Source organism: Cypionkella aquatica (assembly GCF_030161095.1).
GTDB classification, from domain to species: Bacteria; Pseudomonadota; Alphaproteobacteria; order Rhodobacterales; family Rhodobacteraceae; genus Cypionkella; species Cypionkella aquatica.
In genome coordinates, this window is the sequence record NZ_BSPP01000004.1 from 451,283 (window position 1) to 679,554 (window position 228,272).

Below are 228,272 nucleotides of genomic sequence, written 5' to 3' on the forward strand. Positions count from 1 at the left end.
TCTATGCTGTATGCGCTGATCTTCGTGCCGACTTTGGGCGCGATCATCGCCAAACCGTTTGCCGAGCCGCCGCGCCATAAGGATGGGGCGTATATGTGGGTGGTCGGCAAGGCGATCCGGCATCCTTTTATCGTGCTGTTTCTGGCCGTGGGAACCTTGGTTGCGGTGCCTGTGACCTATGGCAAATACGGCAATGGCGTCGAGTTTTTCCCGAATGTCGAACCGGATTACGGCCTGCTTTACGTCAAGGCGCGCGGCAATCTGTCGGTGGATGAGATGGACGCTTTGACCCGTCAGGCCGAGGCGCGGATTTTGGGCTGGCCGGGATTAAAGACGGTTTACACCCGCGTCGGTGCGCCCGGTCGCAATGGCGGCGAAGCTCCGCCCGATACGATTGGGGTGATACAGTATGAATTCGTCGATTGGCGCGAGAGAAAGCCCGCCAATGACATCCTCGCCGATCTGCGGGTGGCGATGCAGGGGATTCCCGGGGTTGATATTGAGGTATCGGTGCCTGCGGCGGGGCCTCCGACCGGTAAGGCTATTCAGATTGAATTGCAGGCGGATGATCCGGCGGGGTTGAACGATGCCGCCAGAGCGATTGCGGCCAAGCTGAAGACGATACCGAATGTGATCGACGTGGCGAATGGCTTGCCTCTGCCGGGGGTGGATTGGGAGTTGCAGGTCGATCGGGGCGAGGCCGCGCGCTATGGTGCGTCGCCTGCTGCGGTGGGGGCGGTTGTGCAGATGGTGACATCGGGGCTGAAGCTGTCAGAGTTTCGGCCTGCGGGGTCGGATGATCCGGTGGATATCGTGCTGCGGCTGCCTACCGAACAGCGGACGATCTCGGCTTTGGATCAGTTGCGGATTGAGACGCCCGATGGGCCGGTGCCGATTTCCAACTTTGTGACGCGGAGTGCTGCGCCGACCACGGGCACGCTGACACGTTTGGGCGGTGCGCGCACCATCACCGTGCAGGCCGGGATTGCGGCGGCGGAAGGCGTGCAACCTGATTTGGTGCGGCAACAGGTGCAAGCACTGGTCGAGAAAGCCTTTGCCGAGGATGGCTATGCCAAAGCCGGGATGCGCTGGAACATGGCGGGTGAGGATCAAGAGCAGGCCGAGGCTGGGGCGTTTCTGGGCAAAGCCTTTGGCGCGGCGATCTTCCTGATTTTCGTGGTGCTGCTGGCGCAGTTCAACAAGTTCATTTCGGTGGGCTTGGTGCTGTCGGCGGTGATCATGTCAACGATTGGCGTGTTTCTTGGCTTGATGATCATGGGCCAGCCGTTTGGCGTGGTGATGACCGGGATCGGGGTGATTGCTTTGGCGGGCGTGGTGGTGAACAACAATATCGTGCTGATCGCCACCTATGACCAGCTGCGCGACGAGGGTATGGACAAGATCGAGGCGGTGTTAGAGACCTGCCGCGAACGCGCGCGCCCTGTGGTGCTGACGGCGCTGACGGCGATTTTCGGGGTGATGCCGATTGCCTTCGGGCTGAACCTAGAACTGCTCAGCCACGAGACGACAATTGGCGCGCCGTCGACCCAATGGTGGATCTCGCTGTCGTCGGCCATCGTTTACGGGCTGGCCTTTGCGACGATCTTGACGCTGATCGTGACGCCGTCGCTGTTGATGCTGGTCAGCCGCTCGAACAGGTCGTTGCGCGAAGGGCGGCGCTGGTTCTGGAAGAAGCGGTTTTCCTGATCAAACCGCCTGCAACGCTATGGCGATGCCTTGGCCGACGCCGATGCACATGGTGGCCAAGGCGCGCTGACCGGGTTGCAGCTGCAGCGCTGCCGTCCCGGTGATCCGCGCGCCGGTCATGCCAAGCGGATGGCCCAGCGCGATTGCGCCGCCATTGGGATTCACGCGGGGGTCGTCGTCAGCGATGCCCAAAGCGCGCAGGGTAGCGAGACCTTGCGACGCGAAAGCCTCGTTCAGCTCGATCACGTCGAAATCGGCTTGGGAAAGGCCAAGCCGGGCCATCAGTTTCTGGCTGGCGGGGATCGGCCCCAGACCCATGACGCGGGGGGCGACGCCTGCGGTGGCCCCACCAAGGATGCGGGCGATTGGGGTCAGGCCGTGTTTGCGCACGGCGGCGGCCGAGGCGATGATCAGTGCGGTGGCGCCATCATTGACGCCGCTGGCGTTGCCTGCGGTGACTGTGCCGCCCTTGCGGAACGGGGTGCCGAGTTTGGCGAGGGCTTCCAGCGTGGTCGCGCGCGGGTGTTCATCTTGGCTGATCAGGATGGGATCGCCCTTACGTTGCGGGATGCTGACCGGGGTAATCTCGCGCGCAAGCCGCCCGTTGGCTTGGGCAGCGCTGGCCTTGGCCTGACTGCGCAAAGCAAAGGCGTCTTGATCAGCGCGGGTGACGGCGCAATCTTCGGCGACGTTCTCGGCGGTTTCGGGCATCGAATCGGTGCCGTATTGCTGCTGCATCAGCGGATTGATGAAACGCCAGCCGATGGTGGTGTCGTGGATTTCGGCGGCGCGGGAGAACGCGGTTTCGGCCTTGGGCATCACAAACGGCGCGCGAGACATCGACTCGACTCCGCCTGCGATGATCAGATCAGCTTCGCCGGCAATGATCTGGCGACCGGCGAGCAGCACCGCATCCATGCCAGAGCCACAGAGGCGGTTGATGGTGGTGCCGCTGACTTCAACAGGCAGACCCGCCAGCAAAGCCGCCATGCGGGCGACGTTGCGGTTATCCTCGCCTGCCTGATTGGCGCAGCCCATCACCACATCATCGACCGCCGCCCAATCGACGCCCGGATTGCGGGCGATCAGTGCGCGCAGCGGCAGTGCGGCAAGATCATCGGTGCGGATACTGGACAGGCTGCCCCCAAAGCGACCGATCGGGGTGCGGATGTAATCGCAGATGAAGGCATCAAGCATGGTGAGCTCCGGCATTGGGAATTGCTTTAAGTATAAAATAACTGCTTCAATTGTCGAGGCCGCGCGGCGATGTATTTGCGCCGTCATGGGCGGCAGCGATGGGGCAAAAGCTGTGCGGTGTGGCGCTTGCGCGGTGAAGGGGGTTTCGATAGCCTTGCCCTGTAGGCCAGTGTTGATCCTTAGCCGTGTTAATGCCCAAACCGCCCCATCTTTCCCAAGCTTTTTTCAGGAGCTTTCGATGCCAAGCCCAGATTACGCACGGCCCTGCTTGCGGTTTATGCTGGCGCTGCTTGCCCTGATGGCTGCGATGCCGATGGCGGCGCAAGAGGCAAGTTTTGCGCCGGGCTGGCAGGTCGAGGCGCAAACCTCGCAGTTGCGGTTTCAATCGGTGAAAAACGTCACCAAGGTTGAATCCAGCACCTTTGCCGCCTTTTCGGGTGAGGTCACGGCGGATGGTGCGGTGACGCTGCATGTGTTTCTAGACTCGGTCGATACCAAGATTGATCTGCGCAATGTGCGGATGCGATTTTTGCTGTTTGAAACCTTTCGCTTCCCCGAGGCGGTGATCACCGCCAAGATCAACCCAGCCGATCTGGCTGATCTGGCCAGCGTGCGGCGCAAGACCCTGCATTTGCCGTTCACGCTGGATCTGCATGGGGTGCAAAAGCAGCTTGAAACCGACGTTGCGGTGACTTTGCTGCAAGATGATACGGTGGTGGTGTCGTCCACGGTGCCGCTGGTGATCGCGACCGATGATTTTGGCTTGGCTGACGGCGTGCAAAAGCTGCAAGAGGCGGCGAATGTGGTGATCATCCCGTCAGGCACCGTCAGCTTTGATCTGACGCTAAAGCGCAATGGTGGTGCGACTGCCCCCGCCCCGCAACCGGCCCCTGCCCCTGCAGAAGCAACTGCAGAACCCGCAGCGCCCGAAATGGCAGAGGCTTTGCCCGAGGCTCCGGTATCCCCCGCCGCAGATGTGGCACTAGAGCCGACCGGCGACCTTGATCTTGCCGCCTGCACCGGACGGTTTGAGATCTTGTCGCGCAGCGGCAATATCAACTTTCATTCTGGCTCGGCCCGGTTGCAGGCCGACAGTGCGGCGCTGCTGGATAGCGTTGCCGCAATCATCGCGCGCTGCCCCGGATTGAAGATTGACGTGTCAGGCCATACGGATGCCGATGGTTCGCCCGCCGCCAATCAGTATTTGTCGCAGCAACGCGCGAAAGCCGTGGTGCGCTATCTGGTGAAAAAGGGCCTTGCTGCCGAGCGTTTCACCGCCACGGGCTATGGCGAAGACAAGCCGCTGTTCGACAATGACACGCCCGAGCATAAATCGCGCAACCGCCGGATCGAATTCGCCTTGGTGCAGCCGTAACATGCAGCAGGGCTTGAGGAGATATGTGTTGGGGGCAGTGCTGGCTGTGCTGGCGCTGCCATTGCAGGCGCAAACCGATGATGCCGCATGGCAAGCGGCGCTGATCAGCCAAGACATCGGCCAGCTGCAAGGCTTTGTCAAAGATCACCCGCAAAGCCCGCATATGGCCGAGGCCGAAGCGTTGTTGGCCAAGGCCCTGACCACCGCGCGCGGTATGGGGTTGATGCCGGTGCAGGCGGTTGAAGGCTATGTTGCGCAGAAAGAGCTGATCGCGGCGACGCAGGGCGCGAAGACCGCGGCGGCGTATCAGGCCTATCTGACCGCCTATCCGCAGGGGCTGTTTGTCGGCCTTGCGCAGACTGAATTGGCGCTGTTGGCACTTGCCCCGGCGGAAGTCGCGCCCCCAAACCCAGCGGCTGATCTGATGGGCCTGACCTTTACCACCCCGTTTCCGGTCGGTGAGCATGTGAAAGGCCGCTCGATTGCCGAGCTGATCGCCAGCGCCACCCCACAATTCAGCCCGATTGAGGGCTTGCCGGATGCCGCGTGGCGCGACAAGACCTGCGCGAATTGTCATGCCTGGAATGAGGCCAGCCTGTGCGATCAGGCGCAAACCTATACCAAACCGAACGCGGCAGAGGCGCTGGCCAAACCGCATCCGCTGGGCGAAACCTTTAAGCTAGGCTTGCAGCAATGGGCTTTGGGCGGGTGTAAATAGCGCATGACACAGGTTCCCACCGATTCCGACCAGCCGCCCATCCCTCCGCGTGATCGCGCCACCACGGTGTCGGGTGGCACCCAGATCATCGGCACTTATCAGATCGACAGCCTGATCAGCGCGGGCGGCATGGGCGAGGTGTATCGCGGCCACAACATCCACAACGGCGAGCCAGTGGCGATCAAGATTGTGCTGCCAAGTTTGGCGCATGACCCAAAGATCGTGGCGTTGTTCCAAAAGGAAAGCACCACCCTGTCACGGCTTAGCCACGACGCCATCGTGCGCTATCACGTCTTTACCAATGATCCGGGGATTGGGCGGCCCTGTCTGGTGATGGAATTCGTGTCTGGCACGCCGATGTCAGACCGCATCGAGGCCGGGTCAATGCCGGTGGATCAGGTGCGGGTGATGCTGCGGCGTGTGGCCTCGGGTCTAGAGAAAGCCCATCGCGCAGGTGTCGTGCACCGCGATATGTCGCCCGATAATATCATTCTTGAGGAAGGCCAGGTCGAGCATGCCAAACTGATCGACTTTGGTATCGCGAAATCCTCGGCCATCGGCGCGGGAACGCTGTTGCAAGGGCAGTTCGCCGGCAAGTTCAACTGGGTCTCGCCCGAGCAGTTGGGCGCGTTTGGCGGCGAGGTTGACGGACGCTCTGACATCTATTCGCTGGCTTTGGTGGCGGCTGCGGCCAGCAAAGGCGCTGTGTTGCCGATGGGGCTTTCGATTGTGGATGCGGTTGGCAAACGTGCAGCCGTGCCGGACCTTGCGGGCGTTGATGCTGGCTTGGTGCCGTTGCTGCGCTGGATGCTGTCACCGGATCCGACCAATCGGCCCGAGACGATGGGTCAGGTGATCGCAGCGCTGGACAACCCTGCGCTGGTGCCTGCCGCCAATGCAAACCTGACCGTGATCAGCGGCGCACTGCCATCTGCGGCGACGGGCGGGGTTGAAAGCCACGCCAGCCCGTTCGGTGTCGCCGCGCCCGCTTCTGTCGCCCCGCCTGTCTCTGTTGCAGCACCGGTTGCGCGAAAATCATTCATTCTGCCATTGGCGGTGGCGGTTGTGCTGGCAGGTGGTGGCGTGGCCTATTTCTCGGGCGCATTCGCCCCTGCCCCGACTCCGGTTCAGGTTCAGACGGCAGAGGTGCCTGCCGCGCCAAAGCCCTTGCCAAAGCCAGAACTGGAACCAAAAGCCGTTGCTGTGCCCGAACCGGTGGCATCCCCGCCGCCCGCTTTGGCAGTGGCTGCACTCAGCGAGGATCTGGCCAAGCGGCAAGACTGTGGGCCACTGACGCTGCGTAACCCACCGGCTGCAGGCTATGGCGAAACCGATGCGGTTGAGATCGCGGGCTTTGTCGAATCGGCGCAGGCAGAGGCTGATCTGAAAACCAGCCTTGCGCCCTTGATTGGCGAACGCAGGCTCAACTTGCAGGTAGAACACCGCAACGCGGCGATCTGCCAAGTGCTGAACGGCTTTCCGATGCTGGCCTCGACTGGGGTTGCGATCGCGCTGGGCTACGGCGACCGCGCCGATGCGAACCCTGACGGGCGATATATCGTCGGCGAAAACCCGGTGATTGATCTGACCATCCCGCCGGGGCCGGGGTATCTTTCGGTTGCCGTGGTTGATGGCTCGGGGCAGGTACTGCATCTGTTGCAGGGCCAGCAGGGCGGACAGGGTCAACAGCGGGTGGCCTTTGCCGCTGCCGAAGCTGGGGCAGAGCATCCGGCCTTGGTGGTCAATCCGGCGGGGCTTGGGATTGCGATGATCCTGATACTGCGCACCGAGGCTTCTGTCACGCCAGCACCACAGATTGAACCGGTTGCAGATTTCGTCAAACGCTTGCAGCAGGCCAAGCCCAACGCGATGGATCAGCGGATTTTGACTTTGGTGGCAAACTAGCGACGGGCTCGGCGGGCGCTGGCCCTGCGGCATCAGGCCGAACCTAAAGTTTTCCAAATTCTCACTGCGCCTGCCCGGCTGAGTTTACCTATTTTTAACCTTCAGTGCAGAATATCTCCGCTATGGGATATGTTCTGAAACCTCGCACCGGTAATGCACACCCGCCGCCGCGGCAGCGCCGCCTGTCGCGCGGGGCGACCAGATCCGCGCCGCACTGGGCTAGTTGGGATGCCTTGGCTGTGTCGCAAAGCGGGATGCGTCTTCGATGCCGCGATATGCGGTCTGATCCGAACAACGCATGGTTATAGAATCAAACGCGCGGCTCGCGTAAGGGTTGTTTTCCTTCAATATCAAATATCTAGACTTCTCGCGCTGCGCCTGAACCCAACGCGTCGGGGCCCGTGAAGTTTTTGTCAAAAAGATCCCGAATCTTGGATTTTGACACAATCTTGCCTGATTGCAGGGCGGGCGCAGCTGATCTTCGCCTCATGCTCGCCATGAAATCCGGACAAATACCTCCCTATCGAGCGGCAGATCAAAACGACCCCATCTGGCGCAAAACCAACATGACACCAGAACCGCCAGGCCCTGCCAGGCCGACTTAGATAGGATCGACCAAAATGAAACTGAAGCCCTGCTTTGCCCTGATCGCGCTTGCTGCCAGCGCGCCCGCGACGCTGTTTGCTGCTGAGATTGCCAACACCAACCTTTCGGTCACCGCCACTGTGCTGGACAGCTGCATCGTCGCAGCGCCCACTGGTCTGGTGTTTGCCACGGTGAACACTGGTGCGGCTACCAACCAAACCGTTCAAGGCCTGATCTCGGTGATTTGCACCTCGGCGAAATCGGCTGTGACCGTCAATCTGGAAGGCGGCGACAATTCGGCTGCTGGCAAGCGCTACATGAAAAACACCGCGAATGATTTGCTGCCCTATGTGATCACCTCGGATGCGGGCCACACCACGCCAGTGGCGATTGATGGTGCGTTGTACTCTGGTGCGCTGAACGCCGTGGCCCCGAACCTGTTCCCCGTCTACGGCCAAGTGCCTGCAGGTAGCTATGCAGCGGGCGTCTACACCGACACCGTGCGGGTGACGCTGAACTACTGATCACCTGCAAAAGCGCCAACAAGAGCGCTTCAACATCAATCCAAAAACCAGAGGTCTAGAATGTCGAGCATTTACACCCTTCGCACCATGGTCGCAGCACTGATATTGGCGCTGCCGACCGCATCATTGGCCGATAGTCTGGCGGTATCACCGACCCGGCTTTCGGTTGCGGCCCCGTCGCAAGCCACGTCCATGACCATCAAGGCCGAAGGCAAGGGCCAGGCAGTGGTGCAGATCCGCGTTATGGCGTGGAAAAAGGGCAGCGATCCGAACGATCTGAAAGCCACCAAAATGGTGCAGGTCAGCCCGCCCGCTGCCAAACTGGGCAATCGTCAGGAATTGACGCTGCGCATCGTCAGGACGTCAAAAAAGGCCGTGAAGGGTTCGGAATGTTACCGGGTGCTGATCGACCGTCTGCCCGCGAAAAGCAAAGACCCTCAGGCCGTGAAACTGCAGATCCGCCAGTCGGTTCCGCTGTGTTTTGAATCTTAAAAAGCCCCAGCGACACGCGCTTTCGAGCGGGTGACGCGACAGGGCTTGGCCGCAAATGCCAGCCCTGCTTGTGCGATATGAGGTTTGCGATGCGCGGAATGGCTTCGGTTTTCATGGCGACAGCGCTTTGCGCGGCAGCACCGCTGTCTGCGCAGGCGCAAGATACATCTGACGCGGGATTAAGCGTTTCGGCGGATCTGTCAGAGACAGACTCTGCCCGCGTGCCGCTGTATCTGGAAGTGACATTGAACGGCAAGCCCACCAATCTGGTGGCAGAATTCGCGCTGGATCCCGGCAATGGCCGGATGTTCTCGCCGAAATCCGAGCTGGAACAAATCGGCCTGCGCGGCAAAAATCTGTCGGCAGGCATGGTGGATTTGCGCAGCATCACCGGCTTGCGCTTTACCTATGACGAGGCCGGGCAGAAGATTGATTTGCAAGTGCCGATTGCTGCGATGCGGACAGAAGTTGTGTCGGCAATGCCCGAGGCCGAACAGCTGGCGCCCGAGCGCAGCTATGGCGCCGTGCTGAACTACAGCGTTGATGCGGGCCTGCAAAAGCAGCCGCTTGCGTCGGATATTGTCACCACGGCGGCAAGTTTCGACGGCTGGATTTTCGCGCCCTTTGGCGTGCTGCGGTCTTCCGGTGTGGTGCGTGATCTGGTCGATGATGCCGAAGGCCGCACGGGTCTGCGGCTGGAGACGACTTATCAGCTCTCCAGCCCGAAACGGCGTTTGACGCTGGCGGTTGGCGATGTGCAAAGCTCTGCGCTGGCGTGGTCGCGCTCGATCCGCATGGGGGGCGTGCAGCTGCGCCGGGATTTCGGCTTGCGCAGCGATCTTATCACGCAACAGTTGCTGTCGTTCAATGGGGCCGCCGCGGTGCCTTCCAGCGTCGACGTGTTCATCGACAACAACCGCGCCTATAGCACGGGCCGTGATGCCGGACCGTTCCGGCTGGAAGACCTTCCGGTGCGGGCTGGTGCGGGTGAAGCGCTGATCGTGGTGACAGATGCCAACGGGCGGCGCACCACCAAAGCGGTGTCGTTTTATGTCTCGCGCAAGCTGCTGAAAAAAGGCCTGCTTGATTTCTCGATCGAGGCTGGCGACGCCCGCGAAGGCTATGGGCTGGAAAGCAATGATTATGGCTCTGACGGTTTCATCTCGGGCAGTTTGCGCTTTGGTCTGACCGAGCGCGTCACGCTTGAGGCTCAGGTGCAGTCGAAATCTGACCTGCGGATGGCGGGCCTTGGCCTGACCACGGTGCCGTTTGATCTGGCCGAGTTAAGCCTTGCGGCTGGGGCCAGCGACTACGCAGGCACGACTGCCAGTTTTGCATATGGGGCGGTGCAGACCCAGATCGGCCCGGTTGAGGTCAGCGGCTCGGTGCGTTGGGCGCAGAAAGGTTTTGCCGATCTGGCCTATGTGACCGGGGTGGATTACCTTGGTCAGGCCGAAATTGAAGACAGCGCCTCGCTGTTGGAAGTGCCGACGCTGCAAACCGCGCTGAGCCTGTCGGTGCCAGTCGGCGGCGGGGGCAGTTTTGGCGTGGGCTATGTCAGCTCTACCCGCAGCAGTTCGCGCGATGAATTGGTAACCGCATCTTATGGCCGCGATCTTGGGCTGTGGAACGGCTCGCTTTCGGTCTACGGCTCGCATGATATGCAAAACGGCGACACCCGCGCGGCGGTGGGGCTGTCTGTGCCTTTGGGCAAGCGCAAATCGCTGCGCGCCACCAATTCGGTTGACCCTGAAGGCAATGTGTTGGGCGGCATCTATGTGGCGCGGACGATTTCGGATCAGCAGGGCGATTATGGCTATGCGGCCGAGGTACAGCGCGACAGTGCGGGTGAAATCCGGTTCAGCGGACGCGGCGATTATCTGGGCCGCTACGGTCAGGTCGGGCTAGAGCTGCGGACGGGTGACGGCTCCACCGGTCTGCGCGGCCAATTGGATGGTGCGGTGGCGATGGCGGGCGGTGCAGTGGCGTTTGGCAGTCGGGTCAACGACAGCTTTGCCATTGTTGACGTGGGGGCCGCCGGGGTTCCGGTTTCGGTGCACAATCGCCCCGTGGCGCTGACCGGGCGCAATGGCAAAGCGCTGGTGACAGGGATGCAATCGAACCACCGCAACCGGGTTTCGGTTGATCTGGATGATCTGCCTGCCGATCTGGCGCTGGACGCCTCGGGCATGGATGTCGTGCCGGGCATCGGCTCGGGTGTGCGGGTGAAGTTCCACGGCGACAGTGACAACAGCGCCGTCGTGGTGCTGTTGGATGGCCGCGGCAATCCGATTGAAGCCGGGTCAGTGGCAACGCTAAAGCGCGGCGGCGAAGAGTTTTTCGTCGGCTTTGGCGGCGAGACTTTGGTGCAGGGTCTGAAGGGCAAAAACCGGCTAACCGTGCAGCTTGAAACCGGCAGCTGCACCGCAAACTTCGGCTTCACGCCGCGATCCGGGGCGCTGCAAACCATTGACGCGGTGCGCTGCCAATGATCCGGATAGTCTTTCATCTGCTGTTGGCGGTGTTGCTGCAAACGGGTCTGGCGGCGGCGCAGGATTGCATGGCGCAGACCACCGATTTCGATTTCGGGGCGGTCAGTTTGCGCGCGGGCGCGGTCAACCAGACTGCCGGCAACGTGAAGATAACCTGCCGTGGCGGTATCATCTCGGCTGTGGCGCGTCCGGTTGGTGTTTGCCTGACCTTTGGCGGTGGCAATGCCAGCGATGGCGGCACCCCGCCACGGCGCTATATGGTTGGCCCAAGCGGCGCTTTGCTGGAGTATCAGCTGCGGCAGACCAGTGGCGGCGCGCCGCTGTCACAGATGTTTGTCGAGGTGTTGATGCTGCTGGGCAATGGCAGTGCCACTGTGCCGATCTACGCCGACATCATCGCGCAATCGGTGCAAATGCCAACCGGAAGTTACAGCGCAACCTATTCTGGCAGTGGCGCGTCTGGCGTGCGCATGCGAACCGGCGTGTTGACCTGCAACATCCTTGCCCAAGATCAGGCTGCGGACGGCTTTCAAGTGCGCGCGCAAGCGGCGTCAAGTTGCGATGTCTCGACCACCGCGCTCGATTTCGGCAACATCCCGGCGCAATTGAACGGCCCGGTGGATAAGACCGCCAGCATCGAGGTGCGCTGCACCGACGGCACGCCTTACCGGGTCTCGCTGGGTCTGGGGCAAGGCCCGGGGGTCAACAATCCAGCCGCACGCAAGATGCGCAACCTGCTCAGCACGCTGACTTATGGGCTCTATCAGGACGCCGCGCGCACGCAGCCTTGGGGGGATCAGCTGGGCAGTAATGTCAGCGGATTGGGCGCGGGGGCGGCGCAGATCTACACCGTCTATGGCCGGATTTTCGGCAATCAGACGCCGAATATCGGGATCTATACCGACAATATCGTGGTGACGATTGCCTATTGACCGCGCAGCCGCGCCACGGCCCAAGCCGCCGCTTCGGCCACCACCGGATCGGCGTCACCCTGCAACGCCGCGGCAGGCCCGGCAAGTTCTGGCAATGCCGAATTGCCGATCGCATAAAGCACGTTGCGCACAAAGCGGTCGCGGCCAATCCGCTTGATCGGGCTTCCCGCAAACCGCAACCGGAACGCCGCGTCGTCAAGCTGGACCAGATCGGCCAACTCTGGCGCGCCAACCTTCGGCTGATAGCCAATATCGCGGCTGGCTTGGGCAAACTTGTTCCACGGGCAGGCCGCCAGACAATCATCGCAGCCATAGATGCGGTTGCCCATCAAGGCGCGCAGATCGAGGTCAACCGGGCCCTTGTGCTCGATGGTCAGATAAGAAATGCAGCGGCGCGCGTCCAACCGATAGGGCGCAGGAAACGCCTTGGTCGGGCAAGCATCTAGACAAGCGGTGCAGCTGCCGCAATGGCTGACCTCCGGCGCGTCTTTGGGCAGATCGGCGGTGGTGAAAATCGCGCCCAGAAAAAACCAATTGCCCAGATCGCGTGCCAAAAGATTGGTGTGCTTGCCCTGCCACCCCAGCCCCGCCGCCTCGGCCAAGGGCTTTTCCATCACCGGGGCAGTATCGACAAACACCTTGATCTCGGCTTGCGCGGCAGTCGCAAACCACCCGCCCAACCGCTTTAACCGCCGCTTGACCAGATCGTGATAATCGCGGCCCTGCGCATAAACTGACACCGCTGCGCGGTCGGGTTGGCTAATCACCGCCATCGGATCAGCCTCGGGCGTGTAGACCTCTGCCAGCATGATCACCGAGCGCGCCTCGGGCCAAAGCGCTGCCGCATTGCCACGCCAATGCTCACGCTCGACCATCCAAGCCATTTGGCCGTGATGATCAGCCGCCAGAAACGCACGCAAGCGCCCTGCGGTTTCCGGCACGGCATCGGGGGCACAGATGCCCAGCTTGGAAAACCCCTCCTCCGTCGCCCGCAGGATCAGAGAGTCCTTGAGAGATTGCATGGTCATCCTCTCTGCTCAAATATCCTGGGGGTCCGGGGGCTAGCCCCCGGCGGCGTCAGCTAGAAATCCAGATCGGCGTAATGCGCGGGCGGCGGAAAGCCCGGCACCTGATCGGCCAGCAAAGTGCGGAAAGATGGCCGCGATTTGATCTTGGCATACCAGTCTTTCACCGTCGCATTGCGGTTCCAGTCCACATCCGAGATGTAGTCAAGGCACGAGATATGCGCCGCCGCCGTCACATCCGCCAAGGTCATCACATCACCCGCCAGCCAGCGGCGTTGATCCAGCAGCCACCCCAGATAGTCGAGGTGATACTTGATCCGCCCTGCCCCGGATTTCACCGCTTTTGAATCCGGGTAGCCATGCGCCATGATCTTCTTGTTCACCCGCTCGTACAGCAGCTTTGAGGTGACTTCGGCGTGGAACTTGTCATCAAACCACGCACACAGGCGGCGAACTTCAAAGCGCATATCGATGTCGCGCGGCATCAGGCTTGGGTTGGGATAAGCCTCTTCCAGATATTCGCAGATCGCTTGGCTCTCGGACAACACCTTGTTTTCGATGCGCAGCACCGGAACTTTGCCCGCCGGATTGCGGCGCAGGAAATCGGGCGAGGGTTCCCAATAGCGTTCCTCGATCAGCTCAACCTCCAGCCGCTTTTCGGCCAAAGTCAGACGCACCTTGCGGCAGAACGGCGAGAGCGGGAAGTGATACAGGCGGATCATGCGGGGATCGGTCTTTTTATGCAGGGTTTGGTCTTCAATGCCGCGACGGGGCGCGAAATTCAACTACATTCCCAAGAAGAATTGCGCTCAATCCGTGCTCTGGAAGCAATCCGCGCGGCCATCCGCCTGTATGGTCTCGGCGCCCGACATGATTGCGCCGGTGCGTTTGCGCACGAAATTGCTGGGCTTTGAGGCGGAGCGGCCCTTTGGATCGGGCAGAACTGCGGCAAGGCGGGCGGCTTGCAGCGCGGAAAGGTCCCGCGCATCGACCCCGAAATAATGTTGGGCGGCGGCTTGCACCCCGAACACGCCTTCATCAAATTCGGCGACGTTGAGATAAACTTCAAGCACACGCTGCTTGGACCAGACCAGCTCGACCAACGGTGTCAGGCCGGCTTCGATGGCTTTGCGCAGCCAGCTGCGACCTTGCCAGAGGAAGACGTTCTTAGCGACCTGCTGTGTCAGGGTCGAGGCCCCGCGATTGCCGCCCTGTTCGGCGGCGGCGCGGATGGCGGCCATATCGAAACCCCAGTGCAGGCAGAAATTGGCGTCCTCGGCGGCGACGACGGATCGGCCCATCACGGGGGCGATTTCATCCCAATCCACCCAATCCTTGCTGATGCCGCCCAAGCGCCAGCTTTCGGACAGCTGATACAGGTTGATCGGCGGCGGCAGGAAAGAGAACAGCAGGATAAGCACGCCGTAGAACGCCGCGATGCCCGCAAGCCCGCGTAAAAACCAGCGTTTGATCCGCGCTCCCTTGGTTTCGGGGGCGGTCGGCTCGGGCGCGGGTTCGGCCTTTTTGCGGGATTTCTTCGGGGTATCGACCATGTGTCAGCTTAGGCCCGAAGCTTGCGGTTTGGTCAAGGGTTTGGCGGCGTTTTAGGGCATGTCCACGCGTGGACAGAAGGGCCGTTTACAGGATTTCAAGGGTTTAGCAGGGGGTCGTTCATCTTTCGTTAAGGTTTGCCCACAGCCGTCTTACCAGATGGCAAATTTTGCCAAACCTTGCCAAAGCGGCTATGCTGGCGGGTACGAGCACGATGAACATCTCTTTGCCCGATGACATGAAAGCCTTTGTGGATGAGCAAGTCCGCAGCCAAGGCTTTGCCACAACCAGCGAATACATGCGCGCGCTGATCCGCGAGCGCAAAGACGCGATCGAGCGGCTGCGGGCCTTGGTGATTGAGGGTATGGAATCGGGTGATCCGCAGCCTGCGGATGGCGCCTATTTTGATGCCTTGCGGGCGCGTGTCGGAGCAGCAGCGGCTAAGAAGTGACGCCAACGCGGCTTAAACAGGCCGCCCGTGATGACATTAACCAGATCATCGACTTTTACCTAAGCAATGTCGGCGACGAAGTTGCGTTGCGCTTTATCGAGGCTTGGCAACAGTCTCTGACGCCGCTGGCACGGCATCCCGGCGTTGGTTCTTTACGGTTTGAAGAGCAGCTCCGCATTCCTGGGCATCGGGTCTGGGCGATGCACGGCTTTCCGCATTTGGTGCTGTATCCGGTTGATGCAGAGGGTCCAGAAGTGCAACGCGTCTTACGCTCTGCGCGCGATCTGCCGTTTGCTTTGCAGGATTCCGTCTGATCCCGACAGAAAATGTCGCAGCTGTTGCTGCGCTTGCGGTGCTGCGCGATAGGCTTCGCGCACACCAAACCGGAGCATCCCATGCCATTACGCCGCACGCCGTTTTATGCCCTCGCCTCGGCCTATGGCGCGCAGATGGGGCCGGTGGGGGGCGGTTTTGTCAACGCGCATCATTACGGCGATGTGCGCGCCGAGCATCTGAACACCCGCGCGAATGTGGGCGTGCAAGATCTGTCCACCATGGGCAAGATCGACGTGAAGGGGCCAGAGGCCGAAGCTTTGGTGAACTATCTGATCGTCAATGATGCGGCGGCGATGCGGGTGGGGGCCGCGCGCTATGCCTCGGTTTGCGCGCCCGATGGCGGCATTATGGATGATCTGACGGTGTTCCGACTGGGCGATGAGCATTTTCTGATCGTCTCGGGTTCGCGTAATCGCTTGAAAATCCGCGACTGGGCGATGGCGCATGCGCAGGGGCGCAGGGCCTATGTGACCGATATCACCGCAGCGGTGGCGTTTCCAACCGTGCAGGGGCCACGGGCGCGTGACTTGCTGGCGGGGCTGATCCCGGATGCGGATTTGGTCGCCCTGAAGCGGTGGAGCTTTACTTGGGGCCATTTTGGCGAGACGAAAGTGATGATCTCGCGCACCGGCGTCACCGGCGAATTGGGCTTTGAGTTGTTCGTGCCTGCGGATGAAGCGGCCACGGTTTGGAATGGATTGTTGGCGGTGGGCGGAGCATTTGGCCTGCGGCCTTACGGTGTGCAGGCGATGTTCACCTTGGGGCTGGAAAAGCTGTATCCGGCACATGGCATCGACATGGATGAAAGCAACACGCCGTTCCATGTTGGCACCGACGCCTTCGTGAAATTCGACAAGGGCGACTTCATCGGGCGCGAAGCTTTGCTGCGTATTCGTGACGCCGGAGTGGCGACGGCATGGGTGGGCCTGCGGCTGGACGGCGACGTTCCGGCGGCAGAGGGGGCTGCGGTGATCGCCGATGGCCGCCGCGTTGGGCATGTGACCTATAGCGATCATGGCTATTCGGTGGGGGCGGTTCTGGCTTCGGCCCATATCGACAAGGCCTATGCGATTGAAGGGGTTGCGCTTCAGGTCGCGGGGGTGAACGCTGTCGTCTCGCGGCAGGCGTTTGTTGATCCGCAGGGCGCGCGGCTGCGGGCTTGACCCAGCGTCACCGCGAAAGTTGCTTCGCTGCAGGGAACGAAATCGGATGTGCGGGGTTGTAGTGGCATAGGGCTTGGAAATCTGAGCCCAGCTGACACATTGGAGAACATCATGATTCGCACTACGATCGCAAGCTTCCTGCTGGCCACTGCCGTGGCGTTCCCGTCCTTTGCGCAAGACATGAAACCGATCCGCGAAGTCGAGGTCACTGTTGATACCGCCGGTATCACCAACCCGCAAGCTGCGGCCTATTGGGGCACGCTGCAAGACGATCTGAAGGCTTCGATCCTGACCAAAGTGGCACCTTCCGACGATGAAGCTGCCTATGTGATCAAGATCCGCATCGACGATCTGTCGCTGTCGAATGGCTTTCAGGAAAAGCTGGGTCTGGGTGACACCACCATCACTGGCAACGTGCTGGTGCAGGACGACAAGAACCACGTCGGCGATGACGCCTATGACCTGACCGTGGATGTCGAGGCTGCAAAGCCGCTGCTGCCAGCTGGCTATGACTTTACCGCCGCTGATGCTGACACCAAGGTTTACTACTCGGCCATGGTCAATGCCTTCGCCGATGGCGTTGTGAAGCGTCTGAAGTAAGCTTTGCTTGATGCGGAAAAGGCCCCCTTTCGGGGGCCTTTTTTGTTTATTCCGCCGGGACTTTCTGCACTTCGTCTGACAGCGGATGCGACAGATGGGGCAGCATTTCCTTCGGGCAGATTTGCAGGAAGTTAGACCGCTCGGTCACCCAATCGGACAGGATGCGCGCGGCGATGCGCGACCCGGTTTCCGCGACATGGCGTTGCAGAAGGCCGCGCAGTTGCAGCTCCCAATGCGGATGGGCGACGGCGCAGGTCAGCACGGTTTCGTCGTTGACGAAATCTTCCGCGATGGCTTGCGGGTCGTAGACATAGGCCATCCCCCCCGTCATGCCTGCGCCAAAGTTGGCCCCGATGCGGCCCAAGATCACCGCGACACCGCCGGTCATGTATTCGCAACCGTTGGAACCGCAGCCTTCGACCACCACATGCGCACCCGAGTTGCGCACCGCAAAACGCTCCCCCGCGCGCCCCGAGGCAAACAGATAGCCCGCGGTCGCGCCGTAAAGCACGGTGTTGCCGATGATGGTGTTATCCTCGGGCTTCAGCGGCGACGACATTTGCGGGCGCACGACGATTGTGCCACCGGACAGGCCCTTGCCGACATAGTCGTTGGCATCGCCTTGAACTTCCAGTTTCAGGCCGTTCACCGCGAAGGCACCAAGAGACTGGCCGCAAGAGCCGTGCAGTTTCACCGTCAGATGATCGGGTTGCAGGGTGTTGCGCATGCCGAATTTCTTGACGATATGGCTGCTGGCCCGCGTACCGATGGTGCGCAGGGTGTTGCGGACGGCGTAAGACAGCTGCATCTTCTCGCCGTCTTCAAAGAACCGCGCGCCGTCTTTGACGATTTCAGCGTCCAGCGTATCGGGGACGTGGTTGCGGGGTTTCGAGCGGTCATAGGTGATCTTCTGCGCGCCATCGACGGTGATCAACAGCGGGTTGAGGTCGAGATCGTCAAGGTGGGCAGAGCCACGGCTGACCTGTGACAGAAGGTCAGCGCGCCCGATGATTTCATCCATGCTGCGCGCGCCGATTTGGGCGAGGATTTCGCGGACTTCCTGCGCGTAGAAGGTGATCAGGTTGACGACCTTATCCGCCGTGCCGGTGAATTTGGCACGTAGGGCGGTGTCTTGGGTGCAGACGCCGACCGGGCAGGTGTTGCTTTGGCACTGCCGCACCATGATGCAGCCCATCGCGATCAGGGCGGCGGTGCCGATGCCGTATTCCTCGGCCCCGAGCATTGCGGCCATCACCACATCGCGGCCTGTGCGCAACCCGCCATCGGTGCGCAAAGTCACCCGTTCGCGCAGGTTGTTCATCGACAGCACCTGATGCGCTTCGGTCAGGCCCATTTCCCACGGCAGGCCGGCGTATTTGATCGACGTACCCGGAGAGGCCCCGGTGCCGCCGTTGTGGCCCGAGATCAGGATGATATCGGCTTTCGCCTTGGCCACACCTGCGGCGATGGTGCCGACTCCGCTGGCCGAGACCAGTTTCACCGTGACTTTGGCGCGCGGGTTGATCTGTTTCAGATCGTAGATCAGCTGCGCGAGGTCTTCGATGGAATAGATGTCGTGGTGCGGCGGCGGGCTGATCAGCGTCACGCCTTTGGTGGAATGGCGCAGGCGCGCGATCAGCTCGGTCACTTTCATGCCAGGCAACTGGCCACCTTCGCCGGGTTTGGCACCTTGGGCGACTTTAATCTCAAGCTCTTCACAGGCGTTCAGATATTCGGCGGTGACGCCAAAGCGCCCAGAAGCCACCTGTTTGATCTTGGCCGACGGGTTGTCGCCGTTCGGTTCGGGCAGGAAGTGGGCAGGATCTTCACCGCCTTCGCCGCTGTCGGATTTCGCGCCGATGCGGTTCATCGCGACGTTGAGGGTCTTGTGCGCCTCTGGCCCCAAGGCCCCCAGCGACATGCCCGGCGTCACAAAGCGCTTGCGGATCGAGGTGATGGATTCGACTTCCTCAATCGGCACCGGCTTGCCCAAAGATTTGATGTCGAGCAGATCGCGGATATGGATCGGCGGGTTCGAGCGCATCGCGGCGGAGTATTGCTTCCACAGATCAAACGAGGCGCGGTCGCAGGCAGCTTGCAGCATGTGCATGGTCTGCGCTTCCCAAGCGTGCTTTTCGCCCGAGCGCCGCGCTTTGTAGAAGCCACCGATGGGCAGAACATCCGCGCCACCCAGCCAGCCTTTGGTGTGCACTTCTTCGGCCTTGATCTGGATACCGTTCAAACCGATGCCAGAAATCCGCGACTGCATGCCGGGGAAATACTCGGCCACCATGGCGCGGGACAGACCCACGGCTTCAAAGTTCAGACCGCCCCGATAGGACGAGATCACCGAAATGCCCATTTTGGACATGATTTTCAGGAGGCCCGCGTCAACGGCATTGCCATAACGGCGCATCGCATCGACCAAGCTGCCCTCGATCAGACCGCGGCGGATGCGGTCTGCGATGGAATCCTGTGCCAGATAGGCGTTGACCGTGGTGGCCCCCGAGCCGATCAGGACGGCGAAATAATGGGGGTCGATACATTCCGCGCTACGGACGTTCACCGAACAGAAGGTGCGCAGGCCCTTGCGGGTCAGCCACGAGTGCACAGCCGAGGTCGCAAGGATCATCGGCATCGCCACCTTTTCGGGCGACTGATGCTGATCTGTCATCACCAACTGGCCCGCACCCGAGCGCACGGCGTCTTCGGCCTCGGCGCGGATACGCTCCAGCCCTTGGCGCAGGGCGTCGGGACCACCATTCACCGGGAAAGTGCAGTCGATGAAGGCGACCTGATCGCCGAAGCGTTTCACCAGCACGTCAAATTCGGCATTGGCAAGGAACGGGCTTTCCAGCACCAGAATTTCCGACTGCGCGTTGGTTTCATCCAGCACGTTGCGCAGGTTGCCGAAACGGGTTTTCAGGGACATCACCCGGCCTTCGCGGAGTGAGTCAATCGGCGGATTGGTCACCTGCGAAAAGTTCTGTCGGAAGAAATGCGACAGCGGACGGTAAACCGACGACAGCACGGCGGCAGGGGTATCATCGCCCATCGAGGCGATCATTTCCTTGCCGTCTTCGGCCATCGGGGCCAGGACTTGTTCCAGTTCTTCGACGGTGAAACCCGCCGCGATCTGACGCTTGCGCAGCTCGGCACCTTCAAACATCGCCACTTCCGGCACGTCACGCAAAAGGGTGTTCAGATCGACAATCTTCTGCACCCAGTCGCCATAAGGCTGGCTGGACGCCAGTTTATCTTTCAGCGCGACGTCGTGGTAAAGCTTGCCCTCGGCCATATCGACGGCAATCATTTGCCCCGGCCCAAGTGCGCCCTTTTCGCGGATGGTGGCTTCATCGACCGGAACCATGCCAGCCTCGGACCCCGCGATCAGCAGGCCATCGCCGGTGACAACATAGCGCATCGGGCGCAACCCGTTGCGGTCAAGCCCGCCGCAGACCCAGCGACCATCGGTCATAGCCAAGGCAGCGGGGCCATCCCAAGGTTCAATCACCGAGTTGCAATAGGCATACATATCGGCCCAAGCGGGCTTCATATCGGTGGTGGCTTTCGACCATGCTTCGGGGACGAGCATGGTTTTCGCCAAGGGCGCGTTGCGGCCCGAACGCACGAGGGCTTCAAACACCGCATCCAGCGCGCCAGAGTCAGAGGTGCCAGCCGGGATGATCGGCTTGATGTCTTCGGCGGCATCGCCAAAATTGTTGGACGCCATGCGAATTTCATGGCTTTTCATCCAGTTGACGTTGCCTTTCAGCGTGTTGATCTCACCATTGTGGGCCAACATGCGGAACGGTTGCGCCAGCCACCACTGCGGGAAAGTGTTGGTGGAATAGCGCTGGTGGTAGATCGCGAAGGCGGACTCGAACCGGTCATCCATCAGATCGGGGTAGAATACCGCGACCTGTTCGGCCAACATCATGCCTTTGTAGATGATGCTGCGGCACGACAGGCTACACAGATACATGCCTTGGATTTGGCTGGCCAAGGCGGCTTTTTCGATGCGGCGGCGGATGATATACAGCTCGCGCTCGAACTGTTCTTCGTCGATGGCTTTGTCGTTGCGGATCAGGATCTGTTCAATCTCTGGCCGGGTGGCGTTGGCTTTGTCGCCCAAGACAGAGGTATCGACGGGGACATGCCGCCAGCCATAGATATAATGGCCCATGCGCAGAACTTCGGCCTCGACAATCGTGCGGCAGCGTTCTTGTGCGCCGAAATCGGTGCGCGGCAAAAAGACCTGTCCGACGGCGATCAGCTTGTGCGTGTCCGGCTCATGCCCGGTGCGGCGGACCTGATCGTAAAAGAATTTGACCGGGATCTGCACATGGATGCCAGCCCCGTCACCGGTTTTGCCATCGGCGTCGACAGCCCCACGGTGCCAGATCGCCTTCAGCGCGTTGATGCCGTTTTCCACGACCTTGCGGCTGGGCTTGCCGGACACCGCCACCACCAGACCCACGCCGCAAGACGAATGTTCATCTTCGGATTTATACAGGCTGTTCGCGTCCATAAAGGCGCGTTTGGCTTCTTCGGCGCGCACCCAGTCTTCGTTATAGATCGTCATGGCTTACTCCTTGGGGCTGGCGGCGTAGAGGGCTTCAATCTCGGCCCCGGTCAGTTTTTCGGTGTCACCCGCAAAGGCCCAGGCGTCGGGTTTGCGGTCATAATAGATTTCCTGCGTCAGCTTCAGGCCGGTCAGATCATCCAGCAGGCCGGCGTTCAGAAAATAGTCAGCCTGATCGCCCGGTTCAGTGAAGCGATACCAAAGCGAAGTGCCACAGCGGCTACAAAAACTGCGCGCGGCCCAATCCGAGGATTGGTATGTTGTCACCGCTTCGGCACCCTGCATCGTCAGGCCATCCGGTGGCACCATCACGGTCATGGTGCAGACGCCGGTTTGACGGCGGCAGTTTTCGCAGTGGCAGGCGTGCACGTCTGAGTTCAGGCTGGTGATCTGCAAGCGCACCGCACCGCACAGGCATTGCCCGGTCTGTTCAGCGGCCATCGGATGCCCTCCATAGCCGCTCCAACGGGGTGGCTTCGGACATCACGGCGTCACATTCAAAGATCGGTTGCGTGGCGGCGAAGCCTTTTTCGCCGGGCAGATAGAATTGCACCGGGCTGCCTTCCAGCGGCAGCCATTGCGTGCCATCCCACCATTCGGATTGGCCGGAAAAGAAATTCCGATACTCGGCGCTGATGTATTCATGGCCGCGCGCCTTGCGCAGTTCGTTGCCAGCATCATCGGTTTCAACATAGTCGAATTCGGTGCGTTGCAGGGTCACGCCGTCAATGGTGACGGACTCGCCGGTCAGCTTGTCGAAGCCTTTGACATTGGTATGCTCGCCGTTGTCCTTGGTCAGGCCAAACTCGAAATCATCCCGCCCCGTAGAGAGCAGGCTAGAAAAATTCGCCGGGTCCGCCGGGTTCGGATCAAGGGTTTGCTTGACCGTGGGATTCAGATCATAGCTTTCGATCCACTGGGTTTCGCGGTCGATCTTGGAAAGGTAGAACATACCTTCCTGATCGAAATCCGCGCGCCATTTGTCGCCAGGATTGTCTTTCTCGCAGGTGTAGTAATTCGCCACATAGCAGCCGCGCGATTGCACGGTAAGGGTGGCAGTGCAGCCCTCGGGCGGGGTGAAGCTGCCCGCGAGGGCGGGAGAGCCCACGATGGACGAGGCCAGAACAAGCAGTGGAACAACAATGCGCAGTTTCATCTCGTCACCCTATGAATGGTCATCAAAGCTGACCCATACGAAAGCCGCAATCTTTGCAGCGGGGAAATAATCTGGCCTCTATATGGCCCAAACCCATATGTTTTCTGGGTCCGTAAGATTTCGTTAAGATCTTGGGCTATTCTGCCGCAACGCTGGCCGGTTGCGCCAGATAGCCAAGGATAGACTCGGCTGCTTCACGCCCATCGCGGATCGCCCAGACCACCAAAGACGCGCCGCGCACGATGTCGCCTGCGGCGTAGACGCCCGGCAAGTTGGTGGCGTGGCTGCGGAAATCGGCCTTGATCGTGCCCCAACGGGTGACGGCCAGATCGGGCACGCCCCAAAGGGTTTGGATCGCTTCAGGCTCAAAGCCCAGCGCCTGCACGACCAGATCGGCGGGTTCGACATAGTCGGCACCTTCGATCAGCTCCGGCACTTGGCGGCCCGACACATCAGGCGCACCCAGACGCATCTTTTGTACCATCACACCGTCAACCGCCGTGCCGCCGCTAAAGCCTTTCGGGGCAGAGAGCCAGACGAATTCGACGCCCTCTTCCTCGGCGTTTTGGGTTTCGCGCTGGCTGCCCGGCATGTTGGCTTTGTCACGGCGATACAAGCACTTAACGCTGGTAGCACCCTGACGGATGGCGGTGCGGACGCAATCCATCGCGGTATCGCCGCCACCGATGACGACGACGCGCTTGCCATCGGCATTGAGTTCGCCACTGTCAAACTCCGGCACGTCGTCGCCAAAGCTCTTGCGGTTGGACGCGGTAAGGTAATCGAGCGCGCGCACCACACCTTTTGCCCCAACGCCGGGGGCTTCGATGTCGCGGGCCTTGTAGACCCCGGTGGCGATCAGCACGGCATCGTGCTGGCCACGGATGGCGTCGAACGACATATCCTCGCCGACACGGCAATTCAGAACGAAGGTGACGCCTGCGATTTCAAGCTGCTCGATCCGCTGCATGACGACGGGCTTTTCCAGTTTGAAACCGGGGATGCCATAGGTCAGCAAGCCGCCTGCGCGGTCGTAGCGGTCGTAGACGGTCACTTGCACGCCCGCGCGGCGCAGCACGTCGGCGGCGGCAAGGCCACCGGGGCCCGCGCCGATGATGCCGACGGATTCGGGGCGCTGGGTGCGGGCGGTGATCGGTTTGACCCAACCCATTTCCCATGCCTTGTCGGTCAGGTATTTCTCGACCGAGCCGATGGTGACGGTGCCGTGGCCGGATTGCTCGATGACGCAATTGCCTTCGCAGAGGCGGTCTTGCGGGCAAATGCGGCCACAGATTTCCGGGAAGGTGTTGGTGGCTTGGGACAGCTCGTAGGCTTCTTCCAAGCGGCCCTCGGCGGTGAGGCGCAGCCAGTCGGGGATGTTGTTGTGCAAGGGGCAATGCGACTGGCAATAAGGCACGCCACATTGGCTGCAGCGGCTGGCCTGCTCGGCTGCTTTTTCGACAGCGAACTGGCGGTAAATCTCATCGAAATCTTGCGCACGCAGATTGGCATCACGCTTGGGGGGCGTCTCTTTGGTCAAGGTGACGAATTTCAGCATTTTCTGCCCGGCCATGATCTGCCCCTTAGGTGGAATTTCACTGTCGCGCGTTGATACTTTGGAACAGGATTAAATAAAAGTCAGCATGATTGACCTATCTTTCGATTTATCAATGCTTAGGTCAACAATTCTGACTGTTTACCGCCATATTAGGTCAGCACACAATACCTATATGCCTAAAACCCTGCCCAAAGCGCGATCAAAGCCAGCGAACCGACGATGATTCGCCACCAGCCAAACGGCGCATACCCGTTGCGCGAAACGAAATTCAGCAGGCTGCGCACCACGATCACCGCAGAAATAAACGCGACGATGAAGCCAACCGAAATATCAGACCACGCCGAAAAATCGAGGTCGTGGCGGGATTTGTAGATGTCGTAGGCGACGGCCCCGGCCATTGTGGGCAGCGAAAGGAAGAACGAAAACTCGGCCGCGGCGCGTTTGGATACACCCAGCATCAGCGCGCCGACGATGGTAGAGCCCGATCGTGACACACCGGGGATCATCGCAAGGCATTGGATAAAGCCGATGGCCAAGGCTTTGCGAAACGGGATGCTGTCGGCGTCGTCGATGGTGGCGGGCGGCGCGATGCGTTCGACACACAGCAAGATGATGCCGCCAAGGATCAACATGACGGCGATCAGCATGGGGGATTCAAATAGCACGGTTTTGATGAAATCATGCGCAATCACGCCAATCACCACGGCAGGCAGGAAGGCCAGCAGCACCGACACAATAAAGCGCATCGCGGCGGGGTCGCGGTGGGCGGTGCCGAATACGGTGACGAGTTTGCCGAAATAAGCGGTCAGAATGGCAAGGACTGCACCAAGCTGGATCACGACCTCGAAGGTTTTTCCGGCAGACTCAAAGCCAAGGAAATGCCCTGCCAGCAGCAGATGGCCTGTGGAGGATACCGGGATAAACTCGGTTAACCCCTCAAGCAGACCAAGCAGGGCGGCGGTCAGGGTATGATCCAAGATTTAAGCTTTCTTGAGGTTCTTCGCCGATTCCTTGATGGCGGCATATTGGCCCGAGGGGCGGTAGCGCCAAAGATACTCGGGGATAACCGACGCATAATCGGTGGCCGCAATGCCAAGATCCGCCAAGGTTTTCGCGCCGGGCTTCACAATGCTGTCGCTGCGCAAGGATGCCAGTTGATCACGGGTCAAGATAGAGTTGTGGAAAATGCCGCCAGTGCAGAACGAGGCGAAATCCAGCAGGTTGGCCAGCACATTGCCCGCAACGAACGGCAGGTTGATCACCAGACGGCGGCGGCGGATCACGCCCAGCATCTTGCCGATGGAGGCGCGCAGGGTTTCAACCTCGGGGCCACCCAGTTCATAGGTGCCCGTCGCCTGCCCCATGATGCCCTTGACGACGGCTTGCGCCACATCATCAACATAGACTGGCTGAAATTTGGCATTTCCGCCGATAAGCGGCAGGATTGGCCCCATGCCGGACATCGCGGCGAAGCGGTTGAAAAAGCCGTCTTCGTTGCCGAAAATCACCGAGGGCCGCAGGATCATCGCCGTGGGAAATGCGGTCAGCACGGCGGCTTCGCCTTCGGCTTTGGATTGAGCATACAGGCTGGCCCCCTTGGCATCGGCGCTGATCGACGAGATATGCACCATCGCGGCCACACCCTGCGCGGCAGCCAAACGCGCAATGCGGCCCGCGCCATCAAGATGCACAGCGCTGAAGTTGTTTTTGCCGCCGCGATCAAATGTGCCGACGCAGTTCACGACCGCATCCGCGCCCGCCATCGCGGCCAGAACGGAAGCATCATCGCGGATATTGCAGAACACAGGCTCCACCTGACCGGGGGTGCCGTAGGGGCGCACAAACAAGGCCTCATTCGGGCGACGGCAGGCGACGCGGACGCGCCAACCCTCTTTTGCCATCCGGCGCGCGATGTAGCGGCCGACAAAGCCTGAGCCACCGTAGATCGTGACAAGTTTGCTCATGCTGAACCCCTTTGGCTGCTTTATGCGCTAGCGCCTGAATAATCTGCCCCGGCCACAGCGGCAAGTCTATTCACCGTGACGAATTTTCGAGAATTTCTGTGCGCGGGCCGTTGACTCGCCCCGAAGGCTTGGCTACATCGCCCCCACGACACCTGCCCTGGTGGCGGAATTGGTAGACGCGCTGGTTTCAGGTACCAGTGTTGCAAGACGTGGAGGTTCGAGTCCTCTCCTGGGCACCAAAGTCGCTTGAAAAGCCGTGCATCCTTAATGGGATGCGCGGCTTTTTTCTTTGTGCCTCAGACTGGATACCCCGCGGTGTGCGATGGGTGCGACGCATCTTGCGGCCTGAAGCCTTTGCGCCGCAGATCAGGCTGATTGGTCGCAGGCTCGCGCCGCTGAGGCCGCCCTGCAATCTTGCCAACGCTGGTTGAGTTTGCATGGCTTTGCGCCTATCACCGTGCCATTCAAAGCATTGCAAAGGCATCATCCGTGGCCATCCATCTTTACCAGAACGACCTGCCCGCCGGGCTGAAACTTGGCTCGGTTGTGGCCATTGACACCGAGACGATGGGGCTGAACCCGATGCGAGACCGGTTGTGTCTGGTCCAGTTGTCGTCAGGTGACGGCAATGCGCATCTGGTGCAGATCGCCAAGGGTCAGAAATCGGCTCCGAACCTTGAAGCCTTGTTGACCGATCCGAATGTGATCAAGCTGTTCCACTTTGGTCGCTTTGACATTGCCGCGATGAAGCAGGCCTTTGGTGTCACCACGGCGCCAGTCTGGTGCACCAAGATCGCGGCCAAGTTGATCCGCACCTTTACTGACCGTCACGGGCTGAAATATCTGCTGAACGAATTGGTCGGGGTGGATGTCTCGAAGCAGCAGCAGACCTCGGATTGGGGCTCTGCCACACTGTCGGATGCCCAGAAGGATTATGCGGCGTCTGATGTTTTGTATCTGCACAAGCTGATGAAAGCGCTGGAGGCGATTTTGGTGCGCGAGGACCGGCTTGATCTGGCCAAGCGCTGCTTTGATTTCCTGCCCACCCGTGCCGAGTTGGATCTTTTGGGATGGGACGAGCCGAATGACCTTTTCCACCATTGAACGCGGGGCGGAAGATCTGGGCACCAATGCTCTGCTGACCGCCGGGCAAAGGGTGATCCGGCGCGAAGCCGAGGCTTTGGTGATCCTTGCCGATCATCTGGGGCCAAGTTTTGCGCAAGCCGCAGGCATGATCATGGCGGCAACCGGTCGGGTGATTGTATCGGGCATGGGCAAATCTGGCCATGTGGCCCGCAAGATCGCGGCGACTTTGGCCAGCACGGGCACGCCTGCGCATTTCGTGCATCCGGGCGAGGCCAGCCACGGCGATCTTGGCATGTTGACCAAGGGCGACGTGGCTTTGGTGCTGTCAAACTCGGGGGAGACGGTGGAGCTGGCCGATATCATCGCCCACACCCGCCGCTTTGGTATTCCGCTGATCGCGGTGGCGGCCAAGGCGGACAGCACTTTGGCGCGGCAATCTGACGTGACCCTCCTGTTGCCCAATGCACCCGAGGCTTGTGAGACGGGCATCGTGCCGACCACCTCGACCACGATGATGCTGGCTTTGGGCGATGCGCTGGCTGTGGCACTGATGGAGCATCGCGCGTTTACGCCCGAGCATTTCCGGCTGTTCCATCCCGGCGGCAAACTGGGCGCGAAGCTGCTGAAGGTGCGCGATCTGATGCACACCGACTTGCCGCTGATCGACGCTGCCTCCCCGATGACCGAGGCTTTGCTGATGATCAGCCAGAAAGGTTTTGGCGTGGTGGGCGTGACCGAAGGCGGCGCGCTTGCGGGCATCATCACCGACGGCGATTTGCGCCGCCATATGGATGGCTTGCTGAGCCTGACGGCAGGTGCCGTGATGACCCGCGGCCCGCGCACCGTCGCCCCTGATGCTTTGGCCGAAGCGGCGGTGAATGTGATGAACGAGCGCAAGATCACCTGCTTGTTCGCGGTGGACCCTGCCCTGCCCGGTCAGGCCCTTGGTATTGTGCATATCCACGACTGCCTGCGGGCGGGGGTGGTCTGATGAACATTCCACGCAGCGACAAGTGGCATTCGCGGCTGGTTTCGGTGCTGAAAGTGCTGCTGCCACTGATTGCTTTGGTGTTGCTGTCGACGCTGTTCTTGTTCTCGCGCAAGATCAACCCGGAGGATGCGATCCCTTACGCGTCGGTGGATGTTGAAGACCGCCTGAGTGATCCAAAGATGACGGATGCTGGCTTTGCGGGCGTCACCTCGGACGGGGCCTCGCTGAGCATTGCAGCGGCGCAGGCGAAACCCACGGCAGAGGGTGGCGCGCTAAAGACGGTGCAGGGCCTGCTGCAAACCCCAGATGGCACCAAAACCGAGCTTTCGTCGGCGGCGGTCAGCCTGAACACCGCACAAAAGCTGATCGAGCTGACAGATGGGGCTGAATTGCGTGCGGCGAATGGCTATGTGGTGCAGGCGCAGGGGTTTGACGTCTCGACCGTAGATACCCGTGTCGAAAGCCGTGGCGGCATCACCGCAACCGGCCCCGGCGGCAATCTGACCGCGGATCATATGGTGCTTTCGCAGCAAGCTGAGGCGGGGCCGTATCTTCTGGTTTTCAACGGCAAGGTGCGGCTGCTATACCAGCCAAACAGATAACAGGATTTTTCAATGTTGATCCGCCATTTCGCCTATTCCGCTGCGCTGGTCCTTGGCCTTGCACAGATTGCTTTGGCTGAGGGGGCTGCGGTGTCCTTTGGCGGATTGAAGGGCGACACCACGGCGCAGGTGGAAATGAACGCCGACACGCTGACCGTCAGTCAAGCCGATGGAACGGCGGTGTTTTCTGGCAATGTCGTGGTCAGTCAGGGCGCGATGAAGCTGTCAGCGAACGAGGTGCGGGTGGCATATGGTGCCGATAAAACCAGCATCGAGACGCTGTATGCCACGGGCAAAGTGCTGCTCGTCAATGCCACGGATGCCGCGCAAGCGGATAATGCGGTCTATACCATTGCCAGCGGCGAAGTGGTGATGACGGGCAATGTGCTGCTCACCCAAGGCCAGGCGGCTATGTCTGCGGGCAAATTGGTGATTGACCTGAAAACCGGCCTTGGCCGCATGGAAGGCCGGGTGAAAACCACCTTCGTGCCGGGGAAGAAGTAATGCCAGATCAGACGTCGCCGCAACTGGCCGCCGCCGAGGGCGCTACCGGTCTGTCGATCCAGCATATTCGCAAAAGTTACAAACGCCGCCCGGTGATCCGCGATGTATCGTTGCAGCTGAACCGGGGTGAGGTCGTCGCCCTGCTAGGGCCGAATGGCTGCGGCAAGACCACCACATTCTACACGATCGCCGGGTTGGTGACGCCGGAAAGCGGTCAGGTGATGATCGACGGTCGCGATGTGACCAGCCTGCCGATGTATCGCCGCGCGCAGCTGGGCATTGGCTATCTGCCGCAGGAAGTCTCGATCTTTCGCGGGCTGTCGGTGGAAGACAATATCTTGGCCGTGCTGGAAATCCGCGAAGCCGATCGCCACAAGCGGCGCGAGCGTCTGGAAGAATTGCTGTCAGAGTTTTCCATCACCCATCTGCGCCGCGCGCCTGCGCTGGCCCTGTCCGGTGGTGAACGCCGCCGAGTCGAAATCGCCCGCTGTCTGGCCGCCGATCCAAAATATCTGCTGCTGGACGAACCCTTCGCCGGGGTCGATCCGATCGCGGTGGGCGAAATCCGCCACCTTGTGCATGATCTGAAATCGCGCGGCATTGGCGTTTTGATCACCGACCATAACGTGCGCGAAACCCTAGAAATTGTGGATCGCGCTTATATTCTTCACGATGGTGTGGTGCTGAAAACCGGCACCACCGAGGAAATCGTCCAAGACGAAATGGTGCGCCGGGTTTATCTGGGCGAGAATTTCCGCATCATCTAGCGCAAGTTTAACAATGGCGTGACAGCGCTGTTGACAAGAGCCCCCACGCATCCCCAAATGATAAGGATGCGAGACCATTTCGCCTTGCCCAACCAGACCGAAGCGGCCCTGACAGGGCACCGTGACTGGTGGCGATGGGTGTCGTTAACCTTCTGGAAATCAAAGAAAGTCAATCCTTCCGTGTCCTGCGGAAGCCAGTGACCTACGCGCAAAAATGGAGGCATCATGCGTTACCAGATCAGCGGAAAACAAATCGACATCGGCGAAGCCCTGCAAACCCATGTGAAGGCCGAATTGGGTGAAGTTGTCGAGAAATATGCGCAACGCCCGACCGAGGCCGTGATCGTTTTTTCCAAATCCGCGCATGAGTATGTCTGCGAATCTGTGATCCATCTGTCGACCGGGCTGAACGCTCAGGCCAAGGGCCATGCCACCGAGATTTATGCTGCCTTTGAATCCTGCCGCGAGAAAATGGACAAGCAGCTGCGCCGTTACAAGCGGCGAATTCGCAACCACCATCACGCGCGTCCGGCACCTGTTGAATTCGGCGAAGGCTCGTCCTATATCCTCGCTCCAACCGAAGAGCCGGAAGACGACGACAACGCAGTTGCACAACCGATCATCATTGCCGAGATGGAAGCAAAGATTCCGTCGATCACCGTAGGTGAGGCCGTGATGCAGTTGGAACTGACCAGTCAGAAGTTTCTGGTGTTTCGCAATGAAGGACATGCAGGCGTAAACGTCGTATACCGTCGTGATGACGGGAATATCGGCTGGATCGACCCGCGCAACACCAAGTAACCAAGCCCTTTAGGGCGCGGAAGGACGAGACGCCGGATGGACCTTTCTAAACTGCTGATACCGGGGGCTGTCCGGGTTCTTGGCCAACTCACCAGCAAAAAGCGCCTCTTCCAGGAATTGGGAGAGGTGACGTTTCAGGCTTATGGCCTGTCCTCGGCGATTGTCGTGGATGGTTTGCAGGAACGCGAAAGCCTTGGGCCAACGGGTGTGGGCAATGGCATCGCCTTGCCGCATGCTCGGCTTGAGGAAATCGACAAGATTTTCGGGGTTTTTATCCGGCTTGAAAAGTCACTCGACTACGAAAGCGTGGATCGCCAACCCGTTGACCTGGTGTTCGGGCTGTTTGCCCCGAAGGATTCCGGCGTGGAGCATCTGAAAGCGCTGGCGCAGGTGTCACGCACCATGCGCGATCCGGGCATCTGCGCCAAGCTGCGCGCCAATTCGGACCCGGCCAAGCTATACGCGATCCTGACGGAATCCCGCACGCCGCAGGTTGCGGCCTAGGGCTGCCAGTCACCAAAGCCAAAGGCTTCGTAATCGCGCCAATAGGCTTCGCGGGCGGCGGATTCTATATCCGGGCCGTAAAGCTGTGTCAGCGGATAGGGGTGCTTGTCGGCCACGGTGGGCAAAGCATGCGCCTCGATCCCAAGATCGGCGCAGAGATAGGCCAGCCCTTGGGCCAATTTATCCTCGCGCAGCAGCAGATCCGGGCTTTGCAGCTGCGCGAAGCCTTGAATCGTGGCGCCTTGCGACGCGATCTGAGCGACCACCCGCAGCTCTGTCCGGCCAGCCAGAACGTGCTTGATCAATTCAAGGAACACCAGAAAGCCTGCGCGAAACTCTTCAAATGTTTCAAAGGGCTTGCCCTTGGGCGGCAGCTGAAATTTATGCACCCGCTTCAGATAGGGGCGCAGTTCGGGCATCCATTCCTTGGCGGTGTAATCACACCACGCCGTATAAGCCCGCGCCAGTGGGTGCCGCAGCACGCTAAAGCTGCGCTGGCCGGGATGTGCGGCTTTCCATTTGCGCAAAGACTGCCGATCAAAGCTGGGCGACAGCGGGCCATAGCTTTGCAGCCACTTTTTCAACTGCGCCTCTGGCCCGGATTTGATCGGCATGAACAACAGGTCAGCCCCGTCCGACACCGCATATTGCGGCACGGCGGCCAGACGACGCGGCTCAAAGTTCGGCACATGGCTTTGATTGAACCAATCCACTGTTGCAAGGCCCTGCTGCATTTCCAGCGGGTTCGAGACCTTGGCCGAAATCGCTTCGGGGTTTTGCTTTTTGAAGCGGAAATCCAGCGACTCAAGCCGCGCGGGCGTCCCAAGATAGGCGGCTAGGCCGTTCAGCACATCCAGATCGCGAATGTCTTCATAATCAATGTAATAAGCGGTCTGTCCGGTGATTTGCAGCGCATGCACCAGCTTGCGTTGAAACTGTGCAAGCTGATCAATCCTGGCGTTGAATTCTTCGATCTCGAACCGCGGGCGGACGGTTTTCAGATGTTTGGTATTGGCCAGCCACCACTGATCGCTTTCCATCGCAATTTTCCAGCTGATAAAGCTTTCCAACTGATTGCGGGTCAGGATGATCTTGGCGCAGGCGCGATCCGCCATCACCAGATCAAACACCCGTGGGTCGTGATCCGAGAAATAGCGAAACCCCGCCATGCCCTTGGTCTGCGCCCGCATCGCGCGCAAAAAGCCGGCAGGGTCGGCATCGCGCCCGGCCATGTCGATGCCGAACATCTCTTGCTTGCCTTCGCCACCGATCAGATACGGGTTGAAGGATTCGCCATGGCAGGTGATGCCCGCAAGCGTGTTCAGATTGGCCTCAAGAAAGTTTGAGCCTGTGCGCATTTCCGCAAAGATCACGAACGAGGTGAAGGACGGCTTGGGGTCGGACAAATTACTTCACCAAATAGGGGCGGCCACGCCGCGAGGTCGAAGGGCGCGGATCGTCGCCAGCGGGAAAATCCCCCATCAGCACGGGCTGCATGCCCTGATTGCGCAGGTTTTGCAGAAACTGGCCAAAGCCAGTCAGATCGGCGAGACGCGGTGCTTCGCTTAGGCGGCGCATGGCGCGTGGGCTGATTTCATCGACGATGGTTTGCAGGGGTTCCATCGGGTTTTCGACAAATTCCGCCAGTGACCACGTCCGAACGCGGGCTTTCACCCAAGGCTTGCGCAATTCGGACAGAAACTCGGCTTCGATCTTTTGCAGACGAGCGGCCTCTTTGCGAATCTCGCCGAAATTGCGGTTGGAATGAAACAGCGGGATCGCCCAAGCCCCTGAAATCACGGAAATCTGCGCGTTGGGATCGCCTGCGATAAACTGCGCCAAAGCTTGGCTGTCTTCTGGTCCAAACTGAAAACATTGACGCTCGCCCCGGGTGTTCCAGATCAGATTTGTCAGAAACGAGGTGGGGTTATAGTCGCGGATCGCAGCGGAATCGCAGACAGCGCCATTGTAGATCTTTTCGCCACCGGCAAATTCAACCTTGGCTTCGGCGAAGATATGGCCATGCACGCGGGTGCCGGTGGCCTTGCCAAGCCAGATCTCAAAATTCTCAAACAGGTCAACAAAGCCTTCAAACACCGAATAGGGTGCTGCGGTGCGGCCATTTTCCCAATTTTCATTCGGATGGCGCGATTGCATGTAAAGCCCGGGGCGGCCCTTGGTGCGACGTTCAACCGCTTTGGCGAAAAGGCGGTCGATTTTGCCGGGGTTCGGCTCAGCCGCGGGCTGCGAGCCGGTGTCATCGGACAGGAATGTCTTGTAAAGCCGCCCCGCATGCGGCCAGATCTTGCGTGCAACAAAGCAATCCGACCGCCGCAGCAGTTGCAGATGATCGTCGTAAAAAATGTGCGGTTTGCCCTGAAAATCGAACTTTGACAGAGTGAGCGAGCGGCTTTCGACATTGGCTGAAACCTGCCGCACCAAGGTCTGAAAATAGCTTTCGTCCGGAATCCAGACGCGGCGGAAATAGCGGTCAATCTCGGCGCGATCGGGGTTTTCCAAGATGGCTGACAGGGTTTGCCGGGTCAGGCACCACCATTGGCTGCCCAGATGCGGCACGATACCCGCGGGGATGCGACGGCGAAAGCCAAGCCTGCGTTGCAGACGGACATAGCCATCAAACAAGCGGCGCTGTTTACGCCAACTGAAGGGAAAACGCAGAGTAAAGCGTTCAACATCAAGACCGCCGATGGTCCAACCAACATCCTCTGTCGTGACAGATTCGATGAAATCGGTACGCGGACGCTCAGTCAGATAGGCGATCATTTCTTCGACCGGGCGCAGCGGCAGGCATGACCCCGAAGCCAGATAGACGTGCCGCACCTGTGCAAAGTCGCGCAGCATGATCGTGCTGGCTTCCTGCGTTGCGGCGACGATGCCCCAAGTGCCCCATTCACAGGCATGACGGCCCGAAAACCTGATATTGGGCAGATCGGATAGCGCTTTGACCAAGCCGTCATAGGCGCGGCGTTTTACCCGGCGATCAACATGGATCACCACCGGACAATCGCGCACCGCCCAATGCCGCGCAACCTGTGCTGCGCGATCAAACGCGGTGTGGCACAGCATGACGACGCCGACGCTCATGCCCAATTGCCTTTCGACATCAGGCCGAGAATCTCAAGCTGGCGCCAGTTGATGTATTTCTCGCTCCATTTGCACCACAGGTCGGGCTGGGTGCTGATCCCGGCCCGGTAGGCACGATATTCGTGACTGTTGGCGTAATGCTGACGACGTTCCATCTCTTCCTCGGCCTTATGGGCAAAGGTATCGAGAAACTTGGCATGAAGAAGGCAACCAGATGCCTTTTCGCCACCCCATTCGTCATAAACCTGATTAAGCCCGCGTGGCAGCAGCATGTGGGTGGATGAGACATAGGCATAGTCGCGATCCCATTTCACCAAGGGGATCTTGTTCAGCGCGGGTGCGCGTTCGGGCAGATCTTGAAAGAACATCCGCAGCCGGGGGCCGCCTTGAATCCACAGATTGCCGAATTTTTTGTTGCGGTGGATGATGTAATTGCCGCTATCAAAATAGGGTGCGACTTCGAACGGGTCTTGGCCTTCGGCATAGGGGGCGGCATCGAACGGGCCTTTCGGATACATGTCGAGCAGCATCGCCGAGAATGATTTGATCGACGAAGCATCCAGCCAGTCGGTCAGCGCGCGCAGGGGCCGGGTATCGCAGAACGGATAGACGAAGAATTCGTCAGGATCGACGATCAGCGCCCAATGGCCGTGGGCATATTTGTTTTGCAGATAGTTCAGCCAATCCACCCCAAAGCGCGCGCGTTTGTAGCTGTGCTTTGTGGTCCAAAGTGAGACATCGGGCTGCGCTTGCAGATATTCGCGGCTGCCGTCGTCGCTGTCATTGTCCACGATAATGAAATGATTGACGCCCTGATTTCGGTAGTAGCGCAGGAAATACGGCAGCCTGATCCGTTCATTGCGCAGGGTCGAGAACAACAGGATATGATCGGGGGCAATCTGGTTGGTACGATCGACAACAGCCCGCAGTTCCCGCCGCTTGCGAAAAGCGCGGATACGCCAGCGTTTGCGCGCCAACCGCAGCATGTATCTTGAAAATACGCTCAACCCTCGACTTTCACTGACCCGCCATATGCTTTGAGCGGGGTATCACATCTGGCTTAACACAAGCTTGAAATGTTCCGCCCAGCTTGGTGGCTGCTGCACCTTTCTGTTTGTCACCTCGGCCTTGGTCAGCCGGGCGATTGTTTCCATCCAAGAATAACTGTCCGTGACGTCAAGGTAAACTGCGAACTCCCCCAGAAGCTCTTGAAATACCGCCAGATCCGAGCAGATCACCGGGGTTCCCAAGGCGGCAGCCTCGACAGCGGGGATACCAAAGCCTTCGGCATAGCTTGGAAAGAGCAAAGCTTGTGCGCCCTGCAACAGGAAGGCGACCTCGCCATCCGGCAAACCCGCGCGGTGCTGGATGGGGGAATCAGGCGGCAAGGCATCAAGGCGGGCGAACACTTCGACGTTCGACCAACCACGCCCGCCGATGATCAAAAGGCCCGGAGGATTGGGCATCTGCGCCCACAGGTCCAAGAGCAGCGCGTGATTCTTGCGCGGCTCGATGGTGCCAAGTGTCACGAAATACGGCTTGGCTGGGCGGCTTGTGGCGATGGGCTGGGCAACCGGCACGCCAAGATTGGCAGTGAGACCCGCAGGCACCCGGCCCAGATTGGCAAGTTGCGCCTCGGTCTGGGTGCGGGCGGATCGGGTGGTGTGGATTACCAAATCGGCATGGTTGGCAACAGCTTGCATCTTGCGGCGGAACGGCTCGACCGTATCGGGGCGGGCAAATTCGGGGTGATCCAGCGGGATGGTGTCATGCACCAGAACCGCGATTCTCAGGCCAGCAGCGCGGATCTGGGATAGACTGCGGCTGTCTAGATTGGCGTGGCCGGTGCTAAAATAGCTTGTGCCTTGCGGCAGATGACGCCTCAGCATCCGTGTCAGCCCGCGCTTGCTGCACCGTGCGATGGCGAGCCTGCGCAACGCGGCCTCGGCCCGGCCCCGCGCCGGATCACGCCGCCACGCAAGGCGGCCAATCAAATCGTTTTGGCCAATATCAAGGCTGCCCGCATGCAGCGAGGCCATTGCTGCGCGATCCAAAAGCAAAAAGCCCAGCGCTGTTCGCGCAAGGCCCATGCAAAGCGTATCCATTTGCAAAAATTGCCCAAGATAGGCGTATTCGACCCGGTCCACCCCGGTCATCGGCCCCTTGCCCAACCGCGACATCAGTCGCGTCAGGTCAAGCAGCCGTGCCGGAGCCACCGTTTACTGCGCCGCTTTTTGCAGCGCGATCATGTCGTTCAGGTAAGCGCCAAATTCTTCGCGCAGATCGGGGCGCGCAAGACCAAACGCCACGGTCGCCTGCAAGAAGCCCGCCTTCGAGCCGCAATCATACCGCTGACCGCGGAAGCGATAGCCGTAGACATTGCCTGCTTTGGTTTCTTCAGCAATCGCGTCGGTCAGCTGAATCTCACCGCCCGCACCCTGCTTCATTTTGTTCAGGTTGTTGAGAACCTTAGGCGTCAGGATATAACGCCCGATCACCGCAAGATTCGACGGCGCATCTTCTGCCTTTGGCTTTTCGACCATGCCTTTGGCTTTGACGATCGCGCCCATATCCTCGGCAATGTCCAGCACGCCATAGGACGACGCCTTGGCAGGCGGCACTTCCATCGCGGCAACCATATTGCCGCCGGTTTGCTCGTAAGCTTCCATCATCTGCTGCAGGCAGGGCTTTTCTGCCGCGATCACGTCATCGGGCAACAGCACGGCAAAAGGTTCATCCCCGATCAGACGGCGGGCGCACCACACAGCATGGCCCAAGCCCATCGGGCGGGTCTGGCGCAAATAAGCAATCGCGCCGGAATCCATGTTGGTTTCCTTCAAAATCTCAAGCAGGTCATCCTTGCCTGATTTACGCAGTGCGCTTTCCAATTCGGGGGAATGATCAAAGTAATCCTCAAGCGCCGATTTACCGCGCGAGGTCACGAAAATGAATTCCTTGATGCCAGCCGCGCGGGCTTCGTCAATCGCGTATTGGATCAAGGGCCGGTCCACCAGCGTCATGATCTCTTTCGGGATGGATTTGGTCGCGGGAAGAAATCGTGTGCCCATACCGGCAACCGGGAACACTGCTTTGGTGACTTTCTTAATCTTCATTTGCCCATTCTTTCGCGCTGCTCAAGCAGTCAATTGACGCCAGTTTAACGCACAACGCTTAACAGAACAATCTATCTACTTGTGCGTATATGCATTTGCATGACTCTGATAACACGCATTGGCCGCGCCGGTTCCGGGGAAAGTTTCAGATATTGTAGCGCGGCGGCAGGTTGGATCATTCCACTCGGCGATAGCGCGCAAGGCGGGCGGTCTCTGCGGCGACACGTTTGCGGAAAGTCCACCAGCGGAACCGGGGGCCGCTGCGGGTTGATTGTCCAAAAATGCCCCCGGTTTGCAGCCAATAGCCTTCGGACTGAAAGCTGAGTTTGTGCGGGCGGGCAGTGGGCGACAGCAGTAAGACCGTCGTGATGGCGGCCGTGTTTGCGCAGGCTTCGGCGACAAGGCGGCGCTTTTGCCAAAACCGTCCAGCGATGACTTTGCCACCGCGCGGGCCGGCTGCCAGCCGTTGCAGCGGCGTTGCGGTCGCCTGCAGAGGCAGCAGGCTGGACATAGGGCGGGCAAGACCGTCTGCCCAGCCCTGCGCAAGACTGGCAAGCAGCGCCAATTCGGCCTGCAAGTCGATGCGTCCATCGCGGCGGTGGTCGGCGATGCGGGCGGATTCGCGCAAGGACATGGCTTTGAGTGCTGAGGCAAAGTCTGCATCTGGGGCATGGCGACGCAGAAACATGGCGGTGCTGGCAGCGATGTCATAGAGGCTGAGTGGCACACGGTTGGCACTGCGGCGCGTGCTGGCAAGATAGCCGTGATGCACTTGCGCATTGGGGATAACTGCGGTCAATGCTGCCATCCGAAGGTTAACGTCTGCCTCGTCAAGATAGAACCGGTATGCCGGATCAAAGCCGCCCAGCGCCAACAAAGCATCACGGCGAAACGCGCAGTTGGTGCCTTGAGTTTTGACGGCGCGCTGCCCAGTGCCCTGATGAAGCGTGGGTTCAGTGATGTCTAGTGCGTGATCTTGGCCAAACCGATCAACCTCGCAGGCCTTCCATTGATAAGAAATGCCGTTGCGGCCCCGGATAAACCCGGTGCTTGCCGTCACGCGAGGATTCACAAAAGGCGCGGTCAATCGGGTCAGCCAAGTCGGTTCTGCCACCGCATCATCGTCGATGAACGCCACCACGGGTGCTGCCGCGACGCCCAGCCCGGCATTTCGCGCGGCGCTGATATTGGCCTCGTCAAAGCTGATGCATTTCAGCGGCAGCGGCATCGCCCGCACTTGGCGAATGGCGTCAGGATCTGCCACGATGATCAGTTCAAAATCCGGGTGATCCTGCTGGGTCAGAGCCACAATGCAGCGGATCAAAGCCGCCGCACGGTGACGGCTGACGACGATCACACTGGCGGTTTGTGGCGTCATCCGATCTGTGCCAATGCAGCCTCTATCATCCGAACATCAGAGGGGTTGTTCAACTCCCAGAATTGTCGACCTTTTGCTTGAACCTCGACGCAAAGCACCTGTTTGCCGTTTTCAAGGAAGCGCAACTGCTCCAACCCCTCAAGCGCTTCAAGCGGGCCGACGGGCCAAGTCGGATAGGCCGAAAGCGCTGCGGGGCGATAGGCATAGACGCCGACATGATGGAACACGGGGGTGGGCTCTGCATCGCCGTAGCTGCGCGAGGTAAAGGGGATCACCTCTTTTGAGAAATACAGCCCCCGCATTCCCGCGCCAAAAACCGCCGTGGTGCCGCCAACCCGCCCCGCCCGACGATCCGCCAGAAATCCATTCAAAGCCCGGCCATCGCAGCGCAGAACCGGGGTGGCAATGTCTGCATCAGGGACTGCGCGCAGGCCTGCGATCAGGTCTTCGACAAACCACGCGGGCGTCAGCGGCGCGTCGCCCTGCAGGTTCACAACCATATCAAAATCGGGCAGCGAAGCCGCGACTTCGGCGCAACGTTCGGTGCCATTCTGCGCCGCACTCGATGTCATCACCACCTCGGCACCAAACGCCAAAGCATGGTCACGGATGCGGTCATCGTCGGTCGCAACAACGACGCGGGCGACACCGCGCACCGCCATTGCAGCCTCCCAGCTGCGGCGGATCAGAGTCTTGTCGCCATCCGGGCCTTTGAGCGAAACCAAAGGCTTGCCCGGATAGCGCGTGCTGGCATAACGGGCGGGGATGGCGAGAAGCACGCTCATTTTTGCAACACCACACCGGGGGCGTAGGCGATGAAGAACGGGTTGCCCCAGCCCTGTTTGCCGTAAGCCAGCGGAGTGTGATCGTCAAAGCGCACCACATGACCGCCCGCACCGCGCAGCACAGCATCGCCAGCCGCAGTGTCCCATTCCATCGTGCGGCCGAGGCGAGGGTAAAGATCGGCCTCTCCGGTCGCCACAAGGCAGAATTTCAGGCTGGAGCCTGCCGATTTCATATCCTTGCAGGCGTATTTGGCGATGTATTCATCCGTCGCCGCATCGCGATGCGATTTTGAGGCCACCACCATCAGCGCCGCGTTGTCAGGTTTCGACACCGCAAGCTTGCTGACCGGCCCGGCGGTTTCCTTGGCGAAATCCCCCGTTTCTTCGACCGTCGTGCCATCAGCCAACGTATAGAACAGCCGCCCCTGCGCGGGCGCATAGACCACACCGCGCAACGGCACGCCGTTTTCGACATAAGCGATGTTCACGGTGAAATCGCCGCGCCGCTGCACGAATTCCTTGGTGCCATCCAGTGGATCCACGATCAGAAAGGTCGAGGCCGAAAGCGCGTGGCTGTCTGCCTGTTCTTCAGTGATCAGCACCACATCCGGGAACGCGGCGCGCAGGCCAGCCGAGATGATCGCATCGGCAGCCTCATCGGCCTCTGTCACCGGGCTGGCATCCGACTTAGACTTCACCGCGAAATCCGGGCCATTATAGACCAGCATGATGCGGTCGCCTGCCTCAAGTGCGAGACGGCGGATGACGGGGATCAGGTGGTCAAAGTTCATACGCTCTCCTGCAACACGACATCGTTTTGCCCTGTTGTTGATTATTACATGCAACGCCTTTATCATCGCTTGGAAAGGGAACAGCAAGATTTCCTGCGCTATAAAGGGCCCGGCCCGCTGATGAGGTTTCAGTAGATGTTTCGCACGCAAGTCAAACGAACCCATGTGACCAGTGCCTTTGGTATGCTGGAGCTGATTTTTCACGGCGCGGTTCGTCATGTGCGCAAGCAGCATGGCAATGCCGTGATCGGCCTGCTGATGAGCATTGTTCAATCTGTGCTGATGGTGGCGATCATGGTGTTCATGTTCGACCTTTTGGGCATGCGTGGCGCGGCGTTGCGCGGCGATTTCGTGCTTTATATCATGTCAGGCGTCTTCAACTTTGCCACCCATGCCAAGACCCTAAGTGCGGTGTCAAAATCTGATGGCCCAACCTCGGCGATGATGAAACATTCACCGATGAACACAATTGTGTCGATCTCATCGGCGGCTTTGGGGACGCTGTATCTGCAAACCCTGTCGGCTGGCGTGATTTTGTTCGTCTATCATGCGCTTTGGGTGCCGATCACGATTTATCAGCCGGTGCCGGTGATCGGAATTTACATGCTGTCCTGGGCGTCGGGGATCGGCGTCGGGATGATCTTCAAGGCCGCAACGCCTTGGCAGCCCGAGTTTTTCAGCATCGCCACCTCAATCTATGCCCGCGCCAATATGATCTTTTCGGGCAAGATGTTTCTGGCCAACACCATGCCTTCCAGCCGCCTGCATTATTACACATGGAACCCGCTGTTTCATTCTATCGACCAGACGCGCGGCTATATGTTTCAGAACTATCACCCGCATAACAGCTCGATTGAATATACAATCTGGGTGACATTCGCGCTGATCGTGATTGGCCTGATGGGTGAGAATTACACCCGAAAACACGCCTCGGCCAGCTGGAGCGCCGGTCGATGAAGGCGCTTTTGCTGTGCGCTTGGCTGCTGTGGCCAACAGTGGCTGCGGCGCAGGTTTTGCCCGCCCTGTATGATGTCGCGGGCGTGGCTGGCGATGATGTGCTGAACATCCGCGCAAATGCCGATGCTAGCAGTCCCGTTTTGGCAAGCCTGCCCGCCGATGCAACATCGGTTGAGGTTGTCGCCCTGAGCCCAGATGGCAAATGGGCGCAGCTGAATGCCGGAGAAAGCTCTGGCTGGGCGGCGCTGCGCTTTTTACAGCGCCAAGATCGCCCGGATTGGTTCACGCTGGAATACAGCCTGCAATGTTCTGGCACCGAACCTTTTTGGACCTTGTTCATCGAACCGCAAACCAAATCCGCCCATATCAACACCCCGGACGAAGAAGGCCCCGAGTTGGATATTGCGGCGCAATGGCCCGGCAACCCATCAAACCAAACCGCCGCCGTGCAATACAGCAGCGAAGATGCCGGCGGCATTGCTGTGCTGCGCGGACAAGCCTGTTCCGATGGCATGTCAGACCAAAACTTTGGCATTGCGCTGGATCTGTTCAAAGCGGCAAGCGCCAATCAGCCCGCGCAAACCTTGCATGGTTGCTGCAATCTAGCGCCCTAAGTGCCCTGAATCCGCCGTTAAATCCGAACCCGGCAATTTTTCCGATCATTCATTGGGTTTTCTGCCTCACGCAGCGCTTGCAGGGTCAAATCAGCCTGCCTATATACGCCCAGAAGCCGGGAACGGGCAGCAGCCCTTCCGGGTCTCATGGGATCGGGACGGAACGCCGCGACTTGGGTTCCGTGCCACAACATCGCCGAAGGAAAGGGACCTACCTCATGGCCAAAGTCATTGGGATTGACCTCGGGACGACCAACTCTTGCGTTGCCATCATGGACGGCTCGCAGCCCCGGATCATCGAAAACGCTGAAGGCGCGCGCACCACGCCGTCTATCGTCGCTTATACCGAGACCGAGCGTCTGGTTGGCCAAGCTGCCAAGCGGCAGGCTGTCACCAACGCCAGCAACACAATCTTCGCCGTCAAGCGTTTGATCGGCCGCCGTCATGACGATCCGGTGATCGTCAAAGACCAAAAGAACATGCCTTACAAGATCACCAACGGTGGCAATGGTGATGCTTGGGTTGAAGTGCGCGGTGAGAAATATTCTCCGGCGCAGGTTTCGGCTGTCATCCTGCAAAAGATGAAAGAAACCGCTGAAAGCTACTTGGGTGAAACCGTCACTCAGGCCGTGATCACCGTGCCCGCCTATTTCAACGACGCTCAGCGCCAAGCCACCAAAGACGCCGGCAAAATTGCTGGGCTTGAAGTGCTGCGCATCATCAACGAGCCGACCGCAGCCGCTTTGGCCTACGGTCTGGACAAAAAAGAAGCCCGCACCATCGCCGTGTATGACCTTGGCGGCGGCACGTTCGACATCACCATTCTGGAAATCGACGACGGTTTGTTCGAGGTGAAATCCACCAACGGCGACACCTTCCTTGGTGGTGAAGACTTCGACATGCGCATCGTCAATTACTTGGCGGACGAGTTCAAGAAAGAGCATGGCGTTGATCTGTCCTTGGACAAGATGGCACTGCAGCGTTTGAAAGAAGCGGCTGAAAAAGCCAAGATCGAGCTTTCGTCCAGCCAGCAGACTGAAATCAACCAGCCGTTCATCTCGATGGACAAGAACACCGGCCAGCCGCTGCACTTGGTGGTCAAGCTGACCCGCGCCAAGCTGGAAAGCTTGGTCGATGATCTGGTGAAAAAGTCGATGAAGCCCTGCGCTGCTGCGTTGAAAGACGCTGGCATCTCGATCGGAGACATTGACGAAGTGGTTCTGGTCGGCGGTATGACCCGCATGCCGCGCGTTCTGGAAGAAGTCACCAAATTCTTCGGCAAAGAGCCCCACAAGGGTGTGAACCCGGATGAAGTTGTGGCCGCTGGTGCTGCGATCCAAGCTGGCGTGCTGCAAGGCGACGTCAAAGACGTGGTTCTGCTCGACGTGACTCCGTTGTCGCTCGGGATTGAAACTTTGGGTGGCGTGTTCACCCGCCTGATCGACCGCAACACCACGATCCCGACGAAGAAGAGCCAAGTGTTCTCGACTGCCGAAGACAACCAGAACGCTGTGACCATCCGCGTGTTCCAAGGCGAACGCGAAATGGCTGCCGACAACAAGATGCTGGGTCAGTTCAACCTTGAATCGATCCCGCCAGCTCCGCGTGGTCTGCCGCAGATCGAAGTCACCTTTGACATCGACGCCAACGGCATCGTCTCGGTGAAAGCCAAAGACAAAGGCACCAACAAAGAGCAAGCGATCACCATTCAAGCCTCGGGCGGTCTGTCCGACGAGGATATCGAGAAAATGGTCCGCGACGCCGAAGCCAATGCCGAGGCTGACAAAGAGCGTAAAGAGCAAGTTGAGGCGAAGAATCAGGCCGAAAGCCTGCTACATTCGACCAAACGCTCGCTGGCAGAGCACTCTGACAAGGTTGATCCTTCGACAGTTGAAGTGATCGAACTGGCCATGTCGGCGCTGGAAGATGCCTTGGCGTCTGAAAATGCTGGCAAGATCAAAGGCGGCATCCAAAACCTGACAGAAGCGGCGATGAAGCTGGGCGAGGCGATCTATAAAGCCTCGGCAGATCAGGCCGAAGGCAAGGATGAGGATGATCAGCGCGGCGTGGATGAAGACATCATTGACGCAGACTTCGAGGATCTCGGGAACAACAAGCGGAAGTAAGCCGCCAGGAACGAAAACAGGGCGGCCCAGCTAAGGGCCGCCCTGCCGCGTTCCCGTGAAGGGGTTTTGCAATGGCAAAGCGCGATTATTACGACATCTTGGGTGCCTCAAAAGGCGCTTCCGCCGAAGATTTGAAGAAGGCCTACCGGGTGAAAGCCAAAGAGCTTCACCCCGACCGCAATTCCGACAATCCCAACGCCGAAGCCCAGTTCAAAGAGTTGAACGAAGCCTATGAGGTGATGAAGGACGCTGACAAGAAGGCGGCTTACGATCGCTATGGCCACGCGGCCTTTGAAGGCGGTATGGGCGGCGGCGGGCAGCGTGGCGGCTATGCGGGCGGCAATGGCGATTTCGCTTCAGCCTTCTCGGACGTTTTTGAAGATCTGTTTGGCAATTTTGCCGGGGGCCGAGGTGGCGGCGGGCGTAGCCGTGCGCAACGCGGGTCTGACCTGCGCTACAATCTGCGCGTCAGCATGGAAGAAGCCTTTTCGGGCGTTCAGAAAACCATCAACGTGCCCACCTCTGTCACCTGTGACATTTGCCACGGCACCGGGGCCGAAGGCGGCGCAGAACCTGTGACTTGCCCGACCTGTTCGGGCATGGGCAAAGTCCGCGCGCAGCAAGGCTTCTTTACGGTCGAACGGACCTGCCCAACCTGTAACGGCGCAGGGCAAATGGTGAAAAACCCCTGCAAAGCCTGCGCAGGCCATGGTCGAGTCGAAAAAGACCGTTCGCTGTCAGTCAACATCCCGGCGGGCGTTGAAACCGGCACCCGTATCCGTTTGGCGGGCGAAGGCGAAGCTGGCATGCGCGGCGGGCCATCCGGTGATCTTTACATCTTTATTGAGATGAAAGAGCACGCGATCTTCCAGCGTGACAGCGTGCATCTGTTCTGCCGCGTGCCGATCACGCTGGCCACCGCGGCCTTGGGGGGTGAGATCGAAGTGCCCACCATTGACGGCGGCAAAAGCCGGGTGAAAGTGCCTGCGGGCGCGCAAACCGGCAAGCAGATGCGTTTGCGGTCCAAGGGGATGCCAGCTTTGCGCGGCGGTGGCTCCGGCGATATGGTGATCGAACTGGCGGTGGAAACGCCTGTCAATCTGACCGCGCGTCAGAAAGAAATCCTGCGAGAATTTGACACTTTGGCGACCGACAATAACCCGGAAGGGTCGTCGTTCTTCTCGAAGGTCAAAGGCTTTTGGGATGGAATGAAAAGCTGAATAAAGGCGGGCAGCAATGCCCGCCTATTTCTTTACATCAACGGGGCTAGACGTGCCGCGCGCCGTGATGCCAGACTGCGCCAAGCTGGCCGCTTGCATCCAGATGCACCAGATTAGCCAGCCGCCCTGCCCCCAGATGCCCATGCTGCGCCGATGCACCAATCACCTGTGCGGGGATCGACGTCGCCATCGCCAAAGCCCGCGCGGGCGCAATACCGACGGTTTCGACCATCACCTGAACCGCCTGCGCAAGGCTTAGATCAGCTCCGGCCAAAGTGCCATCCTGCAACGTCAAACGCCCGCCATGCCGCCGCACCAGCCGACCATTCAGCGTGATCTCTTGCAGATCAGACCCGGCAAAGGCCATGCAATCCGAGACCAGAAACAACCCCGAAGCCTTGGCCGCCAGTGCGATTTGCAGCACCGCCGGGCTGACATGGATACCGTCTGCGATCAGGCCCGCCGCGTGGTTTTGCGACAAGACAGCGCCAACCAGACCGGGCTCGCGGTTGCCGATCTGGCTCATCGCGTTGAACAGATGCGTGGCGCAATGCGCGCCTGCGTCCATTGCGCCACGGGCGACGGTATAGCTGCAATCGCTGTGGCCCAAGCTGACCACGACCCCTGCCGCCGTCAAAGCAGCAATCTGTGCCGGGCTGGCATTTTCGGGCGCAAGCGTCAGCATCAGCGCGGGCAAAGCGGCGGCGGCAGCACACAGTTGCGCCACATCCTGCGCCGTCATTGGTCGGATCAAAGCCGGATCATGCGCGCCGTGGCGACGCGGATCCAGATGCGGGCCTTCTAGATGCAGGCCCAGAAAACCGGGGGTTTTCGCGCGGGTGGCGGCAATCCCGGCGGCGATGACTTGTGCCGTCGCCGCTGGCGTGTCGGTGATCAGCGTCGGCAGGATCCCCGCGCAACCCAGCGAGATATGCGCGGCACAGATGCGCTGCAGCGCTGCCAGATCGGTGCTGCCATCCACCATCAGCCCACCGCCGCCATTGACCTGCAAATCCAGAAAAGCCGGGGCAAGCGTCCCGCCAGACAGTGTCACGCGGTCGCCGATCAGATCGGGGCTGTCGGGCTGCACAGCGACGATTTCGCCCGCCTCTATCACCACAACATGGCCGCTCAGCAGGTTCTCCCCATCGAAAACCTGCGCACCTGAAAGCACTTGCCGGGGAAGCATCGCCGCGCTCATACGGTTTCCGTGACTTTGCGCAGATGTGGCGGTGTGTCTGGGTCAAAGCCACGACGGCGGGCCAAAGCCTCGATAAAGCCATAAAAGCCGACGATCAGCGTGAGCGGCGCGACCAAGGGATGCAGGCCCGCGACCGAAGGCAGGGTGGTCGCGCCCGGCACCGCTGCGCCGGTTAAGAACACCTCGGCACCTTGACTGGCCAGCCGCTCGGTGGTGGCGATCAATTGCGACAGGGCGGCATCTTCGACGCCCAGTGCGAACACTGGGAAATGCGCCTGCACGATGGCTGATGGGCCATGCAACACCTCTGCTGCCGAATAGGATTCAGCATGCAGACCGCAGGTTTCCTTGAACTTCAGCGCGGCTTCATTGGCGATAGCAAAGGCCGGGCCACGCCCCAGCACATACAGCGATTGCGCGCGCGACAGCCGATCCGCCAGTGGCGACCAATCCAGCGACAAGGCTTGGGCGAACGAATCGGGCAGATCGGTCACAGCCGCGCGTAAGGCGTTGTCCTGCCGCCATTCGGCCAACAACGAAAGCCCCGCCACGGCCGAGCTGACAAAAGTTTTCGTAGCGGCCACACTTTGCTCGACCCCGGCTTGCAACGGCAGGCAATGGTCGGAATTGGCGGCCATGGGCGAGTCGGCAAAATTGGTAATCGCCACCGTCATGGCGCCAGAAGCTCCGGCAGAGCGCATCATCTCGACAATATCCGGGCTGCGGCCCGATTGCGAAATACCCAGACAGGCGGCGCCATTCAGCCGCAGTTTCGCACCATAGATTGAGGCAATAGATGGCCCGACCGAGGCGACCGGCACCCCCGCCGCAAGCTCGATGCAATACTTCAGATAAGTCGCGGCATGGTCAGACGACCCCCGCGCCACCGTCACGATCAGGCCGGGATCGCGGGCGCGCAACGCCGCCGCTGCGGCCTGCACTGCAGGGCCAGATTGCGCCAGAAACCGCGCTGCGGCCTGCGGGATTTCGGCCACCTCTTGCGCCATAAAGCTGTCGGTCACGCTATATTCCTTTCGCCATCGGGTGCGAGTTTCAGTTCAACGGCAAAATCATAGGCATCGCTACGGTAAATCGAGCGGGTAAACTCGACCACACGCCCCGACGCCAGATATGAAATCCGCTCTATTTTCAGACAGGCTGCGCCTTGATTGACGCCCAGCAATTCGGCATCGCGCTGGCCAAGATTGGCCGCCGAAATCCGCTGCACCGCGCGCACCGGGCGCAAGCCGCGCTGATCCAGCACCGCATAAAGCGAAGTGCTGACAGACTCTGGGTCGGGCAGCAGAGCCCTGGACAAAGCCGCTCGTTCGATCGCCAGCGGCTGGCCATCGGTGCAGCGCACCCGTTCTAACCGGGCGACGCGGTCATCGGTGCCAAGCCCCAGCGCCATCATTTCCTCGGGGGCGGGCAAGAATAAGGCGCGGCACAGCCAGATTGATTGTGCCTGTCTGCCGCGCCGCGCCATATCATCGGTGAAAGAGGTCAGCTGCGACAGCGCTTGTTCCAGCCGCACGACTGGCTGCGCTACAAAAGTGCCAGAACCGCGCCGCTGCACCAGCGCGCCCGAGGCCACCAGTGACTGAATAGCCTTGCGCACCGTTACCCGTGACAGCCCGGTCAGCAGCGCCAGATCGCGTTCTGCAGGCAGACTGTCACCGGGGCAAAGCTTGCCGCTGGTGATCGCGTCATCAATGCGGCGGTGCAGTTGCAGATACAATGGGCCGATGCCGGATTTGGTGAAATCATCTTGGATGAACAGCTGGTTCATGGCTCGACCCCGATCTGGCATGCCAGCCAAAGTGCGCCATCGACGCCGCTGCCCAAGGCCGGGGCGATCTGCCAGCGGTCAGCAAAATGCGGCGCAATCTGCGTGCCGATACCGCCCAGAAACACCACCGGAACCGCCGGGTTCGGCTGCAAAAGGGCGATATACTGGGCGATGTCAGCCTCGGCCTGTGCCATCAGTGCCCCGGCGGCAGGATCATCCGAGCCCACAACACGGCGAGCGAAATTTGCGAAATCGACGGCACGCGCGCTGAAGCCAAAGCTGATGATGCCGTCATCGCCGCCAAGTTCGGCCCGCACCGATTTCAGCAGCGGTGTGATCTCGGCCAGCCCATCACCCGCACGCAGGCAGGCCGACAGCAATGCCCGCCCTAACCACGCGCCGCTGCCTTCGTCGCCCAAAACCCAGCCGCGCCCGCCGATGCGATGTGCAACGCCGCCCAACTGCCGCACGAACACCGAACCCGTGCCAACAGCGGCGACAATGCCATCACCATCACGCAAAGCGCCTTTCAGCGCGATAAACGCATCGGTTTCGACCCGCAGTGCTGTGAACGGCAGGCCCGCGCGCAACCGCGCCACGCTGGGCGTAAAATTGGCTCCAGCCAACCCCATCACCACCCGCAACCGCGGCAATTCGGCGGCGGCCGACGCACCGACAACCTGCTTCATCGCATCCGTTGCGACCGCCAAAAGATTGCGTATAGCTGCATCGGGGTCCGAGGCGATGTTGGCCGGACCAGCTTCGGCACGGGCAATAATCCGGCCATCGCCGCCCGCAACAGCCGCGCGGCATCCCGTTCCGCCCCCGTCAATTCCCAGAAACAGCTGCATCATGATTCCTCTTACCCATAAGATACCAAAATAATACCAAATAGAAAGTGGTATCTGAGCTTGCCATATAATTTGGCGATTTCCCGATGAAAATGCAGATAACTGCGGTTGATGCAGATGATCCTTTACAATTGGTATTATTTTGGCATTATTTCTGAAAAGAGGGAATCAGATGGCAGATCGCAAGACCGAGACGTTACACCCAAGTTCAGCCGGGCTGCATCTTGCCCCGGCGGCAGAGGTGTTGTCTCGGCTGCTGGATGCGCAATTGGCCGCGATTGCCACCATCCGCCCGATCCTGCCCGCCCTGATGACTGCTGCCGACGCGGCGGCGACGGCGCTGCAATCGGGTGGCAAGATGGGCTATGCCGGGGCCGGTTCTTCGGGGCTGATGGCGCTGGCGGATTGTCTGGAATTGTGGGGCACTTTTGGCATTGCAACAGATCGCACGCCGATGTTGTTTGCCGGCGGCAGTGCCGCACTGATCAAACTGACTGGCGCGGTTGAGGATGATCCGGCGCTGGCCGTCGCTGATCTGGCCGCGGCACAGATTGGCGCGGGGGATGTGGTGATCTGTGTCTCGGCCTCGGGGACCACGCCTTATACGATGGCGGTGGCGCAGGGGGCGAAAGCCAAAGGTGCGCAAGTGATCGGCTTGGCCAATGCGGCAGGGTCTGCGCTGTTGGATCTGGCCGATTTCCCGGTGCTGCTGGACACTGGCCCCGAACTTGTTGCCGGATCAACCCGGATGGCGGCAGCCTCGGCGCAAAAGATTGCGATGAATATGCTGTCGGTGCTGGTCGGAATTCGGCTTGGCCATGTGCATGATGGGTATATGGTCAATCTGGTGGCTGACAATGCCAAGCTGGTGGGCCGTGCGGTGGGCATCGTCGCGGCTGTGTCGGGGCAGGATGGCCAAACGGCTACGGCGGCACTGCACGCAGCCAGTGGCGCGGTGAAGCCGGCCATATTGATCGCTTTGGGGGCCAGCCATGCCGAAGCGCAGACGAGGTTACAGGCCAGCGGCGGGCATTTGTCCGCAGCCTTGGCGGATGGAGTGGCAAGATAACGACACCGGGCGCAGTGCCCGACAACAGGGAGACAAAAATGACGGCCAATAAAAAAACCACTGGCACGACCAAGACTAGCATGACGAACACCGGAAAAACGCTGCGGATCGCTTTTCTGACCAGCACGATGCTGGCAGGCATGGCGCATGCTGAAGATGTGACGCTGAATATCGAATCCTGGCGCAATGACGATTTGACGATCTGGCAAGAACAGCTGATCCCAGCGTTTGAGGCAGGCCATCCCGGCATCAAGATCAACTTCGCGCCCTCTGCCCCAGCAGAATACAACGCGGTGCTGAACTCGAAACTCGATGCAGGCTCTGCCGGTGATCTGATCACCTGCCGCCCGTTCGATGCCTCGCTTGATCTTTATAACAAGGGACAGATCACCGATCTGACCTCGCTTGCAGCGATGGCTAATTTCTCGTCGGTGGCAAAATCGGCATGGCAGACCGACGACGGTGCTGCGACCTTCTGCATGCCGATGGCCTCGGTGATCCACGGCTTTATCTACAACAAGGATGCATTTGACGCGCTTGGCATCGCGGTGCCGACGACTGAGGATGAATTCTTTGCGGCCCTCGACAAGATCAAGGCCGATGGCACCTATATCCCGATGGCGATGGGCACCAATGATCAATGGGAAGCCGCGACGATGGGCTATCAGAACATTGGCCCGAACTATTGGAAGGGTGAAGAAGGCCGCCTTGCTCTGATCAAAGGCGAGCAAAAACTGACCGACCCGGATTGGGTGACCCCATATGCGACGTTGGCGCGCTGGAAGGATTATCTGGGCGACGGTTTTGAAGCGCAAACCTATCCTGACAGCCAGAACCTGTTCACCTTGGGTCGCGCTGCCATCTATCCGGCAGGGTCGTGGGAGATCGCAGGCTTCAACGCGCAGGCGGGCTTCAAGATGGGCGCATTCGCGCCGCCAGTCGTGAAGGCGGGGGATGAGTGCTATATCTCGGATCACACCGATATCGGCATGGGCATCAACGCGAAATCCGCGCATCCTGAAGAAGCCAAAGCGTTTCTAGAATGGGTCGGCTCGCCCGAGTTTGCGACGCTTTATGCCAACGCTTTGCCCGGGTTCTTCTCGTTGAACTCGACCCCGGTTGCGATGAAGGACCCGCTGGCGCAGGAGTTTGTCAGCTGGCGCGATAAGTGCAAATCGACGATCCGCTCGACCTATCAGATCTTGTCGCGCGGCACGCCGAACCTTGAGAATGAGACCTGGAACGCCTCGGCTGCGGCGATCAAAGGCACTGAGACGCCAGAAGCCATTGGCGCACGTTTGGAAGCAGGGCTTGCGTCCTGGTATAAACCCACCAAGTGATCACGTCTGGGCGGCCCCGATCTGGGGCCGCCTTTCGTCCGCTTGTCCCCCCTAGATTTCTCGGAGGTTCGCATGGCTGCCAAGTCATTCCGTTGGCATATCCCGGTGTTTCTGGCGCCTGCGGTGCTGGTTTATACTGCGATCATGATCATCCCGTTGTTCGGCACGCTGAACTTGTCGCTATATAATCTGGATGGGCAGAACCGGATTTTTGTCGGGCTTGCGAATTTTAAAACCCTGTTTGGTGATCCGCGTTGGTCGGCGTCGTTCTGGAACGCGCTTGGCAACAATGCGTGGTTTTTCATTGTGCATATGCTGGTGCAAAACCCGATCGGGGTTCTGCTGGCCGCGATCTTGTCCAGCCCGCGGCTGCGCATGGCCGCATTCTACCGCACGGCAATTTTCGTGCCAGCCATCCTTAGCTTTGTGATCGTGGGCTTCGTGTGGAAGCTGATCCTGTCGCCGATCTGGGGGATTGCGCCGGGGATGTTGGATTGGGTCGGGTTAAAATCCTTGTATTTGCCGTGGCTCGGCAAGGAAGCCTACGCGCTGACCACGCTGGCGCTGGTGTCGGTCTGGCAATTTGTCGGAATTCCGATGATGCTGATTTACGCAGCCCTGCTGAACATCCCGCAAGAGGTGCTTGAGGCCGCCGAGATGGACGGCATTACCGGATCAAGCCAGTTCTGGAAGATCAAACTGCCGCTGATCCTGCCCTCTATCGGAATTATCTCGATCCTGACATTCGTGGGTAATTTCAATGCGTTCGACCTGATCTATGTATCCCAAGGCGCGCTGGCCGGGCCGGATTTCGCCACCGATATTCTGGGCACTTTCCTGTACCGCACCTTCTTTGGCTTTCAGTTGCAACTGGGCGATCCGCATATGGGGGCAACGATTGCGACGGCGATGTTTGGCATCATTCTGATCGGCGTCTGCATTTATCTGTTTGCCATCCAGACGCGGCTGCGCCGCTATCAGTTTTAAGGGGCAGATATGGCCACCCGCATCCCGCTTTCGCGCAGCATAGCCGCCCATACGGTACTGATCGCCTATACGCTGATCTCGCTGTTTCCGGTGTTTGTCATCGTGATCAACAGCTTCAAGTCGCGCAAAGCGATCTTTGCCGCCCCATTGGAGCCGCCAACACCCACGACGTTTGATCTGGTCGGCTACGCCACCGTGCTGAAACAGGGTGATTTCTTTCAATACTTCATGAACTCGATGATCGTCACATGCTCTAGCCTGTTTTTCGTGCTGTTGTTCGGCGCGATGGCGGCGTTTGCACTGTCGGAATACCGCTTCAAGGCCAACACGCTGACCGGACTTTATCTGGCCTTGGGCATCATGATTCCCATCCGGCTTGGCACGGTTGCGATCTTGCAACTGATGGTGGCGGGCGGTCTGGTCAACACCCGCACGGCATTGGTGCTGGTCTATACTGCGCAGGGCTTGCCCTTAGCGGTGTTCATCCTGTCAGAGTTCATGAAGCAAGTTTCAGATGATCTTAAAAACGCAGGCCGCATCGACGGGCTGTCGGAGTACCGCATCTTTTTCACACTGGTGCTGCCCTTGATCCGGCCTGCGATGGCGACGGTGGCGGTATTCTCGCTTATCCCGATCTGGAATGACCTGTGGTTCCCGCTGATCCTTGCCCCGGCGGAAGAGGTGAAAACCATCACCCTTGGCTCTCAAATCTTCATTGGGCAATTCGTCACCAATTGGAATGCTGTGCTGGCGGCACTGAGCCTCGCCATCATTCCGGTGCTGGTGCTTTACCTTATTTTCTCACGGCAACTGATCCGTGGCATCACTGCAGGAGCCGTCAAATGATCAAAGTTCTTGTCGCAGGTCTTGGCAATATGGGGCTTAGCCATGCTTTGGCCTATCACAACAATCCGGCGTTTCAGATCGTGGGTCTGGTCAATAGATCCACCCCGAAACTGCCCGCCGACCTGCAATCCTATCCGGTAAGCGCCGATTATGCCGAGGCTTTGGCCCGTCTGAAGCCGAATCTGGTCTGCGTCGCCACCTATTCTGACAGCCACGCAGATTACGCCTGCACCGCGATGGATGCGGGGGCGGATGTCTTTGTCGAAAAGCCGCTTGCCACCACGGTTGCCGATGCGCGGCGGGTGCAGGCCAAGGCGCTGGAAACTGGGCGCAAAGTGGTGGTCGGCTACATTCTGCGCCATCATCCCAGCTGGATCCGCCTGATCGAGGAAGCCCGCGCTTTGGGCGGCCCCTATGTGTTCCGGCTGAACCTAAACCAACAATCCTCGGGGCCAACCTGGGATGTGCATAAGGCACTGATGCAGACCACGCCGCCGATCGTCGATTGCGGCGTGCATTATGTTGACGTGATGTGCCAGATCACCGATGCAAAGCCGGTCGAAGTGCGCGGCATGGGTCTGCGGCTGTCCAATGAAATCGCCGCTGATATGTATAACTACGGCCATTTTCAGGTGATCTTTGCCGATGGCAGCCTCGGCTGGTACGAGGCAGGCTGGGGCCCGATGATGTCGGACACTGCGTTTTTCGTCAAAGATGTGGTCAGCCCGAATGGCGCAGTGTCGATCCGCATGCCGGACTCGGCGCGCTCGGATGATATCGACACCCACACCAAAACCTCGCTGTTGCGGGTGCATAAAGTGGCCTCGGGCGATACCGATATTTCGATGGCGGATGAACCCGGCCATCAACAGCTGTGCGACCGCGAGCAAGCCTATGTTGCCCGCGCCATCACCGAAAACCTTGATCTGACCCGACATATGCAAGACGCGGTTCAATCGCTGGCCATCTGCCTTGCGGCGGATGAAAGCGTGCGGTCCGGCCAGCCTGTGAAACTTTAGGAGCCTGCGATGGGTGCGCTGACATTAAGCAATGTAACGAAATCCTTCGGCACCACCGATGTGATCAAAGGCGTCGATCTGCAGGTCGAAGATGGCGAGTTCTGCGTGTTTGTCGGTCCATCAGGCTGCGGCAAATCCACCTTGTTGCGAATGATTGCCGGGCTGGAAGATTGCACAGGCGGCGAAATCGCCATTGACGGCAAACGGGTGAACGAAGTCGCCCCCGCCAAGCGCGAACTGGCAATGGTGTTCCAATCCTACGCGCTTTATCCGCATCTGACCGTGCGCGACAATATGGGGCTGGCCCTGAAACAGGCGGGTGTGTCCAAGCCCGACATCACCAAAGCCACGGATCGCGCCGCAGATATGCTGTCGCTTGGGCCGCTGCTGGATCGTCGCCCGGCAGAGCTGTCTGGCGGGCAGCGCCAGCGCGTCGCCATCGGTCGCGCCATCGTGCGCACGCCAAAACTGTTCCTGTTCGACGAGCCTTTGTCCAACCTTGACGCCGCCTTGCGAGTCGCCACGCGCATTGAGATCGCGCGCTTGCACCGCGACCTTGCCGCCACGATGATCTATGTGACCCATGATCAGATCGAGGCGATGACCCTTGCCGACCGGATCGTGGTTCTGCGCGCAGGCCGGGTGGAACAGGTCGGCGCCCCGATGGAGCTGTATAATGATCCGGCGAATACCTTTGTTGCGGGCTTTATCGGCTCGCCGCAGATGAACTTCCTGAAGGCGGGGGCCTTGGGGATGCGGTCTGACACAATGGGCGTGCGGCCTGAACATCTGGCCTTGTCCCGCGAGGCGGGGCAGATGCCCGGCACAGTGTCGCATGTCGAAAAGCTGGGTGGTGAGACTTTGGTTTACGTCAATGCCGAAGCGCAGGGCCTGCTGACCGTGCGGCTGTTTGGCGAACATAATTTCAATGTCGGTGAAGCCGTCCACATCACCCCAGACGCCAGCCGCGCCTTCCATTTCGACGCAAACGGGCAGCGGCTGCGCTAGATATATGCGCCGCCACCGTCTGGCGGCGCTACCACTGCAACACGCGCCGCCCGACAATTGCGCCGACCACGGTGACGATCAGTATGGCAACGCCATACCACGTCACGAAAAACAGCGGGTTGTCGCGGGTGCAAAACAGCGAATAGCCCGCGGTGACGCCGCTGGCGGCAGTCAGCCCTACCAAAGCCCCCGACAGCTGCGGCGCGGTGCTGGCCCCTTGCCGCGCCAGCATCAACAACCCCACCAACGGCACAATCGACAGCATCAGGATCGAGCCGAGACACTCCGTTAACGAAAACGTCCCAACCTCGGCAAAGCGGGCCTGCGGCGCGCGCGAAATGAACGCGCCCGCCCACAGCAGCAGTGCCACCGCCACCGGGGCCGCATAGCCATAGCCCGCACGGCCAATCCGCGCCTCGGGCCGGATCAGCCGCAACAACAGCACCAGCGAAAGCCCGCAGATGCCCAGCGGCAGCAGGGTTTTCAGTATAACCACCGGGTTCGACCAAGCCGACATCAAGCCGCGCCGCATGCCGAACTCAGCCAGAAAAAGCGCAACCGGCACCAGCATTGCCAGGGTCGCAATCGCCGCCAACCGTCTTTGCCGCAGCGGCGCACGCACCGGGCTGCCCGAAAGCTGGATGATCAGATCGTCGGTCTTGCTCATGGTTCGCCCCTGCGGCCCAACTGGGCCATCCGTTTCATCGACCGGTGCAACATCACCCGCAGATTTCCGGGGCTGATCTGCAACCGCGCACTGACATCGGCCTGCGCCTCGTCCCGAAGCACCAACGCGCGCACCACCTCGGCCGAGCGAGGGTCAAGCTGCCCCAACAGGTGATCCACCTCGGCCCGGTCATCACGCGCCGCCAGAGGATCGGCGGCCTGCTCGGCGGCCAACACATCAGCATAATCCTCGATCGGCAGATGCACCGCCACACCACGCTTGCGGTAAGCGTCGATGATTTTATAGCGGGTGATCGCATACAACCAAGGTCGCACCGGCTGGCCCGGATCCCAAGTCTGGCGTTTGCGGTGAATGGCAAGCAGAACGTCCTGCACAATATCCTCGTGTTGGTCAGGGGCAAGGCTGCGGCTGCGCGCGCGCACAATGCCCCGGATTATAGGGGTAACCGCCCGCAAAAACTGGGCGTAGGCTTGCCTGTCATCGACATTCGCCGCCAACAACAGCGTGGCCAAAGCATCTTCGGTCACATGCACGTCCTTTGTCCCTTCGCGGCTTTGGGGTGGATTGTTACAAGCGATAGGCGATTTTTGGCAATGACGCCATCGCTGCACATTTTCGCGATCCCCGATTTTGTGACGCTTGCCCGTATGTCGCCCCACAATTTTCTGAACACCAAAGCGTGAGCCGCGTAACACACGGCCGCCCCCCTGCGAATGGACACACCAAGAAGCCAACCAGCAAGGACACCGCCCATGCAACTCTCACGCCGCTCTGTTCTGACCAGCCTTATCCTTGGGGCCGCCGCTGTGCCGTTCGGCCTGCCAGCCCACGCAAAAACCGGCTTTGCCGTCACGCATACAGATGCGGAATGGCGCGCCCTGCTGACCCCGGCGCAATACCAAGTGCTGCGGCAAGAAGGCACCGAGCGTGCCTTCAGCAGCCCATTGTTGAAGGAACACCGCAAGGGCACCTTCGCCTGCGCTGGCTGCGCCTTGCCGCTTTATGACTCAGCGACCAAATATGACAGCGGCACCGGCTGGCCCAGCTTCTGGCAGCCTCTGAAAAACGCAGTTGGCACCAAGACGGACGCCACGCTGTCCGACACCCGCACCGAGGTGCATTGCAGCCGCTGCGGTGGCCATCTTGGCCATGTTTTCAACGATGGGCCCCAGCCAACCGGCCTGCGCTACTGCATGGACGGCGTCGCCATGACATTTCATCCAGCCTGATCTTGCGGGCCCTCCAAGCACTTCACCCCAATAAGGACAGCAACATGTTACTGCTTTTGCTTAGCTTTCTCGGTGGCATGTTGACCATCGCAAGCCCCTGCATCCTGCCGGTTCTGCCCTTTGTCTTTGCCAAAGCCGGGCAAAGCTTTGCGAAAAGCACGCTGCCAATGCTGCTTGGCATGGCGATCAGCTTTGCCGCCATCGCCTCGCTTGCCGCCGTCAGTGGCGATTGGGCGGTCAAGACCAACCAGTATGGCCGGGCCGCCGCCTTGGTGGCGATGGCGGCATTTGGCGCGGCATTGCTGTTTCCGGCCCTGTCGCAGCGGTTGTCGCGCCCGGTCGTCGCGCTGGGGGCAAAGCTGACAGCAAGCGCCAACAGCAGCACGCAAAAAGGCGGCTCGGTGGTTGCGGGGTCGCTGGTGCTGGGGGTAGCGACGGGCCTGCTTTGGGCGCCTTGCGCTGGTCCGATGCTTGGCCTGATTTTGACCGGAGCCGCCTTGAATGGCGCAAACCTTGCCACCAGCCTGCTGCTGTTAAGCTATGCTTTGGGCGCTGCCACCTCACTTGCCCTGGCTTTGCTGGTGGGCGGGCGGGTACTGCGCGCGATGAAACAATCGCTTGGCACGGCGGAGTGGTTGCGCCGCGGGCTGGGGGCCGCCGTCATTCTGGCGGTCGCAGCCATCGGCCTTGGTGTCGATACCCGCTTTCTGGCGCGGGCATCATTTGCCAGCACAGCCGGCCTAGAGCAAAGCCTGCTGGATCGCGTGATCAATCCTGCCGCGTTGACCGCTGAACCGATGTCGGCACCTGCCACGGATAGCCCATTACTGCAAAACGCGCCAAAGCTTCAAAACATCAACCTGACCCTGCCGGTAGAGCCGACAAAGCCCAATCTGAAAGGTGCCGTGCAGTGGCTGAACTCTGATCCGCTGACAATGGCCCAGCTGAAAGGCAAGGTGGTGCTGGTCGATTTCTGGACCTTTGGCTGCATCAATTGCCTGAACGCTTTGCCGCATGTCAAAGAATGGGCCGCGAAATATGCCGATCAGGGGCTGGTTGTCATCGGCGTCCACTCCCCCGAATTCGCCTACGAGAAAGACCCCGAAAACGTCCAGAAAGCCATAGTCGATCTTGGCATCAACTTTCCCGTGGCACTGGACAACAACTTTACCATTTGGCGTCAGTTCAACAACCGCTACTGGCCCGCGCTGTATTTCATTGATGCCGAGGGCCAGGTGCGCTTCCACCACTTTGGCGAAGGCGCTTATGACAAGTCCGAACAAGTGATCCAGCACCTGCTTGCCGAACGTGATGCGGCCGCGCCGTAACGCCAAAGCCTGATCCACGGCCCGCTGATTTGATCTGACCCATCCCGCGCTACCTGTAATTCATACCCATCCACGTTTCCTGAAAGGCAACGCCATGCAACAGACCTTCACTTCGCCGGAACCCACAGCGCCCCGCCGCAGATTGACCACAGCACTGGCCCTGATCGCCTTGCTTGGGGGTGGCGCGATACTGCTGCCCACCACCGCCAGCTTTGCGGGTGAGGGCGTCCTGATCCCCGCCCCGGCGCTGGATCAACCCGCCAGCACTGGCACCCAGACCGCAATCTTTGCGGGTGGCTGCTTTTGGGGCGTGCAAGGCGTGTTCCAGCATGTCGATGGTGTGATCAGCGCCACCTCGGGCTATACGGGCGGCGCAGATGGAAGCCCCAATTATGAAAGTGTCAGCGCAGGCAGCACTGGCCATGCCGAGGCGGTGAAAATCGTCTATGACCCGTCGAAAGTCAGCTACGGCGATCTGCTGCACATCTTCTTTTCGGTCGTCGCCGATCCGACCACGCTGAACTATCAGGGGCCCGATCACGGCACGCAATACCGCACCGCGATTTTCCCAACCAATGCGGCGCAAGCCAAAATCACCAAAGCTTATATCGCCCAGCTGAACGCAGCCAAAGTGTTCCCCGCCGCTATCGTCACCACGATTGAACCGCAGGCGAAATTCTTCGTCGCCGAAGACTACCATCAGGATTTTCTGACCCAGAACCCGACCTATCCCTATATCGTCATCAATGATCTGCCAAAGGTCGCAGACCTGAAGGTGATGTTCCCGGATGATTACCGCAAAAAGCCCGTGCTGGTGATGAACTAGCGCCCAGCGCCCGCAACGCCTGAACCACGGTGCCGCCCTCCCTCTGGCGCCGTGGTGCAGACAAATCCCGAAATTCAGCGCAGATGGCCGGTATCCCGATGGAAATGCACCAGATCAAATACTTTCTGGCCGTGACGCGGACGCTGAATTTCACCCGCGCCGCAGATCAATGTAATGTCACCCAGCCTTCGCTGACCCGCGCTATTCAAAAGCTTGAGGATGAATTTGGCGGCTTTCTGTTCAACCGGGAACGCGCGCTGACGCATCTGACCGAACTGGGCCGCATGGTGCTGCCGCACCTTGAACAAACCTACGAAGCCGCAGAGGCCGCGACCTCGCTCGCCAGCAGCATCGGTCGGGCCGAGGTGACGCCCTTGGTGATCGGCGTGGCCGACGGTCTGCACCTGCCGATGTTGGACGAGATTCTGGCCGCGTTGTCGCACAGCCTGCCAGCGTTGACACTGGATCTGCGCAACGGCAGTGCTGCGCACCTGCTCGATCTCGCGTTGAAAGGCAACACAGATCTGCTGATCACCGCCTTGCCCGATCAACCGCATGATCGGCTGGAAACTTGGCCGCTGTTCACCCAGCCCTACGGCGTCGCGATCCGCGCCGATCACAGGCATGCGCGCGCTCCCGCCATTTCCATCGCGGAACTGGCAGCCGAGCCTTGGATCGACAGCGAAGATGCAGGCACCGCACTTTTGCGCAATGCCGCCGCCAGCCTTGGCTTGGCACCACTGTTTCGCCACCGCGCCGCCTGCCGCAATCAGATCCTGCGACTGGTGGCTTTGGGTCTGGGCCATGCGATCGTGCCTTTGGGCACCACCGCCCCTGGCATCAAAACCCTTGCGATCAAAGACCATCCCCTGCACCAAAATGTGGTGATGGCTGCAGTGTCAGGCAGGCGTCGAGGCCGTGCCGCTGATGCCTTTCTGCGCGCCGCCCGCGCATGCAACTGGCAATCGGATCAGCCATGCCCTGAAACCACGCAGTCTGAAACCGCGCTGCCCGATCAGCTGCGCCTTGTCAGGCCGTACAGCGCGCTTAGCACTGCCGCAGGTGCTGCGCGCTGACGAAAATCCGGCTCGACAAAGGCGAAATGCACCTGTCTGGCTCCGTCAAGCACAAAGGTCGCAGGTGTCGGCAACAGACCAGTCGCGCATCCATACGCCTGTGCCAAATCAAACCCATCGCGGCGATATTGCTGCAACACCGACAGCCCCACCGGAAATGCCAAACCATAGCGAAGTGCCACGCCCAGATCGGGGTCGCACAGCACAGTCACCCCCTGCCCCGCAATCTGCGCCAATCCAGCCAATCGCCCGCCAGTCTCGGGCGTGACAATGATCAGTCGCCCGCCTGCCGCAATCAGCGCATCGCGGTTTTCTGACCACGCCCGCACCTCCTCTGCGCAAAACGGGCACCAACTGCCGCGGTTGAAGCTCAGCACCGCTGGCCCCTCGGCCAACAGATCAGTCAGACGCTGCAACCGCCCCTTTGGATCGGGCAGCGCAAAATCAGCGGCAACATCGCCCAGCGCAGGCGCACCCGCCATCGCATCCGACGCCCGCAACCGCTCGATCAGTGCCTCATAGCCAGCGGCATCCGTGCCCAAACTTGCCCCCGGTTGATCCCGACAAGCCGCCAGCCGCACGATATGATCCGCAGAATTTTCCATCCCGCGATCATTCCGCAAATCCGCCGTCCGCGAAAGACCGCAATCCGCATGTGTTTCATGCACGCAAAGCATGGCCCGTGCCAATTCATAGCCAGCAGGCATCGAAAACATAGGCAGGTGGCATTTTATATCCAGACGAACATCGGTCACCTTTAACGTAATCGGTCCACAACAGGATCGGTGCACCACTCCGGGCCTGCTGCCAATACCGGCGCTGCCCGCCCCAAATTGGAGATTTCTGATGAACCGTTTTCTGATCGCCCTCGCCCTGTCCACCACCATCACCGCCCCAGCTTTTGCTGAAACGATGGCCAAAGACATCGCCTGCAGCGCTTTCTCCGCGATGGATTCCAACGGCATGATGATGGCGATGGACGAAGCCAAAATGGCCGGCGACGCCATGGCAGGGGATGCGATGGCAGGCGATGCAATGGCTTCCGGTGACGCGATGGCCTCAGGCGATGCGATGGCGGGCGACGCTATGGCGATGTCGCCCGAAGATAAAATGGCCGCCTTGGTCAAAACCTGCAAAGAGCATCCCGACATGATGGTATCCGAAGCGATGCACCCCAAAATGTGATCTACTGCGGGCACCGAAACCCTTCGGTGCCCGCCCCGCCCCTTTAACCAAGCAGGACCATCAGATGCACAGCCCCGAACCGATGGCGATACAAGCCCCCAAAGGCGGCGATCTGGTGGATCGGCACCGTTTGTCGACGCGGCTTTGGCATTGGACAAATGTCATCACCATCGTGATCATGCTGATGAGCGGGTTGATGATCTTCAACGCCCATCCCCGGCTGTATTGGGGCAAATATGGGGCCAACCCGGATTACGCTTGGCTGCAAATCGGCGCGACCCAAGGCGAAACAGGCTTTCTGCGCGTAGGTTCCGTGACGGTGGATACCACTGGCGTTCTGGGTCGTTGGACCGAAAGCAGCGGCCAGGTACGCAACCGCGCCTTTCCATCTTGGGCAACCCTGCCCGGCAGCTATAACCTTGCGCTGGCGCGGCGCTGGCACCTGACCTTTGCTTGGGTGTTCGCACTTGGCATCACCGCCTATCTGATCCGCAGCCTGATCAACCGTCATTTGCAACGCGACCTGTTGCCAACCGCCGAACAGGCCCGCCCCGCCCATATCTGGGCCGACATCAAACACCACGCCAAGCTGCAATTCCCAAAGGGTGAGGCCGCGCGTCATTACAACATCCTACAGAAATTCGCGTATCTCTCAGTGCTTCTGGTGCTGATCCCCGGCATTATCCTGACCGGCTTCACCATGTCGCCCAGCCTGAACGCCACTTTCCCTTGGCTGCTTGATGTGTTCGGTGGCCGCCAATCCGCCCGCTCGCTGCATTTCATCTTCATGCTGGGCATCGTGGCCTTTGTTATCGTGCATCTGCTGATGGTTGTGCTGGCCGGACCGATCAATGAGATCCGCTCGATGATCACCGGGCGCTACCGTCTGCCCAAGGAGGATAAATGATGGCCCCGCTGCTGACCCGCCGTTCCATACTGACCGGGCTTGGTTTCTCCACCATCATCGGCACCACTGGCGGCCTTGTGCTAAGCCCGAGCTTCCGCGATCTGGTGCTGGCATCGGGCGAGAAGCTCGCCTACCAAACCCACCGCCTGATCGGCCGCAACGCTCTTGCGCCCGAGTTTACCGAGGCCGATCTGTCGCCCGATTTTCGCACCAATGGCAACACCATGCCCGCCTCGGCAGAGTATCAGCGCCACATGGAAACCAGCTTTGCCAACTGGCGCTTGCAGGTCGATGGGCTGGTTGCAGCACCGCAGGCCTTCTCGCTTGCAGCGTTGAAAGCCATGCCCGCCCGCGCCCAGATCACCCGCCACGATTGCGTCGAAGGCTGGAGCGCGATTGGCAAATGGACAGGTGTTCCGCTTGCAGCCCTGCTGACGCAAGTCAAGCTGCTGCCCACGGCACGCTATCTGGTGCTCCATTGCGCCGATGATTTCAGCGGCAATGCGTATTACGAAAGCATTGATCTGGTGGACGCTTTCCACCCGCAGACCATGCTGGCCCATACGATGAATGATCAACCACTGTCGGTCGGCCACGGCGCGCCTTTGCGCCTGCGGGTGGAACGGCAGCTGGGCTACAAACAGGCTAAATACATTATGCGGATCGAAGCCACCGCCACCCTTGCCAATATCGGCCTTGGTAAAGGTGGCTATTGGGAAGATCAGATCGGCTATGATTGGTATGCTGGCATCTGACGCCCGCCACCAACCGCCCGTCTAGCGGCCCACGCAGAGAAGATGTGCGGGGAAACCCGATTGCAGCCCGGCACGCTTTACGCGCAGGGTGGCACTTGCTGCATCCTAAAGGCAAGGGGCCCGCCATGATCACAATTCATCAAAAAGCCATCCGTGGTCACACCCGCTCTGGTTGGCTTGACAGCTTTCACACCTTTTCCTTCGGCAGCTTCAACGACCCCAACCGCATGGGCTTTGGCAATCTGCGGGTGCTGAACGACGATAGCGTGATCCCCGGCGCAGGTTTTGCACCGCATCGCCATCAGGATATGGATATTCTGACCTATGTGCTGAAAGGCCAGCTGCGCCATGAGGATGATCAGGGCAATATCTCGCTGATCGCCGCCAGACAGGCGCAGCTGATGTCAGCCGGGCGCGGCGTGACACATTCCGAATTCAACGCATCAGAGCAGGAAACCGCGCATTTTGTGCAGATCTGGCTGCTGCCCGACACCCCCGGTGGCGAGCCAAGCTATGCACAAGTTTCGGTGCCAGAACAGGGAGATATCCTGCTTGCCGGTCCCGCAACCTCGGGCGCCCTGCTGCACCTGCGCTCATCGACCACGCTGCGGCTGGTGCATGCGTCCGAGCATGACCAGACCGCGCTGAACACCCCCGGCAGCCACCGCTTCGTGCATCTGCTTGACGGCATGGCCTTTGCCGAAACCGAGCGCCTTAGCGCAGGCGACGGGCTGGAAATTCCAGCCGATGAAGGCACGGTGCTGGATTGGGCCAGCGACGGCGCGGCACTGGTGTTTACCATGCCCTCGCTTTTGCCCTATCCCCCAAGCACCCCCTAGCACCGTCAAATGCCCGCCATTGCCTCCAGCTTTTTCGACCGCCCGGCCGCAGAAGTGGCCCCTGAACTGCTGGGCTATCAACTGGCCTTGGGCAGCACCGCAGGCTGCATCGTTGAAACCGAGGCCTACGCGCCCGATGATGCAGCCTCGCACAGCTTTTCCGGGCCAACGCGACGCAATCGCGCGATGTTTGGCCCGCCCGGTCATGCCTATGTCTACCGATCCTATGGGCTGCATTGGTGCGTCAATGTGGTCTGCGCGCCGGGCCACGCAGTGCTGATCCGCGCCCTGCAACCGCTGACCGGGCTAGAAATCATGCGGCAACGGCGCGGCACCACGCTGGATCGCGCGCTCTGCTCTGGCCCCGGCAAGCTGACGCAAGCCTTGGCGATCACCGACCAGCACGACGGTCAGCGTTTTGTTGAAAGGGCGGGCTTTGCAGACGGCGCGGACTTTGACGACCTGCGCCTGATCGCCCCCATCTTGCCCACAACCAACCTCCAGCAAGGCCGTCGCATCGGCATCAGCCGCGCCATCGATCTGCCTTGGCGGTGGGGCATCGCGGGCAGCCCGTGGCTGAGCAAGAAATTCTAAGCGAAATCACCGACGGAGTTGAATATCCTGCTTCAAGATCACCATTGTCGTGGTTTCCACCACCGACGGAATAGACTGCAGCACATCGCGGATAAAGGTACCAAGCGCATCAATATCGCGCACCCAGATCCGCAGCATGTAATCAATATTCCCCGTTACCAGCAGACATTCGGTGATCTCAGGCCGCTTGGCGACCGCCGAAAGAAATTGCTCTGTGCCCTCGGTGCCATGCCGCGCCAGCCGCACCGACACCAGCACGCTGACATTCAGCCCCAGTGCCACCGGATCAATCTGCGCCGCATAACCGCTGATGATCCCGGCATCCTCCAGCCGCTTCACCCGCCGCCCGCACGGCGTTGGCGACAGACCGACCTGATCGGCCAAATCCAGCATCGAAATCCGCCCATCGCGCCGCAGCACGTCCAGAATGCGATGGTCAATGGAATCAAGCATCAGCATAGCGAAAATCCCTACGGTTTTGCCAAACCTTAGAGAATACCTCCACAAAGCAAAGCGCAATCGACCGCCTTTGCAGCCTTATCGCGCAAACTCGCCGCTACCATAGCGCGATAACGGAGAACCCAACATGCCCGCCTATTTCATTTGCACCATGACCGTCCACGATCCCGAAACCTACCGCAAATACACCGCCCTTACCCCCGCCACTCTGGCGCGCTACGGCGGAAAATTCCTCACCCGTGGCGATCCGGTCGAAACCGTCGAAGGCAGCCCGGAATTTACCGAGCGCATGGTAATCCTTGAATTTGCCGACAAGACCACAGCGCTGGCTTGGTACAATGACGCCGATTACCAAAGCGCGTCCGCTTTCCGCCGCCTCGCTTCCAAGGGGCGGATGTGCCTGCAAGCGGGCGATGGCAACACCGTCAATCCCGACCCAAAGGTGTAGCATGGATCTGCAACTGAGCGGCAAAACGGCGGTGGTGTTCGGCGGCTCGCGCGGGTTAGGCCGCGCCATCGCAGCCGAGCTTGTGCAAGAGGGCGTCAAGGTGGTGATCATCGCCCGCGATGCCGACCGCGTGCAGCGCACCGCGACCGAGATCGGCTGCCTTGGCCTGCCCGGTGATCTGTCAGCCCCCGGCGCGGGCACTGCCCTGATGCACCAAGCCGCAGGCCTTCTGGGCCGCATGCCCGATATCCTTGTCACCAACACCGGCGGCCCACCCACCGGCAGCTTTGCCGCGACCAATGCCACAGCTTGGCAAACCGGCTTTCAGGGCCTGTGGCTCAGCGCCGTAGATGCCATTCAAGCCGCCCTTCCCGCGATGCAAGCCAATCGCTGGGGCCGCATACTTGCCGTGACCTCGGTGGCCGCAAAAGAACCGCAGCCGGGGCTGGTGATCTCGAACGCCCTGCGCGCCGGGCTTTTGGGCATGGTTAACACCCTGTCGCGTGAAGTTGCCGCCGATGGCATCACAGTCAACGCCTTGCTGCCCGGCTATACCAACACCGACCGCATGGCCGAACTCGGCGTTGATAACGCATCGATGGGGCCGAAAATCCCTGCTGGTCGCTTGGGAGAGCCTGCCGAATTTGCCGCCCTCGCCGCCTTTCTGGCCTCGGGCCGCGCGTCCTATATCACCGGCCAAGCCATCGCGGTGGATGGCGGCTTCCTGCACTCGATCTGAAAGAGCGTCATGCCGCGCCCCGCCTTTGCCAACTGGCTGTCTGACACCAATGACGTGACGCAGATTTTCCTCGCAGCGGGGCAAATCCCCGGCCTGATCAACATGGCGGGCGGCTTGCCCGACCCTTCCACCTGGCCCATCGCCGATCTGTCTGCATTGGCCGCAAACGCCATCAGCAACCACCCCAAAGACGCCCTTGCCTATGCCCCGATCGAGGGCCTGCCCAGCTTGCGTGACACCATCGCCGCTCGGTTTTCCGCCCCCGGCCTGCACCTGCACCGCGACAACGTGATGATCACCTCGGGCGGCATGCAGGCACTGGATCTGCTGGGCAAAGTGCTGCTGGATGATGGCAGCCTGATTGCCGCCCAATCCCCGGCCTATTTGGGGGCACTGGATGCATGGCGCCCGCGCCGCCCGATCTACCGCCCGATGCACCTGCATGCCAATGATTTCGACCCTGAAGCCGCGTTTCAAGGCGCTCAATTCGCTTATACCGTGCCGAATTTCTCGAACCCCACCGGGCGGCTGGTGGGCTTGGATCAACGCCAAGCCCTGCTGTCTGCCGCGCAGACCACCGGCACTTGGCTGATCGAGGATGACCCATACGGCACGCTTTACTACGACAGCGCCCCCTTGCCCCGGATGCTGTCTCTCTCCGCCAGCAATAGCCCCCATGAGGACACCCCCTATGACGGACCGGTGATTTACCTCGGCACCTTGTCTAAGGAACTTGCCCCCGGCCTGCGCGTGGGTTGGGTGATCGCAGCGCCGCAGATGATCCGCGCGCTTGTCACCGCCAAGCAAGGCTCGGATATGTCGACCTCGGGTCTGTCGCAGCGCATCACCCAAGATGCCTTTGCCGCTGGTCTGACCGACCGCATCCTGCCCGAGATTCTGGCGCTCTATCGGGCCCGCCGCGACGCGCTTTGTGCCGCAATGACCACCCATCTCGCCGACTTGTTCACATGGGAAATTCCCGCAGGCGGCATGTTCGTCTGGGCCACCGCGCGCGATCCTGCCCTGAACACCGACGCCCTGCTGCCCGAGGCATTGGCGCAGGGCGTCTGCATCACGCCGTCCAGCGTATTCGACCCGCATGGCCTGAACCGCCGCGCGATCCGCATCAACTTTACCCTGAACGACCCCGAAAAGCTGACCGAAGGCGTGCGCCGCTTGGCCCGCGCTGCCAAATCCTGCCTTATCAAAGCCGCCTGAAACCAAAAGAAACTCTGTCCAGAAAGGGAATATAATGCGCCTAAAAACCCTCTTCGCCGCATCCGCTTTCAGCGCCACCTGCTTGGCCGGCATGGCCCAAGCCGAAGATCCCGGCCTGTGGAAAGTCTATAATGACACCTTCAAATCCGCCAAATACGTCGATCTGACCCATACGATCACCCCTGATATCCCGGTCTGGGCAGGCTTTGGCGGCCCCACTTTTGCCCCCGCCACCGCTGGCGTCGCGATGGAAGGTTATGTCGCTAAAGACGAAGCTTTCACCTTTGAAAAACATGGGTTTGAGGCCACGAACTACATCCTGCGTACCGATCAGCTTGGCACTCAGCTTGACCCCCCTGCGCATTGGGCCCCCGAATATCCCGCCATCGACGAATTGCCCGCCACCTACACCCTGCGCCCCTTGGTCGTGATCAATATTGAACCGCAGGTCGCCAAAGACTTTGGCTATGCGCTGCAAGTGGCCGACATTGAAGCGTTTGAAAAAGAATATGGGACTATCCCCGAAGGTTCTGTCGTCATGGTGCGATCAGGCTGGTCAAAGGCCTGGCCCGACAAGGAATTCGCCGCCCGCACACCCTTCCCCGGTGTTGGCCTTGACGCACTGAAATTCCTCCACGAACAGCGCAAAATCCTGTTCCACGGCCACGAGCCCTTGGACACCGACGCCACGCCCACGCTGGAAGGCGAATATTGGTTGATGCACAACGGCTATGCGCAGGCCGAGGGCGTCACCAATCTGGATCAGGTGCCTCCGGTTGGCGCGCTGATTGCGATCGGCTATCCGAAATTCGGTGGCGGTCTGGGCGGCTATGCCCGCTACATCGCGATCTGCCCGCCGGATTGGCAATATGGCATCTCGGTCGGGCAAGTGGCCGAGGCACCGTTGCCGAAATCCGACAAACCACTGAAATTCGACGCCGCCCGCGGTATGCGCCTGCGCGAATAAATGCACTTGGGTCAGCCGTCCCCGGCGGCTGACCGCCACTCCTGCGACAAAACCGCCGATCACGCCACTGCCATCACCGTGACGGGAACCATGCATCGCTAGCCCCGTTAGCTTCTGCAAGGGCGTAATGCCTTTGCAGAACTTGGTTAAAATAGGTGCTGACATGGCAAGACGCATATTGATTGTTGAAGACGAGATCATCGTTGCGATGGATCTTGAAGCAACACTCGGCGACTTCGGATTTGAAACGGTTGGCATCGCTGCCGACAAATCCACCGCGCTACGGCTTGGCGCCACCAACACCGATGTTGCCTTGGTCGATGTCAACCTGCGCGACGGCCCGACTGGCCCCGAAGTAGGCGAGCGTCTGGCCCGCGATTTCGGTGTAACTGTCGTGTTCCTGACCGCCAATCCGCGCATGCTGGGCAATGGCGTGCCGGGGGCTTTTGGGGTGCTTCCGAAACCCTATGATCCGCACATGATCAAGCAGACGCTGGAGTATCTGTTGGCTCTGGATCACGACGATGCCCGCGGCGCAATCCCCCCGGCCGCGCTGACTGTGTTCAACCCGCTACAAGCGCGACTATAGCCTGAAGCCCACCATCCCACACAACAAAACGCGCCCGATCACCGGGCGCGTTTTGTCATTATGTGGCTCTAAACAGCCAATAGGCTCGGTTTTAATCTCACCGCACCACTTCTGTCCGCGTCAGACTGCTCAGCGGGCAGGTCACCACCACCACAAGGCCCGAGGCATCCCAGCGCCGCTCTATCGTGCCATTCAGATGCGATTGCGCGCTGGCCAGCACCAGCTTGGTTCCAAACCCCGTCACATCAGGCGCGCCCATCAACAGAGGCCCGCCCCGCTCGGTCCAAGTCAGCTGGCACGTCTGCGCGTCACAAACCACATCAATGTGCACCTCGCCAGTATTGCTGGAAAGCGCGCCATACTTTTTGGCGTTGGTCGCCAATTCATGCAAAATCAATGCCATAGGCGTCGCTGCCCCATCATCAACCGCAGGATCCTCACCCGAGATTGTGATGCGGCCATCATCCATCGCCAGATAGGGCCGCAGGATCTCCCGCGCCAGACTGTGCAAAGTCACCCCCCGGCCATGCGGCCGCGATTGATCGCTATGCGGTCGCGCCAAATCATGCGCCCGCCCCAATGCCGCAATCCGAGCCTGCAATTCTTGCGCAAACTTGGCCGATTCCGGCGCACGACGGCCCGACAGACCAATCAGGCTTTGGATGATTGCGAAGATATTTTTGATCCGATGGCTCAACTCTTGGCTCAGCAGCTCGACATAGGCCGCAGCCTTTTTCGTTTCGTTGATATCTGTGCATGTGCCGAACCAACGCAAGATCTGCCCGGCCTCGTCGCGCACCGGCAAAGCCCGCCCCAGCACCCAGTGATACTCGCCCGAGTGGTGGCGCAACCGGTATTCGATTTCATAGGGTGTGCCGCTGGTCACCGCCTGTTGCCAGACCTGCAAAGCCCGCGGCTGATCGTCGGGGTGAAACACCGCATGCCAAGCCGCACCATCGGTGCTGCCCAGCGGAACCCCGGTAAAGTCGTACCAGCGCTTGCTGTAGTAATCCGGCGCGCCGTCAGGCCGCGCCGACCACACCATTTGCGGCATCGCATCGGCAATCGCAGCAAAGCTGGGTTGCGCCCGCCGATCCGGCGCAATCGCGCTGTGACCAACATCGATCAGAACCCCGGCCAAACCACCTTCCAGCCCGCGCATCAAAAACTGTCGCGATTGGCCATTGCCCAAGCTCAAAGTCAGCTTTGCCTCAAACGCCGCGACCCCGCGCAGCTTTTCGGCCAGCCCAGCGCGGCCACTGTCGCCCACACGCTGCAAAACTGTATCCAGCGATCTGGGCGTGTCAGTGCCTATCCCCAACAACTGCCAAAACCGGTCAGTTGAAAGAAAGACATTCTCGGTTGACCTGATTTCAAACGGATAGACCCCGGCCTGCGCAAGCAGCAAGCTTTCCAGCAAGGGCAGACCGTCGTGGCGTGATGAAGTCATCTGTTGGCCTCGAAATCAATGAATCACCCGATACAACCGTCTTGCACCGCCTGCGGTTCCAGCTGGTCGCCTGTTTTGCGGTCGACGTTGCGTCAAATCCCACGCCTGAACACCGGTTTGGGCGGCTTCTAAGCCAAAGCCACGCGCTGCCAAAGCCCGTCCACCCCCTGAAAGGCCACGCGGGCCTGCGGGGCGAAAACCGTGCGGGCCTCATCTATGACCCAAGGCGTCACCGCGATCTGACCCACGCTTGCATCAATCACTGCAAAGCCATGATTTTTCTCGCCTATTCGACTGCAAAGCGCTGTTCCCGTCTGAATATGCAGCACAGGCCGCACACTGGTGGCGTCGATGCCCAGACCAACCGTCCAATGGTGCAAATGCCCCGAGAGGATCACATTCAACCCAGCAGCTGCCAGCTTTTCGGTGGCGATCTGTGCGCCTGCGGTCTCGCCACGCTCAAATCCCGGCGGTTCCGCAAAGGGATGATGCGCAACAAGGATATTTAGCCCCCCATCCGGCCCAGCCCGCACCGCCTGACACACGCGCTCAATCTCTTCTTTGCGCGCAACACCGCCGCGCCATTGCTGCGGATCGGCGGTATTAACCCCGAACAACCGCACCGCGCCCAGTGCCACCTGTGGCGTCAAATCCCGCCCTACCGCTCGGCGATAGCGCCCAAACGGTGACAAAAACCGTGCAAATGGATTGAACAGCGGCATGTCATGGTTGCCCGGAATGATCATCAGCGGCAGCCCCAAACCATTTAGAAACTGCATCGCCGCGCGAAACTGCCCAGCCCGCGCCCGATGGGTCAGATCGCCCGACACCACCACCAGATCGGGCTGATTGGCCAAAATCGCCGCGCGCAAAGGCTCCACCAATTCGACCCTATGCAGGCCAAAATGCAGATCCGTCAGATGTAACAGCCGTGTCATGCAGCCGTTGCCCCAGCAACTGGGACAACAGTATTTTCAGACACGGCGGCAGGCACGATCACCGTCAACGCCGCCCGCTGCACCCGCAGTCGGAATGGCCCGGTGGCCCGCTCTTTCTCACCATCAAACGCCAACAGGCGACGCGGCTGCCGGGTCTCGATCAGAATTTCATCCGCGATCAACAGTTCAAAATCCTGACCGCGCGCCACTTTGCCAAAGGCCAGCCGAAATGCCGCCGCAATCAGTGGCCGTGGCCGATGCCCCTTGGCCAGAAACAACGCCATTTGCCCGGACCGCACCGCTTCGGCGCCCTCAAGCCCCAGACTTTCCAGCTGATAAGCGCTGCGTGCCGCAAAGGCCAAAGGCGTGCGATATTGCCCGGTCTTGCCATCCAGCGTCAACTTCAACTGCATCGGTGCGCGCATATCCCACAACGTCAGAAGCACCGACCAATAGGCCGCAATGCGGCTGCGGCCCCAGCGCTGATACACAGCTTCGCGCCGCTCAAGAATTTCAGGATAGACCCCGAAACTGGCATTGTTCAGAAAGGTCCGGCCATTCACATCGCCAACATCAATCCGCCGCAACTGGCCCGAGATCAGCGTCGCCAAAGCAGCGTCGAGCGTTTCGCCCACGCCCAACTCGCGCGCAAAATAATTGAAAGTGCCGCCCGGCAAAACCGCCATGATCACATCGCTGCCAACCAGCGCGCCTGCCACCGCCGATTGCGTGCCGTCGCCGCCCAAGGCCAGCACCACATCGGCACCCTCACGCGCCGCACGCTTGGCCGCCTGCGCAATCTCGCTGCCGTTCTGCACCCGATAGCTGACAAACTCGCGCACATGTGGCGAAAGCGCGGCGCGGATTTTATCCTCATTGGCATGCGCATCTTTCTTGCCAGCAGCGCCGTTCAGCACCAAAGCCAGCTTGCGCGTCGATAGATTAAGGTCACCCAAAGCTTCGGCCATAGCATTTCCTGTCATGAAGCGCTTTAGGTGGCGCTTTTGCCGCCCAAGACAATGGCAGCGCTGCACCTTGGCTGCATTTTTCTGGCAATGCGCCCCGGTCTCCCGTCATCAGTGCTGCATATACGCCAAACATCGCGCGGCCTGACTTGGCCGAAAATCCCCGAGGGCGTGGCCAAATCGTTAAGAATCCCTTAAAGCGGCACCATCAACCCATTGATCCAAAACAATAAAAAAAGGTCCCGAGTTGGGACCTTCTGCTTCAAGCACGCTTTGCCCAAAGAATTTGAAATCAGAACTGGTGCCGCTGAAGAGACTCGAACTCCCGACCCCATCATTACGAATGACGTGCTCTACCAGCTGAGCTACAGCGGCACTTTCTGGTGGCCCCTCCTAGGACGCGCCCCAGATGAAGTCAACCCCCGCCAAACCGCTCACTGGCCGCTGCGGGCGACAGCTGCAAGGTCGATGATTTCCGGCTCTGCGGCCACCTCTGGCTCGGGTTCTACAGCAGCAACCGGGGCCGACACCAACAGCGGCAACAGCTCGGCCCGCGTCACACTTGGCCCGGTGCCCTCAACTGGCTCGCGCCAGCTTAGCGTGTCAAAGCCGCCGCAATTCTCGCAGATCGGCTGCCACAGGCTGTGGATCGCCTGACATCTATCGCAGCACCACTGAGGCCCGCGCGGCGCAGTCAGCGCTTTGGAAAGCCAGCCGCGCACGACCGCATCATCGCTGCCCTCGCCGCGCTCGATCGCGGCCATGATCGCCAGCGCGCGCTGCGTCGGATGCCGGGTGATCAGATCCCCCAATGCGCGGCGGGCGTCCGGATACTCCTCGGCTGCGATGTTCAATTCGGCCAGCAGCAGCCGGGTTTCGTCGCTGTCCGGCTGCGAGGCCGTCAGCAACTTGAAGCGTTTCAGGCGCTGGTGCGGCACCTCATCTGGTTCGATCTCGGCAAAGGCTGCCGCGATTTCGGGATGCGGAACCACTTCCCACGCCTTCTTGAGCACGCGGGTTGCGGATTTCTTGTCACCAGCCTCGATCAACGCCCGTCCTGCCATCACAGCCGCCGGGATCAGGTCGGGCGATTTGCGGTTGGCCTCGATCGCGGCCTCACGCGCCTCAACTGTCGCGGTTTCATCCATCACTCCGCGCGCCTCCTGCAGGGCCAGCACAGCATCGCGGCGGCGATAGACATCTTTCGGCAAGGCCCCGGCTTTGAGCTTGGCCCCCAAAGTCACCCGCGCGCCTTTCCAATCGGCACTTTCGGATTGCAGCTTCAGCAGAATATCCTGAGTTTCCGCATGTTTCGGTTTCAATGCAAAAGCCTTTTCGGCCAAAGCCAGCGCGGTTTCGGTATCCCCCTCGGCAAGCTTTTGCTTCATCAGCCCCCTGATCCCGACAAAACGCGAAGAATCGCTGGCCAGCAGTGTCTTGTAGGCCTCGGTCGCGCGTTTGGTGTCGCCGGCCGCTTCTGCGGCTTGGGCGACCAGCAGGGTGGTCAGCTCTGGCCGCTCTAGATACTTCGCCGCCCGCTGCGCTCGCATCAAAGCCAAGCGTCCCTCGCCCGACGCCAACGCCATCAGCCCATCATTCAGCGCCTGATAGCCTTTGCGCTCGCGGTTGCGGTCGAAATAGCGCGAGATTGCAGTTTCATCCCCGTTCAGAAAGCGCAGGGTGGCAACGATGAAACCAACCAGCTTCATCAGCGTCCAAAGCGCTACCACCATCAGCAGCAGCAGGATAGCGGTTTGCAACGGGCCAAGCGTAAACTCCCATCCGCCCATCGAAACCCGCACGCCTTCCTCGCTGTGCAGCAGCATGTCCGCACCATATGTCAGGCCCGCAATCGCGGTGATGAACAGCAGGACCTTGAGCAAAGACCAGATCATCGCGCGCTCCTATTGCATCGCTGCGGCAAGGCCCGCAACTGCCGCCACCGCCGCCTGCCGCTTTTGCGCCATGGCCTGCCACTCTGCCAGTGCTGTCTGCGCCTCGGGGGGCAGAGCGGCAATTTCGGTCAGCGCAGCCGCAATGTCTCCGGCGGCAAGCGCGGCTTCGGCCCGCGACAACACCGCATCAGGATCGCTGCCTTCGCGCGGGGTCAGCGATCTTGCCCCGGTCTGCGTGCGCAGGAAATTTGCGGCGCGATCCGACCAGCTTTCGCCCATGTTCGCCCGCAATGCGGCCTCTAACGCCGCGCGCGCGGCGGCGGGGAACGCATCTTGCAGCGCCGCCACGGTCGGCACCCCAGTTTCGGCGTTTTCTGTCAGCACAGCGGGCACCTCGCCCAAGGCTGGCAGAGCCGAGCCATAGGCAGAACCGCTGTCCAAGGCTGCCTGCACCCGACCCAAAGCTGCATGCGCCTCGGCGGCTTTGGCTGTTGCTTCGGCATCAGCCTTGATCTGTGCTGCGGTGTCTTCGGCCTGTTTCAGAACCGCATCTGCGGCGGCTTTTTGCGCAGCCAAGGCGGCGGCAGAGGGCGCGCTGCCGCTGGCTGGCATTGCCTCTATCGCAGCCAGCCGCTGATCAAGCGCGCTGATCTGTTGTTGCAGCGGCGCAAGATCGGATGCGGGTGCTGCTTCGAGCGCGGCGATGCGCGAGTCTAACCCTGCATCCGGGCCGTCGGTTGGTTTGGCGGCAAGCGCTGCAAGCTGCGCCTTAAGGCTTTCGGTCTCGGCCTGCTGCGCGGTCAGCGCGGTCTGCAGGGCGGAGGTATCCTGCAATGGCCAACCGCCGGGCACATATTGCGCTGCGCCAAAGCCAGCCGCAGCCGCGATCACCCCGCCCAAAATCGGGCCAAACCAGCCAGCCTTTCGCGGGGTGGATTGCGAGGGTGCCTCTTGCGGTGCATCTGCAAGCGACGACGCATGGGTTACACCGGGTTGCGCCGCGATCACCGGGGCTGCTTCAAGCTCGGGTTGGTCTGTGTCTGCCATTGCCGTCCTCGCTGTCAGTCTTGGGGCCGCACCGCATTGGCCGCCATTCCTATGAAGTTAGGCCGAGGCTTGCCATGGTTCAAGAAGTCATCCTGCCCGAAGCAGAGCGTCAATCGCCGCACGCATCGCGGCGCTATCCGGCCGCAGGGCAATTTCAGTGCGAACGGTTGGAAAATCAAAGCCATCTGCCACCGCAGCACTCAGCGCTGCCAGCCAAATTGGTGCGACTGCCGCTATGCGCCGCAGCTCTGCCGCCAGTATCCGGGCTGAGCGTGGCGAAAACACTGGCAGGATCACCGGGGCCGCGCCCTGCAATATCGTGATGGCTTCATCGTTCAGCTGCAAAGCGATCTGACGATAGATTACCAAGGAAACCGTAGGGATTCCCGCCAAGACCAGCCTGTTTTGCAGATCGCCCGCGCTGTCTTGACCGCGCAGCAGCAACACCTGCCCCGCAGGTTGCGCGCGCAGGATATGCGCCAGAAGATCATCCGCATCCCCGGCAGCCGAGCTGGCCTCGAACCCCAGTTTCTGTGCGGCATCGGCTGTCCGATTGCCGACGCAAAACGCGCGCTTTGGCAGGGGGGCGCCAGTGGCGGAAATCCGCCCGGCGGCCTCTGCTCCGGTTTCAGAGGTCAGCACGATGGCGCTGAAATCTTCGCGCGGCAGGTGTGGCGTCGAAAACTCTGGCCGCATCAACGGCGAAATCACCGCACCGCCGATCTGTGCTGCAAACCGCTGGCTTTGCTGCGCGGGTCGGGTCAACAGGATGGTGGGGTGGGATTGTCTGGCCATGCCCTTGGTGTTACCTGCGATAGGGCAAGCAATCAACGGCGGACCATGAGCGGCAGTCTTACCTTTCTGGGCATCGAATCCAGCTGCGACGACACTGCCGCCGCTGTGATCCGGCATGTGCCGGGGCAAGTGCCGCAGATATTAGCCTCGGTGGTTGAGGGTCAGACGGCTTTGCATGCGGCGTTCGGTGGCGTGGTGCCCGAGATCGCCGCGCGCGCCCATGCAGAGCGGCTGGATCATTGCGTCGAACAGGCGTTGGTGGAAAGCGGTGTCGGGCTGGCTGATCTGGATGGCATCGCGGTGACATCGGGGCCGGGGCTGATTGGTGGCGTGTTGTCAGGGGTGATGCTGGCCAAGGGCCTGGCGCTGGCGACCGGGCTGCCGATTGTCGGGGTGAACCACCTTGCGGGCCATGCCTTGACGCCGCGATTGACCGATCAGTTGGCGTTTCCCTATCTGATGCTGCTGGTGTCGGGCGGGCATTGCCAATTTCTGATCGTGCATGGGCCCGCGCAGTTTCAACGGCTTGGTGGCACGATCGACGATGCCCCGGGGGAGGCGTTTGACAAGACCGCCAAGCTGCTGGGTCTGCCGCAACCCGGTGGACCAGCGGTGCAGGCCGAGGCAGCTTTGGGGGATGCCAAGCGCTTTGCCTTTCCGCGGCCCCTGCTGGATCGGCCCGGCTGCGATATGTCATTCTCGGGCCTGAAAACCGCTTTGCTGCGTGCCCGCGATGCCCTGATCGCGGAAAAGGGCGGGTTGACGGTGCAGGATCGCCGCGACCTCTGCGCCTGCTTTCAACTGGCGGTGGCCGAGGTACTGGCCGAGAAAACCCGCCGCGCTTTGGCGGTTTATGCGGATCTGTCGCCGAGCGAACCTGCGCTGGCGGTGGCGGGCGGCGTTGCGGCGAATACCGCCATCCGGGACAGGCTGGAGCAGCTTTGCGCGCTATCTGACACGCGGTTTCTGGCCCCGCCTTTGCGGCTGTGTACAGATAACGCCGCGATGATCGCTTGGGCCGGGATCGAGCGCTATCTGGCGGGCGGCTTCGATGACACGGATCTGGTTGCCCGGCCGCGCTGGCCACTGGACCCCACGGCAGCACCGCTGATCGGTTCCGGGAAAAAGGGGGCCAAGGCGTGATTGACGTTGTGACGCCAGCATCACGGTCTAAGGCGCGGAAACCGCCAAGGCTGTTGCCTACTTCCCTGAAGCCTTACAGATTGACACGCCAGCCACCGGCACGATTTCCGCCCTGCTGTGCCACCCCTTGAAACAGGAGTAACCCATGCGCGTTGCGCTTATCTGCAAAGACAAACCCGGCCATCTGCAAACCCGGCTGGACAACCGCTCGGCGCATCTGGCGCATATCGAGACTTCCGGCGTGGTGGAAATGGCTGGGCCTTTCCTAAGCGATGGCGCGATGACCGGCAGCCTTGTGGTGCTGAATGTTGACACGTTGGAACAGGCGCAGGCTTGGGCGGCGGCGGATCCCTATGCGCTGGCCGGTTTGTTTGAAAGTGTTATGATCAGCGAGTGGAAAAAGGTCATCGGCTGATGGGCTATTGGCTGTTCAAATCTGAACCCGACACCTGGGGCTGGCACAATCAGGTGGCGCGCGGGGATGTGGGTGAGGAATGGCATGGCGTGCGCAATTATCAGGCGCGCAACAACATGCGGGCGATGAAGATTGGCGATCGCGGGTTCTTCTATCACTCCAACATCGGCAAAGAGATTGTCGGGATCGTTGAAGTTTGTCGAGAATCGCAACCTGACAGCACCACCGATGACCCGCGTTGGGATTGTGTCTGCCTGCGGGCGGTGCAACCTTTGTTACGGCCCGTAACGCTGGAGACTTGCAAGGTGCAGCCGGGGTTGGAGAAGATGGTGTTGATCAACAACTCCCGCTTGTCGGTTCAGCCGGTTTCGGCTGACGAATGGGACATCATCTGTGATCTGGGCGGTTTGGGCTGATTGGAAAAGGGGGGCCCAATACCCCTAAAGGACCCCCCATCCACCCCACGTGCTCCCTCAGCACCACACGTGTTCTGTAAAAGGTCCCGGGCTACTGCCCTATGTCTTTATAGTTACGCAAAGGCGCCGAGTCGCGCAAACCGCAAGTGCTTGGGAATTGTTTCAAATCTGACGGGTCAGTGCTTTACGTCTGGCAAGAAGAATGCGGCAAGGCCCAGCAACGGCAGATACGCACAGATCTTGTAGACCGCGACGATGCCCCAGGCATCTGCCAGCACGCCAAGCCCCGCAGCGCCGATTGCGGCAATGCCGAAGGCCAGACCAAACAGCAGGCCCGCCACCATCCCGGTGCTTTGCGGCATCAAATCCTGCGCATAGACCACCATCGCCGGAAAGGCCGAAGCCAGCATCAGCCCCGCCAAAGCGGCAACCAGAACGGTTGGCACCAAGGGCAGCCATGGCATCGCCAAGGTCAGCGGCAGGATGCCAAGAATCGACCACAGGATCACCTTGCGCCGCCCGATCCGATCGCCAATCGGGCCGCCGATGATGGTGCCCGCCGCAACGGCAGCCAGAAAGATAAACAGGCAGACCTGCGATTGCCCGACGCTTAGGCCAAAACGCTCGATCAGGTAGAAGGTGTAGTAGTTCGACAATGACACCGAATAGAGGAATTTCGAGGTCATCAGCACAATCAGAATGAACATGCCCAGCCGCACCGTGGCTTTGGGCACTGCCACCGCAGAACGCGCCCGACTGCGCCGTGCAATTGCGCGGCCAGCGCCAACGGCCGTATACCACCGGCCGACCAGATACAGCAGCACCATGCCCAGCATGGCGACGCCCGCGAACCATTCGATGGAAACCTGCCCGCGCTGCATCACCACAAAAGCCGCAGCCAATGGCCCCATCGCCGAGCCCGCATTACCCCCGACCTGAAACAAAGATTGCGCAAACCCGGGACGCATCCCGGCAGCAAGCCGTGCAATCCGCGATGCTTCGGGGTGGAAAATGGATGAGCCCAGACCGATCATCGCGACCGATGCCAACACCGCCTCGAAGCTTTGCGCATGGGCCAGCAGCACCAACCCGATCCCGGTGGAGGCCATGCCCGCCGCCAAAGCATAGGGCAGGGGGCGTTTGTCAGTATAAAGCCCGATCAGCGGTTGCAGGATCGACGCGGTGCCCTGAAACACCAAGGTGATCAAGCCGATCTGGGCGAAGGACAGCGCGAGGTTATCTTTCAGCAGCGGATAGGCTGCCGGGATCAGCGACTGCATCAGATCATTCAGCAGGTGCCCCAAGGCGACGGCAAGAATGATCGGCACGACGGTTGCATCGGCGGGTTGCGACGGATGAGCTTCGGCAGACATGACAAACCTTTCGCAGAAAGCCCCGCACCATCGCGCGGCTTTCTGGAAATGGCAATGTCTGGGGCGGAGCTTATCGCGGCCCGACGATCACTTCGTGGGGTGGATTATTTCGCGTAAACGGCTTCTTTGCCGAAATGCTTTGCCAGCATGTAATAGATCACGGCGCGATACTTGTTGCGCTCTCCGCGGCCATAGGTGTCGATCACGGCGTTGATCGCCTCCATCAAGGCGGGGCTGTCGGCGAGACCCAGCTTTTTGATCAGGAAGTTGTTCTTGACGGTTTCCAGTTCGGAGGTGTCAGAGCCTGCGACGGTCTCGCTGTCTGCGCTGTAAATCGCCGGGCCGCAACCAATGGTCACTTTGGTCAGCAAATCCATATCCGGGTTGATCTTGCACTTGGTTTTGAGATCTTCGGCATATTTGGCGATCAGATCGTCACGCTTGCTCATTAGAGTATTCCCTCGGTTGTCGGATCAATTAAAATTTCCCCGCTGAACGCGGTGTGGCGGAACATTAGGCGATGGGGGAAAACGCTCAAAGGGAAATATCGCCTCGGGTTCCCCCCTGCGCGGAAGCCCTCTGACCCAGATTTGCGACGCAAAAGGCCCGAGGTTTCCCCCGGGCCAATGGCGATTGCGGTTGTTTGGCTTTGCATAAACAGCCGACTTTGGGTCGGACTTTTTGTCCCAGCTGGGACAAATGTATGCATTTTGCGATTTCTGAAAACTTAGCCACTAAATGTGGATAAGTCGTCGAAATCAGTAGCGGTAATGTTCAGCTTTGAACGGGCCTTCGACTTTGACGCCGATGTAGTCGGCTTGGTCTTTGCGCAGTTCGGTCAGCTTGACGCCGATTTTCTTCAGATGCAGGCGGGCGACTTTCTCATCCAGCTCTTTCGGCAGGATGTAGACGCCGGGGGCATAGTTTTCGCCCTTGGTCCACAACTCAATCTGCGCCAAAACCTGGTTGGTGAAGGAAGCCGACATCACGAAAGACGGGTGGCCGGTGGCGTTGCCAAGGTTCAGCAAGCGGCCTTCCGACAGAAGGATGATGCGATTGCCCGAGGGCATCTCGATCATATCCACCTGTTCCTTGATGTTGGTCCATTTGTGGTTTTTCAGCGCGGCGACCTGAATTTCGTTGTCGAAATGGCCGATGTTGCCGACGATCGCCATATCCTTCATCTCGCGCAGATGCTCGATGCGAATGACATCACGGTTGCCGGTGGTGGTGATGAAGATGTCGGCGTTGGCGACTTCGTCTTCCAGCAGGGTGACTTCATAGCCATCCATCGCGGCTTGCAGGGCGCAGATCGGATCAACTTCGGTGACTTTCACGCGGGCACCAGCGCCACGCAAGGACGCGGCCGAGCCTTTGCCGACATCGCCATAGCCGCAAACCACAGCGACTTTGCCCGCCATCATGGTGTCGGTGGCGCGGCGGATGCCGTCGACCAGCGATTCCTTGCAGCCGTATTTGTTGTCGAACTTCGACTTGGTGACGCTGTCATTGACGTTGATCGCGGGGAAGGGCAGTTGGCCGTTCTTGTGCAGATCATAGAGGCGGTGGACGCCCGTGGTGGTTTCTTCGGACACGCCCTTGATCGCCGCTTTGGTCTTGGTGAAGAAACCGGGAGTTTCCTTCATCCGCTTGGCGATCTGCAGCTTGATGACTTCTTCTTCCTCGGATTGCGGAACCGGGATGATGTCTTCGCCAGCCTCGGCACGGGCACCGAGAAGGACGTAAAGCGTGGCGTCGCCGCCATCGTCGAGGATCATGTTCGCGCCTTCGGGGAACATGAAGGAACGGTCAAGGTAATCCCAATGCTCGGTCAGGGTCTGGCCCTTGATGGCGAAAACCGGGATGCCAGCCTCGGCAATCGCTGCCGCTGCATGATCTTGGGTCGAGAAGATGTTGCACGACGCCCAGCGCACATCAGCGCCCAAAGCGGTCAGCGTTTCGATCAGGGCAGCGGTTTGGATGGTCATGTGCAAGCTGCCGACAATCCGCGCGCCTTTCAGCGGCTTGGTGGTGCCGAATTCCTCGCGGCAGGCCATCAGGCCCGGCATTTCGGTTTCGGCAATCACCAACTCTTTGCGGCCATACGCAGCCAGCGCAATATCCTTAACGATGTAATCCTTCGCCATCTGGCGCACTCCTTGATCCTATGGTTGCGGGGCAGATAGCATTTACTGGGCCTCTCGACAACCAAGCGCGAGACTGGCAGGAAAAACCGGCAAGGAGGCCGCATGAAACAACCGCGCGCGTGGCAACGGATGCTTTCGGGGCGCAGGCTTGACCTGCTGGACCCGACGCCGATGGATATTGAGATCGAAGATATCGCACATGGGCTGGCGTTTGTGGCGCGCTGGAACGGGCAGACGCGCGGGGATTTCGCCTATTCGGTGGCGGAACATTCGCTGCTGGTTGAGGAAATTTACGCGCGGCAGAATGTGGCCAATCCGCGCTGGCAGTTGGCGGCTTTGCTGCATGATGCGCCGGAATATGTGATTGGCGATATGATCAGCCCGGTGAAATCTGCGGTGGGGCCGAGTTATACGGAATTGGATGTAAGGCTGACGGCAGCGGTGCATCTGCGCTTTGGGCTGCCTGCGGTTCTGCCTGTGGTGGTGAAAAAGGCGATCAAGGCGGCGGATAAAATCTCGGCCTGGTTAGAGGCGGTGCAGATCGCGGGGTTTTCGGAACCCGAGGCGGACAAGCTGTTCGGTCGGCCTGATACGGCTTTGTTGCGTGGGCTGGAGATTAAATTAAGACCGCCCGCACAGGTGCGGGCGGATTATGTCGCGCGGCATTTGGAATTGCTGGCGGCGCTCAAGATCTAAAGCCGTTCGCTGGTTTGCTTGGTCCAACGGGTTTCCGTCGGGCGGGTCGGAAAGCGGTCGCGCGGGGTCGGGGTTGGGCTGGCGCGCAGCGCGATCAGCAGGGCATCTGCGAGAATGTTTAACATGACTTGCTCCTATTTGCTTGTCGTCATAGGGTTTTTATAGCGCATTTCGGCCCTGCTTCCGAGTCAGCGAAAATTTCAAACTGTTAGGCTGCCTATCATGTCGGTCGATTGGAGAAACCTGCCCTCGCTGACCGCCTTGCGGGCGTTTGAGGCTGCGGCACGGCTGCAAAGCTTTTCGCGTGCGGCGCGCGATCTGAATGTGACCCATGCCGCCGTTGCCCAACAGGTGCGCAGTCTGGAAGCCGATCTGGGGCGTGAATTGCTGTATCGGCAGGGGCGGGGGCTGGCCCTGACACCCGAAGGCGCAAAGCTGGCGCAGGCGCTGACCGATGGCTTTCATAGCATCGAGGTGGCGGTGAATGATCTGCGCGGCGCTGATCCGAACGCCCCATTGCGGGTGACGCTGACCCCGGCTTTCGCGGCGCAATGGCTGATCCCGCGGCTGGGGGCGTTCTGGAAGGCGCATCCCGAGGTTGGCCTGTCCTTGCACCCCGAACATCGCGTGATGGATTTGCGCCGTGACGGCATTGATCTGGCGATCCGGTTTGGCGATGGCAAATGGCCGGGGGTCGAGGCCGAATTTCTGACCTCGGCACATTATATTATTGTGGCGGCTCCGTCGCTATTGCAGGGGCGCTTGAGGCTGACGACGGCGGAAATGTCAGCAATGCCTTGGGTGATAGAGCCCGATTGGCCAGAGGCTTTGGTGTGGCTGCGCAGTTTCGGGCTGCAACCAGATGCGATGAACATCACCTATATTCCGACAGAAGAGCTGGCGCTTTCGGCGGCGCGGCAAGGCTACGGTCTGCACGTCGAAGCTGCCGCGCTGATGGAAAAAGATCTTGCAAACGGCGATCTGATCGCAGTGGGCGAGATTAAGGACGAAACCTTGGCCTATTATCTGGTCACAAAACCGGGGCCAAAGCGGGCAGAGTTGAAAACATTCATGAAATGGCTAAAGGCCGCCATCTAAGGCGGCCCTCAAGGTTCAGATTGCCATATCATCCGGCTGCTTGCCTGCGGCCAAAGCCGCTGCAAACCAGCGCGGTTTGCGGCCACGGCCCGACCAAGTGTCAGACGAATCCGCCGGATTTGCATATTTAGCCACAGCCGGAGCGCGTTTGCGTGCGACAGTCACACCGGTCAGTTCAGCCAGAGAGAAACCTTTGGCGCGCGCAAATTCTTCAATCTCTGCAAGGGCTTCTTTCTTTTTGCGATCCTCAAAAGAGCTAATGGCTTTTGCCACTTGCGATTGCAGATCTTTCAACTCTTTAAGCGACAACCCGTTGATATCAATGGTCACGAAAGCATCCTTTCAGGATTTGGATGCAGCCTTTTAGGCCGAAAGGATTTTAACATCAAGCACGGGCTTATTTTGGGCTGCGCTTGGCGAGAATACGCTGCAAAGTCCGCCGATGCATCGAAAGCCTGCGCGCGGTTTCCGAAACATTGCGGTCGCACATCTCGTAAACCCGTTGAATATGTTCCCACCGCACCCGGTCGGCGGACATGGGATTTTCAGGCGGTTCTGGCATCGCCGCACCTTTGGCGAGCAAAGCCTGCGTCACATCATTGGCATCAGCGGGTTTGGACAGATAATCCGTCGCACCGATTTTAACTGCGGCCACCGCGGTTGCAATCGCACCATAGCCGGTCAGCACGACGATGCGGCTATCTGGGCGACGCTCGCGCAGAACCTCGACCACATCAAGGCCATTGCCGTCTTCAAGCCGCAGATCAATCACCGCATAAGCCGGCGGGCGGGCCAGCACAATCGCCCGACCTGCGGCAACGCTGCCTGCGGTTTCGGGGATAAAACCGCGTTTCTCCATCGCTTTCGCCAGACGCTTTACAAAAACCTCGTCATCATCGACCAAAAGCAAGCTGCGATCCGCCCCGAGTTCTGCGTTAAGATCATCTGTCATGAAATCCCCCGTTCCCTGAAAATCAACCTAGGTCGCAAGCTGCCTTGCGTCAAACAGCGCCTAGCTGTTGTCAATAAAACAGGCAGTGCGATCGGCCATTTGGGCGGCAGTATCATCCCGGTTGAAGAAATCGGCAAAGCCTAGGCCGGGCAGCATCAGATAGGTGAAGGTCGAATGATCCATCAAGTAATACTGATCGCCAGTTTCTTGTTTCTTGTAAAAGGTTTTATAGGCGCGCGATGCCGCCTGAATCTTTTCGGGCGTTCCCGTCAGGCCAACCATATCGGGGTGCAGGTTCTGGGTGAAATCCTTGAGCACTTCGGGGGTGTCGCGCTCGGGGTCGATGGTGATGAAAACCGGGGTCACATCCATACCTTTGGCTTTCAAAAGGTCCACGGCTTCGGCATTGCGCGCACCATCCAACGGGCAGACATCCGGGCAAAAGCTGTAACCGAAGTAGACCAGCGACGGCTTAGCCAGCACTTGTTTATCGGTGACAGTCTGACCTGCCTCATTGACCAAAGTGAACGGCCCGCCAATATCGCCCGCGCCCCCCGCGAGCGCCGAACCGCGGCATTGCGCGAACGGATCGGCGGCGCGCTGTTGCCACGCCACAAAAGCCGTGCCACCCAAAAGCCCTGCAATCGCAACAACGGCCAAGCCTGCATAGATTTTCAACATGGTGCCCCCAATTCATTGCGCATTGATCCGCGCCGTCTGGCCCCTTATCAATCGCAAAGCCGTCCTGAACGCCAGCCCTTGCCAAGGCCAAACCATGTCAAACCAGCGTGACATAACCGCCCAATCTGCCAGTTTCAGGCCCGAGCGCGCTGATTGGCTGCGGTTGCGCACCCTTATCTTTCAGCGCTGGATGGCAAGCTTTGGTCAGCTGGCGGCGCTGATGTTCGCGACGCGGTATTATGGCATGCAGCTGCCGCTGGGTCTGTGCTTTCTGGCCGTTGGGCTGGCGGTGATCGCCAATTTGCTGTCGATTTTCCTGTTTCCGCAGAACAAGCGGCTGACGGAAACCGAAGCGATGATGACCTTGCTGTTCGATCTGGCGCAGCTGTGTTTTCTGTTGTTTCTGACGGGTGGGTTGACCAATCCGTTCGCGCTGTTGGTGCTTGCGCCCGTGACGGTATCGGCCAGCGCCTTGACCTTGCGCAGCACCTTGATCATCGGCGCAGCGGCGGCGGTTTTCGTGACGCTGATTGGGCTGTTCAATGTGCCATTGTTGCTGGAAAATGGCATCGCCTTTCACACGCCGGGGCTGTTTACCTTTGGATTTTGGCTGTCCTTGCTGATCGGGATTGCATTTCTGGGGCTATATTCCCGCCGCGTTGCCACTGAGATGCGCACGATGTCAGATGCGTTGTTTGCCACTCAGATGGCGCTGGCGCGGGAGCAAAAGCTGACCGATCTGGGCGGCGTGGTGGCCGCCGCGGCACATGAGCTAGGCACGCCGCTTGCCACCATCAAACTGGTCAGCACCGAGATGATGGACGAGCTTTCAGATCACCCCGATCTGGCCGAAGATGCCCGGCTGATCCGTGAACAGGCGGATCGGTGCCGCGATATTTTGCGCTCGATGGGCAAGGCGGGCAAAGATGATCTGCTGTTGCGGCAAGCGCCTTTGGCGACGGTGCTGCAAGAGGCTGCTGAACCGCATACCGGGCGCGGCATCGAGGTGATTTTCACCATGGCGGGGCAGGGTCGCGAGCCGCAGGTGCAGCGGCGCCCCGAATTGATCCACGGATTGCGCAATCTGGTGCAAAACGCGGTGGATTTTGCGCAAAGCAAGGTCTGGGTTGATGCGCAATACACGCCGGACCGAATCCTGCTGCGGATCATTGATGATGGCGCGGGCTTTCCGACGCAAGTTTTGGGGCGGATCGGAGACCCATTCGTGCGCTCGCGCCGTGACGAGCAGGATTTGACGCGCAGGCCCGGCTACGAGGGCATGGGATTGGGGCTGTTCATCGCCAAAACTCTGCTTGAGCGAACCGGTGCGGAATTATCCTTTGCCAATGCCGCCGATCCTTTTTTAACCGCCGAAGAGCGTCCGGCGCGATCTGGCGCGATTGTCGAAGTGACCTGGCCTGCCGCAGCTATCCTGGCAGAGGCCGGGGCTTTGGGTGAAAATCAGCCAATTGCCGAATAGTATAATAAAAGCGATCTGCTTTGCCGGGTCTTTAACGCATCGTTAACGATCTATTCCCTAGGTTGATTGGGCGTATGGGAATCGCCCATTCAGACGGGGCTGTGCAATGATTTTACCGCTTGTTCTTGCAATAGTTGCAGCCGCGCTTTCTGCTGCCGCAGTTGGTATTCTGACGCTTTGGTTGTATCCCGGTCGTGAATTGGCGCCTGCGGCCAGCGTCTTTGCGGATACAAACCGCGAAACTGCGTTCTTGTTTGACGGTGAGGTGTTGGTTGACAGCACCGCCACAGCGCGCGCGCTTTTGGCCGCCAGCCCCTTGAAAGGTGCGGCTTGGGGCAGCTTGATGGGATTTCTGAGCGGCCGTTTTGACAATCTTGAAGCGCAGTTGCAGCGCGTTATCGCTGATGGCACCATCGAGATACCGTCTATTGGAAAATCTAAACCTCTGATATTAAAGGCAGAGCATGAGGGCGGGTTGACGCGCCTTACGCTAAAGGATGCCAGCAACGACACTGCGACATCAGGTGGCAGTTTGCTCGCGCAGCGCGCTATGCTGGATGAGCTGGCGCTGCTGCGCGACACCGTTGCGACCGCGCCGATGCTGCTGTGGCGTGAAAATGCGGCGGGCGAGGTGGTTTGGGCGAATGGCCCCTATATGGTGCAAGCCTTCGCCATCATGGATGAGAGCAAAGAGCTGAGCTGGCCACTGCCACGCCTGTTTAACCGGACTGCCGCGAAATCGGGCAAGGATCAACGCCAAAGCCTGACGCCACCGGGCAAGGCGCGGCTGTGGTTTGATGTGTCCAGCTGCCCCGAGCAGGACGGCGATTTGATGTTCGCGATTCCGGCGGATGTGGCTGTGAAGGCCGAAAACGCATTGCGGGACTTTATGCAGACGCTGACAAAGACGTTTGCGCAACTGCCGATCGGGCTGGCAATCTTTGACAACCAGCGCAAATTGCAACTTTTCAACCCGGCTCTGATGGATCTGACGCAGCTACAGGCAGACTTTCTGTCATTGCGACCGTCGCTTTCCGCCGTGCTGGATGCCATGCGTGATCACAAGATGCTGCCCGAGCCGAAGGATTATCACGACTGGCGCAGACAGATTGTCGAGATCGAGAAAGGCGCTGCCGCCGGGCTTTATGAAGAAACATGGAGCCTGCCAGATGGCCAGACCTACCGGGTCACCGGGCGGCCGCATCCGAACGGGGCTTTGGCGCTGCTGGTCGAGGATATTTCCGGCGAAATGCTCCGCACCCGCCGCTATCGCGCAGATCTGGAGCTTGGCCAATCGGTGATTGATCATATGGAGGAGGCGATTGCAGTGTTTTCGCAATCGGGTCAGCTGGTGATGTCAAATAATGGCTATGTCGGGCTATGGGGGGATGATCCGGCTGGGGATCTGGGCGAGCCAACTGTGAAAACACTGTCAGCGCACTGGCGGACGCAATCCGCCCCAAATTCGCTTTGGGCAGAGGTTGAAGACTATGTCGCCACCGTCGGGGATCGCGAAAGCTGGCGTGGTGAGGCCCGATTGTTGGACGGAAGGCTTATCAGTTGTCGGTTTTCGCCCTTGGCGGCGGGATCGACACTGGCGCTGTTTCGCCTGATGCCACCCGCTGAAGCAGGCCAGGCCAGACTTGCAGAAGGTGCCGGATTGCGGCGGGCCTGAACTTCGCGGCTTGCGGCGGTGACGTGCGCGGCGATAGACTTGGCCTATGGAAACGTCCGATCTTGCCACTGTCTATCTGGCCTCAGAAGAGGATACCGCCGATCTTGGTCGCTGGCTGGCGCTTAGGCTGCGCGCCGGTGATTGTTTGCTTTTGCAGGGGCCAATTGGGGCCGGGAAAAGCCATCTGGCGCGGACATTTATTCAGGCACGCTTGGGGCGGATGGAAGATGTGCCTTCGCCGACCTTTACGCTGGTTCAAACCTATCAAGCAGATGTCGAGATTTGGCACGCCGATCTGTATCGGCTCTCGCATCCGGACGAGGTGGCCGAATTGGGGCTGCATGACGCGTTTTCGCAAGCGATTTGCCTGATCGAATGGTCTGAAAGGCTGGGCGACCTTGCACCGCGCGATGCATTGCGGTTGCAGATTTTACCGCAGGGCGACGGCCGCACGGTCAGTCTGACCTCCCCACGACACCCTGACTTGGTCGGTGAATTTGCCGCGCGATGGGCAAAATGAGTGATAGGCGGGCCCAGTCGCAGATTTTCCTTGTTAAAGCGGGCTGGGGTGATGCTGCGCGTGAGTTTTTGGCCGGTGATGCATCAGAACGCAGTTATGATCGCTTGCGCCAAGGCAATGAATCTGCGGTCTTGATGGATGCGCCGCCCGGGGGCAGTGATGATCCTGCGACGTTTCTGGCAATTGCAGCGCATCTTCGGTCGCTTGGCCTGTCGGCTCCGCGCTGCTATGCGCAGGATCTTGTGCACGGGTTCCTGCTGCTGGAAGATCTTGGCGACGCAGTCTATGCGCGCAAGATCGAAGCTTATCCAAGCCTTGAAATCAGTCTCTATACGGCCGCAACAGGCGTATTAGCTGCGATCCAAAGCCAGCCTCCCGCAGCTAACCTGCCTGATCTGACCGCCGCCGAATGGGCCGGTGCGGCTGGGTTTGCGCTGGATTGGTATCGCTTTTCCATCACCGGCGATCGTATTGATTCCGCTGACTTCTGCACCACCCTGACAGATGCCCTGACGCGATATGCCGACGGCCCTCGGGTTATGATTCTGCGTGACTATCACGCCGAGAATCTGCTGTGGTTGCCAGATCGCCAAGGTCTTGCCAGCGTTGGTCTGCTGGATTTCCAACTCGCGCAACTTGGCCAGCCCGGCTATGATCTGGTGTCACTTTTACAGGACGCCCGCCGAAATGTTTCACGTGAAACAGAGGCGCTGATGATCCAGACTTTCTGCGAGCAGGCTGGCACGACGGAGGCCAACTTCCGCCCTGCATATGCCGCCTTGGGTGCCCAGCGCGCGCTGCGGATTCTTGGTATTTTTGCCAAGCTGTGCCTGCAAGGTGGCAAGCCAAACTACATTCCGCTGATCCCACGGGTCTGGCAGCATCTGCAGCACAATTTTGCCATACCAGAACTTGAACCACTGGCTAAAATCTGCGGCCAGCTTTTGCCCGCACCAACCCCCGAAGCCCTTGCCCGAATAGGTTCCCAATGCGGCCACTTCCGCTGATGCTTTTTGCTGCGGGCTTTGGCACCCGAATGGGCGCATTGACTGCGCATTGCCCAAAACCCCTGATCAAAGTGGCCGGCAAACCGCTGATCGACCATGCTTTGGCCATTGCAGATCAGGCCGAAGTAACGAAAATCGTGGTCAACCTTCATTACCTTGGCGATCAGATCGCCGCCCATCTTGGGCACCGCGACGTTACATTCTCGTGGGAATCCGAAATCCTTGAAACGGGCGGCGGCCTGAAAGCAGCGCTGCCGCATCTTGGCAACGGCCCGGTCATGACCCTGAACACCGATGCCGTTTGGAGTGGCCAAAACCCGTTGACCCAACTGCTAACCGCCTGGGACCCGGAAAAAATGGACGCTCTGCTGCTGTTGCTGCCGACAGACAAAGCCCTTGGCCACAGCGGCAAGGGCGATTTTCTGCTTGACGATCAATCCCGCATCACGCGCGCGCATGGCACCAATGCGCCTATATACCTCGGCGCGCAAATTCTGAAAACACGGGGACTCGCAGCGATACCAGAGACCGTTTTTAGCCTGAACAGGCTTTGGGATCTCGCCATCGCCGACGGTCGCGCCTATGGTTTGATCCATCAGGGCGGCTGGTGCGACGTCGGGAGTCCTGCTGGCATCGCATTGGCCGAAACTCTCTATGTTTAACCCCAACCAATCCCGTATATTTGCTCTGCCTCCGGGCACAGATTTCCCCGCCGAACTGGTCAGCGGCCTTATCGCGCGTATGGCCGCACAACCACCGCAAGCTATGGCTGGCGTGACGGTTTACCTGAACACCGCACGCATGCGCCGCCGCGTCATTCAACTGTTTGCTGCCCAAGGCGCGCGCTTTCTGCCGCGCCTGCTGTTGGTCACCGATCTTGCGACCGACCCGCGTCTTGCCCTGCCCGCACTGGTTCCGCCACTGCGTCGGCGGCTTCAGATGGCAGAACTTATCGCCAAGCTGCTTGACGCGCAGCCTGATCTGGCTCCCCGCGCAGCCCTTTATGACCTCTCTGACAGCCTCGCCACCTTGCTGGACGAGATGCAGGGCGAGGGCGTCTCAGCCGAGGCCATCTCGGCGCTGGATGTGTCAAATCACTCCAAACATTGGGAAAGAACGCAAACCTTTCTGCGGATCGTCACCCCGCTGTTCGCCGACGCCAGCGATGCTGAATCCCGCCAACGCCTCGCGGTGCAACAGCTGGCCCAGCGCTGGCACTCCCAGCCGCCCACAGGGCCGGTGTTGATCGCGGGCTCAACGGGTTCCCGCGGCACCACTGCCCTGTTCATGCAGGCGGTAGCGCAGTTGCCACAGGGCGCAATCGTGCTGCCGGGCTATGATTTTGAGACGCCGCCAGCCGTTTGGCAGGCGATGGATGACGCGCTGACGGCCGAAGATCACCCGCAGTATCGCTTCCGCCATTTGATGGATCTGCTGGGTATCGCGCCCGATGCCATTCAACCGTGGCGCACCACTGCGCCCCCAGACAAAAGACGCAACCTGCTGATTTCACTGTCGCTTCGTCCGGCCCCTGTCACTGATCAATGGCTGGTCGAAGGACCAAACCTGCCCGACCTGTGCAGCGCCACCCAAGACCTCAGCCTGATAGAGGCCGCCTCGCCGCGTGCGGAGGCGCTCGCAATCGCGCTTATCCTGCGTGACGCCGCCGCCTCTGGCACCACCGCCGCCCTGATCACGCCCGACCGTAACCTCAGCCGCCAAGTCACCGCAGCGCTTGATCGCTGGGCGATATTACCTGACGATTCCGCAGGCCGCCCCCTCGCCATGTCCGCCCCCGGTCGCTTTCTGCGCCATACATCTGCACTTTTGGGCCAACGCCTGACAGCGGACAGCCTATTAACCGTGCTAAAACATCCGCTTACGGCCTCTGGTGCCATGCGCAGCGCTCATACAAGGCTTACGCGAGATCTCGAGCTGAAGCTCCGCAAATCCGGCCCCGCATTTCCAACTGATGCTGACCTGCTGGAGTGGGCAGCCGCCCGAAAAGACGATGCCCTGCCTTGGGCGCGATTCATCGCCGATACTCTGCAAGGTCTCGACGAAATCCCGCGCCGCCCGCTCGCCGATCACGTCGCCCAGCACCGCACCCTGTCGGAATCCTTGGCGCGCGGCTTGGATCCGATCGGCAGCGGCGAACTCTGGGTCAAAGCCGCTGGGATCGAGGCGCTTGCCCTGATGGAAACCCTCGCCACCGAGGCCCCGTATGGTGGCACTTTCTCCGCCGCCGAATACTGCGATCTTTTTGAGGCTTTGGTGAACAAAGGCGAAGTGCGCGAACCCGTTCAGGCGCATCCCAACATTATGATCTGGGGCACGCTAGAGGCCCGCGTTCAAGGTGCCGATTTGGTAATTCTGGGGGGTTTGAACGACGGCATCTGGCCAAAACTGCCCGAGCCTGACCCTTGGCTCAACCGTTCGATGCGCAAGAAAGCGGCTCTGTTATTGCCCGAACGTCAGATTGGTCTGTCAGCCCACGATTATCAACAAGCCATCGCCGCCCCTCGCGTGATCCTGTCGCGCGCCGTCCGCAATGCCGAGGCTGAAACCGTCCCCAGCCGCTGGCTGAACCGGTTGATGAACCTGATGGACGGGCTGCCGCAGAAAAATGGCGGTGTCGCCTTGGCCGAGATGCGCGCCCGTGGGGCCAAATGGCTGGCGCTTGCCCGCGCCGTTGAGCAACCGACGGCGGCGCAAAAGGTGGATCCGCGCCTGCGCCCCGCCAAACGCCCCGCCCCGCAGCCGCCCGTCAGCGCGCGTCCGCCAAAATTGTCACTCACCAATATTGAACGGCTGATCCGCGACCCATACGCCATCTACGCGCGCTATATCTTGCGGCTGAATCCACTTGATCCACTTCATCAATCCCCTGACGCCCGCGATCGCGGCATCATTGTACATGATGTGCTAGAGCGCTTTGTGAAAACGCGCCCCTTAAACGAAACCCGCGCTGCAGCCCGCGCCCGCTTGCTCGGCCTCGCCCGCATCGTTCTGGCCGAAGAATCGCCCTTCCCCGCTGCCCGCGCGCTTTGGCTTGCCAAACTTGATCGCGCCGCCGACCATTTCCTCACACAAGACAGCAAACACGGCGGCACCTCGCTCGCACTGGAAACCAAAGGCGCGCTAAAACTCGAAAATCTTGCGTTCACTCTGTTCGGCACGCCGGACCGCATTGACAGGCTGCCCGACGGCACCCTGCATCTGATTGATTACAAGACCGGATCGGCCCCCAAAGCCCCCCAGCAAAAGCAATATGCCAAGCAACTGCTTCTTGCTGCCGTCATGGCCAACCGTGGCGGTTTTGCCGATCTGGGCCCCTCTGATGTCGCGAAGATCAGCTATATCGGCCTCGGCGCCAGCGAAGACGTGGTGGAAACCGAAATCACCGACGCCATCCTGACCGAACATTGGGAGAAACTGCTGAACCTGATCGCCCGCTACCTGCGCCGCAACACCGGCTACACCGCCCGCCGCGCTTTGTTTGAAACCCGCTATCCCGGCGATTACGACCACCTGTCGCGCTTTGGCGAATGGGAAATGTCTGACCGCGCGGTGCCCGAGCACGTTGGGCCAGATGCGGCAGGCCCCGAACCGGTCGGAGACGCCGAATGACCCGCAACGACGCCTCTGAACGCCAAATCCAAGCCTCCAACCCCGCAGACACCGTCTGGCTGTCGGCCAACGCCGGCTCTGGCAAGACCCGCGTGTTGACCGACCGCGTCGCCCGCCTGCTGCTGCGCGGTGTTGAACCGCAGCACATTCTCTGCCTGACCTACACCAAAGCCGCCGCAACCGAGATGCAAAACCGCCTGTTCCGTCGCTTGGGCGAATGGGCAATGAAGCCCGACGCAGATCTGCACCGCGCTTTGGCCGATCTGGGCGACGAGACCCGCCATGCCGCTGGCGCGCTGGCAAAAGCCCGCCAGTTGTTCGCCCGCGCCATTGAAACGCCCGGCGGCTTGCGCATCCAGACCATCCACAGCTTTTGCGCCACCCTGCTGCGCCGCTTCCCTCTCGAAGCCGGAGTGTCCCCGCAGTTTACCGAACTTGACGACCGCGCCGCCCGGCTTTTGCGCGAGAATATCATCGAAGAAATGGCCGAATTCCGCGCGCCCGAAGTGATGGCCGAAGTGGCCCGCGCCTACACCGGCGAGGATTTCACCGCGCTTATGGAGCAGGTTTCGGCCAAACGCGCAGGCTTCAGCAAGCTGCTGACCGGGGCGCAAACCCGCGCCCTTTTCAACGTGCCCAGTACCGAAACCAGCGAAACTTTGCTGGCCGATGTGCTGTTGGGCTACGAATCCGACCTGATCGCCAACATTCTGCCCGCTCTGCAAAACGGCGGCGCCAACGACAATAAGACCGCAGCGAAACTGTCCGCCCTTGATCTCGGCAATCCCAATCTCGCCACTCTGTCCGCGCTGGAAGACACCCTGCTGTTCGGTGACAAAACCAAAACCCCTTATGGCGCCAAGATCGGCACCCTGCCCACAAAGCCGACGCAAAAGCTGATCGGCAACCACTTGCCCCAGCTTGACGCTCTGATGCTGCGGGTCGAAGCCGCCCGGCCGCGCCGGATCGCCCTGCAAGCCGCTCAGAAAACCGCCATCCTGCACCGCTTCGCCGCCAGCTTCCTGCCGCTCTACGAGGCCGCGAAAGCCGCGCGCGGCTTTTTGGATTTTGACGATCTGATCACCCGCGCCAAGGGGCTGCTGACCGATCCTTCGGTTGCCGCATGGGTGCTGTTCCGGCTTGATGGCGGCATCGACCACATTCTGGTCGACGAGGCACAGGACACCAGCCCCGACCAATGGCGCGTGATTGAGCTGCTGGCCGCAGAGTTTACCGCAGGCCAAGGCACCCGCGACGAAACCCGGACTCTCTTCGTGGTCGGCGATAAAAAGCAGTCAATCTATTCGTTCCAAGGCGCTGATGTCGCGGCTTTCGATGAAAAACAGGCAGAGTTTCAGGCCAAATTCCGTGCCGCGCAAAAGAATTTCGTCCGGCTTGATCTGGAATACTCCTTCCGTTCCTCTACCGCTGTTCTGCGGGTGGTGGATGAAACATTTGCCGACCGCTTTCCGAAAGCCATGGGCGACAGCGTCCATCACCTTGCCTTCAAATCAGATCTGGCGGGGCGGGTGGATCTGTGGCCACTGCTGGAAAAATCCGAAGACCCGAAAGATGAAAACTGGGAAGACCCGGTTGATCTGATATCAGAAACCCACCACTCAGCCCGGCTGGCCGAGAAAATCGCCCAGCATATCAAAGGTTTGATTGACGCGGGCACGCAAATTCCGACCGATGCCGGCCCCCGGCCCTTGCATGCGGGCGATGTGCTGATCTTGGTGCAGCGCCGCTCGGCCTTGTTTTCCGAAATCATTCGCGCCTGCAAAAAGGCCGATCTACCGATCGCGGGCGCAGATCGCTTAAAGCTTGGCGCGGAGTTGGCGGTCAAAGACCTTGCTGCATTGCTGTCCTTCCTTGCCACTCAGGATGACGATTTGTCGTTGGCCGCCCTGTTGCGCTCGCCGCTGTGTGGATGGACCGAGGCCGAGCTCTATGCCCTGGCACACCCCCGCAAGGGCTATTTGTGGGAGGCTTTGCGCGACAGCATCAGCCATCCCGAAACCCTTGAAATGCTGCACGATCTGCGCGATCAGGCCGACTTTCTGCGCCCCTATGATTTGATTGAACGCGCGCTGACCCGTCACGACGGTCGCCGCCGCCTGCTGACCCGGCTTGGTCCCGAGGCTGAAGACGGCATTGACGAATTCCTGTCGCAAGCCTTGGCGTTCGAGCGCACCGAAATTCCCAGCCTGACCGGCTTTCTCATCTGGCTCGAAACCGATGAAATTGAAGTCAAACGCCAGATGGACAGCGAAGGCCACCGCATCCGCGTGATGACAGTCCACGGCGCGAAGGGGCTAGAAGCGCCGCTGGTGATCCTGCCAGACACCTGCGACCGTAGCCCGCAAGACCGCGATGAGATTTACACGCTGGAGAACGGCCTGCCAGTGTGGAAAACGCCCAGCAATGAAAGCCCATCGCCCATCGCCACCGCTCGGACTTTGCGCAAAGATAAAGCCGAGGAAGAAAGCCTCCGCCTGCTTTACGTCGCCCTCACCCGTGCCCGCACTTGGTTGATCGTCTGCGGCGCGGGTGAAGCAAAGAAAGAAACCGCGTGGTATCGCTTGGTGCAGCAAGGCATCATGGCAGCGGGAACCGAGGCTATCGCTGATGGCGCGCTGCGCCACAGCTTCGGCATTTGGCCTGATCCTACGCCAAAACAGGCTCTAACATCGCCAGAACTGCCGTTTTTGCCGCTGTGGGCAACACAAGCCGCTGCAAGCCCCGAGCGCCCTGCGCAACCGCTTTCGCCTTCTGATCTTGGCGGCGCAAAACTGCTGCCGGGGGAAACCGATGGCTCCGGCGAGGACGCCGCCAAAGCACGCGGCACTGCCCTGCATCTGCTGCTGGAACATTTGCCCCACACACCCTTGGCCGATTGGCCCAGCCTTTCCGCCAGCCTAATCCCTGATCTAACCCTGCGCGCAACCCTTCTGGCCGAAGCCGAGGCCGTCCTGACAGCCCTGCCCCATATCTTCGCCCCCGAAGCCCTGTCAGAGGTCGCCTTCACCGCCAGCCTGAACGGCCACCCCATGCTGGGCACCATCGACCGCCTGCTGATCCACCCCGATCACATCCTTGCCGTCGATTTCAAATCCAACCACCGCACGCCTGCAATGCCCGAGCAAACCCCCGAAGGCATCCTGCGCCAGATGGCCGCCTATGCCGAGGCCTTGGCGCAAATCTACCCCAACCACCGCATCGACACCGCGATCCTGTGGACCCGCACCGCCACCCTGATGCCACTGCCCCCCGATATTGTGAGGGCAGCTATGCAGCGCGCCACTATCCCTTGACGCGCAGCCCCGCCGTCCCTAGGTTCAATGCCTGACATTTCCCCTCCAGGAGTTCCCATCATGGGTGCCAATACCGTCGCTGTAACCGACGCCACGTTCGACGCCGAAGTCCGCAAATCCGACATTCCGGTTGTGGTGGACTTTTGGGCTGAATGGTGCGGCCCCTGCCGTCAAATCGGCCCAGCTTTGGAAGAGCTGGCCGCCGAATATGCCGGCAAGGTCAAAATCGTGAAGATCAATGTCGACGAGAACCCCGACAGCCCTGCCGCCCTTGGCGTGCGCGGCATCCCGTCGCTGTTCTTGTTCAAAGGCGGCGAAGTCGTCTCGAACAAGGTGGGTGCTGCCCCCAAAGCAGCGCTTGCCAATTGGATCGCCACCGCGATCTGAAAGCTGGAAATTCCGATCAAAGGCTCCCTTCGGGGGGCCTTTTTTCATAGTGGCCAGCCATGTGCCCGCAGCCTTTCCGCAAGCCGCAACGCCACGTCATCCCCAACCGCGCACAAAGCCTGTTTCTTGAAAAACCAGAACAAATAGTCAGCGAAGGGCTGCGGCTGCGCCACCGCCTCTAATGCCGCCGCCACGCCCAAGCGGCCTACCGATGCCGCAATATGGTGAAAATCTATCCGGCCAAACAGCACCGCAGGCTTGTTCGCAAAGAATCCGGTCAACGCCAGAGACGAGTTTTCGGTGACCACATAATCGCAGCCCGCCAGCCAAGGCAGCGAGCCTTCCGCCAATTCAAACCGTGCGATTCCGTGCAGCGCCTGCAACTCTGACGCCGTATAAACCTCCTGCGGATGCAGCGTCGCCACGATCCGCCGCACAGGGTCCGCCGCCAGCGTCGCCTTGATCATATCGATCGGCGAGGCCGCTTGGAAATGCCGCCGCTGCAGCAATTTGCCCTGAAGCGGCATGAAAATGTAGCCGTTATTGGCGATACCCAGCCCGCGAAACAGGCGTTCGCGCCAATAGCGTTGAAACCATGCAGCGCCCGGTTTGCCCGGAAAGGTCAACCCCGCGACATCCCAATCCCAGCGATCATTCGTCGCCTCGATCCGATAATATTTATCCAGATAACAGCGTCTTAAGCTGAAGCAAAACGGCCCCTCGACAGCGCGGTTATAGACCAGATGAAAGCCGTCGCCCGCGATGCCGTCGTTCTGGCCAAGGTAGCGCACCTTCCAGCCCGCCGCCTGAACCACCGCAACGATTGCGCCGAAAATCCCAGTCCCAGCCTCGGCCCGGCTGCGCTTGTCGTCATCAAGATAAAAGGTCAGCTTCTGCGTCATGCCGTCAAATTAGGCCGTTTCCGCCAGCACCGCCAGCCTGCCGCTTGCACCCGCAGCCCCGGCCTTCCATATAAAGCCCAAGCAGATGGAGTTGAGAATGGCCGAAGACAAATTCCCCGGTTGGCATGGCACCACCATTCTGGCCGTCCGGCGCGGCGGCGAGGTTGTGGTGGCGGGTGATGGTCAGGTTTCGCTGGGCAATACCGTGATCAAAGGCTCTGCCCGCAAGGTGCGGCGCTTGTCACCCGGCGGCCATGATGTGGTCGCAGGCTTTGCCGGATCGACTGCCGACGCCTTTACCCTGTTGGAACGGCTGGAGAAAAAGCTTGAATCCGCACCCGGACAGTTAGCGCGCGCCTGTGTTGATCTGGCGAAAGATTGGCGGATGGACAAATATCTGCGCAATCTGGAAGCCATGCTGATCGTCACCGATGGCCGTGATTTGTATGTGATCACAGGGGCGGGCGATGTGCTGGAGCCCGAACATGACGTGGCTGCGATCGGTTCAGGCGGCAATTTTGCTCTGGCTGCCGCGCGTGGTCTGATGACCACCGACTTGCCCGCCGAGGATGTCGCCCGCCGCGCCATGGCGATTGCCGCCGAAATTTGCGTGTTCACCAATGGCAACCTCACCGTGGAACGGATTTCCAAATGACCAACCTGACCCCGCGCGAGATCGTCTCGGAACTTGATCGCCACATCATCGGCCAGCGCGACGCCAAGCGCGCCGTGGCTGTGGCTTTGCGCAACCGGTGGCGCTGCCGCAATTTGCCGGATGATATCCGCGATGAGGTCTATCCGAAGAATATCCTGATGATCGGGCCAACCGGAGTGGGGAAAACCGAGATCGCGCGGCGCTTGGCGCGGCTGGCGAAAGCGCCGTTCCTGAAGGTTGAAGCCACCAAGTTTACCGAGGTCGGCTATGTTGGCCGCGATGTCGAAAGCATCATCCGCGATCTGGTCGATGCCGCGATGATTGACACCCGCGCGCGGATGCGCGAGGACGTGGCGGCCAAGGCCAAACAGGCGGCTGAGGAACGGGTGATTGAGGCGCTAGCCGGTAAAGACGCGCGCGAGCAAACGCGTGAGATGTTTCGCGGCAAGCTGCGGCGGGGTGAGCTGGATCAGACGGTGATCGAGTTAGAGATCGCCGACGCGGCACCGGCGCTTCCGATGATGGGCGGGCAAGGCATGGAAATGCAGATGCAGGGCTTGCAGGATCTGTTCAAATCTTTCGGTGGACGGACCAGCCGCAAGAAGGTCACTGTGGCCGACAGTTATGATCTGCTGATCGGGCAAGAAGCCGACAAGTTGCTGGATGATGAGACGGTGAAGGCGCAGGCTTTGGTCGCCGTGCAAGAGAATGGCATCGTTTTCCTTGATGAGATCGACAAGATCTGCGCGCGGGCGGATGCGCGGGGGGCGGATGTTTCGCGGGAAGGGGTGCAGCGGGATTTGCTGCCGCTGATTGAAGGCACGACGGTTTCGACCAAGTATGGCCCGGTGAAAACCGATCATATCCTGTTCATCGCCTCGGGCGCGTTTCATGTCGCCAAGCCTTCGGATTTGTTACCGGAACTCCAGGGGCGCTTGCCGATCCGGGTGGAGCTGGCACCGCTGACCGAGGGTGATTTTGTCCGCATCCTGACCGAGACTGACAACGCGCTGACCCGGCAATATGCGGCGCTGATGGGCACCGAGGATGTGGCGGTTTCGTTCACCCCGGACGGGATCGCGGCGCTGGCGCGGATTGCGGCAGAGGTGAATAAGTCGATCGAGAACATCGGGGCGCGGCGACTTTACACGGTGATGGAGCGGGTTTTTGAAGAGCTGTCTTTCACCGCGCCGGACCGTTCGGGTGAGGAAGTTGTGGTTGATGCTGGGTTTGTTGAGAAGAATTTGGGGGCTTTGGCGCGCTCGGCTGATATTTCTCGTTACGTTCTGTAACATTCGGTTTGGGGGGGTGTCCACGCGTGGACAAGGCTGCCGCTTATGTGATTTCAAAGGGTTAAGGGGGTATCCTTAACCCTTTGTTCATAGTTGACCGCGTTTCTTGAGCGAAACTCAAACACTAACAAATCCTGACCCATACTGCCTAAGCCATTGAAAAACAAAGATACTGCTTTTGCACCACGCGCGAGCAGCCGATCTGACGCTTACTGCCCGGAAGCAAGGCTTGACCCGCCGCTGGAAACCCCAGATTTTGACCGAAAAAAGGCACGCGATGAACCGATACCTGCTGACCCTGACCTTGTTGCTGGCCTGCTCTCCACGCGGCCATGTCACGCTTGATCCGCAGGCGGCCTCGGTGGGGCGGGTTGAAAAGATCTTTATCGGCACCACCCGCAAACAAGAGCAGGACGGATCGTTCGGAACCTATCGTTCAGAACAAATCAAATTCGCGCGCTATGACGTGTCGGTGCCACCAGATCGCAAACTGGGCGAGATCAACTGGCCACCCCGCCACGGCAAGGCCAACCCGGCGAAGCATTTCCTGACCACGGATGAGATTGTCTATTCAGGCGACGTGCCGTTTCGCAAAGACCTGAAGGCGCAGCTGGCGGCAAACGGCGGCGAAGCGGTGATTTTTGTGCATGGCTATAACAACAACTTCTCGGAAGGTGTCTATCGGGTGGCGCAGTTCGCGCATGATCTGAAGTTGCCGGGGGCGGTGGTGCATTATGCTTGGCCATCCGCTGCAGAGCCGTTGGGCTATGCCTATGACCGCGATTCAGCGATGTTTGCGCGGGATGGGCTGGAAAGCCTGATGCACGAGGTGGCGGCGGCTGGGGCGAAGCGGATCTTGATCGTGGCCCATTCGATGGGCGCGGGTCTGACGATGGAGGCGATGCGGCAGACAGCGATCCGGGGCGATAAAAAGACGCTGGGGCTGATTGGTGGGGTGATCTTTATCTCGCCGGATATTGATGTCGATGTGTTCAAAAGAAGCGCACATTCGATGGGGGCGTTGCCGCAGCCGTTCGTGATTTTTGGCTCGGGCCGCGATAGATATTTGCGGCTGTCGGCGCTGTTGACCGGGCAGGATGAGCGATTGGGCTCGCTGAGCGATGTGTCACGGGTGGCGGATCTGAAGGTGACGTTCATGGACATTTCGGCGTTCTCGAAGGGGGCCGGGCATTTCGTGGTTGGCGATTCGGCGGCTTTGATTGCGATTTTGGACCGGTTGGGCGACGTCTCGAATGCGTTTGAGGCGGATCGGAAGGCGCGGGTCGGGCTGTTGCCGGGGGTGGTTTTGTCGGTGCAAAACGCGACGCAGATCGTGCTGCGTCCCGTCGCGACGGTGGCTTCGGATTTGTCGCGGTAAGGCCACGAATACCCACGAATACCACGGCGCCCCGGACTTGATCCGGGGCCTCTGGCTTTGGCTGACAGCATGAGGCCCCGGATCAAGTCCGGGGCGGCTTGGTGGTGGAGTTAACGGCGGCGCAGGTAGATGTAATAGGCGCCTGAGCCGCCGTGTTTTAGGTGGGCTTCCGAGATTTGCAGCACCGCAGCGCCAAGTGGCGGCAACCGCAGCCATTGTGGAACCTGATGGCGCAAAGCCCCCATGCGGGTGGGGATCGGGCCTATGTCATGGCCGCGCTTGCCTTTGCCGGTGATCACCAGAACCAACCTCATTCCGGCGGATTGCGCGTTGAGGATAAAGCGGATCAGTTCGGGATGGGCCTCTGACAGGGTCAGGCCGTGCAGGTCAATCCGGGCTTCGGGTGAAAGTTTGCCACGGGTCATTTTACCGTGAGTTTTGGCATCCATCTGCAAGGGCGCGGCGGCGAGGGATTCCGCGAGGCTGGGCAGGATGTCGTGGCCGGGCTTGGTGCGGGACTTTTCGCCCAAGCGGAACAGCGGCAGGCGTGGGCTGGAGGGCGCTGCGGTTTGGGTCGGCGCGATCTGGGCGGGCATCGGGTCGGCTGGTTTCAGGAAAACGTGGCTGACCTTGTGCATCGGCTTGGCAGTGCGGGCAACAGCTTGCCAGATTTCGTGTTCTTCGGGATGGAGGGTGCGACGCCGGGCCATAGTTTAGCCTTCCGGCAGCATGGCATAAGCGCGGTCGATCGGCAGCAGCAGGATCATCCGGCCCGAGTCCTTGATCGTGCCAGCGGCATCGCCAGCCGCATCCCCGGTGCCAAAGAAGATGTCAGCACGCTGCGGACCTTTGATGGCGCCGCCGGTGTCTTGTGCCACCATCAGGCTGCGGATCGGGTTGTCACCGGATTTTTCGATCCAGACCGGGACGCCGAGCGGGGTGAAGGCGGGGTCTATGGCAACAGAGCGCAGGGTGGTGATGCTGCGGCCCATGGCGCCTATCGGGCCTTTATCGGCGGGCAGGTCAGAGATTTTGCGGAAGAAGATGTAGGACGGGTTGACCGAAAGAAGCGCGTTTCCGGCGCTGGGATTAGAGCGGACGTATTGTTTGATGTCTTGCGCCGAAACCTGATCCGGCGTGCGCATGCCGCGGGCGATCATTTCTTTGCCAACCGAGCGGTAGGCGTGACCATTACGCCCAGCGTAGCCGACGCGAATGACATGGCCGTTGGTCATCTTGATCCGGCCAGAGCCTTGAATTTGCAGGAAGAACACTTCGACGGGATCTTCAAGCCATGCGATTTCCAAGCCGCGGCCCCGCAAGGCACCAGCCTCGATGGTGGCGCGGTCGTGAAAGACCTGCCCATCGCGGAGTTCGGGCGGGCGGGCATAGATCGGATAGGCGAAGCGGGGCGTGCGGGTGTAGGAGCCGTTCAGCTCGGGTTCAAAATAGCCGGTGAACAGCGCGGGTTGAGTGCCGATCTGGACGGGCTTGAACAGAAGCTCGAAGAAGGCTTTGGCCGAAGCATCGGAGGTGTTGGCGTCGGCGGCAAGTCGGCAGATCGGCTGCCAATCGGGCGTGTCGAGTTTATCGCAGGTTTCCAGAAAGCTGGTGAGGGCGGCGCGGTGATTGTCATTAGCCCAGCCATCCAGCGCTTCAAAATCCAGCATCTGCGCCGGGGCGGGCGTGGCTGTCATCTGAAGCGCCAAAAGGCAGGCAAGGACGGGGCGCAGCACGCTTTAGTCACTGGTGCCGACGAGTTGCCAGTTGGGATCCTGCACACCCATGCGGCGGGCGAAAGTCCAGGAATCGCGCTGGCGTTTGACCTCGGTTGCCGAGCCTTCGATGATCTCTCCGGCTTTGTTGCGGATCAGCGAGGTCAGCTCTCCGGTATAGCGCAGGGTGATTTCGGCGGTCCGGGTGGTGGGGTCGTATTCGGCATCCGACAGGGTCATTTCGCGCAGGCCAAGGAAGTTGGCTTCGACCGTCTGGCCGTCTTTTTCGCGGGCATTGATGGCTTGGGTGAAAGAGGCCTCGACCTCATCTGCGAGAAAGGCGCGGACCGGGTCAATGTCACCGCGTTCAAACGCCATCAGGATCATCTCATAAGCGCCGCGCGCGCCGTGCAGGAATTCGCCGACGGAAAAACCGGGCTCGGCCTGTTTCATCGCGGCGAGTGCTGCGGCGGTGGGGCTGCCAGCAGCGGCGTGGTCGGTGATGTCAAGATCGGTGCCATCGGGGGCGGGGGGCGGCACGAGTTTGGGTTGCGGGCGGGCGGTGTCGGGCTGGATCGCAGGCTTTTCAAAGCCTTCGCGGCTGCCAAGCACATTGCGCAGTTTCAGGATCAGGAACACGGCGATTCCGGCCAGAACGAGCAGTTGGATCAGGGAGGAATTCATCAGTCGCCTCAAATCGGGCCCGGGGGGTTGGTGATCCGGGCGTTGGCACCTTATGTAGGGGCTGGGGGCGGCCAAGTCTATGGTTTGGGCGCGCGAATGCACGGAGGGTGCTTGAGATGTGGGTTTTTGCGCTGATTTTGGCGTGGCCAATGCTGGAAATCGGGCTGTTTGTGGTCGTGGGCGGCTGGATTGGGCTGTGGGCGACGCTGGCTTGGGTGATCTTGAGTGCTGTTTTGGGGATCGGGTTGATCCGCTGGCAGGGCATGGGGGCGTTGCGGGAAGTGCGCGGCGGCGGTGGGCTGGCGGCTTTGCAGCCGATGGCCCATTCTGGGCTGATCATGCTAAGCGGGATGTTGCTGATCTTGCCCGGGTTTTTCACTGATTTTCTGGGGCTGGTGTTGCTGATCCCCCCTGTGCGGATGCTGTTGATTGCGGCGCTGGCTTCGCGGATGCAGGTACATGGCTTTGCGCGGCGGCGGGGGCCGACGGGCGGCGGTGAGGCGGATTGGGTGGATGCGGAATACGAGGAAGTGGTGCCAGAGCGCGACAAGATTGGTGGCGTGACGCGGCCTTCAAAGTGGCGTGAGGATTGAGGCCGCGCGCATGACCTGCTAGGGGTAGCCCAGATTTTTCAGGGAGTGGGGCTTATGGCCGAGGAAAATGGCGGCGCGCCGCAGATCAAGATGTCGGTTCTGGCGCAGTTTGTGCGGGACATGTCGTTTGAAAACATGGTTGCGCAAAAGGGGCTGACGGCTTCGGACGTGCAGCCCGACATTCAGGTGCAGGTCAGTCTTGATGCGCGCAAGCGCGCGCAGGACTTTCAGTTTGATATCGTGACGAAGTTCAAGGTGACCTCGAAAAACAAGGTGAACGGCGAGATGCTGTTCCTGCTGGAGGTCGATTACGGCGGAATTTTCCATGTTGAGGGTGTGCCGGAAGAGCAGCTGCATCCGTTCCTGATGATCGAATGTCCGCGACTGCTGTTCCCGTTCGTGCGGCGGATTATCTCGGACGTGACACGCGACGGCGGCTTCCCACCGTTGAACATTGATACGGTGGATTTCCTGGCTTTGTATCGGCAAGAGATTGCTCGGCGGGCACAGGCTGCGCCAGCTGTCGCAAACTGATTTCTTACGATTTTTGGAAAGGGCCGACCTTGCGGGGTCGGCCTTTTGCATTTCAGACTTGGTAGTAGTCGCGATACCAAGCGACGAAGGCGGTCATGCCATCGCGGACATTGGTTTGGGGTTGGTAGTTTGTAAGTGATTTCAACAGGTTGGCATCTGCCCATGTGGCCACCACATCGCCGGTTTGCATCGGCATGTAGTTGCGGATGGCTTTGAGACCGGTGGCATCCTCGATCGCTTCGATGAAATCCAGCAGTTTGACTTTATCGGAATTGCCGATGTTGACGACTCGGTAGGGGGCTGCGGGGGACAGGCTGTCGCCCGGCGCAATGTCTGCAGGCGAAGCGGGGCGTTGTGGAATGGCGTCGATCAACAGGCGGATGCCGCGCACGAGGTCTTCAACATAGGTGAAGTCGCGCCACATATCGCCGTTGTTGTAAATGTCGATCGGGGTGCCTTCGAGGATGCCTTTGGTGAATTTATAGGGCGCCATGTCGGGGCGGCCCCATGGGCCGTAGACGGTGAAAAAGCGGAACATGGTGACGGGCAAGCCGTAGATATGGGCGTAGGAATGGGCCATCGCCTCATTCGCTTTTTTGGTGGCGGCGTAGAAGGTCAGCTGGGTTTCGGTTTTATGAGTTTCCAGAAACGGCATTTCGGTATTGGCGCCGTAGACCGAAGAGGTGGAGGCCATCAGCAGGTGTTCGACGTTCAGTTCGCGGGCGAGATCAAGCACATTGAAGCCGCCGACAAGGTTAGAGTCGAGGTAGGCGCGTGGGTTTTCAAGCGAATAGCGCACGCCGGCCTGGCCCGCGAGATGGATGATCACCTGAGGATTGGCGGCGCGCATGGTGGCTTCGAGCAGCGCTTGGTCTTCGAGCATGCCTTCGGTCATGCTGAAGTTCGGGTTCTGCAGCAGCATCGACAGGCGACGCTGCTTGAGGGTCACGTCGTAGTAATCGGTCATGCCATCGTAGCCCGCAACACGAAAGCCTTCCGCGAGCAAGAGTTTGCAGAGATGGTAGCCGATGAAGCCAGCGGCTCCGGTGACAAAGATGGTTTTCATGGAAGCCTTTGGGTTTGGGCGGTGTTAGAGACGTTTTTTCCAGATTGCGGCATCACCCATTTTCGCCAGAAAGGCGGTGTGGGCGGCGGATTCGGCCTCGGTCAGGCGCGTTGGCAGGGGGGTTGGACGGGGGCGGGGACGCCAATCGGAGGGCGTTTGAACTTGCGCCGCAGCCGGGGTCTGGGTGGCAGGATTGAGCCCGAAATCCGGTTGCCGTCCGCCAACAAGTTCGAGATAGACCTCGGCCAGAATTTCGGAATCGAGCAGAGCGCCGTGCTTTTCGCGGGCAGAGTTGTCAACGCCAAAGCGACGGCAAAGCGCGTCAAGGGTGGCCGGGGAGCCGGGAAATTTGCGGCGGGCCATCGTGAGCGTGTCGGTGGCGCGGGACATCGGCAGGGTTGGGCGGTTGACCGCCGTAAGCTCGGCGTTGAGAAACTTCATATCGAAGCTGGCGTTGTGGATGATCAGCTGTGCGTCACCGATGAAATCGAGAAAATCTTGCGCGATGGCTTTGAAGACCGGCTTGTCGCGCAGAAAATCGTCGCCGAGGCCGTGGACCGCGAAGGCCTCTTTCGGCATCAGGCGTTCGGGATTGATGTATTGGTGGTAGGTGTTGCCGGTGGGCAGGTGGTTGAACAGCTCTACCGCGCCGATTTCGACGATCCTATCGCCTTCTGAGGGTTCAAAGCCTGTGGTTTCGGTGTCGAGGACGATCTCACGCATGGCGGGCTCGGATATGGGCAATCAGGACTTTGACATAGGCTTGGGTGGCGGAAAGGTCCAGTGTTTCAACGATATGGGTGGCGAGGGCGCGCTTTTCGGCATCGGGCATTTGGCGGGCAAGCATGGTTTGGAAATGCTGCTCTGTCATGCCGGGGCGTTGCAGGACGCGGGTGCGTTGCAGATCGGCGGGCGCGGTGACGAGGAGGGTCGCGTGAAATTCGTGTTGACTGGACTTTTCAAACAGCAGCGGAATATCGAGGATTGCGATATCGGCTGTGGTTTGGGCGATAAACTTTGCGCGGTCGGCCGCGACCAAGGGGTGCACGATGGCTTCAAGTTTTGTCAGCATGTTAGGATCCGCCGCAATCGCGACCTTCAATGTTTCACGTGAAACATTCCCATTTGTCGTGGCTGCGGGGCAAAGCGCGCTGATCTGGGCAACGGCTGCGCCACCCGGTTGATAAAGGCGGTGGACGGCGCTATCGGCATCCCACACCGGCAGGCCCGCGTCTGTGAACATCGCTGCCGTGGTGGATTTCCCCATGCCAATCGAGCCGGTGAGTCCGAGGCGGAATGTCATGCCGAAAGAACAGATTGGCGGGTGGCATCGTCAACCTCTGGTCGCTGGCCAAACCAGCGTTCAAAGCCCGGAGCGGCCTGATGCAGCAACATCCCCAAGCCATCGACAATCGTGCAGCCTTTCGACTGTGCTTCAAGAAGGAATTGTGTTTTCAAGGGGTTATAGACGAGGTCAGTGACAAGCGCATTTCTGTCAAGACCATCAAGCGGCACGCGGAAATCAGATTTTCCGGACATACCAAGTGAGGTGGTGTTGATAACGGTCGTCGCACCTTCCAACATATTAGGGGCCTGGATCCAATCGTAAACGCTGAGTTTGGCGCCCAAATCCGCCCGCAGCGCCTGCGCCCGAGGCTGGGTGCGGTTTGCAATACGGATTTCGGGCACGCCAACTTCGATCAGCGCGGCGACAACCGCCCGCGCCGCACCGCCAGCACCAAAAATCGCAGCAGGGCCTGCGGTTGGATCCCAATGCGGGGCATTCTGGCGCAGATTGGCGATGAAGCCCGCGCCATCAGTGTTGTCGGCATGAATCCGACCATCTTTGCGGAAAATCAACGTATTTGCCGCGCCAATCAACGCAGCGCGATCCGTCACCACATCGGCAATTTGCAAGACGGCCTCTTTGTGCGGGATCGTCACATTTACCCCGACAAAGCCAAGTTTCGGCAGCAACTCAAGCACTTGCCGCAAGTCTTGCGGGGCCACATCCATGGGTATGTAATGGCCTTGGATACCATAGCGCTTTAACCAGAAACCATGCAGGGCGGGCGACCTGCTGTGCGCGATCGGATGGCCAATGACACCAGCAAGCGGGATGCGGGGGAGGTCGGTCATGTTGTGATGTAGCCTCTGGTTCCGAGATAGTCGATCAAGGGAAGAAGTGGCAGGCCCAGAATGGTGAAATAGTCGCCAGTGATAGCTGAGATCAGTTGGATGCCTTCCTCTTCTAACTTATAACCGCCGACAGAATGACGCAGACTGTGCCAGTTTCTTGCAATATAGGCTTTCAGATAGGAGTCCGACAGACTGCGCATCGTCAAGCTGGCTTCAGAAATATGGCGCCAGACCGGCTTTGCGTCGTCGTAAAGCACCAAAGCTGAAATCAACTGATGGCTTTGGCCGCGAAACTGGGTCAGTTGTTCAAAGGCAATCTCTGGCGTCTCGGGCTTGCCAAAGATGTGGCCCTGAAACGCCAGCACCTGATCGCAGCCCAGCACCAAATCGTGAGGGTTCTTTTCGGCCAGCTTACGCGCCTTCATCTCTGCCAACGCATCAGCAATATCGCGCGGTTTGGCCTGATCGGCCTGCAGCGACTGACGGATGCTGTCCTCATCAATCCGGGCCGGTTGTGCCGAAACCTCTAGCCCCGCATTGCGCAAAAGCTGCAAGCGGATGGTTGAAGCAGAAGCAAGAAGCAGCGGGCGTGTCATGGGCAGCCTTGTGGATAAGCTGTGTTTGTTCCGGAATACGGATATGGGCATAAGTCCGTTTCAGCGCCGAAAAGGTGCCATGGAGCCGCTTTTGTCAAGCATTGAGGCAAGGACCAGCGGATTTGCCCACAGTGGGATAGTGAAAATCTGCGCATGTGAGCAGGTAAGATCTTCACAGGCTGTGGATGGATTTTGGGCAGTCAAAAATTCTGTAACATCTTGTTAGGATGAATATATTTAGAAAATCTGCAAGCGTATGGCCAAGTTGCAAACAGCCAACATCCTAGGGATAAGTTGCGGGAAAACGTCAGCTATTCTGTTATCCACGGCCCCTACAACATCATCTTTCTTTCTAGAATCTATTCTTTAAGAAGAAGAAAAGAAATGAGGGATACTGTGGGCGATTTTCTAGCGAGCTATTATCTTTGGATCAAAGCGTTGCATGTCATTGCAGTGATCGCTTGGATGGCCGGGCTGTTCTATCTGCCCAGGCTGTTTGTCTATCACGTTGAGCAGGTAGAACGCGGCTCTGAGACTGACGCGATGTTTCAAACCATGGAGCGGCGTTTGCTGAAGGCAATCATCAACCCAGCCGGTGTGACGACTTGGGTGTTTGGTTTGGGGCTGGTGTTTACGCCGGGCATCGTGGACTGGACGGCACTTTGGCCTTGGACCAAGGCTGGCTCTGTGATTGCCATGACAGTGTTTCACCATTGGCTGGCACTGCGGCGGAAGGATTTTCTCGCGGGGAGCAACAGGATCACCGGGCGGCAGTATCGGATGATGAATGAGGTTCCGACCTTGTTGATGATGATCATCGTGATCTCGGTGATCGTGAAGTTCTGAACGCCTTGACTCGCAAAACCTTGACTCGCATCGCTGCTGGTCTTAGGTGGGCTTTAGCGCGGCCATTCGGCCTTCCCGCTTTCCATTGACATTGCTGCTGCTGGCCCAAACCTTGGGCTGCGCGCCTGAGGTAAATTCCCGATGACTGTTGAGCATTTGAATCTTGCTGATCTGAAAGCCAAGACCCCGGCCGAGTTGCTGGCGATGGCAGAAGAATGGGAGATTGAGAACGCGCCGAGCATGCGCAAGGGCGAGATGATGTTCTCGATCCTGAAAGAGCATGCCGAGGAAGGTTGGGAAATCGGCGGCGATGGCGTGTTGGAAGTTTTGCAGGATGGTTTCGGCTTTTTGCGCTCTCCTTCTGCGAATTATCTGCCGGGCCCGGATGATATCTATGTCTCCCCCGATATCTTGCGGCAGTTCAGCTTGCGCACCGGTGACACGATTGAAGGGGTTATTCAGGCCCCGCGTGAGAATGAAAAATATTTCTGCATGACCAAGGTGACGCGGATCAACTTTGATGATCCGGAGAAGGCCCGCCACAAGGTGCATTTCGATAACCTGACGCCGCTTTATCCTGACGAACGCCTGAAGATGGAAGTGGAAGATCCGACCATCAAGGACCGCTCGGCGCGGATTATTGATCTGGTTTGCCCGATCGGCAAGGGTCAGCGGGCTTTGATCGTGGCACCGCCGCGCACGGGTAAGACTGTCTTGTTGCAGAACATTGCCAATTCTATCGCTGTGAACCACCCCGAATGTTACTTGATCGTGTTGCTGATCGACGAGCGGCCCGAGGAAGTCACGGACATGCAGCGTTCTGTGAAGGGGGAGGTTGTGTCCTCGACCTTCGATGAGCCAGCAACGCGGCATGTCGCAGTCGCCGAGATGGTGATTGAAAAGGCCAAGCGACTGGTTGAGCATAAGCGCGATGTTGTGATCTTGCTGGACAGCATCACCCGTCTGGGGCGGGCTTTCAACACTGTGGTGCCGTCTTCGGGTAAGGTGCTGACCGGCGGTGTGGATGCCAATGCATTGCAGCGTCCAAAGCGGTTCTTTGGTGCAGCGCGGAACATTGAAGAAGGCGGGTCTTTGACCATTATCGCAACCGCGCTGATTGATACCGGCAGCCGGATGGACGAAGTGATCTTTGAAGAGTTCAAAGGTACGGGTAACAGCGAGATCGTGTTGGACCGTAAGGTTGCCGACAAGCGCGTGTTCCCGGCGATTGATATTCTGAAATCGGGTACTCGGAAGGAAGATCTGCTGGTTGAGAAAACTGATTTGCAGAAAACCTATGTGCTGCGCCGGATTCTGAACCCGATGGGCACCACGGATGCGATTGAGTTCCTGATCTCGAAGCTGAAGCAGACCAAGAGCAATGGTGAATTCTTCGAGTCGATGAACGCCTAAGGCTCGTTTTTAATCAAAGGCTTGGCTATGGACACGATTTTTGCACTCGCCTCGGCGCGGGGTAAGGCGGGTGTTGCTGTTGTCCGGCTTTCGGGACCTATGGCGCATGCGGCGGTGGAGCAGTTGTGTGTTTTACCGCCCGTGCGGCAGGCGGCGTTGCGGCGACTGGTGTGGCAGGGTGCTGTGCTGGATGAGGCGCTCGTTTTGCTGTTCGCGCATGGGGCCAGCTTTACCGGCGAGATCAGTGCTGAATTGCATTTGCATGGCAGCACGGCAGTCGTTGCGCGAATTTTGCAAGTTTTGGCGGCTATGGATGGGTTGCGGCTGGCTGAGGCCGGAGAGTTTACCCGTCGTGCATTGGAAAATGGGCGGCTGGACTTGGCGCAAGTTGAGGGGCTTGCGGATCTGATTGATGCGGAGACTGAGGCGCAACGCAAGCAGGCGATGCGGGTGTTGTCGGGCGATCTGGGGCGGCGGGTAGAGGCTTGGCGGCTTGATCTCGTCCGCGCGGCGGCGTTGATCGAGGCCACAATTGATTTTGCCGATGAAGAGGTGCCCGTTGATGTGACGCCCGAGGTTCGGCTGTTGCTGGATGGCTTGCTGCGGCAGTTAAAGGCAGAATTGGCTGGTGCGGGCGCTGCAGAGCGGATTCGTGATGGCTTTGAGGTGGCGATTGTGGGTGCCCCAAACGCCGGAAAATCTACGCTTTTGAATGTTTTGGCGGGCAGGGAGGCTGCGATCACTTCGGAGATTGCAGGGACGACACGGGATGTGATCGAGGTTCGCATGGATATCGCCGGGCTGTCTGTCACTCTGCTGGATACGGCGGGCTTACGCCAGTCGGATGATGTGGTGGAGCGGATCGGCGTCGATCGGGCGTTGGCGCGGGCGCGGCTGGCAGACCTGCGGATTTTTCTGCGTGCAGAGCCGGAAGAAATTTTGATGTTGGTGCCCGAAGCGGATGATTTGGTTCTTTTGGGTAAAGCTGATAAAAGGACTGACGCCGCTGGCCTTGGTCAAATGGTTTCGGGTAAGACCGGGGCTGGGGTAGATGCGCTGATTGCCGCGATAGCAGCAAGGTTGGAGGGCCGCGCAGCCTCTGCGGGCTTGCTGATACGTGAGCGTCAGCGTATCGCGATGGAGCGTGCAGTGGCCGGTTTGGAATCGGCCGTTGGGCGTTTGGCCCGTGCTGTTGCGATGCCAGAACTGGTGGCAGCAGATTTGCGCGGATCTATGCGGGCATTGGAAGCTATGGTGGGAAGAATCGATGTTGAAAATCTTCTTGATGAGATCTTCGCAAGTTTCTGCATCGGCAAGTGAGGTTGTTTCACGTGAAACATTTTGATGTAATTGTCGTTGGTGGTGGTCATGCGGGTGCGGAGGCAGCGGCTGCTTCGGCACGCATGGGTGCCAATACTGTTTTGATCTCTTTGCGGCGTGATGGCATTGGGGTGATGTCGTGCAATCCGGCTATTGGTGGCCTGGGTAAGGGCCATCTGGTGCGCGAGATTGACGCGATGGATGGCATTATGGGCTTGGCGGCGGATCGGGCGGCGATTCAGTACCGGTTGCTTAATCGCCGTAAGGGTCCGGCTGTGCAGGGTCCGCGGGCGCAGGCCGACCGCAAGCTGTACCGCGCGGCAATTATGGATTTGTTGCAAGCGCAGCAAAACCTGACCATCATGGAAGCGGAAGTCATTGCTATAAAAGAAGAAAACGGCATTGCCACAGGCGTTACCTTGGCTGATTCCACCGAACTGCACGCCTCGGCGGTGGTTCTGACGATGGGCACCTTTCTAAACGGCATCATGCATATTGGCAATCAACGCAGCCCAGGGGGGCGCGTCGGTGATCGACCATCGGTTAAGCTTGCAGAACAACTTGCGGGTTTGGGGCTGGCGCGGGGAAGGTTGAAGACCGGAACGCCACCACGTTTGGACGGGAATACGATCAATTGGGACCTGCTGGAGACGCAGCCCGGTGATGAAGAGCCGGTTGTTTTTTCCTTTCTGAATAAAGTGCCACAAGTGCGGCAAATTTCCTGTGGAATCACGCATACCAATGAGCGGACTCACGCCATTGTGCGAGACAATTTGAGCTTATCTGCGATGTATGGCGGCCACATTGAAGGCATCGGCCCGCGCTACTGCCCGTCGATTGAGGACAAGATCGTTCGGTTTGCTGACAAAACTTCGCATCAGATTTTCCTGGAGCCTGAAGGCTTGGAAGATAGCACCGTGTATCCGAATGGCATTTCGACGTCTTTGCCTTATGACGTGCAGGAAGCATATGTGCGATCCATCGCCGGCCTAGAGAATGTAAATATAACTCAGCCTGGCTATGCGATCGAATATGACTATTTTGACCCGCGTGAGCTGGATTTGTCTTTGCAGTTAAAGGCGTTACCGGGGGTGTTTCTGGCTGGGCAGATAAATGGCACAACTGGCTATGAAGAGGCAGCGGCACAGGGTTTGCTTGCTGGCTTGAATGCGGCGGCGCTTTCCAAGGGTCGCGACTCGGTCAAGTTCAGTCGGTCTGACAGCTATATTGGCGTGATGGTTGATGATCTTACCTCGCGTGGGGTGACGGAGCCCTATCGCATGTTTACCTCGCGTGCCGAGTATCGCCTTACATTGCGGGCCGATAATGCTGACCAGCGTTTAACGCCGTTCGGCATTGAATTGGGCTGTGTGGGGACAGGGCGTGCTGATGCCTTTGTTGCCAAGCAGCAAGGCTTGACTGCAGCGGCGGTGCAGCTACAGCAGAGAACTTTTTCGCCTACAGAGCTGAGCAAGTTTGGGTTTGAGCTGAGCCAAGATGGCGCAAAGCGCACGGCATTGGCGCTGATGGCGTTTCCCGATGTGACGATTGAGAAAATCATCGAACTGGTGCCTGAATTTGATGCTTTTGAACGCGATATACAGCAGCAGACAGCAACTGATGCACTGTATTCGCAGTACGCTGCGCGGCAAAAGCATGAAATTGCTGCGTTGAAGCGCGAGGAAGCAGCGGAAATTCCAAGCGAATTCATCTTCGCTGGTTTGCCGGGCCTTTCGACAGAGTTAGGCCTTAAGCTTGCGCGGATTCGACCGACAAACCTCGCACAAGCAGCGCGCATTGAAGGCATGACGCCAGCAGCACTGACTCTTATCCTTGCGCATATCCGTAAGGCGCGGCGCGAGGCAACGGCATAATGTGGCGCGAGAAAGCGGAAGTTCCGTCATGGCTGAGTGTTTCACGTGAAACATTGGAAAAACTTTTCAGCTATGGCGACTTGGTTGAGAAGTGGAATCCTGCAGTTAATCTAATTTCGAAGAGCGGTGTTCCAGATCTATGGAGCCGCCATATTCTGGATTCAGCCCAGATCATGCTTCAAGCGCCCGACGCCGCCACGACTTGGTGTGACCTTGGCAGTGGCGGTGGATTTCCGGGTATTGTCTTGGCAATCCTTGCAAACGAGTTGCAGCCAAAATTGTCGATGACGATGGTGGAATCAGACCGCCGGAAGTCAGTGTTTCTGTCAGAGGCGCTGCGCCATCTTGGCATTACTGCAATTATAAAAACGGAGCGTATTGAAGCACTTATGCCGCAGAACGCCGATGTCCTAACCGCACGAGCCTTGGCACCACTGCCGCAACTATGCAGCTACGCGCACAGACACCTTAGCCCGACCGGCGTCGCCCTGTTTCCAAAAGGCGCGGCAACCGCGCAAGAGATCACTGCTGCGCGCGCAGATTGGCAGTTTGACAGCAGTGAGATGCAAAGCCTGACCGAACATAATGCACGAATTGTCGCCATTCGGAATCTCCGCCATGCATGATATGATGGGCACCGGCGGGCCGCACATTCTTGCCATTGCGAACCAGAAAGGGGGCGTCGGCAAAACCACGACGGCGATCAACCTTGCAGCTGCCTTGGTCGAACTTGGTGCGCGCGTTTTGCTGGTTGATCTGGACCCGCAGGGAAATGCCTCGACCGGATTGGGGTTTTCCCCGACAGATCGCAAGAAAACCACCTACGATCTGCTTCTGGACGAAGTGCCGCTGGTAGAAGCTGCCGTCACAACCGAATTTTCCGGTTTGTTTCTGTGCCCATCAAGCGCAGATCTGTCATCTGCCGATATCCAGCTTGTTTCTAACGAAAAGCGCAGCTTCCTGCTGCATGATGCACTGAGAGAACCCCGTGTTGAAACTTTAGACTTAGATTTTATTCTGATTGACTGCCCGCCTTCTCTCAGCTTGCTGACGGTCAATGCAATGGTTGCCAGCCACGCCGTGCTCGTTCCGCTGCAAGCAGAGTTTTTTGCATTGGAGGGGCTGTCGCAACTGATGCTGACAATCCGTGAGGTGCGCCGCGGCGCGAACCCGGGCCTGCGGATCGAGGGCGTCGTTTTGACTATGGTGGATGGGCGAAATCGGCTGTCGCAACAAGTTGAACATGATGCACGTTCGACCTTGGGGGATCTGGTGTTCAAAACGATGATCCCCCGCAATGTACGGCTCAGCGAGGCACCGTCATACGCTCAACCGGTGCTAAGTTACGATAGCGCGTCCAAAGGTTCCGAGGCATATCGGGCTTTGGCCATAGAAGTTCTGCTGCGCCATCCCCTTCGCAGCAGATTCAGTGAGGAGACGGTTTGATGGAAAAGAAATTTGATCGACGCGGCCTTGGGCGTGGCCTTTCTGCGCTTATGGCGGATGTTAACATCGATTCCGTCTCGGCTGCGCCAGAGCTTCGGGCATCTGAGTTACTGCTTCCAGTGGAAAAGATCGTACCCAACCCGGATCAACCAAGGCGTGATTTTGAGCCGCAGGCGTTGAACGATTTGGCGGCATCGCTGCGGCAAAAGGGTGTTATTCAGCCCTTGATCGTGCGGAAAAAGCCCGGTCAGGATCTCTATGAAATTGTGGCGGGTGAACGCCGTTGGCGTGCGGCGCAGATCGCGCAACTCCATGAATTGCCTGTGATTATTCGAGAGTTTACCGACTCAGAGGTTCTCGAAATCGCAATCATTGAAAACATTCAGCGCGCAGAGCTTAACGCGATTGAAGAGGCCTTGGCCTATCGCCAATTGATGGACCGTTTCGGGCACACTCAAGAAAAGATTGCCGAAGCGCTGTCTCGTAGTCGCAGCCACATCGCCAACCTTTTGCGGCTGCTTGCTCTGCCTGGCGACGTTCAGCAAATGGTGCAATCCGGGACCCTATCTGCAGGGCATGCCCGCGCCCTGATTACCACTGGAAACGCGACAGAATTGGCGCTTAAGGTGATCGGCCGTGGATTATCGGTGCGCGAGACCGAAGATCTTGTGCGAAAGTCTGCCGTTGATCCGGCGAAGCGTCGCGCACTGGCCCGACGGGGTGAAAAAGACGCCGACACCCGCGCCCTTGAAGCCGATCTTGCTGCAAATTTGCATATGGGCGTACAGATTGATCACGTCCAAGGTGGGGAGGGTGGCAAGGTGACCATCAGCTATCGCACTCTTGAACAACTCGATCTGCTGTGTCGCGTTCTCTCAACGATTCCCCGCGATGCCGAATTTTAGCTTTTGCTGAGCTAGGTTGTAGCCAATTCGCGCAGCACTGCGTTCAGAACCATTCGGCCGTTCAAGGTTGTCTGTAAACGGCCGTTTTTGGCGGTTAACATGCCAATATCGGTTAAGTTTTGGAGCTTAGCGGGTGAGAGCGCCGCCCCAGCAATGTCCTGATAGCGCGCTAAATCCAGTCCTTCGCCCAAGCGCAAAGACATCAGCAAATACTCCAGCCGATGGTCATCTGAAGTCAGCAGGCTGCGGGGCAACTCAGGTGTCTTACCGGATTCAACGAGGCCCAGCCAAAGGGCAGGAGATTTAGGTGCTTCGGTTGCCCATCTTTCACCGGCCAAAGTCATGCGACCGTGCGCGCCGGGACCGATGCCCAAGTAATCACCCCCACGCCAATAAATCAGATTGTGCCTTGATTCACAGCCGGGTCTTGCATGATTTGACACCTCATAGGCAGGCAGTCCGGCCTTCTCGCAAAGCTCTTGCGTCGTCTCAAACATCTCGGCTGACAGGTCTTCGCTTGGCAAACCTTTCAGGCCACCCTTGGCGAACCGATCGCCAAATGCGGTGCCATCTTCAATTGTCAGCTGATAGAGAGATAGGTGATCAATCGCCAATTCCAGCGCGCGGCCAAGCTCTTCCCGCCATGCTTGCAGTGTCTGATCTTGTCGCGCATATATCAGATCAAAACTGACGCGGTCAAAGCAAGACCGTGCAATTTCAAAGGCTTGTCTGGCCTCGATGGCGCTATGCTTGCGGCCAAGCTTGCGCAAATCCTCGTCGTTCATTGCTTGCATGCCCATTGAAACCCGCGTCACGCCAGCTTGTTGAAACCCGCGAAACCTTCCTGCCTCGACCGAACCCGGGTTGGCTTCTAAGGTGATTTCGGGGTCATTTGACATTGGCCAAGTGGCTCGGATGCGCTCAATGATGGCAGCAACCAGATCGGGTGACATCAGCGATGGGGTGCCGCCGCCGAAGAATACTGAATTCAGGATGCGCCCTTGCGTTTCACGCCCCAGTCTGTCGATCTCAGACAAATAAGCGCGCTGCCATTGCTTTTGGTCTATGTGCTTTTCGACATGGCTGTTGAAGTCACAATAGGGGCATTTAGACTCGCAATATGGCCAATGTAGATACAGGCCGAAGCCGCCATGTTGCCAATCTTCCATCATTAGCCTTTAAATGCAGTGACTTCGATTTCGACCTTCATCTCGGGTCTGATCAGGCCCGCGATCACCATCGTCGCTGCGGGTCTGATCTTGCCCAACGCGTCACCCAACACGGGCACCAGCGCCTCGACCAAATCCGACTGTGTCACTGTGTACTGCACGCGGACGATGTCGGCCATTTCAAACCCTGCTTCGACCAGAACTGCTTCTATTGTGGCGAAGCAGTTTCGCCCCTGATCGGCGATGTCATCCGGCATTTTCATCGTAGCATAGTCATATCCTGTGACGCCTGACACAAAACACCATCCACCTTTCACGATGGCGCGGCTATAGCCCATTGTCTTTTCGAACGGCGATCCGGTGGATATTTGTTTCACGTGAAACATCCTTCTACAAGCTTGCGAAATGCATCGGCGCGGTGACTGATCTGGTTCTTTTGCCAGCGATCCATTTCGCCAAAGGTCAAGTCGCTGCCCGAGGGCTGGAATATCGGATCATAGCCATGCCCCTGATCGCCGCGCATGGGCCAGACGATCTGCCCCGCCATAACACCTTCAAACACCTCATCATGACCATCCGGCCAAGCCAACACCAAAGTGCAGCGAAACTGCGCCAACCGTGGTTCGGTCGCCGCAATCGCCTCAAGTCGATCCCAAGTTTGGGTCATTGCCATGACAAAATCACGCCCGGTGGGTGTTTCTGCCCAATCCGCTGTATAGACCCCCGGTGCGCCATCCAATGCATCAATGGTGATGCCAGAATCATCGGAAAGCGCTGGCAAGCCAGTGGCTTGCGCCGCCGCATGTGCTTTGATTCGGGCATTGCCAACAAAGCTGTCCTCGGTTTCCGCTGGTTCCGGCAGGTTCAGTTCACCCGCCGAAACCACAGAAATTCCAAATCCCTCCAGCAGCTTGGCAATCTCCTCCAGCTTCCCGCGATTGTGCGTCGCAACCAACAGCCGGTCACTTGAGAATTTCCGCATCACGCGATCCCCAAAGCGGCCTTCTGCGCGGCAACCAGACCAGCGACGCCCGCCTCGGCCAAATCCAGCAATTCGCCCATCTCGGCACGCGAGAATGTCGCGCCTTCTGCAGACATCTGCACCTCAATCAGCCGCCCGCGTCCTGTAAGAATGAAATTGCCATCCGTCCCTGCAGCAGAATCCTCGGGATAATCCAGATCGAGCACTGGCTGCCCCGCATAAATACCACAAGACACCGCAGCCACATGGTCGATCATCGGGTCGCTGACAATCACGCCTGATTTCAGCAGCTTGTTCATCGCCAACCGCAAAGCCACCCAGCCACCGGTAATGGATGCGCACCGGGTACCGCCGTCGGCTTGAATCACATCGCAATCAATCACGATCTGCCGCTCACCCAAAGCCGAGCGATCAACCCCGGCCCGCAACGCGCGACCGATAAGCCGTTGAATCTCTTGCGTGCGACCGGATTGCTTGCCCGCCGCAGCCTCCCGACGTACCCGCGAATTGGTCGCGCGTGGCAACATGCCATATTCTGCCGTCACCCAACCCAACCCGGTGTTTTTCAAAAACGGCGGCGCTTTGTCTTCAATGGTGGCCGAGCACAAAACATGCGTCTCGCCCATCTTGATCAGGCACGAGCCTTCCGCATGTTTCATCACACCGATTTCCATAGAAACCGGGCGCATTTCGTTCAATTTCCGACCAGAGGGGCGCATCACATCATCCTTTTTCGCTTTATCCCAAATAGTCCTGCGCCCCGTCCTGATGCAACCCTCATTGACGTTCACAGCCCAGCCTCCTTAATGAGGAACAGCAATTGGGATTTCCGAATGAGCAATGGTGCCAAAATCCTGTCCGAGATGAACGACCGCTCGCGCGAAGTGTTTCGCCGAGTCGTCGAAGGCTACCTTGCCTCGGGTGATCCGGTCGGCTCGCGCACCCTGACCCGCAGCATGTCCGAACGCCTGTCAGCGGCCACGATACGCAATGTGATGCAGGATCTCGAACTTTTGGGTCTGCTCGACAGTCCGCATATCTCGGCGGGGCGGATACCAACTCAACAGGGTCTGCGCATGTTCGTCGATGGCCTGCTCGAAGTCGGCACCGTCGCCGCCGAAGACCGCCAGTTGATCGACACTGCCTCAGCCAGCAACGAATCAGACATCACCAGTCTGCTTGACCATATCGGCGGCACCCTTTCTGGCATCACCCGCGGTGCGACGGTGGTTCTGGCCCCCAAGGCCGAGGCGCCGATCCGCCATATCGAATTTGTGAGCCTTGCTGCCGATCGGGCATTGGTGGTGCTGGTCTTTGCCAACGGCCATGTCGAAAATCGCGTTTTCACCCCGCCGCCTGGTCAAACTCCATCTTCCATGCGCGAGGCTGCAAACTTCCTCAACGCGCTGGCCGAGGGTAAAACCCTGTCCGAACTGCGTCGCAGCATCAGCCAGGATATTGCCAATCGTCGTCAGGAAATCGATTCCCTCGCCCGCGCTCTGGTAGAAAGCGGCATTGCGCTGTGGGATGGCACGGACGAGCATGCCGAGCGTCTTATTGTGCGTGGTCGCTCTAATCTGATCGAGAATTCGGCCGAAGCCCAAGATATCGACCGTATCCGCATCCTGTTCGATGACCTTGAACGCAAGCGTGATATCGCCGATTTTCTCGAATTGGCAGAAACCGGCGAGGGCGTGCGCATTTTTATCGGCTCCGAGAACAAACTCTTTTCACTTTCGGGTTCCTCTCTGGTGGTCTCTCCCTATATGAACGCTGATCGAAAGATCATTGGCGCGGTGGGCGTGATCGGACCGACCCGGCTGAACTATGGCCGGATTGTCCCGATCGTCGATTATACCGCGCAATTGGTCGGCAGGCTTTTGTCGGAACGCAGTTCAGGCTAAGGCGTGCCAAAGCGGAATAGAATGTAAGGATAGACGATGGCGCAGGACAATACCGCCCCAGAGAAGGACGAGATGGAAGGCCTCGACGATTTCGTTGCGGCTGAACAGCTTGATGCGCTGCGCGCCGAGCGTGACGACATGCGTGACCGCTTCATGCGCGCCTTGGCTGATGCCGAAAACGCCCGCAAACGCGGAGAGCGTGACCGCCGCGAGGCCGAGCAATTCGGCGGCTCCAAACTCGCGCGCGACATGCTGCCGGTTTACGATAACCTGAAGCGTGCGCTTGATGCAGCCAACGAAGAGACCCGCGCGCAAGCTGGGGCCTTGATCGAAGGGCTGGAACTGACCCTGCGCGAGCTGACCAATGTGTTGAAGAAGCACGGCGTTGCCGAGATCAATCCCGAGATCGGCGAAGTGTTTGATCCGCAGCAACATCAGGCGATGTTCGAGGCGCCGCTGCCGGGTACCAAGGCTGGCCAGATCATTCAGGTTCTGGGCGTCGGCTTTATGCTGCACGACCGCCTGTTGCGCCCGGCGCAGGTTGGCGTGTCGTCAAACACCCAAGGCTGATCGCTTTGCTGGCCCCGGAGGGTTTCACACCCTCCGGACCACCCGTGGAGTATTTCCAAAAGAGCAATTAAATTTTAGTCAAGTTTTCAGCATTTCCTTCAGCTGATAGACCAAGCGCAGCGCCTCCATCGGCGTCAAGTCATCCGGCAGCACCTCTTTCAGCGCTGTTTCTACCTTAGAATCTTTGGCGACCGGCTTCGGTGCTGGCGCGGGCATTGCCCGGAACAGCGGCAGATCGTCGATCAGCGCCTTTTGCCGCGACCCTCCCTCACGCTCGCCTGATTCCAGGGCTTCCAGCACGACCTTAGCGCGTTCGATCACCGTTGCGGGCAGACCGGCCAACCGCGCCACCTGCACGCCATAGGATCGGTCAGCCGCACCTTTCTTCACCTCATGCAGGAAAATCACCTCGCCGTCCCACTCCTTGACGGTCACAGTTGCGTTCTCTACCCCAGCAAGTTTGCCGGAAAGCGCTGTCATTTCATGGTAATGCGTGGCGAAGAGGGCGCGACAGCGGTTGGTTTCGTGCAGATGCTCCATCGTGGCCCAGGCAATTGAAAGCCCGTCATAGGTCGCGGTGCCGCGGCCAATCTCATCCAGAATGACCAGCGCGCGATCATCGGCTTGGTTCAGGATCGCAGCGGTTTCAACCATTTCCACCATGAAAGTCGATCTGCCGCGCGCAAGGTCATCCGAAGCCCCGACCCGGCTGAACAACTGGCTGACAAGGCCGATATGGGCAGAGGTCGCGGGCACAAAGCTGCCTGCCTGCGCCAGAAGGGCGATCAGCGCGTTCTGCCGCAAGAAAGTGGATTTACCCGCCATATTTGGGCCGGTCAGCAGCCAGATCGCGGGGATTTTTGCTTCGGTCAGGGCGCAATCGTTGGCGACAAAGGCAGCTCCGCCCTGTCTGCGCAACGCGCGCTCGACCACCGGATGGCGTCCTGCGGTGATCACAAAGGCGTGGCTGTCGTCAACGCGCGGCTCCGCCCAGTTCTCAGCCGCCGCCAGATCGGCAAATGCACCGTTCAGATCGATCTCTGCCAATCCGCGTGCGCAGGCGCCGATTGGACCGGATTGATCCAAAATTGCGGCTCTAAGCGCCTCATAGTGCCGCTTTTCGATCTCAAGCGCATGATTGGCCGCGTTCAGAATCTTGGTTTCAATCTCGTTCAGCGGCAGGGTGGTAAAGCGCACCTGATTGGCAGTGGTTTGGCGGTGGATGAAGGTTTCCGACAGCGGTGCTGCGAACATCTTCTCGGCGTGCAATGCGGTGGTTTCAATGAAATAGCCCAGCACGTTGTTGTGCTTGATCTTCAGACTTTGGACACCCGACAGCGCGATGTATTCGGCCTGCATCTGCGCGATGACGCTTCTGCCTTCGTCGCGCAGACGGCGGGTTTCGTCCAGATCGGCGTCAAAGCCCGTGGCGATATAGCCGCCATCGCGGGCCAGCAGCGGCGGTTCGGCGACCAAAGCCTGATCCAGCAGCTCGATCAGCGTGGCATGGCCGACCAAGGCCTTGGCGGCATCGTGCAACAAGGGCGGCACGTCGATCAGTCGGGTGGCGATATTTTCGGCTTGCGTCAAACCGGTGCGGATGGCGGCAAGGTCGCGCGGGCCGCCACGCTCCAGTGCCAGCCGCGACAGGGCGCGATCAATGTCGGGCACGCGGCGCAGATCCGTGCGCAAATCTTCGCGCAAACGGCTCTGTTCCAGCAGAAAACGCACAGATTCCAACCGTTGATGGATCACAGCCAGATCGCGGGCTGGGCTGGATATGCGGCGTTCCAGCAGGCGCGCGCCCGCAGCGGTGGCGGTGCGATCCACGGCGGCCAGCAAAGACCCTTCGCGACCACCAGAAAGCGCCTGACTGATTTCAAGGTTGCGCCGGGTAGAGGCGTCAATCTGCATCGCTCCGCTGGCACTTTCGCGCAATGGCGGGCGCAACAGCGGCAGTTTCCCGCGTTGGGTCAGATCAAGGTAATCGACCAAAGCGCCCATCGCCGAAATCTCAGAGCGCCCAAAGCTGCCAAAAGCCTCTAATGAGCCGACGCCCCACAGCTTGCACAACCGCTGTTCGGCATTTGTTGAATCGAAACTGCCCCGTGATAGTGCACTAAGCGCCGCACCGGATTCAGTCACTATACCGCCCAAATCATGATCTCGGTGCTCTGCCACCAAGACTTCGCGCGGCGCTAGACGAGCCAGTTCTGGCGCAAGACGCACCTCCGGGCAGGGCATCACCCGCAACTCTCCGGTTGAGATATCCACCCAAGCCAGTGCGGACTCTTCGCGCACCTCGGCAAAGGCCGCGAGGTAGTTGTGCCGACGGGCTTCCAGCAGCGAATCCTCGGTGAGCGTGCCGGGGGTGACCAGCCGCACCACGTCGCGCTTGACCACCGATTTGCTGCCACGCTTTTTCGCCTCGGCCGGGTCTTCCATTTGCTCGGCGATTGCGACGCGAAAGCCCTTGCGGATCAGCGTCAAAAGATAGCCCTCGGCGGCGTGATAGGGCACACCGCACAGGGCAATTGGCTTGCCATTGTGAAAGCCGCGCTGGGTCAGGGTGATGTCCAAAGCTTCGGCGGCTGCAACGGCATCCTCGAAAAACATCTCGTAGAAATCGCCCAAGCGATAGAACAGCAAGGCGCTGGGGTTCTGGGCCTTGATCTCTAGATATTGCGCCATCATCGGCGTTACGGTTTCATCGCTCACAACATCTATCCCCTTGATCGCCGCTTACCCTACAAAACCGCGACTGCGGCGGCAACACGGCGTTGCAGTTCGGGGATGGCTTGGGGATGCGCCAGATACACTTCCACTGGCATCATTTGCCAATACTGGCCCTCATCACCAAAACGAATCGCAGCGATTTCAGCCGGAGTGATATGGCCCGCGAAAAACACTGCAACCTGTGCGGGGTCAATCATGCTGGGCCAAACTTCGCGCAGGATCAAACGCGCAGGCGGCAACCGCAGCCCAAATTCCTCATACAGCTCACGCAACAAACATTCCTCGGGCGTCTCGCCGGCCTCGCGGCCGCCGCCCGGTAGATCCCAAGTCGCGGGCCAAGGCAGTCCGGGCTTGTCGTCGCGCAGATAGGTCAGCAAAGCGTCACGGCACAGCAGCGCCGCCTTGCATCCCCTAAAATCCATCAGCGCAGATCAGTTGTCATTGATGTCTTTGTCCCACAGCTTGACCTGTCCGCTTTGCACCCCAACCGTGGCGCGCAGCGCGATCCACGCGGCCAGCGACAGCAAAGCAAAGATCAGCAAGGTCAGCGGCAAACTCACCGACAGACCGATGCCCAACAGCACCCCGGTCAGCACCGCGCCTGCAGCAAAGCCAAGAAAGATGAAGCCGGGCAGCAGCACTTCGGCCACGCCCAAGGCAAAGCCGCCAGCGATCCAAACCCACCAGATCGTCCACATTTATCCGCGCCCTTTCAACATCTTGAACGCATCGCCAAACGCATCCAAAGCCTGCGCCGGCACAATGATCATTTGCTTGCCCGAGCCTTGGCCAACTGCCGTCAAAGCCTCGACCTGTTTCAGCGCCACCTGATATTGCGCGGCCTCGATACCGTTTTCCTTGATCGCTTCGGCGATGGTGCTGGTTGCGTAAGCCTCGGCATCGGCCAGCACGCGGCGCGCTTTGGATTCCTGCTCGGCTGCGTAAAGCTCTGCATCGGCGTTCAGTTCGACCGCGCGCTTTTTGCCCTCGGCCTCGGTCACTTGCGCGCGCCGCGCCCGCTCGGCGTTCAGCTGCTGCATCATCGCGTGGCGGGTGGCTTCGTCCAGCGACACGTCGAGGATTTCGGCGCGAGTCACCTCAATCCCCCAATCTTCGACCATGGCGCGGACATGCTCGCGGATATTCGCGGTCAGTTCGTTGCGGTTGGATTGCACCTGATCAAGCTCCATCTTGCCGATTTCCGAACGCACGATCCCGGCGACGGTTGTGGCAATCGCGCTGTCGACATCCTTAATGCGGTAGACGGTCTTTTCGGGCGAAATCACCCGGTAGAACACGCTTGTTTCCACCTTGACCAGCACGTTGTCGGTGGTGATCGCGTCCTGATGCGCGGTGGGCAGTTGGCGTTCCAGAATGGACACCTTGTGCGCAACCCGGTCCAGAAACGGAACCGTAAAGTTGATGCCCGGCCCAAGCACCGAGCGCAGGCGGCCTAGACGTTCCACCACATATTTTTCGCTTTGGGGCACGATGCGGATGGCCTTGAACAAAGCGACGATGATGAAAAGCGCGATTGCGGCAAACACCGCGCCGCTGCCGAGAAATTGCTCAAAATCCATGAAAATCTCCTGTTTCAAATCAAATAGGCAGAGGGTGCCCTGCCACAAGGTGCCTTGGAATCGAAGTTTGCGCAACGGGTGGCTGTTTTTGGTGGTGGTGACGGTATGCGGCGGGATACCTTTCGGTTTGACCTTTCCCCCTGTTATCGCTCACATTGCGGCCAGCCAAAGCGCCATCGCTTGAACCGCGTCAGAGGACACATCATGACCCAATCGCAAATCGGCCTGATCGGCCTTGGAACAATGGGCGCAATGCTGGCGCTGAACATCGCAGAAAAGGGCTTTCCGATTGCGGTGTGGAACCGCACCGCATCGGTGACGCATGGCTTCAAGGCCGAGGCGGGTGTGCTGGCCGAAAAGATCACCCCATGTGAGACTTTGGCCGATCTGGTCGCGGCGATTGCCAAACCGCGCGCCATCATCCTGATGGTGCCTGCGGGCGATCCGGTGGATGAGATGATCGCCGATCTGACCCCGCTGTTGGACGCGGATGATCTGATCATCGACGCAGGCAACGCCTTGTTCCACGACACCGATCGCCGCGCGGCTGCGGCTGCGATCAAAGGCCCGCATTTCCTTGGCATTGGCGTGTCGGGTGGGGCCGAGGGCGCGCGGCATGGTCCGGCAATCATGGGGGGCGGTCTGCGTAGCGACTGGGACCGGGTTGCTCCGATCCTGAACGCGATTGCGGCGAAGTATAAGGGCGAGCCTTGCGCCGATTACATGGGGCCAGCCGGGGCAGGGCATTTCGTCAAAGCCGTGCACAACGGCATTGAATACGCCGATATGCAGATGATCGCCGAGGTTTACGGCGTGATGCGTGACGGCTTGGGCATGGAGGCGCAAGCGATTGCAGAGACGTTCAAGGCGTGGAACACGGGGCCGCTGCAATCCTATCTGATTGAGATTTCAGGCGAAGTTGCCGCGGCTACCGATACCCATTCGGGCAAACCGATGCTGGATATGATTTTGGACCGCGCGGGCCAAAAAGGCACTGGCCGCTGGACGGTGATCGAAGCGCAGCAACTGGCCGCCACCATCCCCGCGATTGAGGCGGCGGTTATGGCGCGCAATCTGTCGTCGCGGCTTGAGGAACGTCTGGCGGGTGAGGCGGTCTTTGGGGCCGCCCCGCAAAAGACTGCAAACGTGACCTTGGCGCAGCTGGAACAAGCGATGATCGCGGGCAAGATCCTGTGCTATGCGCAGGGCTTCGCGCTGATCTCGGCGGCGTCGAAAGCTTTTGATTGGCCGATGCCTTTGCCCGAAATCGCGCGGGTCTGGCGCGAGGGCTGCATCATCCGCTCGTCGATGCTGAACGATATGGCGACGGCTTTGACTGAAGATGCAGAGCGCAACCTGATGCTGGCGCCGTTCTTTGCTGACCATCTGAAAGCCACGCATGGCGCGTTGCGTCAGGTGATTGCGGCGGGTGCGCTCAGCGGGTTGCCGGTTCCGGCGCTGGCCTCGGGCCTTGCATGGTTTGATATGATGCGCACCGGGCGTTCGACCGCGAACATGATCCAAGCCCAACGCGATTTCTTCGGCGCGCATGGGTTTGAGCGGGTGGATGGCATCGCCGACAAACACGGGCCTTGGGCCGGCCATGGGCTTTAAGGCTCAGCCCCGAAAGCGTTCCATATAGAGCGCAAACCCCGCCGCATCGTGGCGGGTGATTGCGACGGCGTGTTCCGGGCTGATGGCTTGAAACGCCACAGCATCGCGTGGGCGGCATTGCACAAAGCTATTCAGATCGCAGGCCAATACGGTGGCAATCTTCGGATAACCGCCAGTGGTCTGGTGATCTGACAGCAGCACCGTCGCCACCCCATCGCCCGAGACCTGGACCGCGCCGCGCAAAATCGGCTCGGACGGGATCGACAGCGCATTTTCTGGCGCGATGGCAGGGCCGCGCAGGCGCAGACCCATGCGATCAAAGGCATCGGTGGTCTCAAACCGCGCCGAGGTGAATGTAGCCAGCGTGTCCGCCGCGAAAAACCGATCCTGTGGCCCAAGCGTGCAGCGCAACAGATGCCGGGGGCGTGCCCAGATCGGGCAGGGAATCGGGCCGTGCAGATCGGCGCGGGTTTGCGCATCGGCGATGGTCAGGACTTGCCCGGTTGCCAGTTTCCCGCCGCCAAAGCCAGAGAGGCCATGCGTGGCATGACTGCCAAGCCACTCATTTGCTTGTAGATTTCCCATGAACGCAAGGTAGCACCACGACCCCCACGGACCGGGGCGGATGTTCAACACATCTCCGGCCGTCAGGGTCAGAACCTGCCACGCCCCCAACTTTCCGGCCTTGGTTTCCGCGATAAAACCGCCGCCAACAAAGGCGACTGTGACAGCCCCACTTTCACACTGCAGGGTCAGACCGCCCAAGGAAACCTCTATACCGGGCTGCCCGGCTGCGTTGCCAAGGGCGGCATGTGCCACCGCAAAACTGCGGCGATCCATCGGGCCCGAGGCGGGGACGCCATAGCGCATCAGGCCGGGGCGGCCTTGGTCCTGAATACTGACATGCGGGCCTGCAAAGCTGACGCGAAAGCTGGCTTCGGTCATTTTGCGGCCTCGTATTCCGCGCGGGCAATGCGGCGAAACCGCACTTTGTCGCCGACATCAAACAGGAAGGGGCGGGCGGTATCGCCTGTCAGGATGCGGGTGGGCGATCTGCCGATGATCCACCAGCCTGTTGGCATTGTCAGCGTGGTGACAAGGCATTGCGCGCCCGCAATAATCACCGACCCTGCTGCTACACCCCCCACCGGGCTTGGCTTGCGGTCCAGCCGTATCACCTCTGGCACGCCGCCGAGATAGGCGTAGCCGGGGGCGAATCCATACAAAAACACCGCGTAATCGCCCGCCAGATGCGCGTTGATCACCGCATCGGGCGTAAGACCGCAGGCTTGGGCGACGGCGGGCAGATCGGGCGACAGATCGGCGTCGTAGCAGACCTGAACCTCGCGCTGGGCTGGTTGCGCGCGCGGGGCGGTTTCAGCGGTCAGCAGATGGCGCAGATGGGCGGTGACGCTGGGGTGATCGGTCAGCAACGGGTCAAACACGACCAGCAAATTGATGAAAGCAGGCACTGATTCGACGAAGCCCGCGCAGGGGGTATCCGTCAGCGCCTGATCAAGCTGCAGCACCGCATTGTGGGCGCCGGGGTCCAGCGTTGTGCCAAATTCGACCAGCACCGCACGCTCGGCGCAGGGGCGAAAGAGTGGCGCTTGTGGTGTGGGCTGCATGGTTTAGGGCAAAAAAGGCGCGATAGTGACGCCCGCAGCGGTCAGTTGCGCGCGGATATGGCGGGCCATCGCAACCGCGCCGGGGCTGTCGCCATGCACGCAGATCGACTGCGCCGCAAGTGGGATCGGATCACCGCCGACCACAGGCATCAGACCGCTTTCAAGAAAGCTCAACAGGCGTGCAGCGGCGGCTTCGGGATCGTGGATCATCGCTCCCGGCTGGCTGCGCGGCACAAGACGGCCATTCGGCAGATAGCCACGGTCGGCGAAAATCTCGGAGTAAACCGCGATCGCATGGGCGCGGGCGGCATGCTCCAACGCGGTTCCCGAAATGGCAAGGATTGCCAGATCAGCTGAGATCGCCTTGACCGCCAAGGCAATCGCATCCGCAACGGCGCGATCATCAGCGGCCAGATTGGCCAAAGCGCCATGCGGTTTGACATAGGCGACGCGGGTTCCGGCCAGAGCCGCCACGCCCTGCAGGCTGCCGATCTGCGCCGCTACCATGCGACCGACCTCTGCCGGGGCCATGGGGATCACCCGTCGGCCAAAGCCCAAAGGGTCGCTATAGCCAGGATGCGCGCCGACGGTTACGCCATTCTGCGCGGCAAGTCGAAGCGTGTGGAACATCGTTTCGGGGTCGCTGGCATGGCCGCCACAAGCGATATTGGCGCTGCTGACCAGCCCCAGCATGGCCGCATCGTCACCCATCGCCCACGGGCCATAGCCCTCGCCAAGATCAGAGTTCAGGTCGATGTGCATCGTGTGACTTTCCGGCTTTTGCAATGGCAGCATAGCCGCGAAAAACCCATAGGTCCAAGGGATCAGAACGCGATGCTATAGCGCATTTTCGCGCGCCCCTGATCCAAGGCCAGCAATGCCTCCGAAGCATCCTGCAGGCGGATCACTTCAACCGGGCTTTCCAGCGGGCTTTCCTGATGCAGGTGCATCAGTTCCGCCATCTGCGCCCGCGTGCCGACGCTGGTGCCGGTCAGGGTAATCCCGGTCCATGTGAGCCATTCGTGACTAAGCGGCACCGGTTCGGCAACCATCGCCGCTGCGATGATCCGCCCCAAGGGTCGTGTCGCCGCCTGCATCGCGGGCCAAGTGCGGGTGGTGGGGGCGAAATTGATCGTGGCATGCGCACGCAAAACCTGCGGCCAAGTGTCGGGCAGGGTGGCAGTGGCAAGTTCGGTGGCACTGGCCCCCAAGCGCCGCGCCAGTTCCAATTTGGCGGGGTCGTTGTCAACCGCGACAACACGCGCGCCCCGCCGTGCCGCCAGTTGCACCGCGAACAGGCCCAGACCACCACAGCCAAAAATCGCGCAAGTTTCACCATGCACCAGCTTTGCCCGCTCAATCGCACCATAAGCCGTCAGCCCCGCACACATCAGCGGCGCCAGTGCAGCGCCATCTCCTGCAGGCACTTTCACAGCGAACGCCGCCTTGGCCACCACATATTCGGCAAACGTTCCCGGCACGTTGAACCCATGCGCGCGCTGGGCCGCGCAAAAGCTTTCCTCGCCCGCCAAGCACAGATCGCAGGTGCCACAGGTGTCATGCAGCCAAGCCGCCCCGGCGCGCTGGCCAATCACCCAGCCTTCGACGCCCGCGCCAATCGCGGCAACTTCGCCGACACCCTCATGCCCCAGAATGAACGGATCGGGTGCGACCGAAGCCTGCGTCTCGCCCTTCCAGATATGCACATCGGAATGGCACACCCCGCTCGCCTCCAGCCGGATCAGGATTTCCCCCGCTCCCGGCGCCGGTACCGGCAGATCGACCAACCGCAAGGGTTGGCCAAAGCCATTCATCACTGCCGCGCGCATCAAGGCCATGTTACAGACCCAGTGCGGCCTTCACCGCAGGCAGGCCGGGCTGGCCGTCAAAGGTGGTGACATCCTTCAGCCACGCCTCCAGCATGTCGGGGTGCTTGGCCATCATCGCAGTGCCGGCGGCTGGAAACTCCATCCCCTCGCCCATGATCATCTGCATCCCGGCGTTTTCATAGTCGATGTTAAACGCCAGCTGGCTGAAGAATTTGCCGACATTCGGGCAGGTCTTGGCATAATCGCGCCGTGCAATCGTATAGACCGAAGCGCCGCCAAAGTTCGGTCCAAACTCTGCATCGCCATCGGCCAGATAGCCAATCTGCTGCACCACATTCATCGGATGCGGCTGCCAGCCCAGGAAAACCACCCATTCCTTTGCTGAAACCGCGCGCTCAACCTGCGCCAGCATCCCAGCCTCCGAGCTTTCAACAATGGTCCAGTCGCCCAAACCATGTGCATTGGCCGCGACCATATCCAGCAGCGGCTGGTTCGACCCCGGCTCGATCGCGTAAATCTTCTTGCCGAACTGGTCGCCATGCGCCGCCAGATCGTCGAAACTTTTGATCCCGGCATCCGCCACATATTTCGGCACGGCAAGGGTATATTTCGCGCCTTCAAGGTTCATCCCCAAACGCTCTACAATGCCATCGTCGAAGAATTTCGCGTATTGCACGTCCTGAAAGGGCCGCCAGTTGCCCTGAAACACGTCGATATCGCCGCGCTCCATCGACACGAAGGTGACATCAAGGCTGAGTAAGGTTTGCGTGGCGTCATAGCCCAAGGCATCCAGAATCACCTCGGCCGTGGCATTGGTCAGGCCGATATCGGTCCAGCCCAAATCCGAGATCCGCACCGCCTTACAGGCCTCTGGTTCAGCCGCTTGCGCCGCCCCCACAGCCATCGCCGTCATCAACACTCCTGCCAGAACCTTGCGCATGGGTTTCCCTCCGTTTGCTGGCCCAAGCCTGCGCAGGCAAAATTTATACGTCAATATAAATTATTGTATGTGCGTTCAGTTTTTTGATCTGCTATGAAAAACCATGACCAAAATCGCTTTTCGCACCCGTATCGAAGACCTGCGCCGCCGCGAATTGATCGAGGCTGCGCATCGCGTGTTCATGCAGCACGGGCTTGGCGGCATGACCACCAAGCGGATTTGCGAAGAGGCGGGCATGTCGGCGGGCATCCTGTCTTACTACTTCAAAGGCAAGGAAGATGTGCTGTTCGCCATGGTCCGCCTGAACAACCGCGTGTTGATGGAGGCTGTGGCGACTGGCCTTGCGCAGGCCACAACCCGCTGGGGCAGGCTAGAGGCGATCATCGCCGGAAACTTCCCCGAAGGCCTGTTCGAGCCCAATATCGCCAACGCTTGGCTGTCGGTCTGCGCGGCATCCTCCACCAATATCCGCTATGTGCGGTTGCAGCGGATTTTCTACGCACGGCTGCAATCCAACCTTGCCTCGGTGTTCCGCGACGTGCTGGCTGACGCACGCTTCAAGCAGATCGCCTTGGCGCTTGGCACGATGATCGACGGGTTATGGCTGCGCCGCGCCACTGGCGAAGCGTTGATCAGCACCGATTGCACCGCCCTTGTGCTAAGCGTCGCGGTGGCCCTTCTGACCGAAGCGGAACAGGCGCAGTTGCAGGCAGCGTGATCTCTCGGCGGAAAGGCCCGCCATCGGTTTGCCCTTTGCCGCAAATCCTTTAAGCTTGTGCAAAGCAGTTTGGTGGAGGGTTTCATGCAGGTCACACGGCGCAATTTCTCATTGGGTTTTGCGGCACTTGGGCTGTCAGCCTGTGTCGGCGGCGGCAGCATGCGCAGCCCCTCGGCTCCAGCCGCGATGCCAATGGTGCCCGATGCGGGGTTTGACACCTGGGTGCAGGCGTTCCGGCCCCGCGCCGCGGCCAAAGGCATCTCGGACAGCACCTTCAGCACTGCGTTCCGCGCTTCTGGCTTTATCCCCGGCGTGATCGAGAAAGACCGCAACCAGACCGAATTCACCCGCACCACCGAAGACTACCTTGCCATTGCCGCCAGTGACGAGCGCCTCAGCATGGGCCGGCAAGTGCTGGCACAGCAGATGGGCACCCTGCGCGCGGTCGAGGCCCGCTATGGCGTCGAGCCGCATGTCGTCGCCGCCTTCTGGGGGCTGGAAAGCTTTTTCGGCACAAGGCGCGGCGATGTTCCGGTGATCTCGGCTTTGGCGACCCTTGCCTATGAGGGCCGTCGCGCCGCGTTCTTTGAACAGCAGTTGGTGGCCGCGCTGAAAATCCTGCAAAACGGCGATACCACGGTGCAGAACATGACTGGCAGCTGGGCGGGTGCGATGGGCCACACCCAGTTCATCCCGACCAGCTACCAAGCCTTCGCGGTCGATTTCAACGGCGATGGCCGCCGCGATATCTGGAGCGATGATCCAACCGATGCGCTCGCCTCGACCGCCGCGTATCTGTCGAAAAACGGCTGGACCCATGGTCAGCCTTGGGGACAAGAGGTGACGTTGCCCAGCGGCTTTGACACCGGCCTTGCCGGGCGCGGCAAAGGGCGGTCGGATTGGGCCTCTTTGGGCGTGCGGGCGGTGAATGGCAGCTTGGGCGGGCATGGCGCGGCATCCTTGCTGCTGCCGGGGGGGCCGCGCGGCCCAGCGTTCTTGCTCTATCAAAACTTCAACGTGATCCTGCGCTATAACAATGCCGAGAATTACGCTTTGGGCGTCGGCTATCTGTCCGATCGCCTGAATGGCGCAGGCCCGCTGCGCGCGGCCTTCGGCCCGGATGCGCAGGGCATGACCTTGGCAGATCGGCAAAGCCTGCAACGCAAGCTAACCGCAGCGGGGTTTGACACCCAAGGCTCGGATGGCGTCGTGGGCGCGAAAACCATCGCCGCGATCAGCGATTTCCAACGCGCGCGCGGCTTGCCGGTGACCGGGCAGCCCAGCATGGATTTGTTGCGGATGCTGTAACACCGCGCGGCGCGTTAAGGCAGCCTATTCCCGTAAAAAGTATGGCCGCTTTCCATACGCAATATGGCCCTTTTCCATATAGGCTTTTTCGCAGGATTTCAGTGCATTAATCCCTGATTCGCTGGGGTTTTGCCGAACATCCGCAAGCCGCACCCAAAAATCGCGTTAACTATTCCTTCACCACTGTCATGGCAGCCTGCCGGGCATGAGCAAACCCCGCGCCTTTCACGAAGCCACCTTGCCGCTGTTCGCAGCCGAGGATGAGGCTGTCGGCAGCGCTCTGCCCGGCAGATTGCCGTCCTATATCGCCGATCACCGAAAACGCCTGCGCACCCGGTTCATGGAAGGCGGTGCGACCGCGATGCCGGATTATGAACTGCTCGAACTGCTGCTGTTCCGCGCCATTCCCCGGCAAGATGTGAAGCCGCTTGCCCGCGAACTGCTTGATACCTTTGGTGATTTCAACCGCGTGGTCACAGCGGTGCCTGCGCGGCTGATGATGGTCAAAGGCGTCGGCGAAGCCGTGGTGCAAGAGTTGAAGATCGTTGAAGCCGCCGCCCAGCGGATGATGCGCGCCCGCGTGATGAACCGCCCGCTGCTGTCCAGTTGGGATGCGCTGCTGGATTATTGCCATACCGCAATGGCCCACCGCGAGACCGAGCAATTCCGCATCCTGTTCCTGGATCGTAAAAACGTGCTGATCGCTGATGAAGAACAGGCCAAGGGCACGGTGGATCACGTTCCGGTCTACCCGCGTGAAGTGGTGAAACGCGGCTTGGAACTTAATGCTTCCGCGTTGATTTTAGTGCATAATCACCCCTCCGGCGACCCCACCCCATCGCAAGCCGACATCACCATGACCCTGCAAGTGCAAGAGGCCGCGCAGGTTTTGGGCATCACCCTGCACGATCATCTGATCATCGGCAAAAGCCGCGAGCTTAGTTTTCGTTCGGCGGGGTATCTGTAGGTTTGAACGAAGGCTTCAACCACACCTCAACCCGGCGGTTAAGCCTGCGCCCCGCAGCCGTTTCATCGCAAGCCATCGGCAAAGCCTCACCAAATGCTTCGACTTGTGGCAGCGCCGCGTCTGACACGCCGTCTTGTTTTAGCGCGTCTTGAATACCCTGCGCGCGATCTTGCGACAGATCGAGATTGGTGGCGGCAGCGCCCGATCCATCCGAAAAACCAGCCAAAATCAACCGCTTGTTGCGAAAAACACCGGCTTCAATCAACCGCGCAAGGTCTGCCAGATTGTCTTGGCTGGCGGCATCCAGCGCGGATGTGCCATCCTGAAACCGGAAGGTCAGCGACAGCCGATCCGCGCCATCCATCAGATCAACCAGCCGCTTCAGATCGGCCAAAGTCGTCTCTTCACCTGCACCCTGAATGGCATTGATGAGCCGCAACCCGTCCGCCGTCATCGGCTGACTTTCCGGGCTGCGGTCGATATAGCCGCCCTGCGCCACCGCCGCCTGCGCCACCGGAAGCGCCAGAAAATCCAGAAACTCGCGCGCCATAAGGGGCAGGCGGCGCCGTGGCGTCAGCAAAAACACCGGCAGCGTCAGCGGATAGTCTCCGGCCTTGACAGCCAAGCCACTGGGCAACAACGGAAAACCACAACTGTCTGACAGCGGCAAAGGCTTCGCATCACCAACCGAAGCCCGGCCCGTCAAGGCAATCGCCCAAGGGTCTTTCGCGACCGCAGCCGCCAGATCATGCAAGGTGTCATGGGTGATCGTCGCCACCGGATCGCGTCCCAGTCGCGCCGAAAGCGCCTTTTGCAGGTCACTGTCAGGCGCCAAACCGTGCAAAATCATGGGCATATCCGGCCCGCCCACCTCGGCCCAGTTCTTCACCTCGCCAGCCAGAACGCGGGCCAGATCAATGGTGGAAATCCCCGGCAATGGATTATCGCCCGCGACAACCGGCACCAAAGCATCCAGCGCCACCGCCTTTGACCCCAGATCAGGTTCGGTCGCCGAGGCCACCATCAACTCGGCCCGCCCTGCCTTCAACTCGGCGCGGGCCTGGTCGGGGGGCAGCGGGCGAAAGGAGATCTCGGCCAGAACCTTGTTGGTCGCAGGATCGGTCAGCACGGCCACCGCAGCGGGTGTGACCGGCGCAGTATAGATCAAACCGCGCGATTTTGCGAAGGCGGCGATCAGCGGCGGCAGCAAAGCGGCCCCAGCATCAGCCTCACCCACCAGCCGGATCACGGCTTTCGGGGCGGTCAGATCGGGGCAGGCGGGGCCATCACAGATCACGCCCGATGCATCAATCGTCAGCGGGCCATAGCTGCTTTCAATGCGGAAAAACTCGCCATCATAGCCTTGCAACGTGCCCGCAATCGCCAGCGCCCCATCGCGCGAGGTCAGCGTGACGTCCTGCGCGGCTGCCGCAAAAGGCAGAAGCGCGGCGATGATCGCCGCGCGCCAGTAACCCATCATAAAACGTCCGCCCGATCCTTAGTTCGCAGCGATAGTCATATCCGGGACAAGATTTTTCAACACCAGATAATCGCCCACCGCATCACATTCCGGCATCGCCAGCGACATATCGGTGATCTTGACCGCGCCATTGGCGGTTTGCAGCGTCTGGCCCAGCAGTTCGCGGCCACAGGTCGCGTCGGTCACTGCGGCTTCGATGACGATCTCGGCGTTGGCCTTGCTGTCCTTCGGATAGGTGTAAACCTGCGCGAGCATTGGCAGATCGGTTGATACCTCGCCCAGAACGGTCAGAAAACCACCCTTCGCAGGCACACCAGCCGCCGGTTGGTGCGGTGTTGCAGCCGAGACATCCCCCGCGCCGCCGAAATCCGAGGCATCCTCGAAGCCATGCAGTTGGAAAGCGTCATCTTGCTGCCATTGCACCGCAAAGCGCCGCAGGCTGGCCAGTTCGGGCACGGCAACACTGGCCTGAACCGAGGTGTTGTCTTTGAACATCACTTCGACCGAGGCGTCTTGCTCTAGCGCAGGCAGATCGGTGAACAAAGCGCCGGTCAGGGTGGTTTTGGCGCTGATTGTCAGACCCGCGTGTTTCAGCACAACCCGCTCATTCGCGTGGCAGGGCGATATCAGAGTGACTGCGATCAGGGCGTTTTCGCTGTTGGCAAGCTCTAGCGTCACTGGGCAGGCATCGGCTTTGGCTACCTCAATCGGGGCGGGCTTTGCCTCTGGCGCTGGTGCGGCCTTTGCCACCGGGGCGGGAAGTTCTGCGGCCTTTGGCGTTGCGGGTTTCGCCAGCATCGCTTCGGGCTTAGCCGTCACATCGGTGGCGGCGACACGCTCCAGCTTTGTGGGCTTTTGCGACAGTTGGCCTTCTGCCACGCGGGGGGCGGGCTTTTTGTCCGACATGCCCTGCACCAGTTGCCCGGCCCCAAGGGCAATCGCGATCACCGCGCCGCCACGGATCAATCTGCGCTTCATATCAACTGCCATCGGTTCCTCCTGCGAAATCCGTTTGGCGAGTTCTGGCCCTCAAACGCGGCGGCGATGCGGCGTAATCAAGGAATGTTTCCGAAATCGGGGGCAATAAATGGGCAAGGGCAGCCGAAGCTGCCCTTTGTAAACGATCAGACGGATCGGATTAGACCAGCTTGCCGTGGCAGGCTTTGAACCGCTGACCCGAACCGCAGGGGCAGGGGTCGTTGCGGCCCGGATCGCCCCAAGTGGTGGGATCGGTTTCAACAAAGCCAGCCAAAGCCGCCATAACGGTCGCGGGTGCGGCGTCGGGCGCGGCGGGTGCTGCCTCACTGTCGGCGGCCTGCGCCTGCTGCTGCTGGGCGATAAACTGTTGCATCATCGCGTCTTGCTCGGCTTGGCTGATCGGGCGGATCTGGGCCAGCTTTTGCGTCACATCTTGGCGCAAAGAGTTCAGCATCGATTCAAACAGCGTAAAGCTTTCGGTCTTATACTCGTTCAGCGGATCACGCTGCGCATAGCCCCGGAAGCCCACGACCGAGCGCAGATGTTCCAACCGCAGCAAGTGATCGCGCCATTTCGCATCAATGCTTTGCAGCAAAAGCTGCTTTTCAATGTTGCGCATGGTGTCCGGCCCGAAAGCTTCCAGCTTTTCACCCATCATGGCGTCGCTGGCGGCAACGATGCGATCGCGGATGGTTTCCTGATCGGTGCCTTCTTCGGCGGCCCAAGCGGCGACAGGCAGATCGAGGCCCATTTTCTCGCCCAGACCTGCGTGCAAGCCTTCAACATCCCAACGGTCAGCGTAGGTTTTCGGAGGCATGTAGTGATCGACCAGATCTTCGGCAACTTGATGGCGCATATCCATCACGATTTCACCCAGATCTTCAGCCTGCATCACTTCCATGCGCTGCCCAAAGATCGCCTTGCGCTGGTCATTCATCACATCGTCGAACTTCAACAGCTGCTTGCGGATGTCAAAGTTGCGGCCTTCGACCTTGGCCTGTGCACGCTCAAGCGATTTGTTGACCCAAGGGTGAATGATCGCTTCGCCTTCTTTCATGCCGAGCTTTGACAGCACGGCATCCAGACGCTCTGACCCGAAAATCCGCATCAGATCGTCTTCAAGGCTCAGGAAGAACGACGACCGCCCCGGATCACCCTGACGGCCCGAGCGCCCGCGCAGCTGGTTATCAATGCGGCGAGATTCGTGACGTTCGGTGGCCAGAACGAACAAACCACCAGCCTTCTTGACCGCTTCTTCTTCGTCTGCATGCTCACCTTCGACGCGCGCGCGGACCTCATCGGGATGCAGATGCGGGTCGGCGGTGATCGCCTCCATCACCTTGAATTCGACGTTGCCGCCCAGTTTGATATCGGTGCCACGGCCCGCCATGTTGGTCGCAATCGTCACCGCGTTCAGTTTGCCTGCGTCTGCAACGATCTGCGCTTCCTGCTCATGCTGACGCGCGTTCAGCACGTTATGCGGGATGCCCGCGGCCTTGAGCATTTCCGAAAGCGCCTCGGATTTATCAATCGAGGTGGTGCCAACCAGAATCGGCTGCCCCGTCGCATGGGCTTCCTTGATGGTCTTGACCACACCTTCAAACTTTTCGCGCGCGGTGCGGTACACCGCATCATGGTCGTCTTTACGCTGCACGGTGCGGTTGGTCGGCACTTCGACCACGCCCAGCTTGTAAATCTCCATGAACTCGTCAGCCTCGGTTGAGGCGGTGCCGGTCATCCCCGAGAGTTTGTCATAAAGCCGGAAGTAATTCTGGAAAGTCACGCTCGCCAAAGTCACGTTCTCTGGCTGGATCGCCACGCCTTCCTTGGCTTCAATCGCCTGATGCAAGCCATCCGACAAGCGGCGGCCCTTCATCATCCGGCCAGTGAATTCGTCAATCAGCATCACTTCGCCATCTCGAACGATATATTGCTGATCGCGGGTGAACAGCTTGTGCGCCCGCAAAGCCTGCGTGACGTGATGCACGATGGTGGTGCTTTCAGGCTCATACAGGCTTTGACCTTCGGGCAGGATACCAGCCTCGTGCAAAGCATTTTCGATGAACTCGTTGCCGTCTTCCGAATAGGTGACGTTGCGGGTTTTCTCATCCAGCTTGTAGTGGGTGTCGTTCAACAGCGGGATCAGCGCATCGACCTGCTGATAGAGCTCGCTGCGATCCTGGCTTGGGCCAGAGATGATCAAGGGCGTGCGGGCCTCGTCGACAAGGATCGAATCCACCTCATCCACAATCGCGAAATTATGGCCGCGCTGCGCCATTTCTTCGAGCGAGGCTTTCATATTGTCGCGCAGATAGTCAAAGCCCAACTCGTTGTTGGTCGCGTAGGTGATATCGGCGCGATACGCCTCGCGCTTTTCGCCTTCGCCCTGATACGGATAGACGACGCCAGTGGTCAGACCCAAAGCGCCATAAACCTTGCTCATCCATTCGGCATCGCGCTTGGCAAGGTAGTCGTTCACCGTCACCACATGCACGCCTTTGCCCGAAAGCGCGTTCAGATACGCCGGGAACGTCGCCACCAGCGTCTTGCCTTCGCCCGTGCGCATTTCGGCGATATTGCCTTGATGCAGGAAAATCCCGCCCATCAGCTGCACATCGAACGCCCGCAGACCCAAGGCGCGCTTGCCAGCCTCGCGGCAATTCGCAAAGGCCTCGGGCAGCAGCGCGTCAAGGCTTTCGCCGTCCGCAATCCGCTTCTGGAAATCGGCGGTTTTCGCCCTGATCCCCTCATCGCTCAGCGCCGCAAACTCCGGCTCTAGCGCGTTGATCTTCGCCACCAAAGGACGCACCGACTTGACCATGCGGTCATTCGGCGTTCCAAACATCTTCCGCGCAAGCGTTCCAAGACCCAGCATGTTTTCTCCGCCCGGCCGTATCGATCACCGGTATTGACAATATCGTGTGAGGCTCTGACTTGCCCGCCTCAGAAGCCTTCCGTAGAAGGGCGTCAAGACTGGGCAATCCCGCGTCACACGCGACCCGTGCGATGTAAGGGTATGGCCCGGTATAGTCAACGTCGCGCAGGGTTGCGGACTGATCAGGAGAGTGTGAGATGGCAAAAGCGATGCGGTTTATGGCAGGGATGGCGCTTTCTTTCGCCCTTGCAGCCCCGGCTCTGGCTCAGGATCCCACCGCTGACACGGTGATCGCCACGGTGAATGGCACCAATATCACGCTGGGCAACATGATCGTCGCCCGCGAAAGCCTGCCCGAGCAATATAAATCCCTGCCGCCGGACGTGCTGTTCAAGGGTATTCTGGATCAGTTGGTGCAACAGACGGTGCTGGAGCAATCCGTCGCCGATAAATTGACCAAGAAAGACACGCTGCAGCTGGAAAATGACCGTCGCAGCTATCTGTCCAACACTGCCCTAAAGCCGGTTGTAACGGCGGCTGTCAGCGACGAGGCCTTGCAAAAAGCCTATGATGAGAAATTCAAGGACTCCAAGCCCGGCACCGAATACCACGCGGCGCATATCCTTGTGGATACCGAGGAAAAGGCGAATGAGCTGAAGGCCGAACTCGCCAAGGGCGCAGTTTTCGCCGATCTGGCCAAGGCCAATTCCACCGATACCGGGTCTGGTGCGCAGGGCGGTGATCTGGGCTGGTTCGGTCTGGGTGCCATGGTCAAACCGTTTGAAGATGCGGTCGTGGCTTCGAAAGTGGGCGAAGTTTCCGGCCCTATCAAATCCGATTTCGGCTGGCACCTGATCCTTGTCAGCGAAACCCGGGTCGCCGCCAAGCCGACTTTGGATGAGTTGCGCGACGAGTTGGCGCAGGGCATCGAGCAGAAGGTGGTGGAAGAGCATATTAAAGCGCTGACCGAAGCCGCCAAGATCGAAAAACCCGGTGAGGGCATTGATCCGAAATTCCTCGGCGATGCCGCGCTGCTTGATAAATAATAGTTACGCAAGCGCGCTAAAACGCTAAACATCGGCGCGCAACCCATTGCGGTTTGCGCGCCGAATGGCATGAAAACGATATTGAATCGGGGGTCGCGATGGCGAAGAAAGAGTTGAAGGCCAAGGTCAAGGCGCTGAAAGCCAAGCTGAAAGCCGTGGCCACTGCTGTCGAAGCCCCATTGGTCGAGGCTGCGGCCGAAATTGTCGCCAAGGTGAAAAAGGCCAAGCCGATCTCGCCGCTCGCTCCCGCCAGCTTTCCAGCGCTGCCTCTGATCGCAGGCGTCGAGTTTGCCGCCGTAGAGGCCGGCATCAAATACCAGAATCGCAAGGATGTGATGCTGGTGCGCCTTGCCCCAGGCACGGCGATGGCGGGCGTGTTCACACGGTCGACCACCCGCTCGGCATGCGTGCGCGATTGTCAGGCGAAACTGGCGCTGAAGGCCCCGGCTGATCTGGGCGCTGCGATCATCGTGAACTCTGGCAATTCCAATGCCTTTACGGGAAAAGTTGGCGATGAAGCCGTCAGCGCGGTCACCAATGGCGTCGCCGAAGCCCTCGGCATCCCCGCTACCCGAGTGTTCTCATCCTCTACGGGCGTCATTGGCGAGCCTCTGCCCTATGCCAAAATCACCAACAAAACCGCCGAACTGGTGGCAGAATTGCGCGAAGATGCCATCGAGATGGCCGCCCATGCGATGATGACCACCGACACTTTCCCGAAAGGCGCTGCGGCGACGGTCGAAGTTGACGGCGGCACTGTGCAAATCGCCGGCATCGCCAAAGGCTCGGGCATGATCGCCCCGGATATGGCAACGATGCTGGTTTATATCTTCACCGATGCCAAAATTAGCCCGCTGAACCTGCAAAAACTGCTGTCGCGCAACACCGACAGCACGTTCAACGCGATCACCGTCGATAGCGACACTTCGACCTCTGACACCCTGCTGCTTGCCGCCACCGGTAAATCTGTGGCACCAGAGTTGAAAGGTGCCAGCCTGAAAGCCTTTGAGACCGCGCTGCGCGGCGTGATGATGGACCTAGCGCATCAGGTGATCCGTGACGGCGAGGGTGCCACGAAATTTGTTGAAGTCCGCATTTCCGGTGCCGCCTCGCAGAGCGATGCGCACAAACTTGCCATGGCCATCGCCAATTCGCCTTTGGTGAAAACCGCCATCGCGGGGCAAGATCCGAACTGGGGCCGCATCGTCGCGGCGATCGGTAAGGCCGGGGCCGAAGCTGACCGTGATAAGCTCAGCATCAAATTTGGCGATATCCTCGTCGCTGAAAACGGCTGGCGCAACCCTGTCTACCGCGAAGAAGACGGTGCCGCCTACATGCTGCAATCCGATCTGGTGATCGCTGTCGATATGGGGCTTGGCAAATTCAAACGCTCGGTCTGGACCTGCGATTTGACCAACCGCTATATCGAAATCAACGCCGACTACCGCTCTTGATTTCATCTGTTCCTAAATACCCCACGGGGGTCCGGGGGTGTGAAACCCCCGGCGCTCGGCAAGGCAAAGCACCCGCATGAAAACCCTCCTCGTCTCTGCCGTCGCCCTGATCGACCCCGAAGGCCGCGTCCTGTTGGCTCAACGCCCCGAAGGCAAGTCTTTGGCGGGGCTGTGGGAATTTCCCGGCGGCAAGGTAGAGCCCGGCGAAACTCCGGAACGCGCCCTGATCCGCGAGTTGAAGGAAGAGCTTGGCATCGACACTTGGCAAAGCTGCCTCGCGCCACTCACCTTCGCGAGCCACACTTACGATGACTTCCACCTGCTGATGCCGCTGTTCGCCTGTCGGCGCTGGGACGGGATTCCCGTGCCGCAAGAAGGCCAGAAGCTTGCCTGGGTCCGCCCGCAAAATCTGCGTGATTACCCGATGCCCGCCGCTGATCTTCCGTTGATCCCTATCCTTCGCGACTGGCTTTAAAAGTGGCCTGATAATTTCGCACAAATTCGTCAGTGTTGATGAAATTGTAGTAGGAATTTTAACGAATCGCCCCTAACCTCAAGGTTGAACAGGCTAATTGGGGGATTGGCACATGCTGCGGACTATTTCTGTTGGAAGCTGCGTTTCTATTCAAGGCTTGCTGGTTGGCCAGATGGCCGATGGCAAGATCATGGTCAAAGTTGATGAAAAGACCTTTGTGGGTTATCCAGTGATCCGCGCCAAAGCATCCTGAGCCTATCAAAAGCGCAATAAAAAAGGCCGGGTTTCCCCGGCCGTTTTTATGTGTAGCATGCCCCCGTTGCCGAGGGCCAAAGCTTAGGCCAGCGTCCGCTGAATTTCTTCGCGCTCAAAGATTTCAATGACATCGCCTGCACGAATGTCGTCATAGCGTTCAAACGCCATACCACATTCCTGACCGGAGGTGACTTCCTTGACCTCGTCCTTGTAGCGTTTCAGCGTTTTCAGCGTGCCTTCATGGATCACCACGTTGTCGCGCAGCAGACGCACCCCAGCCGAGCGGCGCGCAACGCCTTCGGTGACGATACAGCCCGCAACCTGACCAATACCGGTGACTTTGAACACCTCTTTGATCGTCGCATAGCCGATGAAGGTTTCGCGAATCTCGGCCTTGAGCAAGCCCGAAGCCGCTGCCTTGATGTCATCCACCAGATCATAAATGATCGAGTAATAGCGGATTTCCACGCCCTTCTGATGCGCCGAGTTCCGCGCCGAGGCATTTGCTCGGACGTTGAAGCCGATGATCGGGCACTTGCTGGCTTCCGCCAACATCACGTCTGTATCGGTGATAGCGCCCACGCCATAAGACAGCACGCGGACACGGACTTCTTCGTTGCCAACCTTTTCAAGCGCTTGCACGATGGCTTCGGCAGAGCCCTGCACGTCAGCCTTCACCAGCACCGGCAGTTCAGCCACCGACTGATCCGCCTTGGCCTTCGCCATCAGCTGTTCCAGCGTGGTCGCAGCACCAGCCGCCGCACGTTTGTCCTTAATGACATTCTCGCGGTAGGTCGCAATCTCACGCGCCTGCGCTTCGGTTTCCACCACGTTCAGTGTGTCACCTGCGGAAGGCGTGCCGGACAGGCCCAGCACTTCGACCGGAACCGAAGGCCCAGCTTCGTCAATCCGCTCGCCCTTGTCGTTGATCAGTGCCCGCACCTTGCCCCACTGCTCGCCGACGACAAAGATGTCGCCTTTGCGCAGGGTGCCGTTCTGCACCAGAACCGTGGCGATAGGACCGCGGCCAACGTCCAGCTTAGCCTCAATCACGGCACCCGCAGCAGCCCGGTTCGGGTTGGCGCGCAGTTCCAGAATCTCAGCCTGCAAAGCGATGGCTTCCAGCAGTTCTTCGATGCCTTGGCCGGTTTTGGCCGAAACTTCCACGTCCTGCACGTCGCCTGACATCTCCTCCACCACGATTTCGTGCTGCAACAGATCGGTGCGGACCTTGGTCGGGTCAGCGCCGTACTTGTCCACTTTGTTGATCGCCACGATCATCGGCACTTTCGCCGCTTTCGCATGGGCAATCGCTTCAATCGTTTGCGGCATCACGGCGTCATCAGCCGCCACAACCAGCACCACAATATCCGTCACTTGGGCCCCGCGCGAGCGCATCGAGGTAAAGGCGGCGTGGCCGGGAGTGTCGAGGAAGGTCAGAACCTGACCCTTTTCGGTTCTCACCTGATAGGCGCCGATATGCTGGGTGATCCCGCCAGCTTCGCCCGAAACCACATTCGCCTTGCGGATCGCATCCAGAAGCGAGGTTTTGCCGTGGTCAACGTGACCCATAATGGTGACAATTGGCGGCCGGGTGATGCGATTTTCGTCGGCATCCGCCACGACTTCAATCGCTTGTTCCACGTCAGCATCCGACACGCGCACGGCTTTGTGGCCGAACTCTTCGATCACCAATTCAGCGGTGTCGGCGTCGATGGCTTGGTTCATCGTCACCATCATGCCCATTTTCATCAGGCTTTTGACAACATCTGCGGCACGTTCGGTCATCCGGTTGGCAAGTTCGGAAACCGTGATGGTTTCCGGCAACTGCACGTCGCGGAACTGTTTTTCGGGCTTGCCGATTCCCAATGCCTTGGCACGGGCTTTTTCCTGCTTGCGCTTCATCGCGGCCATCGAGCGGGTGCGACCACCTTCGCCAGCCAGCGCATCATTCAGCGTCAGCTTGCCAGTGCGGCGACCGTCATCGGTTTTGGCTTTGGCGTTACGTTCGCGTTCTTCGCGGTCACGATCCACTTTGCGCACGGCCAAGGCGGGCTTGGCCCCCATCGGCGCGCGGGCAGCAGTTTCCGCAGCTGTCGGTGCCGCAGCGGGTGCATTGCGATCAGCCCGCTCGCCGCGTGCTGCCGGAGCCGCCGCTTCAGCGGGCTTTTCGGCCACGGGCTGCCGGCGCGAGGTGCCCAGCACATCAGCCTTGCGGGCAGCCGCCTTGGCCACAGCCTCAGCCGCAGCTTCGGCGCGCAGGCGCTCTTCTTCATCCGCCTTGGCCTTGGCCGCCGCGATACGCTCGCGTTCTTCGCGTTCCTTGGTTTCGGCTTCTTCGCGCTTGCGGGCGCGCTCTTCATCGCGCGCCTTGTCTTCTTCGGCACGGCGCGCCGCGTCTTCAGCCTCGCGCGCTTTGGCTACGCGCAGGGCCGCCAGACGGCGTTCCATTTCGGCATCGGAAATGCCAGCGGGGCGCTTGGACGGATCGCCCAGATGCGCCGCCGACCCCGAAGCAGCCGCAGCGCCGGGCGTGCCCGGTTTGGCCGCTGCCACTGGCACGACCACGCGCTTGCGCTTCGTTTCGACCACAACGCTTTTCGTGCGGCCATGGGAGAAGCTTTGCTTCACCTGACCGGAACGAGGTGCGCCACCCAGGCCGAGGGGCTTTTTGCCGTCTGTATCGCTCATGCGTCCTACATATCCTTCAAGGCGATCTCGTCGCCATCCTGCTGAGTGGTTTGCCCACGCAAACCCGCCAGCCTTGCCGCTTCCTCTACAACACGCGTCGTGAGTCCACCAGCGCCAAGCGCGGCGTGTATCGCACGTTCGCGCCCGAAAGCCAAACCCAATTCCTCCGCCGACAAAAAGCCGATATACGACCCCTCGCCATCCGGCGCGCGCAGTTTCGTCTTGCCGCGTTCAGACCCGTCGGCGGCTTGCAAAAGCACCCGCACCTTGTCCTTTTGCAGCCATTCCTTGACCTTCTCATAGCCCATCACGGCCCCGCTGGCCTTGCGCGCCAAACTGATCAGATCAACCACCCGCCGCAACAGCAGCGCTTCCACCAAATCGGCCAGATCATCCGGCACTTTCACCGGTTGACGTGCGGCGCGCGAAAACAGCCCCTTCTTGGCTGCCTTCTCAATCGCCGCCCGATCCGCCGAGACATAAAAGCCCCGACCCGGCAACCGCGCCAGAATATCCGGCACGATCAGATCTTCTGGGCCCAGACAAAAGCGGATCAAACCCGCTTTCGGCTGAACTTCCCCGGTCGCAATGCACTTGCGTTCCGGGTCGTCTTGCAGATTTTCCCGGCCACCGCGCGTCACGGTATTCCCCCGAGGCCTAAATCAGGCCTCGGCCTCCTCGTCTTGATCAACCGCTTCCGCAACCGCGAATTCGGTCGGATCGACCCAGCCCAGCATCACGCGGGCGGTCATCACCAAAGTCTGCGCCTCTTCCAGAGAAACGTCAAACTTCTCAAGCACGCCTTCATCTTTCTTGCGCTGACCGTTTTCTGTGGTCCAGCCGCCAGCCAATTCCCAATCGGCGCAGGTTGCGAAATCTTCCAGCGTCTTGATGCCGTCTTTCGCCAGCGCTTCCAGCATTTGGGGGGTAAGCCCCTCAAATTCAACCAGAGAATCCTCGACGCCCAAAGCGCGGGCCGCTTCCATCGCCTTGGTGTTGGCCGCTTCAAGATATTCACGCGCACGGGTCTGCAATTCGCCTGCGGTGCCTTCGTCGAAGCCGTCGATCGACAACAATTCGTCGGTTTCGACATAAGCGACTTCTTCAAGGTTCGAGAAGCCTTCAGAAACCAGCAGCTGCGCCATCATCTCGTCGATATCAAGGCTTTCCATGAACAGCTTGGTGCGTTCAGCGAATTCAGCCTGACGGCGTGCGGATTCGTCGGATTCCGTCACGATATCAATGTCCAAGCCGGTCAACTGGCTGGCCAGACGCACGTTCTGACCGCGACGGCCAATAGCCAGCGACAGCTGCTCATCTGGTACGACGACTTCGATTTTGCCGGCGTCATCGTCGATCACAACTTTCGACACTTCTGCCGGTTGCAATGCGTTCACCAGGAAGGTCGCCTGATCGGCATTCCATGGGATGATGTCGATTTTCTCGCCCTGCAATTCGTTCACAACGGCCTGAACCCGGCTGCCGCGCATACCGACGCAAGCGCCAACCGGATCAATCGAGTTGTCATAAGAGATCACCGCAATCTTCGCGCGCGAACCCGGATCACGGGCAACAGCCTTGATCTCGATGATGCCGTCGTAAATCTCGGGCACTTCCATCTTGAACAGTTCCGCCATGAACTGCGGGTCGGTGCGCGACAGGAAAACCTGCGGGCCGCGAGCCTCACGGCGCACGTCTTTGATATAGCAACGAATCCGGTCGTTCGGGCGATAAGATTCGCGGCCGATTTTCTCATTGCGGCGCAAGATAGCCTCGCCCCGGCCAATATCGACGATGATATTGCCATATTCTTCGCGCTTGACCTGACCGTTGATGATCGTGCCTTTACGATCCTTGAATTCTTCAAACTGACGGTCACGCTCGGCTTCGCGGACCTTTTGCAAAATCACCTGCTTGGCCGATTGCGCGGCGATGCGGCCAAGATCAACTGGAGGCACTTCATCGACGATCTCATCGCCCACAACCGGGTCTTTCAGGTGCGATTTCGCCTGTTTGACGGTCAGCTGGGCATGATGATTCTCAACGGCATCATCTTCCACCACGGTGCGGATGCGCGCAAAAGTGGCGCGGCCGGTTTTGCGGTCGATATTCACCCGAATATCCATATCGGCGCCATAGCGCGACTTGGCGGCCCGGGCGAGGCTGTCTTCCATCGCCTGGATCACCAGCTCGGCGTCGATCATCTTTTCGCGCGCCACCGCTTCGGCGGTCTGCAAAAGCTCAAGCTGGTTGGCAGAGGTAATCGCCATCGGAGTTCTCCCGCTTAGTGTTTGGTGGGTTCTGGAGCGTCTTCTTCGTCGCCCTCAGATGTTTCAATTTCGTCAAAGGCTGATTCGTCGATCACACCGCTGGCCTTTTTCTGCCGCAACATTTCGGTGATCAGCTCGTCTGTCAGGATCAGCTTGGCATCGGCCAGCCATTCAAATTGCAGACCGATGGTCACAACGCCCGAAGGTTCTTCAATCTCGATCAGCACTTCCTCGCCCTCAACTCCAGCCAAAGTGCCCTTGAAGCGGCGGCGGCCGTCGATCAATTCGGTGGTTTCGACGCGCGTTTCCCAGCCCTTCCACATCTCAAAATCCTTGAGACGGGTCAGGGGGCGGTCGATTCCGGGAGACGATACTTCGAGCACGAAGTTTTCTTCGATCGGGTCTTCCACATCCAAAACGGCGGACACAGCGGTTGAAATCTCACCACAATCATCGACCTCAATCCCGCCTTCAGGACGGTCGGCCATGATCTGCAGGGTGCGGGTCGCCCCACCCATAAGACGAATCCGCACAAGTTCAAAGCCAAGGCCCTCGATGACCGGAGTCACGATATCGGCCAGACGGCGATCCATAGCGGTTTTGGCAATCAAATCAGACATGATGTTCCAAAAACAAAAAACGGGCCGACAGGCCCGTATGTGAGGTTCGGTAGCTTCAGGTTTGGACCCTGAAACAGCTGTTGAGGGGGATATAGGCCGATCCCCCGGCCTTTGCAAGCTGCATCTAGCTGGCGTTGCGTTGCACCTGTGCGCGCAAAGCATCCATCGCGGCCACCAAAGCCTCGGATATGCCCGGTTCGGACAAGGCGTGGCCTGCCATAGGCACGATTTTCAACCGTGCTTTGTCCCAGCCATCCGCCAGTTTGCTGGCCGAGATCGGTGGGCAGATCATATCCAGACGGCCCTGCACGATATCGGCGCTGATATGGGCGATTCTGCTGCGATTTTGCAGGATCCAGCCATCGTTTTCCAGAAAGGCGGCATTGACGAAATAGTGGTTCTCAAGCCTTGCGAAGGCGCGGGCATACTCTGCCGGACCTTCACCGCCGAGGAAGCCTTCGGATGCGACCGAAGCCAGTGCGTTTTCCCAGCCCGCCCAAATTCGCGCGGCCTGGGTTTCTGCCGCCAGATCGCCGCCAAACAGACGGCGGTGATAGGCGGCGATCAGATCGTTTCGCTCGGCATCGGGGATAAGGCCCACAAAGCGCGCCCAAAGATCGGGGTAAAACGCCCCCGCGCCACCCCCGTAGAACCAAGCCAGCTCGGCTTGGGTGGCAAGAAACACGCCGCGCAACACCAAATGACGCACCCGATCTGGATGCGAAATCGCGTAGATCAGCGCCAAAGTTGCGCCCCAGCTGCCACCAAACAGGATGAATTGCGTGATGTTCAGCGTGGTGCGGATCACCTCGATATCGCTGATTAAATGCCAGGTGGTGTTAAGATCGACTGAAGCATGCGGACGTGAGCGCCCGCAGCCGCGCTGATCAAACAGCACCACCCGATAGACGCTTGGATCAAAATAGCGCCGCATCGCCGGGCTGCAGCCACCGCCCGGCCCGCCATGCAGCACCAGAACCGGGATGCCATCAGGGTTGCCACATTGCTCGACATAGATCCGGTGGCCGTCGCCCATATCCAACACCCGCTGGTCGAACGGCTCGACCGGCGGGTAAAGATAGTCATGTGCGCGCTTTTGCCCTGATCTGTGGTCCATAATCGTCCTATATAGTCCGTCTAGATTGCGCCGACACCTTCCGGCGCGCAAGGAGTTCCGATGACCCAGACCAACACGATTGATCCCGCCGAAGTTGCCAAATTTGAGGCGATGGCGGCAGAATGGTGGGATACCGAGGGGAAGTTCAAGCCGCTGCATTTGATGAACCCGTGTCGGCTGGATTACATCACGCGCCAGATTGCCGCAGAATTTCACCGCGACCTGACCCAGCCGCTGCCGTTCAAGGGCTTGAGACTGTTGGATATTGGGTGTGGTGGCGGGCTGCTGTCTGAACCGATGGCGCGGCTTGGGGCGGATGTGGTGGGCGCGGATGCGGCGGCGCGCAACATTCCGGTGGCGCAGTTGCATGCGGTGCAATCTGGGTTGGAGATTGATTATCGCAATGTCGCCGCAGAAGATCTCGCCGCCGCGGGTGAGCAGTTTGATGTGGTTTTGAACATGGAAGTGGTCGAGCATGTGGCCGATCCACAGGGCTATCTGACCGCCTGCCAGCAATTGCTGAAACCGGGGGGATTGATGATCTGCTCGACCCTGAACCGCAATGTGAAAAGCTTTGGTATGGCGATCATCGGTGCGGAATGGGTGATGCGCTGGCTGCCAAAGGGCACGCATGATTGGACGAAATTTATCACCCCGGAAGAATTGTATGATCTGATACGAAAGGCTGGGCTTGATCCGGTGGACCGCAAGGGGATGGTTTTCAACCCGTTCAGCTGGAAATGGGCGATTTCGGCGCGGGATTTGTCGGTGAACTACGTCACCGCCAGCGTGAAGCGCTAAGGGTCTGAGATCGCGTTGTTAATTGGGCTGATTACCGAAAGGTTAATCACCCAGAAAGCGGCCATATTTGATACAGCAAGCGGCCTTATGGCCGCCCCGGCTTTGCGATCAGCCGGGGCGTTAACTATACTGCGCGAATCAGCCTATTCAGCCGAGGATTTGGCCCAGAGGTTGATCGCCTTTTCTTCGGAAATCGCATCAATCGCGGCCAACTCGGCGGCGGTGAAATCAAGGTTCTTGATCGCACCCACGCAGTCGATGATCTGCGACGGTTTTGATGCCCCGATCAGTGCCGAAGTGATACCGCCCTCGCGCAGCACCCATGCAATCGACATTTGCGCCAGCGTCTGACCACGGGCGGCGGCGATGTCGTTCAGCTTTTTCACCGATTCGATGGCCATTTCGACCACCGACGGATCCAGCGATTTATCCTGCGCAGCGCGGCTGCCCGCCGGGATGCCGTTCAGATATTTGTTGGTCAGCAGACCCTGCGCCAGCGGCACAAAAGCAATCGAGCCGATGCCAAGATCCTTCAGCGCGGTTTTCAGCCCATCGGTTTCGACCCAACGGTTGAGGATATTATAGCTGGGCTGATGGATCAGGCAGGGGGTGCCGAGTTCCTTCAAGATCGCATGTGCCTCGCGGGTGCGCTGCGTGCCATAGCTGGAAATCCCGACATAAAGCGCGCGGCCTGATCGCACGATATGATCCAGAGCCATCATGGTTTCTTCCAGCGGCGTCTCGGGGTCAAAACGGTGCGAATAGAAGATATCGACGTAATCCAGACCCATCCGCTTCAACGACTGGTCACAGGACGCGATGACATATTTGCGCGATCCCCACTCGCCATAAGGGCCGCCCCACATATCGTAGCCGGCCTTCGACGAGATGATCAGCTCGTCCCGGTAGGGTCTGAAATCGGTCTTCAGAATCTCGCCAAAGGCGGTCTCCGCCGAACCGGGGGGCGGGCCGTAGTTGTTGGCCAGATCAAAATGCGTGATGCCCAGATCAAAAGCGGTCTGACACATCGCGCGTTTGGTGGCATGCGGGGTGTCGTCACCAAAGTTGTGCCACAGGCCAAAGGAAATCGCGGGCAGTTTCAGGCCCGAGTTGCCACAGCGGCGGTAGGGCATCAGATCGTAGCGGTTTTCGGCGGCGGTATACATGGCGAACCCCTCGTTTGGTTTGCGCTAACAGATCCGTGCAATCGGCGCTTGCGTCAAGCGGGCTTTCGGGATGGGGCGCGGAATACTGCCACGCGAAAAATGTGATGGGGGGCAGCGTTGCCCTTTGGTGTTGATCACGGCATAGTGTGGATAAGTTTAGTTGGGGTCCCCATGTATAGTGTTCAGATCAAGAAAACGTCGCGTGTTGTCGCGGGGGCATTGGTGCTGAGTCTTATGGCGGGCTCGGGCGGGCAAGCGCTTGATCGGGTTGAATTTAGCGTGCCGGGTGCGCCGAAAGCGCTGGAAAAAGAGCTTCGGGCGGCGTCGATTCTGGTCGCGGGCGAGGGCTCTAAGGACAAGCAGGCGCAGGATCTGTTTACCGATGCGCGGGCAGAATACGCCAGCCTGCTGAACGCGCTTTATGCGCGCGGCTATTATTCGGCGGTGATCCACGTCTATGTTGATGGGGTCGAGGCCGCGAATATCGCACCATTGGACGCGCCCACGACGATTGGCGCCATCAAAGTTGTGGTCGAGCCGGGGCCAGAATTCAAATTCAGTCAGGCGCGGGTGGCGCCTTTGGCCAAGCGCACCGAAATGCCTGAAGGGTTCGCGGTGGGTAAGACCGCCGAAAGCGGTGTGATCCTAGAGGCGGTGACAGCCGGGGTGAATGGTTGGCGCGATCGCAGCTATGCCAAGGCCAAGGTCGCCAGCCAGAAGCTGACCGCTGACCACGGCAACAACACTTTGGCGGCAGATGTGCAGTTGAACCCCGGCCCGGCGCTGCGGTTTGGCAAGCTGACGGTCAAGGGCGCCGAGCGGATGCGGCTGCGCCGGATCGAGGCGATTGCCGGGTTGAAAGAGGGTCGCGCCTATTCTCCGGCCGAGTTGGACCGCGTGGCCTCGCGGTTGCGGCGCACGGGCGTGTTCAAATCGGTGACGCTGACCGAAGACGATTTCATCACCTCGCCGGATTTTTTGGGCATCACCGCGACTTTGGTCGAGGAAAAGAAGCGCCGCTATACGTTTGGCGCGGAACTGAGCAGCAATGACGGCGCGACAGTCACCGGCGAATGGCTGCATCGCAACCTGTTTGGCGGCGGTGAGCGGCTGAAGGTAAGCGGCGCTGTCACCAACATCGGTGCGGCGGAAAGCGGGGCGGATGTGGTGCTTGGCGTGTCGTTAGAGCGTCCGGCGACGTTCTCGCCGGATACCACGGCGGGGGTTGGGCTGACCTATGGCCGCATGAACGAGGCCGATTATAGCGCCGATCTGTTCGGGGCCAGCTTTACTCTGTCACAGGTGGTGTCAGAGCAGCTTTCGGCCAAGGCGGGGCTTTCCTATGATTATGCGCGGATTGACGATCCGCGCGGGCAATCGACCTATCGCGCGGTGTCGTTGCCGTTAAGCGTGATCTTGGATCGCCGCGACAGCAAGACCGATGCGACTCGGAATTTCTATCTTGCGGGCGAGGTGAAGCCTTTCCTTGGCTTTGGCATCACCGACAGCGGTGTGCGGGCGACGGTGGATTTGCGCGGCTACAAAGGGCTGGGAGCCACCAACCGGCTGGTGTTGGCGGCGCGGTTTCAGGCGGGGGCTGTGTTCGGCTCCAGCCTGTTGGGAACGCCGCGCGATTATCTGTTCTATTCCGGCGGCGGTGGCACGGTGCGCGGTCAGCCCTATCAATCCTTGGGTGTGAATGTGCTGCGCAGCGGTCTGGGCGATGCGTTCAAAACCGGCGGCAAGACCTTTATCGGCGGCTCGTTCGAGGCGCGCGGCAAGGTGACGGAATCGATTGGCGTGGTGGGTTTTGTCGATGTGGGTCGCATCGACGCCGATGAGTTCTTTAGTGATTTGGGCGATTGGCACGCAGGCGCTGGGATTGGCGTGCGCTATGCCACCCCCGTCGGGCCGATCCGGCTGGATGTGGCGGGGCCAGTTGGCGGCGACACCGGCGACGGTGTGCAAGTTTACGTTGGTTTGGGGCAGTCATTCTGATGCGGAAATATCTTCTGGCCACATGCCTTGCCGTGATGCCCCTGACGGGCCATGCGCAAACGGATGACCGCGATTATCTGACGGCGTTCCTTGAGGACAGTCTGTCAGGCGCTGGGCGCAAAGTGGTGGTGACGGGCTTTGCAGGCGCGTTGTCGTCGCAGGCCAGTCTGACTGAGCTGACCATCGCGGACGATAGCGGCATCTGGCTGACGCTGCGCGATGTCACTTTGGACTGGAGCCGATCCTCACTGCTGTCTGGCGCGGTGGTGGTGAACGAGTTGACCGCAGGCGAGATTATCCTGGACCGCCTGCCCGTGGGTGAGGCTGCGACCCCATCGCCCGAGGCCAGCAGCTTTGCGCTGCCAGAGCTGCCGGTTTCGGTGGAAATCGGAGAGATTGCCGCCAAGCGGATCGTGCTGGGGCCAAGCGTTCTGGGCACCGGGCTTGAGGCGTCATTGCAAGCTTCGCTGTCATTGTCGGGGGGTGAGGGCAAGGGCAGCATTGATCTGGTGCGCACCGACAGCGGGCCTGCAGGCAAGGTGGTGTTGACGGCGTCTTATGCCAATGCGACGCAGCAGTTGTCGATTGATCTGGCGGCGGAAGAGGCGGCGGGCGGGATCGCCTCGGTCAAGCTGGGTCTGCCGGGCGCGCCTTCGGTGGCGCTGACGGTCAAGGGTGCGGGGCCGGTTTCGGATTTTGCGGCGGATGTGGCGCTGACCACCGATGGCGTGGATCGGTTGGCGGGCAAGATCGCGCTGAAGGGCCAAGACGACGGTGCGACGGCCTTTTCGACCGATCTTGCGGGGGATCTGGCACCGCTGTTCCTGCCATCTTATGCCGAGTTCTTTGGTAATTCGGTGAGCCTTGTCACCGCTGGCAAACGCTGGCCGGATGGTCGGTTGGCGTTGGACAATCTTGCGGTGACGGCGAAAGCCTTGGCGCTGCAAGGCTCGCTTTCGCTGGCATCGGATGGGTTGCCGCAGAAGTTCAATCTGACGGGCAAGATCGCGGCACCTGATGGCAGCCCTGTGCTGTTGCCGTTGACCACCGATCTGCCGATCAAGGTCAACTCTGCCGATATTGCGCTGGGCTATGACGCCACCCAAGGCGAAGGATGGAGCGCGAATATCGCGGTTTTGGGCTTTGATCGGGCCGATTTCCGCGCCAGCGGCGTGTCGCTTTCCGGCTCGGGGCGGATTGGACGGCTGGGGGGGGTGCGGCAGGTGGGTGCCACATTCCGCTATACTGCCGAGGGGTTGGACCCGACAGATCAGGCAGTGGCGCGGGCTTTGGGTTCGGTGATCTGGGGCGACGGTTCGGCCTATTGGCGCGAGGGCGAGGGCAGCGTGACTCTGCAACGGCTGTCGCTGATGGGCGAGGATTACGCGGCTTTGGTCAGCGGCAAGATCGAAAGCCTGAACGATGCATTTGCGTTAAGCGGCAAGGCCAGCGCCAAGATGGAAGATCTGTCGCGATTGTCGGGCCTTGCGGGACGGCCTTTGGCGGGTGCGGCTGAGGTTTCCGTCAGCGGCAATGGCAGCCCGATCACTGGCGCCTTTGATCTGACTGCCAGCGCCAGCGGCACCGATATGAAAGCAGGCATCACCGAGGTTGATAACCTGTTGCGCGGGCAGTCAAATGTCACAGCCTCGGTCGTGCGGGATACCAGCGGGACGCTGCTGCGCGATTTGACCGTGAAGGCGACCTCGCTAGAGGTGAAAGCCAAGGGCACTCTGGCGACGGCCGGCAGCGACATCACCGCCAATCTGCTGTTCCGCGATCTGAGCAGTTTGGGCGCACAATATCGCGGCGCGCTGGGCGGCGAGGCGCGCCTGACCGGCACGCTAGAGGCTGGCAAGGCGACTTTTGCCGCCAATGGTCGCGGCTTGGCGATTGGCAATCCGCAGGCGGACAAGTTGCTTGCGGGCAATTCGGTTGTCTCGCTGGCGGTGTCGATGAAAGACGGCGTGGTGCAGATTGACAAGGCCAGCCTGAGCAATCCTCAGATGGAGGCTGATGCCTCGGGCAGTGTGGCGGGCGATCGGCAAACCATTGATCTTACGGCAAGGTTGAAAAATCTGGCGCTGATCGTGCCGGAATTTCCCGGCGCGCTGACGGTTTCTGGCACGGCGGTGCAAGATGCGTCGGGCGTGGTGCTGGATCTGGCGGGCAAGGGGCCGGGGCAGATTGATGCCACTGTGAAGGGCAAGTTGAACCCCAGCTTTGGCTCGGGTGATCTGGCAATCAAGGGCACGGCGCAAGCGGCTTTGGCCAATGCGTTCATTCAACCAAGGGCGATTTCGGGGCAGGTGGGTTTTGATCTGCGGCTGAACGGGCCGCTGGGGCTTGCCGCGCTGTCTGGTCCGGTGACGTTGACGGGCGGTCGGTTGGCCGATCCGGCTTTGGCCTTTGCGTTGCAGGATATTGCCGCGCGGGTGAATTTGGCGCAGGGGCGGGCGGTGGTAGATGTCAGCACCAATGTGTCATCCGGGGGCAGTGTGGTGGTGACGGGCAGCGCCGGGCTTAGCGGCAATTACGACGGCAATCTGGCGATTGACCTGCGGCAGGTGACTTTGCGCGACCCGGATTTGTTTGAAACCACGCTGAACGGCAATCTGACGATGCAGGGTCCGCTGATGGGTGGCGCGCGGATTGCCGGGCGCATCGGTTTGTCGGATACCGAATTGCGCGTGCCTTCGACCGGGTTTGGCGGCGCGGGCGGTTTGCCGGGGTTGGAGCATAAGCGCGAGCCACGTCCGGTGCGCGCCACCCGTGCGCGGGCGGGGCTGATTGATAATGGCAAGACTGCGGGCGCGGGCAGCAGCGGGACGGGCTATGGTTTGGATATCACGGTTTCCGCCCCCAGCCTGTTTATCCGGGGCCGGGGTCTGGATGTGGAAATGGGCGGCGAGTTGCGTCTGTTGGGCAGCACCAACGCGGTGGTGCCGTCCGGCTCGTTCGATTTGATCCGGGGGCGGTTGGAGCTGTTGGGCAAGCGGCTTGATCTGACGGAAGCCACGCTGCAGATGCAGGGTGATCTTGTGCCGTATATCCGCGTCGTCGCCACCACCGCCGAAAACGACGGCATCACCAGTGGTGTGACGATTGATGGCCCGGCAACCGACCCGGTGGTGACGTTCTTCTCGACCCCGGAACTGCCGCAAGAGGAAGTGTTGGCGCAGCTGCTGTTCGGACAGGATTTGCAGAATCTGTCAGCGCTGCAAGCGCTGCAATTGGCCAATGCGGTCGCAACTTTGGCGGGGCGCGCCGGGGAGGGCATCGTCTCGAAGCTGCGGCAGGGCTTTGGGCTGGACAATCTTGATCTGAAAACCGATGCATCGGGGGGCACTTCGGTCACGGCGGGTAAGTATCTGACCAAGAATATCTATTCCGAAGTCACTGTCGATCAGGATGGCCAGTCAGAGATCAACCTGAACCTTGATATCAGCAAATCGGTGACGCTGCGGGCGAATTCAGGCAGCGATGGCAACACCGGGCTGGGGATCGTGCTGGAAAAAGACTACTGAAGCGCGCGGCGGTTGCGGTTGCGTTCTGCATCCACCGCCGCGCCCAGAAGCACGGCATAGGCGCTGACGTATAGCCACATCATCAGCACAACCACCGCCCCGATCGAGCCGTAAACCCGGTTATATGACGCGAAATTCGCCAGATACAGGGTGAAGCCACGGGTGGCCAGAACCCACAGGATCACCGCAACCAGCAGCCCCCAAGACAGCAGCGGCGGGCGGGTGCCAGTGTAATTCGGCCCCAGACGATAGGCCATACCCACGGCCAGAACGGCAGCAACAACCCCCAGCAGCAGGTTTGAATCGGCGAGTATCTGGCTGGGGATCGCACTGGGCAGATAGGCCACCACCACCGGCAAAACCACTGCCATCACCAAAGCCGCCAGCACCAGCCCGACGAGCACAAAGGTCAGCACAATCGCGCGCAACTGGTGCCAATGTCCCGAGCGGTTGGGCAGATGGTGGATCGCATTCAAGCCCCGGATCAGCGCAGCCACTCCGGCGCGGGCAGACCACAGGGCCAGCGCGGTGGACAGCAGGGTTGCAAGCCCAAGATTGCCGCTGGGCACCGCCAACAAAGCCTCAACCTGGCCAAAGATCAGCGAATAGGCGTCATGCGGCAGGAAGCCGCGCAGCAGTTCGATTTCCTCGCGGATCACCGAAGGGTTTGAAATGAAACCCCAAATTGCAATAATCGCGGCGGCGGCGGGGAAGATCGCAAGAAAGGCATAAAAGGCCACACCTGCGGCGATCAGGTCAAGCTCGGCTTGTTCGGTGCGGCGGTAATAGCGCAGAATGGCGGCGTTGATGTTGGGGGGCAGCAGACGTATGCGCATCAGTCTTCGCCTTCCAAACGGACGCGCAATTCGCGCAAAACCGGCAGCACAGCGCGGACCTTCTCGGCCCCAAGAGCGCTGACCACTTCGGCAATCATCGGCGAAACCGAGGCCACAGCAGCATCGCGGGCTGATCTGCCAGACGGGCTGATGGCGACGAATTTCTGCCGCGCATCGTCCCAATCGGGGCGGATGTGGATATGGCCCGCCCATTCCAGCTTGGCCAAAGTGTTGGTCATCGCACCGCGGGTGACGTGAAATGCGCGTGCCAACTGCGCCGGGGTGCGTTCGTCGTTCAGGCGGGCAAGGTGGTTCAGCACCGAAAAATGCGACAGCTCCATCCCCTTTGGCAGCGCCTTGGATATACGGTTGCGCGCCAACTGGTCGGCCATGAACAGCTCGCCAAACAGCGCAACGGCGATCTCTTCGGTGCGGGTGTCGGTCATCGGCAGAGCTTTGTCATGGGCCGCTGAACGTGCGGTCGTGGGTGAGCGAGGGCACGCGGGCGCGGGCTCTGCCAACCTCATCTAGGTCAAGATCAACCAAAGTCACGCCGGGCGCAGTGCCCGCATCGGCCAGCACGTCGCCCCAAGGCGAGATCGCCACTGAATGGCCATAGGTGTTGCGGCCTTTGCCGTGGGTTTCGGGATGAAAGCCGGTTTGCGCCGGGGCGAGGATGAAGCAGCCGTTCTCTATCGCGCGGGCGCGCAGCAGGCTGTGCCAATGCGCTTCACCGGTGATGTGATTGAAGGCGGCGGGCACAGTGATGATCTGCGCTCCTGCCTGCGCCAGACGGCGATACAGATGCGGAAAGCGCACGTCATAGCACACCGTCATGCCGATTTTGGCAAAGGGTGTCTCGGCCAGCACTGCCTTGGTGCCGGGGCGATAGCCTGCTGATTCGCGGTACACCTCGGTCTCGGATACGTTGACATCAAACATGTGGATTTTGTCGTAGCGCGCAGCGATTTCACCTGTGGGCGCGATCAGGAACGACCGATTGGCAAAGCGGCCATCTTCATCATGGGTCAGCACGCCCAAAGACCCGATCAACAGCCATATCCCCGCCTGTGCGGCCTGTTCGCGCAACGCGGCTAGGGTTGTATCCTGGTCTTCGTGCTGCATGACGCTGCGCTGATGCGTCCGGCTGGAGGACAGCAGGTTGCTACACTCTGGCGTCAGCACAAAGCCAGCACCAGCTGCCACAGCTTCGGCGATCCGTGCCTGCGTAACGCCCAGATTGGCGGCGGGATCGTCGCCAACCGTCAGCTGCACCAGCCCCGCGCGCATCAGGCGAGCATCGGATCAAGTTTGCCCGCATGATCCAGCGCATGCAGATCATCGCAACCGCCGACATGAGTGCCACCAATGAAAATCTGCGGCACAGAGCGACGGCCCGCGCGTTCGGTCATCGCCTGACGCAGGGCCGGATCAGCGCCAACGTCAATTTCGGTGTAGGCAACGCCCTTTTTCTTCAGCAGGCCCTTGGCGGCGATGCAATAGGGGCAGGTCTGGGTGGTATAAATCTCAACATTTTTCATCGGCGTATCCTTACAGTCAGGGGTGACTATAAGGATTTAGGCATCCTTCGCAACGCGGGCTAGGGCCAGAACAGAAATCCATGTTGCACCGCCTGCAATGCAGGCCTCTGCCGCCGCCGCAAATGTCGCGCCAGAGGTCATCACATCATCCACCAGCAGGACATGACGCCCCTCGGCCCGGTTGGCGCGGCGGGGATGCAGCACCAACGCATCTTGCATATTGGCAAAACGGCCATCGCGGCTGCGGCCTTCCTGGCTGTGTGTGTTGCGGTGCCTGACCAGTAGATCGGGGCAGTGTTCCAGCTCTGCCCGTTTGGCGAGTGCAGATGACAGCAGCGCTGCCTGATTGTAGCGCCGCTTGATCAGCCGCATCCAATGCAGCGGGATGGGGACGACCAGCATCCCCGGTTTCAGGATCGGCGCGGCGACCCGGTGCAGCCAGTTCGAAGCCGGGCGGGCCAGATCGAGCCTGTCACCATGCTTCAGCGCCAGCACCATCCGTCGCCCGTTGTCTTTATACAGCAGTGCCGCGCGACCCTGCGACCATGGCCGCGCGGTGGTCAGGCAATCGTCGCAATGCTCTGGCTGGCCAAGATCTTCGCCCGGCAGCAACACGCCACATTTGTCGCAAACCAGCCCTACGATAAACGGCGTTTCGCGCCAGCACGGGCCGCATAAGCCGAAATCCGTTGTCACCTGTGCATCGCAGGTCAGGCATTGCGGCGGATAGATCAGATGCAGTGCGGCTTGTAATCCCATGCCTTGCCCCTATGTTCGCGCCCCATGACGCCAGTTTTGACCGACCGCACCGCCCTTGGCCTGCACCGTGCCCGCGCAACCGCCTTTTTCCTGCAAGAGGAGGCCGTCGCAGAGGCACAGGATCGGCTGAGTGAGGTTAACAGATCGTTTACAAACCCGGTGGTGGTGACGGCTTTTCCAGATTTATGGCGCGATTTTTCGACAATCGCCGATGATGATCGGCTTGATCTGGCGGTCGAGTCGCATGATCTGGTGATCAACGCGCTTACCCTGCATTGGGCGAATGATCCGGTTGGGCAATTGGTGCAATGCCGCCGCGCGCTGGTGCCGGATGGGCTGTTCTTTGGCCTGATGTTCGGCGGTCAGACCCTGCACGAATTGCGCGCAAGCCTTGGGCAGGCAGAGGCCGAGGTGATGGGGGGGCTGTCGCCGCGGGTGTTGCCGATGGGCGAAATCAGGGATCTGGGTGGGCTGTTGCAGCGTGCCGGGTTTGCTTTGCCGGTGGCAGACAGCTTTACCAAAACCGTGATGTACCGCGATGCGTTTCACCTGATGGCCGATCTGCGCGCCATGGGTGAAGGCAATGCGCTGGCCGCGCGGCTAAAACATCCGACCCGGCGCGCGGTTTTGGCGCGTGCGGCGCAGATTTATGCGCAAACCTATGGCACGCCCAACGGACTTGTTCCGGCGACGTTTGAGATCATTTGCCTGACCGGCTGGGCTCCGCATGAAGGCCAGCAAAAGCCGCTGCGAGCAGGCTCTGCCACGGCGCGGCTGGAAGATGCGCTAAAGGCCGCAGTCAAGGACGGTTGACGCCGCGCGGAACCACGTTATCTCGGGGGCAGCTTCAGGAGCCACCATGACCGATATTGCCGCAGGAACCGACCGCCTCAGCCATGCCCCCGCCGATCACCCCGTGGTCAAGCGTCCGAAGATTGGCATTTTGCTGGCCAATCTTGGCACCCCGGATGGTTATGATTACTGGTCGATCCGGCGCTATCTGTCCGAGTTTCTGTCGGATAAGCGGGTGGTCGATCTGTCAGATTGGCTGTGGCAGCCGATTTTGCAACTGGCGATCCTGAGCCGTCGGCCATTTACCTCTGGCGCGAATTACAAACTGATCTGGAATCACGAAATCAACGAAAGCCCGCTGCTGACGATCACCAAAGCGCAGACGGCGGCGATTGCTCAGGCGGTTGCGGCCCGCTATGGCGACGGCGTGATGGTGGATTTCGCGATGCGTTACGGCAACCCTTCAACCGCGAGCAAGGTCAAGGCCATGGTCGCAGCAGGCTGTGAGAAGATCTTGTTTTTGCCGCTGTATCCGCAATATGCGGGTGCCACCACCGCAAGCGCCAATGATGCGTTCTTTGCGGCTTTGCAGCGTGAAAAGCGCCAGCCCGCGGCTCGCACCGCTGCCGCTTATTTTGACCATCCTGCCTACATAGATGCTCTCGCCCAATCGGTAGAGCGCGCCTATGCCGCGCTTGATCACAAGCCCGACGTGCTGGTGACAAGCTATCACGGCATGCCAAAACGCTATCTGATGGAGGGCGACCCCTACCATTGCCAATGCCACAAAACCACGCGGCTGCTGCGCGAGCGGCTGGGCTGGGACAAATCTGCGATCGAGATCACGTTTCAATCAGTGTTTGGCCGCGAAGAATGGCTGAAGCCGTACACGGTTCAGCATGTTGCTGAACTGGCCAAGCAGGGCAAAAAGCGTATCGCAGTGATGGCCCCCGCGTTTTCGGCCGATTGCATCGAAACGCTGGAAGAAATCAACGGCGAAATCCGCGAGTCTTTTGAACACGCGGGCGGCGAGGTGTTTACCTATATCCCGTGTCTTAACGACGAATCAGCACATATAAATGCGTTGATGCAGGTGATCGAAGAAAACCTTGGCGGGTGGATTTAGGGTCAGCCCTGCCATGTCCGGCAGGGCTGCACAGTTGGCTTAACCGCCAACGATAACTTCGCCACCGCCGCCGCCACCACCACCACTGCTGGATGCAACCGCTGCAACAACCAGCAGCAACAGCAACAGCGGGATAACCACGCCGCCCGACGAGGACGTGGTTTGCGCAGCAACGACTTCTGGTTCCATCACCGGCTCCACCACACCGCCCGCGAAGGCAGAAGTTGTGGCCAGCGAGATCGCGGTGATCAGGGCAATTTTCTTCATTTTCAACTCCGATTGAGTGTCATACTTTTCTAACGCACTGAAAAAACGGTTTAATTCAAGACATGCTTTAAAGGCCATAACCCCAAAATGCCTTGAATTGCCCGATATGAGACCCTTTGACCTACTGCAAAGTAGGGAGGGGCGTCGATCCACCACCGCCACCGCCACCGCTGCTGGATGCAACTGCTGCCACAACCAGCAACAACAGCAACAACGGGATAACCACACCGCCCGACGAAGACGCGGTTTGCGCGGCGACGACTTCCGGTTCCATCACAGGCTCGACGACCCCACCTGCGAAGGCAGATGTTGTGGCCAGCGAAAGGGCAGTAGCAAGAGCAATCTTATTCATGACAGTCTCCAATAAATTCCATTCCGCGCGGATTTGCGCGACCAGTAATCGCCTGAAGTCACTCGCGATGAGATCACGCCGGAAGGGATGGCATGATCCCGGCACCCTTGCTGAAAATTCCAGCACGTCAGAGTGCCCGCAGAATGAATTTACGCGTTAGTGCGCAGAGGCTAGCGGCGAAAGTCCGCTCAATCAATCATTTCTTGGTGAGCACATAATTTAAGCAAAAGCCGTTGAAACACTGCTACGCCGAAAATCAGAGTTTTCAGTTCAATCTGAACTTGCGGAGGTTTCCATGAAGCGCGCATGCAAAGCGTCGCTGTGAGGCCATAAAACGGTGTCGTAAAATAGAAAAAGACGGCAGATTGCTCTGCCGTCTTTCCCAATTCGATCCAAGGATTAGTTGGACGAAACTGCAGCAGCCACAACCAAGAGCAGCAGCAGCGGGATCAGAACGCCGCCCGAGGACGAGGTGGTCGCAGCTGCGACAACTTCTGGTTCCATTACGGGTTCAGCAACGCCGCCAGCGAAAGCGGTGGTAGCAGCAACCGACAAAGCGGCAGCGAGAGCGATTTTTTTCATGTCTATCTCCAGTTTTCTGCATGCCGCCAAATTCGCAGAGGCGACGGCACGCACCCAAGAATATTCCTCGTGCTTGCTCTGTAACCCGCCAATGGCCGAAATTGCAACGATCCGTCCAAGGCCAAAGTTAAAGCGTGTGGCCATGTCGTCAATTTGGCAACACCTTGGAGAGATTTGCCGAGAATCACGGCTTTGGCGAAAAAAACTTTGAATTCAGTCACAACGAAAACTGCCAGCAGGGCCGAAAGACCCACGCTGGCAGCAATTAAATGCGGGTGTTGCGTTAGAGCAACAGCACCTGTGTGCCAACTTTGGCCAGCGAGAACAGCTCTAGAATGTGCTCGTTATACAGCCCGACGCAGCCGCTGGACGACCGACGGCCGATCTTGCGGGTGTCATGTGTGCCGTGGATGCGATAGGCGGGCCAGCCAAGATACAAAGCCCGCACGCCAAGCGGGTTGTCGGGCGAGCCGCCTGGAATCACCTTCGGCCAGTCAGGATGCGCGGCCAGCATGGATTGAGTCGGGATCCAGCGCGGATTCTCAACCTTTTGAATAACATCGGTGCGGCCACGGCGGGTCAACTCGTCGTTCAGGGGCACCGAAGTCGGGTAAAGTTTGTAGACGCTTTGATCTTCCGACCAGTAATGCAGCGCACGCGAGTTCAGATCGGCAAGAATCACCCCGTTCTTGGTGTTGTCGAAATGATCGCGCCAGTCCAGCATGCGGAAGGCCGAGATATTGTTGCGGATCGGGCCAGCCAAAGGCGCGTCTGCCTCGGTATCGGCAAGCTGTTGAGCGGCTGCGGGCAGCGCGGCGGCCGACATCGCGGCGGCAGCAGTGCCCAGAAACAGGCGGCGGTTCAGCGAATTGCGGGGGTCGGCGGCCATCGGCTCTGCTCCATTATTGAGACTGCTCTTTTGCGGCTATTACCGCTTTGTTGACACAGTCGCAAATCAAAGGCGCGTTAATAGGCGATCTCGTGCCACGTTTGTCACAAATTCGCAGCGATGGATTTGAAACCTTGCGCGGACTTCGTTAAGCACAAGCAAACAAGGGCCAGAGCAGCCCATAACAGGTGAAATTGAGATGAACAGACGGACAGCCCTTGTCGCAGGCAGTGCAACTTTGTTGGTCGCGTCTTGCGGCATGGGCTCGGCGCCTCCGGTAGATGCCAGCGGCACAGCGGCCCCCCGAGTTTATCGCATCAACAAGGCAGAGGCAGACAAAATCCCGTTCCGTCTGCTTGATTCGGTCAATGCTTTGCGCTCGGCAAAAGGCGTGCAGCCGCTGGCGTTCAACGCGGCCCTCAATGCAGCCGCGCTGACCCATTCACGCGATATGGCGGTGCAGAATCGGCCCTGGCACTTCGGCTCTGACGGCTCGTCGCCACTGCTGCGGGTGCAGCGGGTTGGCTACACCGGGCAGTTTGTCGGTGAGACGATTTCGGAAACCTATCAGACCGAGCTGGAAACCCTGTCGGCATGGATGGCCGAAGCCGATACCCGCGATGTCATCCTGACCCCCGCCGCGCGTGAGATTGGCTTTGCCTGGTTCCAAGAGCAGTCGGGCAAGATCTGGTGGACGCTGGTTCTGGGCGGCTGAGCGGGTCGCAACCTGTCAGATACAAAAAAGGGGCCAGCGCGGCCCCTTTTTCTATGGCTTATCCGAGGTCTGAACCGCTTACGGCAGAATCTGAATCGGCGTGCCGGGTTTGACCATCGCGTATATCCGCTCAACTTCTTCATCGGTCACGGCAATGCAGCCTGCGGTCCAATCCGGGCTGGAAACCGCACGGGGCTTGCCGTTCTTCTTACGCGGTGGGCCGCCGTGGATCATGATATCGCCACCCGGCGGCTTGCCCAAAACGTCAGCATGTGCGCGGTCGGCTTCATTCGGATAGCTGATGCCCAATGACAGATGATAGCGCGAATTCGGGTTGCGGTGGCTGATGAAATAGATCCCCTCGGGCGTCTTGAGATCGCCCTCGAATTCCTTGTGACCGACCGGATTGCCGCCCAGACCAATATCGTATTCCTTGATCACCTTGCTGTTGTGCAGCAGATACATCTTGCGATTGGCCTTCTGCACCTGAATCGAGGTGATTTCTGGCCCGTTATAGGTCTTGAATTTTGACGAACAGGCGGTCAGCGCCAGCCCAGCCAAAACCACCAGAAGAATCCGTAGAACCCGCATCTTTTGCCCGCTCGTTATTATATTTTTCAAAGCGCATAGCGAAAAAACCGCAGGTTGCCTAGTCTGCGTGATGGCACAACCGATCACGCTTTTTTCAACGCAAGATCGCGTGGGGCTTAGGGGCGGCTGAATCTTGCGACAAGTTCGACATGCGAAGACCAGCGGAACTGATCAACAACCTGCACCCAATCCAAGCGATAACCGCCTGCAATCAACACCTTGGCATCACGCGCAAAGCTGATCGGATTGCAGGAGACCGACGCGATCACCGGCACTTTGCTGCGAGCCAGCACGGCCATCTGTGCTTCAGCCCCAGCGCGGGGCGGGTCGATCACCACAGCCTCGACGCCCTTGAATTCATCATCTTCCAGTGGCCGTCGGAACAGATCGCGGGTTTCCACCGTAACGCGCTTTAGCCCTTCGGTGTTATGCGCGGATTTCTCCAGCGCGGCCATCATTCTGGGCTCGCCCTCCACCGCATGCACCTCGGCCCGCTCGGCCAAAGGCAAAGCAAAGGTGCCAACGCCCGCGAACAGATCAACGATCTTTTTCGCAGGCCCAATCGCGAAAGCGACCGAGCGCAGCAGCGCAGATTCGCCCTCAACCGTGGCCTGCAAGAAAGCGCCGGGGGGTGGCGACACCAACGCGCGGCCAAACCGCTGCATTGGAGCTGTGCGCAGTGCCACGGTATCGCCGTTCCACGTCAGGCGGGCAAAGCCATAGGTTTCGGTGACGCGCGCCAGTTCCAGCTGCAACTGCCCGTCCAATTCCTTGCCACCCGTCACCATCACATCCGCCCCCGAAAGCGAACGCGTGACGGTCAGCGAAACCTCTGCCGTGCGAGAGCCGCCCAGTTTGACCAAAGCTTGCAGACCCGGCAGTGCCGCCATCAGATCGGGGTGCAAAAGCTGGCAATTCGGCACTTCGACCAGTGTATCCGAGCCGCGCGCATGAAATCCCATCAGCGCCCCGGTCTTGGTGCGCCGCGCTGCAATTGTCGCGCGACGCCGCGATTTAGGGGGCGAGGTGATGATGGGCCGAAACTCGGCCTCCAACCCCTGCCCCGCCAAAGCACCCTTCACAATCCCAAGCTTCCAATCGGCCACGAAAGCATCCGAGGCGTGCTGCATCATGCAGCCACCGCAGGTTTTGGCATGGCTGCACGGCGGCTTCACGCGATTGACCGAAGGCGTCACGATCCGCGCCTGTGTCAGGGTATCGCCCTGAAGTTCACCCTCAACTTCCTCGCCCGGCAGCATCCCCGGCACAAAGATTGTGCCGGAAGGCCCTTGGGCTACGCCGTCGCCCAGATGGCCCAGCCGTTCGATGGTGACTTTCACTCTGCCGCTTCCTTTTCGTCGGTGCCGATGAAGCCGCCGGATTGGCGATTCCAATAGCGCGCGTATAGCCCGGCCTGTGCCAGCAATTCCGCATGGCTGCCCTGTTCCACAACGCGGCCCGCGTCAAGCACCACAATGCGGTCCATCTCGGCAATCGTCGAAAGGCGGTGCGCAATCGCCAGCACAGTTTTGCCGCGCATCACCGAGGTCAGCGCATCCTGAATGCTGGCCTCGACTTCTGAATCCAAGGCGCTGGTCGCCTCATCCAACACCAGAATCGGCGCGTCTTTCAGAAAGGCGCGGGCCAAAGCGATGCGTTGCCGCTGCCCGCCCGACAGTTTAACCCCACGCTCACCCAGATAGGCATCATAGCCCTTGCGGCCCGCAAAATCGCGCAGGTTCAGGATGAACTCATGCGCCTCGGCCTGCTTGGCGGCTGCGATCATCATATCTTCGGTCGCAGCCGGGTTGCCATACATGATGTTCTCCCGGGCCGTGCGATTGAACATCGCGGTCTCCTGCGTGACCATGCCGATCTGCCGCCGCAAGCTTTCCTGCGTCACAGTCCGCACATCGATGCCATCAATCAGAATCCGGCCCTTTTCGGCGTCATAGAGCCGCAAAAGCAGCGCCACCAGCGTCGATTTCCCGGCGCCCGAGGCTCCGACAATGCCGATCTTTTCACCCGCTTTAATCGACAGGTTCAAATCATCGACGCCGCCGCGCCCATCCTCAGTCTTGCGGCCATAGGCAAAGGTCACATGCTCCATCTGCACTTCGCCCCTCACGCGCGGCATCTCTTTCGCCCCTGTCGCATCCTGCAGCGTGTAAGGTGGCGTCAGGGTTTTCACGCCATCCTCAACCTCGCCCAGATTGCCGAAAATCGACATCAGGCTGAACGAAACCCAGCCGGTCATCTGCGCCAGACGAAACGCAATCGCCCCAGCCGCCGCAATATCTCCCGAGGTCGCCCCACCTTGCGACCACAGCCACACCGTCGCCCCCACCAGCAAAACCGGCAGCACGCCCGCCAAAGCCATCAGGCTTAGGCGGAACCAGCTGGAAATAATGCCATATTCAATCGCCTTGTCCCGAAAGCCGTTCATCGCCTCTAAGGCCACGCCATCCTCGTGCCGCGCATGGGCGAACAGCTTGACGGTTTTCATATTGGTCACGGTATCGACGATCTGCCCCGTCACCATCGCCCGCGCCGCAGCCCGCGCGCCCGAAGCGCCACGTACCTTTTTCAGAAACCCGCGGATAAACAGGATGTAGGCCGCGATCCAACCCACCAGCAGCAGCGAAATCCAGCCGTTGATCGTGCTGAGCAGCGCAACCGACCCGATTACCGAAGCCAGCGAGAATGCCATCGTCTCGATACTGCCCGAAACCACATCCGTCGCAGCCCGGGCGACCTGCATCTGCTTTTGTGCAATGCGGCCAGCGAAGTCATTGTCGAAAAACGTCACGGCTTGGCCCAATGTCCAGCGATGCATCCGTGACAGGATTAGCGGAAACAGGTTGGGTTCGACCACAATCGCGGCGGCATGCGTGGTCAGCCCAAAGATCAGCGGGCGGGCGATCAGGTAAAGCCCGACAAAGCTGATGAACAGCCACAGATGGTCACTAAACACTGTCGACGGATTGGCGGTATTGGCGGCGTCAATCACATCGCCCAAAATCGTCGCCGAAATCGCTTCCATCGAGCCGGAACAGGCCGACCAAAACGTCGCCCACAAAATCCCGGGCCAAGCGCCCTGCACCGCCCAGAGAAAGAATTTCCAGGTGGTCGTGGGCGGGTTGGTCGATGCGGGGCGGAACGGCTTGATTGTGGGGAAAAATCTCATGCATCCGTCTCCAGCCCGATGAACCCGCCGGATTGACGTGCCCAGAACCGAGCATAAAGCCCGTTCGCCCGTAAAAGTTCCGCATGCGAGCCGGATTCGGCGATCATGCCATCCTCCAGCACCACGATCCGATCCATCGCGGCGATCGTCGAAAGCCGGTGCGCAATCGCGATCACGGTTTTGCCCTGCATCACACCGAAAAGCGCATCCTGAATCGCGGCCTCGGCCTCGGAATCCAAGGCAGAAGTCGCTTCATCCAAAATCAAGATCGGCGCATCTTTCAAGATCACCCGCGCCAAAGCCACGCGTTGCCGCTGCCCGCCCGACAGTTTCACGCCCCGCTCGCCGACATGGGCATCATAACCGATCCGACCCTCGGGGTCTTGTAATGTCAGAATAAACTCATGCGCATCAGCTTGCCGCGCCGCGTCGATCATCTGTGCTTCGGACGCATCTGGCCGCCCATACAGAATATTTTCGCGCACCGAGCGGTGCAGCAAGCTGCTGTCCTGACTGACCATGCCAATCTGTCGCCGCACCGAATCCTGCGTGACGCGCGCGATGTCCTGACCATCAATCAAGATGCGCCCGGCCTCGGTATCGTAAAACCGCAGCATCAGCTTGACCAAGGTGGACTTCCCCGCGCCTGAGCGTCCGACAACCCCGATCTTTTCCCCGGGTGCCACATCCAGCGAAATCGCCTGCAACCCACCCGAGCCACGCCCGTAATGATGCGAAACCCCCTCGATCTGCACATGGCCGCGCTGGAAATCCAGATCGCGCGCGCCCGGTTGATCCACCAGCGCAATCGGTTGAGTGATGGTCTGCATGCCTTCCTGCACCGTGCCAAGGTTCTGCACCAGATTGGTCGTCGCCCACATGATCCAATACGTCATGTTGTTCAGCCGCAGCACCAAAGTCACAGCTGCCGCCACAGTGCCAACGCTGGCAAGTCCCTGATACCAAAGCCACATCGCCCAAGCTGTCACCGCCACGATCAACAAGCCGTTCAGGGCTGTCAGGATAATATCCATCTTGGTGACAACGCGCATTTCGGTGAAAAACGTCTGCCGTGCCCGCTCAATCGCCTGTTTGCTATAGGCTTCTTCCAGATCATGATGCGCGAACAGCTTCACTGAATGGATATTGGCATAAGCATCCACCACCCGCCCGGTGACAGCCGAGCGCGCGTCCGAACTCGCCGTCGCCGCAGGCCCCGCGCGCCCGATCGTCCACCGCATCAGCGCAACGTAACCCGCGAACCACAGCACCAGCGGCAGCAACAACCGCACATCCGCCCCCGCGAGCATGATCGCAGCCCCCACAAGCGTGGTCGAGGCAAATGCCACCGCGTCAAAGGTCTGAAACACCGCCTCGCCCGCAGCCGGGGGAGCCTGCATGATCCGGTTGGCAATCCGTCCGGCGAAATCAGATTCGAACCAGCCCACGGGTTGCCGCAACACATGCCGATGTGCCCGCCAGCGCATCATCGTGCCGAAGTTCGGCAGAATCGTGTTGTGCAACAATGCCACCCCAGTGCCGCCAATCAGGGGCCGCAAAATCAGAACTGCAAGCGCAACAAGGATAATTTCGGTGCCATGGGTGGCCCAGATTTGCGCTGGTTCGCCATGCGCTAGCACATCCACCAACCGCCCGACATACCAGATCAACCCAACATCAAATGCTGAATTCGCGGTGGCCACGATGGCCGTGACCGCAAAAACCCCCTTAAACGGGCGAATATAGTCGCGCAAAAACGGCCACAGTTTGCGCGGCGGCGTGTCGGTTTGGGCGTAGGGTGCATAGGGGTCAACAAGACCCTCAAAAAACTTGAACATGATGATCTCGCGCGTTGCCCTTGGCATCTAGCGCCAAAGGGGGGCGAAGGGAACCTTACGCCAGCAGGTCAGATTTGCTCAGAACAAGGTCAGAGGCAAGCCAACGCGCCTGAATTTCGCGCAGTTTTTTGCCCAAGGAAGGCCCTTGCAGCGTCGGCATCAGATCGGCGGCGGTCACCGGTAACGTGCTGGCCGCGCCGCGCGCGATGTCTGCCAGCCAGTTGGCTGGCGGCATGGTTTCAAACAAAGCCGCACGGCACAGAATGACATCGCGGGCCGCATCCTCGCCCAGTTTCCAACCCAAAGCGGCGGGCGTCAGGGCAGAGCCGATTTCGTCTCTAACAGCCGTATTAGAGTCTGATTCAGCCCGCGACAGTCGCAAATCACTGCCCGGATCAAGCCCGCCCAGAACTGCCAAACGGCGTTGCCAGCGTGGCGGCAGATCGGTTTCGAAATGCACCAAAATCGCCAAGGCTTTCGCATCAGCACCCGGCAAAATTCGCGCCAAAACCCCCGCCTGCGCCATTGCCGCAATAGCAGGAGCGGGGTCGCGGGCAGCAAGCAGCTTGCGCATCTCGGCACCGATCCGTTCTCGTGCCAGCCCAGCGATGCCTTCGAGATTTTCTGCACAAGCGGCTAATCCTTCGGGATCAATGCCGTTCTCAGGGTCGCCATAGACCGCGTAAAACCGGAAAAAACGCAGGATTCGCAAGTAATCTTCGCGAATCCGCGCCTGCGCATCACCGACAAACCGCACCCGCCGCGCAATCAGATCGGGCAGACCGCCCAATGGGTCCAGCACCTCGCCATCCGCCCGCGCATAAAGCGCGTTCATGGTGAAATCGCGCCGGGCGGCATCCTCGGCAATATTGGTCGAGAAAGCCACAATCGCCCGCCGTCCGTCAGTTTCGACGTCACGGCGAAATGTGGTGATCTCATGCGCCACACCACCCGCGATCACCGTGACCGTGCCATGCTCGATGCCTGTCGGAACAGCCCGGAACCCAGCCTTATCAGCTATGTTAGTGACTGTTTCAGGCAAAGCATCGGTTGCCAGATCAATGTCTGATACCGCGACATTCAGCAGGGCGTTGCGCACACAGCCGCCTACAAACAGGGATTGATAACCGGCCGCTGTCAGGGCCGCGCAAAGGGCTTGTGTGCCGGGGTAATTGATCCAATCGCCGGTGATCTTCATGCTGCCATCTCGGCGAGATTGCGTAAAATACGCGCGGTCGCGCCCCAGATGTAGTGCGGTCCGTAAGGCACCGCGAAATAGCGGCGCGGTTGGCCTTTCCAGACCCGACCTTCGATGACGAACTTGGTTTCATCCAGCACATGCGCCAGCGGCACGGTGAAAACCTCGCTGACTTCGCCCGCCTCAGGCACAGGAGTGAAATCGGCTCTAACAAGGCCCAAAATCGGGGTGATCATGTAATTGGTCACGGTTTCATGGCTCGGCAGTCTGCCCAACACTTCGACCTGATCGCGGGGCAGGCCGATTTCTTCCCAGGCTTCGCGCAGGGCCGCCGCCTCTGGGCCCTTGTCATCTGCGTCGACCTTGCCGCCCGGAAAAGCGATCTGGCCGGGATGATGTTTCAGATGCGAGGCACGTTTGGTCAGGATCAGCCGCGCGCCATCGACGCGCAACCAAACCGCCACCAAAACCGCTGCCGGGCGCAAAATACGTGCGTCCGGCAGCAGGATTGGGTTCAGATCAAAATCCGACGATTCGCCCGCAGGACGGGCGAGCGCGTCTTTCAGGCGGGAAATCTCATCCCGCATCACCCGGCGCTTTCGTAGCTTCAAAGCCGAGTGTCGCCGGATCAAACTCGTAATGTTTGCCGCAGAACTGGCAATCGGCGGTCACCACACCTTTGTCGGTAGTCATGTGCTTGATATCTTTGGCAGAATAAATCGACATTGCCTGCACGACCTTTTCTGGCCCGCAAGAACAGCCGAAGTGCACCACCTGCGCATCATAGACGCGGGGATCCTCTTCGTGGAACAGCCGCACCAAAAGGTCGGTTGGGGCCACGGTTGGCCCGATCAACTCAATTTCCTCAACCGTGTCCAGCAAAGCATTGGCGCGGGTCCAGTTTTCAGCCTCTGCCCCGCCCAGAATATCGGCATGGCTCAGCAACCCACCCTCACCCGAACCCGCCTCGGCAGCAACGGCACCGCCTACGGGCGGCATATGTTGCAGCATCACGCCGCCCGCACGCCAGCGTGCGGCCTCGCCCGGGACCTGATTCTTGCCAAAAGTCAGTGCGAATCGGGTCGGGATTTGTTCGGATTGTGCGAAATAGGTCTGGGCGCAATCGGACAAAGACTTGCCTGCAATCGGGGTAAAGCCTTGATAGGGTTGCATATCCTGGCCCTGATCAATCATCACTGCGAAATACCCCTCACCAATCTGGCTGAAGGGTTCGGCATCCAGATCAAGCCGATCTGCGTCATAGCTGGCATAGGCGCGGATGCGGGCAGGCTCGCCTTCTTCGGTTGGGCCATAATAATCGGTGGCGATCAGCCGCGCCGGGCCTTTGCCTCTGATCTGCAAGGACAATTTCCAGCGCAGTTTCACCGATTGGCCGATCAGCGCCGTCAATACCGCGGCTTCGGCCACCAAAGCCTCGATCACCGGCGGGTAGGCGTGCTGTTTCAGCACATTATCAAGCGCACCATCCAGCCGCGCCACCCGGCCACGGATGTCGGAACGGTCAAGTTGAAAGGGCAGGACGGTATCGTCCCAAGCGATTTGCATAGGGGAGGTCATGGGGTTTCCTAAACGTGCCAGTCTTGGCATACCGCGCCTATATAAGCAGAGCAACCGCGCACCCAAGGGGTAAGCATGATCAAACGCTATGGAAATAGTCCCGAGCCAGGCCGCCGCTATACCCGCCGTCCCGGAGTTTATGCGGTTTTGTGGGATCGGGGTGCGATTCTGACCACCTTTCAGGCCGAGCCCACGCCGGAATATCAACTGCCCGGCGGCGGTATTGATAAGGGCGAACATCCGATTGCCGCCCTGCACCGCGAGGTGATGGAAGAGACCGGCTATCACATCGCAGGCATCCGCCGCCTTGGCGCGTTTCGGCGGTTCACCTTCCTGCCGGAATATGACCTGTGGGCCGAAAAGCTTTGCACCGTCTATCTGGCGCGTCCCGGTCTGCGGATTGGGCCGCCGACGGAAGCAGGGCATCGCGCGGTCTGGATGCAGCCCGAGGCGGGCTTGCGTCTGCTGGGCAATCCGGGTGATCGGGCGATGCTGGCGTTGGCTTTGCGTCAGCTGGAATCCGGGTCCGGCCCCAGATAATCGAAGATCAGGCCGGAAACATCGTCTGGAAACACACCGCCGCCTGCGAATGTGTTCAGATCCCATAGCAGCGCTTCCAGCAGGTCTTGGCTGTGCAACATGCTGTTATGCTGCAACATTTTGATCAACCCATCACTGCCCAATTCTTCGCCTGCAGGGTTCGGACATTCGGTCACGCCGTCTGACACCAGAAACAAACGATCCCCCGGCTGCAACTCAAAGCTGGTTTGCGGATATTCTGCACCCTCAATCAAGCCGATCGGCAAACCGCCATCACCCAGCTTTTCAATCCGGCCATCGGCGCGCAGCAGCAGCGGATGCGGATGACCCGCCTGGACCAAACTCGCCCGTCCAGTGGCAAGATTGATCTCGGCATAGCCCAGTGTGAAATACTGATCGACCTGCAATTCTTCCAGCATCATCCGGTTCAACCGCGCCGCCACAATCGCGGGCGGCCAGGCATCGCGCCCGCCATCCGCCGCGATTCGCAGCGCGATATTCTGATCGGGCGAGGCCCCAGACAACAGCCCCGCCAGCCGTGCTGTCATCATAGCCGATGCCACGCCATGCCCCGAGACATCGACCGAATAGACCACGATTCGCGCAGCATCGACGACAAAGCTGCCGACCAGATCGCCGCCGACATGGCCCGAGGGCCGCAGCATCAGCGCCGCGCGCCCCGCACCAAAATCGCGCAAACGGTCGCGCACCAGCGTCTGTTGCAGCTTGCGGGCCTCGATCAGATCGCGGTCAAGCGAATCATACAGCTTTTGCAGCTCCGCCAAAGTGCTGCCGATCAGCCTGTTGTTTTCAACCAGCTCGTCCTGCATGCCCAAAATCCGCTCTCCGGCGCGCAGACGGGCGCGCAGCTCATCAGCGCTGACGGGTTTGGTCAGAAAATCATCGGCGCCATTTTCCAGCCCATCTGCGATTTCGGTCTTTTCGGATTTAGAGGTCAGCAGGATGAAATAGCCGTAGCCTTCGCGCGGAAGTGCGCGGAAAGCTTTGCAAAAATCCAAACCATTCATGCCGGGCATCATCCAGTCCGACAGCACAATGTGGAAATCCTGCGTCATGCACAAAGCCAAAGCCTCATCCCCAGAGGCGGCTTCGGTCACATCATAGCCCCAACGGGTCAGCTGCATTTGCAGGATTTTGCGCTGCGCCTTGCTATCATCCACCACCAAAACCGGGCGCGCCTCAAAGGCGCTGGGCCTTCGGACGATGCCGGATAGTGGAAGGAAGCTTGATGTCACGGTGGCACGCCTCTTGGTTTGTTCCCCCTGTCTGCGCCCAACCTCTTAACGGCAGGTGAAACTTAAAACTGTGCCTATTCGGGTGGTTAGCGGTTACGTATTGTTAAGCAGGTTGCGGCATCCTTGCGATATGGGGTAGAAGGGCAGGTGTATTTTGATCGCATGGGACAGGGTGAATGACCTTCGGTCAGAGATCGGCAATGACGACTTCGCCGAAGTGGTAGCGATGTTTCTGGAAGAGGCGGATGAAGTGATCGGCCGCATCGCCAAGACGAGAGAGGCCAAAGCACTGGAAGCGGATTTGCATTTTCTGAAGGGTGCGGCGCTGAACCTTGGCTTCGCGCAGCTTGCAAACCTGTGTCAGGACGGCGAGCGGCGCGCGGCCTCTGGCGACACCAAGATTGATCTGGCGCAGGTCGCCAGCAGCTATCAGGCCTCGAAACGGGCGCTTAGGGCAGGGCAGAAGGCCAGCGCTGCCTAAGCCTGCTTAGATCAGGAACTCGGCCAGAATCTCATCATTGGTGATATCGCGGTAGGTGAAGGCCGCAGCATCCAGCTGATCAAACAACGCTTTGAAATTCTCAGCGGCTTTCGTCTCGATGCCGATCAAAACAGACCCGAAATTGCGCGCCGATTTCTTCAGATATTCAAAGCGCGCGATATCGTCATCCGGGCCAAGCATGCCCAGAAATTCTTTCAACGCCCCCGGTCGCTGTGGCATCCGCAGGATGAAATACTTCTTCACGCCAGAATAGCGTTGCGCGCGTTCTTTCACTTCGGGCAGCCGCTCAAAATCGAAATTGCCGCCAGAGGTGACGCAGACCACGGTTTTTCCAGCGACTTCCCCAGCCAAATCCTGCAACACATCGACCGAAAGCGCCCCAGCCGGCTCCAGCACGATGCCTTCGACGTTCAACATTTCCAGCATTGTCACACAAATACGGTCCTCTGGGGCCAACAGAACCTCGGCGGGTTTGACCCACGCCAGTGCCGCAAACGTCTTGTCGCCCAGACGTGCCACCGCCGCACCATCGACAAAACTATTGATCGTGCGCAATTTTACAGGTTCTGCCGCAGCCAAAGCCGCCGTCAGACTTGCGCCGCCAACAGGCTCGACAAAGCGATACTCTGTCTGCGGCGCTTCAATCCGCAAAAACCGCGTCACGCCTGAGGCCAGACCACCGCCGCCAACTGGCAGCACCACCAGATCGGGGGCGCGGCCCAACTGCTCCAGCATCTCTACCGCGACCGAGGCCTGGCCCTCGATCACATCCTCATCATCGAATGGCGACAGGAAATGCGCGCCCTGCTCGGCGCAATAGGTCTGGCTTGCCGCCAAAGTCTGATCGAAATAATCGCCGGTCAGCACGATTTTCACCGCGTCGCCGCCAAAGGCCCGCGTCTTGTCGATTTTTTGCTGCGGCGTGGTGACGGGCATGAAGATCGTGCCTTTCACTCCGAAATGCTTGCAGGCAAAGGCGACGCCCTGCGCATGGTTGCCCGCACTCGCGCAGACAAACGCCGTCTGCCCCGGATTATTGGCGCGCACTTTGCGCATCGCGGTGAATGCGCCGCGCAGTTTATAGCTGCGCACTGGCGACAAATCTTCGCGCTTCAGCCAAATCTCGGCTCCGTAGCGCCGCGACAGATAGTCGTTGCGCTGCAACGGCGTGCGCGGGAACAATTCGCGCAAAGCACGGGTCGATTGGCGGGCGGCATCAGGAAAATCACTCATATCCCCGATTACGCCCGCCAAAGGTTCAAAAGCAAGTCAGACAAGCGGGCGTCTTTCGATGTAATGGCCATAAAGCGTCGTCAAAATCGACAGGCCCACCATCATCACCGGCCAACCCGCGATCACCTGCCACAAAGTTGCCATCACGCCATAGCCGCCGAACACGAAAAAGCTGATCAGATTTACCACCACCAGCGCCAGCGTCATGATCACCGCCAATTGCACCAAAGACCGCCAGTCGCCCTCGGTCGCGCGCCACCCCGCCAGCAGATCGGGCTTCTGATCCAATGCGGTGCCCGGCAGTGCTGCCGCCAGCCGCAGCCCCAGAAAAACCATCGGCACCTGCACCATCCCCGCCATCAGCACGATGCCAACAAACACCCCGCCTGCCATCACCAAACGGCCAAACAGCAGGCCGACGATCATGCCAAGAATTGCGCCCAGCACCATCAGGACCAGCCCGATCAGCAGAGATTTGATAAAATACTGCCCCATCCGCTCACCCATGAACGGCGGCACAAAGCCTGCGGGCACCTCGCCCAGCAGCACATAGCGATGCCAAGCGACCGCAATCCAGATCCCGGTGATCAAAGAGATCACCAGCACCAGCACCGCGCCCAGCCCCAAGCCGCCGCTCATCCCGCCCACGCCCACCGACGACAGCGCATAGCCCAGCGCGCCCGTCACCACGACCTGCACCAGATAAAGCACCCCCGAAACCTTCAGCGCAGGGCCAAGGTTATCCATCACCTGCCGCAGCGAATGTGAGAAAATCTGCACGCCCTTCATTCTCGTCTCCATATCCTAAAAAACAATCGCGCCATGTTGGACCGCAGCCGCCCCCTGTCAACCGCCCCGCTTGCCCTTGACCGCATTTCCCTTTAATCGCGGGCGAAACCCGCATCGGAGTTGCCCCATGACCGCCAAGCTTGCCCCCAAGAAAGTCGTCCTCGCCTATTCCGGCGGTCTTGATACCTCGATCATCCTGAAATGGCTGCAAACCGAATATGGCTGCGAGGTGGTGACCTTCACCGCCGATCTGGGGCAGGGCGAAGAACTGGCCCCGGCCAAGCAAAAAGCCTTGCTGATGGGGATCAAAGAAGAAAACATCCATATCGTCGATGTGCGCGAAGAATTTGTGCGCGACTTCGTGTTCCCGATGTTCCGCGCCAATGCTTTGTATGAGGGGTTGTATCTGCTGGGCACCTCGATCGCCCGCCCGCTGATCAGCCAGCATCTGGTGCGCATCGCGCAGGAAACCGGCGCTGATGCGGTGGCGCATGGTGCGACGGGCAAGGGCAACGACCAAGTGCGGTTTGAACTTTCCGCTGCGGCCCTTGATCCGGCCATCAAAGTCATCGCGCCGTGGCGTCTGTGGGATCTGACCAGCCGCACCAAGCTGTTGGAATTCGCCGAAGCCAACCAAATCCCGATTGCCAAAGACAAACGCGGCGAAGCGCCGTTCTCGGTCGATGCCAACCTGCTGCACACTTCGTCGGAAGGCAAAGTGCTGGAGAATCCGGCCGAAGAAGCCCCCGAATTCGTCTATCAGCGCATCACCCCGGTCGAAAAGGCCCCGGATACCCCAGAGTATGTCGAAATCGGCTTTGAGCGTGGCGATGCCGTCTCGATCAACGGCGAGGCGCTTTCTCCTGCCACCATCCTTGCACGTCTGAACGATCTTGGCGGCAAACATGGCGTGGGCCTGCTCGATTTCGTCGAAAACCGCTTCGTTGGCATGAAATCGCGCGGCCTCTATGAAACCCCCGGCGGCACCATCCTGCTGGAAGCGCATCGTGGCATCGAGCAGATCACCATCGACGCTGGTGCGGGCCACCTGAAAGACAGCATCATGCCTCGCTATGCCGAGCTGATCTATAACGGCTTCTGGTTCTCGCCCGAGCGTGAAGCGCTTCAGGCTTTGATCGACAAGACCCAAGAATATGTGACTGGCACCGTCCGGGTGAAACTCTATAAAGGCTCCGCCCGCACCGTGGCGCGCTGGTCCGACTACAGCCTGTATTCTGAAAAGCATGTGACATTTGAAGAAGATGCCGGCGCTTACGACCAAAAAGACGCCGAGGGCTTCATCCGCCTCAACGCCCTGCGTCTGCGCCTGATCGCCGCCCGCAACGCCCGGGTTGCCGACAAAGGCTAAAAGTTTACGCAGTTTGCAAGGCCGCACCCGCAAAGGTGCGGCCTTTTGCATGGTGTGACGCCACGGCGCGGTTGTGCTGCCCCGCCATCCGGCTACCTTGTCTTGAGGCATCAGGAGAGCACCCTTGGCACTGCAAGACATCGCGGCGCGTCTGCGCAAAGAGTTGGAAACCAAGACCTTCTCGGGCAGTCTCAAGTTTGATTGCGGCGCGTCTGGCCTGATCGTCTTGGCCGACGGCACCGCCACGACCGAAGATCGTGACGCCGATTGCACCCTGCGCCTGACCGAGGATAACCTGAGCAATCTTTTGAAAGGCAAGCTGAACCCAATGACCGCTCTGGTCACCGGAAAGATCAAGCTGTCCGGCAACCCTGCGGTGGCAATGGGGCTGGCAAAACTGCTGGGTTAAGCGCAACGCCCCCTGACTTTTCAAAACAGCGCGCTATCTCCGCGCCATGACAGACAAACCCCGCCTGATCTTGGTCTTGGGTGACCAGTTGACCGACACGCTTGCAGGCCTGCGCGCTGCTGATCCCGCCCGCGATATCATCGTGATGGCCGAGGTGATGGCCGAATCCACCGCCGTTCCGCACCACCCGCAAAAAATAGCGCTGGTGCTGACCGCGATGCGCAAATTCGCGCGGCATCTGTCGCAACATGGCTACACCGTCGCCTATTCCCGGCTGGGCGATCCCGAAACCGGGCCATCGCTGCCCGCTGAAATCCTGCGCCGCGCGGCAGATTATGGCTCTGATCGGCTGTTTGTCACGACTCCGGGCGATTGGCGCCTTTTGCAAGCACTGGAGGCCATCCCGCTCAATGTGAGCATGCTGCCCGACGACCGCTTCCTGTGCCCGCCCGAAGCGTTCACCGCTTGGGTTGCCGAGCGGAAACAGTTGCGCATGGAATGGTTTTACCGCGACATGCGCCGACGCACGGGCCTATTGATGGAAGGCGATCAGCCCATCGGCGGCCAGTGGAATTTTGACCCCGAAAACCGCAAAGCCGCCAAACCAGACTTGCTGCGGCCAAAACCGCTGCGCTTTGCCCCCGATGCCGAAACAGAGGCCGTTCTAGGCCTTGTAGAGACGCATTTTTCAAAACATTTTGGCAAACTTCGCCCCTTCCACTGGCCCACGGACCGCGATCAGGCTTTGCAAGCATTGGATCATTTCATCACTCATAGCCTGCCCCGCTTTGGCGATGAACAAGACGCGATGCTGACCGATGATCCCTTCCTCAGCCATTCGCTGCTGTCGCCCTGTATCAACCTTGGCCTTCTTTCGCCGCTTGAGGTTTGCAAGCGGGCCGAGGCTGAATATCACGCAGGCCGCGCGCCGCTGAACGCGGTTGAAGGATTCATCCGGCAGATCATCGGTTGGCGCGAATATGTGCGGGGCATCTGGGCGCTGAATGGCCCGGATTATCCGACTTGGAACGCACTTGACCACACAGCGGCGTTGCCCGCCGTCTATTGGGGCGGCAAAACCAAAATGGCCTGCGTGAAGGCCGCCGTCGCGCAGACCCGTGATCTGGCCTATGCCCACCATATTCAGCGCCTGATGATCACCGGGAATTTCGCGCTTTTGGCCGGAATAGACCCTGCTTTTGTCCACGAATGGTATCTCGCGGTCTATATCGACGCATTTGAGTGGGTAGAGGCTCCGAACACGTTGGGGATGAGTCAATTTAGCTGCGGCGGCCAGCTGGGCTCAAAACCCTATGTCTCCTCCGGGGCCTATATTGACCGGATGTCCGACTATTGCGGTAACTGCGTCTATAAGGTGAAAGACCGCACGGGCCCCGATGCTTGCCCGTTCAACCTGCTGTATTGGCAGTTTCTGGATCGGCACCGCGACCGCTTTGCGAAAAACCCGCGCATGGCGCAGATGTATCGCACCTGGGATAAAATGGCCGAAAGCCACCGCGACACCGTTCTGCGTGAGGCGGATCAGCTGCTGTCAGCCCTGCACAGCGGCGCGCCGATCTAAAGTTTGAACGCTGCCAACCGCTCGTAATACGGCAAAGCCTGCAGCGCCAACTCGGCGTAGACCCCGCCCAGTTTTGGCAGCGGACCCTCCACCCCATCGAACCCCGTGCTGCGATGCACCGCCGCATACCAATGCGGAGCCCAGACTCCATCGGCCTCATTTCCACCTGCAGGCCAATGTAGCATCTTGCGGGTAAACGGCACCTCAATAGCCGCGCAGAGCTTGCGCAACATCTCCTCGGGTGCGGCGCGAATGTCATCGCTGTCGATCACCACCGGTGGTTTGCCAGACCAGCCCGCCACCTCGTCAAACAGCTGTGATTGCTGCACAAATCCCACATCGTCCAGCGTGGTGCCTTCGCGTTTCTTCGCATAGCTGGCGATCACCCGCGCCGGATGCCGGATCAGGAACACATTGGTGCAAGACCGCATCCAGCGCCGATCAAAGCCCTCGATCATGTGCAGGGTCATGTGCTTTTGGTAAAACACCGCATTGCCCCCCGGCACCGGGCCCTTGCAGATTGATGCCACCACATCCGGGTCAGGCTCGTGCGCGGCGATGATCTCGTCGCGCATCGGATGATCCATCCCGGTGTACTCCAGATAGGCCGAATAAAACGGCTCATCCCACACGGTGCAATCACCCCGCGCCGCAAAGCTATACATCATGGCGGTGGACAAATTGCGCGGCCCTGACCACATCGCAATGCGCTTGGCAGTCGCACTCATGCCCCCACCAGCGTCTTATACAACCCCCTGATGCGTTCGGTCATCGGCCCCAATTGCCCGGTGCCAATCACCCGCCCGTCCAATGTCCCCACCGGAGTCTGCGCCCCAAACGTCCCCGTCAGAAAGGCTTCATCCGCTGAATACGTCTCTACAAGGCTAAAATTGCGTTCAAACACCGGAATGTCATTGGCGCGGCACAGATCAATCACCTTCTGCCGGGTGATCCCGTTCATGCAATAATCCCCGGTCGAGGTCCAAACTGCCCCCTTCCGCACGATGAAGAAATTGCACGCATTTGTGGTGTTCACAAAGCCATGCACATCCAACATCAACGCCTCATCCGCGCCAGCCTTCTCGGCAGCAATGCAGGCCAGAATACAGTTCAACTTGGAATGGCTGTTCAGCTTCGGGTCCTGCGTCATCGGCAAGCCACGCATATGCGGCACCGTCGCCAGCCGGATCGGTCTCGGTAGCTTCTGCCGCGAATGTTCCATGATGATCACCATCGTCGGCCCACGTTGGCTCAGCTTTGGATGCTGAAACGGCCGCGTCTTCACCCCCCGCGTCACCATCAGCCGTGCATGCGCATCCGTCACCATGCCATTGGCCTTTTGTGTCTCTAACACGGCCGAAATCACCTGTTCCTGGGTCAACCCAATAGCCAGATCAATCGCTTTGGCTGCCTCGAACAACCGTGCGATATGCTCGTCCAGAAAGGTCCAGCGGCCATTATACAGCCGGATCCCCTCCCAAACGCCATCGCCCAACATGAAGCCTGAATCGTAAACCGAGACCATGGCTTGTGCTTTCGGCACAACCTTCCCGTTCACATAAATCAGAATATCTTCATTGCGCGCATCTTCTTCGGCCTGATGCGTCGATACGTTGTCGGTCATGGCAAGTCTCCTGTTTGATGCCACGCTATTGCGCGCGGCAGCAAAGGCCAAGACCCGAAAACCCGCTAAAAATTATCTAAAATTTGCTTTCATCTGTTCATAAATATCCCACGGGGTGCAGGGGTGTGAAACCCCTGCTTATGCCACCAGCACCGCAGCAGAAATAGTCTCTAACACGGCCTAATTCAGCGATTGGGCAGCGATGCCTGCGGGGATCGCATCTCTGCCACAAGCGCACGCGCCGCAGCCAAAGGGTCGGCCGCTTGCCACACCGGACGCCCAACGACGATATGATCCACGCCATCGGCAATCGCCTGCGCTGGCGTCGCCACCCGCTTTTGATCGCCCAATTCGGCACCGGCAGGCCGCACTCCCGGCGTCACGATCAGCTTGCCCACCGCCTGCGGCAAGGCCCGGATCAACGCGGCCTCTTGCGGTGACGCGATCACCCCATCCGCCCCCGCTTCCAGCGCCCGCGCCGCGCGTTCAATCGTGATCTCTCGGATATCCCCCGGCTTGATCAGGTTCGCATCCAGATCGGCCCGATCCAGCGAAGTCAGCACCGTCACCGCCAAAATCTTCAGCCCGGTCCCGGCCCGTCCCTCCGCTGCCGCCCGCACCACCTGCGGATCGCCATGCACGGTCAGAAAATCCAGATCATATTGGGCAATCCCGCGCACCGCCGCCTCGACCGTGGCACCAATGTCGAACAGCTTCATGTCCAGAAAAATCCGCTTGCCCTGTTCCTGCTTCAGCTCATTGGCCAAAGCAAAACCGCCGCCCGTCAGCATCCCCAGCCCGATTTTGTAGAACGAGACCGCATCGCCCAGCCGCGCCGCCAAATCGAGCCCTTGCACAATATTTGGCACATCGAGTGCTACAATTAAACGATCGTCAGACAAACGGGCATCCGGCATTGCGATCTCCTTCGATTTCGGGCGTCATGCGGTCAACAGATCGGCCTGTCAAGGAGCCTCGCCATTGATCCTCGCGTTCGACATCGGCGGCAGCCGCATAAAAGCCGCCCGCAGCCACAACGGTCAGCTGACGCCCTTGGGCGAAACCGCGACGCCTGCCGATGATTTTGCCGCCTTCGCCGCGGCACTCGCCGGCTTTCACAGCACCGAAACCGCTGTGGCCATTTCAATCACCGGCGTGGTCGATCCCACCAGTGGTCGCATCAAGGTCGCCAATATCCCCTGCCTTGATACCCGCAACGTCAGCGCCGATCTGCAGGCCGCACTTGGCCTGCCCGTGCTGATCCTGAATGATGCCGATTGCTTCGCGATGGCCGAGGCCACTTCGGGCGCCGGGCGCAATCGTCGCAACGTGTTCGGGGTGATCCTCGGCACCGGGGTTGGCGGTGGCCTGATCCTGAACGGCCAGATTGTCACCGGCCCCGGTGGCTATGCGGGTGAATGGGGGCATGGCCCGGTTGTTGAAAATCCAGCTTTGCCCTGTGGATGTGGTCAAATCGGTTGTTTAGACACGGTTGGCGGTGCCCGCGGCATAGAACGCTTGCACCTGCATTTCACTGGGCAGACCGCCAGCGCTCAGGCCATTATTGCCGCGTGGCGGGCGGGTGATCAAAGCACCATGCCGCGCTGGCTGGATCTGGTCAGCGGTCAGTTGGCGATGGTGGTCAACCTGATCGGGGCCGAGATTGTCCCCGTAGGCGGCGGCCTTGCCAATGATACCGTCCTGATTGCCTGCCTAGATCAAGCCGTGCGCGCCCGTATCCTGCGCCAGACCCACGCGGCCTTGGTCGTCCCCGCCACCGTATCCGCCGACGCGGGCCTGGCCGGGGCCGCTGCCGCAGGGGAGGCCCGCTTTGGCTAACATCATCCTTGAAGTCTGCGTTGATGATCCCGCTGGCCTGACTGAGGCTATCGCAGGCGGTGCCGACAGGGTCGAGCTATGCGCGGCGCTTGCCCTCGGCGGGCTGACGCCCTCGCAGGGGTTGATGGAACTGGCCGCACAGGCAACCACGCCCTGCTATCCGATCATCCGCCCGCGCTCGGGCGATTTCAGCTATACCGTGGCCGAGGTTGCGGTGATGCGCGCCGATATCCGCGCCGCCCGCGCCTTGGGTCTGAAAGGTGTTGTGCTTGGCGCAAGCCATCCAGATGGCCGCCTGAATGAAACCGTGCTGCGGGTGCTGCTGGACGAAGCCGCTGGCCTTGATGTCACCTTGCACCGCTGCATCGACCTTACCCCCAACAAGCTGCAGGCCGTGGCCACCGCCCGGAGCCTTGGCTTTCGCCGTATCCTCAGTTCGGGCGGTGCGCTGACCGCTGCCGATGGGGCCGAGACGCTGGCCGCTATGATGCAGGCCGCAGGCGACGGCGTGATCATCATGCCCGGCTCGGGGGTTTCTTTGGAAACACTGCCAAAGCTGTCGCATCTGGGCCTGCGCGAAATCCACGCCTCTTGCGCCAGTGCGCTGCCCAGTGGTGGCCCTGCGCGCGAATTCGGGTTTCAATCGGGCACCGAAAAACGCACAGATCGGGTCAAAGTCGCCGCCCTGAAAGCCGCTCTTTCAGGATAAACCTGACCCAAATCGCAGCAGATCACCCGGAAGTGTTTCGCCCCGCGCAGACGCGCCCGTCGCTGCAAACCCTTAACAAAACCTTAAACCCGCACCTCTAACCTATTGATAAAAAACACATAAGAAAGGTCCCGAGTTGGGACCAAGCAAAACCCTCATATCACACTGGCCCAAATATCCCCGCCGGAGGCTCACAGCGCCCCTAAACGGCCCACCCTTCACAACCGCGTGCCACCCTGCAACCGGCCTCTTGCACCCAACCCCGGCTTGGAGGATTGTCCCGCGATGGCCTCTACCCGCATCCTCCCGCTTATCGTCGCCACAGCCCTGCTGATGGAGAATATCGACTCTTCAGTGCTGTCGACCTCGCTGCCGCAGATTGCCAAGGATCTTGGGTCTGATCCGATCCATCTCAAGCTGGTGCTGACGACCTATCTGCTGGCGCTTGCGGTGTTCATCCCGGCATCGGGCTGGATGGCTGACCGTTTCGGGGCGCGCAAAATCTTCCGCGCCGCCATCGTGGTGTTTGCGGCGGGCTCCATCGCCTGCGCGCTGTCCACCAACCTGATCGAACTTGTCGCCGCCCGCGCTTTGCAGGGCATCGGTGGCTCGATGATGACTCCGGTGGGCCGCCTGATCGTGCTGCGCGGCACCCCCCGCGCCGGGCTGGTGGGGGCGCTGGCCTGGCTGACGGTGCCGGCTTTGCTGGGTCCGGTGCTGGGGCCACCCTTGGGCGGTTATATCACCACCTACTGGGACTGGCGCTGGATTTTCTGGATCAACATTCCGATTGCCGTCCTCGGCGTGATCCTTGCCACCCTCTACATCCCGGACCTGCGTGAGCCTGAACCCCGCAGCTTTGACACCGCAGGCTTCTTGCTGCTTGGCCCCGGCTTGGCTGGCTTTCTGACCGGTGCCACGCTGATGGGCCTGAACCTTGCCTCTCCGTTGCTCGTGTTCACGCTGACCGCAGGCGGAGCTGCCCTGATCGCGCTGTATGTCCGCCACGCCCTGCGGGTGAACAATCCGATGGTGGACCTGCGCCTGTTGGCACTGCCGACCTTCCGCATCTCTGTCACCGCAGGCACCCTGTTCCGTGTTGGGGTCGGCGCGCTGCCGTTCCTGTTGCCGTTGATGCTGCAGCTGGGCTTCGGGCTGAACCCGCTGCAATCAGGCCTGATCACCTTTGCGTCGGGCATCGGCGCGCTGGTGCTGAAATTCGCGGCCCAGCCGATCCTGCGCCGCTTTGGCTTCCGACGGGTGCTGCTGGTGAATGCGCTGATCTCGGCGGTGTTCATCCTTGCCCCGGCCGGCTTCACCCCGCAAACGCCGTGGCTTTTGATGCTGGCTGTGCTGTTTGTCGGCGGGTTGTCACGCTCGTTGCAATTCACCTCTGTCAACGCCATCGCCTATGCCGAAGTCCCGTCAGAGCGCTTGTCCTCGGCCACTTCGTTCACCGCGGTCTTGCAGCAATTGTCCGGCTCCATCGGCATCACCTTGGCGGCAATGACGCTGGAGGGTGCGGGCTATCTGCGCGGCACCGCTGCCACTGATCTGGGCAATTTTCCGATCGTGTTTGGCGTGATCGCGATGCTTGCACTGTCCTCGGCGCTGCTGTTCGCGCGGTTGTCACCGCAGGCAGGCGCGCAGTTGGTCCGTGCCGAGGCTGATTGACAGAACCGGGGTTTCCGCCGACTCTGCCGCGAAACGAAAGGCCTGTGCATGGACATCAACCTGAGCTTTGAGCGCCCGGAAGAGGGCCCGAAATCCGGCCCGGTCAGCATCGGCTGGTTTCTGACGCAAGACAAAGGTGCCGTGCTGTATGATCCGCCCGAGCGTGTGTTGTTTCGGCAAGCGAACAAGGCGCATGCCAAATCGGCCAGCCGCTGCCCGGCGGTGATCCAGCTGGAAAGCCGCTATTTCCTGATCAAATGCCCGTTCGACATCCATCTGGGCTTTGGCCGCGATGACAAAGGCAAACCGCATCTGATCAACCGTGCGGGTGCAGCCTCGACCATCCGCCCCAATAAGTTGAACGAGGTGATGACGCTGGTGTCCGAGGCCGAATGGCGCTACCCGGATCGCCCTACGGTGCAGATGGCTTTGCCCTACTGCTTTATCGCCGATGAGCTGGTCTATATCTCGCAGCTGTCCGCCTTTGCGCATTACCGCCGCGAACAGCTGCCCGGCACGATTTTCGGCGGACGCTTTCCGCTGAACATCTGGCCGCGCCCGCTGATGTGGGCGTTTGAATGGCACGAGCCTGAGAAAGACATCATTCTGAAGCGTGGCGAGCCGTTGTTCTACTGCCAGTTTGAAGCCGAAGGCCCGGATCGCCCGGTGCAGATGGTCGAGGCCGAAAAGACGCCAGAGCTGCAGAAATACCTAGAACAGCTCAGCGGTGTGGTGAATTACGTCAACCAGACATTTGGTTTGTTCAAAGCCGCCGAAGCCCTGCGGCCAACGAAGTTACTGACTCCAAAAACCAAGACCTAAGGCTGGGGTTCTACCGATTGCTTGAAAGGGTTTCGCAGTGCGCAGCTTTCTGGAAATCTACGATCTGGCCGGCGGCACCTCTCGATTGGTGTTGCAAACCGACCGCCATATCGAAGCGCCAAACTGGGATCCCTCGGGCGAAAGCCTGCTGATCAACGGCGACGGGCGGCTATATCGGGTGCCGCTGGCCGATCCGGCGATGATTGTGGTGGATACCGGCGTTGCGCAAAAGCTGAACAACGATCACGGCATCAGCCCGGATGGCCGCCAGATCGTGATTTCGTCGCATCACGAGGGAAAAGGCTCGCAAATTTACCTGATCCCGGCGGCGGGCGGCGACCCCGTCAAAGCTTCACCCGAGGCGCCCAGCTGGTGGCACGGTTGGTCGCCCGACGGCAAAACCCTGACCTATGTTGCGGCACGCGAGGGCAGACGGGTACTGGATGTCTACACTCTGTCGTTGGGCGGGGCAGAGCAGCGCCTGACACTGGGCGAAGGCCATTGCGATGGCCCGGATTTCAGCGCCGACGGCAACCACATCTTTTACAACTGCGACCGTGACGGCCATGCGCAGATTTGGGTGATGAAGGCTGATGGCAGCGGTCAACGCAAGCTGTTTGCGGATGATTGCGTCAACTGGTTTCCGCACCCGTCGCCGGATGGCCAGCATTTGCTGTATCTCGCCTACCCGCCCGGAACGACCGGCCATCCCGCCAATCTTCCGGTGGCTCTGTGCCTGTGCGACCCCAATGGCCAAAACCGCCGCCGCATCCTTGAGTTTACTGGCGGTCAAGGCACGATGAACGTGCCGAATTGGGCACCCGATTCCAGCGCCTTTGCCTATGTGCGCTACGAGGCCTAATTCTTGCCTGCTTCAGGCCCTAGCTTTGGCCGGGGCTGATCTCGATCGGCGTTTGCGGACGCGCAGCAAGCAACCGGTGCGTGTTACTCCAGACCGAGATATAGACTTCTGCAGCGCCATCGGGGGAAAGATGCTCGGGCGTCAGGCCAACGATGCGCACGCGCAGATGATCGCCGTGGCGCAAAGGCTCGGTCATTACATTGGTGGCGGCGGGGCCCAGATGCCCCAGATGCCGCAGACTGCGGCGCGGTAGCAGGCCCAGCAATGGCCGTTTGGCCTGTGCATGAATTGCAATTTTGCCGTCATTTTGCAGATGCAGTTCCGCCGCGTCACCGATGCACAAACCGCTTTTGCCGATATGCAGCAGCAAGCCCTGCACCGGGGCCTTGTGGATCAGCACCTGTAAAATATCCTGCATCTTGGCCTGCCTTTTCTTGGTCTTTGCTTCGATTGGGCTGGAATACCGCCTCGGGCAAGGCGGCAATTCAACCAAAGCGGTATCGCGCCGACCAATACCCCCGCTATCGGCGGTGCGCCGCCCGAAGCTGCGTAAAATTCGTGCGACCCCGCAGCAGATGCCCATTGCAAAGCCTTGGGCCGCCCCCCAATTATTCGGCAAGGCCACCGTCGATGTGCTGGTTTCCGGGCATCGCTGGGGCGCTTAACCAGAGGAGTGTTACCGATGAATTTAGAGAAATTCACGGAGCGGTCGCGCGGCTTCATTCAAGCGGCACAGACCATTGCGATGCGGGAAAGCCATCAGCGGCTGGCGCCCGAACATCTGCTGAAAGCTGTGATGGACGATGATCAGGGCTTGGCGTCCAACCTGATTCGCCGCGCCGGGGGTGACCCTGCGCGCGTGGTGGAATCTTTGGCTCTTGCGATGGGTAAGGTGCCGAAAGTCTCGGGCGATGCGCAGCCCTATATGGATCCGGGCTTGGTGAAAGTGCTGGACGAGGCTGAAAAGCTGGCCAAGAAGGCGGGCGATTCTTTTGTTCCGGTTGAACGTATCCTGATGGCCTTGGGCATGGTGAAATCCGCCGCCAAGGATGCACTGGACGCGGGCGCTGTCAGCCCACAAAAGCTGAACGCCGCGATCAATGACATCCGCAAAGGTCGCACGGCGGATTCTGCCTCGGCAGAGGAAACCTATGATGCGCTGAAGAAATTCGCCCGCGATCTAACCGAGGCCGCAAGCCAAGGCAAAATCGACCCAATCATTGGCCGGGATGAAGAAATCCGCCGCGCCATGCAGGTTCTGTCGCGCCGCACCAAGAACAACCCGGTTTTGATCGGTGAACCGGGGGTGGGTAAAACCGCGATTGCCGAAGGTTTGGCCCTGCGCATTGTCAACGGCGACGTGCCTGAAAGTTTGCGCAACAAGAAACTGATGGCGCTGGACATGGGCGCTTTGATCGCTGGGGCGAAGTATCGGGGTGAGTTCGAGGAACGTCTGAAAGGTGTTCTGAACGAAGTCACCGCTGCCAATGGCGACATCATTCTGTTCATCGACGAGATGCACACGCTGGTCGGCGCGGGCAAATCCGATGGCGCCATGGATGCTGCCAACCTGATCAAACCTGCGCTGGCGCGGGGTGAGTTGCATTGCGTGGGTGCCACCACCTTGGACGAATACCGCAAATACGTCGAAAAAGATGCGGCTTTGGCCCGTCGTTTTCAGCCGGTGATGGTGTCTGAGCCAACGGTGGAGGATACGATCTCGATCCTGCGCGGCATCAAGGAAAAATACGAACTGCACCACGGCGTTCGGATTTCGGACAGCGCTTTGGTCGCCGCAGCCACCCTGTCGCATCGCTACATCACCGACCGTTTCCTGCCCGACAAGGCGATTGACTTGGTGGACGAAGCGGCCTCGCGTCTGCGGATGGAGGTGGACAGCAAGCCCGAGGAACTCGACCAACTGGATCGCCAGATCCTTCAGCTGCAAATCGAAGCCGAGGCGCTGAAGAAGGAAGACGATGCCGCCAGCAAGGATCGTTTGGAAAAGCTGGAACTCGAACTGTCCAATCTGTTGGAGCAATCTGACGCGATGACAGCCAAATGGCAGTCTGAACGTGACAAGCTAGAGGCCAGCCGCGATCTGAAAGAACAACTCGACCGCTTTCGTGCCGAGTTGGATCAGGTCAAGCGTGATGGCAACCTTGGGCGGGCTGGGGAACTTTCCTACGGCATTATTCCGGGGCTGGAAAAACAGCTGGCCGAGGCTGAAGCCCGCGAAGGTGACGCCTTGGTGTCCGAAGCCGTGCGCCCAGAGCAGATCGCCGAAGTCGTCGAGCGTTGGACCGGGATTCCCGTCGCCAAAATGCTGGAAGGCGAGCGGGAAAAGCTGCTGAAGATGGAAGAGGAGTTGGGTCGTCGCGTGATCGGCCAACAAGCCGCCGTCACCGCCGTCGCCAACGCCGTTCGCCGTGCCCGCGCTGGGCTGAACGACGAGGGGCGGCCTTTGGGCAGCTTTCTCTTCCTCGGGCCAACCGGGGTAGGTAAGACCGAGCTGACCAAAGCCGTCGCCGAATATCTGTTCGACGACGACTCGGCGATGGTGCGGATTGATATGTCCGAATTCATGGAGAAACACGCGGTCAGCCGCCTGATCGGCGCGCCTCCGGGCTATGTGGGCTATGATGAAGGTGGCGTGCTGACCGAAGCCGTCCGTCGCCGCCCTTATCAGGTGGTGCTGTTTGACGAGGTGGAAAAGGCCCACCCAGACGTGTTCAACGTGCTGCTTCAGGTGTTGGATGATGGCATGCTGACCGATGGTCAGGGCCGCACGGTAAGCTTCAAGCAGACGCTGATCATCCTGACCAGCAACCTTGGCGCGCGGGCTTTGTCCGAACTGCCCGAGGGGGCCGATCAGGGCGCTGCACGGGCGCAAGTGATGGAAGCGGTGCGGCAACACTTCCGCCCCGAGTTCCTGAACCGACTGGACGAGCAGATCATCTTCGACCGCCTGAACCGCGCCGATATGACTGGCATCGTCGAGATCCAGTTGCGCAAGCTTGAGGCACGTCTGGCAGGGCGCAAGATTGGCCTTGATCTGGACCCCGAGGCGCGTGCTTGGCTTGCGGATGAGGGCTACGATCCGGTGTTCGGCGCGCGCCCCCTGAAACGGGTCATCCAGAATCATCTGCAAAACCCGTTGGCCGAGATGATCTTGTCTGGCGATGTGCTGGACGGGGCTTTGATCAAGGTCAGCGCCGGGGCAGATGGGCTGATCATCGGCGACAGGGTGTCAGCCTCGCGCCGTGCGCGGCCACTGCAGGCGGTTGTGCATTAAGCCGGATTGCCGAGAAAACCATAGCCCGCCCTGATGTTCAGGGCGGGCTTTTTGCTGCAAGCTTAACATACCCGATGGCGTGGGATGGACCCGCGCTGCGCGCGCCCTTCGGGTAGATAGGTCCACCCATGGCAGCCACCCCCCCGCGGGGCGCGGGGACCCCCGGCAGCCAGCGCAGGCTATCCGCCTGCTTTAAGAGCCGCTGAGATGCGAAAAGGGCTAGAGCAGTCCGGTTGCGCCAAAATGTTTCGGGAAGAACGCCATTGCGGCGGCGTGGACGGTCTGAAGTGCCTCGGCCGGGGTATAGGGGTTGATGATCGAGCTAAGATCGACCCAGACGCCTTCGCATGTTACCCGCAGCACCCGTGCGATCAGGATTGGGTCGCCGTGATAGCCGCCTTGGCGCACGAGGTCGGCGCAGAGCTGTTCCAGCTTGTTGGTGTAAAGCTGCTCATTCTCGCCACAGCGATCTTGATACAGCGGGCGTGATTGCGCCTCGCCCCAGAACGACAGCCATGCAGCGAGCCGGGTCGGCGTGCAGATCGCCGGTTCAAAATCAGCGCGCAGCATGGCGGCGAGCTGCTCTGCGGGGCTGGGGCCTGCCGCAGCCAAGGCAGAGGCCCAGTTCTGGCGGTATTCTTCGGACAGATAGCCAAGGGTTTCGGCCAAAAGTGCGTCTTTGGTCTTGAAATGAAAATTGACCAGACCGTGCGAGATCCCCGCCTTGCGCGCGACATCGGTCAGCGTGGTGCGGGCATAGCCTTGGGTGGCGACGACCTCGATCGTCGCCTCGATCACCTGAGTGCGGCGGGTTTCGCGCGACAATTTGCGCGGCGGCGGAATGGTCGGGGCAAGATGGCTCATGGCGCTTTCATAGCTGAAATCGTGGCTTTGAGAAGTCTAACAGTTTCTGATTGACAGACCAGTCAGAATCTTGCGAGCATGAGCAAACAGCAATGGTCTGCCATGACGCAAGTCTCGCCCCACGCCTCATCTCGACTGGAGTTCTGCCCGGCAACCCTGCCGGCGGCAGTTTACCACGACGCTGATTGGTATGCGCGCGAGAGTGCCACGGTGTTCGCGCAGAACTGGATTTGTGTGGGCCGGTTGGTGGACTTTGTGCCGGGCACGATGCGGCGGGTGCAGGTGGGTGCGGCAGATGTGATCGTCTGCCGGGGAGAGGGCAGCATTGCGGCCTATCACAACAGCTGTCGGCATCGCGGGTCTGAGCTTTGCCGGGATGCGGTTCAGCCAATGGGCAAGTTGATCCGTTGCCCCTATCACGCATTCGCCTATGCCGCCGTTGATGGGCGATTGGTGGCGACGGGCCATGCTGTTCCTACAGCGGATTTTGACCGGGCAACGCATGGCTTGTTGGCGGTGGCATCGCAGGTTTGGGCCGGTTTCTTGTTTCTGAATACTGCGCAGGCCCCGGGTGATCTGGTCGCGGATGTGGATCTGGCCGTGCTGGATCATTGGCCGATGCAGGATCTTGTGACGGGCCATGTCTGGAAGGCAGAAATTGCCTGTAACTGGAAGGTGTTCTGGGAGAATTACTCAGAATGTCTGCATTGCCCGGGAATTCACCCAGAACTCTGCGACCGCGTGCCGATTTACGGGCAGGGGATCATGGCAGCGTCCGAGGCGTTGCATTGGGATGGCGCGCAGCCTGCGGGCAATCTGAAGCCGGGGGCGGCAAGCTGGACCCCCAGCGGCGCGGCTTGCGGGCCAGAATTCGCCGGGCTGACCGAGGCTGAACGCGCGGCGGGGTATCACTTCGTCACCTTCTGGCCGACGGCCTATGTGGTCGCGCATGTCGATCATGTGCGCTCGGTGCGGATCGTGCCGCTGGGGCCGTTGCGCACTGCGCTGGTGGTGGAATGGCATTTCTCGCCCGAAACCTTGGCCCAGCCGGGGTTTGATGCGGCAGAGGTCGCCGCATTTGCCAAGATCGTGCTGGGTCAGGATGGCGACGCGGCAGAGATGAACCAGCGCGGGCTGATGTCCCCCGCCTATCGCGGCGGCACGTTGATGCCCGAAGAATATGAGATTCACCGCTTTCACCAATGGCTTACACAAGAGATGGAGGTCACAAGATGACCAAACATGACGCAGACAGCCTGACCATCCCGAATGATTGGGATCGCCGGGGGCTTCCGGCCTGGACTTATCATTCCGAAGCGATGTTCGCGTTGGAGCGTGACAATTTGTTCCTGACGCATTGGCAGGTGGTGGGGCATGTCAATGATGTGGCCAACCCCGGCGATTGGCTGGGCTTTGACCTTCAGGGTGAACGCGCTGTGGTGATGCGCGGCCAAGATGGCGTGGTGCGAGCGTTTCACAACCTGTGCCGCCATCGCGGCGCACGGGTGGTGAATGGTGAAAAGGGCCATTGCAAAGGGGCTTTGGTCTGCCCGTTTCATGGCTGGGTCTATAATCTCGATGGCTCTTTGCGCGGCGCAGCGCAGCCGAGCAGCTTCGGCGGGTTGGATCGGGCGCAGTTTGGCCTGAAACCGATCAAGATGGAGGTATTCCACGGCTTCATCTTCATCCGATTTTTCCCCGGCCCGCAGCCCTCGGTCGCCAAAATGCTTGCCCCCTATGCCGCCGATTTTGCGGGTTATCGCAGCGAGGGCGTGCAGCCACTGGATATGCCACATTGGGCGACCGAACTGCCGGTGAACTGGAAATCGGTGCGCGATGTCGATAACGAAGGTTATCATGTGCCGATGGCCCATCCGGCGTTGCAGGATCTCTATGGCCGCACCTACCGCGATCTGCATCTGGATGGCGGGCTGAATGTGTCGATTGGCAGCTTTGGCGATGCCCCGGCGCGGCGGTGGTCGGTGAAGATGTATCTGGCGATCACCGAGCGGCAAGACTGGCTGCCCGAACATCTGCAGACGGTCTGGACCTATTACGGGCTGTTCCCCAATGCTGTGTTCGCCTTCACGCCGGAATCGGTGCAGTTTTATCAGGAAATCCCGATCTCTCCGGGTAAGACGCGGGTGACGGGGCGGATTTACCGGCAGCCGGTGGAATCGCGGCGCATGAAGGTGGCGCGCTATCTGGCCTACCGCATTGACCGCGACACCTCGGCTGAAGACCAGCAACTGTCGATCTGGTCGAACGAGTCGATGCTGTCGACGGCATTTGAGGGCTTTCATCTGTCAGACCTGGAATACGGGCTAAAGCGCCACCACGACAGTCTGCGCGCCTTGATGCCGGTGATGACTCTGCCCGCCGCCCCGCCTGAAGCGGAAATCGCGGCGCGCAATGAAGAATTGATTAGCCAAGCAAATGCACAGGGCTAACCTGCATGAAAACCAACACAACAGGGAGACGGCCATGAAACTGACCCGACGCAGCGCGCTTGGTGTGATTGGCGGCACTTTGGCCGCGCCCTATGCCCGGCCCTCTTGGGCGCAGGCGGCCACGGTGAATGTCTACAACTGGTCGGATTACATTGGCGAAACCACGCTGGCGGATTTTGAGGCCGAAACCGGCGTCGGTGTGGTCTATGACCTTTATGCTTCTGCCGAAGAAATGCAGGCCAAGATGCTGGCGGGCTCCACCGGTTATGATGTGGTGCTGATGTCCAGCCTGAAACTGGCCAGCTTCATCACCGCCGGGGTCTATCAAAAGCCAGACCGCGCCAAGCTGCCGAACTGGAAAAACCTTGATCCGGCGATCCTGAAAATCGTTGAAGGCTTCGATCCCGGCAACCAATATGGCGTGCCCTATATGTGGGGCTCGGTCGGCTTCACATTCAACATGGCGATGGTGAAAGAACGTCTGCCGGATGCCGATTTGTCCGATCTCGGCGTGCTGCTGAACCCGGAAAACGCAGCGAAACTGGCGGATTGCGGGATATCCTTGTTGGACAGCCCGACCGATTTTGGCTTCATGGTGCTCAGCTATCTGGGGCTGGATGCAAGTTCGGCACGAGAGCCGGAATACCGCAAAATGGCCGATGCGGTCGCCCCGATCCGGCAATATGTCAGCACGTTTGATAACGCCAACTACCTGAACACCCTGCCGAATGGCGAGATTTGCGTGGCCAATACATGGTCAGGCGATTACGGCGTCGCCAAGACCCGCGCGAAAGAGGCGGGGATTGATATTGATCTGCAATATTTCGTCCCCAAAACTGGCGCGCCAGCTTGGTTTGACAATTGGTGCATCCCCGCAGATGCGCCGAATGTCGAAGGCGCGCATAAGTTCCTTGATTACATGCTGCGCCCCGAAGTGATTGCTGCCTGCACCGATTTTACCGGCTATGCGAATGCCAACAGCGCGGCCACGGCCTTGGTGGACCCGGCGATCACCGCGGACCCAGCGGTTTACCCGGATGCCGAAACCATGAGCCGCCTGTATACCCCCGCGCCGCAATCCGAAGAACAAGACCGCGAAATCACCCGGATCTGGGCCGAGATCAAGGCAGGTTAAGGTGGCTGATCCGTTCATCCGTATCGAGGGCGTGTCAAAGAAATTCGGCACCTTTCAGGCCGTGCAAGACGTTTCCCTGACCGTGGCGCAGGGCGAGATTTTCTCGCTTTTGGGTGGGTCGGGCTGTGGCAAAACCACCTTGCTGCGGATGCTGGCGGGGTTTGAAGAACCGACCGAGGGGCGCATTTTCATCGACGGGCAGGATATGGCCGGGGTGCCGCCGTGGCAGCGCCCGGTGCATATGATGTTCCAAAGCTACGCCCTGTTCCCGCATATGAGCGTTGAGAAAAACGTAGGCTACGGGCTGAAGCACGAGGATATGACGGCGGCCGCGCGCAAAGCCCGCGTGGCCGAGATGCTGGAGCTGGTGCAGCTTTCGCCATTTGGCCACCGCAAACCGCATCAGATTTCTGGCGGTCAGCGGCAACGGGTGGCCTTGGCACGGGCGTTGGCGCGGCAACCGAAACTGCTGCTGCTGGATGAACCCTTGGCCGCTTTGGACAAGAAACTGCGCGAGCATACCCAGTTTGAGTTGATGTCGATTCAAGAGCGCACAGGCGTGACTTTCATCGTCGTGACCCATGATCAGGAAGAAGCGATGACGCTTTCGGACCGGATCGCGGTGATGGACAAGGGCCGCGTCAAGCAAGTTGGCGCGCCGACCGAAATTTACGAATACCCGAACTCACGCTTTGTGGCGGGATTTATCGGCTCTATCACCGCGTTTCCGGGGCGGGTGTCGGCTCTGGCGGGCGATATGGCAACCGTGCAGGTCGCGGCATTTCAAGCGGCAGTGCAGGCCCGCGCCGTGCCGGGGCTGACGGTCGGCCAAGAGGTGACTTTAGCGGTGCGCCCCGAGAAACTGGTCATCAGTCAGGCGCGGCCAGAGGCTGAGAATGTCATCGAGGGGCAGGTCAAGGATTTGGCCTATTTCGGCAAGGATAGTCTCTATCGCATCACTTTGCCCTCGGGCGATCTGATCTCGGTCCACTCTGTCAACGCCGGGCGCTCTGCAGGTGGGCGGCCTGATTGGGATGACAAGGTTTACCTCAGCTTCGCGCCCCCGGCCGCGATATTGCTGGTGGAATGATGCGCAACCGGATCGCCACTTGGCTGCAGGGGCGCGGCTATCGCGGGGTGATCATCGGGTTGCCCTATATCTGGCTGCTGCTGTTCTTCTTCATCCCGTTTCTGCTGGTGCTGGCAATCTCTTTCGGCACCCGCACCCCCACCGCGCCGCCCTTTGGCTATGGCGGCGAGCATCCGTGGATCAGCTTTGTCGGCTATTCGCGACTGTTCCACGACGATCTGTATATCCGGGCGTTTCTGGTATCCCTCAGCAATGCAGCCACGGCGACGGTGCTCTGCCTTCTGCTCGGCTATCCGATGTCACTGGCGCTGACGCGGGTTTCGTCCAGTTGGCGGAATATCTTGCTGATGCTGGTGATTTTGCCGTTCTGGACCTCGTTCCTGCTGCGGGTCTATGCGTGGATGGGGCTGATGGGCAAGAACTCTTGGTTCAACGCCTTGCTGACCGACGCCTATAATCTGCTGACCCCCGCGGCGTGGCATCTGAACAATATCCCGATGATGCACAGCAATTTCGCGGTGGTTCTGGTGATGGTCTACACCTACCTGCCGTTTATGATCCTGCCGCTCTATGCCAACCTCGAACGGCTCGATCCGGTGCTGGACGAGGCCGCGATGGACCTTGGCTCGCGCCCGTTCCGGGTGTTTTTGGACGTGACCCTGCCGCAATCCGTGCCGGGGATTATCGCAGGCGCGATGCTGGTGTTCATCCCAGCGGCGGGCGAGTTGGTGATCCCGACACTGGTGGGCGATGCCTCCAGCCCGATGATCGGCCGGGTGATCGCGGATGAGTTTTCCTCGGCCTCAGATTGGCCGATGGCGGCTTCGGTGGCGATTGCTTTGCTGCTGCTGATGGTAGGGCCGATGATGCTGTACACGCATTACCAATCAAAAGCCGAAGCAGGGGACGAGCCATGAGACGCCGCCCGATCTTCCTGATCACCGTGATGTGCTTTGGCTTTGCGTTCTTCTACATCCCGATCCTGTCGATGATGGTCTATTCCTTCAACGGATCACGGTTGGCAACGGTCTGGGGCGGGTTTTCGACCAAATGGTATGTCTCGCTGCTGTCCAACAAACAGGTCGGCGCGGCCTTGCTGCTATCGTTGAAAATCGCGGTAGTCTCAGCCACAGCGGCGACAATCCTTGGCACGATGGCGGGGATCACCCTCGCCCGCTTTCGGCGCTTCAAGGGCCGCACGTTATTCTCGGGCCTCGTCACCGCCCCGCTTATCATGCCAGAGGTGATCACCGGAATTTCCTCGCTGATGCTGTTCATCCTGATGGCGAAATTTCTCGGCTGGCCATCCTCGCGCGGCTTCACCACGGTCACCTTGGCACATATCACCTTCTCGATGGTCTTCGTCACCACGATCATCCAATCGCGCATGCTGCAAGCCGACCGAGCCATCGAAGAAGCCGCGATGGATCTGGGGTCAAAACCTTGGGCGGTTCTGTTTGACATCACGCTTCCTGTGATCTTTCCGGCGATCCTGTCGGGGTGGCTGCTGGCCTTCACGATCAGCCTTGATGATGTGGTGATCACCTCGTTCACCACCGGTCCGGGCAACACCACCTTGCCGCTGTTGATCTGGTCAAAGGTCAAGCTGGGGGTGACACCGGATATCAATGCTTTGGCGACGCTGACGGTGCTGGTGGTGGGCGCAGGCGTGGCTTTGGCGGGTTATCTGCTGAACCGTTCTGAAAAGCGCCGTGATGCCGATGCAAGGCTGGCTTATCGTGACAATGACTGAGGGCGATGAAAAGATGCTGGGCGTCAACATTCCGCTGGGCCTGCCCGGATCGGGGCGGCAGCGCTACGCGGCGGCGATGACCCTGTATCAAGCCGGGACACTTTCCGAGGCGGCGTTAGAAGCGTATCGGATTTGCTCGCCGCTAGACCATCAAGACCCGGCTCCACTGCTGGCCGTTGTGGCGCAGGGGAGACGGCCATGACCACAACCTTGATCCACAACGCCAATATCCGCACGATGAACCCCGCCTGCCCGCAGAGTGATGCCATCTTGCTACAGGATGGCAAGGTGGTTGCGCTGGGCGATAAGGCGCGGTCGCGGGCTGGCGATGCGCGCCAGATAGATGCAGGCGGACGCTTACTGCTGCCGGGGTTTCAGGACGCGCATATCCACCTGTTGAACGGCGGCACCGATCTGGTGGAAACCGCACAGCTTTACGATTGCACGACGCTGGCGGATATTCAGGCCGCGATGGCAGCGCATCAGGCCAGCCAAACCGGCCCAATGATCTGGGGTGCCGGTTGGCAAAGCGGCTTCTTTGGCGATCACAATTTGACCCGCGACATTCTGGATGCCGTGGTGCCGGATCGGCCCTGCCTGATCTACGACGGCAACTTTCACAACGCCTGCCTGAACTCCAAGGCACTGCAGATCATCGGCGTCGGCCCCGATACGCCCGACCCTTTGAACGGCCACATTGTCCGCGACAGCAGCGGCGTCGCAACAGGCATGCTGCATGAAGAGGCGATCAACTGGGCAACCAACCTCCTGCCGCAGACCAGTGATGCCACCCGCAGACAGGGGTTGGCGGCAGGCATGGCTTGGGCCAACAAGCACGGCATCACCGGGGTGATTGACCCGTGGATTCTCGACCACCACGCGCGGATTTACAGCGAGGGGTTGGATAGCCTGACCCTGCGCGTCGCGGGCGCTTGTCTGGTGACAGCGGCGGATAGCGTCGAGACTATGCTGACCCGCCTGCGCGCCTTTCGCGCCGCGCATTGTGGCCAGGATTTCCATCTGAACGCTGCAAAATTCTTTCTCGACGGCGGGCTTGAAAACCGCACCGCAGCCCTGCTCGCCCCCTATGCGGACGCAGCCAGCGGCAATGCCGCGCTGATGTTCAGCCAAGCTCAGATCGACGCGATGTTCACCGCCTTGGATGCCGAGCGTTTTCAGATCCATGTGCATTGCATCGGCGATGCCGCCACCCATGCCGCGTTGAACGGCTTTCAGGCGGCGCGGGATGCCAATGGCGCTTGGCCGTCGCTGCACCAGATTGCGCATTGCCAACTGGTTGATCCTGTCGACTTTCCACGCTTTGCGGCGTTGGGGGTGATGGCCAACCTGCAACCGCTCTGGGCCTGCAACGATCCGATCATCCCGGATGACACGATGGCGATGATCGGCCCCAAACGCGCGCCCAACACCTATGCCTTTCGCAGCCTGATCGACGCGGGCGCGCCCTATTGCATCAACTCGGATTGGGCGGTCACCACGCTCAATCCGTTTGAAATCATCGGCACCGCAGTCACCCGCGAACCGCCACGGGCGCGTGGCGTGGCGGAACCGTTCTTCCCCGATCAATGCCTGACCGTGGAAGAAGCCGTGCTCGGCTATACCACTCACGCCGCTGCGGCTTGCTGGCGCGGCCACTATACGGGCGCATTGAAACCGGGCTATTCCGCCGATCTGATCCTGCTCGACCGCGATATTTTCAACGTAAACCCCTATGCGATTGCCGAAACCCGCGTGCTGCTTACCCTGTTCAAAGGGCGCGAAATCTACCGCGCCGAAACCTTCTCCAGCTAAGAGGCCCCCATGACCCTGACCATGAAACCCGTCGCAGAGGGCGACCGCCGCATCGCCAATATCCATACCGCCAAGTTTGAGGAATTTGTCTATCCCGACGGCGTGGCCTTGGGCGATGCGATCTTGCAGCATGACACCGACCTGCCGCTTGGCACGGGCTTCCACGTCTACCGGATGCCCGCAGGCATGAAAACCCGCAGCCACCGCCATATGGGGCACGAGCAATTCCTGCTGCTCGAGGGCGAGTTGATCGAAAGCGATGGCACCGTGTTCCGCGCTGGCGATCTGGTGTTTTACCGCGACGGGACAGAGCATAACTCCTACACCCCCAACGGCTGCCTGTTGGCCGTGCATATCGTTGGGCCAGAAGAATCGCTCGAATAACTGGCGCGGCACGCCTGATTCGGCACGGCGTGGTTAACAACCCGGCCATATCGCGAAACCTGCGCGCGATATGGCCGCTTTCCAGACGGAAAATGGCCGGTTTCTGGGTCGTTAACCTTTGGTTAAATGGCCAATTAACACCGCGTTCTCAACCCGTTAAGGCGCGGGGTTAGCCATCAGGCCCGTCGGGCCATCAACCAGACAAAAAACAACCCACCCGTCAGCCCCGTCACAATGCCAATCGGCATATCCTCGGGTGCCATCACGATGCGGGCGGCGGTGTCGGCCCAAGTCAGAAAAATTGCGCCAAACAGCGCTGAAAGTGGCAGCACACGGGCGTTGTCGCCGCCGAAAATCAGCCGCACCAGATGCGGCATCATCAGACCGACAAAGCCGATAATGCCCGAAAACGCCACCATAACCCCTGTGATCAACGCCCCCGCGACAAACACCGACAGCCGAAAACGGGTGATCGCAATGCCCAACGTGGCGGCGGTTTCATCACCCAAGCTCATCGCATTCAGATCAGGCGCGCGGTGCCACAGCCACGCGCCCGTGGGGATCAGCACCGCCAGCGGGAACAAAAGGTGCGGCCATTGCGCAAGACCAAGCCCGCCCAGCATCCAGAACACCACCGTATGGGTGGCGCGCGGATCACCCAGAAAGATCAAGATGTTAGCCCCGGCCATGATGATGAAGCTTACCGCCACGCCCGCCAAAACCAACCGATCCGCCGAGGTGGCGCGGGCGCATTGCGCGATACCCAGCACCAGCGCTGTCGCCCCCAGCGCTCCCGCAAAGGCCAGCAGCGGCACGGTCAGCAAGCCCAGAAACATCCCCGTATGCATCAGCGCCAAAATCGCCCCGAACGCCCCGCCGGATGAAATGCCCAGCAGATGCGGGTCGGCCAGAGGGTTGCGGGTGACCGCCTGCAACGCAGCCCCGGTCAGCCCCAAACCTGCACCCACCAAGGCCGCCAGAATGGCGCGCGGAAAGCGGATATCCCAGACAATCGCCGCGCGACCGGGCGACCATGTGACAGGCACGGCATCGGGAATAACATGATTAAGCGCCACCCCCCAAACGGTCGAAAGCGGGATCGCAATAGCCCCGATCGACACCGCCAGCAGGATCGACAGCACCAACGCCCCGGCCCCAGCCAGCCCCCAAACGCCGCGTCGCGACAGCTGCCAAGTGGCGGCGGCGGTTTGTGTTAGCTCTGCCATATCCTGCCCTTCAGAACCGCCCGCGCCAAGGCTGATCCCCGGCGCAGGTGCGAATGATTTCAATAGTTTACTTGGCTGCGAATCCCGCGACCAGCTTTTCCACCGCCTTGATATTGCGCGGGCCGGGGGTGGCTTCGACATATTCCAGCACCACGAAACGGTCGTTTTTCACCGCGTCGATGCCTGCAAAAGCCGGAGTTCCTTTCATGAAAGCGATCTTCTGATCCGCCGTCACATCGCCATAGTTGACGATCACGATCACCTGCGGATTGCGTTCCACCACAGGTTCCCACGCCACGGTAGTCCAGCTTTTATCCAGATCTTCCATGATGTTAACACCCCCTGCCGCCTCAATCAGCGCGGTGGGCATGGCGTATTTGCCAGCGGTAAACGGCGTATCCTCGCCACTGTCATAGACGAACACCCGCAGCGGTTTGGCCGTATCGACCCCCTTGGTAATCTCGGCCAATTTGGCCTTATAGCCATCGATCAAGGTCTTGGCTTTATCCTCGACCCCGAAGATCAGGCCAAGGTTAAGGATGTCATCATACATGTCCTGGATGCTGCTTTTCGCTTTGGCACCCACGAAAATGCAGCTTTCGGTCAATTCGTAGGTCTTGATGCCCAAAGGTTCCAGCGTTTCGGGCGTGACCTCTCCGCCGACCTTCATGCCATAGTTCCAGCCGGCAAAAAAGAAGTCTGCATCGGCCCCCGCGAGCACCTCTTTGGTCGGGTATTTCGCGGACAATTCGGGCAGCTCCGCGACACCATCGCGCATCTCGGCATCAAGGGTTTTCCAGCCGGAAATCCCCGTATAGCCCACCATATGATCGCGCAAACCAAGCACCAGCATCATCTCGGTTAGGTTCACGTCGTTGGAAACCGCATGGGCCGGGGCGGTGTCAAAGGTCACGTCACGGTTGCAGCTTTTCACCGTGACGGGAAAGGCCGAGGCAGTGGTTGCCGAAAGCAAAAGCGCGATAAGGGTCAGTTTCACTTGGAAAATCCTACAGATGAAAGGAAAAGCGCGGCGCTGGACCAGAGCGGTCGACGCGGGCGGTAACGTTGAAGGCGGTGGCGATGTGATGCTCTGACAGCGCCTGATCCGGCGGGCCGTCAGACAGCACGCGACCCTGCGACAGCACGAGAATGCGGTCGGCATACTGCGCGGCCAAAGTTAGGTCATGCAGGGTGCAAATCACTGTCAAGCCAAGGCCGCGCAACAGCGCCAGCAGTTCAAGTTGGTGGCGGATGTCCAGATGGTTTGTCGGCTCATCCAGGATCAGCACATGCGGCTCCTGCGCCAAAGCCCGGGCGACCATGACGCGCTGTTTTTCACCGCCCGACAGCGTGCCGAAAGCATGATCAGCAAAGCGGTCAAGATCAAGCCGGGTGATCGCGGCGCTTATCACCTCGGCGTCGCGGATAGCGGCGGTGGCGAAACCTGTGCGATGCGGCAGACGGCCAAGGGCTACAATTTGGCGCGCGGTCAGGGCGAAATCGCTGGGCTGTTCTTGCAGCACGGCTGCAATCTGGCGGGCGGTATCGCGCGCCGAGTGCAGCCAGATATCGCGCCCCATCAGGCTGACCGTGCCTTTGCGCGGCGCGACATAGCGATACAACATCCGCAGCAATGACGACTTGCCCGCGCCATTCGCGCCGCAAATCGCCATCACCTCGCCCTCAGCCACAGAGAAACTGATGTCGGTCAGAATGTCAGGTTTGCGCGGTGGGCCCCAGCACAGGCCGCGTGCTTCCAGTATCGGTAAAGTCATGGAAAGCTACCGCAAAAACAGCGGCTTGTCTGGCCAAAGCCAGCGCATCTGGGCCTGACTGGCCCTTGAAAGTTCATCATAGCATCCTTCCCCAGGCGCCCCGCCCGGTCGGTTGTTTCGGCTATGATGGCAGGTCTCCTGACTCGCGGGTCGTGGCTTGCCTGCTCCTTCCCGCCGTGCGGCAGTGGATAACGCAGGTTCGCTCACCGCTTACAGTTGCGGGGGCAGTCACGGATTTGGTGGCTAATGCCTACACCACACCGTATTCCCTTTTCATCCGACGCGGCTTTTCGCTTGGTCGGAACCATCGCCGCCAAGAGAAAGCGTTTGCGCCAAACTGTCAATCCGAACAACGACAGGCTGGCGCAGTTTTGCGCCCTATACGACGTCCAGCCAGCCTTGCGCTTTAGACGACGCTTGGATGGTTTCCACCAAGGTCTGAATCCGCAGGCCTTTGCGGAAGTTGAACGGCTCGGGCGATTTGCCTGCGATGGTGTTGATATAGCCTGCAACTTCAATGGCTTTCAGGTCGTTAAAGCCCAACTGATGGCCTGCTGCTACGCAAAACAGGCCATAGGGCGCGTGATCGGGCCCAGCCTCGATGCGGCGGAAACCTTGACGGCCCTTGGCGGCGGCGGTGTCAAAATGGTGCAGCACATTGAAATGCTCTTGGCTGAACGCCAAAGCGCCCTTGGTGCCGTAAACCTCAAAATCATGCTGCATCTTGCGGCCGGTGGCGATCCAGTTGCCCTCGATACTGCCTGATGCGCCGTTCTCAAAACGCAGGAAGGCGCGGCCAATGTCATCGACGGTGACGGCTTTGCGGCCTCCTTTTCCATCGGGGCGCTCGGCAATCATGGTGACAAGATCGCCCATTACGCGGGTGACCGGGCCGCAGAGAAATTCAGCAGTTGCAAGGGCATGGCTGCCAATATCGGCCAAAGCGCCACCACCTGCGGGGTCGTGGCGGAACGCATAGGGGCCGCTTGCATCCGCCATATAATCTTCGGCGTGCAGGCCGCGATAGCCACGGATCTCGCCCAACTCTCCGGCCATGATCATCTCACGCGCCAGCGTCAGCATCGGGTTGCACAGATAGTTGAAGCCGACTTGGGTTTTCACGCCCTTTGCTTCAGCGGCCAAAGTCATCTCCAAGGCATCGGCAGCCATCGGCGCAAGTGGTTTTTCGCAATAGACATGCTTTCCGGCAGCGATTGCGGCAAGCGACATTTCCTTGTGCAAAGCGTTCGGCGCCGTGATCGACACCACATCAATCGCCGGATCGAGCATGATGCTGCGCCAATCGGCGGTGGCATGGGCAAAGCCCAAAGTCGTCGCGGCGCGGGCGGCGGCTTCAGGCGTGATGTCGGCGACGGTGTGCAACTCCAGATCAAACGGCAGTTCGAACACGCGCGGGGCCGAGGTAAAGCCAAACACATGCGCCTTGCCCATAAAGCCGGTGCCGATCAGGCCGATGCGAAGTTTCGGTTTGCTCATGTCTGGGATCCTTGAGGGCTGCAAAAAGGCGATGAAATCCGCCATAGAGTTGGGGGCTGATCTGGTCAAGCGGCAGGAATTTTTGCACGGGCGAGGATCGTCAAATCCCATCAATGCTTGGATTTAACGGCGCTGCTCGGCCAACAGATCGACAAAAGCGTGTCGCGGTGGTGGCATGAAGCGGCGCAAGAAATACAGCCGCGGGCCATCCAACGGCGTCCACAAATCGGGCAGCGCCTGCACCAAAACGCCCCTGTTCAGATGCGGCTGCGACCAGGTCTGAAAGATGCAGATCATACCATTTGGCGCAATCGAACGCGATTGTGGGGATGGCTTAGACGGCGGTGATTTAAGCGCGGGCGCGGCTTTGGGCAAGGTCGCGCAAGATCTCGGCGCTGCGGGTTGCGCCGTTCAGGTTGATGGCAAGGGCGCGGCTGGGCATCGGGCGTTCGATTTCTGCTTTGATTGCTGCCGCCAAACTGGTGGCGGTCAAGCTGGACTCGGTCAGCGCGCGGCAGCGGCCAAGGGATTTCAGCAACGTGGCGCGGTCGGTCTGCTCGGTTTCGCCATCGACGGCATAGGGCACCAGAAGGGCGCGGCAGCCAGCCATCAGCACATCTGCTACCGTGTTGTAACCAGCTTGCGAGACGGAAAGTTTCGCGCCACGCATCAAGCTCGCAAGATCGACCCGAAACCGGGCCAATGTGACATTGGGCGGCAACTTGGCGTTCAGCGCGTCATAATCGGCTTGGGCTAAATTCGGCCCGGTGATGATCAGCCAGTTCGCAAGGTGCGGCAGCAAAGCAGCAGCACCGATAGCGTCGGTGATCAGGTGCTTGCCCGCAGCCCCGCCGCCTGCCGAAACCAGCACGTCAAACGTCTCGGTTGGCAGCGGGGGGGCTGGCGGGCAGACAAGGCCCGAATAGGCGATGGGTTTGGTGAGTTGATCGGCCAAAGCAAAGCTGTCGCCGAGTGCTGCAAAGCTGGGATCGCCGTGCACCAAGACCAGATCAAAGGCGGATTCGACCAGCGCCACGGTTTCCTCATTGCGGCCCGGCTTGATGCGGCGCTGCAAAATGTCGCGCACCGAGCTGACCAGCGCCGGGCGCGATTCGCTGGCTTGGATCGCGTCGATCAGCGGCAGTAATTCAAACCGGACTTGGCGGCGGCCAAATGGGAAAGCTTCGGTCAGCACAATATCGGGTTTTGCGGCATGGTAGGCGGCCAGAAGCTGATTTTTGCGGGCTTCAAGATAGGCGGCATCGGCAGGTTCGCCGCTGGCAGTCACCAAGCCCGCAAATTCGCTGCCAGCGACCGCGAGGGGTGGCAGGGCAATATGCGAGATACCGGGGCCGGGAAACCCCTGAACCGGCAGCCCGCCAGTCACAAGCGTCACCTCCATACCCAGATCAAGCATGGCGCGGGCAATGCGGCTGGCGCGAGCAAGGTGGCCAATACCCAAAAGATGCTGAACGTAAAAGAACACTGACGGCGATTTTGGGGTCATGGATGCACGCCTTCGGCCGCGAACAGGGCCACCAGTTCATCAACGCTGCGATGATAATCCAGCGTGGTGCGGACTTTTTTGGCAGCAGCCTCGCCATATTGCTGGCGCAGGCTGGGCGAGGTGATTGCAGTTTGCAAGGCCGCAGAAAGGGCTGCGGTATCGTCGGGAGCGACAAGCCAGCCGTTTTCCGCGTTGCTGAACAGCTCGGGGATGCCAGAGATATTGGTGGACAGGCAGGCAAGACCTTGGCTTGCGGCCTCGACCAGAACATTTGGCAAACCGTCGCGATCGCCATCGGCGGTGATCCGGCAGGCAAGGGCGAACAGATCTGACTCGCGATAGGCGGCCAGAACCTCGGCCTGATCGACTGCACCTTGCCAGCGGATGCGATCTGCAATGCCAAGACTTTCGGCAAGGCTTTGCAGATCAGATCGTTGCGCGCCCCCGCCCAGATGGGTGAAGCGCCATTGCAGATCGGCGGGCAGCAAAGCCAGCGCGCGCAGAAGGGTGTCGTAGCCCTTTTTCGGAACCGCGCGGCCAACGCTGACAATTTGAACCGGATCAGCGGCGTCTGAACCGTCGCGCGCGGGACGGCTTTCTGTAAAGGGAGGGAAGCGATCAAGATTCAGGCCGTGATAGCTGAGATGCACAGTTGCCGGATTTTGCGCCAAGGATTGCAGGTGCTTATGGCCCATCTCGGTACAAGTCACTGTCCAGTGCGCGCGGTTTAGTTTGGCCGCCAGTTCCCAATCAGGCGAGGTCCAGATGTCTTTGGCATGGGCAGAGACGCTCCATCCCAGACCCATGATCCGCGCAGCATAATCTGTGACGGATGCAGGGGTGTGTATGAAATGCGCATGCAGCCACGCGCCGTCCTGCGGCCATTCGGCGACCAGAACCGCCGCTTGCCCAAACCGACGCAGACGATTTCGGCTGCGGTCGCGCCACAGGTCTGCCAACCAGCCTTGCAGAGCCACTTTGAACCCGGGCTGACGGCGCGCGGCCCAAAGCCCGCGCAAGACCCGCATGGGTTCTTTGTGCAGGTATTCTGGCAGGTAAAGCAGATCCGCTTCGATTTCGTCATGCACTGCATGCCGCTTTTTGTCGGTTGGATGGCGGAGCGACACGATCACAAGTTTGAAGCCCGCCAGTTCCAATCCGCGCAATTCTTGCACGATAAAGGTCTCTGACAGCCGTGGGTAGCCTTTCAGCACCACCACGAGTCGTTGTCTGGCGGCAGCAGTCAAGTTGCGAACCGCAATGAGCTGGGGTGTTTGGAGCGGGTGGCCAAGTCTTCGCCGACCAGCCGCGCAATGTTGGTCAGACCTTCAAGATGCAGGCCGGGGGTGGCATCTGATGGCAGCGGCCGTCCGGGCAAGGCGCGCAAGGCGGCCGCCATTCGGGCTGGATCGGCGGCTTCTTCCGGCAGCAGCATCTCGATCATGCCAAGTTCAGCGGCACGGGTGGCGCGCAAAAGTTGTTCCTCGCGTGGGGTGGTGCGGGGCACGATCAACGCCGGTTTGTCGAAAGACAAAATTTCGCAATAGGTGTTATAGCCGCCCATCGCGACGACACCAGCCGAGCCTGCAATCAGCTCTTCCATCCGCGTGTCGAACTCGATCACTTCGATCTGCGGGATACTTTGGCCTTTACGCATGAACTCAGCGCGTTGGTCGGCGGGCATGTAGGGACCAAGCACCACTAGGGCCTTTTGGTCAAGGCTGGCGTCATGCAGATAGGCGTTCAGCACATTGTCGATCAGATCAGCGCCGTCGCCACCACCGCCCGTGGTCACCAGCAGATAGTCGCTTTCACGGCGCTTTTCCGACAGCTTTTCCTGCGCCGAGCGGCGTTGCAGAAAGCCCACAAACTCCATCCTGTCGCGCACCGATTGCGGCACATCAAGGCCGGTCAGCGGGTCGTAGAAATCCGGCGGGCCATAGACCCATATGTGATCATAGGTGCGGTCAATCTTGCCCATCACATCGTTGCGCTTCCATTCGGCATCCAGCAGATGCGGCGCATCCATCACCTCACGAAGGCCAAGCACAAGTGTTGTGCCTTTGGCTTTGAGATAGGCGAGGGTTTCTTCGATCTCACCGCGCAGGCCCATCGGCTCTTTGTCGACGATGAAGATATCGGGGGCGAAGCTTTCGGCGGTATGCCGGATGATCGAGCGGCGCATCTTGATCGTGTCAGCCACGTCAATGTGGGTCGCAAGCGACGAATATTCGCCATTGCGCAGTTTGATCACGCTGGGGATTTTCACGAAATCAACGCGAGCACGGTAATCAAACGCCCCCGCGATCTGCGAGCCAGAAACGATCAGGACCATCAAGCCGCTGTATTCCTGCACCAAAGCATGCGCGATCGTCCGGCAACGCCGCAGATGGCCCAGACCGAACGTGTCGTGGCTATACATCAAAATCCGCGCGTTTTCCAAAGAGTGCTTCATTCACTTTACCTCGGAGCGGATGGTTGAAGATCGGCGGCCTGGAGTGGTCATCGGGCGAACCTGCTATTGCGCATAGGGATCGGCGGCATCGCGTAACCCGTCGCCGAGGAAATTGAAAGCAAGGATCACCAGAATGACCGGGATCACCGGGAACATCAGCCACGGATACAGCGCGATGATGTTGACGCTGCGCGCCTCGGTCAACAGGATGCCCCAGCTGGAGATCGGTGCGCGCAACCCGATGCCAAGGAAGCTGAGCGCTGTTTCGCCCAAGATCATGCCGGGGATGGTCAAGGTAGCCGAGGCGATCAGATGTGACATGAAACCCGGGATCATATGGCGGCCAATGATGCGCGTGCTGCCCGCGCCCATCAGGCGGGCGGCGAGCACATAATCTTCCTCTCGCAACGCCAGCAGCTTGGATCGCACGCCACGGGCAAGCCCGGTCCAATCCAGCAAGCCAAGGATCACGGTGATGCCGATATAGACCAGGATCGGGCTCCACGTCACCGGGATGATCGCTGCAAGCGCCATCCACAGCGGTATCGACGGGATAGATTGCAAAACCTCGATCACGCGCTGGGTGATCGCATCGAACCAGCCGCCGTGATAGCCCGCAAGGCCACCGATAACGATCCCCAGAATAAAGCTCATGGTGACGCCAAGGATGCCGATGGTCAAAGATATGCGCGCGCCGTAGATCGTGCGCGACAGCACATCGCGGCCAAGGCGGTCGGTGCCAAGCAGGAAAAACTGCCCGCCCTTGGCCGGGCAAACCAAATGGGTGTCGCCCGGAACTAAGCCCCAGAAATTATAGCTGTCGCCCTCACAGAAAAACCGCAGTTTTTGCACTTGGGTCACATCGTCGGTGTAAATGCGTTGAAGCGTATCCATATCCAGCACTTGCGTGCGGCCATAGACAAAGGGGCCGACAAAGCTGCCCTCGTGAAAAAGATGCACGGTTTGCGGCGGCGCATAGATGAAATCGGTATTGCGGGCCTGTTGGTTGTAGGGGGCCAGAAACTCGGAAATCAGGATAGAGCCATACATGATCAGAAGGAAGATGCCGCAATAATAGGCCATCTTGTGCTTGCGAAACTGCCACCACATCAGTTGCAGCTGCGAGGCCTGCGCGAATTTCGACTTGGCAGAGGCAGCGTTTTCGGCCTCATACGGATCAAACGGCGCGTCCGAGACATAGTGCTGCATCGCTGCACCGGGGGCAGGCAACGAGGTGGGCTGATCGGTTGGATTGCTCATTTGCTGCTTCCTTTGCCCAGTCGGATGCGCGGGTCAAGAAACGTTAGTGCGATGTCGGAAATCAGCACGCCGATCACGGTCAGAAAGGCCAGAAACATCAGGAATGATCCCGCCAGATACATGTCCTGACTTTGCAGGGCACGGATCAGCATCGGCCCGGTGGTTTCCAGCGACAGCACGATTGCGGTCACCTCTGCCCCCGAGATCATCGCAGGCAGGATAGAGCCGATGTCCGAGATGAAAAAGTTAAGCGCCATCCGCAGCGGGTACTTCAACAGAACCTTGGTCGGGTGCAGCCCCTTGGCGCGGGCGGTGGTGACATATTGTTTGTGCAATTCGTCCAGCAGGTTGGCACGCAGACGGCGCACCATCGCAGCCGTGCCAGCCGTGCCAATGATCACCACGGGAATCCAGATATGCGACAGGATCGACGACAGCTTTGCCCAGCTCATCGGTTCGTTCAGGAATTGCTGATCCATCAGATTGCCGATGGAAACCCCAAACCAGATATTGGCGAAATACATCATCACCAGCGCCAGCATGAAATTCGGCACTGCAATTCCGATCAGGCCAAGGAAAGTCAGACCATAATCGCCCCAACTGTATTTATGGGTCGCGGAATAGATGCCAATGGGAAAGGCGATGATCCATGTGAACAGTATGGTGACGGTGGACAACAGCACGGTCAGCCATAGCCGATCCCCCACAACCTCATTCACCGGCAGGCGATATTCAAACGAATAGCCGAAATCGCCGTGCAACATGCCGCCGACCCACCAGAAATAACGCACCACCTGCGGCTGATCAAAGCCATAGCGTTCGCGCAGCATGTCAATCTCGGCCAAATCAGCGGACTCGCCCAGGGCGCGCAGCTCGGAGACATAGCTTTCAAAGTAATCGCCGGGTGGCAGTTCAATGATGAAAAACACCAGAACCGAGATCAGAAACAGCGTCGGGATCATCGCAAGGCTGCGCAGGATGACATAGCGAAACATGGGCTATTCCCTCGCCATGTAGAACGTGTCGGGCATGTAGGCGCCCAAAAAGCTTGTGGGGGTAAAGCCATACAATGCGTCATTGGGGATGTTGCGCATACGGACCGCGCGCACGATTGGCTGCGGTGCTGCATTGACGGTGCCGATAGAGAACACCTGATCCGCCCAAAGTCGCAGCATTTCACCCCAGATCCGCGTGCGCTGCGGCGTGGTGGTGCTGGCGCGCCACCGGTGCAACAGTTCTATTAACTGAATAGCTTCGGGCATATCCGGGGCCTTGCCGGCAGTCTGCGCCGAGGCATACCAAGTTCCCCAGACCGGCCATTGCAGCTGATCGGCGCTGGTGGGTGCCAGCCCATCGGGCGACATGTCGGCGGTGGGCACGGCGTTGTCGAGCCCCTGCCAGACCGCCATCTGCACCTCTCCGCCCATCGCGCGGCTGCGGAAGACGTCGCGCTGGGTCGAGCGGATGTAAATGGCGATGCCGACATCACGCATGTGGTCGGTGATCAGTTCCAGCACATCGACTTCCATCGTGCTTTCGCCTGCCGTCTCAACCACGATGCCCGCCTGCCTGCCATCGGGCAGCAGCCGGATATTGCCACCGCCGCGCTCGGTCAAACCCAATTCATCCAGCAGCGCATTCGCAAGATCGGGGTCATATTGCGCCCAAGCGCTGGCATATTCGGGTTTGTACAGCTGGCTGTCCGGCAAGATCGTATCGGCACTTTCGCGGCCAAGGCCGAAGAAGTTGACCTTGTTCAACTCTTTACGGTTGATCGCCACTGACAAAGCACGGCGCATCCGAACGTCTTGGAACAGCTTGCGCCACACCGGATCGTTGCAGTTCAGGTTGGGCAGCAAAGACACGCTTGACCCTTGCGTGCGCCGCCACAGTGAAACCTTCAGCGGATGCTGTTTTTCGGCCTGTTTCATCAGCGTATAGTCGGGGAAAGTTATGCCATTGGCCTGAAGATCGCTTTCACCGGTTGCGGTTTTGGCCGCGATAATCTCGGCCGAGGCGACGGCCAGTACGATGCGATCAAAGTAGGGCAGTTGTTGGCCCATCTGATCGACGCGGTGATAATAGGGATTACGCTCGAACACGAATTGCTCGGCTGGGGGGGCGGTGCGCGGACGCCAAGCCTCAAGCGTGGGCAGATCGGGGTTTTCCGGGCGGATGCTTCGCACCATTTTGGCATGTAAGCTTTGCCAATCATCGACGCGGTTGATCTCGACCAGTTCGGCCAGCTTCTCGGGTGTTTGATAGCTGGCGTGGAATTGGCGCATATATTGATGCGGCGCGAACAGGATCAGTGGGAGCGGGGCGGCGAGTTTCGGCAGAAAATCCGGCATCGGGCTGGCAAAGGTATAGCGCACGGTCAGCGGGTCGATCACCTCAAACGCGACGACCTTGCCATCGGCGATCAGATCGACCGGTGGCCCGCCGCGATAGAGCTCTGGGTTGTTCATCATGTCGCGCCAGCAATATTCAAAATCGGCGGCGGTGAACGGGCTGCCATCCGACCAGCGATGGCCTTCCCGCAGATGCAGCGTGTAGATTCGGTCGTCTTCGGCCTCAAATCCCGCCAGCAGATCGGGTGCCAACCGAAGATCGGCATTATAGCCGACCAATCGCGCATAGCTGTAAATCGGGATAAGCCGCACATCCCGCTGGCCACTGATCAGCATGCGCAGGCTGCCAGAATACCGCCCGGTAGAACGCCCCATGGCGGGCAGATCGACAACGCGCGGGTTGCGCGGCAGGCGTTCGGGCAGGGGAGGCAGAGTGCCCAAGCGCACTTCAGCGGCCAAAGACGGCGCTTCGGCAAAGCTGATGCTGGGCAGGGCGACCGAGGCGAGCAGGGTCAAAGCAGTGCGGCGGGTGATCATGATTTCAACTCTGCCATATCGGCGGATTTATGGGCCAGCACGAAATGGCCATTGCCCAGATCAAGCGGTGCCATTTGGCTTGCTTCGGCGCGGAACGCCGCCGCCCAGTTCACACTTGTCAGTGCAGAGCTACCCGCGAAGGTCGCAAAATCCAAGCGGCGCTCCAGATCGGGATAGGGCACGGCGGCCAGCAGGGCCTTGGTATAAGGATGCACGGGGGCGGTCATGATGGTTTCACGCGGTGCGATCTCAACAATCCGCCCTGCCCACATCACGGCCACCCGATCGGCCATATAATCCACAACGGCCAAGTTGTGCGAGATGAACAGATAGGTAAGGCCGAGATCCTTTTGCAAATCTTTCAGCAGGTTAAGAATTTGCGCCTGCACCGATACATCCAGCGCCGACACAGGTTCGTCACAAACGATCAGGCCTGGCGCCAGCGCGAGGGCGCGCGCAATGCCAATGCGTTGGCGCTGGCCGCCAGAAAAGCTGTGCGGATAGCGGTGGCGGGCGGACTGACCCAAGCCAATGGCCCCTAGCAAGGCATCAACTGTGTCGCGGCGCTGGGCGGGTGTACCGCGACGGTGGATATCAAGCGGTTCCGACAAGATATTGCCGACCGTCATCCGGGGCGACAGCGACGACACTGGGTCTTGAAACACCATTTGAATCTGAGTGCGCAGGCGTTGCAGATCATCGCCCTTGGCCTCCAGCACATCGACCGGGCCAGAGCCATCATCATAGATCACCGAGCCCGCATCCGGCGTCACCGCGCGCATCAGGATCTTGCTGACGGTGGTTTTGCCGCAACCACTTTCGCCAACCAAGCCCAGACATTCGCCGCGCCTGATGTCAAAGCTGACGCCATCCACCGCCGGAGCCGGGGCGGCGCTGGGCTTGCGAAATGCCCAAGCTTGATCGCGGGTCTGATAGGTTTTCGACAGGTTGCGCACCGACAGCAGCACTTCGGGCGCTTCGTGCTGCCTTGACGCCGTGTCCATTGGTTTTGCGTTGCCGATCGCGGTCATCAACTTGTCATGGTCAACCTTGATGTCCCGCAGTGGGCGCAACCGATCGCCTTGTGCCATGCCAAAATGAGGAATCGCGGCCATCAGGCCCTTAAGGTAGGGATGCTGCGGGCGGCGGAAAATATCCTCGACCGGGCCGGATTCCATGATGCGGCCCTGATACAGCACCACCACTTCATCGCTGACATTGGCGACGACGCCAAGATCATGGGTGATCAGCAAAATGGCCATGTTCATCCGCTGTTGCAGATCGCGCAGCAGCGTCAGGATTTGCGCTTGAATAGTCACATCCAGTGCGGTTGTCGGCTCATCTGCGATCAACAGCGATGGGCTGCAAATCAGCGCCATCGCAATCATCGCGCGCTGGCGCATGCCGCCTGAAAGTTCAAACGGATACATATCGAACACTTTGCCGGGCTTGGTAAAGCCGACGAGCGACAGCATATCCTCGGCGCGTTCGCGCTGTTCTTTCGCGGAAACGGGTTCGTGAATCCGCAATGCTTCGGTGATCTGATTGCCGATGGTGTGCAGTGCCGAGAATGAGGTCATCGGTTCTTGAAAGATCATGCCGATTTTGCTGCCGCGGATCGCGCGGATCTGGCGGCCATCACGCGGGAGACCCAATAGCTCAACCGTGCCACTGGGGGCCGATGGATCGGCCAGCAGCACTTTTCCACTGACACGGGCGTAATCGGGTTGCAGACCCATGATGGTCTGGCCAAGCACCGATTTGCCCGACCCGGATTCCCCCACCAAAGCGGTGATCTTGCCAGGCAAAACCCGCAGACCGACGCCTTTCAGGGCGTCTACATGACCCGTCGCCAAAGGAAACGACACTTTAACGTCTTCGACACGCAGCAAATCCGTGCTTGTGCCAAGTAGTTGTCCTGTCATCCGAACCGACCCATTTTCTTCTGCTGTCTGGATCACTTCAGATCCCCTCGCGTGGCGAAGCCTATTGCAAGCTAGAACTTTGTGCACTTTGCAATTAAAAAGTAACAGCCGGGATTGAATTCCTGCTTGGCCACCCCGAAATGCACTGATCGTGGCGGCTTTAGCGCTATGCAACGGTCGCACAGCGAAGTTTTGCAATCGCGCACAGAAAATGTGAACCGATGGCACCTGTATCGCGCCAAATCCGTGTTATGTTGCCGGAATGACAGAGCCAAACACCCTGAGCTTTCTTGCAGACCAGCCGATCTTCGCCGAATTTGAAGACGTGGCCAATCTGTCACGCTATCGTTCGCTGCCAGATGGTTGGGCGTTGGCGGTGGCTGATGTGGTCTCCTCCAGTGATGCGATTGCGCGCGGCAAGTATAAATCGGTGAATATGGCCGGTGCCTCGGTGATCACGGCCGTGCTGAACGTGCTTGATGGGAGCAACTTTCCCTTCGTGTTCGGCGGCGATGGCGCGGTGATCGCGGTGCCGCCCGAAGGGATTGAGTCGGCAGCGACGGCTTTGGCTGCAGTGGCGCGCTGGATCGAAGAAGATCTGGGTCTGAATATGCGTACCGCGATTGTGCCACTGTCAGCCATCCGTGCGGCGGGCCACGATGTGCGGGTCGCGCGGTTTCAAGCCAGCCCCGAGATGACATTCGCGATGTTTGCGGGCGGCGGCTCGGCTTGGGCCGAAGCGCAGATGAAACAGGGACAGTTTGCCGTGGCGATGGCCCCTCCCGGCAGCCGGGCCGATTTGACCGGGCTGTCGTGCCGATGGAACCCGATCCAATCGCGCAATGGTCAGATTGTCTCGATCATTGCACTGCCCACCGCACAAGCCCGGATGGATGCTTTTCGCGCCTTGGTGTCACAGGTGGTAACTTTGGCCAATATGGCGGGTGGGTCGGGCAACCCGTTGCCGCCCGAGGGACCTAATCCGCAGTTGACGCTGGCCGGCGTTGCGACTGAGGCTAGCGCGCTGGCGCCGCCGGGCAAACGCTTTGCCGCCAAGCTGAAGGTGGTCGTCGCAATCGTGATGACCGTGGTTCTGCACCGCACTGGCTGGACCTTGGGCAGTTTCAACGCGCGCGAATATGCGCGGCAACTGACCCGCAATACCGATTTCCGCAAGTTTGATGATGGTTTGAAAATGACGATTGATGTCAACGCCGATGGCCTTATGGCGATAGAATCCCTGCTTGAAACTGCTGCCGCTGCAGGGGTTTGCCAGTTTGGCCTGCACAAACAGGATTCTGCACTGGTCACTTGCATTGTGCCATCGCTGCGGGCGCATGATCACATGCATTTCATCGACGGCGCGTCAGGCGGCTACGCACAAGCGGCCACCGCGATGAAAGCCAAAGCCGCCGCGATGACGCCCGCGCTTTCATGACAAACGCCTTGCTTGGATAGGGCGCTTGCGATTGAGTGCAGTGAGCGATGGTTTTAAAGCAAAATTTGGTTCATTGCAGGCTTAGCAGTCGCCACTGCGCCCTGCGTTTCTATTTTCTCGCCGACCGATCTTGTGGAGGGCTTTAAGGCCATGCTGGACCCCAACATCTCACGCTACATCTGGACCCACACAAAGCGGCAGCAGCTTTGGGTTCTGGCGGTGGTCGCGGCGTCGATGATTCCGTATTTTCTGTCGCTGAACCTGCCCAAGCAGATTGTGAACGGACCTATTCAAGGTGATGGCTTTGCCGATCCTGCTGCCATGCAAACCTTTATGCAAATCTCATTTGATGTGCCGTGGTTTGGCACAGTGTCCCTGTTTGACGGCGTGCAGCTGGATCGATTGAACACGCTTTTCGCGCTTAGCGGTGTGTTCTTGCTGTTGGTGATCGTCAACGGGCTCTTCAAATATTACATCAATACCTACAAAGGCCGATTGGGCGAGCGGCTGCTGCGGCGGATTCGCTTTACGCTGGTGGATCACATTCTGCGCTTTCCCCCCTCTACCTTCAAACGGCTGAAGGGGGCCGAAATCTCAAGCATGGTCAAGGACGAGGTCGAGCCCTTGGGCGGCTTTACCGGAGATGCTTTTGTGGCTCCCGCGCTGTTGGGCGGGCAGGCGATCATGGCGCTGGCCTTCATCTTTGTGCAAAGCGTGCCGCTTGGGTTGATCACCACCGCCCTGGTCGCGGTGCAGGCACTGATCATCCCCCGAATGCGGCGGCGTTTGCTGGTGTTGGGTCGAGAGCGGCAGCTGACCGCCCGCGAATTGGCGGGCCGCGTCAGCGAGATCGTGGACGGCATCAATACGATCCACTCTTACGACACCTCGAATTTCGAGCGGGCGGACATCGCGTCGCGGCTCGGGCGGATCTATAAAATTCGCTTTGATATTTATCAGTGGAAGTTCATGGTGAAGTTCATCAACAACTTCCTCGCTTCGGTGACGCCATTCCTGTTTTACAGCATCGGCGGCTATCTGGCCTTGCAAGGTCAGCTGGATATTGGCCAGTTGGTCGCGGTGATCGGGGCTTACAAAGATTTGCCCGGCCCGCTGAAAGAATTGATCGACTGGGATCAGAACCGTCAGGATGTGCAGATCAAGTACAATCAGGTCATCGGGCAGTTTGCCGTGGATGGTTTGATTGACCCTGAGATACAGGCAGTTTCGACCGAGCGCGCTGATGGCAAGCTGACCGGGCCGCTGGCCGCTGTAAATTTGGGGGTGACCGATGACACTGGCGCTGTGGGGCTGGACCGCGTCAACTTCTCGCTGATGCCCGGAGAGTCGGTGGCGATCATCGGCAATGCAGGTTCGGGTGCCGATGTAATGGCCGAAGTGATGGCGCGCATCGTTTGGCCGACCCACGGCCAAATCAGCATCGGCGCGGCGGATTTGCACGCTTTGCCCGAATCGCTTTCAGGCCGTTCCATCACCTATGCGGGGACCGATGCCTATTTTTTCTTCGGAACAGTGCGAGACAACTTGCTTTACGGGTTGAAGCACGCGCCGATCACCGATCTGGTATTTGAAGGTGCTGCGCTGACGCAGCGTCAGTGGGAGAAGCGCGAGGCGCTGTGGGCGGGCAATCCAGAATTCGACATTCACTCGGATTGGATCGACTTTGAGTATCAGGGTGCCGCCGATATGACCGCCTTGATGCCGTCGGTTTATGCGGCGTTGGATGCAGTGGCGCTGACGCGCGACATGTTCGATCTGGCACTAAGGTCGCACGTCAATTTGGCAGAGCATGGCGATCTAAAGGCCAAAACCGTCGAGATGCGCCGCATCCTGCGTGACGCGCTCACCCAGCAGGATCTGAACGGTTTGATCGAACCGTTCGAGCCGGGCACTTACAACACTGAAGCCACGGTGATCGAGAATTTGCTGTTTGGCAACGCACGCACGCCGGAACTGATGGCCGGGGCGATCATCAACAATCCATATTTCCTGAGTCTCTTGAAGCAGCGCGGTCTGGCAGATGCTCTGTTTGCCGTCGGCACCGAGATTGCACGCAACGCGATCGAACTGTTCAGCGATCTGCCACCCGACCATCCGTTCTTTCAGCAACTGACCTTTATGCGGGCCGATGATATCCCCGTTTACAGTATCGTTTTGAAAAAGCTGGATAAAAGCGCCACCAGCGTGACCGAATCCGACCGTGCCATGATGATCCGGCTTAGCTTTGACTATATCGAACCCCGGCACCGTTTTGGTCTGCTGACACCCGAGCTGATGACCCGCATCGTCGATTTCCGCACGGATTTCCACGGCGGGCTGCCAGCCAACCTGAAAGACGCAATCGAGCTTTACGACCCCGAGCAATACATGGTTTCCGGCACATTGCTGGACAACATGCTGTTCGGACGCATCAGCCAGAAATACCGTGATGGGGTGGAGCGGATTTATGCGGTTGCAGGTGGCGTGCTGCGTGATCTGGGCATCTATGAAACCTTGCTCTCCATTGGGCTGGATTTCCACATCGGGGCGGGTGGCAAGCGGCTGACCTCGGTGCAGCGCCAGAAACTGGCGCTGGCGCGGGCGTTGATCCGGCGCTCGGATTTCTACTTGTTTAACCGCCCGCTGTCGGCTTTGGACACCCGCACGCAAGAACAGGTCCTGATTTCGGCGTTGAAATATTTGCGCAGGGACGGTCGCGCGCCAGCGGTTGCTTGGGTGATTTCACATGCGAAATTTGCGCGATTGTTCGACCGGGTCGCGGTTTTCGAGCGTGGCCGATTGGTTGAAGAAGGCCCTCATGCAGAACTTTTACAAAAGAATGGTATCTTCAAGGATCTGATATCTGCATAGTCAGGTTGCAAGTGGTCACAAAACTGTGACGTGGCAGCTTGGCCTATCCAGCAGGTGCAGCAATGGGAAGGTCGCGACGTGTTACTGAATGACGAAGTCAAAATGCTGAAACAAGTGCCATTGTTTGCGGGAGTTTCGCCTGCAAAGCTAAAGCTTTTGGCCTTCACATCTGAACGGGTTTCTTACCGTTCGGGCGATGTGCTGTGTCGTCAGGGTGATGCGGGTGACGCTGCCTTTGTGTTGCTGTCGGGGCACGCAGATGTAATCGTTGATGGCCCCACCGGGCAGATCAAGGTCGCTGATCTTGAAGAAAACGCCATCGTCGGTGAAATCGCTATCCTGTGCGATGTGGCCCGGACCGCCACCGTCAAGGCAGCCACGGCAGTTGAGGCTTTGCGGATCAGCAAGGAAAACTTCTTCAAACTGATGTCGGATTTCCCGGAAATGACCATTGAGGTTGTGCGGGTTCTGGCCGACCGTCTTAGCCAGACCACGGTGGAACTGTCAGAGGCGCGCAGCCGGGTTGCCGAACTGTCCAAGCGTTGAGACAGCCCAGCCTGCCATGATTTGGACAAGAGCTGCCGGTAATGCGGACAAGCATGGCTTTTCTTTTGTTCAGTTGTGCAATCGGGACTCGCATCTGGCCAAGATGCTTCCTATCCTAAAAGTATCAGCGATCTGGGGACTCTGATCTTGACGACGTGCGGTGATGAAAAAGCTTCTGGCTTGTGCGTAAGGCATGGCGGAGGGCAGCTTTTGGGCTTGCCTTTCGTATGACTGAACGTGCCAAGTTCCAGCTGAAGCTATGGGGCACACGTGGCGGCCTTTCGGTTAGCGGGCCGCAATTTGTGGAATTTGGCGGCAACACCACCTGTATCGAAATGCGCTGCGGCGATGATGTGATGATGTTCGATGCGGGCAGCGGAGCGCTTTCGGCGGGGGCGGCTATGGCGGCCGAGGGTTGCAGGGATGTGACGCTGTTTTTCACTCATACCCATTACGACCATATCTGCGGTCTGCCGTTCTTCAAACCGCTGTATTGCAAGCAGTCGCAGCTGCGGCTGTGGTCGGGCCACATGGGCGCTGCGATGACGACGCGGCAAATGTTGAAAGAATTCATGCGTGATCCGTTTTTCCCGATTGGGCCGGATTACTGCAGCGCGGGCATTGATGCGCGCGATTTCAAGGTTGGTGACGTGCTGACGCCGCATCCCGGTGTGCATATCCAGACCGGCTTGCTGAACCATCCCGGCAATGCGGTGGGCTACCGGGTTGAATTTGGTGGCCGCTCGATTGCGATTATTACCGATACCGAACATGAGCCGGGTGTGCTCGATCCTGCCGTGTTGCGGTTGATCGACAAGGTGGATTTGTTTCTGTATGACGCGACCTTTACCGATGCCGAGATGGCGACCTACAAGGGGTTCGGCCATTCTAGCTGGCAGCAAGCCGTACGGTTGGCGCAAGCGGCGGGTGCAAAACAGGTCGGCTTTATCCACCACAGTTTTCACCGCAGCGACGCAGATCTCTTGCAGATCGAGCAGGACGCCAAGGCGCAATTCGCCGGTGCCTTCTGCGGTCGAGAGCTTCAGGTGATTGACCTTTAGTCTACCGCTGTTCACGGTTTCGCCAGCTTGGACAGCGTTGTGGAAATGCTTCTTTTTTGTGACAGTGAAACCCGCTAAGAGCAGCATCTTTCCCATATTCGCGTTCGCATGGGGGAATAAGGACAGTTGCGTGCAATCTAATTTCTCCTCCATCCGGGATTTTCTGGTTTATCTATGGACGGGCGGGCCGTATGGCGAATCCGTGCCGGCCCGGGTGATGGCCGAGATTGATCGGCGTGAAACCGCAGCCGAGCAAACCATAAGTTGGGCGCAGCTTGGCATCGTGGGCTTTTTTACCGCGCTCTATTGGATCGCCCCGCGCGCCGAGGGCGGTTTTGGCGAAAACTTTGTGCCGATGACGCTGGCAGCCTATCTGGTCTTCACGGTTTTCAGGGTGTTCCTGTCGTATCGCATGGTGCTGCCCGGTTGGTATCTGCTGCTGTCGATGGTGGTCGACGTGGGCTTGCTGTGCGGCATGATCTTTTCGTTTCACATCCAGTATAATCAGCCGCCTGCGTTTTATCTGAAATCTCCAACGATGATTTATCTGTTCTTTTTCATTGCCTTGCGGGCTTTGCGATTTGATCCGCGCTATGTCTTGATGTCTGGGCTGATTGCAGCTTCAGGCTGGGTGTTGATGGTGCTTTATGCGCTGACTTATGACATGGGCGACATGCACATCACCCGCAATTATGTTGAATACCTGACCTCGAACACCATCCTGATCGGGGCGGAGATTGATAAGGTTATGACGCTGCTGGGTGTCACGTTGATTTTGACCTTTGCGCTGTTTCAGGCGCGATCTGTGCTGATTGACGCCATTCAAAGCCATGCCGCTGCCGATGATCTCAGCCAATTTTTCGCACCCGAAGTGGCCGATCTGATCACACAATCGGCGCAGATGCCCGCCAGTGGCCAAAGCGAAGTGCGTTCGGCGGCAATCATGTTTGTCGATGTGCGCCGCTTTACCACCACGGCGCTTAGCCTGCCGCCGGCGACGGTGATGCGGGTGTTGGAGCACTATCAGCAGATCGTTTTGACGGTGATCGAGCAGCAACACGGCCAGATCGACAAATTCATGGGCGATGGAATTCTGGTGACTTTCGGGGCGCTTCAGCATGGCGAGACATATGCGGCAGATGCATTGCAGGCGGCATCATCCTTGATCGCTGCGTTGGACGAGCGGCAAGATGAATTCGCCGCGCTGGGCTGGCCCGGCCGTTTTGTGGTTGGCGTCGCCGTCGCGTCGGGGGATGTAACGGTGGGGATCGTAGGCTCGCAGGGGCGCTACGAATTTACCGTGATTGGCCATGCGGTCAATCTCGCCTCAAAGCTGGAAAGCGCCAACAAGGCACAACATACCCGCGCTTTGACCGATGCCATCACCCATGCCCGCGCTGAAGCGCAGGGCTATGCCAATCCGGCGGTGCTGCGGCGGGACGGCGTGGTCGTGAAGGGCTTGAGCGCACCCGTCGACCTTGTGGTTTTGGCATGAGCGATCTGAGCCGAGTTGGCGACATGCACGCCCGGCCAGACGGCTGGCGCAGGCTCGCCCAGCGACTGCGCTCAAGTGCCAGCGTGCTGCGGTTGTGGTCGGGACTGATCCTGTTCGGTTTTGCTGCGCTGCATTTGCTGAATCACGCGCTGGGGTTGGTATCGCTTGAGGCGATGCAGGCGGGGCAGGATCTTCGACTTGCCGTCACCCGCAGCACACTTGGCACGCTGATCTTGTGCGCCGCGGCTTTGGTGCATTTCTGTCTTGGCATGTGGCGGTTTATCTATCTGCGCACGTGGCGGATTGGCTTGCGGGGTGTTGTGCAATTGCTGTTCGGCTTGCTCATTCCGATTCTGCTGATCCGGCATGTGTTGGGCACACGCGGCGTGCATGAGTTTTTTGGCATCGCTGACAGATATGCCTATGCGTTGCGAGCGATGTGGCCCGGCGAGGCGGTGCGGCTGGCCCTGCTGGTCACCCTTGTCTGGGTGCATGGCTGTATCGGCCTGCATATGTGGCTGTCGCCGAGGCCGTGGTATCGTCGCAACCTTTGGGCGGTCTACGGGCTGGCGGTGTTGATCCCAACGCTGGGCTACGCGGGCTATGTCTCTGCCGGGCGGTTGGAACGGCTGCGCGGTGGCGGGTCCAACCCATTCACACCCGAACAATACGCCTTGATCCAAAGCAGGTTGGTCGAATGGCCCTACGCCTACTTCTTCATCCTGATGACAGGCATGGCGATCTGGTTTCTGCTATTGGTGGCCAACCAGATGGGCGCGCGGGTGACGGTGCGCTATGCCTACGGCCCGACCATCACGGCATCGCGTGGCATGTCGGTGCTAGAGATCAGTCAGGCCAACCGCATCCCGCATGCGTCGGTTTGCGGCGGTCGGGCGCGGTGTTCAACCTGTCGGGTGCGGGTGCTAGAGGGGTTCGACCAACTGCCGGCGCCCTCGGCAACCGAACAGCAGGTGTTGCGGCGGGTGGGTGCGCCCGCGAATGTGCGCTTGGGCTGTCAGCTGCGGCCCACGGCGGATGTGATGATCTCAACCCTGCTGCCCGCCAATCTGGAGCAAGGCCGGACCGGCGATTTCGACAAATACCATTGGGGGGTCGAGCGCGAGGTGACGCTGTTGTTCTGCGATTTGCGCGGCTTTACCAAAATGTCGGAAGGCCGTCTGTCGTTCGATGTCGTGTTCGTGCTGAACCAGTTTCTGGGCCGCATGGCCGAAGCGATCGAAGACAGCGGCGGCTTTGTCGATAAATTCATGGGCGATGGCATCATGGCGATATTTGGCATGGATGCAGCCCCAAGTGATGGCGCGCGCCAAGCCATCGCAGCTGCCCGCGCGATGAGTGGGGTGCTGGACAGTTTGAATCAAAGCCTGCACGAGGAGTTGCGTATTCCTTTGGCCATGGGGATCGGTATTCACTCTGGCCCGGCGATTCTGGGTCGGATCGGCTCGGTGCAGCGCACGGAATCGGTGGCGCGGCTGACCGCCTTGGGCGAGACTGTAAACATCGCCAGCCGTCTGGAAAGCGCCACCAAGGAACTGGGCGTTCAGGCTGCGGTTTCTGCCTATGCGCTAAAGCTCTCCGGCCTACAGCCGAATGAAACCACGATTCCCCGCACAGTTGAAATCAGGGGCCTTAGTCAGCCGTTGGATATCGTGGTGGCGCGGCGGGCGACGGGTCTGCCGCAGCCGGGATGATCGCGGTGTCATCGGCCTGCATCCGATCAAGCGAGGTTTGCAGCACCGATAGAAACCGCCACAGGAAAGCAGCTGCACCTTGGCGCGGATCGGCTGCGGGGTCGCCAAAAGCAGCGGCAATGGCGCGGTAACCTGCAAGTCGCTCCGCCGTAATCCAGTTTTTTGCCAAAGGCCCAGCGACTTTGATCAGGTAGGCATCGATGATCAGCTCCGACAGCGGGTAATCAACAAGGCTTTGCGCGGCAAGCCCATGCCGCAGCGCAAAATCTTCGGCACTGATACCCGCCAGTTCAAGCAAAAATCGCGCGTCTTTTCCGGTCAGCAAGCCCGCAATCTCGGCAGGCCAGTCATACTGCAACCGTCGCTCTGTTACATTCGCCCGCCTCTGCGCGGCAAGAAAGGTCCCGAATGGCAACGGCGGTCCTTGCCGCCCCTCGGCCTGATACAGGGCCGAAATCTTGGGGTCTGGCGGCAGCTCATTCAGGGTGATGGTCTGCGCGGTGGCTGTTTTTGCATCGGCTTGGATGATCTTGAACGCAGGCGGAAACGCCACAAGCGAGGGCATCGAAATATCTGTCAGCGCACCCGCTTCTGTCACCAGATGGTTGGTCGCGTTGACATGCATGTGCCCCCCGATATGCCAGCGCAATCCGGCCGCGATCAGGGCCTGTGCCACCTCTGGCCCCGGCGTGCGCCGGGTGTTGCTTGTTGGGCCGAACAGCGCATGCTCAGACTGCGCCGCATCTTGAAACGGGTCCAACACTGGATAATGCGACACCGTCAGCAAGGTTTTCCCAAGCGCCCGCGCCCGCGACGTGACATCGGTGATCCACGCCAGCAGAAACGGCTTTACCCGCAGCAACGCATTCCAGCCCGCATCTGATGGGCCGAGAAACGCCTTTTTGCGTGTGGCATCATGCCGACCACCGCACGGCTCGAACACATTGGCATCCAGCATCAACAGCCAAAGGCCGGGCTCTGGCTCCACCAGATAGGATGCATCCATCAGGGTCTGCGTAACACTGCCGTCGGCAGACTGGGCGCGATACATCCGGCTTTCGATCTGGTCGCTGGCCGAGAATGGGGTTTCCCAATGCAGATAATCTGGCTGTCGAAACAACCCAAACCGCGCAATCGGCAACAGCGCCTCTGGTTGCCCGGCACAGCGCATCGCGGGTGACAGAATGGCCGGATGGTCGCTGACATAGATCGGGTCGCTGGACACAGTGACGGTTTCACCCGGCGCGCTGACATAGGGGCTGGTGACGTGTTTGCCATGCGGGCCGTAAAGGTCGTGATTGCCGGGTATCGCGTAAAAGCGCAGCCCGTGCCGAGCCTCGAACCGGTCCAGCACAGCGACCAGCCGCCGAACATTTTCGACCTGCCCGTCATCGCTGTAATCGCCCGCCAAGACGACATGGCGCACCCCTGCCGCTGCGATCTTTTCAAGCGCCGCAGTCAGGGCACCCGCGCTTTCATTAAACGCCCGCGCTGCCGTCCTCGTATCGGCCCAGCTGCGCATCGCGCGGTTTGCGCCCTCGATCACTAGGCCAAAATCGCCCGTCGTGTCGTGAAAATGTGCATCAGCCAGCACTGCCACCCTGTGCAACATGACGGAGCCTTAGCCTTGCTTGCGGTATGCAAAGTAAAGATTGCGACCAATGCCAGATGGCATATCCAGCGGCTTCAGTCGCGGATGCACCAGCTGCAAACCACTGACGGCGACGCCACCCTGCATCAGCAGATCGACGCAAAGCTGCGGCAACCACGTCTGTACACCGGCATCCTTATCAGCATAGCCGGTCCCAATATCGGCATGCACCATTGCGGCATCCGCTTTGGCATAGGTTGTTGCGGTTTGCGAAATCTCGCCGAGAATCAGGTCAGCGGCGGGGGGCGTAGATGTGCCATGCGACGCCACGGCGCGATCAAACACGATGACGCGCCGCCCAGAAAAGGCTTCGAGAAGATGGCTGTAGGTGCGGCCATTGCCCAGCCCGATCTCAAGGATCGCACCGCCATCCGGCAGCAGACTTTGCGCGGCAATCAGGTTCAGAATGTCGCGCTGCGCTGTGATGCGGTCAACGAACAGATCCAGACGGGACATCGGGCGACCTTCCGGTTTATTGGTTTGGATGTGCCTGAGTTTGGCTGTGCCAGACCGATTACGCTTTGACGATGTGATTGCCCGCGATGTTATGGCGGGCAAAGACGTTGCGGGTGTCGATGATCAGCGGCGCATGTGCTGCCAGCAAGGCATAATCCAGCCCGTCATGGTCGGTGGCTATCAGCACTGCATCAAACGACTGGATCGTGCACGAATCAAGCGGCACCGAACGGCGCCCCATCAACGCGCCATAAGCCCGCGTTTTCGGAATTTCGGACACGAAAGGATCGTGATAGCTGGCCTGCCCGCCACGTTCTTCAATCAGCTCGATCAGTTTCAGCGATGGGCTTTCGCGAATGTCCGGCACGTTTTTCTTATAGGCCAGACCGATCACCAGCACGTTGGATCGGCTCAGCGCTTTGCCAGAGTGAAGATCCAACGCCTCGGCCAGACGGCTGGCAACATGGCGTGGCATCGCCGCGTTGATCTCACCCGCAAGTTCGATGAAGCGGGTGGGAATGTCATATTCCCGGGCTTTCCACGTAAGATAAAACGGGTCAATCGGGAT

At 59.7% G+C, this 228,272-nt stretch carries 219 protein-coding genes, 2 tRNA genes and 1 riboswitch (2 of these 222 running past the window's edge); of the genes, 111 read left to right on the top strand and 110 right to left on the bottom strand.

From position 1 onward, the window contains the following. Window positions 1–1,707 carry the 3' portion of an efflux RND transporter permease subunit gene (locus tag QQJ98_RS05630; RefSeq protein WP_284324347.1) on the top strand. The gene continues 1,407 nt to the left of window position 1, outside the view, so the window shows 1,707 of its 3,114 coding nt (coding positions 1,408–3,114); the start codon falls outside the window, past its left edge; it ends in the stop codon at window positions 1,705–1,707. Here the strand turns inward: QQJ98_RS05630 and pcaF are convergent, their stop codons facing one another. Further along, window positions 1,708–2,904 (bottom strand): 3-oxoadipyl-CoA thiolase, encoded by a 1,197-nt coding sequence (gene pcaF, locus QQJ98_RS05635; protein ID WP_284324348.1) that lies wholly within the window; start codon window positions 2,902–2,904, stop codon window positions 1,708–1,710. Window positions 2,905–3,142: 238 nt separating this feature from the next. Between pcaF and QQJ98_RS05640 the strand changes: the two genes are divergently transcribed. The 7 genes from QQJ98_RS05640 to QQJ98_RS05670 all read left to right on the top strand — a co-directional run bounded on the left by QQJ98_RS05640 (window position 3,143) and on the right by QQJ98_RS05670 (window position 11,927). After that, window positions 3,143–4,279: an OmpA family protein gene (locus QQJ98_RS05640; RefSeq protein WP_284324349.1), complete on the top strand. Its 1,137-nt coding sequence runs from the start codon at window positions 3,143–3,145 to the stop codon at window positions 4,277–4,279. A 13-nt stretch (window positions 4,280–4,292) separates the two neighbouring features. Continuing rightward, entirely contained in the window at window positions 4,293–4,997 is a 705-nt protein-coding gene (locus tag QQJ98_RS05645) for a hypothetical protein (protein WP_284324350.1), read from the top strand. A gap of 3 nt (window positions 4,998–5,000) precedes the next feature. Further along, window positions 5,001–6,902: a serine/threonine protein kinase gene (locus QQJ98_RS05650; RefSeq protein ID WP_284324351.1), complete on the top strand. Its 1,902-nt coding sequence runs from the start codon at window positions 5,001–5,003 to the stop codon at window positions 6,900–6,902. A gap of 620 nt (window positions 6,903–7,522) precedes the next feature. After that, window positions 7,523–8,011 (top strand): Csu type fimbrial protein, encoded by a 489-nt coding sequence (locus QQJ98_RS05655; RefSeq protein ID WP_284324352.1) that lies wholly within the window; start codon window positions 7,523–7,525, stop codon window positions 8,009–8,011. A 60-nt stretch (window positions 8,012–8,071) separates the two neighbouring features. Then, window positions 8,072–8,503 carry a fimbrial biogenesis chaperone gene (locus QQJ98_RS05660; protein WP_284324353.1) on the top strand — a complete coding sequence of 144 codons (432 nt, stop codon included), beginning with the start codon at window positions 8,072–8,074 and terminating at the stop codon, window positions 8,501–8,503. Window positions 8,504–8,592: 89 nt separating this feature from the next. Further along, entirely contained in the window at window positions 8,593–10,995 is a 2,403-nt protein-coding gene (locus QQJ98_RS05665) for a fimbria/pilus outer membrane usher protein (RefSeq protein ID WP_284324354.1), read from the top strand. Further along, window positions 10,992–11,927 (top strand): Csu type fimbrial protein, encoded by a 936-nt coding sequence (locus tag QQJ98_RS05670; protein WP_284324355.1) that lies wholly within the window; start codon window positions 10,992–10,994, stop codon window positions 11,925–11,927. Before QQJ98_RS05665 ends, QQJ98_RS05670 begins: the two co-directional genes overlap by 4 nt. On the opposite strand, the gene queG is transcribed toward QQJ98_RS05670, so the two are convergent. From queG to mtgA, 3 genes are all read right to left on the bottom strand, one after another. Further along, window positions 11,921–12,949, bottom strand: a complete 1,029-nt coding sequence (gene queG, locus QQJ98_RS05675) for a tRNA epoxyqueuosine(34) reductase QueG (protein WP_431307795.1) — start codon at window positions 12,947–12,949, stop codon at window positions 11,921–11,923. The genes QQJ98_RS05670 and queG overlap by 7 nt on opposite strands. Window positions 12,950–13,008: 59 nt before the next feature. After that, window positions 13,009–13,674, bottom strand: a complete 666-nt coding sequence (fzlA, locus tag QQJ98_RS05680) for an FtsZ-binding protein FzlA (RefSeq protein ID WP_284324605.1) — start codon at window positions 13,672–13,674, stop codon at window positions 13,009–13,011. A gap of 87 nt (window positions 13,675–13,761) precedes the next feature. Beyond that, window positions 13,762–14,505 carry a monofunctional biosynthetic peptidoglycan transglycosylase gene (gene mtgA, locus QQJ98_RS05685; protein WP_284324357.1) on the bottom strand — a complete coding sequence of 248 codons (744 nt, stop codon included), beginning with the start codon at window positions 14,503–14,505 and terminating at the stop codon, window positions 13,762–13,764. A 212-nt stretch (window positions 14,506–14,717) separates the two neighbouring features. Here mtgA and QQJ98_RS05690 point away from each other — a divergent pair, with 212 nt between their 5' ends. The 4 genes from QQJ98_RS05690 to QQJ98_RS05705 all read left to right on the top strand — a co-directional run bounded on the left by QQJ98_RS05690 (window position 14,718) and on the right by QQJ98_RS05705 (window position 17,053). Further along, entirely contained in the window at window positions 14,718–14,954 is a 237-nt protein-coding gene (locus QQJ98_RS05690; RefSeq protein ID WP_284324358.1) for a type II toxin-antitoxin system ParD family antitoxin, read from the top strand. Beyond that, window positions 14,951–15,268 carry a type II toxin-antitoxin system RelE/ParE family toxin gene (locus QQJ98_RS05695; protein ID WP_284324359.1) on the top strand — a complete coding sequence of 106 codons (318 nt, stop codon included), beginning with the start codon at window positions 14,951–14,953 and terminating at the stop codon, window positions 15,266–15,268. The genes QQJ98_RS05690 and QQJ98_RS05695 overlap by 4 nt, the downstream gene beginning before the upstream one ends. Before the next feature lie 81 nt (window positions 15,269–15,349). After that, on the top strand, window positions 15,350–16,453 hold the full coding sequence (locus tag QQJ98_RS05700; RefSeq protein WP_284324360.1) for an aminomethyl transferase family protein: 1,104 nt from the start codon (window positions 15,350–15,352) through the stop codon (window positions 16,451–16,453). Window positions 16,454–16,564: 111 nt separating this feature from the next. Next, window positions 16,565–17,053, top strand: coding sequence for a hypothetical protein (locus QQJ98_RS05705; RefSeq protein WP_284324361.1), 489 nt, complete (start codon window positions 16,565–16,567; stop codon window positions 17,051–17,053). Between the two features lie 46 nt (window positions 17,054–17,099). Here the strand turns inward: QQJ98_RS05705 and gltB are convergent, their stop codons facing one another. From gltB to QQJ98_RS05735, 6 genes are all read right to left on the bottom strand, one after another. Next, complete coding sequence (gene gltB, locus QQJ98_RS05710; RefSeq protein WP_284324362.1) at window positions 17,100–21,638, bottom strand: glutamate synthase large subunit; 4,539 nt, start codon at window positions 21,636–21,638, stop codon at window positions 17,100–17,102. Window positions 21,639–21,641: 3 nt separating this feature from the next. Then, on the bottom strand, window positions 21,642–22,079 hold the full coding sequence (locus QQJ98_RS05715; RefSeq protein WP_284324363.1) for a GFA family protein: 438 nt from the start codon (window positions 22,077–22,079) through the stop codon (window positions 21,642–21,644). Continuing rightward, window positions 22,069–22,794, bottom strand: coding sequence for a hypothetical protein (locus tag QQJ98_RS05720; protein WP_284324364.1), 726 nt, complete (start codon window positions 22,792–22,794; stop codon window positions 22,069–22,071). Before QQJ98_RS05720 ends, QQJ98_RS05715 begins: the two co-directional genes overlap by 11 nt. Window positions 22,795–22,930: 136 nt before the next feature. After that, the gene (locus QQJ98_RS05725; protein WP_284324365.1) at window positions 22,931–24,367 is read right to left on the bottom strand and encodes an NAD(P)-dependent oxidoreductase; all 1,437 of its coding nucleotides are present in this window, start codon (window positions 24,365–24,367) and stop codon (window positions 22,931–22,933) included. 161 nt (window positions 24,368–24,528) lie between these two features. Next, window positions 24,529–25,332 (bottom strand): undecaprenyl-diphosphate phosphatase, encoded by an 804-nt coding sequence (locus QQJ98_RS05730; protein WP_284324606.1) that lies wholly within the window; start codon window positions 25,330–25,332, stop codon window positions 24,529–24,531. Continuing rightward, window positions 25,333–26,316 carry a complex I NDUFA9 subunit family protein gene (locus QQJ98_RS05735; protein ID WP_284324366.1) on the bottom strand — a complete coding sequence of 328 codons (984 nt, stop codon included), beginning with the start codon at window positions 26,314–26,316 and terminating at the stop codon, window positions 25,333–25,335. 154 nt (window positions 26,317–26,470) lie between these two features. Between QQJ98_RS05735 and QQJ98_RS05740 the strand changes: the two genes are divergently transcribed. From QQJ98_RS05740 to QQJ98_RS05775, 8 genes are all read left to right on the top strand, one after another. Next, window positions 26,471–26,555, top strand: a tRNA-Leu gene (locus QQJ98_RS05740). Between the two features lie 250 nt (window positions 26,556–26,805). After that, window positions 26,806–27,420 carry a ribonuclease D gene (locus tag QQJ98_RS05745; RefSeq protein WP_284324367.1) on the top strand — a complete coding sequence of 205 codons (615 nt, stop codon included), beginning with the start codon at window positions 26,806–26,808 and terminating at the stop codon, window positions 27,418–27,420. Further along, window positions 27,401–28,393 carry a KpsF/GutQ family sugar-phosphate isomerase gene (locus QQJ98_RS05750; RefSeq protein WP_284324368.1) on the top strand — a complete coding sequence of 331 codons (993 nt, stop codon included), beginning with the start codon at window positions 27,401–27,403 and terminating at the stop codon, window positions 28,391–28,393. The genes QQJ98_RS05745 and QQJ98_RS05750 overlap by 20 nt, the downstream gene beginning before the upstream one ends. Further along, window positions 28,393–28,995 (top strand): hypothetical protein, encoded by a 603-nt coding sequence (locus QQJ98_RS05755; RefSeq protein WP_284324369.1) that lies wholly within the window; start codon window positions 28,393–28,395, stop codon window positions 28,993–28,995. The genes QQJ98_RS05750 and QQJ98_RS05755 overlap by 1 nt, the downstream gene beginning before the upstream one ends. Window positions 28,996–29,007: 12 nt before the next feature. Then, window positions 29,008–29,499: an LptA/OstA family protein gene (locus QQJ98_RS05760; protein WP_284324370.1), complete on the top strand. Its 492-nt coding sequence runs from the start codon at window positions 29,008–29,010 to the stop codon at window positions 29,497–29,499. Beyond that, window positions 29,499–30,266 (top strand): LPS export ABC transporter ATP-binding protein, encoded by a 768-nt coding sequence (gene lptB / locus QQJ98_RS05765; protein ID WP_284324371.1) that lies wholly within the window; start codon window positions 29,499–29,501, stop codon window positions 30,264–30,266. Before QQJ98_RS05760 ends, lptB begins: the two co-directional genes overlap by 1 nt. 225 nt (window positions 30,267–30,491) lie before the next feature. Next, the gene (hpf, locus tag QQJ98_RS05770) at window positions 30,492–31,067 is read left to right on the top strand and encodes a ribosome hibernation-promoting factor, HPF/YfiA family (RefSeq protein ID WP_284324372.1); all 576 of its coding nucleotides are present in this window, start codon (window positions 30,492–30,494) and stop codon (window positions 31,065–31,067) included. Between the two features lie 36 nt (window positions 31,068–31,103). Beyond that, window positions 31,104–31,571 carry a PTS sugar transporter subunit IIA gene (locus tag QQJ98_RS05775; RefSeq protein WP_284324373.1) on the top strand — a complete coding sequence of 156 codons (468 nt, stop codon included), beginning with the start codon at window positions 31,104–31,106 and terminating at the stop codon, window positions 31,569–31,571. Here QQJ98_RS05775 and QQJ98_RS05780 read toward each other — a convergent pair. The 8 genes from QQJ98_RS05780 to cysQ all read right to left on the bottom strand — a co-directional run bounded on the left by QQJ98_RS05780 (window position 31,568) and on the right by cysQ (window position 40,743). Continuing rightward, window positions 31,568–32,977, bottom strand: a complete 1,410-nt coding sequence (locus tag QQJ98_RS05780; protein ID WP_284324374.1) for a nodulation protein NodH — start codon at window positions 32,975–32,977, stop codon at window positions 31,568–31,570. The two genes, QQJ98_RS05775 and QQJ98_RS05780, sit on opposite strands and share 4 nt — an antisense overlap. A gap of 1 nt (window position 32,978) precedes the next feature. Then, the gene (locus QQJ98_RS05785; RefSeq protein WP_284324375.1) at window positions 32,979–34,676 is read right to left on the bottom strand and encodes a DUF5927 domain-containing protein; all 1,698 of its coding nucleotides are present in this window, start codon (window positions 34,674–34,676) and stop codon (window positions 32,979–32,981) included. Further along, the gene (locus QQJ98_RS05790) at window positions 34,673–35,662 is read right to left on the bottom strand and encodes a glycosyltransferase family 2 protein (protein WP_284324607.1); all 990 of its coding nucleotides are present in this window, start codon (window positions 35,660–35,662) and stop codon (window positions 34,673–34,675) included. The genes QQJ98_RS05785 and QQJ98_RS05790 overlap by 4 nt, the downstream gene beginning before the upstream one ends. A 63-nt stretch (window positions 35,663–35,725) precedes the next feature. Beyond that, window positions 35,726–36,892 carry a glycosyltransferase family 4 protein gene (locus QQJ98_RS05795; RefSeq protein ID WP_284324376.1) on the bottom strand — a complete coding sequence of 389 codons (1,167 nt, stop codon included), beginning with the start codon at window positions 36,890–36,892 and terminating at the stop codon, window positions 35,726–35,728. 3 nt (window positions 36,893–36,895) lie between these two features. Further along, entirely contained in the window at window positions 36,896–37,789 is an 894-nt protein-coding gene (galU, locus tag QQJ98_RS05800; RefSeq protein ID WP_284324377.1) for a UTP--glucose-1-phosphate uridylyltransferase GalU, read from the bottom strand. A gap of 175 nt (window positions 37,790–37,964) precedes the next feature. Next, window positions 37,965–39,167 (bottom strand): glycosyltransferase family 2 protein, encoded by a 1,203-nt coding sequence (locus QQJ98_RS05805; protein ID WP_284324378.1) that lies wholly within the window; start codon window positions 39,165–39,167, stop codon window positions 37,965–37,967. Continuing rightward, entirely contained in the window at window positions 39,164–39,952 is a 789-nt protein-coding gene (locus QQJ98_RS05810) for a 3-deoxy-manno-octulosonate cytidylyltransferase (RefSeq protein WP_284324379.1), read from the bottom strand. The genes QQJ98_RS05805 and QQJ98_RS05810 overlap by 4 nt, the downstream gene beginning before the upstream one ends. Further along, window positions 39,949–40,743, bottom strand: coding sequence for a 3'(2'),5'-bisphosphate nucleotidase CysQ (gene cysQ / locus QQJ98_RS05815; RefSeq protein WP_284324380.1), 795 nt, complete (start codon window positions 40,741–40,743; stop codon window positions 39,949–39,951). Before cysQ ends, QQJ98_RS05810 begins: the two co-directional genes overlap by 4 nt. A 135-nt stretch (window positions 40,744–40,878) precedes the next feature. Between cysQ and QQJ98_RS05820 the strand changes: the two genes are divergently transcribed. From QQJ98_RS05820 to dnaJ, 4 genes are all read left to right on the top strand, one after another. Then, the gene (locus tag QQJ98_RS05820; RefSeq protein ID WP_284324381.1) at window positions 40,879–41,700 is read left to right on the top strand and encodes an ABC transporter permease; all 822 of its coding nucleotides are present in this window, start codon (window positions 40,879–40,881) and stop codon (window positions 41,698–41,700) included. Next, the gene (locus tag QQJ98_RS05825) at window positions 41,697–42,314 is read left to right on the top strand and encodes an SH3 domain-containing protein (RefSeq protein WP_284324382.1); all 618 of its coding nucleotides are present in this window, start codon (window positions 41,697–41,699) and stop codon (window positions 42,312–42,314) included. Before QQJ98_RS05820 ends, QQJ98_RS05825 begins: the two co-directional genes overlap by 4 nt. Window positions 42,315–42,532: 218 nt before the next feature. After that, complete coding sequence (dnaK, locus tag QQJ98_RS05830) at window positions 42,533–44,440, top strand: molecular chaperone DnaK (RefSeq protein WP_284324383.1); 1,908 nt, start codon at window positions 42,533–42,535, stop codon at window positions 44,438–44,440. Window positions 44,441–44,511: 71 nt separating this feature from the next. After that, window positions 44,512–45,660, top strand: coding sequence for a molecular chaperone DnaJ (dnaJ, locus tag QQJ98_RS05835; RefSeq protein ID WP_284324384.1), 1,149 nt, complete (start codon window positions 44,512–44,514; stop codon window positions 45,658–45,660). Between the two features lie 46 nt (window positions 45,661–45,706). On the opposite strand, the gene nagA is transcribed toward dnaJ, so the two are convergent. From nagA to QQJ98_RS05855, 4 genes are read right to left on the bottom strand one after another with little or no spacing between them, the layout of a single operon-like run. After that, entirely contained in the window at window positions 45,707–46,861 is a 1,155-nt protein-coding gene (nagA, locus tag QQJ98_RS05840; protein ID WP_284324385.1) for an N-acetylglucosamine-6-phosphate deacetylase, read from the bottom strand. Beyond that, on the bottom strand, window positions 46,858–47,868 hold the full coding sequence (locus QQJ98_RS05845; protein WP_431307798.1) for an SIS domain-containing protein: 1,011 nt from the start codon (window positions 47,866–47,868) through the stop codon (window positions 46,858–46,860). The genes nagA and QQJ98_RS05845 overlap by 4 nt, the downstream gene beginning before the upstream one ends. 11 nt (window positions 47,869–47,879) lie before the next feature. After that, window positions 47,880–48,650, bottom strand: coding sequence for a GntR family transcriptional regulator (locus QQJ98_RS05850; RefSeq protein WP_284324387.1), 771 nt, complete (start codon window positions 48,648–48,650; stop codon window positions 47,880–47,882). Beyond that, complete coding sequence (locus tag QQJ98_RS05855; RefSeq protein WP_284324388.1) at window positions 48,647–49,504, bottom strand: glucosamine kinase nucleotide-binding domain-containing protein; 858 nt, start codon at window positions 49,502–49,504, stop codon at window positions 48,647–48,649. The genes QQJ98_RS05850 and QQJ98_RS05855 overlap by 4 nt, the downstream gene beginning before the upstream one ends. A gap of 169 nt (window positions 49,505–49,673) precedes the next feature. Between QQJ98_RS05855 and QQJ98_RS05860 the strand changes: the two genes are divergently transcribed. The 6 genes from QQJ98_RS05860 (at window position 49,674) to QQJ98_RS05885 (ending at window position 55,770) form a co-directional block, all read left to right on the top strand. After that, the gene (locus tag QQJ98_RS05860; RefSeq protein ID WP_284324389.1) at window positions 49,674–50,570 is read left to right on the top strand and encodes an N-acetylmuramic acid 6-phosphate etherase; all 897 of its coding nucleotides are present in this window, start codon (window positions 49,674–49,676) and stop codon (window positions 50,568–50,570) included. Between the two features lie 80 nt (window positions 50,571–50,650). After that, a complete protein-coding gene (locus QQJ98_RS05865) occupies window positions 50,651–51,910 on the top strand; it encodes an ABC transporter substrate-binding protein (RefSeq protein ID WP_284324608.1) in 1,260 nt (419 codons plus the stop codon). A gap of 72 nt (window positions 51,911–51,982) precedes the next feature. Beyond that, the gene (locus QQJ98_RS05870; protein ID WP_284324390.1) at window positions 51,983–52,897 is read left to right on the top strand and encodes a carbohydrate ABC transporter permease; all 915 of its coding nucleotides are present in this window, start codon (window positions 51,983–51,985) and stop codon (window positions 52,895–52,897) included. Window positions 52,898–52,906: 9 nt separating this feature from the next. After that, the gene (locus QQJ98_RS05875; protein WP_284324391.1) at window positions 52,907–53,743 is read left to right on the top strand and encodes a carbohydrate ABC transporter permease; all 837 of its coding nucleotides are present in this window, start codon (window positions 52,907–52,909) and stop codon (window positions 53,741–53,743) included. Continuing rightward, window positions 53,740–54,762: a Gfo/Idh/MocA family protein gene (locus tag QQJ98_RS05880; protein ID WP_284324392.1), complete on the top strand. Its 1,023-nt coding sequence runs from the start codon at window positions 53,740–53,742 to the stop codon at window positions 54,760–54,762. Before QQJ98_RS05875 ends, QQJ98_RS05880 begins: the two co-directional genes overlap by 4 nt. 9 nt (window positions 54,763–54,771) lie before the next feature. Next, window positions 54,772–55,770: an ABC transporter ATP-binding protein gene (locus QQJ98_RS05885; RefSeq protein WP_284324393.1), complete on the top strand. Its 999-nt coding sequence runs from the start codon at window positions 54,772–54,774 to the stop codon at window positions 55,768–55,770. A 28-nt stretch (window positions 55,771–55,798) separates the two neighbouring features. On the opposite strand, the gene QQJ98_RS05890 is transcribed toward QQJ98_RS05885, so the two are convergent. Both QQJ98_RS05890 and QQJ98_RS05895 read right to left on the bottom strand, forming a co-directional pair. Further along, window positions 55,799–56,437, bottom strand: a complete 639-nt coding sequence (locus QQJ98_RS05890) for an NrsF family protein (protein WP_284324394.1) — start codon at window positions 56,435–56,437, stop codon at window positions 55,799–55,801. After that, window positions 56,434–56,985 carry a sigma-70 family RNA polymerase sigma factor gene (locus QQJ98_RS05895; protein ID WP_284324395.1) on the bottom strand — a complete coding sequence of 184 codons (552 nt, stop codon included), beginning with the start codon at window positions 56,983–56,985 and terminating at the stop codon, window positions 56,434–56,436. The genes QQJ98_RS05890 and QQJ98_RS05895 overlap by 4 nt, the downstream gene beginning before the upstream one ends. Window positions 56,986–57,210: 225 nt before the next feature. Between QQJ98_RS05895 and msrB the strand changes: the two genes are divergently transcribed. From msrB to QQJ98_RS05915, 4 genes are all read left to right on the top strand, one after another. Next, complete coding sequence (gene msrB, locus QQJ98_RS05900; RefSeq protein ID WP_284324396.1) at window positions 57,211–57,687, top strand: peptide-methionine (R)-S-oxide reductase MsrB; 477 nt, start codon at window positions 57,211–57,213, stop codon at window positions 57,685–57,687. Between the two features lie 44 nt (window positions 57,688–57,731). After that, the gene (locus QQJ98_RS05905) at window positions 57,732–59,015 is read left to right on the top strand and encodes a cytochrome c biogenesis protein DipZ (RefSeq protein ID WP_284324397.1); all 1,284 of its coding nucleotides are present in this window, start codon (window positions 57,732–57,734) and stop codon (window positions 59,013–59,015) included. A 94-nt stretch (window positions 59,016–59,109) separates the two neighbouring features. Then, window positions 59,110–59,841 carry a peptide-methionine (S)-S-oxide reductase MsrA gene (msrA, locus tag QQJ98_RS05910; protein WP_284324398.1) on the top strand — a complete coding sequence of 244 codons (732 nt, stop codon included), beginning with the start codon at window positions 59,110–59,112 and terminating at the stop codon, window positions 59,839–59,841. A gap of 83 nt (window positions 59,842–59,924) precedes the next feature. Continuing rightward, window positions 59,925–60,917, top strand: a complete 993-nt coding sequence (locus tag QQJ98_RS05915; RefSeq protein ID WP_284324399.1) for a LysR family transcriptional regulator — start codon at window positions 59,925–59,927, stop codon at window positions 60,915–60,917. Here the strand turns inward: QQJ98_RS05915 and QQJ98_RS05920 are convergent. Beyond that, a complete protein-coding gene (locus tag QQJ98_RS05920) occupies window positions 60,857–61,522 on the bottom strand; it encodes a peroxiredoxin-like family protein (protein ID WP_284324400.1) in 666 nt (221 codons plus the stop codon). The genes QQJ98_RS05915 and QQJ98_RS05920 overlap by 61 nt on opposite strands. Before the next feature lie 241 nt (window positions 61,523–61,763). On the opposite strand from QQJ98_RS05920, the gene QQJ98_RS05925 reads away from it, so the two are divergent. The 5 genes from QQJ98_RS05925 (at window position 61,764) to QQJ98_RS05945 (ending at window position 65,197) form a co-directional block, all read left to right on the top strand. Continuing rightward, on the top strand, window positions 61,764–62,102 hold the full coding sequence (locus tag QQJ98_RS05925; protein WP_284324401.1) for a hypothetical protein: 339 nt from the start codon (window positions 61,764–61,766) through the stop codon (window positions 62,100–62,102). A 64-nt stretch (window positions 62,103–62,166) separates the two neighbouring features. Further along, entirely contained in the window at window positions 62,167–63,009 is an 843-nt protein-coding gene (locus QQJ98_RS05930; RefSeq protein ID WP_284324402.1) for a cytochrome b/b6 domain-containing protein, read from the top strand. Beyond that, window positions 63,006–63,764 carry a molybdopterin-binding protein gene (locus QQJ98_RS05935; protein ID WP_284324403.1) on the top strand — a complete coding sequence of 253 codons (759 nt, stop codon included), beginning with the start codon at window positions 63,006–63,008 and terminating at the stop codon, window positions 63,762–63,764. Before QQJ98_RS05930 ends, QQJ98_RS05935 begins: the two co-directional genes overlap by 4 nt. A 125-nt stretch (window positions 63,765–63,889) precedes the next feature. Then, complete coding sequence (locus QQJ98_RS05940; protein ID WP_284324404.1) at window positions 63,890–64,603, top strand: pirin family protein; 714 nt, start codon at window positions 63,890–63,892, stop codon at window positions 64,601–64,603. Window positions 64,604–64,612: 9 nt separating this feature from the next. Next, window positions 64,613–65,197 (top strand): DNA-3-methyladenine glycosylase, encoded by a 585-nt coding sequence (locus tag QQJ98_RS05945; RefSeq protein WP_284324405.1) that lies wholly within the window; start codon window positions 64,613–64,615, stop codon window positions 65,195–65,197. Between the two features lie 6 nt (window positions 65,198–65,203). On the opposite strand, the gene QQJ98_RS05950 is transcribed toward QQJ98_RS05945, so the two are convergent. Next, window positions 65,204–65,656, bottom strand: coding sequence for an Lrp/AsnC family transcriptional regulator (locus tag QQJ98_RS05950; RefSeq protein WP_284324406.1), 453 nt, complete (start codon window positions 65,654–65,656; stop codon window positions 65,204–65,206). A gap of 127 nt (window positions 65,657–65,783) precedes the next feature. Between QQJ98_RS05950 and QQJ98_RS05955 the strand changes: the two genes are divergently transcribed. From QQJ98_RS05955 to QQJ98_RS05975, 5 genes are all read left to right on the top strand, one after another. Further along, complete coding sequence (locus QQJ98_RS05955) at window positions 65,784–66,104, top strand: DUF1330 domain-containing protein (RefSeq protein ID WP_284324407.1); 321 nt, start codon at window positions 65,784–65,786, stop codon at window positions 66,102–66,104. A gap of 1 nt (window position 66,105) precedes the next feature. Next, the gene (locus tag QQJ98_RS05960) at window positions 66,106–66,843 is read left to right on the top strand and encodes an SDR family oxidoreductase (RefSeq protein WP_284324408.1); all 738 of its coding nucleotides are present in this window, start codon (window positions 66,106–66,108) and stop codon (window positions 66,841–66,843) included. A 9-nt stretch (window positions 66,844–66,852) separates the two neighbouring features. Beyond that, entirely contained in the window at window positions 66,853–68,061 is a 1,209-nt protein-coding gene (locus QQJ98_RS05965) for an aminotransferase-like domain-containing protein (RefSeq protein WP_284324409.1), read from the top strand. Window positions 68,062–68,095: 34 nt separating this feature from the next. Then, on the top strand, window positions 68,096–69,028 hold the full coding sequence (locus QQJ98_RS05970) for a cyclase family protein (RefSeq protein WP_284324410.1): 933 nt from the start codon (window positions 68,096–68,098) through the stop codon (window positions 69,026–69,028). A gap of 163 nt (window positions 69,029–69,191) precedes the next feature. Beyond that, window positions 69,192–69,617: a response regulator gene (locus tag QQJ98_RS05975; RefSeq protein WP_284324411.1), complete on the top strand. Its 426-nt coding sequence runs from the start codon at window positions 69,192–69,194 to the stop codon at window positions 69,615–69,617. Between the two features lie 97 nt (window positions 69,618–69,714). Here QQJ98_RS05975 and QQJ98_RS05980 read toward each other — a convergent pair whose 3' ends face one another. From QQJ98_RS05980 to QQJ98_RS06010, 7 genes are all read right to left on the bottom strand, one after another. Next, window positions 69,715–71,067: a sensor histidine kinase gene (locus QQJ98_RS05980; protein ID WP_284324412.1), complete on the bottom strand. Its 1,353-nt coding sequence runs from the start codon at window positions 71,065–71,067 to the stop codon at window positions 69,715–69,717. 128 nt (window positions 71,068–71,195) lie between these two features. Further along, window positions 71,196–72,005, bottom strand: coding sequence for a metallophosphoesterase family protein (locus QQJ98_RS05985; protein ID WP_284324413.1), 810 nt, complete (start codon window positions 72,003–72,005; stop codon window positions 71,196–71,198). Next, complete coding sequence (locus QQJ98_RS05990) at window positions 72,002–72,988, bottom strand: diacylglycerol/lipid kinase family protein (RefSeq protein ID WP_284324414.1); 987 nt, start codon at window positions 72,986–72,988, stop codon at window positions 72,002–72,004. Before QQJ98_RS05990 ends, QQJ98_RS05985 begins: the two co-directional genes overlap by 4 nt. A gap of 281 nt (window positions 72,989–73,269) precedes the next feature. Beyond that, window positions 73,270–73,345, bottom strand: a tRNA-Thr gene (locus QQJ98_RS05995). Window positions 73,346–73,404: 59 nt separating this feature from the next. Beyond that, window positions 73,405–74,865 (bottom strand): heme biosynthesis protein HemY, encoded by a 1,461-nt coding sequence (locus QQJ98_RS06000; protein ID WP_284324415.1) that lies wholly within the window; start codon window positions 74,863–74,865, stop codon window positions 73,405–73,407. A 9-nt stretch (window positions 74,866–74,874) separates the two neighbouring features. Next, window positions 74,875–75,912, bottom strand: a complete 1,038-nt coding sequence (locus tag QQJ98_RS06005; RefSeq protein WP_284324416.1) for a COG4223 family protein — start codon at window positions 75,910–75,912, stop codon at window positions 74,875–74,877. Between the two features lie 87 nt (window positions 75,913–75,999). After that, window positions 76,000–76,707 carry a uroporphyrinogen-III synthase gene (locus tag QQJ98_RS06010; RefSeq protein WP_284324417.1) on the bottom strand — a complete coding sequence of 236 codons (708 nt, stop codon included), beginning with the start codon at window positions 76,705–76,707 and terminating at the stop codon, window positions 76,000–76,002. A 45-nt stretch (window positions 76,708–76,752) separates the two neighbouring features. On the opposite strand from QQJ98_RS06010, the gene tsaD reads away from it, so the two are divergent. The 3 genes from tsaD to QQJ98_RS06025 all read left to right on the top strand — a co-directional run bounded on the left by tsaD (window position 76,753) and on the right by QQJ98_RS06025 (window position 78,681). Beyond that, window positions 76,753–77,850: a tRNA (adenosine(37)-N6)-threonylcarbamoyltransferase complex transferase subunit TsaD gene (tsaD, locus tag QQJ98_RS06015; RefSeq protein WP_284324418.1), complete on the top strand. Its 1,098-nt coding sequence runs from the start codon at window positions 76,753–76,755 to the stop codon at window positions 77,848–77,850. A 145-nt stretch (window positions 77,851–77,995) separates the two neighbouring features. Beyond that, window positions 77,996–78,265 (top strand): YciI family protein, encoded by a 270-nt coding sequence (locus QQJ98_RS06020; RefSeq protein WP_284324419.1) that lies wholly within the window; start codon window positions 77,996–77,998, stop codon window positions 78,263–78,265. Continuing rightward, entirely contained in the window at window positions 78,265–78,681 is a 417-nt protein-coding gene (locus QQJ98_RS06025) for an EVE domain-containing protein (RefSeq protein ID WP_284324609.1), read from the top strand. The genes QQJ98_RS06020 and QQJ98_RS06025 overlap by 1 nt, the downstream gene beginning before the upstream one ends. Window positions 78,682–78,857: 176 nt before the next feature. Here QQJ98_RS06025 and QQJ98_RS06030 read toward each other — a convergent pair whose 3' ends face one another. From QQJ98_RS06030 to ahcY, 3 genes are all read right to left on the bottom strand, one after another. After that, complete coding sequence (locus QQJ98_RS06030; protein WP_284324420.1) at window positions 78,858–80,054, bottom strand: MFS transporter; 1,197 nt, start codon at window positions 80,052–80,054, stop codon at window positions 78,858–78,860. A 104-nt stretch (window positions 80,055–80,158) separates the two neighbouring features. Further along, entirely contained in the window at window positions 80,159–80,503 is a 345-nt protein-coding gene (locus QQJ98_RS06035; protein WP_284324421.1) for a DUF2853 family protein, read from the bottom strand. A gap of 309 nt (window positions 80,504–80,812) precedes the next feature. Continuing rightward, window positions 80,813–82,201 carry an adenosylhomocysteinase gene (ahcY, locus tag QQJ98_RS06040; protein WP_284324422.1) on the bottom strand — a complete coding sequence of 463 codons (1,389 nt, stop codon included), beginning with the start codon at window positions 82,199–82,201 and terminating at the stop codon, window positions 80,813–80,815. 102 nt (window positions 82,202–82,303) lie between these two features. On the opposite strand from ahcY, the gene QQJ98_RS06045 reads away from it, so the two are divergent. Further along, window positions 82,304–82,897, top strand: coding sequence for a YfbR-like 5'-deoxynucleotidase (locus QQJ98_RS06045; RefSeq protein ID WP_284324423.1), 594 nt, complete (start codon window positions 82,304–82,306; stop codon window positions 82,895–82,897). Here the strand turns inward: QQJ98_RS06045 and QQJ98_RS06050 are convergent. Then, on the bottom strand, window positions 82,894–83,022 hold the full coding sequence (locus QQJ98_RS06050) for a hypothetical protein (protein ID WP_284324424.1): 129 nt from the start codon (window positions 83,020–83,022) through the stop codon (window positions 82,894–82,896). The genes QQJ98_RS06045 and QQJ98_RS06050 overlap by 4 nt on opposite strands. Window positions 83,023–83,119: 97 nt before the next feature. On the opposite strand from QQJ98_RS06050, the gene QQJ98_RS06055 reads away from it, so the two are divergent. After that, on the top strand, window positions 83,120–83,995 hold the full coding sequence (locus tag QQJ98_RS06055; protein ID WP_284324425.1) for a LysR family transcriptional regulator: 876 nt from the start codon (window positions 83,120–83,122) through the stop codon (window positions 83,993–83,995). A 15-nt stretch (window positions 83,996–84,010) separates the two neighbouring features. Here the strand turns inward: QQJ98_RS06055 and QQJ98_RS06060 are convergent, their stop codons facing one another. The 3 genes from QQJ98_RS06060 to QQJ98_RS06070 form a co-directional block, all read right to left on the bottom strand. Further along, complete coding sequence (locus tag QQJ98_RS06060; RefSeq protein ID WP_284324426.1) at window positions 84,011–84,325, bottom strand: H-NS histone family protein; 315 nt, start codon at window positions 84,323–84,325, stop codon at window positions 84,011–84,013. 67 nt (window positions 84,326–84,392) lie between these two features. Continuing rightward, complete coding sequence (locus tag QQJ98_RS06065; RefSeq protein ID WP_284324427.1) at window positions 84,393–84,947, bottom strand: ActR/PrrA/RegA family redox response regulator transcription factor; 555 nt, start codon at window positions 84,945–84,947, stop codon at window positions 84,393–84,395. 60 nt (window positions 84,948–85,007) lie between these two features. Further along, on the bottom strand, window positions 85,008–85,628 hold the full coding sequence (locus QQJ98_RS06070) for an SCO family protein (protein ID WP_284324428.1): 621 nt from the start codon (window positions 85,626–85,628) through the stop codon (window positions 85,008–85,010). Between the two features lie 94 nt (window positions 85,629–85,722). Here QQJ98_RS06070 and regB point away from each other — a divergent pair, with 94 nt between their 5' ends. The 8 genes from regB to trxA all read left to right on the top strand — a co-directional run bounded on the left by regB (window position 85,723) and on the right by trxA (window position 97,641). Next, window positions 85,723–87,108, top strand: coding sequence for a sensor histidine kinase RegB (regB, locus tag QQJ98_RS06075; protein ID WP_284324429.1), 1,386 nt, complete (start codon window positions 85,723–85,725; stop codon window positions 87,106–87,108). A 106-nt stretch (window positions 87,109–87,214) separates the two neighbouring features. Continuing rightward, window positions 87,215–88,783, top strand: coding sequence for a PAS-domain containing protein (locus QQJ98_RS06080; RefSeq protein WP_284324430.1), 1,569 nt, complete (start codon window positions 87,215–87,217; stop codon window positions 88,781–88,783). Window positions 88,784–88,829: 46 nt separating this feature from the next. After that, window positions 88,830–89,303, top strand: coding sequence for a tRNA (adenosine(37)-N6)-threonylcarbamoyltransferase complex ATPase subunit type 1 TsaE (gene tsaE, locus QQJ98_RS06085; protein ID WP_284324431.1), 474 nt, complete (start codon window positions 88,830–88,832; stop codon window positions 89,301–89,303). After that, a complete protein-coding gene (locus tag QQJ98_RS06090) occupies window positions 89,300–90,310 on the top strand; it encodes an aminoglycoside phosphotransferase family protein (protein ID WP_284324432.1) in 1,011 nt (336 codons plus the stop codon). Before tsaE ends, QQJ98_RS06090 begins: the two co-directional genes overlap by 4 nt. Then, window positions 90,292–90,972: a nucleotidyltransferase family protein gene (locus QQJ98_RS06095; protein ID WP_284324433.1), complete on the top strand. Its 681-nt coding sequence runs from the start codon at window positions 90,292–90,294 to the stop codon at window positions 90,970–90,972. Before QQJ98_RS06090 ends, QQJ98_RS06095 begins: the two co-directional genes overlap by 19 nt. Next, on the top strand, window positions 90,965–93,940 hold the full coding sequence (gene addB, locus QQJ98_RS06100) for a double-strand break repair protein AddB (RefSeq protein WP_284324434.1): 2,976 nt from the start codon (window positions 90,965–90,967) through the stop codon (window positions 93,938–93,940). The genes QQJ98_RS06095 and addB overlap by 8 nt, the downstream gene beginning before the upstream one ends. Next, window positions 93,937–97,254 carry a double-strand break repair helicase AddA gene (gene addA, locus QQJ98_RS06105; protein WP_284324435.1) on the top strand — a complete coding sequence of 1,106 codons (3,318 nt, stop codon included), beginning with the start codon at window positions 93,937–93,939 and terminating at the stop codon, window positions 97,252–97,254. The genes addB and addA overlap by 4 nt, the downstream gene beginning before the upstream one ends. A gap of 60 nt (window positions 97,255–97,314) precedes the next feature. After that, window positions 97,315–97,641, top strand: coding sequence for a thioredoxin (gene trxA / locus QQJ98_RS06110; RefSeq protein ID WP_348523126.1), 327 nt, complete (start codon window positions 97,315–97,317; stop codon window positions 97,639–97,641). Window positions 97,642–97,685: 44 nt separating this feature from the next. Here trxA and QQJ98_RS06115 read toward each other — a convergent pair whose 3' ends face one another. Further along, a complete protein-coding gene (locus tag QQJ98_RS06115) occupies window positions 97,686–98,543 on the bottom strand; it encodes a hypothetical protein (protein ID WP_284324437.1) in 858 nt (285 codons plus the stop codon). A gap of 97 nt (window positions 98,544–98,640) precedes the next feature. On the opposite strand from QQJ98_RS06115, the gene hslV reads away from it, so the two are divergent. The 3 genes from hslV to QQJ98_RS06130 all read left to right on the top strand — a co-directional run bounded on the left by hslV (window position 98,641) and on the right by QQJ98_RS06130 (window position 101,868). Next, window positions 98,641–99,198, top strand: a complete 558-nt coding sequence (hslV, locus tag QQJ98_RS06120; protein WP_284324438.1) for an ATP-dependent protease subunit HslV — start codon at window positions 98,641–98,643, stop codon at window positions 99,196–99,198. Continuing rightward, window positions 99,195–100,490, top strand: coding sequence for an ATP-dependent protease ATPase subunit HslU (hslU, locus tag QQJ98_RS06125; protein ID WP_284324439.1), 1,296 nt, complete (start codon window positions 99,195–99,197; stop codon window positions 100,488–100,490). Before hslV ends, hslU begins: the two co-directional genes overlap by 4 nt. 277 nt (window positions 100,491–100,767) lie before the next feature. After that, window positions 100,768–101,868, top strand: a complete 1,101-nt coding sequence (locus QQJ98_RS06130) for an alpha/beta hydrolase (RefSeq protein ID WP_284324440.1) — start codon at window positions 100,768–100,770, stop codon at window positions 101,866–101,868. Window positions 101,869–101,978: 110 nt separating this feature from the next. Here the strand turns inward: QQJ98_RS06130 and QQJ98_RS06135 are convergent, their stop codons facing one another. From QQJ98_RS06135 to QQJ98_RS06145, 3 genes are read right to left on the bottom strand one after another with little or no spacing between them, the layout of a single operon-like run. Continuing rightward, window positions 101,979–102,578: a Smr/MutS family protein gene (locus tag QQJ98_RS06135; RefSeq protein WP_284324441.1), complete on the bottom strand. Its 600-nt coding sequence runs from the start codon at window positions 102,576–102,578 to the stop codon at window positions 101,979–101,981. A gap of 3 nt (window positions 102,579–102,581) precedes the next feature. Beyond that, entirely contained in the window at window positions 102,582–103,565 is a 984-nt protein-coding gene (mltA, locus tag QQJ98_RS06140) for a murein transglycosylase A (protein ID WP_284324442.1), read from the bottom strand. Window positions 103,566–103,607: 42 nt separating this feature from the next. Then, window positions 103,608–104,267: a Tim44/TimA family putative adaptor protein gene (locus QQJ98_RS06145; RefSeq protein ID WP_284324443.1), complete on the bottom strand. Its 660-nt coding sequence runs from the start codon at window positions 104,265–104,267 to the stop codon at window positions 103,608–103,610. A 116-nt stretch (window positions 104,268–104,383) separates the two neighbouring features. On the opposite strand from QQJ98_RS06145, the gene QQJ98_RS06150 reads away from it, so the two are divergent. Continuing rightward, window positions 104,384–104,860, top strand: a complete 477-nt coding sequence (locus QQJ98_RS06150) for an FxsA family protein (RefSeq protein ID WP_284324444.1) — start codon at window positions 104,384–104,386, stop codon at window positions 104,858–104,860. A gap of 54 nt (window positions 104,861–104,914) precedes the next feature. Continuing rightward, on the top strand, window positions 104,915–105,394 hold the full coding sequence (gene secB, locus QQJ98_RS06155) for a protein-export chaperone SecB (RefSeq protein ID WP_284324445.1): 480 nt from the start codon (window positions 104,915–104,917) through the stop codon (window positions 105,392–105,394). Window positions 105,395–105,446: 52 nt separating this feature from the next. Here secB and QQJ98_RS06160 read toward each other — a convergent pair whose 3' ends face one another. Genes QQJ98_RS06160 through QQJ98_RS06180 form a run of 5 tightly spaced genes read right to left on the bottom strand, consistent with a single transcriptional unit; the run spans window position 105,447 to window position 109,195 of the window. Then, window positions 105,447–106,460: an NAD-dependent epimerase/dehydratase family protein gene (locus QQJ98_RS06160; protein ID WP_284324446.1), complete on the bottom strand. Its 1,014-nt coding sequence runs from the start codon at window positions 106,458–106,460 to the stop codon at window positions 105,447–105,449. A 24-nt stretch (window positions 106,461–106,484) separates the two neighbouring features. Further along, the gene (gene dnaQ / locus QQJ98_RS06165) at window positions 106,485–107,183 is read right to left on the bottom strand and encodes a DNA polymerase III subunit epsilon (protein ID WP_284324447.1); all 699 of its coding nucleotides are present in this window, start codon (window positions 107,181–107,183) and stop codon (window positions 106,485–106,487) included. Beyond that, window positions 107,176–107,763, bottom strand: coding sequence for a dephospho-CoA kinase (gene coaE / locus QQJ98_RS06170; protein ID WP_284324448.1), 588 nt, complete (start codon window positions 107,761–107,763; stop codon window positions 107,176–107,178). The genes dnaQ and coaE overlap by 8 nt, the downstream gene beginning before the upstream one ends. Beyond that, window positions 107,760–108,599 carry a shikimate dehydrogenase gene (locus QQJ98_RS06175; protein ID WP_284324449.1) on the bottom strand — a complete coding sequence of 280 codons (840 nt, stop codon included), beginning with the start codon at window positions 108,597–108,599 and terminating at the stop codon, window positions 107,760–107,762. The genes coaE and QQJ98_RS06175 overlap by 4 nt, the downstream gene beginning before the upstream one ends. Beyond that, on the bottom strand, window positions 108,596–109,195 hold the full coding sequence (locus tag QQJ98_RS06180; RefSeq protein WP_284324450.1) for a Maf family protein: 600 nt from the start codon (window positions 109,193–109,195) through the stop codon (window positions 108,596–108,598). Before QQJ98_RS06180 ends, QQJ98_RS06175 begins: the two co-directional genes overlap by 4 nt. Window positions 109,196–109,579: 384 nt before the next feature. On the opposite strand from QQJ98_RS06180, the gene hemJ reads away from it, so the two are divergent. The 7 genes from hemJ (at window position 109,580) to QQJ98_RS06215 (ending at window position 116,999) form a co-directional block, all read left to right on the top strand. After that, entirely contained in the window at window positions 109,580–110,041 is a 462-nt protein-coding gene (hemJ, locus tag QQJ98_RS06185) for a protoporphyrinogen oxidase HemJ (protein WP_284324451.1), read from the top strand. Between the two features lie 141 nt (window positions 110,042–110,182). Continuing rightward, window positions 110,183–111,454, top strand: coding sequence for a transcription termination factor Rho (gene rho, locus QQJ98_RS06190; protein ID WP_284324452.1), 1,272 nt, complete (start codon window positions 110,183–110,185; stop codon window positions 111,452–111,454). 27 nt (window positions 111,455–111,481) lie between these two features. Beyond that, entirely contained in the window at window positions 111,482–112,774 is a 1,293-nt protein-coding gene (gene mnmE / locus QQJ98_RS06195) for a tRNA uridine-5-carboxymethylaminomethyl(34) synthesis GTPase MnmE (protein ID WP_284324453.1), read from the top strand. An 11-nt stretch (window positions 112,775–112,785) separates the two neighbouring features. Then, on the top strand, window positions 112,786–114,648 hold the full coding sequence (mnmG, locus tag QQJ98_RS06200; protein WP_284324454.1) for a tRNA uridine-5-carboxymethylaminomethyl(34) synthesis enzyme MnmG: 1,863 nt from the start codon (window positions 112,786–112,788) through the stop codon (window positions 114,646–114,648). Continuing rightward, window positions 114,648–115,274, top strand: a complete 627-nt coding sequence (gene rsmG / locus QQJ98_RS06205) for a 16S rRNA (guanine(527)-N(7))-methyltransferase RsmG (RefSeq protein WP_284324455.1) — start codon at window positions 114,648–114,650, stop codon at window positions 115,272–115,274. The genes mnmG and rsmG overlap by 1 nt, the downstream gene beginning before the upstream one ends. Then, the gene (locus QQJ98_RS06210; protein ID WP_284324456.1) at window positions 115,267–116,094 is read left to right on the top strand and encodes a ParA family protein; all 828 of its coding nucleotides are present in this window, start codon (window positions 115,267–115,269) and stop codon (window positions 116,092–116,094) included. The genes rsmG and QQJ98_RS06210 overlap by 8 nt, the downstream gene beginning before the upstream one ends. Further along, window positions 116,094–116,999, top strand: coding sequence for a ParB/RepB/Spo0J family partition protein (locus tag QQJ98_RS06215; protein ID WP_284324457.1), 906 nt, complete (start codon window positions 116,094–116,096; stop codon window positions 116,997–116,999). The genes QQJ98_RS06210 and QQJ98_RS06215 overlap by 1 nt, the downstream gene beginning before the upstream one ends. A gap of 11 nt (window positions 117,000–117,010) precedes the next feature. Here the strand turns inward: QQJ98_RS06215 and hemW are convergent, their stop codons facing one another. The 4 genes from hemW to rph are packed head-to-tail and all read right to left on the bottom strand — an operon-like array spanning window position 117,011 to window position 119,869. Then, on the bottom strand, window positions 117,011–118,168 hold the full coding sequence (gene hemW / locus QQJ98_RS06220; protein WP_284324458.1) for a radical SAM family heme chaperone HemW: 1,158 nt from the start codon (window positions 118,166–118,168) through the stop codon (window positions 117,011–117,013). A gap of 2 nt (window positions 118,169–118,170) precedes the next feature. Then, a complete protein-coding gene (locus QQJ98_RS06225; protein ID WP_284324459.1) occupies window positions 118,171–118,545 on the bottom strand; it encodes a RidA family protein in 375 nt (124 codons plus the stop codon). Beyond that, window positions 118,542–119,153, bottom strand: a complete 612-nt coding sequence (rdgB, locus tag QQJ98_RS06230; protein ID WP_284324460.1) for an RdgB/HAM1 family non-canonical purine NTP pyrophosphatase — start codon at window positions 119,151–119,153, stop codon at window positions 118,542–118,544. Before rdgB ends, QQJ98_RS06225 begins: the two co-directional genes overlap by 4 nt. Further along, window positions 119,150–119,869, bottom strand: a complete 720-nt coding sequence (gene rph / locus QQJ98_RS06235) for a ribonuclease PH (protein WP_284324461.1) — start codon at window positions 119,867–119,869, stop codon at window positions 119,150–119,152. Before rph ends, rdgB begins: the two co-directional genes overlap by 4 nt. 114 nt (window positions 119,870–119,983) lie before the next feature. Here rph and hrcA point away from each other — a divergent pair, with 114 nt between their 5' ends. Together hrcA and QQJ98_RS06245 are read left to right on the top strand one after the other, a co-directional pair. Further along, on the top strand, window positions 119,984–121,054 hold the full coding sequence (hrcA, locus tag QQJ98_RS06240) for a heat-inducible transcriptional repressor HrcA (RefSeq protein WP_284324462.1): 1,071 nt from the start codon (window positions 119,984–119,986) through the stop codon (window positions 121,052–121,054). 72 nt (window positions 121,055–121,126) lie between these two features. Next, window positions 121,127–121,624, top strand: coding sequence for a nucleotide exchange factor GrpE (locus QQJ98_RS06245; RefSeq protein WP_431307799.1), 498 nt, complete (start codon window positions 121,127–121,129; stop codon window positions 121,622–121,624). A 78-nt stretch (window positions 121,625–121,702) separates the two neighbouring features. Here the strand turns inward: QQJ98_RS06245 and mutS are convergent, their stop codons facing one another. From mutS to QQJ98_RS06265, 4 genes are read right to left on the bottom strand one after another with little or no spacing between them, the layout of a single operon-like run. Next, entirely contained in the window at window positions 121,703–124,342 is a 2,640-nt protein-coding gene (mutS, locus tag QQJ98_RS06250) for a DNA mismatch repair protein MutS (RefSeq protein ID WP_284324464.1), read from the bottom strand. A gap of 29 nt (window positions 124,343–124,371) precedes the next feature. Beyond that, entirely contained in the window at window positions 124,372–124,782 is a 411-nt protein-coding gene (locus QQJ98_RS06255) for an NUDIX hydrolase (RefSeq protein WP_284324465.1), read from the bottom strand. Window positions 124,783–124,791: 9 nt separating this feature from the next. Further along, window positions 124,792–125,058: an NfeD family protein gene (locus QQJ98_RS06260; RefSeq protein WP_284324466.1), complete on the bottom strand. Its 267-nt coding sequence runs from the start codon at window positions 125,056–125,058 to the stop codon at window positions 124,792–124,794. Next, window positions 125,059–125,940 (bottom strand): SPFH domain-containing protein, encoded by an 882-nt coding sequence (locus QQJ98_RS06265; RefSeq protein WP_284324467.1) that lies wholly within the window; start codon window positions 125,938–125,940, stop codon window positions 125,059–125,061. A gap of 204 nt (window positions 125,941–126,144) precedes the next feature. Between QQJ98_RS06265 and gndA the strand changes: the two genes are divergently transcribed. Next, window positions 126,145–127,554 carry an NADP-dependent phosphogluconate dehydrogenase gene (gene gndA / locus QQJ98_RS06270; RefSeq protein ID WP_284324468.1) on the top strand — a complete coding sequence of 470 codons (1,410 nt, stop codon included), beginning with the start codon at window positions 126,145–126,147 and terminating at the stop codon, window positions 127,552–127,554. Window positions 127,555–127,557: 3 nt separating this feature from the next. On the opposite strand, the gene QQJ98_RS06275 is transcribed toward gndA, so the two are convergent. From QQJ98_RS06275 to choX, 5 genes are read right to left on the bottom strand one after another with little or no spacing between them, the layout of a single operon-like run. Further along, window positions 127,558–128,499 carry a 5-oxoprolinase subunit C family protein gene (locus tag QQJ98_RS06275; protein WP_284324469.1) on the bottom strand — a complete coding sequence of 314 codons (942 nt, stop codon included), beginning with the start codon at window positions 128,497–128,499 and terminating at the stop codon, window positions 127,558–127,560. After that, on the bottom strand, window positions 128,496–129,182 hold the full coding sequence (locus QQJ98_RS06280; RefSeq protein WP_284324470.1) for a 5-oxoprolinase subunit B family protein: 687 nt from the start codon (window positions 129,180–129,182) through the stop codon (window positions 128,496–128,498). The genes QQJ98_RS06275 and QQJ98_RS06280 overlap by 4 nt, the downstream gene beginning before the upstream one ends. A 3-nt stretch (window positions 129,183–129,185) precedes the next feature. Next, a complete protein-coding gene (locus QQJ98_RS06285; protein ID WP_284324471.1) occupies window positions 129,186–129,977 on the bottom strand; it encodes a LamB/YcsF family protein in 792 nt (263 codons plus the stop codon). A 29-nt stretch (window positions 129,978–130,006) separates the two neighbouring features. Further along, on the bottom strand, window positions 130,007–131,020 hold the full coding sequence (locus QQJ98_RS06290) for an alcohol dehydrogenase catalytic domain-containing protein (RefSeq protein WP_284324472.1): 1,014 nt from the start codon (window positions 131,018–131,020) through the stop codon (window positions 130,007–130,009). 1 nt (window position 131,021) lies between these two features. Then, window positions 131,022–131,951 carry a choline ABC transporter substrate-binding protein gene (gene choX / locus QQJ98_RS06295; RefSeq protein WP_284324473.1) on the bottom strand — a complete coding sequence of 310 codons (930 nt, stop codon included), beginning with the start codon at window positions 131,949–131,951 and terminating at the stop codon, window positions 131,022–131,024. 103 nt (window positions 131,952–132,054) lie between these two features. Between choX and betI the strand changes: the two genes are divergently transcribed. The 3 genes from betI to radC all read left to right on the top strand — a co-directional run bounded on the left by betI (window position 132,055) and on the right by radC (window position 134,944). Continuing rightward, window positions 132,055–132,669 carry a transcriptional regulator BetI gene (betI, locus tag QQJ98_RS06300; RefSeq protein ID WP_284324474.1) on the top strand — a complete coding sequence of 205 codons (615 nt, stop codon included), beginning with the start codon at window positions 132,055–132,057 and terminating at the stop codon, window positions 132,667–132,669. Between the two features lie 84 nt (window positions 132,670–132,753). Further along, window positions 132,754–133,977: a lytic murein transglycosylase gene (locus tag QQJ98_RS06305; protein WP_284324475.1), complete on the top strand. Its 1,224-nt coding sequence runs from the start codon at window positions 132,754–132,756 to the stop codon at window positions 133,975–133,977. Between the two features lie 205 nt (window positions 133,978–134,182). Further along, window positions 134,183–134,944: a RadC family protein gene (radC, locus tag QQJ98_RS06310; protein WP_284324476.1), complete on the top strand. Its 762-nt coding sequence runs from the start codon at window positions 134,183–134,185 to the stop codon at window positions 134,942–134,944. On the opposite strand, the gene QQJ98_RS06315 is transcribed toward radC, so the two are convergent. The 3 genes from QQJ98_RS06315 to secA form a co-directional block, all read right to left on the bottom strand. Continuing rightward, a complete protein-coding gene (locus tag QQJ98_RS06315) occupies window positions 134,916–136,424 on the bottom strand; it encodes a phosphate ABC transporter substrate-binding/OmpA family protein (RefSeq protein WP_284324477.1) in 1,509 nt (502 codons plus the stop codon). The genes radC and QQJ98_RS06315 overlap by 29 nt on opposite strands. Before the next feature lie 18 nt (window positions 136,425–136,442). Further along, window positions 136,443–137,414, bottom strand: a complete 972-nt coding sequence (locus tag QQJ98_RS06320; RefSeq protein ID WP_284324478.1) for a hypothetical protein — start codon at window positions 137,412–137,414, stop codon at window positions 136,443–136,445. 148 nt (window positions 137,415–137,562) lie between these two features. After that, window positions 137,563–140,277: a preprotein translocase subunit SecA gene (gene secA, locus QQJ98_RS06325; RefSeq protein WP_284324479.1), complete on the bottom strand. Its 2,715-nt coding sequence runs from the start codon at window positions 140,275–140,277 to the stop codon at window positions 137,563–137,565. 197 nt (window positions 140,278–140,474) lie between these two features. Between secA and QQJ98_RS06330 the strand changes: the two genes are divergently transcribed. From QQJ98_RS06330 to QQJ98_RS06345, 4 genes are all read left to right on the top strand, one after another. Continuing rightward, window positions 140,475–141,323, top strand: coding sequence for a peptidylprolyl isomerase (locus QQJ98_RS06330; protein WP_284324480.1), 849 nt, complete (start codon window positions 140,475–140,477; stop codon window positions 141,321–141,323). 98 nt (window positions 141,324–141,421) lie between these two features. Beyond that, window positions 141,422–142,777 (top strand): bifunctional glutamate N-acetyltransferase/amino-acid acetyltransferase ArgJ, encoded by a 1,356-nt coding sequence (argJ, locus tag QQJ98_RS06335; protein ID WP_284324481.1) that lies wholly within the window; start codon window positions 141,422–141,424, stop codon window positions 142,775–142,777. Between the two features lie 76 nt (window positions 142,778–142,853). After that, complete coding sequence (locus tag QQJ98_RS06340) at window positions 142,854–143,252, top strand: (deoxy)nucleoside triphosphate pyrophosphohydrolase (protein ID WP_284324482.1); 399 nt, start codon at window positions 142,854–142,856, stop codon at window positions 143,250–143,252. Window positions 143,253–143,364: 112 nt separating this feature from the next. Continuing rightward, window positions 143,365–143,505, top strand: a complete 141-nt coding sequence (locus QQJ98_RS06345; protein ID WP_284324483.1) for a hypothetical protein — start codon at window positions 143,365–143,367, stop codon at window positions 143,503–143,505. Between the two features lie 83 nt (window positions 143,506–143,588). On the opposite strand, the gene infB is transcribed toward QQJ98_RS06345, so the two are convergent. From infB to pip, 5 genes are all read right to left on the bottom strand, one after another. Further along, complete coding sequence (gene infB, locus QQJ98_RS06350; protein ID WP_284324484.1) at window positions 143,589–146,198, bottom strand: translation initiation factor IF-2; 2,610 nt, start codon at window positions 146,196–146,198, stop codon at window positions 143,589–143,591. A gap of 5 nt (window positions 146,199–146,203) precedes the next feature. Next, window positions 146,204–146,839: an RNA-binding protein gene (locus tag QQJ98_RS06355; protein WP_284324485.1), complete on the bottom strand. Its 636-nt coding sequence runs from the start codon at window positions 146,837–146,839 to the stop codon at window positions 146,204–146,206. A gap of 21 nt (window positions 146,840–146,860) precedes the next feature. After that, entirely contained in the window at window positions 146,861–148,468 is a 1,608-nt protein-coding gene (nusA, locus tag QQJ98_RS06360) for a transcription termination factor NusA (RefSeq protein ID WP_284324486.1), read from the bottom strand. 14 nt (window positions 148,469–148,482) lie between these two features. After that, window positions 148,483–149,088 (bottom strand): ribosome maturation factor RimP, encoded by a 606-nt coding sequence (rimP, locus tag QQJ98_RS06365; RefSeq protein ID WP_284324487.1) that lies wholly within the window; start codon window positions 149,086–149,088, stop codon window positions 148,483–148,485. 124 nt (window positions 149,089–149,212) lie between these two features. After that, the gene (gene pip, locus QQJ98_RS06370; RefSeq protein ID WP_284324488.1) at window positions 149,213–150,205 is read right to left on the bottom strand and encodes a prolyl aminopeptidase; all 993 of its coding nucleotides are present in this window, start codon (window positions 150,203–150,205) and stop codon (window positions 149,213–149,215) included. 60 nt (window positions 150,206–150,265) lie between these two features. Here pip and ubiG point away from each other — a divergent pair, with 60 nt between their 5' ends. Beyond that, window positions 150,266–151,006, top strand: a complete 741-nt coding sequence (gene ubiG, locus QQJ98_RS06375; RefSeq protein ID WP_284324489.1) for a bifunctional 2-polyprenyl-6-hydroxyphenol methylase/3-demethylubiquinol 3-O-methyltransferase UbiG — start codon at window positions 150,266–150,268, stop codon at window positions 151,004–151,006. A gap of 143 nt (window positions 151,007–151,149) precedes the next feature. Here ubiG and mgrA read toward each other — a convergent pair whose 3' ends face one another. After that, window positions 151,150–152,172, bottom strand: coding sequence for an L-glyceraldehyde 3-phosphate reductase (gene mgrA / locus QQJ98_RS06380; RefSeq protein WP_284324490.1), 1,023 nt, complete (start codon window positions 152,170–152,172; stop codon window positions 151,150–151,152). A 171-nt stretch (window positions 152,173–152,343) separates the two neighbouring features. Here mgrA and QQJ98_RS06385 point away from each other — a divergent pair, with 171 nt between their 5' ends. After that, window positions 152,344–154,170 (top strand): autotransporter assembly complex protein TamA, encoded by a 1,827-nt coding sequence (locus QQJ98_RS06385; protein ID WP_284324491.1) that lies wholly within the window; start codon window positions 152,344–152,346, stop codon window positions 154,168–154,170. Next, window positions 154,170–157,697, top strand: coding sequence for a translocation/assembly module TamB domain-containing protein (locus tag QQJ98_RS06390; protein ID WP_284324492.1), 3,528 nt, complete (start codon window positions 154,170–154,172; stop codon window positions 157,695–157,697). Before QQJ98_RS06385 ends, QQJ98_RS06390 begins: the two co-directional genes overlap by 1 nt. Here QQJ98_RS06390 and QQJ98_RS06395 read toward each other — a convergent pair. From QQJ98_RS06395 to QQJ98_RS06415, 5 genes are read right to left on the bottom strand one after another with little or no spacing between them, the layout of a single operon-like run. Next, window positions 157,691–158,533 (bottom strand): YihY/virulence factor BrkB family protein, encoded by an 843-nt coding sequence (locus QQJ98_RS06395; protein ID WP_284324493.1) that lies wholly within the window; start codon window positions 158,531–158,533, stop codon window positions 157,691–157,693. The genes QQJ98_RS06390 and QQJ98_RS06395 overlap by 7 nt on opposite strands. Continuing rightward, window positions 158,533–158,979, bottom strand: a complete 447-nt coding sequence (locus QQJ98_RS06400) for a MarR family winged helix-turn-helix transcriptional regulator (protein ID WP_284324494.1) — start codon at window positions 158,977–158,979, stop codon at window positions 158,533–158,535. The genes QQJ98_RS06395 and QQJ98_RS06400 overlap by 1 nt, the downstream gene beginning before the upstream one ends. A gap of 13 nt (window positions 158,980–158,992) precedes the next feature. Next, entirely contained in the window at window positions 158,993–159,823 is an 831-nt protein-coding gene (locus QQJ98_RS06405) for a carbon-nitrogen hydrolase family protein (protein ID WP_284324495.1), read from the bottom strand. Further along, complete coding sequence (gene grxC / locus QQJ98_RS06410) at window positions 159,823–160,074, bottom strand: glutaredoxin 3 (RefSeq protein WP_284324496.1); 252 nt, start codon at window positions 160,072–160,074, stop codon at window positions 159,823–159,825. The genes QQJ98_RS06405 and grxC overlap by 1 nt, the downstream gene beginning before the upstream one ends. Window positions 160,075–160,110: 36 nt before the next feature. Beyond that, window positions 160,111–160,833, bottom strand: a complete 723-nt coding sequence (locus QQJ98_RS06415; protein ID WP_284324497.1) for a double zinc ribbon domain-containing protein — start codon at window positions 160,831–160,833, stop codon at window positions 160,111–160,113. A 24-nt stretch (window positions 160,834–160,857) separates the two neighbouring features. Between QQJ98_RS06415 and QQJ98_RS06420 the strand changes: the two genes are divergently transcribed. Further along, on the top strand, window positions 160,858–161,646 hold the full coding sequence (locus QQJ98_RS06420) for a methyltransferase domain-containing protein (RefSeq protein ID WP_284324498.1): 789 nt from the start codon (window positions 160,858–160,860) through the stop codon (window positions 161,644–161,646). Window positions 161,647–161,692: 46 nt separating this feature from the next. Further along, window positions 161,693–162,751, top strand: coding sequence for a ferrochelatase (gene hemH, locus QQJ98_RS06425; RefSeq protein WP_284324499.1), 1,059 nt, complete (start codon window positions 161,693–161,695; stop codon window positions 162,749–162,751). A gap of 39 nt (window positions 162,752–162,790) precedes the next feature. Here hemH and QQJ98_RS06430 read toward each other — a convergent pair whose 3' ends face one another. The 4 genes from QQJ98_RS06430 to QQJ98_RS06445 form a co-directional block, all read right to left on the bottom strand. Continuing rightward, entirely contained in the window at window positions 162,791–163,018 is a 228-nt protein-coding gene (locus tag QQJ98_RS06430) for a hypothetical protein (protein WP_284324500.1), read from the bottom strand. 121 nt (window positions 163,019–163,139) lie between these two features. Continuing rightward, entirely contained in the window at window positions 163,140–163,370 is a 231-nt protein-coding gene (locus QQJ98_RS06435) for a hypothetical protein (protein ID WP_284324501.1), read from the bottom strand. Between the two features lie 399 nt (window positions 163,371–163,769). After that, window positions 163,770–163,952, bottom strand: coding sequence for a hypothetical protein (locus QQJ98_RS06440; RefSeq protein ID WP_284324502.1), 183 nt, complete (start codon window positions 163,950–163,952; stop codon window positions 163,770–163,772). 283 nt (window positions 163,953–164,235) lie between these two features. Next, a complete protein-coding gene (locus tag QQJ98_RS06445; protein ID WP_284324503.1) occupies window positions 164,236–164,841 on the bottom strand; it encodes a L,D-transpeptidase in 606 nt (201 codons plus the stop codon). A gap of 199 nt (window positions 164,842–165,040) precedes the next feature. Between QQJ98_RS06445 and dalA the strand changes: the two genes are divergently transcribed. Then, complete coding sequence (gene dalA / locus QQJ98_RS06450; protein WP_284324504.1) at window positions 165,041–165,556, top strand: divisome-associated lipoprotein DalA; 516 nt, start codon at window positions 165,041–165,043, stop codon at window positions 165,554–165,556. Window positions 165,557–165,634: 78 nt separating this feature from the next. Here dalA and QQJ98_RS06455 read toward each other — a convergent pair whose 3' ends face one another. From QQJ98_RS06455 to hslO, 7 genes are all read right to left on the bottom strand, one after another. After that, window positions 165,635–166,147 carry a L,D-transpeptidase family protein gene (locus tag QQJ98_RS06455; protein WP_284324505.1) on the bottom strand — a complete coding sequence of 171 codons (513 nt, stop codon included), beginning with the start codon at window positions 166,145–166,147 and terminating at the stop codon, window positions 165,635–165,637. A 116-nt stretch (window positions 166,148–166,263) separates the two neighbouring features. Continuing rightward, window positions 166,264–167,487, bottom strand: a complete 1,224-nt coding sequence (locus QQJ98_RS06460; RefSeq protein WP_284324506.1) for a class I SAM-dependent RNA methyltransferase — start codon at window positions 167,485–167,487, stop codon at window positions 166,264–166,266. Beyond that, window positions 167,484–169,334: an ABC transporter ATP-binding protein gene (locus QQJ98_RS06465; RefSeq protein ID WP_284324507.1), complete on the bottom strand. Its 1,851-nt coding sequence runs from the start codon at window positions 169,332–169,334 to the stop codon at window positions 167,484–167,486. Before QQJ98_RS06465 ends, QQJ98_RS06460 begins: the two co-directional genes overlap by 4 nt. Beyond that, the gene (locus QQJ98_RS06470) at window positions 169,331–171,172 is read right to left on the bottom strand and encodes an ABC transporter ATP-binding protein (RefSeq protein ID WP_284324508.1); all 1,842 of its coding nucleotides are present in this window, start codon (window positions 171,170–171,172) and stop codon (window positions 169,331–169,333) included. Before QQJ98_RS06470 ends, QQJ98_RS06465 begins: the two co-directional genes overlap by 4 nt. Before the next feature lie 55 nt (window positions 171,173–171,227). Then, the gene (locus QQJ98_RS06475; protein ID WP_284324509.1) at window positions 171,228–172,370 is read right to left on the bottom strand and encodes a CCA tRNA nucleotidyltransferase; all 1,143 of its coding nucleotides are present in this window, start codon (window positions 172,368–172,370) and stop codon (window positions 171,228–171,230) included. Then, on the bottom strand, window positions 172,367–172,957 hold the full coding sequence (locus QQJ98_RS06480) for a CoA pyrophosphatase (protein WP_284324510.1): 591 nt from the start codon (window positions 172,955–172,957) through the stop codon (window positions 172,367–172,369). The genes QQJ98_RS06475 and QQJ98_RS06480 overlap by 4 nt, the downstream gene beginning before the upstream one ends. Continuing rightward, complete coding sequence (gene hslO, locus QQJ98_RS06485) at window positions 172,947–173,948, bottom strand: Hsp33 family molecular chaperone HslO (RefSeq protein WP_284324511.1); 1,002 nt, start codon at window positions 173,946–173,948, stop codon at window positions 172,947–172,949. The genes QQJ98_RS06480 and hslO overlap by 11 nt, the downstream gene beginning before the upstream one ends. Window positions 173,949–174,023: 75 nt before the next feature. Here hslO and QQJ98_RS06490 point away from each other — a divergent pair, with 75 nt between their 5' ends. Continuing rightward, complete coding sequence (locus QQJ98_RS06490) at window positions 174,024–174,488, top strand: NUDIX domain-containing protein (RefSeq protein WP_284324512.1); 465 nt, start codon at window positions 174,024–174,026, stop codon at window positions 174,486–174,488. Here the strand turns inward: QQJ98_RS06490 and QQJ98_RS06495 are convergent. After that, the gene (locus QQJ98_RS06495) at window positions 174,458–175,744 is read right to left on the bottom strand and encodes a PP2C family protein-serine/threonine phosphatase (protein WP_284324513.1); all 1,287 of its coding nucleotides are present in this window, start codon (window positions 175,742–175,744) and stop codon (window positions 174,458–174,460) included. The genes QQJ98_RS06490 and QQJ98_RS06495 overlap by 31 nt on opposite strands. Before the next feature lie 172 nt (window positions 175,745–175,916). Between QQJ98_RS06495 and QQJ98_RS06500 the strand changes: the two genes are divergently transcribed. Then, window positions 175,917–176,225, top strand: a complete 309-nt coding sequence (locus QQJ98_RS06500; protein ID WP_284324514.1) for an Hpt domain-containing protein — start codon at window positions 175,917–175,919, stop codon at window positions 176,223–176,225. Window positions 176,226–176,231: 6 nt separating this feature from the next. On the opposite strand, the gene ilvA is transcribed toward QQJ98_RS06500, so the two are convergent. Continuing rightward, on the bottom strand, window positions 176,232–177,479 hold the full coding sequence (ilvA, locus tag QQJ98_RS06505; RefSeq protein WP_284324515.1) for a threonine ammonia-lyase IlvA: 1,248 nt from the start codon (window positions 177,477–177,479) through the stop codon (window positions 176,232–176,234). 36 nt (window positions 177,480–177,515) lie between these two features. After that, window positions 177,516–178,268 (bottom strand): hypothetical protein, encoded by a 753-nt coding sequence (locus QQJ98_RS06510; protein ID WP_284324516.1) that lies wholly within the window; start codon window positions 178,266–178,268, stop codon window positions 177,516–177,518. A gap of 127 nt (window positions 178,269–178,395) precedes the next feature. Between QQJ98_RS06510 and QQJ98_RS06515 the strand changes: the two genes are divergently transcribed. From QQJ98_RS06515 to QQJ98_RS06525, 3 genes are all read left to right on the top strand, one after another. Continuing rightward, window positions 178,396–179,637 carry an argininosuccinate synthase gene (locus QQJ98_RS06515; protein WP_284324517.1) on the top strand — a complete coding sequence of 414 codons (1,242 nt, stop codon included), beginning with the start codon at window positions 178,396–178,398 and terminating at the stop codon, window positions 179,635–179,637. 124 nt (window positions 179,638–179,761) lie between these two features. Further along, complete coding sequence (locus QQJ98_RS06520; RefSeq protein WP_284324518.1) at window positions 179,762–180,046, top strand: SCP2 sterol-binding domain-containing protein; 285 nt, start codon at window positions 179,762–179,764, stop codon at window positions 180,044–180,046. A gap of 46 nt (window positions 180,047–180,092) precedes the next feature. Next, window positions 180,093–181,628, top strand: coding sequence for a cryptochrome/photolyase family protein (locus tag QQJ98_RS06525; RefSeq protein WP_284324519.1), 1,536 nt, complete (start codon window positions 180,093–180,095; stop codon window positions 181,626–181,628). On the opposite strand, the gene QQJ98_RS06530 is transcribed toward QQJ98_RS06525, so the two are convergent. From QQJ98_RS06530 to pyrF, 3 genes are all read right to left on the bottom strand, one after another. After that, the gene (locus tag QQJ98_RS06530; protein WP_488798473.1) at window positions 181,625–182,356 is read right to left on the bottom strand and encodes a sulfotransferase-like domain-containing protein; all 732 of its coding nucleotides are present in this window, start codon (window positions 182,354–182,356) and stop codon (window positions 181,625–181,627) included. The genes QQJ98_RS06525 and QQJ98_RS06530 overlap by 4 nt on opposite strands. Then, the gene (locus QQJ98_RS06535; protein ID WP_284324520.1) at window positions 182,353–183,252 is read right to left on the bottom strand and encodes a D-amino acid aminotransferase; all 900 of its coding nucleotides are present in this window, start codon (window positions 183,250–183,252) and stop codon (window positions 182,353–182,355) included. The genes QQJ98_RS06530 and QQJ98_RS06535 overlap by 4 nt, the downstream gene beginning before the upstream one ends. A 185-nt stretch (window positions 183,253–183,437) precedes the next feature. Then, window positions 183,438–184,154: an orotidine-5'-phosphate decarboxylase gene (gene pyrF, locus QQJ98_RS06540; protein WP_284324611.1), complete on the bottom strand. Its 717-nt coding sequence runs from the start codon at window positions 184,152–184,154 to the stop codon at window positions 183,438–183,440. 79 nt (window positions 184,155–184,233) lie between these two features. Between pyrF and QQJ98_RS06545 the strand changes: the two genes are divergently transcribed. From QQJ98_RS06545 to QQJ98_RS06565, 5 genes are all read left to right on the top strand, one after another. Then, window positions 184,234–185,091, top strand: a complete 858-nt coding sequence (locus QQJ98_RS06545) for an ROK family protein (protein WP_284324521.1) — start codon at window positions 184,234–184,236, stop codon at window positions 185,089–185,091. Next, window positions 185,084–185,800: a copper homeostasis protein CutC gene (locus QQJ98_RS06550; RefSeq protein ID WP_284324522.1), complete on the top strand. Its 717-nt coding sequence runs from the start codon at window positions 185,084–185,086 to the stop codon at window positions 185,798–185,800. The genes QQJ98_RS06545 and QQJ98_RS06550 overlap by 8 nt, the downstream gene beginning before the upstream one ends. Window positions 185,801–186,085: 285 nt before the next feature. Beyond that, a complete protein-coding gene (locus QQJ98_RS06555; protein ID WP_284324523.1) occupies window positions 186,086–187,474 on the top strand; it encodes a DHA2 family efflux MFS transporter permease subunit in 1,389 nt (462 codons plus the stop codon). A gap of 48 nt (window positions 187,475–187,522) precedes the next feature. Beyond that, window positions 187,523–188,296, top strand: coding sequence for a hypothetical protein (locus QQJ98_RS06560; protein WP_284324524.1), 774 nt, complete (start codon window positions 187,523–187,525; stop codon window positions 188,294–188,296). Between the two features lie 37 nt (window positions 188,297–188,333). Continuing rightward, window positions 188,334–189,158 (top strand): TolB family protein, encoded by an 825-nt coding sequence (locus QQJ98_RS06565; RefSeq protein ID WP_284324525.1) that lies wholly within the window; start codon window positions 188,334–188,336, stop codon window positions 189,156–189,158. A gap of 19 nt (window positions 189,159–189,177) precedes the next feature. Here the strand turns inward: QQJ98_RS06565 and QQJ98_RS06570 are convergent, their stop codons facing one another. Continuing rightward, window positions 189,178–189,576, bottom strand: coding sequence for a hypothetical protein (locus QQJ98_RS06570; protein ID WP_284324526.1), 399 nt, complete (start codon window positions 189,574–189,576; stop codon window positions 189,178–189,180). A gap of 264 nt (window positions 189,577–189,840) precedes the next feature. Between QQJ98_RS06570 and clpB the strand changes: the two genes are divergently transcribed. Beyond that, window positions 189,841–192,453 (top strand): ATP-dependent chaperone ClpB, encoded by a 2,613-nt coding sequence (gene clpB / locus QQJ98_RS06575; protein WP_284324527.1) that lies wholly within the window; start codon window positions 189,841–189,843, stop codon window positions 192,451–192,453. A gap of 219 nt (window positions 192,454–192,672) precedes the next feature. Here the strand turns inward: clpB and QQJ98_RS06580 are convergent, their stop codons facing one another. Next, window positions 192,673–193,317 carry a TetR family transcriptional regulator C-terminal domain-containing protein gene (locus QQJ98_RS06580; protein ID WP_284324528.1) on the bottom strand — a complete coding sequence of 215 codons (645 nt, stop codon included), beginning with the start codon at window positions 193,315–193,317 and terminating at the stop codon, window positions 192,673–192,675. A 78-nt stretch (window positions 193,318–193,395) separates the two neighbouring features. Here QQJ98_RS06580 and QQJ98_RS06585 point away from each other — a divergent pair, with 78 nt between their 5' ends. The 9 genes from QQJ98_RS06585 to QQJ98_RS06625 are packed head-to-tail and all read left to right on the top strand — an operon-like array spanning window position 193,396 to window position 201,941. Beyond that, on the top strand, window positions 193,396–194,553 hold the full coding sequence (locus tag QQJ98_RS06585) for an aromatic ring-hydroxylating oxygenase subunit alpha (RefSeq protein WP_284324529.1): 1,158 nt from the start codon (window positions 193,396–193,398) through the stop codon (window positions 194,551–194,553). Further along, a complete protein-coding gene (locus tag QQJ98_RS06590; protein WP_284324530.1) occupies window positions 194,550–195,767 on the top strand; it encodes an aromatic ring-hydroxylating oxygenase subunit alpha in 1,218 nt (405 codons plus the stop codon). Before QQJ98_RS06585 ends, QQJ98_RS06590 begins: the two co-directional genes overlap by 4 nt. A gap of 34 nt (window positions 195,768–195,801) precedes the next feature. After that, window positions 195,802–196,902 (top strand): polyamine ABC transporter substrate-binding protein, encoded by a 1,101-nt coding sequence (locus QQJ98_RS06595; protein ID WP_284324531.1) that lies wholly within the window; start codon window positions 195,802–195,804, stop codon window positions 196,900–196,902. Between the two features lies 1 nt (window position 196,903). Continuing rightward, window positions 196,904–197,992, top strand: a complete 1,089-nt coding sequence (locus QQJ98_RS06600; protein WP_284324532.1) for an ABC transporter ATP-binding protein — start codon at window positions 196,904–196,906, stop codon at window positions 197,990–197,992. Further along, window positions 197,989–198,909 carry an ABC transporter permease gene (locus tag QQJ98_RS06605; protein WP_284324533.1) on the top strand — a complete coding sequence of 307 codons (921 nt, stop codon included), beginning with the start codon at window positions 197,989–197,991 and terminating at the stop codon, window positions 198,907–198,909. Before QQJ98_RS06600 ends, QQJ98_RS06605 begins: the two co-directional genes overlap by 4 nt. Next, window positions 198,906–199,745 carry an ABC transporter permease subunit gene (locus tag QQJ98_RS06610; protein WP_284324534.1) on the top strand — a complete coding sequence of 280 codons (840 nt, stop codon included), beginning with the start codon at window positions 198,906–198,908 and terminating at the stop codon, window positions 199,743–199,745. The genes QQJ98_RS06605 and QQJ98_RS06610 overlap by 4 nt, the downstream gene beginning before the upstream one ends. Further along, window positions 199,732–199,947, top strand: coding sequence for a hypothetical protein (locus QQJ98_RS06615; protein WP_284324535.1), 216 nt, complete (start codon window positions 199,732–199,734; stop codon window positions 199,945–199,947). The genes QQJ98_RS06610 and QQJ98_RS06615 overlap by 14 nt, the downstream gene beginning before the upstream one ends. Then, entirely contained in the window at window positions 199,944–201,557 is a 1,614-nt protein-coding gene (locus QQJ98_RS06620; protein WP_284324536.1) for an amidohydrolase, read from the top strand. The genes QQJ98_RS06615 and QQJ98_RS06620 overlap by 4 nt, the downstream gene beginning before the upstream one ends. A 9-nt stretch (window positions 201,558–201,566) precedes the next feature. Next, on the top strand, window positions 201,567–201,941 hold the full coding sequence (locus QQJ98_RS06625; RefSeq protein WP_284324537.1) for a cupin domain-containing protein: 375 nt from the start codon (window positions 201,567–201,569) through the stop codon (window positions 201,939–201,941). Window positions 201,942–202,117: 176 nt separating this feature from the next. On the opposite strand, the gene QQJ98_RS06630 is transcribed toward QQJ98_RS06625, so the two are convergent. The 12 genes from QQJ98_RS06630 to QQJ98_RS06685 form a co-directional block, all read right to left on the bottom strand. After that, on the bottom strand, window positions 202,118–203,167 hold the full coding sequence (locus QQJ98_RS06630; protein WP_284324538.1) for a FecCD family ABC transporter permease: 1,050 nt from the start codon (window positions 203,165–203,167) through the stop codon (window positions 202,118–202,120). Window positions 203,168–203,234: 67 nt separating this feature from the next. Next, on the bottom strand, window positions 203,235–204,164 hold the full coding sequence (locus QQJ98_RS06635) for an ABC transporter substrate-binding protein (RefSeq protein WP_284324539.1): 930 nt from the start codon (window positions 204,162–204,164) through the stop codon (window positions 203,235–203,237). Window positions 204,165–204,174: 10 nt separating this feature from the next. Further along, on the bottom strand, window positions 204,175–204,942 hold the full coding sequence (locus QQJ98_RS06640; protein WP_284324540.1) for an ABC transporter ATP-binding protein: 768 nt from the start codon (window positions 204,940–204,942) through the stop codon (window positions 204,175–204,177). A 111-nt stretch (window positions 204,943–205,053) separates the two neighbouring features. After that, a riboswitch (cobalamin riboswitch) is annotated at window positions 205,054–205,266 on the bottom strand. A gap of 54 nt (window positions 205,267–205,320) precedes the next feature. Further along, entirely contained in the window at window positions 205,321–206,439 is a 1,119-nt protein-coding gene (locus QQJ98_RS06645) for a Gfo/Idh/MocA family protein (protein WP_284324541.1), read from the bottom strand. A gap of 123 nt (window positions 206,440–206,562) precedes the next feature. Next, a complete protein-coding gene (locus QQJ98_RS06650; protein WP_284324542.1) occupies window positions 206,563–206,736 on the bottom strand; it encodes a type 2 periplasmic-binding domain-containing protein in 174 nt (57 codons plus the stop codon). Between the two features lie 52 nt (window positions 206,737–206,788). Continuing rightward, entirely contained in the window at window positions 206,789–207,946 is a 1,158-nt protein-coding gene (locus tag QQJ98_RS06655; RefSeq protein ID WP_284324543.1) for a glycosyltransferase family protein, read from the bottom strand. Beyond that, window positions 207,943–209,160, bottom strand: a complete 1,218-nt coding sequence (locus QQJ98_RS06660; protein ID WP_284324544.1) for a glycosyltransferase family 4 protein — start codon at window positions 209,158–209,160, stop codon at window positions 207,943–207,945. Before QQJ98_RS06660 ends, QQJ98_RS06655 begins: the two co-directional genes overlap by 4 nt. Before the next feature lie 29 nt (window positions 209,161–209,189). Beyond that, window positions 209,190–210,401, bottom strand: coding sequence for a glycosyltransferase family protein (locus QQJ98_RS06665; RefSeq protein ID WP_284324545.1), 1,212 nt, complete (start codon window positions 210,399–210,401; stop codon window positions 209,190–209,192). A 63-nt stretch (window positions 210,402–210,464) separates the two neighbouring features. Continuing rightward, window positions 210,465–211,661 carry an ABC transporter permease gene (locus QQJ98_RS06670; RefSeq protein WP_284324546.1) on the bottom strand — a complete coding sequence of 399 codons (1,197 nt, stop codon included), beginning with the start codon at window positions 211,659–211,661 and terminating at the stop codon, window positions 210,465–210,467. Continuing rightward, window positions 211,658–212,656 (bottom strand): ABC transporter permease, encoded by a 999-nt coding sequence (locus tag QQJ98_RS06675; protein ID WP_284324547.1) that lies wholly within the window; start codon window positions 212,654–212,656, stop codon window positions 211,658–211,660. Before QQJ98_RS06675 ends, QQJ98_RS06670 begins: the two co-directional genes overlap by 4 nt. Before the next feature lie 3 nt (window positions 212,657–212,659). Beyond that, complete coding sequence (locus tag QQJ98_RS06680) at window positions 212,660–214,549, bottom strand: ABC transporter substrate-binding protein (RefSeq protein ID WP_284324548.1); 1,890 nt, start codon at window positions 214,547–214,549, stop codon at window positions 212,660–212,662. Next, window positions 214,546–216,474, bottom strand: a complete 1,929-nt coding sequence (locus QQJ98_RS06685; RefSeq protein WP_284324549.1) for an ABC transporter ATP-binding protein — start codon at window positions 216,472–216,474, stop codon at window positions 214,546–214,548. Before QQJ98_RS06685 ends, QQJ98_RS06680 begins: the two co-directional genes overlap by 4 nt. Window positions 216,475–216,736: 262 nt before the next feature. Between QQJ98_RS06685 and QQJ98_RS06690 the strand changes: the two genes are divergently transcribed. From QQJ98_RS06690 to QQJ98_RS06715, 6 genes are all read left to right on the top strand, one after another. Next, on the top strand, window positions 216,737–217,912 hold the full coding sequence (locus QQJ98_RS06690; RefSeq protein ID WP_284324550.1) for a DUF3095 domain-containing protein: 1,176 nt from the start codon (window positions 216,737–216,739) through the stop codon (window positions 217,910–217,912). 150 nt (window positions 217,913–218,062) lie between these two features. Next, window positions 218,063–220,783 carry an ABC transporter transmembrane domain-containing protein gene (locus QQJ98_RS06695; RefSeq protein WP_284324551.1) on the top strand — a complete coding sequence of 907 codons (2,721 nt, stop codon included), beginning with the start codon at window positions 218,063–218,065 and terminating at the stop codon, window positions 220,781–220,783. A gap of 78 nt (window positions 220,784–220,861) precedes the next feature. After that, window positions 220,862–221,329: a cyclic nucleotide-binding domain-containing protein gene (locus tag QQJ98_RS06700; protein ID WP_284324552.1), complete on the top strand. Its 468-nt coding sequence runs from the start codon at window positions 220,862–220,864 to the stop codon at window positions 221,327–221,329. Between the two features lie 227 nt (window positions 221,330–221,556). Beyond that, window positions 221,557–222,390, top strand: coding sequence for an MBL fold metallo-hydrolase (locus QQJ98_RS06705; protein WP_284324553.1), 834 nt, complete (start codon window positions 221,557–221,559; stop codon window positions 222,388–222,390). A gap of 130 nt (window positions 222,391–222,520) precedes the next feature. Continuing rightward, on the top strand, window positions 222,521–223,885 hold the full coding sequence (locus QQJ98_RS06710; protein ID WP_284324554.1) for an adenylate/guanylate cyclase domain-containing protein: 1,365 nt from the start codon (window positions 222,521–222,523) through the stop codon (window positions 223,883–223,885). After that, window positions 223,882–225,597: an adenylate/guanylate cyclase domain-containing protein gene (locus QQJ98_RS06715; RefSeq protein ID WP_284324555.1), complete on the top strand. Its 1,716-nt coding sequence runs from the start codon at window positions 223,882–223,884 to the stop codon at window positions 225,595–225,597. The genes QQJ98_RS06710 and QQJ98_RS06715 overlap by 4 nt, the downstream gene beginning before the upstream one ends. Here QQJ98_RS06715 and QQJ98_RS06720 read toward each other — a convergent pair. The 3 genes in view from QQJ98_RS06720 to QQJ98_RS06730 are tightly spaced (at most 58 nt apart) and all read right to left on the bottom strand, a layout consistent with a single transcriptional unit that may run on beyond the window. Continuing rightward, a complete protein-coding gene (locus QQJ98_RS06720) occupies window positions 225,536–227,209 on the bottom strand; it encodes a metallophosphoesterase family protein (RefSeq protein WP_284324556.1) in 1,674 nt (557 codons plus the stop codon). The two genes, QQJ98_RS06715 and QQJ98_RS06720, sit on opposite strands and share 62 nt — an antisense overlap. Before the next feature lie 9 nt (window positions 227,210–227,218). Next, complete coding sequence (locus tag QQJ98_RS06725) at window positions 227,219–227,704, bottom strand: class I SAM-dependent methyltransferase (protein WP_284324557.1); 486 nt, start codon at window positions 227,702–227,704, stop codon at window positions 227,219–227,221. Window positions 227,705–227,762: 58 nt separating this feature from the next. Then, window positions 227,763–228,272, bottom strand: partial view of a nucleotide sugar dehydrogenase gene (locus QQJ98_RS06730; RefSeq protein WP_284324558.1) — the end only. 834 nt of this gene lie beyond the right edge of the window; 510 of the gene's 1,344 nt are visible here — the last part of the coding sequence; the start codon falls outside the window, past its right edge; its stop codon occupies window positions 227,763–227,765.

Coding starts and splice junctions, on each gene's coding strand:
- fzlA (WP_284324605.1), bottom strand. CDS start 13,674: ATGATCCGCCTGTATCACTTCCCGCTCTCGCCGTTCTGCCGCAAGGTG.
- dnaJ (WP_284324384.1), top strand. CDS start 44,512: ATGGCAAAGCGCGATTATTACGACATCTTGGGTGCCTCAAAAGGCGCT.
- QQJ98_RS05810 (WP_284324379.1), bottom strand. CDS start 39,952: ATGAGCGTGCTTCTCGCCATCCCCGCCCGTTATGCCAGCACGCGCTAT.
- QQJ98_RS05820 (WP_284324381.1), top strand. CDS start 40,879: ATGTTTCGCACGCAAGTCAAACGAACCCATGTGACCAGTGCCTTTGGT.
- nusA (WP_284324486.1), bottom strand. CDS start 148,468: ATGGCGATTACCTCTGCCAACCAGCTTGAGCTTTTGCAGACCGCCGAA.
- QQJ98_RS06680 (WP_284324548.1), bottom strand. CDS start 214,549: ATGATCACCCGCCGCACTGCTTTGACCCTGCTCGCCTCGGTCGCCCTG.
- QQJ98_RS06385 (WP_284324491.1), top strand. CDS start 152,344: ATGTATAGTGTTCAGATCAAGAAAACGTCGCGTGTTGTCGCGGGGGCA.
- QQJ98_RS06285 (WP_284324471.1), bottom strand. CDS start 129,977: ATGCTGCCATTGCAAAAGCCGGAAAGTCACACGATGCACATCGACCTG.
- pip (WP_284324488.1), bottom strand. CDS start 150,205: ATGGACCACAGATCAGGGCAAAAGCGCGCACATGACTATCTTTACCCG.
- QQJ98_RS06525 (WP_284324519.1), top strand. CDS start 180,093: ATGACAGACAAACCCCGCCTGATCTTGGTCTTGGGTGACCAGTTGACC.
- QQJ98_RS05670 (WP_284324355.1), top strand. CDS start 10,992: ATGATCCGGATAGTCTTTCATCTGCTGTTGGCGGTGTTGCTGCAAACG.
- QQJ98_RS06255 (WP_284324465.1), bottom strand. CDS start 124,782: ATGGATTTTAGGGGATGCAAGGCGGCGCTGCTGTGCCGTGACGCTTTG.
- mnmE (WP_284324453.1), top strand. CDS start 111,482: ATGGACACGATTTTTGCACTCGCCTCGGCGCGGGGTAAGGCGGGTGTT.
- QQJ98_RS06005 (WP_284324416.1), bottom strand. CDS start 75,912: ATGGCAGACACAGACCAACCCGAGCTTGAAGCAGCCCCGGTGATCGCG.
- hslO (WP_284324511.1), bottom strand. CDS start 173,948: ATGACCTCCCCTATGCAAATCGCTTGGGACGATACCGTCCTGCCCTTT.
- QQJ98_RS06535 (WP_284324520.1), bottom strand. CDS start 183,252: ATGACCGACAACGTATCGACGCATCAGGCCGAAGAAGATGCGCGCAAT.
- QQJ98_RS06000 (WP_284324415.1), bottom strand. CDS start 74,865: ATGATCTGGTCTTTGCTCAAGGTCCTGCTGTTCATCACCGCGATTGCG.
- QQJ98_RS06490 (WP_284324512.1), top strand. CDS start 174,024: ATGATCAAACGCTATGGAAATAGTCCCGAGCCAGGCCGCCGCTATACC.
- addB (WP_284324434.1), top strand. CDS start 90,965: ATGTTTAACCCCAACCAATCCCGTATATTTGCTCTGCCTCCGGGCACA.
- hemH (WP_284324499.1), top strand. CDS start 161,693: ATGACCGATATTGCCGCAGGAACCGACCGCCTCAGCCATGCCCCCGCC.
- QQJ98_RS05880 (WP_284324392.1), top strand. CDS start 53,740: ATGATCAAAGTTCTTGTCGCAGGTCTTGGCAATATGGGGCTTAGCCAT.
- QQJ98_RS05775 (WP_284324373.1), top strand. CDS start 31,104: ATGGACCTTTCTAAACTGCTGATACCGGGGGCTGTCCGGGTTCTTGGC.
- QQJ98_RS06415 (WP_284324497.1), bottom strand. CDS start 160,833: ATGGGATTACAAGCCGCACTGCATCTGATCTATCCGCCGCAATGCCTG.
- ubiG (WP_284324489.1), top strand. CDS start 150,266: ATGACCCAGACCAACACGATTGATCCCGCCGAAGTTGCCAAATTTGAG.
- hslV (WP_284324438.1), top strand. CDS start 98,641: ATGGCCGAAGACAAATTCCCCGGTTGGCATGGCACCACCATTCTGGCC.
- QQJ98_RS06650 (WP_284324542.1), bottom strand. CDS start 206,736: ATGATCTGCATCTTTCAGACCTGGTCGCAGCCGCATCTGAACAGGGGC.
- QQJ98_RS06640 (WP_284324540.1), bottom strand. CDS start 204,942: ATGACTTTACCGATACTGGAAGCACGCGGCCTGTGCTGGGGCCCACCG.
- QQJ98_RS05905 (WP_284324397.1), top strand. CDS start 57,732: ATGTTACTGCTTTTGCTTAGCTTTCTCGGTGGCATGTTGACCATCGCA.
- QQJ98_RS05805 (WP_284324378.1), bottom strand. CDS start 39,167: ATGACGCCACAAACCGCCAGTGTGATCGTCGTCAGCCGTCACCGTGCG.
- QQJ98_RS06390 (WP_284324492.1), top strand. CDS start 154,170: ATGCGGAAATATCTTCTGGCCACATGCCTTGCCGTGATGCCCCTGACG.
- mltA (WP_284324442.1), bottom strand. CDS start 103,565: ATGACAGCCACGCCCGCCCCGGCGCAGATGCTGGATTTTGAAGCGCTG.
- QQJ98_RS06455 (WP_284324505.1), bottom strand. CDS start 166,147: ATGCGGGTTCTACGGATTCTTCTGGTGGTTTTGGCTGGGCTGGCGCTG.
- QQJ98_RS06280 (WP_284324470.1), bottom strand. CDS start 129,182: ATGCAGCCCACACCACAAGCGCCACTCTTTCGCCCCTGCGCCGAGCGT.
- QQJ98_RS05950 (WP_284324406.1), bottom strand. CDS start 65,656: ATGCTGATGCTTGATTCCATTGACCATCGCATTCTGGACGTGCTGCGG.
- QQJ98_RS06020 (WP_284324419.1), top strand. CDS start 77,996: ATGCGCGTTGCGCTTATCTGCAAAGACAAACCCGGCCATCTGCAAACC.
- QQJ98_RS05665 (WP_284324354.1), top strand. CDS start 8,593: ATGCGCGGAATGGCTTCGGTTTTCATGGCGACAGCGCTTTGCGCGGCA.
- argJ (WP_284324481.1), top strand. CDS start 141,422: ATGGCGAAGAAAGAGTTGAAGGCCAAGGTCAAGGCGCTGAAAGCCAAG.
- QQJ98_RS05845 (WP_431307798.1), bottom strand. CDS start 47,868: ATGGCGCAAGAGGTGGCCGAAATCCCGCAGGCCGCAGCGCGGTTTCTG.
- rsmG (WP_284324455.1), top strand. CDS start 114,648: ATGTGGCGCGAGAAAGCGGAAGTTCCGTCATGGCTGAGTGTTTCACGT.
- nagA (WP_284324385.1), bottom strand. CDS start 46,861: ATGAGCGCGGCGATGCTTCCCCGGCAAGTGCTTTCAGGTGCGCAGGTT.
- QQJ98_RS06610 (WP_284324534.1), top strand. CDS start 198,906: ATGAGACGCCGCCCGATCTTCCTGATCACCGTGATGTGCTTTGGCTTT.
- QQJ98_RS05650 (WP_284324351.1), top strand. CDS start 5,001: ATGACACAGGTTCCCACCGATTCCGACCAGCCGCCCATCCCTCCGCGT.
- QQJ98_RS05990 (WP_284324414.1), bottom strand. CDS start 72,988: ATGACAGGAAATGCTATGGCCGAAGCTTTGGGTGACCTTAATCTATCG.
- QQJ98_RS06480 (WP_284324510.1), bottom strand. CDS start 172,957: ATGCGGGATGAGATTTCCCGCCTGAAAGACGCGCTCGCCCGTCCTGCG.
- mgrA (WP_284324490.1), bottom strand. CDS start 152,172: ATGTATACCGCCGCCGAAAACCGCTACGATCTGATGCCCTACCGCCGC.
- QQJ98_RS06420 (WP_284324498.1), top strand. CDS start 160,858: ATGACGCCAGTTTTGACCGACCGCACCGCCCTTGGCCTGCACCGTGCC.
- rimP (WP_284324487.1), bottom strand. CDS start 149,088: ATGTCTGATTTGATTGCCAAAACCGCTATGGATCGCCGTCTGGCCGAT.
- QQJ98_RS05655 (WP_284324352.1), top strand. CDS start 7,523: ATGAAACTGAAGCCCTGCTTTGCCCTGATCGCGCTTGCTGCCAGCGCG.
- hslU (WP_284324439.1), top strand. CDS start 99,195: ATGACCAACCTGACCCCGCGCGAGATCGTCTCGGAACTTGATCGCCAC.
- QQJ98_RS06080 (WP_284324430.1), top strand. CDS start 87,215: ATGATTTTACCGCTTGTTCTTGCAATAGTTGCAGCCGCGCTTTCTGCT.
- QQJ98_RS06340 (WP_284324482.1), top strand. CDS start 142,854: ATGAAAACCCTCCTCGTCTCTGCCGTCGCCCTGATCGACCCCGAAGGC.
- QQJ98_RS05960 (WP_284324408.1), top strand. CDS start 66,106: ATGGATCTGCAACTGAGCGGCAAAACGGCGGTGGTGTTCGGCGGCTCG.
- QQJ98_RS06605 (WP_284324533.1), top strand. CDS start 197,989: ATGATGCGCAACCGGATCGCCACTTGGCTGCAGGGGCGCGGCTATCGC.
- QQJ98_RS06290 (WP_284324472.1), bottom strand. CDS start 131,020: ATGGCCTTGATGCGCGCGGCAGTGATGAATGGCTTTGGCCAACCCTTG.
- QQJ98_RS06010 (WP_284324417.1), bottom strand. CDS start 76,707: ATGGCCAGACAATCCCACCCCACCATCCTGTTGACCCGACCCGCGCAG.
- QQJ98_RS06070 (WP_284324428.1), bottom strand. CDS start 85,628: ATGTTGAAAATCTATGCAGGCTTGGCCGTTGTTGCGATTGCAGGGCTT.
- QQJ98_RS06395 (WP_284324493.1), bottom strand. CDS start 158,533: ATGCGCATACGTCTGCTGCCCCCCAACATCAACGCCGCCATTCTGCGC.
- gndA (WP_284324468.1), top strand. CDS start 126,145: ATGACCCAATCGCAAATCGGCCTGATCGGCCTTGGAACAATGGGCGCA.
- radC (WP_284324476.1), top strand. CDS start 134,183: ATGAGCAAACCCCGCGCCTTTCACGAAGCCACCTTGCCGCTGTTCGCA.
- QQJ98_RS06025 (WP_284324609.1), top strand. CDS start 78,265: ATGGGCTATTGGCTGTTCAAATCTGAACCCGACACCTGGGGCTGGCAC.
- QQJ98_RS06400 (WP_284324494.1), bottom strand. CDS start 158,979: ATGACCGACACCCGCACCGAAGAGATCGCCGTTGCGCTGTTTGGCGAG.
- QQJ98_RS05735 (WP_284324366.1), bottom strand. CDS start 26,316: ATGAGCAAACTTGTCACGATCTACGGTGGCTCAGGCTTTGTCGGCCGC.
- dnaQ (WP_284324447.1), bottom strand. CDS start 107,183: ATGCGTGAGATCGTCCTCGACACCGAAACCACAGGCTTTGAACCCTCA.
- QQJ98_RS05705 (WP_284324361.1), top strand. CDS start 16,565: ATGATTCGCACTACGATCGCAAGCTTCCTGCTGGCCACTGCCGTGGCG.
- QQJ98_RS06440 (WP_284324502.1), bottom strand. CDS start 163,952: ATGAAAAAAATCGCTCTCGCTGCCGCTTTGTCGGTTGCTGCTACCACC.
- pcaF (WP_284324348.1), bottom strand. CDS start 2,904: ATGCTTGATGCCTTCATCTGCGATTACATCCGCACCCCGATCGGTCGC.
- QQJ98_RS06690 (WP_284324550.1), top strand. CDS start 216,737: ATGACAGAGCCAAACACCCTGAGCTTTCTTGCAGACCAGCCGATCTTC.
- QQJ98_RS06245 (WP_431307799.1), top strand. CDS start 121,127: ATGGAAGGCCTCGACGATTTCGTTGCGGCTGAACAGCTTGATGCGCTG.
- QQJ98_RS06475 (WP_284324509.1), bottom strand. CDS start 172,370: ATGAAGATCACCGGCGATTGGATCAATTACCCCGGCACACAAGCCCTT.
- QQJ98_RS06095 (WP_284324433.1), top strand. CDS start 90,292: ATGCGGCCACTTCCGCTGATGCTTTTTGCTGCGGGCTTTGGCACCCGA.
- QQJ98_RS05925 (WP_284324401.1), top strand. CDS start 61,764: ATGAACCGTTTTCTGATCGCCCTCGCCCTGTCCACCACCATCACCGCC.
- QQJ98_RS05915 (WP_284324399.1), top strand. CDS start 59,925: ATGGCCGGTATCCCGATGGAAATGCACCAGATCAAATACTTTCTGGCC.
- QQJ98_RS05985 (WP_284324413.1), bottom strand. CDS start 72,005: ATGACACGGCTGTTACATCTGACGGATCTGCATTTTGGCCTGCATAGG.
- msrB (WP_284324396.1), top strand. CDS start 57,211: ATGCAACTCTCACGCCGCTCTGTTCTGACCAGCCTTATCCTTGGGGCC.
- mtgA (WP_284324357.1), bottom strand. CDS start 14,505: ATGGTCGATACCCCGAAGAAATCCCGCAAAAAGGCCGAACCCGCGCCC.
- QQJ98_RS05720 (WP_284324364.1), bottom strand. CDS start 22,794: ATGAAACTGCGCATTGTTGTTCCACTGCTTGTTCTGGCCTCGTCCATC.
- dalA (WP_284324504.1), top strand. CDS start 165,041: ATGAACAGACGGACAGCCCTTGTCGCAGGCAGTGCAACTTTGTTGGTC.
- QQJ98_RS06430 (WP_284324500.1), bottom strand. CDS start 163,018: ATGAAGAAAATTGCCCTGATCACCGCGATCTCGCTGGCCACAACTTCT.
- secA (WP_284324479.1), bottom strand. CDS start 140,277: ATGCTGGGTCTTGGAACGCTTGCGCGGAAGATGTTTGGAACGCCGAAT.
- QQJ98_RS06045 (WP_284324423.1), top strand. CDS start 82,304: ATGAAACAACCGCGCGCGTGGCAACGGATGCTTTCGGGGCGCAGGCTT.
- QQJ98_RS06555 (WP_284324523.1), top strand. CDS start 186,086: ATGGCCTCTACCCGCATCCTCCCGCTTATCGTCGCCACAGCCCTGCTG.
- dnaK (WP_284324383.1), top strand. CDS start 42,533: ATGGCCAAAGTCATTGGGATTGACCTCGGGACGACCAACTCTTGCGTT.
- QQJ98_RS05890 (WP_284324394.1), bottom strand. CDS start 56,437: ATGAGCAAGACCGACGATCTGATCATCCAGCTTTCGGGCAGCCCGGTG.
- QQJ98_RS06715 (WP_284324555.1), top strand. CDS start 223,882: ATGAGCGATCTGAGCCGAGTTGGCGACATGCACGCCCGGCCAGACGGC.
- QQJ98_RS06405 (WP_284324495.1), bottom strand. CDS start 159,823: ATGCGCGCGGGGCTGGTGCAGCTGACGGTTGGCGACGATCCCGCCGCC.
- hpf (WP_284324372.1), top strand. CDS start 30,492: ATGCGTTACCAGATCAGCGGAAAACAAATCGACATCGGCGAAGCCCTG.
- addA (WP_284324435.1), top strand. CDS start 93,937: ATGACCCGCAACGACGCCTCTGAACGCCAAATCCAAGCCTCCAACCCC.
- QQJ98_RS06560 (WP_284324524.1), top strand. CDS start 187,523: ATGGACATCAACCTGAGCTTTGAGCGCCCGGAAGAGGGCCCGAAATCC.
- clpB (WP_284324527.1), top strand. CDS start 189,841: ATGAATTTAGAGAAATTCACGGAGCGGTCGCGCGGCTTCATTCAAGCG.
- QQJ98_RS06645 (WP_284324541.1), bottom strand. CDS start 206,439: ATGAGCAAACCGAAACTTCGCATCGGCCTGATCGGCACCGGCTTTATG.
- QQJ98_RS06260 (WP_284324466.1), bottom strand. CDS start 125,058: ATGTGGACGATCTGGTGGGTTTGGATCGCTGGCGGCTTTGCCTTGGGC.
- msrA (WP_284324398.1), top strand. CDS start 59,110: ATGCAACAGACCTTCACTTCGCCGGAACCCACAGCGCCCCGCCGCAGA.
- hemW (WP_284324458.1), bottom strand. CDS start 118,168: ATGGAAGATTGGCAACATGGCGGCTTCGGCCTGTATCTACATTGGCCA.
- QQJ98_RS05920 (WP_284324400.1), bottom strand. CDS start 61,522: ATGGAAAATTCTGCGGATCATATCGTGCGGCTGGCGGCTTGTCGGGAT.
- QQJ98_RS05865 (WP_284324608.1), top strand. CDS start 50,651: ATGACGAACACCGGAAAAACGCTGCGGATCGCTTTTCTGACCAGCACG.
- QQJ98_RS06135 (WP_284324441.1), bottom strand. CDS start 102,578: ATGGCCCGGCGTCGCACCCTCCATCCCGAAGAACACGAAATCTGGCAA.
- QQJ98_RS06160 (WP_284324446.1), bottom strand. CDS start 106,460: ATGAAAACCATCTTTGTCACCGGAGCCGCTGGCTTCATCGGCTACCAT.
- QQJ98_RS06630 (WP_284324538.1), bottom strand. CDS start 203,167: ATGGCAGAGCTAACACAAACCGCCGCCGCCACTTGGCAGCTGTCGCGA.
- QQJ98_RS06265 (WP_284324467.1), bottom strand. CDS start 125,940: ATGGATTTTGAGCAATTTCTCGGCAGCGGCGCGGTGTTTGCCGCAATC.
- QQJ98_RS06725 (WP_284324557.1), bottom strand. CDS start 227,704: ATGTCCCGTCTGGATCTGTTCGTTGACCGCATCACAGCGCAGCGCGAC.
- QQJ98_RS06445 (WP_284324503.1), bottom strand. CDS start 164,841: ATGGCCGCCGACCCCCGCAATTCGCTGAACCGCCGCCTGTTTCTGGGC.
- rph (WP_284324461.1), bottom strand. CDS start 119,869: ATGCGCCCCTCTGGTCGGAAATTGAACGAAATGCGCCCGGTTTCTATG.
- QQJ98_RS05940 (WP_284324404.1), top strand. CDS start 63,890: ATGATCACAATTCATCAAAAAGCCATCCGTGGTCACACCCGCTCTGGT.
- QQJ98_RS05860 (WP_284324389.1), top strand. CDS start 49,674: ATGGCAGATCGCAAGACCGAGACGTTACACCCAAGTTCAGCCGGGCTG.
- QQJ98_RS06625 (WP_284324537.1), top strand. CDS start 201,567: ATGACCCTGACCATGAAACCCGTCGCAGAGGGCGACCGCCGCATCGCC.
- QQJ98_RS06570 (WP_284324526.1), bottom strand. CDS start 189,576: ATGCAGGATATTTTACAGGTGCTGATCCACAAGGCCCCGGTGCAGGGC.
- QQJ98_RS06145 (WP_284324443.1), bottom strand. CDS start 104,267: ATGAATTCCTCCCTGATCCAACTGCTCGTTCTGGCCGGAATCGCCGTG.
- lptB (WP_284324371.1), top strand. CDS start 29,499: ATGCCAGATCAGACGTCGCCGCAACTGGCCGCCGCCGAGGGCGCTACC.
- QQJ98_RS06685 (WP_284324549.1), bottom strand. CDS start 216,474: ATGACAGGACAACTACTTGGCACAAGCACGGATTTGCTGCGTGTCGAA.
- QQJ98_RS06695 (WP_284324551.1), top strand. CDS start 218,063: ATGCTGGACCCCAACATCTCACGCTACATCTGGACCCACACAAAGCGG.
- QQJ98_RS05875 (WP_284324391.1), top strand. CDS start 52,907: ATGGCCACCCGCATCCCGCTTTCGCGCAGCATAGCCGCCCATACGGTA.
- QQJ98_RS06665 (WP_284324545.1), bottom strand. CDS start 210,401: ATGAAGCACTCTTTGGAAAACGCGCGGATTTTGATGTATAGCCACGAC.
- QQJ98_RS06090 (WP_284324432.1), top strand. CDS start 89,300: ATGAGTGATAGGCGGGCCCAGTCGCAGATTTTCCTTGTTAAAGCGGGC.
- rho (WP_284324452.1), top strand. CDS start 110,183: ATGACTGTTGAGCATTTGAATCTTGCTGATCTGAAAGCCAAGACCCCG.
- QQJ98_RS05660 (WP_284324353.1), top strand. CDS start 8,072: ATGTCGAGCATTTACACCCTTCGCACCATGGTCGCAGCACTGATATTG.
- QQJ98_RS05725 (WP_284324365.1), bottom strand. CDS start 24,367: ATGGCCGGGCAGAAAATGCTGAAATTCGTCACCTTGACCAAAGAGACG.
- QQJ98_RS06515 (WP_284324517.1), top strand. CDS start 178,396: ATGACCGCCAAGCTTGCCCCCAAGAAAGTCGTCCTCGCCTATTCCGGC.
- QQJ98_RS06510 (WP_284324516.1), bottom strand. CDS start 178,268: ATGAAGGGCGTGCAGATTTTCTCACATTCGCTGCGGCAGGTGATGGAT.
- QQJ98_RS06065 (WP_284324427.1), bottom strand. CDS start 84,947: ATGACAGATGATCTTAACGCAGAACTCGGGGCGGATCGCAGCTTGCTT.
- QQJ98_RS06435 (WP_284324501.1), bottom strand. CDS start 163,370: ATGAATAAGATTGCTCTTGCTACTGCCCTTTCGCTGGCCACAACATCT.
- QQJ98_RS06330 (WP_284324480.1), top strand. CDS start 140,475: ATGGCAAAAGCGATGCGGTTTATGGCAGGGATGGCGCTTTCTTTCGCC.
- hemJ (WP_284324451.1), top strand. CDS start 109,580: ATGAGGGATACTGTGGGCGATTTTCTAGCGAGCTATTATCTTTGGATC.
- QQJ98_RS06465 (WP_284324507.1), bottom strand. CDS start 169,334: ATGAGATTTTTCCCCACAATCAAGCCGTTCCGCCCCGCATCGACCAAC.
- QQJ98_RS05690 (WP_284324358.1), top strand. CDS start 14,718: ATGAACATCTCTTTGCCCGATGACATGAAAGCCTTTGTGGATGAGCAA.
- QQJ98_RS06055 (WP_284324425.1), top strand. CDS start 83,120: ATGTCGGTCGATTGGAGAAACCTGCCCTCGCTGACCGCCTTGCGGGCG.
- QQJ98_RS06620 (WP_284324536.1), top strand. CDS start 199,944: ATGACCACAACCTTGATCCACAACGCCAATATCCGCACGATGAACCCC.
- QQJ98_RS05870 (WP_284324390.1), top strand. CDS start 51,983: ATGGCTGCCAAGTCATTCCGTTGGCATATCCCGGTGTTTCTGGCGCCT.
- QQJ98_RS05955 (WP_284324407.1), top strand. CDS start 65,784: ATGCCCGCCTATTTCATTTGCACCATGACCGTCCACGATCCCGAAACC.
- QQJ98_RS06035 (WP_284324421.1), bottom strand. CDS start 80,503: ATGAGCAAGCGTGACGATCTGATCGCCAAATATGCCGAAGATCTCAAA.
- QQJ98_RS05755 (WP_284324369.1), top strand. CDS start 28,393: ATGAACATTCCACGCAGCGACAAGTGGCATTCGCGGCTGGTTTCGGTG.
- QQJ98_RS06345 (WP_284324483.1), top strand. CDS start 143,365: ATGCTGCGGACTATTTCTGTTGGAAGCTGCGTTTCTATTCAAGGCTTG.
- grxC (WP_284324496.1), bottom strand. CDS start 160,074: ATGAAAAATGTTGAGATTTATACCACCCAGACCTGCCCCTATTGCATC.
- QQJ98_RS06655 (WP_284324543.1), bottom strand. CDS start 207,946: ATGACCCCAAAATCGCCGTCAGTGTTCTTTTACGTTCAGCATCTTTTG.
- QQJ98_RS05785 (WP_284324375.1), bottom strand. CDS start 34,676: ATGAGCGTCGGCGTCGTCATGCTGTGCCACACCGCGTTTGATCGCGCA.
- QQJ98_RS05700 (WP_284324360.1), top strand. CDS start 15,350: ATGCCATTACGCCGCACGCCGTTTTATGCCCTCGCCTCGGCCTATGGC.
- regB (WP_284324429.1), top strand. CDS start 85,723: ATGTCAAACCAGCGTGACATAACCGCCCAATCTGCCAGTTTCAGGCCC.
- QQJ98_RS05790 (WP_284324607.1), bottom strand. CDS start 35,662: ATGCTGCGGTTGGCGCGCAAACGCTGGCGTATCCGCGCTTTTCGCAAG.
- QQJ98_RS06530 (WP_488798473.1), bottom strand. CDS start 182,356: ATGAGTGCGACTGCCAAGCGCATTGCGATGTGGTCAGGGCCGCGCAAT.
- cysQ (WP_284324380.1), bottom strand. CDS start 40,743: ATGAACTTTGACCACCTGATCCCCGTCATCCGCCGTCTCGCACTTGAG.
- QQJ98_RS06705 (WP_284324553.1), top strand. CDS start 221,557: ATGACTGAACGTGCCAAGTTCCAGCTGAAGCTATGGGGCACACGTGGC.
- QQJ98_RS05715 (WP_284324363.1), bottom strand. CDS start 22,079: ATGGCCGCTGAACAGACCGGGCAATGCCTGTGCGGTGCGGTGCGCTTG.
- QQJ98_RS05965 (WP_284324409.1), top strand. CDS start 66,853: ATGCCGCGCCCCGCCTTTGCCAACTGGCTGTCTGACACCAATGACGTG.
- QQJ98_RS06175 (WP_284324449.1), bottom strand. CDS start 108,599: ATGACCGACCTCCCCCGCATCCCGCTTGCTGGTGTCATTGGCCATCCG.
- QQJ98_RS06210 (WP_284324456.1), top strand. CDS start 115,267: ATGCATGATATGATGGGCACCGGCGGGCCGCACATTCTTGCCATTGCG.
- QQJ98_RS05970 (WP_284324410.1), top strand. CDS start 68,096: ATGCGCCTAAAAACCCTCTTCGCCGCATCCGCTTTCAGCGCCACCTGC.
- QQJ98_RS06315 (WP_284324477.1), bottom strand. CDS start 136,424: ATGATGGGTTACTGGCGCGCGGCGATCATCGCCGCGCTTCTGCCTTTT.
- gltB (WP_284324362.1), bottom strand. CDS start 21,638: ATGACGATCTATAACGAAGACTGGGTGCGCGCCGAAGAAGCCAAACGC.
- QQJ98_RS06115 (WP_284324437.1), bottom strand. CDS start 98,543: ATGACGCAGAAGCTGACCTTTTATCTTGATGACGACAAGCGCAGCCGG.
- QQJ98_RS05825 (WP_284324382.1), top strand. CDS start 41,697: ATGAAGGCGCTTTTGCTGTGCGCTTGGCTGCTGTGGCCAACAGTGGCT.
- QQJ98_RS06720 (WP_284324556.1), bottom strand. CDS start 227,209: ATGTTGCACAGGGTGGCAGTGCTGGCTGATGCACATTTTCACGACACG.
- QQJ98_RS06305 (WP_284324475.1), top strand. CDS start 132,754: ATGCAGGTCACACGGCGCAATTTCTCATTGGGTTTTGCGGCACTTGGG.
- coaE (WP_284324448.1), bottom strand. CDS start 107,763: ATGACATTCCGCCTCGGACTCACCGGCTCGATTGGCATGGGGAAATCC.
- QQJ98_RS06580 (WP_284324528.1), bottom strand. CDS start 193,317: ATGAGCCATCTTGCCCCGACCATTCCGCCGCCGCGCAAATTGTCGCGC.
- betI (WP_284324474.1), top strand. CDS start 132,055: ATGACCAAAATCGCTTTTCGCACCCGTATCGAAGACCTGCGCCGCCGC.
- galU (WP_284324377.1), bottom strand. CDS start 37,789: ATGAAGATTAAGAAAGTCACCAAAGCAGTGTTCCCGGTTGCCGGTATG.
- QQJ98_RS06150 (WP_284324444.1), top strand. CDS start 104,384: ATGTGGGTTTTTGCGCTGATTTTGGCGTGGCCAATGCTGGAAATCGGG.
- infB (WP_284324484.1), bottom strand. CDS start 146,198: ATGAGCGATACAGACGGCAAAAAGCCCCTCGGCCTGGGTGGCGCACCT.
- trxA (WP_348523126.1), top strand. CDS start 97,315: ATGGGTGCCAATACCGTCGCTGTAACCGACGCCACGTTCGACGCCGAA.
- secB (WP_284324445.1), top strand. CDS start 104,915: ATGGCCGAGGAAAATGGCGGCGCGCCGCAGATCAAGATGTCGGTTCTG.
- QQJ98_RS06590 (WP_284324530.1), top strand. CDS start 194,550: ATGACCAAACATGACGCAGACAGCCTGACCATCCCGAATGATTGGGAT.
- queG (WP_431307795.1), bottom strand. CDS start 12,949: ATGCAATCTCTCAAGGACTCTCTGATCCTGCGGGCGACGGAGGAGGGG.
- QQJ98_RS06050 (WP_284324424.1), bottom strand. CDS start 83,022: ATGTTAAACATTCTCGCAGATGCCCTGCTGATCGCGCTGCGCGCCAGC.
- QQJ98_RS06130 (WP_284324440.1), top strand. CDS start 100,768: ATGAACCGATACCTGCTGACCCTGACCTTGTTGCTGGCCTGCTCTCCA.
- QQJ98_RS06595 (WP_284324531.1), top strand. CDS start 195,802: ATGAAACTGACCCGACGCAGCGCGCTTGGTGTGATTGGCGGCACTTTG.
- tsaE (WP_284324431.1), top strand. CDS start 88,830: ATGGAAACGTCCGATCTTGCCACTGTCTATCTGGCCTCAGAAGAGGAT.
- QQJ98_RS05750 (WP_284324368.1), top strand. CDS start 27,401: ATGACCTTTTCCACCATTGAACGCGGGGCGGAAGATCTGGGCACCAAT.
- ahcY (WP_284324422.1), bottom strand. CDS start 82,201: ATGGCGAAGGATTACATCGTTAAGGATATTGCGCTGGCTGCGTATGGC.
- choX (WP_284324473.1), bottom strand. CDS start 131,951: ATGCGCAAGGTTCTGGCAGGAGTGTTGATGACGGCGATGGCTGTGGGG.
- QQJ98_RS05760 (WP_284324370.1), top strand. CDS start 29,008: ATGTTGATCCGCCATTTCGCCTATTCCGCTGCGCTGGTCCTTGGCCTT.
- QQJ98_RS05885 (WP_284324393.1), top strand. CDS start 54,772: ATGGGTGCGCTGACATTAAGCAATGTAACGAAATCCTTCGGCACCACC.
- QQJ98_RS05930 (WP_284324402.1), top strand. CDS start 62,167: ATGCACAGCCCCGAACCGATGGCGATACAAGCCCCCAAAGGCGGCGAT.
- QQJ98_RS06670 (WP_284324546.1), bottom strand. CDS start 211,661: ATGAGCAATCCAACCGATCAGCCCACCTCGTTGCCTGCCCCCGGTGCA.
- QQJ98_RS06320 (WP_284324478.1), bottom strand. CDS start 137,414: ATGGCAGTTGATATGAAGCGCAGATTGATCCGTGGCGGCGCGGTGATC.
- QQJ98_RS05935 (WP_284324403.1), top strand. CDS start 63,006: ATGATGGCCCCGCTGCTGACCCGCCGTTCCATACTGACCGGGCTTGGT.
- QQJ98_RS06275 (WP_284324469.1), bottom strand. CDS start 128,499: ATGACCGAAGCCAGCTTTCGCGTCAGCTTTGCAGGCCCGCATGTCAGT.
- QQJ98_RS05855 (WP_284324388.1), bottom strand. CDS start 49,504: ATGATGCAGCTGTTTCTGGGAATTGACGGGGGCGGAACGGGATGCCGC.
- QQJ98_RS05980 (WP_284324412.1), bottom strand. CDS start 71,067: ATGACTTCATCACGCCACGACGGTCTGCCCTTGCTGGAAAGCTTGCTG.
- QQJ98_RS05945 (WP_284324405.1), top strand. CDS start 64,613: ATGCCCGCCATTGCCTCCAGCTTTTTCGACCGCCCGGCCGCAGAAGTG.
- hrcA (WP_284324462.1), top strand. CDS start 119,984: ATGAGCAATGGTGCCAAAATCCTGTCCGAGATGAACGACCGCTCGCGC.
- tsaD (WP_284324418.1), top strand. CDS start 76,753: ATGAGCGGCAGTCTTACCTTTCTGGGCATCGAATCCAGCTGCGACGAC.
- ilvA (WP_284324515.1), bottom strand. CDS start 177,479: ATGAGTGATTTTCCTGATGCCGCCCGCCAATCGACCCGTGCTTTGCGC.
- QQJ98_RS05850 (WP_284324387.1), bottom strand. CDS start 48,650: ATGAACCAGCTGTTCATCCAAGATGATTTCACCAAATCCGGCATCGGC.
- QQJ98_RS05640 (WP_284324349.1), top strand. CDS start 3,143: ATGCCAAGCCCAGATTACGCACGGCCCTGCTTGCGGTTTATGCTGGCG.
- QQJ98_RS06675 (WP_284324547.1), bottom strand. CDS start 212,656: ATGTTTCGCTATGTCATCCTGCGCAGCCTTGCGATGATCCCGACGCTG.
- QQJ98_RS06215 (WP_284324457.1), top strand. CDS start 116,094: ATGGAAAAGAAATTTGATCGACGCGGCCTTGGGCGTGGCCTTTCTGCG.
- QQJ98_RS06470 (WP_284324508.1), bottom strand. CDS start 171,172: ATGTTCAAGTTTTTTGAGGGTCTTGTTGACCCCTATGCACCCTACGCC.
- QQJ98_RS06030 (WP_284324420.1), bottom strand. CDS start 80,054: ATGTCTGCCGAAGCTCATCCGTCGCAACCCGCCGATGCAACCGTCGTG.
- QQJ98_RS06585 (WP_284324529.1), top strand. CDS start 193,396: ATGAGCAAACAGCAATGGTCTGCCATGACGCAAGTCTCGCCCCACGCC.
- QQJ98_RS06180 (WP_284324450.1), bottom strand. CDS start 109,195: ATGACACGCCCGCTGCTTCTTGCTTCTGCTTCAACCATCCGCTTGCAG.
- QQJ98_RS05975 (WP_284324411.1), top strand. CDS start 69,192: ATGGCAAGACGCATATTGATTGTTGAAGACGAGATCATCGTTGCGATG.